Source organism: Mycolicibacterium cosmeticum (assembly GCF_000613185.1).
GTDB classification, from domain to species: domain Bacteria; phylum Actinomycetota; class Actinomycetes; order Mycobacteriales; family Mycobacteriaceae; genus Mycobacterium; species Mycobacterium cosmeticum.
The window spans coordinates 2,965,424-3,196,109 of record NZ_CCBB010000001.1 but is presented as its reverse complement, the minus strand read 5'-3'; the positions used below and the strand labels follow the sequence as shown (position 1 = coordinate 3,196,109).

General features: G+C 67.8%; 190 protein-coding genes and 5 pseudogenes (2 of these 195 cut by a window edge). 95 read left to right on the top strand and 100 right to left on the bottom strand.

Annotation, left to right across the window (positions count from 1 at the left end; translation table 11 throughout):
- The 3 genes in view from BN977_RS15280 to BN977_RS15270 are tightly spaced (at most 54 nt apart) and all read right to left on the bottom strand, a layout consistent with a single transcriptional unit that may run on beyond the window.
- Positions 1-180: the start of a DUF58 domain-containing protein gene (locus BN977_RS15280; protein ID WP_024453321.1), read on the bottom strand. 693 nt of this gene lie to the left of the window's left edge; only the first 180 of its 873 coding nucleotides appear in the window; its start codon is at positions 178-180; the stop codon falls past the left edge of the window.
- A 6-nt stretch (positions 181-186) separates the two neighbouring features.
- Positions 187-1,188 (bottom strand): AAA family ATPase, encoded by a 1,002-nt coding sequence (locus BN977_RS15275; protein ID WP_036398115.1) that lies wholly within the window; start codon positions 1,186-1,188, stop codon positions 187-189.
- Between the two features lie 54 nt (positions 1,189-1,242).
- Complete coding sequence (locus BN977_RS15270; protein ID WP_036398113.1) at positions 1,243-1,863, bottom strand: DUF3159 domain-containing protein; 621 nt, start codon at positions 1,861-1,863, stop codon at positions 1,243-1,245.
- Positions 1,864-1,973: 110 nt separating this feature from the next.
- Between BN977_RS15270 and BN977_RS15265 the strand changes: the two genes are divergently transcribed.
- From BN977_RS15265 to BN977_RS15255, 3 genes are read left to right on the top strand one after another with little or no spacing between them, the layout of a single operon-like run.
- Positions 1,974-2,558, top strand: a complete 585-nt coding sequence (locus tag BN977_RS15265; RefSeq protein ID WP_051561402.1) for a TetR/AcrR family transcriptional regulator — start codon at positions 1,974-1,976, stop codon at positions 2,556-2,558.
- Positions 2,559-2,584: 26 nt separating this feature from the next.
- Complete coding sequence (locus tag BN977_RS15260) at positions 2,585-3,796, top strand: acyl-CoA dehydrogenase family protein (protein ID WP_024453312.1); 1,212 nt, start codon at positions 2,585-2,587, stop codon at positions 3,794-3,796.
- Between the two features lie 49 nt (positions 3,797-3,845).
- A complete protein-coding gene (locus tag BN977_RS15255) occupies positions 3,846-4,532 on the top strand; it encodes a phytanoyl-CoA dioxygenase family protein (protein ID WP_024453311.1) in 687 nt (228 codons plus the stop codon).
- On the opposite strand, the gene BN977_RS15250 is transcribed toward BN977_RS15255, so the two are convergent.
- Both BN977_RS15250 and BN977_RS33495 read right to left on the bottom strand, forming a co-directional pair.
- Positions 4,519-5,742 carry a DUF7373 family lipoprotein gene (locus BN977_RS15250; RefSeq protein WP_046872702.1) on the bottom strand — a complete coding sequence of 408 codons (1,224 nt, stop codon included), beginning with the start codon at positions 5,740-5,742 and terminating at the stop codon, positions 4,519-4,521. The two genes, BN977_RS15255 and BN977_RS15250, sit on opposite strands and share 14 nt — an antisense overlap.
- 20 nt (positions 5,743-5,762) lie before the next feature.
- A complete protein-coding gene (locus tag BN977_RS33495) occupies positions 5,763-7,643 on the bottom strand; it encodes a serine/threonine-protein kinase (protein WP_084172518.1) in 1,881 nt (626 codons plus the stop codon).
- A 63-nt stretch (positions 7,644-7,706) separates the two neighbouring features.
- Between BN977_RS33495 and BN977_RS15235 the strand changes: the two genes are divergently transcribed.
- Both BN977_RS15235 and BN977_RS15230 read left to right on the top strand, forming a co-directional pair.
- Positions 7,707-10,202 (top strand): DEAD/DEAH box helicase, encoded by a 2,496-nt coding sequence (locus BN977_RS15235; protein ID WP_036398106.1) that lies wholly within the window; start codon positions 7,707-7,709, stop codon positions 10,200-10,202.
- A 119-nt stretch (positions 10,203-10,321) separates the two neighbouring features.
- Entirely contained in the window at positions 10,322-11,050 is a 729-nt protein-coding gene (locus BN977_RS15230; RefSeq protein WP_036398105.1) for a cutinase family protein, read from the top strand.
- Here BN977_RS15230 and BN977_RS15225 read toward each other — a convergent pair.
- Both BN977_RS15225 and BN977_RS15220 read right to left on the bottom strand, forming a co-directional pair.
- The gene (locus tag BN977_RS15225; protein ID WP_024453306.1) at positions 11,047-12,084 is read right to left on the bottom strand and encodes an LLM class F420-dependent oxidoreductase; all 1,038 of its coding nucleotides are present in this window, start codon (positions 12,082-12,084) and stop codon (positions 11,047-11,049) included. The genes BN977_RS15230 and BN977_RS15225 overlap by 4 nt on opposite strands.
- Positions 12,081-12,479, bottom strand: coding sequence for a nuclear transport factor 2 family protein (locus tag BN977_RS15220; RefSeq protein ID WP_024453305.1), 399 nt, complete (start codon positions 12,477-12,479; stop codon positions 12,081-12,083). The genes BN977_RS15225 and BN977_RS15220 overlap by 4 nt, the downstream gene beginning before the upstream one ends.
- 58 nt (positions 12,480-12,537) lie before the next feature.
- Between BN977_RS15220 and BN977_RS15215 the strand changes: the two genes are divergently transcribed.
- Positions 12,538-13,095 carry a PadR family transcriptional regulator gene (locus tag BN977_RS15215; RefSeq protein ID WP_036398103.1) on the top strand — a complete coding sequence of 186 codons (558 nt, stop codon included), beginning with the start codon at positions 12,538-12,540 and terminating at the stop codon, positions 13,093-13,095.
- Here the strand turns inward: BN977_RS15215 and BN977_RS32680 are convergent.
- The gene (locus BN977_RS32680; protein ID WP_131590126.1) at positions 13,090-13,269 is read right to left on the bottom strand and encodes a hypothetical protein; all 180 of its coding nucleotides are present in this window, start codon (positions 13,267-13,269) and stop codon (positions 13,090-13,092) included. The two genes, BN977_RS15215 and BN977_RS32680, sit on opposite strands and share 6 nt — an antisense overlap.
- Before the next feature lie 121 nt (positions 13,270-13,390).
- On the opposite strand from BN977_RS32680, the gene BN977_RS15210 reads away from it, so the two are divergent.
- Positions 13,391-14,074 carry an HxlR-like winged helix-turn-helix transcriptional regulator gene (locus BN977_RS15210; RefSeq protein WP_024453303.1) on the top strand — a complete coding sequence of 228 codons (684 nt, stop codon included), beginning with the start codon at positions 13,391-13,393 and terminating at the stop codon, positions 14,072-14,074.
- A gap of 67 nt (positions 14,075-14,141) precedes the next feature.
- Positions 14,142-16,337 carry an RNA polymerase recycling motor ATPase HelR gene (gene helR, locus BN977_RS15205; protein WP_206666839.1) on the top strand — a complete coding sequence of 732 codons (2,196 nt, stop codon included), beginning with the start codon at positions 14,142-14,144 and terminating at the stop codon, positions 16,335-16,337.
- Here helR and BN977_RS15200 read toward each other — a convergent pair.
- Complete coding sequence (locus tag BN977_RS15200; RefSeq protein ID WP_046872703.1) at positions 16,293-17,129, bottom strand: cutinase family protein; 837 nt, start codon at positions 17,127-17,129, stop codon at positions 16,293-16,295. The genes helR and BN977_RS15200 overlap by 45 nt on opposite strands.
- A 435-nt stretch (positions 17,130-17,564) precedes the next feature.
- Here BN977_RS15200 and BN977_RS15195 point away from each other — a divergent pair, with 435 nt between their 5' ends.
- Entirely contained in the window at positions 17,565-19,556 is a 1,992-nt protein-coding gene (locus BN977_RS15195; protein WP_036398101.1) for an MFS transporter, read from the top strand.
- A 13-nt stretch (positions 19,557-19,569) separates the two neighbouring features.
- Positions 19,570-20,376, top strand: a complete 807-nt coding sequence (locus BN977_RS15190; protein WP_036398099.1) for a glycoside hydrolase family 16 protein — start codon at positions 19,570-19,572, stop codon at positions 20,374-20,376.
- Between the two features lies 1 nt (position 20,377).
- On the opposite strand, the gene BN977_RS15185 is transcribed toward BN977_RS15190, so the two are convergent.
- The 3 genes from BN977_RS15185 to BN977_RS15175 are packed head-to-tail and all read right to left on the bottom strand — an operon-like array spanning position 20,378 to position 23,175.
- Complete coding sequence (locus BN977_RS15185) at positions 20,378-21,211, bottom strand: SDR family oxidoreductase (protein ID WP_036398097.1); 834 nt, start codon at positions 21,209-21,211, stop codon at positions 20,378-20,380.
- A gap of 49 nt (positions 21,212-21,260) precedes the next feature.
- Positions 21,261-22,115, bottom strand: a complete 855-nt coding sequence (locus tag BN977_RS15180; protein WP_036398094.1) for an SDR family NAD(P)-dependent oxidoreductase — start codon at positions 22,113-22,115, stop codon at positions 21,261-21,263.
- Positions 22,116-22,140: 25 nt separating this feature from the next.
- Positions 22,141-23,175 (bottom strand): aldo/keto reductase, encoded by a 1,035-nt coding sequence (locus BN977_RS15175; RefSeq protein WP_036398092.1) that lies wholly within the window; start codon positions 23,173-23,175, stop codon positions 22,141-22,143.
- Between the two features lie 89 nt (positions 23,176-23,264).
- Between BN977_RS15175 and BN977_RS15170 the strand changes: the two genes are divergently transcribed.
- The gene (locus tag BN977_RS15170) at positions 23,265-23,834 is read left to right on the top strand and encodes a TetR/AcrR family transcriptional regulator (RefSeq protein ID WP_036398090.1); all 570 of its coding nucleotides are present in this window, start codon (positions 23,265-23,267) and stop codon (positions 23,832-23,834) included.
- Here the strand turns inward: BN977_RS15170 and BN977_RS15165 are convergent.
- From BN977_RS15165 to BN977_RS15145, 6 genes are all read right to left on the bottom strand, one after another.
- Positions 23,797-24,939, bottom strand: a complete 1,143-nt coding sequence (locus BN977_RS15165; RefSeq protein WP_036398088.1) for an RNA polymerase sigma factor — start codon at positions 24,937-24,939, stop codon at positions 23,797-23,799. The two genes, BN977_RS15170 and BN977_RS15165, sit on opposite strands and share 38 nt — an antisense overlap.
- A 9-nt stretch (positions 24,940-24,948) precedes the next feature.
- Positions 24,949-25,356: a YciI family protein gene (locus tag BN977_RS15160; RefSeq protein ID WP_024453293.1), complete on the bottom strand. Its 408-nt coding sequence runs from the start codon at positions 25,354-25,356 to the stop codon at positions 24,949-24,951.
- A 90-nt stretch (positions 25,357-25,446) separates the two neighbouring features.
- The gene (locus tag BN977_RS15155; RefSeq protein ID WP_024453292.1) at positions 25,447-25,821 is read right to left on the bottom strand and encodes a VOC family protein; all 375 of its coding nucleotides are present in this window, start codon (positions 25,819-25,821) and stop codon (positions 25,447-25,449) included.
- 49 nt (positions 25,822-25,870) lie between these two features.
- On the bottom strand, positions 25,871-26,701 hold the full coding sequence (locus BN977_RS15150) for an LLM class F420-dependent oxidoreductase (RefSeq protein WP_024453291.1): 831 nt from the start codon (positions 26,699-26,701) through the stop codon (positions 25,871-25,873).
- A gap of 165 nt (positions 26,702-26,866) precedes the next feature.
- Entirely contained in the window at positions 26,867-27,034 is a 168-nt protein-coding gene (locus tag BN977_RS32880; RefSeq protein WP_165576323.1) for a hypothetical protein, read from the bottom strand.
- Between the two features lie 123 nt (positions 27,035-27,157).
- Positions 27,158-28,603: a phospholipase D-like domain-containing protein gene (locus BN977_RS15145; protein WP_036398086.1), complete on the bottom strand. Its 1,446-nt coding sequence runs from the start codon at positions 28,601-28,603 to the stop codon at positions 27,158-27,160.
- Between the two features lie 100 nt (positions 28,604-28,703).
- On the opposite strand from BN977_RS15145, the pseudogene BN977_RS33265 reads away from it, so the two are divergent.
- The 5 genes and pseudogenes from BN977_RS33265 to BN977_RS15125 form a co-directional block, all read left to right on the top strand.
- A pseudogene (locus BN977_RS33265) lies at positions 28,704-28,979 on the top strand (DUF3349 domain-containing protein); the annotation flags it as partial.
- A 99-nt stretch (positions 28,980-29,078) separates the two neighbouring features.
- Positions 29,079-29,740, top strand: a pseudogene (locus tag BN977_RS33635) (GAF and ANTAR domain-containing protein).
- A gap of 53 nt (positions 29,741-29,793) precedes the next feature.
- Complete coding sequence (locus BN977_RS15135; RefSeq protein ID WP_234709570.1) at positions 29,794-29,994, top strand: DUF2795 domain-containing protein; 201 nt, start codon at positions 29,794-29,796, stop codon at positions 29,992-29,994.
- 14 nt (positions 29,995-30,008) lie between these two features.
- Positions 30,009-31,787 (top strand): thiamine pyrophosphate-requiring protein, encoded by a 1,779-nt coding sequence (locus BN977_RS15130; protein ID WP_036398082.1) that lies wholly within the window; start codon positions 30,009-30,011, stop codon positions 31,785-31,787.
- Positions 31,788-31,801: 14 nt separating this feature from the next.
- The gene (locus BN977_RS15125; protein WP_036398080.1) at positions 31,802-32,359 is read left to right on the top strand and encodes a type 1 glutamine amidotransferase domain-containing protein; all 558 of its coding nucleotides are present in this window, start codon (positions 31,802-31,804) and stop codon (positions 32,357-32,359) included.
- On the opposite strand, the gene BN977_RS15120 is transcribed toward BN977_RS15125, so the two are convergent.
- Both BN977_RS15120 and BN977_RS32420 read right to left on the bottom strand, forming a co-directional pair.
- A complete protein-coding gene (locus BN977_RS15120) occupies positions 32,356-32,844 on the bottom strand; it encodes a GNAT family N-acetyltransferase (RefSeq protein WP_036399221.1) in 489 nt (162 codons plus the stop codon). The genes BN977_RS15125 and BN977_RS15120 overlap by 4 nt on opposite strands.
- Before the next feature lie 73 nt (positions 32,845-32,917).
- Entirely contained in the window at positions 32,918-33,085 is a 168-nt protein-coding gene (locus tag BN977_RS32420; protein ID WP_109790137.1) for a hypothetical protein, read from the bottom strand.
- Positions 33,086-33,358: 273 nt separating this feature from the next.
- On the opposite strand from BN977_RS32420, the gene BN977_RS15115 reads away from it, so the two are divergent.
- Positions 33,359-33,829, top strand: coding sequence for a hypothetical protein (locus tag BN977_RS15115; protein ID WP_036398078.1), 471 nt, complete (start codon positions 33,359-33,361; stop codon positions 33,827-33,829).
- Positions 33,830-34,040: 211 nt separating this feature from the next.
- The gene (locus BN977_RS15110) at positions 34,041-36,089 is read left to right on the top strand and encodes an MDR family MFS transporter (RefSeq protein WP_234709612.1); all 2,049 of its coding nucleotides are present in this window, start codon (positions 34,041-34,043) and stop codon (positions 36,087-36,089) included.
- 16 nt (positions 36,090-36,105) lie between these two features.
- Here BN977_RS15110 and BN977_RS15105 read toward each other — a convergent pair whose 3' ends face one another.
- Complete coding sequence (locus tag BN977_RS15105; RefSeq protein WP_024453283.1) at positions 36,106-36,789, bottom strand: GAF and ANTAR domain-containing protein; 684 nt, start codon at positions 36,787-36,789, stop codon at positions 36,106-36,108.
- A 76-nt stretch (positions 36,790-36,865) separates the two neighbouring features.
- Here BN977_RS15105 and BN977_RS15100 point away from each other — a divergent pair, with 76 nt between their 5' ends.
- Genes BN977_RS15100 through BN977_RS15090 form a run of 3 tightly spaced genes read left to right on the top strand, consistent with a single transcriptional unit; the run spans position 36,866 to position 39,732 of the window.
- Positions 36,866-37,657, top strand: a complete 792-nt coding sequence (locus BN977_RS15100; protein WP_024453282.1) for an SDR family NAD(P)-dependent oxidoreductase — start codon at positions 36,866-36,868, stop codon at positions 37,655-37,657.
- Positions 37,658-37,673: 16 nt separating this feature from the next.
- On the top strand, positions 37,674-38,147 hold the full coding sequence (locus BN977_RS15095; RefSeq protein WP_024453281.1) for an SRPBCC family protein: 474 nt from the start codon (positions 37,674-37,676) through the stop codon (positions 38,145-38,147).
- The gene (locus BN977_RS15090) at positions 38,137-39,732 is read left to right on the top strand and encodes a phytoene desaturase family protein (protein ID WP_036398076.1); all 1,596 of its coding nucleotides are present in this window, start codon (positions 38,137-38,139) and stop codon (positions 39,730-39,732) included. The genes BN977_RS15095 and BN977_RS15090 overlap by 11 nt, the downstream gene beginning before the upstream one ends.
- 6 nt (positions 39,733-39,738) lie before the next feature.
- On the opposite strand, the gene BN977_RS15085 is transcribed toward BN977_RS15090, so the two are convergent.
- The 4 genes from BN977_RS15085 to BN977_RS15070 form a co-directional block, all read right to left on the bottom strand.
- Entirely contained in the window at positions 39,739-40,431 is a 693-nt protein-coding gene (locus BN977_RS15085; RefSeq protein WP_036398074.1) for a hypothetical protein, read from the bottom strand.
- 27 nt (positions 40,432-40,458) lie between these two features.
- Positions 40,459-41,016, bottom strand: a complete 558-nt coding sequence (locus BN977_RS15080; protein WP_036398072.1) for a CsbD family protein — start codon at positions 41,014-41,016, stop codon at positions 40,459-40,461.
- Between the two features lie 72 nt (positions 41,017-41,088).
- Entirely contained in the window at positions 41,089-41,670 is a 582-nt protein-coding gene (locus BN977_RS15075; RefSeq protein WP_024453277.1) for a hypothetical protein, read from the bottom strand.
- 13 nt (positions 41,671-41,683) lie between these two features.
- Positions 41,684-42,832 carry a zinc-dependent alcohol dehydrogenase gene (locus BN977_RS15070; protein WP_024453276.1) on the bottom strand — a complete coding sequence of 383 codons (1,149 nt, stop codon included), beginning with the start codon at positions 42,830-42,832 and terminating at the stop codon, positions 41,684-41,686.
- 96 nt (positions 42,833-42,928) lie between these two features.
- On the opposite strand from BN977_RS15070, the gene BN977_RS15065 reads away from it, so the two are divergent.
- The 11 genes from BN977_RS15065 to BN977_RS15015 all read left to right on the top strand — a co-directional run bounded on the left by BN977_RS15065 (position 42,929) and on the right by BN977_RS15015 (position 53,840).
- The gene (locus BN977_RS15065) at positions 42,929-44,296 is read left to right on the top strand and encodes an APC family permease (RefSeq protein WP_024453275.1); all 1,368 of its coding nucleotides are present in this window, start codon (positions 42,929-42,931) and stop codon (positions 44,294-44,296) included.
- 71 nt (positions 44,297-44,367) lie between these two features.
- Positions 44,368-44,919 (top strand): isopentenyl-diphosphate Delta-isomerase, encoded by a 552-nt coding sequence (idi, locus tag BN977_RS15060; protein WP_036399215.1) that lies wholly within the window; start codon positions 44,368-44,370, stop codon positions 44,917-44,919.
- Positions 44,920-45,129: 210 nt separating this feature from the next.
- Positions 45,130-46,230, top strand: coding sequence for a polyprenyl synthetase family protein (locus tag BN977_RS15055; RefSeq protein WP_024453273.1), 1,101 nt, complete (start codon positions 45,130-45,132; stop codon positions 46,228-46,230).
- A complete protein-coding gene (crtI, locus tag BN977_RS15050; protein WP_024453272.1) occupies positions 46,230-47,750 on the top strand; it encodes a phytoene desaturase family protein in 1,521 nt (506 codons plus the stop codon). The genes BN977_RS15055 and crtI overlap by 1 nt, the downstream gene beginning before the upstream one ends.
- 33 nt (positions 47,751-47,783) lie before the next feature.
- Entirely contained in the window at positions 47,784-48,728 is a 945-nt protein-coding gene (locus BN977_RS15045; protein WP_024453271.1) for a phytoene/squalene synthase family protein, read from the top strand.
- On the top strand, positions 48,725-49,075 hold the full coding sequence (locus BN977_RS15040; RefSeq protein WP_036399213.1) for a lycopene cyclase domain-containing protein: 351 nt from the start codon (positions 48,725-48,727) through the stop codon (positions 49,073-49,075). The genes BN977_RS15045 and BN977_RS15040 overlap by 4 nt, the downstream gene beginning before the upstream one ends.
- The gene (locus BN977_RS15035; RefSeq protein ID WP_024453269.1) at positions 49,072-49,395 is read left to right on the top strand and encodes a lycopene cyclase domain-containing protein; all 324 of its coding nucleotides are present in this window, start codon (positions 49,072-49,074) and stop codon (positions 49,393-49,395) included. The genes BN977_RS15040 and BN977_RS15035 overlap by 4 nt, the downstream gene beginning before the upstream one ends.
- Positions 49,392-50,927 carry an FAD-dependent oxidoreductase gene (locus BN977_RS15030; RefSeq protein WP_024453268.1) on the top strand — a complete coding sequence of 512 codons (1,536 nt, stop codon included), beginning with the start codon at positions 49,392-49,394 and terminating at the stop codon, positions 50,925-50,927. Before BN977_RS15035 ends, BN977_RS15030 begins: the two co-directional genes overlap by 4 nt.
- The gene (locus BN977_RS15025; RefSeq protein WP_024453267.1) at positions 50,924-51,949 is read left to right on the top strand and encodes a DUF5914 domain-containing Rieske (2Fe-2S) protein; all 1,026 of its coding nucleotides are present in this window, start codon (positions 50,924-50,926) and stop codon (positions 51,947-51,949) included. Before BN977_RS15030 ends, BN977_RS15025 begins: the two co-directional genes overlap by 4 nt.
- Positions 51,950-52,000: 51 nt before the next feature.
- Positions 52,001-52,234 (top strand): hypothetical protein, encoded by a 234-nt coding sequence (locus tag BN977_RS15020; RefSeq protein WP_024453266.1) that lies wholly within the window; start codon positions 52,001-52,003, stop codon positions 52,232-52,234.
- A 499-nt stretch (positions 52,235-52,733) separates the two neighbouring features.
- A complete protein-coding gene (locus BN977_RS15015) occupies positions 52,734-53,840 on the top strand; it encodes a cellulase family glycosylhydrolase (RefSeq protein ID WP_081664434.1) in 1,107 nt (368 codons plus the stop codon).
- On the opposite strand, the gene BN977_RS15010 is transcribed toward BN977_RS15015, so the two are convergent.
- Positions 53,837-54,850 (bottom strand): glycoside hydrolase family 6 protein, encoded by a 1,014-nt coding sequence (locus BN977_RS15010; protein ID WP_024453264.1) that lies wholly within the window; start codon positions 54,848-54,850, stop codon positions 53,837-53,839. The two genes, BN977_RS15015 and BN977_RS15010, sit on opposite strands and share 4 nt — an antisense overlap.
- A gap of 194 nt (positions 54,851-55,044) precedes the next feature.
- On the opposite strand from BN977_RS15010, the gene BN977_RS15005 reads away from it, so the two are divergent.
- Positions 55,045-55,353 carry an NIPSNAP family protein gene (locus BN977_RS15005; RefSeq protein WP_024453263.1) on the top strand — a complete coding sequence of 103 codons (309 nt, stop codon included), beginning with the start codon at positions 55,045-55,047 and terminating at the stop codon, positions 55,351-55,353.
- Here BN977_RS15005 and BN977_RS15000 read toward each other — a convergent pair.
- On the bottom strand, positions 55,325-57,025 hold the full coding sequence (locus BN977_RS15000; RefSeq protein WP_036399205.1) for a metallophosphoesterase: 1,701 nt from the start codon (positions 57,023-57,025) through the stop codon (positions 55,325-55,327). The two genes, BN977_RS15005 and BN977_RS15000, sit on opposite strands and share 29 nt — an antisense overlap.
- A gap of 153 nt (positions 57,026-57,178) precedes the next feature.
- On the opposite strand from BN977_RS15000, the gene BN977_RS14995 reads away from it, so the two are divergent.
- A complete protein-coding gene (locus BN977_RS14995) occupies positions 57,179-57,685 on the top strand; it encodes a hypothetical protein (RefSeq protein ID WP_131590124.1) in 507 nt (168 codons plus the stop codon).
- 25 nt (positions 57,686-57,710) lie between these two features.
- On the opposite strand, the gene BN977_RS14990 is transcribed toward BN977_RS14995, so the two are convergent.
- Together BN977_RS14990 and BN977_RS14985 are read right to left on the bottom strand one after the other, a co-directional pair.
- Entirely contained in the window at positions 57,711-58,490 is a 780-nt protein-coding gene (locus BN977_RS14990) for a GAP family protein (RefSeq protein WP_193584973.1), read from the bottom strand.
- Between the two features lie 66 nt (positions 58,491-58,556).
- The gene (locus tag BN977_RS14985; protein ID WP_036399203.1) at positions 58,557-60,293 is read right to left on the bottom strand and encodes an AMP-binding protein; all 1,737 of its coding nucleotides are present in this window, start codon (positions 60,291-60,293) and stop codon (positions 58,557-58,559) included.
- Between the two features lie 142 nt (positions 60,294-60,435).
- On the opposite strand from BN977_RS14985, the gene BN977_RS14980 reads away from it, so the two are divergent.
- Positions 60,436-66,120, top strand: a complete 5,685-nt coding sequence (locus BN977_RS14980; RefSeq protein WP_109790136.1) for a type I polyketide synthase — start codon at positions 60,436-60,438, stop codon at positions 66,118-66,120.
- On the opposite strand, the gene BN977_RS14975 is transcribed toward BN977_RS14980, so the two are convergent.
- From BN977_RS14975 to BN977_RS14960, 4 genes are all read right to left on the bottom strand, one after another.
- The gene (locus BN977_RS14975) at positions 66,100-69,108 is read right to left on the bottom strand and encodes an MMPL/RND family transporter (protein WP_084172515.1); all 3,009 of its coding nucleotides are present in this window, start codon (positions 69,106-69,108) and stop codon (positions 66,100-66,102) included. The genes BN977_RS14980 and BN977_RS14975 overlap by 21 nt on opposite strands.
- 2 nt (positions 69,109-69,110) lie before the next feature.
- Complete coding sequence (locus BN977_RS14970; protein WP_036398069.1) at positions 69,111-100,241, bottom strand: non-ribosomal peptide synthase/polyketide synthase; 31,131 nt, start codon at positions 100,239-100,241, stop codon at positions 69,111-69,113.
- A 29-nt stretch (positions 100,242-100,270) separates the two neighbouring features.
- A complete protein-coding gene (locus tag BN977_RS14965) occupies positions 100,271-100,495 on the bottom strand; it encodes an MbtH family protein (protein ID WP_024450672.1) in 225 nt (74 codons plus the stop codon).
- A 573-nt stretch (positions 100,496-101,068) separates the two neighbouring features.
- Positions 101,069-101,389: a hypothetical protein gene (locus BN977_RS14960; RefSeq protein ID WP_109790135.1), complete on the bottom strand. Its 321-nt coding sequence runs from the start codon at positions 101,387-101,389 to the stop codon at positions 101,069-101,071.
- Between the two features lie 170 nt (positions 101,390-101,559).
- Here BN977_RS14960 and BN977_RS14955 point away from each other — a divergent pair, with 170 nt between their 5' ends.
- On the top strand, positions 101,560-102,132 hold the full coding sequence (locus BN977_RS14955) for a TetR/AcrR family transcriptional regulator C-terminal ligand-binding domain-containing protein (RefSeq protein WP_234709569.1): 573 nt from the start codon (positions 101,560-101,562) through the stop codon (positions 102,130-102,132).
- Between the two features lie 109 nt (positions 102,133-102,241).
- Positions 102,242-103,267, top strand: coding sequence for a fused (3R)-hydroxyacyl-ACP dehydratase subunits HadA/HadB (locus BN977_RS14950; protein WP_024450675.1), 1,026 nt, complete (start codon positions 102,242-102,244; stop codon positions 103,265-103,267).
- Between the two features lie 8 nt (positions 103,268-103,275).
- On the opposite strand, the gene BN977_RS14945 is transcribed toward BN977_RS14950, so the two are convergent.
- Positions 103,276-103,854: a TetR/AcrR family transcriptional regulator gene (locus BN977_RS14945; RefSeq protein ID WP_024450676.1), complete on the bottom strand. Its 579-nt coding sequence runs from the start codon at positions 103,852-103,854 to the stop codon at positions 103,276-103,278.
- 84 nt (positions 103,855-103,938) lie between these two features.
- Here BN977_RS14945 and BN977_RS14940 point away from each other — a divergent pair, with 84 nt between their 5' ends.
- Together BN977_RS14940 and BN977_RS14935 are read left to right on the top strand one after the other, a co-directional pair.
- A complete protein-coding gene (locus BN977_RS14940; protein ID WP_036398065.1) occupies positions 103,939-104,820 on the top strand; it encodes an SDR family oxidoreductase in 882 nt (293 codons plus the stop codon).
- A gap of 62 nt (positions 104,821-104,882) precedes the next feature.
- Positions 104,883-105,359, top strand: a complete 477-nt coding sequence (locus BN977_RS14935) for a hypothetical protein (protein WP_109790134.1) — start codon at positions 104,883-104,885, stop codon at positions 105,357-105,359.
- Here BN977_RS14935 and BN977_RS14930 read toward each other — a convergent pair.
- The 3 genes from BN977_RS14930 to abc-f form a co-directional block, all read right to left on the bottom strand.
- Positions 105,340-108,258 (bottom strand): MMPL/RND family transporter, encoded by a 2,919-nt coding sequence (locus BN977_RS14930; protein ID WP_024452358.1) that lies wholly within the window; start codon positions 108,256-108,258, stop codon positions 105,340-105,342. The genes BN977_RS14935 and BN977_RS14930 overlap by 20 nt on opposite strands.
- Positions 108,255-108,701, bottom strand: a complete 447-nt coding sequence (locus BN977_RS14925) for an MmpS family transport accessory protein (protein WP_024452359.1) — start codon at positions 108,699-108,701, stop codon at positions 108,255-108,257. The genes BN977_RS14930 and BN977_RS14925 overlap by 4 nt, the downstream gene beginning before the upstream one ends.
- 111 nt (positions 108,702-108,812) lie before the next feature.
- Positions 108,813-110,462 carry a ribosomal protection-like ABC-F family protein gene (gene abc-f / locus BN977_RS14920; protein WP_036398060.1) on the bottom strand — a complete coding sequence of 550 codons (1,650 nt, stop codon included), beginning with the start codon at positions 110,460-110,462 and terminating at the stop codon, positions 108,813-108,815.
- Positions 110,463-110,510: 48 nt separating this feature from the next.
- Between abc-f and BN977_RS14915 the strand changes: the two genes are divergently transcribed.
- The 3 genes from BN977_RS14915 to BN977_RS14905 are packed head-to-tail and all read left to right on the top strand — an operon-like array spanning position 110,511 to position 112,612.
- Positions 110,511-110,762 carry a hypothetical protein gene (locus BN977_RS14915; protein WP_024452361.1) on the top strand — a complete coding sequence of 84 codons (252 nt, stop codon included), beginning with the start codon at positions 110,511-110,513 and terminating at the stop codon, positions 110,760-110,762.
- 37 nt (positions 110,763-110,799) lie between these two features.
- Positions 110,800-111,504: an alpha/beta fold hydrolase gene (locus BN977_RS14910; protein ID WP_024452362.1), complete on the top strand. Its 705-nt coding sequence runs from the start codon at positions 110,800-110,802 to the stop codon at positions 111,502-111,504.
- Positions 111,505-111,550: 46 nt separating this feature from the next.
- A complete protein-coding gene (locus BN977_RS14905; RefSeq protein ID WP_036398058.1) occupies positions 111,551-112,612 on the top strand; it encodes a sodium:calcium antiporter in 1,062 nt (353 codons plus the stop codon).
- A gap of 48 nt (positions 112,613-112,660) precedes the next feature.
- Here the strand turns inward: BN977_RS14905 and BN977_RS14900 are convergent, their stop codons facing one another.
- The 6 genes from BN977_RS14900 to xylA form a co-directional block, all read right to left on the bottom strand.
- On the bottom strand, positions 112,661-113,134 hold the full coding sequence (locus tag BN977_RS14900; protein WP_036399190.1) for an ATP-binding protein: 474 nt from the start codon (positions 113,132-113,134) through the stop codon (positions 112,661-112,663).
- A 40-nt stretch (positions 113,135-113,174) separates the two neighbouring features.
- The gene (locus BN977_RS14895) at positions 113,175-113,678 is read right to left on the bottom strand and encodes a hypothetical protein (RefSeq protein WP_036398056.1); all 504 of its coding nucleotides are present in this window, start codon (positions 113,676-113,678) and stop codon (positions 113,175-113,177) included.
- A 102-nt stretch (positions 113,679-113,780) separates the two neighbouring features.
- Complete coding sequence (locus tag BN977_RS14890) at positions 113,781-115,046, bottom strand: sugar ABC transporter permease (protein ID WP_036398054.1); 1,266 nt, start codon at positions 115,044-115,046, stop codon at positions 113,781-113,783.
- A 10-nt stretch (positions 115,047-115,056) separates the two neighbouring features.
- Complete coding sequence (locus BN977_RS14885) at positions 115,057-115,842, bottom strand: ATP-binding cassette domain-containing protein (protein WP_036398052.1); 786 nt, start codon at positions 115,840-115,842, stop codon at positions 115,057-115,059.
- Positions 115,843-115,849: 7 nt separating this feature from the next.
- Positions 115,850-116,938: a sugar ABC transporter substrate-binding protein gene (locus BN977_RS14880; RefSeq protein WP_024452367.1), complete on the bottom strand. Its 1,089-nt coding sequence runs from the start codon at positions 116,936-116,938 to the stop codon at positions 115,850-115,852.
- Between the two features lie 101 nt (positions 116,939-117,039).
- Positions 117,040-118,263 (bottom strand): xylose isomerase, encoded by a 1,224-nt coding sequence (xylA, locus tag BN977_RS14875; protein ID WP_036398050.1) that lies wholly within the window; start codon positions 118,261-118,263, stop codon positions 117,040-117,042.
- Between the two features lie 79 nt (positions 118,264-118,342).
- On the opposite strand from xylA, the gene BN977_RS14870 reads away from it, so the two are divergent.
- The gene (locus BN977_RS14870; RefSeq protein ID WP_036398048.1) at positions 118,343-119,452 is read left to right on the top strand and encodes an ROK family transcriptional regulator; all 1,110 of its coding nucleotides are present in this window, start codon (positions 118,343-118,345) and stop codon (positions 119,450-119,452) included.
- Here BN977_RS14870 and BN977_RS14865 read toward each other — a convergent pair.
- The 6 genes from BN977_RS14865 to BN977_RS14840 are packed head-to-tail and all read right to left on the bottom strand — an operon-like array spanning position 119,419 to position 124,788.
- Positions 119,419-120,453, bottom strand: coding sequence for a LacI family DNA-binding transcriptional regulator (locus BN977_RS14865; protein WP_036398046.1), 1,035 nt, complete (start codon positions 120,451-120,453; stop codon positions 119,419-119,421). The two genes, BN977_RS14870 and BN977_RS14865, sit on opposite strands and share 34 nt — an antisense overlap.
- Positions 120,450-121,106 (bottom strand): nucleoside/nucleotide kinase family protein, encoded by a 657-nt coding sequence (locus BN977_RS14860; RefSeq protein WP_234709568.1) that lies wholly within the window; start codon positions 121,104-121,106, stop codon positions 120,450-120,452. The genes BN977_RS14865 and BN977_RS14860 overlap by 4 nt, the downstream gene beginning before the upstream one ends.
- Entirely contained in the window at positions 121,103-122,023 is a 921-nt protein-coding gene (locus BN977_RS14855) for a PfkB family carbohydrate kinase (protein ID WP_036398044.1), read from the bottom strand. The genes BN977_RS14860 and BN977_RS14855 overlap by 4 nt, the downstream gene beginning before the upstream one ends.
- Positions 122,001-122,780, bottom strand: coding sequence for an ATP-binding cassette domain-containing protein (locus tag BN977_RS14850; protein WP_036398042.1), 780 nt, complete (start codon positions 122,778-122,780; stop codon positions 122,001-122,003). Before BN977_RS14850 ends, BN977_RS14855 begins: the two co-directional genes overlap by 23 nt.
- A complete protein-coding gene (locus tag BN977_RS14845; protein WP_234709567.1) occupies positions 122,777-123,781 on the bottom strand; it encodes an ABC transporter permease in 1,005 nt (334 codons plus the stop codon). Before BN977_RS14845 ends, BN977_RS14850 begins: the two co-directional genes overlap by 4 nt.
- 8 nt (positions 123,782-123,789) lie before the next feature.
- Positions 123,790-124,788, bottom strand: coding sequence for a substrate-binding domain-containing protein (locus tag BN977_RS14840; protein ID WP_024452375.1), 999 nt, complete (start codon positions 124,786-124,788; stop codon positions 123,790-123,792).
- Between the two features lie 232 nt (positions 124,789-125,020).
- Here BN977_RS14840 and BN977_RS14835 point away from each other — a divergent pair, with 232 nt between their 5' ends.
- Positions 125,021-125,914 (top strand): serine hydrolase, encoded by an 894-nt coding sequence (locus BN977_RS14835; RefSeq protein WP_036398040.1) that lies wholly within the window; start codon positions 125,021-125,023, stop codon positions 125,912-125,914.
- Positions 125,915-125,928: 14 nt separating this feature from the next.
- Here the strand turns inward: BN977_RS14835 and BN977_RS14830 are convergent, their stop codons facing one another.
- A complete protein-coding gene (locus tag BN977_RS14830; RefSeq protein ID WP_306372236.1) occupies positions 125,929-126,435 on the bottom strand; it encodes an FBP domain-containing protein in 507 nt (168 codons plus the stop codon).
- Between the two features lie 202 nt (positions 126,436-126,637).
- Positions 126,638-127,255 carry a TetR/AcrR family transcriptional regulator gene (locus BN977_RS14825; RefSeq protein ID WP_234709566.1) on the bottom strand — a complete coding sequence of 206 codons (618 nt, stop codon included), beginning with the start codon at positions 127,253-127,255 and terminating at the stop codon, positions 126,638-126,640.
- A 180-nt stretch (positions 127,256-127,435) separates the two neighbouring features.
- Here BN977_RS14825 and BN977_RS14820 point away from each other — a divergent pair, with 180 nt between their 5' ends.
- The 5 genes from BN977_RS14820 to BN977_RS14800 all read left to right on the top strand — a co-directional run bounded on the left by BN977_RS14820 (position 127,436) and on the right by BN977_RS14800 (position 133,564).
- Positions 127,436-128,671, top strand: a complete 1,236-nt coding sequence (locus BN977_RS14820) for a cytochrome P450 (protein ID WP_234709565.1) — start codon at positions 127,436-127,438, stop codon at positions 128,669-128,671.
- Positions 128,672-128,730: 59 nt separating this feature from the next.
- Complete coding sequence (locus BN977_RS14815; protein WP_234709564.1) at positions 128,731-129,966, top strand: PucR family transcriptional regulator; 1,236 nt, start codon at positions 128,731-128,733, stop codon at positions 129,964-129,966.
- 111 nt (positions 129,967-130,077) lie between these two features.
- Positions 130,078-131,037 carry a fumarylacetoacetate hydrolase family protein gene (locus BN977_RS14810; protein WP_036398033.1) on the top strand — a complete coding sequence of 320 codons (960 nt, stop codon included), beginning with the start codon at positions 130,078-130,080 and terminating at the stop codon, positions 131,035-131,037.
- Positions 131,038-131,053: 16 nt separating this feature from the next.
- Positions 131,054-131,737, top strand: coding sequence for a VOC family protein (locus BN977_RS14805; RefSeq protein WP_036398032.1), 684 nt, complete (start codon positions 131,054-131,056; stop codon positions 131,735-131,737).
- 3 nt (positions 131,738-131,740) lie between these two features.
- Complete coding sequence (locus BN977_RS14800) at positions 131,741-133,564, top strand: FAD-dependent monooxygenase (protein ID WP_051561397.1); 1,824 nt, start codon at positions 131,741-131,743, stop codon at positions 133,562-133,564.
- A gap of 6 nt (positions 133,565-133,570) precedes the next feature.
- On the opposite strand, the gene BN977_RS14795 is transcribed toward BN977_RS14800, so the two are convergent.
- Complete coding sequence (locus tag BN977_RS14795; RefSeq protein WP_109790132.1) at positions 133,571-134,350, bottom strand: SDR family NAD(P)-dependent oxidoreductase; 780 nt, start codon at positions 134,348-134,350, stop codon at positions 133,571-133,573.
- A 44-nt stretch (positions 134,351-134,394) separates the two neighbouring features.
- Here BN977_RS14795 and BN977_RS14790 point away from each other — a divergent pair, with 44 nt between their 5' ends.
- On the top strand, positions 134,395-134,799 hold the full coding sequence (locus tag BN977_RS14790) for a MerR family transcriptional regulator (RefSeq protein ID WP_234709563.1): 405 nt from the start codon (positions 134,395-134,397) through the stop codon (positions 134,797-134,799).
- Between the two features lie 89 nt (positions 134,800-134,888).
- Here the strand turns inward: BN977_RS14790 and BN977_RS14785 are convergent, their stop codons facing one another.
- A complete protein-coding gene (locus BN977_RS14785) occupies positions 134,889-135,842 on the bottom strand; it encodes a zinc-binding dehydrogenase (RefSeq protein WP_234709562.1) in 954 nt (317 codons plus the stop codon).
- A 102-nt stretch (positions 135,843-135,944) separates the two neighbouring features.
- On the opposite strand from BN977_RS14785, the gene BN977_RS14780 reads away from it, so the two are divergent.
- Positions 135,945-136,493: a TetR/AcrR family transcriptional regulator gene (locus BN977_RS14780; RefSeq protein ID WP_234709561.1), complete on the top strand. Its 549-nt coding sequence runs from the start codon at positions 135,945-135,947 to the stop codon at positions 136,491-136,493.
- 124 nt (positions 136,494-136,617) lie between these two features.
- On the top strand, positions 136,618-137,562 hold the full coding sequence (locus BN977_RS14775) for an NADP-dependent oxidoreductase (protein WP_024452386.1): 945 nt from the start codon (positions 136,618-136,620) through the stop codon (positions 137,560-137,562).
- 21 nt (positions 137,563-137,583) lie between these two features.
- Here BN977_RS14775 and BN977_RS14770 read toward each other — a convergent pair whose 3' ends face one another.
- The gene (locus tag BN977_RS14770; protein WP_024452387.1) at positions 137,584-138,078 is read right to left on the bottom strand and encodes a MarR family winged helix-turn-helix transcriptional regulator; all 495 of its coding nucleotides are present in this window, start codon (positions 138,076-138,078) and stop codon (positions 137,584-137,586) included.
- 158 nt (positions 138,079-138,236) lie between these two features.
- Here BN977_RS14770 and BN977_RS14765 point away from each other — a divergent pair, with 158 nt between their 5' ends.
- From BN977_RS14765 to BN977_RS14745, 5 genes are all read left to right on the top strand, one after another.
- The gene (locus BN977_RS14765) at positions 138,237-138,713 is read left to right on the top strand and encodes a DUF1772 domain-containing protein (RefSeq protein WP_024452388.1); all 477 of its coding nucleotides are present in this window, start codon (positions 138,237-138,239) and stop codon (positions 138,711-138,713) included.
- A gap of 46 nt (positions 138,714-138,759) precedes the next feature.
- Entirely contained in the window at positions 138,760-139,077 is a 318-nt protein-coding gene (locus BN977_RS14760; protein WP_024452389.1) for an NIPSNAP family protein, read from the top strand.
- Positions 139,078-139,097: 20 nt separating this feature from the next.
- Complete coding sequence (locus tag BN977_RS14755; RefSeq protein WP_024452390.1) at positions 139,098-139,481, top strand: DUF4267 domain-containing protein; 384 nt, start codon at positions 139,098-139,100, stop codon at positions 139,479-139,481.
- Positions 139,482-139,721: 240 nt separating this feature from the next.
- Positions 139,722-140,318: a hypothetical protein gene (locus BN977_RS33260; protein WP_036398029.1), complete on the top strand. Its 597-nt coding sequence runs from the start codon at positions 139,722-139,724 to the stop codon at positions 140,316-140,318.
- Positions 140,319-141,071: 753 nt separating this feature from the next.
- A complete protein-coding gene (locus tag BN977_RS14745; RefSeq protein ID WP_036398028.1) occupies positions 141,072-141,557 on the top strand; it encodes a MarR family winged helix-turn-helix transcriptional regulator in 486 nt (161 codons plus the stop codon).
- Positions 141,558-141,682: 125 nt separating this feature from the next.
- Here the strand turns inward: BN977_RS14745 and BN977_RS14740 are convergent, their stop codons facing one another.
- The 7 genes from BN977_RS14740 to BN977_RS33485 all read right to left on the bottom strand — a co-directional run bounded on the left by BN977_RS14740 (position 141,683) and on the right by BN977_RS33485 (position 148,596).
- Positions 141,683-143,080 carry a hypothetical protein gene (locus BN977_RS14740; protein ID WP_131590122.1) on the bottom strand — a complete coding sequence of 466 codons (1,398 nt, stop codon included), beginning with the start codon at positions 143,078-143,080 and terminating at the stop codon, positions 141,683-141,685.
- Between the two features lie 402 nt (positions 143,081-143,482).
- On the bottom strand, positions 143,483-144,037 hold the full coding sequence (locus BN977_RS14735; protein ID WP_084172512.1) for a MarR family winged helix-turn-helix transcriptional regulator: 555 nt from the start codon (positions 144,035-144,037) through the stop codon (positions 143,483-143,485).
- Positions 144,038-144,178: 141 nt separating this feature from the next.
- The gene (locus BN977_RS14730; RefSeq protein ID WP_036398026.1) at positions 144,179-145,222 is read right to left on the bottom strand and encodes an isopenicillin N synthase family dioxygenase; all 1,044 of its coding nucleotides are present in this window, start codon (positions 145,220-145,222) and stop codon (positions 144,179-144,181) included.
- Positions 145,219-146,247: an adenosine deaminase gene (gene add / locus BN977_RS14725; RefSeq protein ID WP_051561395.1), complete on the bottom strand. Its 1,029-nt coding sequence runs from the start codon at positions 146,245-146,247 to the stop codon at positions 145,219-145,221. The genes BN977_RS14730 and add overlap by 4 nt, the downstream gene beginning before the upstream one ends.
- On the bottom strand, positions 146,244-147,209 hold the full coding sequence (locus BN977_RS14720; protein ID WP_036398025.1) for an isopenicillin N synthase family dioxygenase: 966 nt from the start codon (positions 147,207-147,209) through the stop codon (positions 146,244-146,246). Before BN977_RS14720 ends, add begins: the two co-directional genes overlap by 4 nt.
- Complete coding sequence (locus BN977_RS33490; RefSeq protein WP_051561393.1) at positions 147,206-148,012, bottom strand: cytosine permease; 807 nt, start codon at positions 148,010-148,012, stop codon at positions 147,206-147,208. Before BN977_RS33490 ends, BN977_RS14720 begins: the two co-directional genes overlap by 4 nt.
- Complete coding sequence (locus BN977_RS33485; RefSeq protein WP_051561391.1) at positions 148,012-148,596, bottom strand: cytosine permease; 585 nt, start codon at positions 148,594-148,596, stop codon at positions 148,012-148,014. Before BN977_RS33485 ends, BN977_RS33490 begins: the two co-directional genes overlap by 1 nt.
- Before the next feature lie 108 nt (positions 148,597-148,704).
- On the opposite strand from BN977_RS33485, the gene BN977_RS14710 reads away from it, so the two are divergent.
- The 5 genes from BN977_RS14710 (at position 148,705) to BN977_RS14690 (ending at position 152,471) form a co-directional block, all read left to right on the top strand.
- Positions 148,705-149,283: a type II toxin-antitoxin system RelB family anti-toxin gene (locus BN977_RS14710; protein ID WP_036398024.1), complete on the top strand. Its 579-nt coding sequence runs from the start codon at positions 148,705-148,707 to the stop codon at positions 149,281-149,283.
- 159 nt (positions 149,284-149,442) lie between these two features.
- On the top strand, positions 149,443-150,609 hold the full coding sequence (locus tag BN977_RS14705) for an NAD(P)/FAD-dependent oxidoreductase (RefSeq protein WP_036398023.1): 1,167 nt from the start codon (positions 149,443-149,445) through the stop codon (positions 150,607-150,609).
- A gap of 4 nt (positions 150,610-150,613) precedes the next feature.
- The gene (locus BN977_RS14700; RefSeq protein WP_036399173.1) at positions 150,614-151,015 is read left to right on the top strand and encodes a cupin domain-containing protein; all 402 of its coding nucleotides are present in this window, start codon (positions 150,614-150,616) and stop codon (positions 151,013-151,015) included.
- Positions 151,012-151,752 carry an SDR family oxidoreductase gene (locus BN977_RS14695; protein ID WP_036398022.1) on the top strand — a complete coding sequence of 247 codons (741 nt, stop codon included), beginning with the start codon at positions 151,012-151,014 and terminating at the stop codon, positions 151,750-151,752. The genes BN977_RS14700 and BN977_RS14695 overlap by 4 nt, the downstream gene beginning before the upstream one ends.
- Before the next feature lie 23 nt (positions 151,753-151,775).
- Entirely contained in the window at positions 151,776-152,471 is a 696-nt protein-coding gene (locus BN977_RS14690) for an SDR family NAD(P)-dependent oxidoreductase (protein ID WP_036399171.1), read from the top strand.
- Between the two features lie 18 nt (positions 152,472-152,489).
- Here the strand turns inward: BN977_RS14690 and BN977_RS14685 are convergent, their stop codons facing one another.
- A complete protein-coding gene (locus tag BN977_RS14685; protein WP_051561389.1) occupies positions 152,490-155,273 on the bottom strand; it encodes a helix-turn-helix transcriptional regulator in 2,784 nt (927 codons plus the stop codon).
- A 178-nt stretch (positions 155,274-155,451) separates the two neighbouring features.
- Between BN977_RS14685 and BN977_RS14680 the strand changes: the two genes are divergently transcribed.
- On the top strand, positions 155,452-156,039 hold the full coding sequence (locus BN977_RS14680) for an SDR family NAD(P)-dependent oxidoreductase (protein WP_407661183.1): 588 nt from the start codon (positions 155,452-155,454) through the stop codon (positions 156,037-156,039).
- Positions 156,040-156,135: 96 nt separating this feature from the next.
- Here BN977_RS14680 and BN977_RS14675 read toward each other — a convergent pair whose 3' ends face one another.
- Positions 156,136-156,729 carry a TetR/AcrR family transcriptional regulator gene (locus BN977_RS14675; RefSeq protein WP_036398020.1) on the bottom strand — a complete coding sequence of 198 codons (594 nt, stop codon included), beginning with the start codon at positions 156,727-156,729 and terminating at the stop codon, positions 156,136-156,138.
- Positions 156,730-156,863: 134 nt separating this feature from the next.
- On the opposite strand from BN977_RS14675, the gene BN977_RS14670 reads away from it, so the two are divergent.
- Both BN977_RS14670 and cynS read left to right on the top strand, forming a co-directional pair.
- Entirely contained in the window at positions 156,864-157,352 is a 489-nt protein-coding gene (locus BN977_RS14670; RefSeq protein ID WP_036398019.1) for a nuclear transport factor 2 family protein, read from the top strand.
- 156 nt (positions 157,353-157,508) lie between these two features.
- Positions 157,509-157,979, top strand: a complete 471-nt coding sequence (gene cynS / locus BN977_RS14665; RefSeq protein WP_036398018.1) for a cyanase — start codon at positions 157,509-157,511, stop codon at positions 157,977-157,979.
- A 240-nt stretch (positions 157,980-158,219) separates the two neighbouring features.
- Here the strand turns inward: cynS and BN977_RS14660 are convergent, their stop codons facing one another.
- From BN977_RS14660 to BN977_RS14650, 3 genes are all read right to left on the bottom strand, one after another.
- The gene (locus tag BN977_RS14660; RefSeq protein ID WP_024452407.1) at positions 158,220-159,299 is read right to left on the bottom strand and encodes a GGDEF domain-containing protein; all 1,080 of its coding nucleotides are present in this window, start codon (positions 159,297-159,299) and stop codon (positions 158,220-158,222) included.
- 586 nt (positions 159,300-159,885) lie between these two features.
- The gene (locus BN977_RS14655) at positions 159,886-160,530 is read right to left on the bottom strand and encodes a hypothetical protein (RefSeq protein WP_024452408.1); all 645 of its coding nucleotides are present in this window, start codon (positions 160,528-160,530) and stop codon (positions 159,886-159,888) included.
- Positions 160,531-161,057: 527 nt separating this feature from the next.
- Complete coding sequence (locus tag BN977_RS14650) at positions 161,058-161,888, bottom strand: MerR family transcriptional regulator (RefSeq protein ID WP_036398016.1); 831 nt, start codon at positions 161,886-161,888, stop codon at positions 161,058-161,060.
- Positions 161,889-162,013: 125 nt separating this feature from the next.
- Between BN977_RS14650 and BN977_RS14645 the strand changes: the two genes are divergently transcribed.
- From BN977_RS14645 to BN977_RS14630, 4 genes are all read left to right on the top strand, one after another.
- Positions 162,014-162,355: a nuclear transport factor 2 family protein gene (locus tag BN977_RS14645; protein WP_036398015.1), complete on the top strand. Its 342-nt coding sequence runs from the start codon at positions 162,014-162,016 to the stop codon at positions 162,353-162,355.
- On the top strand, positions 162,352-163,191 hold the full coding sequence (locus BN977_RS14640; RefSeq protein ID WP_036398014.1) for an oxidoreductase: 840 nt from the start codon (positions 162,352-162,354) through the stop codon (positions 163,189-163,191). The genes BN977_RS14645 and BN977_RS14640 overlap by 4 nt, the downstream gene beginning before the upstream one ends.
- A gap of 253 nt (positions 163,192-163,444) precedes the next feature.
- Complete coding sequence (locus BN977_RS14635) at positions 163,445-164,239, top strand: SDR family NAD(P)-dependent oxidoreductase (protein WP_024452412.1); 795 nt, start codon at positions 163,445-163,447, stop codon at positions 164,237-164,239.
- Positions 164,240-164,393: 154 nt separating this feature from the next.
- On the top strand, positions 164,394-165,377 hold the full coding sequence (locus tag BN977_RS14630) for an NmrA family NAD(P)-binding protein (RefSeq protein ID WP_024452413.1): 984 nt from the start codon (positions 164,394-164,396) through the stop codon (positions 165,375-165,377).
- Between the two features lie 47 nt (positions 165,378-165,424).
- On the opposite strand, the gene BN977_RS14625 is transcribed toward BN977_RS14630, so the two are convergent.
- A complete protein-coding gene (locus tag BN977_RS14625) occupies positions 165,425-166,150 on the bottom strand; it encodes a TetR family transcriptional regulator (protein WP_165576322.1) in 726 nt (241 codons plus the stop codon).
- Between the two features lie 68 nt (positions 166,151-166,218).
- Here BN977_RS14625 and BN977_RS14620 point away from each other — a divergent pair, with 68 nt between their 5' ends.
- A complete protein-coding gene (locus tag BN977_RS14620) occupies positions 166,219-167,076 on the top strand; it encodes a helix-turn-helix domain-containing protein (protein WP_109790131.1) in 858 nt (285 codons plus the stop codon).
- Positions 167,077-167,124: 48 nt separating this feature from the next.
- On the opposite strand, the gene BN977_RS14615 is transcribed toward BN977_RS14620, so the two are convergent.
- From BN977_RS14615 to BN977_RS14585, 6 genes are all read right to left on the bottom strand, one after another.
- Entirely contained in the window at positions 167,125-168,015 is an 891-nt protein-coding gene (locus BN977_RS14615) for an aldo/keto reductase (protein ID WP_036399165.1), read from the bottom strand.
- A 128-nt stretch (positions 168,016-168,143) separates the two neighbouring features.
- Positions 168,144-169,073, bottom strand: coding sequence for an alpha/beta fold hydrolase (locus BN977_RS14610; protein ID WP_051561385.1), 930 nt, complete (start codon positions 169,071-169,073; stop codon positions 168,144-168,146).
- 192 nt (positions 169,074-169,265) lie between these two features.
- Positions 169,266-170,144: an amidohydrolase family protein gene (locus BN977_RS14605; RefSeq protein WP_272913605.1), complete on the bottom strand. Its 879-nt coding sequence runs from the start codon at positions 170,142-170,144 to the stop codon at positions 169,266-169,268.
- A gap of 462 nt (positions 170,145-170,606) precedes the next feature.
- Complete coding sequence (locus BN977_RS14595) at positions 170,607-172,532, bottom strand: primary-amine oxidase (protein ID WP_036398013.1); 1,926 nt, start codon at positions 172,530-172,532, stop codon at positions 170,607-170,609.
- A gap of 14 nt (positions 172,533-172,546) precedes the next feature.
- On the bottom strand, positions 172,547-174,019 hold the full coding sequence (locus BN977_RS14590) for an NAD-dependent succinate-semialdehyde dehydrogenase (protein WP_036398012.1): 1,473 nt from the start codon (positions 174,017-174,019) through the stop codon (positions 172,547-172,549).
- On the bottom strand, positions 174,016-175,926 hold the full coding sequence (locus BN977_RS14585; protein ID WP_036398011.1) for an FAD-binding monooxygenase: 1,911 nt from the start codon (positions 175,924-175,926) through the stop codon (positions 174,016-174,018). Before BN977_RS14585 ends, BN977_RS14590 begins: the two co-directional genes overlap by 4 nt.
- Positions 175,927-176,119: 193 nt before the next feature.
- On the opposite strand from BN977_RS14585, the gene BN977_RS14580 reads away from it, so the two are divergent.
- The 10 genes and pseudogenes from BN977_RS14580 to BN977_RS33475 all read left to right on the top strand — a co-directional run bounded on the left by BN977_RS14580 (position 176,120) and on the right by BN977_RS33475 (position 186,502).
- Positions 176,120-177,616 carry a fumarylacetoacetate hydrolase family protein gene (locus BN977_RS14580; RefSeq protein ID WP_036398010.1) on the top strand — a complete coding sequence of 499 codons (1,497 nt, stop codon included), beginning with the start codon at positions 176,120-176,122 and terminating at the stop codon, positions 177,614-177,616.
- Positions 177,577-178,293 (top strand): GntR family transcriptional regulator, encoded by a 717-nt coding sequence (locus BN977_RS14575; RefSeq protein WP_051561383.1) that lies wholly within the window; start codon positions 177,577-177,579, stop codon positions 178,291-178,293. The genes BN977_RS14580 and BN977_RS14575 overlap by 40 nt, the downstream gene beginning before the upstream one ends.
- Positions 178,294-178,312: 19 nt before the next feature.
- On the top strand, positions 178,313-179,830 hold the full coding sequence (hpaE, locus tag BN977_RS14570; protein ID WP_036398007.1) for a 5-carboxymethyl-2-hydroxymuconate semialdehyde dehydrogenase: 1,518 nt from the start codon (positions 178,313-178,315) through the stop codon (positions 179,828-179,830).
- 77 nt (positions 179,831-179,907) lie between these two features.
- Positions 179,908-181,050 carry a 3,4-dihydroxyphenylacetate 2,3-dioxygenase gene (gene hpaD / locus BN977_RS14565; RefSeq protein ID WP_036398005.1) on the top strand — a complete coding sequence of 381 codons (1,143 nt, stop codon included), beginning with the start codon at positions 179,908-179,910 and terminating at the stop codon, positions 181,048-181,050.
- Positions 181,051-181,078: 28 nt separating this feature from the next.
- On the top strand, positions 181,079-181,864 hold the full coding sequence (hpaH, locus tag BN977_RS14560; RefSeq protein WP_036398004.1) for a 2-oxo-hept-4-ene-1,7-dioate hydratase: 786 nt from the start codon (positions 181,079-181,081) through the stop codon (positions 181,862-181,864).
- On the top strand, positions 181,849-182,652 hold the full coding sequence (locus tag BN977_RS14555; RefSeq protein WP_036398003.1) for an HpcH/HpaI aldolase family protein: 804 nt from the start codon (positions 181,849-181,851) through the stop codon (positions 182,650-182,652). Before hpaH ends, BN977_RS14555 begins: the two co-directional genes overlap by 16 nt.
- Before the next feature lie 72 nt (positions 182,653-182,724).
- On the top strand, positions 182,725-184,131 hold the full coding sequence (locus BN977_RS14550) for an aldehyde dehydrogenase family protein (RefSeq protein ID WP_036398002.1): 1,407 nt from the start codon (positions 182,725-182,727) through the stop codon (positions 184,129-184,131).
- 42 nt (positions 184,132-184,173) lie between these two features.
- A complete protein-coding gene (locus BN977_RS14545) occupies positions 184,174-185,637 on the top strand; it encodes an APC family permease (protein WP_051561381.1) in 1,464 nt (487 codons plus the stop codon).
- 29 nt (positions 185,638-185,666) lie between these two features.
- Positions 185,667-186,188 (top strand): annotated as a pseudogene (locus tag BN977_RS33480) (SDR family NAD(P)-dependent oxidoreductase); the annotation flags it as partial.
- 161 nt (positions 186,189-186,349) lie between these two features.
- Complete coding sequence (locus BN977_RS33475) at positions 186,350-186,502, top strand: hypothetical protein (protein WP_268817627.1); 153 nt, start codon at positions 186,350-186,352, stop codon at positions 186,500-186,502.
- Between the two features lie 60 nt (positions 186,503-186,562).
- Here BN977_RS33475 and BN977_RS14535 read toward each other — a convergent pair whose 3' ends face one another.
- A complete protein-coding gene (locus tag BN977_RS14535) occupies positions 186,563-187,144 on the bottom strand; it encodes a TetR/AcrR family transcriptional regulator (RefSeq protein WP_206666838.1) in 582 nt (193 codons plus the stop codon).
- A 190-nt stretch (positions 187,145-187,334) separates the two neighbouring features.
- Between BN977_RS14535 and BN977_RS14530 the strand changes: the two genes are divergently transcribed.
- Both BN977_RS14530 and BN977_RS14525 read left to right on the top strand, forming a co-directional pair.
- Positions 187,335-188,105 carry a MoaF C-terminal domain-containing protein gene (locus BN977_RS14530; protein ID WP_207384144.1) on the top strand — a complete coding sequence of 257 codons (771 nt, stop codon included), beginning with the start codon at positions 187,335-187,337 and terminating at the stop codon, positions 188,103-188,105.
- Between the two features lie 100 nt (positions 188,106-188,205).
- Positions 188,206-189,486: a flavin monoamine oxidase family protein gene (locus BN977_RS14525; protein WP_234709559.1), complete on the top strand. Its 1,281-nt coding sequence runs from the start codon at positions 188,206-188,208 to the stop codon at positions 189,484-189,486.
- Positions 189,487-190,190: 704 nt separating this feature from the next.
- Here BN977_RS14525 and BN977_RS14520 read toward each other — a convergent pair.
- Positions 190,191-190,403: a hypothetical protein gene (locus BN977_RS14520; protein ID WP_024452419.1), complete on the bottom strand. Its 213-nt coding sequence runs from the start codon at positions 190,401-190,403 to the stop codon at positions 190,191-190,193.
- Positions 190,404-191,181: 778 nt separating this feature from the next.
- Between BN977_RS14520 and arr the strand changes: the two are divergent.
- Positions 191,182-191,609: pseudogene (gene arr / locus BN977_RS14515) on the top strand (NAD(+)--rifampin ADP-ribosyltransferase).
- Here arr and BN977_RS14510 read toward each other — a convergent pair.
- Positions 191,596-193,200 carry an amidase gene (locus BN977_RS14510; RefSeq protein ID WP_084172507.1) on the bottom strand — a complete coding sequence of 535 codons (1,605 nt, stop codon included), beginning with the start codon at positions 193,198-193,200 and terminating at the stop codon, positions 191,596-191,598. The pseudogene arr and the gene BN977_RS14510 sit on opposite strands and share 14 nt — an antisense overlap.
- A 156-nt stretch (positions 193,201-193,356) precedes the next feature.
- On the opposite strand from BN977_RS14510, the gene BN977_RS14505 reads away from it, so the two are divergent.
- A complete protein-coding gene (locus tag BN977_RS14505; protein WP_036399152.1) occupies positions 193,357-193,725 on the top strand; it encodes a hypothetical protein in 369 nt (122 codons plus the stop codon).
- A gap of 180 nt (positions 193,726-193,905) precedes the next feature.
- Here BN977_RS14505 and BN977_RS14500 read toward each other — a convergent pair whose 3' ends face one another.
- A complete protein-coding gene (locus BN977_RS14500; RefSeq protein WP_036397998.1) occupies positions 193,906-195,174 on the bottom strand; it encodes an MFS transporter in 1,269 nt (422 codons plus the stop codon).
- Positions 195,171-195,962 (bottom strand): alpha/beta fold hydrolase, encoded by a 792-nt coding sequence (locus tag BN977_RS14495; RefSeq protein WP_051561377.1) that lies wholly within the window; start codon positions 195,960-195,962, stop codon positions 195,171-195,173. The genes BN977_RS14500 and BN977_RS14495 overlap by 4 nt, the downstream gene beginning before the upstream one ends.
- A 71-nt stretch (positions 195,963-196,033) precedes the next feature.
- On the opposite strand from BN977_RS14495, the gene BN977_RS14490 reads away from it, so the two are divergent.
- Positions 196,034-196,426, top strand: a complete 393-nt coding sequence (locus BN977_RS14490) for a MerR family transcriptional regulator (protein ID WP_051561375.1) — start codon at positions 196,034-196,036, stop codon at positions 196,424-196,426.
- A 34-nt stretch (positions 196,427-196,460) separates the two neighbouring features.
- Here the strand turns inward: BN977_RS14490 and BN977_RS14485 are convergent, their stop codons facing one another.
- From BN977_RS14485 to BN977_RS33095, 4 genes are all read right to left on the bottom strand, one after another.
- A complete protein-coding gene (locus tag BN977_RS14485) occupies positions 196,461-196,820 on the bottom strand; it encodes a ClpX C4-type zinc finger protein (RefSeq protein WP_024452426.1) in 360 nt (119 codons plus the stop codon).
- 338 nt (positions 196,821-197,158) lie between these two features.
- Positions 197,159-197,476 (bottom strand): alpha/beta fold hydrolase, encoded by a 318-nt coding sequence (locus tag BN977_RS33630; protein WP_338100704.1) that lies wholly within the window; start codon positions 197,474-197,476, stop codon positions 197,159-197,161.
- Positions 197,477-197,913: 437 nt separating this feature from the next.
- Positions 197,914-199,197, bottom strand: a complete 1,284-nt coding sequence (locus BN977_RS14480; RefSeq protein ID WP_036397997.1) for a spinster family MFS transporter — start codon at positions 199,195-199,197, stop codon at positions 197,914-197,916.
- 945 nt (positions 199,198-200,142) lie between these two features.
- A complete protein-coding gene (locus tag BN977_RS33095) occupies positions 200,143-200,409 on the bottom strand; it encodes a hypothetical protein (protein WP_036397995.1) in 267 nt (88 codons plus the stop codon).
- 292 nt (positions 200,410-200,701) lie between these two features.
- Between BN977_RS33095 and BN977_RS14465 the strand changes: the two genes are divergently transcribed.
- The gene (locus BN977_RS14465) at positions 200,702-201,490 is read left to right on the top strand and encodes a hypothetical protein (protein WP_234709557.1); all 789 of its coding nucleotides are present in this window, start codon (positions 200,702-200,704) and stop codon (positions 201,488-201,490) included.
- 122 nt (positions 201,491-201,612) lie between these two features.
- Here BN977_RS14465 and BN977_RS14460 read toward each other — a convergent pair whose 3' ends face one another.
- The 6 genes from BN977_RS14460 to BN977_RS14435 all read right to left on the bottom strand — a co-directional run bounded on the left by BN977_RS14460 (position 201,613) and on the right by BN977_RS14435 (position 208,009).
- Positions 201,613-203,736 carry a heavy metal translocating P-type ATPase gene (locus BN977_RS14460; RefSeq protein ID WP_036397993.1) on the bottom strand — a complete coding sequence of 708 codons (2,124 nt, stop codon included), beginning with the start codon at positions 203,734-203,736 and terminating at the stop codon, positions 201,613-201,615.
- Between the two features lie 87 nt (positions 203,737-203,823).
- Complete coding sequence (locus tag BN977_RS14455) at positions 203,824-204,153, bottom strand: metal-sensitive transcriptional regulator (protein ID WP_036397992.1); 330 nt, start codon at positions 204,151-204,153, stop codon at positions 203,824-203,826.
- A gap of 66 nt (positions 204,154-204,219) precedes the next feature.
- On the bottom strand, positions 204,220-204,495 hold the full coding sequence (locus BN977_RS14450; protein WP_036397991.1) for a YHS domain-containing protein: 276 nt from the start codon (positions 204,493-204,495) through the stop codon (positions 204,220-204,222).
- Between the two features lie 23 nt (positions 204,496-204,518).
- Positions 204,519-206,786, bottom strand: coding sequence for a heavy metal translocating P-type ATPase (locus tag BN977_RS14445; protein ID WP_036397990.1), 2,268 nt, complete (start codon positions 206,784-206,786; stop codon positions 204,519-204,521).
- Between the two features lie 42 nt (positions 206,787-206,828).
- A complete protein-coding gene (locus BN977_RS14440) occupies positions 206,829-207,800 on the bottom strand; it encodes a DUF8832 domain-containing protein (protein WP_036397989.1) in 972 nt (323 codons plus the stop codon).
- The gene (locus tag BN977_RS14435; protein WP_036397988.1) at positions 207,797-208,009 is read right to left on the bottom strand and encodes a heavy-metal-associated domain-containing protein; all 213 of its coding nucleotides are present in this window, start codon (positions 208,007-208,009) and stop codon (positions 207,797-207,799) included. Before BN977_RS14435 ends, BN977_RS14440 begins: the two co-directional genes overlap by 4 nt.
- Before the next feature lie 150 nt (positions 208,010-208,159).
- On the opposite strand from BN977_RS14435, the gene BN977_RS14430 reads away from it, so the two are divergent.
- The 3 genes from BN977_RS14430 (at position 208,160) to ripB (ending at position 212,151) form a co-directional block, all read left to right on the top strand.
- A complete protein-coding gene (locus BN977_RS14430) occupies positions 208,160-208,969 on the top strand; it encodes an alpha/beta fold hydrolase (RefSeq protein ID WP_036397987.1) in 810 nt (269 codons plus the stop codon).
- Between the two features lie 670 nt (positions 208,970-209,639).
- On the top strand, positions 209,640-210,863 hold the full coding sequence (locus BN977_RS14425) for a L,D-transpeptidase (protein WP_036397986.1): 1,224 nt from the start codon (positions 209,640-209,642) through the stop codon (positions 210,861-210,863).
- Between the two features lie 517 nt (positions 210,864-211,380).
- Positions 211,381-212,151 (top strand): NlpC/P60 family peptidoglycan endopeptidase RipB, encoded by a 771-nt coding sequence (gene ripB / locus BN977_RS14420; protein WP_036397985.1) that lies wholly within the window; start codon positions 211,381-211,383, stop codon positions 212,149-212,151.
- A gap of 32 nt (positions 212,152-212,183) precedes the next feature.
- Here the strand turns inward: ripB and BN977_RS31920 are convergent, their stop codons facing one another.
- The 6 genes from BN977_RS31920 to BN977_RS14390 form a co-directional block, all read right to left on the bottom strand.
- Positions 212,184-213,011, bottom strand: a complete 828-nt coding sequence (locus BN977_RS31920) for a winged helix-turn-helix transcriptional regulator (protein WP_234709556.1) — start codon at positions 213,009-213,011, stop codon at positions 212,184-212,186.
- Positions 213,012-213,069: 58 nt separating this feature from the next.
- Positions 213,070-214,332, bottom strand: coding sequence for an MFS transporter (locus tag BN977_RS14410; RefSeq protein ID WP_036397983.1), 1,263 nt, complete (start codon positions 214,330-214,332; stop codon positions 213,070-213,072).
- Positions 214,329-215,444 (bottom strand): PLP-dependent cysteine synthase family protein, encoded by a 1,116-nt coding sequence (locus BN977_RS14405; RefSeq protein ID WP_036399146.1) that lies wholly within the window; start codon positions 215,442-215,444, stop codon positions 214,329-214,331. Before BN977_RS14405 ends, BN977_RS14410 begins: the two co-directional genes overlap by 4 nt.
- A 105-nt stretch (positions 215,445-215,549) precedes the next feature.
- Positions 215,550-215,960: a putative copper homeostasis (lipo)protein LpqS gene (lpqS, locus tag BN977_RS14400; protein ID WP_030133906.1), complete on the bottom strand. Its 411-nt coding sequence runs from the start codon at positions 215,958-215,960 to the stop codon at positions 215,550-215,552.
- Positions 215,961-216,334: 374 nt separating this feature from the next.
- A complete protein-coding gene (locus tag BN977_RS14395; protein WP_036397982.1) occupies positions 216,335-217,255 on the bottom strand; it encodes a M56 family metallopeptidase in 921 nt (306 codons plus the stop codon).
- Complete coding sequence (locus BN977_RS14390; RefSeq protein ID WP_036399143.1) at positions 217,252-217,617, bottom strand: BlaI/MecI/CopY family transcriptional regulator; 366 nt, start codon at positions 217,615-217,617, stop codon at positions 217,252-217,254. Before BN977_RS14390 ends, BN977_RS14395 begins: the two co-directional genes overlap by 4 nt.
- Positions 217,618-218,000: 383 nt before the next feature.
- Between BN977_RS14390 and ripA the strand changes: the two genes are divergently transcribed.
- The 3 genes from ripA to BN977_RS14375 all read left to right on the top strand — a co-directional run bounded on the left by ripA (position 218,001) and on the right by BN977_RS14375 (position 221,717).
- Entirely contained in the window at positions 218,001-219,410 is a 1,410-nt protein-coding gene (gene ripA / locus BN977_RS14385) for an NlpC/P60 family peptidoglycan endopeptidase RipA (protein WP_036399141.1), read from the top strand.
- 370 nt (positions 219,411-219,780) lie between these two features.
- Positions 219,781-220,536 carry a response regulator gene (locus tag BN977_RS14380; RefSeq protein ID WP_036397981.1) on the top strand — a complete coding sequence of 252 codons (756 nt, stop codon included), beginning with the start codon at positions 219,781-219,783 and terminating at the stop codon, positions 220,534-220,536.
- Positions 220,533-221,717 (top strand): HAMP domain-containing sensor histidine kinase, encoded by a 1,185-nt coding sequence (locus BN977_RS14375; RefSeq protein WP_036397980.1) that lies wholly within the window; start codon positions 220,533-220,535, stop codon positions 221,715-221,717. Before BN977_RS14380 ends, BN977_RS14375 begins: the two co-directional genes overlap by 4 nt.
- A gap of 19 nt (positions 221,718-221,736) precedes the next feature.
- Here BN977_RS14375 and BN977_RS14370 read toward each other — a convergent pair whose 3' ends face one another.
- Positions 221,737-222,426 (bottom strand): DUF305 domain-containing protein, encoded by a 690-nt coding sequence (locus BN977_RS14370; RefSeq protein WP_036397979.1) that lies wholly within the window; start codon positions 222,424-222,426, stop codon positions 221,737-221,739.
- Positions 222,427-222,676: 250 nt separating this feature from the next.
- On the opposite strand from BN977_RS14370, the gene BN977_RS14365 reads away from it, so the two are divergent.
- The gene (locus BN977_RS14365; RefSeq protein WP_036397978.1) at positions 222,677-223,522 is read left to right on the top strand and encodes a F510_1955 family glycosylhydrolase; all 846 of its coding nucleotides are present in this window, start codon (positions 222,677-222,679) and stop codon (positions 223,520-223,522) included.
- A 63-nt stretch (positions 223,523-223,585) separates the two neighbouring features.
- Positions 223,586-224,383, top strand: coding sequence for an alpha/beta fold hydrolase (locus BN977_RS14360; protein ID WP_036397977.1), 798 nt, complete (start codon positions 223,586-223,588; stop codon positions 224,381-224,383).
- 20 nt (positions 224,384-224,403) lie between these two features.
- Here the strand turns inward: BN977_RS14360 and ripC are convergent.
- The 5 genes and pseudogenes from ripC to BN977_RS14340 form a co-directional block, all read right to left on the bottom strand.
- Positions 224,404-225,458, bottom strand: a pseudogene (gene ripC / locus BN977_RS14355) (peptidoglycan hydrolase RipC).
- 870 nt (positions 225,459-226,328) lie between these two features.
- Complete coding sequence (locus BN977_RS14350; protein ID WP_051561556.1) at positions 226,329-227,831, bottom strand: fused MFS/spermidine synthase; 1,503 nt, start codon at positions 227,829-227,831, stop codon at positions 226,329-226,331.
- A 406-nt stretch (positions 227,832-228,237) separates the two neighbouring features.
- On the bottom strand, positions 228,238-229,011 hold the full coding sequence (locus BN977_RS14345) for a serine hydrolase (protein ID WP_372451021.1): 774 nt from the start codon (positions 229,009-229,011) through the stop codon (positions 228,238-228,240).
- Between the two features lie 141 nt (positions 229,012-229,152).
- Positions 229,153-229,482 (bottom strand): DUF3703 domain-containing protein, encoded by a 330-nt coding sequence (locus BN977_RS31910; protein WP_073678203.1) that lies wholly within the window; start codon positions 229,480-229,482, stop codon positions 229,153-229,155.
- The gene (locus BN977_RS14340; protein ID WP_036397975.1) at positions 229,479-230,168 is read right to left on the bottom strand and encodes a DsbA family protein; all 690 of its coding nucleotides are present in this window, start codon (positions 230,166-230,168) and stop codon (positions 229,479-229,481) included. Before BN977_RS14340 ends, BN977_RS31910 begins: the two co-directional genes overlap by 4 nt.
- Before the next feature lie 121 nt (positions 230,169-230,289).
- Between BN977_RS14340 and BN977_RS14335 the strand changes: the two genes are divergently transcribed.
- On the top strand, positions 230,290-230,686 hold the 5' end (the start) of the coding sequence (locus BN977_RS14335) for a L,D-transpeptidase (protein ID WP_083631791.1). 824 nt of this gene lie beyond the right edge of the window; the window shows 397 of its 1,221 coding nt (coding positions 1-397); the start codon lies at positions 230,290-230,292; its stop codon lies off the right edge, out of view.

The following is a 230,686-nucleotide window of genomic DNA, read 5'->3' as shown; positions in this document are numbered from 1 at the left end:
GTGGCCGGACCGCGCGGTGGCCTTCCAGTCGATATCGCGGACGTCGTCGCCGGGCACGTAGGGCCGCAGGTCGTCGAGTTCGAGGCTGCGCGTGTGCACCAGCGCGTACCGACCGCCGTCGAGCAGTGCGCCGGCATCCCGGCCGAAATGCGCTCTGGCGCGGTCCAGATGCTTGCCCATCGCCGGTCAGGGCACCCGGACGGCCCGCAGCACCGCGTCGACCACCGTATCCGGGGTGATCCTGGCGCTGGCCGCCTCGAAGCCGAGGACGAGCCGGTGCCGCAACACCCGGTGTGCGACGTGGGCGATGTCCTCGGGGACCACGTGGGCGCGGCCGCGCAGCACGGCCACTGCGCGGGCCGTGCGGCAGAAGGCGATGGTGGCGCGTGGGCTGGCCCCGTACTCGATCAACCGCGCCATGTTGGCCGGCAGGTGTCCGTCGGGCGCCCTGGTGACGGCCACCAGGGTGCTGGCGTACTGGATGAGCGCGCGGTCCAGGTGTACGGCACCGGCCAGGCGCTGCACCCTGCGGATGTCGTCGACGCCGACGACCGGGGCGCTGTGATGGTCCTTGTCGTACAGGCCGGTGTCCATCCTGGCGATGATCTCGACCTCGTCGTCGACCGACGGGTAGCGGACGATGTCCTTGAGCATGAAGCGGTCGGTCTGCGCCTCGGAGAGCGGGTAGGTGCCCTCCTGGTCGACAGGGTTCTGGGTGGCGATGACCAGAAACGGTTCGGGGATGGGGTATTCGACGCCGGCGATGGTGGTCTGGCGTTCCTCCATCGCCTCCAGCATGGCGCTCTGCGTCTTGGCACTGGAACGGTTGATCTCGTCGAGCAGCACGATATTGGTGTGCACGGGGCCGAGCTGGGTGACGAAGGTGTTCGCCGCGGCGTCATAGATCTGCGTGCCGATGATGTCGCTGGGCAACAGGTCCGGTGTGCACTGGATGCGCCGGAAGCCCCCGTGGATCGACTCGGCGATCACCCGGGCCGCCGTGGTCTTCGCCAGTCCTGGCACGCTTTCGATCAGCAGGTGGCCACCGGCCAGCAGCCCGAGCAGCATCGATTCGCGCAGGTGTTCCTGGCCCACCACCTTGGCCGAGAACGCCGTGGCCACCGCACCCACGATGTGCTGGGCCTCGGCCACGTCGCGATCGTTGAGCCGCACACCCGCCGTCGTCATCCCGGCCGGATACCCCGCGGGCGCTCACTTCATACCCACCGGAATTCGCTGGCCTCAGTCGGCCGGGTGCGGAACGGCCCTGATCGCGGTGCGAATGGCCAGGTAGATCAGCGAGGAGGTGACGGCGAACACCGGCCACCCCATGGCGACGCGGGCGATGGCCAGCAGCTCGGCCTGGTCGGTGTCGTACAGGTGATACTGGACCAGGAAGCGGGTCCAGGACACCAGGGCCATCAGCACGGTGACGGTGTCGAAAGCCAGCCGGGCCCGGCGGATTCCGCGCCAACTGTCGTCCCGGCCGGTGACCCGGGCCCAGATCACCCCGACCAGGGGCCTGCGGATGAGCACCGAGACCGTGAAGGCGATGGCCATCCCGAGGTACATCCAGATGCCCGGAAGGTAGAAGTCCTTGGCCTGGCCGGTGATGAAGGCCAGCGCCGCGCAGACCAGTACACCGGCGAACCCGAACAGCGCGGGCCGGGCCGATTCCCGGCGCAGCAGTTGCCACGCCAGCATCAGCACGGCCACGCCGACCGCGGCCGCGACGGCCGGCACCAGCCCCGCCACGGCGGAGGTGAACGCGAAAACGGTGACCGGCAGCGCCGTGTGGACCAAACCCCGCACACCGCCCGCCCGGGCCAGCAGCGCGGCGGCCGGCGACTGCGTGTTCGTCATACCCGCCAAGGGTACGTGCAGGGACGCGGCACCCGCTCCGCAGAATTTGCTACCCGCTAGGTGAGTGAGTACTCTCTCACCTTGTGACCGCCTCCCGTCGCGATCAACTCATGGCCACCGCGCTGCAACTGTTCGCGGCCAAGGGCTATGCCGCCACGTCGGTGGCCGACATCCAGCAGGCGGCCGGGCTGGCACCCGGTTCGGGGGCCTTGTACAAGCACTTCAGTTCCAAACGCGCACTTCTCGAAGAGGCCGTCGCCAATCGGATCGAGAAGATCGTGACCGCCCGCGAACAGTACGACTCGGGCGAACCGAAGGGTATGGAGAACGCGGTCCGCACCGCGGGTCAGCTGATCTGGAGCAATCTCACCGAGAGCGAAGAGTTGCTGCGGGTGATGCTGCGCGAGCCCGACGAACTGGGCGACCTGGACGAGAAGACCTGGCAGATCATCACCGACAACGCCTATCAACGGTTCGCCGACGAGCTCACCCGGTCCAACGAGTCGGGCCGCACGCAGATCCCCGACCCGGAAGCGGCGGCGGCCGTCGCCATCGCCTCCCTGAGTTACTTCGCCACGCTGCGCGCGCTGACCGACCGCACCCCGGGCAACGTCGGCGACGACCGCTACTTCGAAGCCTGGGTGGACCAGATCACCGCCGTTCTGGAACGCCACACCATTCCCAAGAAACCCTGAGCACCAAGTCATTTCAGGAGTCCGCCATGACCTTTTCCCTGCAACTGTCCGACGATGTCATCGAGGTGCGCGACTGGGTACACCAGTTCGCCGCCGACGTCGTGCGCCCCGCCGCCTCGGAGTGGGACGAACGCGAAGAGACGCCCTGGCCGATCATCGCGGAGGCCGCCAAGATCGGCCTGTACTCGCCCGAGTTCTTCGGCACGCAGGCCGCCGAGCCGAGCGGGCTGGGCTTCATCACCGTCTTCGAGGAACTGTTCTGGGGTGACGCCGGTATCGCGCTGTCCATCCTGGGCACCGGGCTGGCCGCGGCGGCGTTGGCAGGCAACGGAACTCCCGAACAGGTCGGCCAGTGGCTGCCCGCCATGTTCGGCACACCGGGCGAGCCGCAGCTGGCGGCGTTCTGCTCGTCGGAACCCGACGCCGGCTCCGACGTCGGCGCCATCCGCACCCGGGCGCGCTTCGACGAGGCCACCCGCGAGTGGGTGCTCAACGGCACCAAGACCTGGGCCACCAACGGCGGCATCGCCAACGTGCACATAGTGGTGGCGTCGGTGTACCCCGAGCTGGGTTCCCGCGGGCAGGCCACGTTCATCATCCCGCCCGACACGCACGGGCTCAGCCAGGGCCAGAAGTTCAAGAAGCACGGTATCCGCGCGTCACACACCGCCGAGGTGGTGCTCGACAACGTCCGCCTGCCCGAGGACATGATCCTCGGTGGCCGGGAGAAGTTCGAGGAGCGGGTCGCCCGGGTGAAGTCCGGGGCGTCCGCCGGCGGCCAGGCCGCCATGAAGACCTTCGAACGCACCCGACCCACCGTCGGTGCGATGGCCGTCGGCGTGGCCCGGGCGGCGTACGAGTACGCGCTCGAGTACGCCAGCCAGCGTGAGCAATTCGGCCGCAAGATCGGTGAGTTCCAGGCCGTCGCGTTCAAGCTGGCGGATATGAAGTGCCGGATCGACGCCGCCCGCATGCTGGTCTGGCGGGCCGGCTGGATGGCCCGCAACAACCAGCCCTTCGACAATGCCGAGGGGTCGATGGCCAAGCTGGTGGCCAGCGAGACCGCCGTCTACGTCACCGACGAGGCCATCCAGATCCTCGGCGGCAACGGCTACACCCGGGACTACCCGGTGGAGCGCATGCACCGCGACGCCAAGATCTTCACCATCTTCGAGGGCACCAGCGAGATTCAGCGCCTGGTGATCTCGCGGGCCATCACCGGCCTGGCCATCCGCTGACCCGAAAACCATTGGCGCCGACCGCACCCGTCAGGGCACCCTGGCGGGTGTGATCGACGTCGACGCCTTCGGCCGCGACGGCTACCTGCGCATCGACGGCACCGCGGTGCGCGAGGCCGCCCGCGCCGCGCAGACACTGCTGTGGCAGCGCCTCGGACTGGCCGCCGACCGGCCCGAGCTGTGGACCGATTCGGTGGTGTGGACCTCGGACTTGTCCGGTGCCGGACCATTCCACGAGCTGACCCGACCTCCGGGCCTGTCGGCAGCGCTGGACGCGGTGCTGGGCGCCGGCCGCTGGGTTCCGCGGGGATCGTTGGGCAACATCGTCATCCGGTTCCCGCTTCCCTCGGATGTCGACGACCGCGGCTGGCATCTCGACCTGAACACCCCGCTGCCCGACGGCTCCTGGGCGGTATCGCGGCAACCACACACGGTGCTGGTGCTGACCCTGCTGTCCGAGGTGGGCCCGGACGATGCGCCGACCCGGATCCGGGTGGGCTCACACCGGGATGTGCCTGCGGTGCTCGGGGATGACCCGTTGGATGCCGTGACGGCGGGCCGGCGCGCCGACGCCGCCAGTGCCGGGCGGCCGATCGCCCACGCCACCGGGCAGCCGGGCGACATGTATCTGCTGCACCCGTTCACCGTGCATGCCGCCGACCGGCATCGCGGTCACACCCCGCGGTTCATGGCGCAGGGGCCGATCATGCTGACCCGACCGCTCACTTCGCCGTGAGCAGCACGTACTGCGCGGCCACCAACTGCTGCACGTCACGCAGCGGCGCCCCGCTGGCCTCGATCGCGTAGCGGCCGGCGGGCGCCACGCAGTAGAAACTCTTCGGCCGTGCCACACAATGGCTTTCCGGCAGCGCGGGCACCGGGTCGGCCGGTTTCGCCCCGGCCTCCGACAGCACCTCGGTGTTGAACCCGTTGGTGATCATCAGCGCCGTCAGCGGTTCTCGGGCCTGATACACGTTCGCCTTGCCCATCGCCACCTCCGTCACCCCGGTGTCGGAGAACAGGGTTTTGGACGCCACCGGATCGGTCTGGAAATGCATGGCGGCCCTGGCGGGATAGACGGCGTTCTTGGTCGGCGCGATGTCACCGGTTTGCGGCACGGTGCGGGCCAGCAGGCCGGTCGGGTCCAGCGGTACGTCGGCGAAGCCCTTCAGATCGGTCGGGGTGAACCCGTCGATGACGGGCCCCTGCGCGTCGATCGCCTTGGCTACCAGCCCCGCCGCGCCGTCCAGACCGTCCGAGGATTGCGCCAACTGCATGAACACGTAGGTGCCGTGCGGGGTGAACGAGCGGACCACCGCCCACGGGTGGTCCGAACCGTGCGGGGTGAACGGGTAGGTGACGGCAACGGCCTCCGGGTGGCCGGCGATCGGGGTGCGGACCGGTTGGGCGCCCCCGATCGGGCTGCCCGCCGCCGCGTCGCCCATTGCCGCGGCCGCCGCGGTGGCCGCGGCCGGGTCGGGGAACCGCAGCACGGCATTGACCAGCACGGCCTTGTCCGAGTTGCGCGCGGAGGCGAAACCGTTGACGAACCCGTGCCCTTGGGCGGCCGCCGCGATGGCTTCCGGGCCCAACTGGGCCAGCAGCAGCGGGTTGGCCAGGATGTAATAGGTGTCCAGGTATGGGTTGATCAGGGTCGGATCGACGTCCCATGGCCCGATGACGAACTCGGACATTCGGCGCGCGTCCACCGCCACCCCGGTCTCGATGGAGCCGGCATTGCCCAGCGGTGGTTGCGGAACCGTCGGGTAGCTGCCGACGTCCAGCAGGGCGGGGCTGACGATCGGTGGCGCCGAAGCGGTGGGCGCCGCAACCGAACTGGAGGACGCGGGAGTGTCGTTGGTGTGGGCACATGCGGCAACCGCCACCGCGCCAGCAAGCGCCAGAACGGATTTCACACTGCGCCGCAACGCATCTGATGTCGTCATTGCGTTCCGACCCTAGCGTGCTAGTCGCCGGTACGGACGAACTTGTCGGTGAACTCGCCGCCCTGGCATTGGCTACCGGTCGAGATGTTCTGCCCGCGCCCGTTGAGCACCGGGATCGGGTCCGCCAGATCGGTGGGCAGCGGATACTCGGCGGTGATCGTGACGTTGGTGGTACCGCCCTGCGCGCACGGGACCACGCCCACCTCGTTGCGGGTCCACTTGTCGTCGGCGAACACCAAGGTGACCACCCCGTCGATGGCGTGGAACAGGCTGATGCACCGGTCACCGGTTCGCAGGCAGTGCGTCCGCACCTGCAGATCGGGCGCGCCGGGCGCGAATCCGCCGTTGGTGTACACGATCGACTCGTGATAGCGCCCGTGCAGAGCGGTGGCGGGCGAGGTGGTACGCGCCGGCAGCGTGGACGGATCGGGAACCCGGCTGCGGTCGTTGTCGCCCGTGTGGGTGAACGTCACGGTCCGCTTGTTGCTGCTGCAGCCGTTGGCCGCCGCCCTGGTGGTCTCGCCGGTGAGGGAACCGTCGGGCTTCGGGGTCAGGGTGAACACCACCCACGCTTCGGTGGTCATGTCGTTGCACTGCACCGAACCCGTGGCCACCGCCACCCAATCGCCGGCGATCTGGTCGAAGGTCAGATCGGAGACCAGCACGATGCCGCTGTTACCGACGTACCTGGCGTTGGCGATGCAGCCGTTCGTGCCGCACGCCGAGCGCACGTCCCAGGTGCCCGTCATCTCCGGCGCACCGGGGATGGGATTGCCCTCTAGGTCGGTGCCGGGGCCGTAGTCGGCGCGGTACAAGCCGGTGAAACCGTCCCCGGTCGCCGACGCGGCGGGGGTTTGCGGTCCGGCCTGCCCCGCCGGCGGCTTGCCGTCCGGCTCGGACAGCAGCCGCACCCCCGCGACGACGCCGCCGGCGACCACCAGCACGGCCAGCGCCGCCAGGATCGCGAGCAGCGCCTTGGACCGCGACTTCGGTGCGGTGGCGGGCGGCGGCGCAGCGGCCACCGTGGGGTGGCTGCCGCCGTCGGGGGCGGACCGGAAGTGCGCGCTCGGCGCCGCCAACTGGTACTGCAGGGCCTGCGCGAATTCCTGGCAGGTGGGATAGCGACCCTCGCGCGACTTCGCCATCGCCCGCGCCAGCACCGGATCCAACCCGCGCAGCTCCGGGCGGCGCTCCCCCAATGACGGCGCCGGCGCGGTGACGTGTTTGGTGATGACCACCGCCGGGTTGGTGTCGGCGTACGGCGTGCTGCCGGTCAACAGATGAAAAGCCGTGCACGCCAACGCGTATTGGTCGGTGCGCCCGTCCATCGGCTCACCGCGCAGCTGCTCGGGCGCCGCGTAGGCCACGGTGCCGACCGCCATGTTGGTTGCGGTGAGCTTCGTCGAGTCGTCCATCGGCCGGGCAATCCCGAAGTCGGCCAGGTAGATCCGTGAGGTCTCGGATTCCAGCAGGATGTTGGCCGGCTTGATGTCGCGGTGCAGCAGACCCCGTTGGTGCGCGTAGTCGAGCGCGGACGCGACCGCGGCGATGATCGGCAGCGCCACGTGGGCGGGCATGCCGTCGGGGTAGTGATCGCGCAGCAGCCGGGCGGCATCGGTGCCTGCCACGTAGACCATGGAGATCCACAACTGGCCGTCCACCTCGCCGCGGTCGTACACGCCGAGGATGTTCGGATGCGACAGGGTGGACACCAGGTCCGCTTCGCGGCGAAACCGGGGGCCGTACTCCGGGTCGGTGGTGAGGTCGGCCGCCAGTACCTTCACCGCGTCCTGGCGTGGCAGTCGGGGGTGGTCGGCCAGATAGACGCTGCCCATGCCGCCGGCACCGAGCAACCGCCGGATGGTGTATCCGGCGAAGACCTGGCCTTCGGTCAGCGGCACGGGCAAATGGTATGTGACCCGTCCTGTCGGCGCGGCGGGTCCGTCAGGCAGGCTGGACGGGACATGACCGTCCTGTTGCCTGCGTCGGGTACCGACTCCGACGAACTGTTCACCTCGTTCGCGGCCTGGGCCGAGGGACGTGGCACCGTGCTGTACCCCGCTCAGGAGGAGGCGCTGATCGAACTGGTCAGCGGCGCGAACGTGGTGCTGGCGACGCCCACCGGTTCGGGTAAGTCGCTGGTGGCGACGGGGGCGATCTACGCGGCGCTGGCGACCGCGCACGGCAGAAGCTTCTACACCGCACCGATCAAGGCACTGGTCAGCGAGAAGTTCTTCGCGCTGACCGAGGTGTTCGGCGCGGCCAACGTCGGGATGCTGACCGGCGATGCCTCCGTGAACGCCGACGCGCCGATCATCGCCTGCACCGCGGAGATCCTGGCCAATGTCGCACTGCGCGAAGGTGCCGCCGCGGACATCGGCCTGGTGGTGATGGACGAATTCCACTTCTACGGCGACCCCGACCGCGGCTGGGCCTGGCAGGTGCCGCTGCTGGAACTGCCCCGCGCCCAGTTCCTGCTGATGTCGGCGACGCTCGGCGATGTCACGTTCCTGCGCGAAGATCTCACCCGGCGCACCGGCCGGCCGACGGCACTGGTGGCCGGGGCGCAGCGCCCGGTGCCGCTGTTCTATTCGTATGCCACCACGCCCATGCACGAGACCATCGGCGACCTGCTCGACACCCGGCAGGTGCCGATCTACGTCGTGCATTTCACCCAGGCCGCGGCGCTGGAACGCGCGCAGGCACTGATGAGTGTCAACGTGTGCACCAAGGAGGAGAAGGCCGCGATCGCCGCGCACATCGGCGCCTTCCGCTTCTCGACCGCGTTCGGTACCACGCTGTCCCGGCTGGTGCGCCACGGCATCGGGGTGCACCACGCCGGCATGCTGCCCAAGTACCGCCGGCTGGTCGAACAGCTGGCCCAGGCCGGGCTGCTCAAGATCATCTGCGGCACAGACACCTTGGGGGTGGGCATCAACGTGCCGATCCGGACCGTGGTGTTCACCGCGCTGTCCAAGTACGACGGCACCCGCACCCGGCTGCTCAATGCCCGCGAGTTCCATCAGATCGCCGGTCGGGCCGGCCGCGCCGGCTACGACACCGCGGGCACCGTCGTCGTGCAGGCACCCGAACACGAGGTGGAGAACCTCAAACAGTTCGCCAAGGTCGCCGACGACCCGAAGAAGCGCCGGAAACTGGTGCGCCGCAAGGTCCCGGAGGGCATGGTGCCGTGGAGCGAGCAGACCATGACGCGGCTGGTGGAAGCCGCCCCGGAGCCACTGCATAGCCACATGCGGGTGTCGACGGCGATGATCCTGGACGTCGTCGACCGGCCGGGGAATCCGTTCGAGGCGATGCGCCGGCTGCTCACCGACAATCACGAGCCACGCAAACGCCAGCTCAAGCTCATCCTGGAGGCCGTCGGCATCGCCCGGTCCCTGTTGCAGGCCGGCATCCTGGAGCGGCTGCCCGAACCGGAACCCGATGGCCGACAGTACCGGTTGACCGTCGACCTGCCGCCCGATTTTGCGCTCAACCAGCCGCTGTCGACCTTCGCCCTGGCCGCGGTGGACGTCTTGGACCCCGAGTCGGAAACGTATGCGCTGGACGTGGTCTCGGTGATCGAGGCGACATTGGAGGATCCCCGCCAGATCCTTGCCGCGCAGTTGAACAAGGCGCGGGGGGAAGCCGTCGCCCAGATGAAAGCCGACGGCATCGAGTACGACGAGCGCATCGAACTGCTCGACGAGGTGACCTATCCCAAACCCCTGCAGGAACTGCTGGAGCACACCTTCGAGGTGTACCTGCGCAGCAACCCGTGGGCGGCCGACGGGAAACTCTCCCCGAAATCGGTGGTACGCGAGATGTGGGAGCGGGCGCACACGTTCCGCGAGTTCGTCAGCGAATACGGGCTGACGCGGTCGGAGGGCGCGGTGCTGCGCTACCTGTCCGACACGTTCAAGGCGCTGCGCTCCGGGGTGCCCGCCGCCGCCCGCACCGGTGAACTGGCCGATATCGTGGAATGGTTGGGCGAGCTTGTGCGCCAAGTTGATTCGAGCCTGCTCGACGAATGGGAGAAACTCACCAGTGGTGAGCTGCCGGAGGCGGCGCCGGTGACGGTTCCGGTGCGGGCGCTGACGGCCAACGACCGCGCGTTCACCGCGATGGTGCGCAACGCGCTGTTCCGCCGGGTCGAGTTGTTCGCGCGGCGCCGGTGGGCCGAGCTGGGTGCACTCGATGGCGGCTGGTCCGCGCAGCGGTGGGAAGAGCTCGGCTCGGCGTACTACGCCGAGCACGACGAGGTGGGCACCGGCGCGGACGCCCGCGGGCCGGCGCTGCTGATCTTCGACCGGCAACCCGACGTGTGGCGGGTCCGTCAGATCCTCGACGATCCGGCCGGCGACCACGACTGGGGTTTCGAAATAGAGGTGGACCTGGCCGCCTCCGATGAGGAAGGATCTCCGGTGGTGCGGATGACCGGGGCCGGCCGCCTCGACTGAGTGTGCTGCGCGTCACATTCGTCTTTGATTCAGTTGTGCAGACCCTGGGTACTCCCACCGTGCTTGTCGCGGGGCAGCGGGGCCTCCGCGGGTCGGGACGAATTGGTGGGGCGGTAGCGATGAACCGTATTGATCGTTGGATGGGTGCCGTGGCATCGGCGGTGTTCGTGGGGGCGGGGTCGTTGGCCGCCGCGACTCCGGCCGCTGCCGATCCGTGTCCGGATGTGCAGGTGGTGTTCGCGCGGGGAACTTTCGAACCCGCGGGCGTCGGCAGTGTCGGGCGGGCATTCGTGGACTCCGTGCGCGCCAAGGCTCCCGGTAAGTCGGTCGAGGAGTACGCCGTGAACTATCCGGCGACGCTGGACTTCGCGACCGCCGCCGACGGCGTCATCGACGCCAGCAACAAGGTCCGTGCCACCGCCGCGGCCTGCCCGAACACCAAGGTGGTTCTGGGCGGGTTCTCGCAGGGCGCGGCGGTGGCCGCGTACATCACCGCCGACGCGGTGCCCCAGGGCTTCGCGCTGCCGCCGGGCCTGACCGGACCGATGCCGGCCGAGGTCGCCGACCATGTGGCCGCGGTGGCGCTGTTCGGCAAGCCCTCGAGCGGCTTCCTGCAGATGATCTACACCGGCGCGCCGCCGATCACCGTCGGCTCCCGGTACGTCGGAAAAACTGACGACCTGTGCATCCCGGAAGACCCGGTGTGCTCACCGTCCGGTCATGACCAGGGCGCCCACAACGCGTACGTGAGCAATGGGCTGACCGATCAGGCGGCCGACTATGTGGTCGCCCGGCTGGGCGGCCAGCGGTCGGGGCAGCCGGTGGATCAGGCGGCCGCGCACCGTTAGGTCAGGTCGCGCAGCCGTTCGATCAGCTTCACCCGGTCGGCGGGGGTCTCGGCGAACGGCACGACGTTCAGTGCCGTCACCCCCGCCTCCCGGAACGCCGCGATCCGTTCCTTGACGAAGCCGGCCGAACCGATCAGGGATACGTCGCGAACCAGCTCGTCGGGCACGGCCTTGGCGGCGGCTTCCTTGTCACCGGCGAGGTAGAGCTCCTGGATGCGGTCGGCCTGCGGCCCGTAGCCGTAGCTGGTGGCCAGCGCGTGATAGAAGTTCTTGCCCTTGGCGCCCATCCCGCCGATGTACAGCGCCAGGTGCGGCTTGATGAATTCGCGTAACGGCTCGACATCGTCACCGATGGCCAGCGCCGGCCCGGCATAGACGTCGAGTTCGCCGAGCGCGGGATCGCGTTTGGCCTTGCCGGACTGCAGCGCCTTGCCCCAGACGTCGCCGGCCTTCTCGGGCAGGAAGAAGATCGGCTGCCAGCCCTCGGCGATCTCGGCGGTCAGCTCCACGTTCTTCGGGCCCAGCGCCGCCAGCAGAACCGGGATCCGTTCGCGGACAGGCGTGTTGATGAGCTTCAGCGGTTTCCCGAGGCCGGTGCCGCGGTCCTTGGGCAGCGGGATGGTGTAGTGCTCGCCCTCGAACTGCACCCGTTCCCGACGCCACACCTGCCGGCAGATCTGCACCACCTCCCGGGTTCGGGCGATCGGTGCGTCGTAGGGCACACCGTGGAAACCCTCGATGACCTGCGGGCCGGAAGCGCCCAGACCCAGGATGAACCGGCCGTCGGACACGTAGTCCAAGCCGGCGGCCGTCATCGCGGTCAACGTGGGCGTGCGGGTGTAGAGCTGCAGGATGCCCGAGGCCAGCTGCACCCGTTCGGTGCTGGCGGCCAGGTAGCCGAGCGCACTCACCGCGTCGAACGAATACGCCTCCGGCACGAACACGATGTCCAGCCCCGCGCGCTCGAGGTCGGCGACCTCGGCGGCGACCTCTTTGAAACCGCCCGCGTAGTTGATGCCCAGTCCGATCTTCACCGGTTCTGCACCTCCTCGGCCGCCTCGCGCTGGATCTGGTCGAACTGCGCGGCCATCGCCTCGGACAGGGCCTGGGCACCGGACAGCGGACGCACCATCACCATGAAATCGTCGATCAGGCCCGCCTCGTTGGTGTGGATGAAATCGCAGCCGGTGATCCGCTTGCCCGACACTGTGGCCTCGAAGACCAAGGCGTGATCGGCCCCGTCGTTGATCTCGCGGATGTAGCGGAAATCTTCGAACACCCGCAGCACGGCGCGCAGGATGGCGGCGGTGATGGGCTTGCCCGGGTACGGCTTGAACGCCACCGGGCTGGTGAACACGACGTCATCGGCCAGTTGGGCGGCCATTGCCTCGGGATCGCGAGCCTCGACGGCCTGACGGAAGGGATGCATCCAGCACCTCGCATAGTCACTTTGTTGAATAGGTGTGGATGACAGTACAGTACGTGCCGTGGCGCTACGCGACGCGGTGCTGGCCGCCCTGCTCGACGGCGAATCGTCGGGTTACGACCTGGCCAAATCCTTCGACGCCTCGGTAGCCAACTTCTGGGCGGCCACCCCGCAGCAGCTCTACCGCGAACTGGATCGACTCGCCGCCGACGGGCTGATCGAGGCCAGGGTGGTGCAGCAGGAGCGCAGGCCGAACAAGCGACTCTTCTCCCTGACCGCGGCCGGCCGGGCCGCCATTGCGTCCTTCACCGCCACGCCGCCCAAACCGTCGACGATTCGTGACGAGCTGCTGATCAAGGTCAATGCCGTCGACGGCGGTGATCCGGCGGCCGTCCGCGGCCTGGTCGCCGAGCAGTTGCGCTGGTCGGAAACCAAACTCGAACGCTACGAACGGATGCGGGTGCGCTTGCTCGGCGGCCGCGACGAGGACGACTACCTGGCCACCGGCGAGCGGGTGGGCCCGTATCTCACCCTGTTACGCGGTATCGCGTTCGAAGAGGAGAACATCCGCTGGGCACACCGCACGCTGTCGGTACTCGACCGGCGGTTGGGGTCATAGCCGGTACATCTCTCGCGACATCGCGGCCTGTTCGATGACGATGTCACGCCTTGGCGGGTAGTGGCGCCTGGACTTCGGTGGCCGCTGTCCAGGTTCGCGCGCCACCGCGTGCACCAGCATCATCAGCGCCCGGCGCGCCCACGCCGGCGCCCCCGTATCGATCAGTGCAGCCATCTGCCTTCACCTCGTATCCCGTGGGCGGCCCACCATGGGAACGTAACATAAGATTTTGAAGTACGCACCATGTTATTGCAGTCCGCATATGGATTGAGTAGTGATTGGGTAGGCTGGCGCCATGTCCCGGCGTAACTACGGTCAGTTCTGCGGTCTCGCCCATGCCCTGGACGTGGTCGGGGAACGCTGGACGCTGCTGATCGTCCGTGAGCTCGCGTCGGGACCGAAGCGCTACACCCAACTCGCCGAGGCGCTGGCCGGCATCGGCACCAGCCTGTTGGCCACCCGGGTCCGGCAGCTGGAGGCCGACGGCGTCGTGCAGCGCAAGCTGATGCTCGACCAGCCCAATGCGGCGGTCGCCTACGAGCTCACCCCGTCGGGTGTCGAACTCGCCAAAGCCGCTGTCCCGCTGGCATTGTGGGGCGCTCGGCATCAGATGGCCGCCGCCAGCGCGGCCGAGGAAACGTTCCGCGCCGAGTGGGCACTCGGCTTCCTGGCAGCGGTCGACGACGACGAGCTGCCCGCCGACTTCGCCGCCGTCTACCAGTTCCACATCGACGGCAGCAGCGCCTGGCTGCGCGTCCGGGGCGGCCGGATGCGCGTCACGGCCGGCGAGGCCACCGACGCCGATGTCACCGTCCGGACCACGGCGGCCACCTTCCTGGCCATCGCCGGACGACGGGTGACGATGGCAGAGGCCGTGCAGCGTGGTGATGTGGCGGTCGACGGCGATCCCGCGGCAATGACCGAGCTGGTCGGCATCGTCGAGCGACGCCTGCCGGGCACCGCCGTTCAGCGCGCCTGACGGCACCTCCGAAAGCGGAACTCCCGAGGGGTCGAATGCGTTGGGGTGAACTGTGACTACCGGAAGTGTGACCACGACAGAAGGCGGCTACGAAGACGAACTGCGGTCCGAACGGCACTACGTGGACCGCCTGTACACCCGGTTGGACGACGAGCGCACGGCCGCCAAACGGCGCTATGACGCCGCGCTGCGCGGGGACATCGATGCCCAGGACGGGGCCACCCTGCTGCAACGCGATGTCGAGGTACGCGCCCTGGCCAGGGAGATGAACCGGCTGGACGTCGCCGACAGCGGCCTGTGCTTCGGCCGGCTGGACGCCGAGGACGGCGAGGCACTGTACATCGGGCGCCTCGGCCTGTTCGACCCGGAAAACGGCTACGAGCCCCTGCTGCTCGACTGGCGGGCGCCGGCGTCGCGCGCCTTCTACACCGCCACCGCCGCCAACCCGGAAGGCATGCGGCGGCGGCGCCAGTTCCGCACCCTGGGCCGCCGGCTGGTCGGCTTCACCGACGAGAGCCTCGCCAGGCCCGACGCGGCCGCCGGTGGGGACGCCGCACTGCTGGCCGCGGTCAACGCCCCGCGCGGGGAGGGCATGCGCGATATCGTCGCGACGATCCAGGCCGAGCAGGACGAGATCATCCGGCTGGATCACCCCGGTGTGCTGGTGATCGAAGGCGGCCCCGGCACCGGTAAGACGGTGGTGGCGCTGCACCGGGTGGCCTACCTGCTCTACACCCGGCGCCAGCAGATCGAGCGGCACGGTGCACTGGTGGTGGGCCCCAGCCCGGCCTTCCTCAACCACATCGGCCGGGTGCTGCCCTCCCTCGGCGAGACCGACGTCGTCTTCACCACCACCGGGGAGCTGGTACCGGGGCTGCGGGTGACGGCCGAGGACGCGCCCGCGGTCGCCCGGATCAAGGGCGCACTGGGCATGCTCGACGTGCTGGCGGCGGCGGTGGCCGACCATCAGCGGTTGCCCGACGATCCGCTGACCATCGAGCTCGCCGATGTCACCGTGCGCATCGATGCCGAGACCGCGCAGTGGGCCCGCGAGGAGGCCCGCGGCAGTGGGCAGCCACACAATCAGGCGCGGGCGGTGTTCGTCGACATCGTCACCTATGTGCTCACCGAGCGGGCGATCGGGCGCATCGGCCGCGGCTGGCTGTCCCGGTCGGACAAGAACGCCTGGGAACAGATGCGCTCCGATCTGCTCGAGGAGCTGTCCGAGAACGCCGCGTTCCACGCCGCCATCGAACAACTGTGGCCCCGACTCACCCCGGAATCGGTCCTCTCGCAGCTCTATTCGTCACATGAGAGGTTGGCGGCGGCGGGCGCGGACGCATCGCTGTGGCGTGCCGACGGCGCGGCCTGGACGGTGTCGGACGTGCCCCTGCTCGACGAACTGGTCGATCTGCTGGGCCGGGACAAGGCCGCCGACCGGGCCGCCGAGCGGGAGCGCAAGAAGCAGGAGGCCTACGCCAAGGGCGTCCTGGATCTGATGGTCGCCCGCGAGGAGCTGATGGACGACGAGGACCGACTGCTGGCCCAGGACGTCCTGCGGGCGGAGGACCTGGCCGACCGCTTCGCCGAGCGCGACACCCGCGATCTGGTGGAACGTGCTGCCGCCGACCGGGACTGGACCTACCGCCACGTGGTGGTCGACGAGGCGCAGGAACTGTCGGAGATGGATTGGCGGGTGCTGATGCGGCGCTGCCCGTCCCGGTCCTTCACCATCGTCGGTGACCTGGCCCAGCGGCGGTCGGCGGCCGGCGCGCGCTCCTGGGACGAGATGCTGGCGCCGTACGTCCCGGACCGCTGGATGTACCGCTCCCTGTCGGTCAACTACCGCACCCCCTCGGAGATCATGACCGTCGCCGCCGCCTTGTTGGCGGAATTCGCGCCCGAGGTCACCCCGCCGGAGTCGGTACGCGCGTCGGGCTTCCAACCGTGGGCGCGGCGCGTCACCGCTGAGGAATTACCCTCGGCGATAGCGCAATTCGTGGCCGAAGAGGACCGCCTGCCGGGCACCAGCGTGGTGATCGGGCCGCCCGGGATGGCGGGCACCGTGACCGCGGCGGAGACCAAGGGACTGGAGTTCGACGCGGTGCTGGTGGTCGAGCCCGCGGCGATCCTCTCCACCGGCCCGCGTGGCACGGCCGATCTCTACGTCGCGCTGACCCGGGCCACCCAGCGCCTCGGTGTGCTGCACACCGGGGAGCTACCGCAGGCTCTGCGCGGGCTGGTAACCGGCGTCGGGGCCTGAGGCCAGCACCAAGTTGTACAGCGGAGCGCCCCACGCGTGCGGACCGCTGCCGGCCGGCGCATAGCCGGTGTGGATGGCGATACCGGCCGGGGACATCGAGTCCTGGTCGGGCACGGAGTCACACACCGGGTCGCCGATATCGCAGACGCTGACGGTGCGCGCCCCGATGGCCGCGGGCAGCATCGAGGTGTCGGTGTCGGCCAGGAACGAATGCTCTTGCGCCACACCCTTGCCGACACCCGGCGCCAGCGCCGTGGACCCCATGTTGATGGTGGTGTCCACGGGCAACCGGTCGCCGTCGGCGACCAGCAGTGCGGCCACCACCTGCGGATCGTCGGCCAGGTCGCGCAGGTTGCGGTGAATCACCATGGCGCCCTGCGAGTATCCGGCCAGGATCACCTTGGTGGCCGGACATTGCGCGCTGAACGCCTTAAGTTGCTCGGCCGCGGCATCGGTACCGTCGTGCACGCTGTCCATGAAGTTCATCCAGCCGCGGATGCCGCCGTCGGCCGGCACCGGTGCGGCCGGGTACTGCACGGCCTCGGCGGTGATGGTGCGCCCGCTGTCGGCCAGGGCCGCACGCATCTGCAGATACGACTGGTAGACCACGTCGCCCATACCGCCGTTGGCGGTCAATCCAGCCCCGTCTCGCTGACCGGAGCCGGCCGCACCGATCCAGTGATAGTCCGCGCATCCGGGCGCGGCCGAGGCCGCACCGGCGGACAGACCGCTGATACCCGATGCGAGCAGCACGCCCGCGATCGCTGTCACCACCCGACGAATCACGATCATTTGATCGTCACCAGCGGTTGTGCCGTTACGTGACGTCCGGCACCCCGGCGGGCGGTGGGCCCGGCGGCGCGGGCCAGATGCTCGCCCGGTGGGTCGGCGGCGATAAGCGCAGCTAATTAGTGTTTGTGAACGAACAACCTGGTTTGCTCGGTGCCTGCGGGGCGACCTGAGTCGGCCCGCGGGCGCCGGTCCGGATAGCATTGACTGGTCTGCGCGGCCGACGAAGGCGTCGCCGCGACCGCCTTCCCGGTGAATTCGGCTCTCGTCCTATGCAATAGAACGCGCACCTCGACGGTGTGGCGATCCGGTCACCGCTGTGGGAACAAATGCCCCTTAGAAGGAGTTGCAGCAAAACGTGGCCGACCCCATCCGGATGACCAGCCGGCCGTCTATCGCGCGAAATTGCCAGCAAACTCACAGGTTCGGACCGCTCTGATGCGCCAGGGACCCCTTGCCGGACGGTATCCGGCCGTGGCCGCCATGGTCACGCTCGCGCTGATCCCCTACCTTGCGCTGTCGGCGGCGCTGGACCCGCTGGTGCCGATCATCTCCGAGCAGCTGCACATGACGGCTCAGCAGATGAGCCTGTCCGCCGGGCTGGGCAATGCGGCGTACGCCGTCGGCACCGTGCTGGCCGTCCAGTTCGCCCAGCACCTGCCGCAGCGCCGGATGCTGCTCGCCTACGCCGTGGTGCTGGTCGTCGGATCGGTGCTGGCCGCAGCCGCCCAGAACGCCGGCATGTTCATCGGCGGCCACGTGCTGCAAGGGCTGGCCACCAGCATGCTGCTCATCGCCGCCGCACCGCCGCTGACCATCGGCTTTCCCCGCGAGAAGCTGCGCAACACGGCCGTCATCATGAACATGTGCGTGTTCGGGGCCGTCGCGCTCGGCCCGTTCGTCGGAGGTCTGCAGGCCGAATCCCACCAGTGGCGGCCACTGTTCTGGATCGTCGCGGCCATCGCGCTGACGGCGCTCATCCTGGCCGCACTCACCTTCGACGACGCGCCGCCCGCCGACCGGGAGGCACCGCGCGACGGGTGGGCGATCGTGCTGGCCGCCGCGGGCTGCACCGCCGCCTTCGTGGGGGCCGCCCAGCTCACCAGCCACGGCTTCGGCGACCTCGCGGTGACCGGCCCGATGCTCGGGGGCCTGGCCCTCATCGTCGTGCTGATCGTCTACCAGTTCCGGGCGCGGCGCCCGCTGCTGACCATCCGCACCATGCTCACCAGCTCGATCCCGGTGGCCGGCGTCGGGGTCGCCCTGTTCGCCGCCGCGGCATCGGTGGCCGCGACCGCGCTGACGGCCAACGTCTTCCTGTTGAGCTACACCCCGGTCCAGGTGGGCCTGTTGTATCTGCCGGAGCTGGGCGGCGCGGTGGTGATGGCGGTGGTGTTCGGCGCGGTGATCTCCCGGCGCGCGATGCACTACCTGCCGCTGGTCGGCATGGCCCTGCTGGCGGCCGGCATCCTTGTGTTCCGCCTGGCCCTGCCCGCCAACCAGCCGCTGGCCCTGCTGGGCGCGGCGCTGACCGGTCTGGCTCTGGGCGCCACGGTGGCGCCCGCCCTGTTCGTCGCCGGTTTCTCATTGCAGTCCAACAGCTTGCAGCGGGTCTTCGCCATCATCGAGCTGCTGCGTGCGGTGGCGGCGTTCATGGTGGCGCCGATCTTCGCCCACTTCGCCGCCACCACCGCGGGTGACCTGGTGACCGGTACCGGTATCGCGTTGTGGGTCGGATTCGGGCTCGCCATCGCCGGCGCCGTCTTCGGGGTGGCGGTGTACGCGCTCAGCGGCGCCCGCCCCCAACGACCCGACCTCGACCTGTTCCTGGACGGCGAATCCCCCGCCTGGTATTCCCCACCGCTGCTGGCCCGGCTGCGGCCGGGACTACCGGCACCGGAACCGGCCCAGGCACCCGCCCCCGCGACCGGCGGTACGCAGCCGGTGGCCGATCCGGGCGCACCCGGCCCGGTCCTCATCGCCTACGACGGGTCGCAGCGCGCCGCCGCTGCGATATCGGCGGCCGCCGCGCAGGTGCCGCCGGGCCGGCGGGCGTTGGTCGTCTGCGTGTGGCAGCCCGTCGAGGTGGGATTCACCCCGGCCGACGGGCGGGCTCTGGATGCCGACAACGCCGCCGACGTGCGCCGATCCGCCGAACACACCGCGGCCTATGGCGCGCAGCTGGCCGCCGAGGCAGGATTTGCGGTGTGCAGTAGGGCCGTCGAGGCGTCGCCCACCTGGCAGGGCATCGTCGCGACGGCCGCCGAAACGCGGGCCAGCCTCATCGTGCTCGGGCCGCACCGTCGCAACGGGCTGCTGGGCCACCTGCAGGGCAGTGTCGCCGCGGCGGTGGTGGCACACACCGACACCCCGGTGTTGATCGTGCCGCAGGTGACGCAGCCCGCCGCGTTGGCGTCCGCGAACAACTGAGAGGCGAACCGCGATGTTGAACCGGCGAGACATGTTGGTACTGACCGGCATCGGTGCGTTGTCCACCGCCCTACCGACAGCGCATGCCGCGCCGCCGCCGGCGGCACCCCCCGCCGGCGGCTATCTGTTCGTCGACGATTTCGACGGACCCGCCGGTTCGGCCCCGGACGCGTCCAAATGGGAAGTGGCCCTTGCCCGTGAGTCGATGGAAGATCCGACGTACTGGGAACTGCCCGGCAACGTCGGCCAGTACCGTGACGACCGCCGCAACGTCTTCATCGACGGCAAATCGAATCTGGTGTTCCGCGCGGCCAAGGACGGCGACACCTTCTACAGCGGCAAGCTGTTCGGCAAGTGGCGCGGCGGTATCGGGCACAACTGGGAAGCCCGGATCAAACTCAACTGCCTGACCCCGGGCTGCTGGCCGGCCTGGTATCTGGCCAACAACGACCCCACCATCGGCGGCGAGGTCGACATCATGGAGTGGTACGGCAACGGCAAGTGGGCGGCCGGTACCGCGGTGCACGCCAAGCTCAACGGTGGCGAACACGTCAGCCAGGGCATCACGGTGGACAGCGGCTGGCACACCTGGCGGGTGCAGTGGGACGACGCGGGGATGCGGTTCTGGAAGGACTACACCGACGGCGCGCAGCCCTATTTCAACGTGCCGGCCCACGCCCTGCCGGATTGGCAGTTCAATCAGCCCGGCTACCAACTGTTTCCGGTCATGGACCTGGCGGTGGCCGGATCCGGCGGTGGTGATCCCAGCGGGGGCAGCTACCCCGCGGACATGCTGGTCGACTACGTCAAGGTCTGGTGACTCACGCCGTCGCGGTGGCTACCCTGGCCCGTTCGCGCACCGACGCAACCACCCCGCCGTCGTTGAGGATGTCGGTTCCGGTCAGGTAACCCGCCCGGTCGCTGACGCAGAACGCGAACAGTTCGGCCATCTCCTGCGGTGTGCCCCAGCGCGGCACGGCGGCGTCGGCCACCAGCGCGCCGGCGCCCGCCTGCTCCTCCAGCCGACCCATCTCGGTGTCCACCGAGCCGGGCGACACCGAGACGATGCGCAGACCCCGGCGGGTGAACCGCTCGGCCTGCGCCGCGCTGTACCACTTCACAAAGGCCTTGCTCACCGCATACGACATCCCGGAACGGGCCTCCTCGGGGACGGCACCGTACGCGGCGCGCATCGCCGCGGTGAAGGCGGCGTGATCGCTGAGTGCCAACGGGAACGAGTCGGTGGGGATGAGCCCGTCGGGCAGCAGGTGTGCGGCCATCGAGGCCACGTTCACGATCGCCGCGCCGTCGGCCGCGGCGCCGAAGAAGGTCTCGTTGACGTTGACGGTGCCCAGCGCGTTGGTCCGCATGACGTAGTCGGCGTCACCCATGCTCGGGCTGACCCCGGCCGCGTGGATCACGGCGGTGACGGGCGCGACGGCGGCCGCGGTCGCGAACAGCGCCTGGACCGCGGCCCGGTCGGTCACATCGCAGTCGACCGCGGTGGCCGCCACCCCGACGCCGGACAGCACGTCAACCGCGGCGGTCAGCCGAGCAGGCCTGTTGTCGGCAAGGACCACGGCGTGGTCCTTGCCGACAATCTTGGCCGTGGCCAGACCCATGCCGCCGGCACCGCCCGTGATGATCGCCACCATAGTTAGACGATATACGTACTTCGGCGGGTTACAAATGGGGGCTGTGCTGTCACGCGGGGAAGTCGACCGGATACGGCTCGGCGAAATCCGCGGAGCGGCCCACGGCCGCCCACTTACGATCCTCGGCCAGCAGCGTTTCGTCCTGCCGGATCGAGCCCTGCACGGCGTTCACCCCCAACGGCAGGTGGTAGGGCAACTCGTCGCGCCGAGAGAGCCGCACCAGGATCTGCGCGGCGCGGACCGGATCACCGGCACTGACCGCCGTCCCCTTGCGCACCGTGTTCATCGCCCCGACGGTGTCGGCATAGTGCGCGGGAATGTCGCCGATCTCCATCGATGACCCGGCCCAGTCGGTGGCGAATCCGCTCGGCTCCACCACGAGCACCTTGATCCCGAACGGCGCGGTCTCGGTCTGCAGGACACGGGAGAACCCGTCGATGGCGAATTTCGCGGCCTGGTAGGACGCGATGCCCGCCGATCCCCCGACGCGCCCGCCCATCGACGAGAACTGGATGATCAGCCCGCCGCCTTGGGCGCGTAACACTGGGATGGCGGCCCGGGACACGTGGTACACACCCCAGAAGTTGGTCTCGAACTGGGTGCGGAAATCCGCCTCGTCCCCGGTCTCGATGGGCGCGACGTTGGCGTAGCCCGCATTGTTGACCACCACGTCGATGCGGCCGAACCGTCCCTGGGCGGTGGAGAGGGCGGTGCGCACGCCGTCGGCGTCGGTGACGTCCAGCGGCAGCGCCGCGATCCGCTCGCCGTATGCGCGGGTCAATTCGTCGAGTTGGTCGGGCCGGCGCGCCGTGGCGGCGACACTGTCTCCGGCTTCCAGTGCGGCCCGCACGAGTTCACGGCCGAAGCCGCGGGACGATCCCGTGATGAACCAGACCTTGCTCATATTTGTCTCCTGTTCTCGGTGTTTGTCAGCGGGCGACGGTGGCGGCATGGACGGGCGTGTATCGTTCTCCCACCACCCGGCCGGGCGCGAAAACCGCGCTCAGATAGGCAATTTCGTCGGCGCTGATCGGCACCGCCGTGGCGGCGAAGTTCTCCCGCACGTGGGCGATGCGTCTGGTGCCGGGGATCGGCACCACGTCCAGGGGCTGGGCCAGTAGCCAGGCCAGTGCCAATTGACCGGGCGTGCAGCCTTTTTCATCGGCCAGCTGGGTCAGCGCTTCGACCGGCTCCAGATTGGCGGCCAGGTTGTCGGCCGCGAACCGTGGGTTCGAGTGCCGGAAATCGTCGGGATGGAACCGCTCGCCCGGTGTGAGCGCTCCGGTCAGAGCCGATCTGCCCAGTGGGCAGTACGGGACCAGCGTGATGCCCAGCTCGCGGCAGGTCGCCGTCACCGATTCCTCGACATCCCGTTCCCACAGCGAATACTCGCTCTGCAGCGCGGTGATCGGGTGCACGGCGTGTGCCCGCCGGATCAGTGCGGGGCCGACCTCGCTGAGACCGAGTGCTCGGACCTTGCCGGCCTGCACCAGTTCGGCCATGGCGCCGACGGTGTCCTCGATGGGCACGTTGCGGTCCAGCCGGTGGCAGTAGTACAGGTCGATGACGTCGGTGTCCAACCGGCGCAGGCTGGCCTCACAGGCCGCGGCGACGTATTCGGGCCGACCGTCGATGACGATCCCGTCCCGGGTGTCGTTGACCTTGGCACCGAACTTGGTGGCCAGCACGACGCGGTCGCGCCTGCCCCGCAATGCGGTTCCGATGAGCCGCTCGTTGTGACCGAAACCGCGACTGTTGGATGCCGTACCGATATCGGAGCCGCCGTACACGTCCGAGGTGTCCAGGAAGTCGACCCCGAGGTCGATCGCCGCGCGGATGGTCTGGGCCGATTCCTGGTCGTCGGAGTCGCCGTAGAACTGCGACATGCCCATACAGCCGAGCCCGATGGGCCGCACCGTCAGATCCGAATGCCCCAGCCGCACGCGTGCCGAGTGGTTTGTCATCGCCACCGCCTAAATGAGAGTTCCACTATCACATAGTATGGAACGTGTCGGCCCGGGAAGTATTCCCGGCTGGGTTCTCAGGAGGTCACGTGCGGCGCGATGCCACCGACAACCGCGACAAGTTGGTCAAGGCGGCCGAGCAGGTATTCGCCGAACACGGTCCCGCGGCCACCCTCGACGACATCGCCCGCGCCGCCGGGGTGGGTCCGGCGACCCTCTACCGCCGGTTCGCCAACAAGGAGGCCCTGGTTCAGGAGGTGCTCGCCGGTTTCTTCCAGCGGCTCATCGAGGTCGCCGACACCGCGGCCGCTGCCGAACCGGAGCACGGCGTGGAGTTGTTCCTGCGCACCGTCGGCGTCGAACTGGCCGAGAAGGCCGGATTGTCCGCGCCGGTGTGGGGTGATCTCGCCCCGCGGGCACTCGTGGCGGAGTTGCGCCGCCGGTCGACGGATCTGCTCACCCGCGCTCAGCGCGTCGGCGCGGTGCGCGCCGACCTGACCCCCGACGACATCACCATCGCGGTGTGGGCGCTGCGCGGCGTCATCCAGTCCGAACGGATCGACCCGGCCCACCGCGGGCGGCAACGCTGGCAACGCCACCTGGACACCATCATGCGCGGATTCAGCCCGGCCGGCGCAGCGCGGCGGCCCGGATCGTGAGGTGGTCACGTTCGGCCACGTTGTCGGCCTCCGCCGCGGCTTGCACGTAGAGGTCGGCGGCCGTTGCCGCCGCACCGGCCCGCTCGTGCAGATACGCCGCCGCCGCGGTGTACCTCGGCAGGGCGGGATCCAGTGCCGCCAGTGCAGCCAACCCGGCCCGCGGCCCGTCGGCCTCACCCAGTGCCACGGCCCGGTTCAGCCGCACCACCGGGCTGTCGGTGAGGTGCACCAGTTCGTCATACCACTCGACGATCTGCACCCAGTCGGTCTGCTCGGCCGTCTCGGCGTCGGCGTGCAGGGCGGCGATGGCAGCCTGAGCCTGGTACTCCCCCAAGCGATCCCGCGCCAGGGCGGCCTGCAGGATATCGATGCCTTCGGTGATCAGGTCCCGCCGCCACAGCGTGCGGTCCTGTTCGGCCAGCGGCACCAGGGCGCCGTCGGGCCGGGTGCGCGCCGGACGTCTGGCGTGATGCAGCAGGAACAAGGCCAGTAACCCGGCGGCCTCCTCGTCGGGTGTCGCGGCGACCAGCTGCCTGGCCAGCCGGATGGCCTCCTCCGCCAGATCGACTTCCCCGCTGTAGCCCTCGTTGAACACGAGGTACACCACCTTGAGCACGGTGTGCAGGTCGCCGGGGCGGTCCAGCCGGGTAGCGCCGACGGTGCGTTTGGCGCGGCTGATGCGTTGCGCCATGGTCGCTTCCGGGACCAGATAGGCCTGGGCGATCTGCCGGGTGGTCAACCCGCCCACCGCGCGCAGCGTCAGCGCGACCGCCGAAGCGGGCGACAGCCGCGGGTGCGCGCACAGGAAATACAGCGCCAGGGTGTCGTCCACGTCGACGGCTGGTCCAGGCGAAGGTTGTTCTGCGACAAGCTGTTCGCGCTGAACCCGGGCGGCGTCGGAGCGGGCGAGGTCGACGAATCGGCGCCACGCGGTGGTGATCAGCCAGGCCTTCGGGTCGGCGGGCGGTTGTGCCGGCCAGATCTGCAGAGCCCGGATCAGCGCTTCCTGCACCGCGTCCTCGGCGGTGCCGAAATCCGCTCCCCGGCGCACCAGCGCGGCCAGCACGCCGGGGATCAGCTCACGCAGCTGGGCGGCGTCCACCATGCGCGACGGCTACTCCGCGACGCACGGGGTGTGGTTCAGCAGTGGCCGCAGCTCCAGCCATTCATGGATCGGCTCCCCACCGGCGCCGGGCGCCGCCGACAACTCCCCGGCCAGCTCGAGCGCGCGCTCGTAACTGTCGACGTCGATCATCATCCACCCGGCGATGAGGTCCTTGGTCTCGGCGAACGGACCGTCGGTGACGGGTGGCTTACCGGCCCCGCCCGAGCGCACCCAGGTGCCGCCGGGCGCCAGCGCCTGGCTGTCGACATACTCACCGCTGGCCTGCAGCCGGGCGGCGAAATCGTTCATGTACTTGATGTGCGCCTCGACCTCGGCCGGCTCCCACCGATCCATCGGGACGTCGTTGACCGCCGCCGGCGCCCCGCGGTAGTGCTTCAGCATCAGGTACTTGGCCATCGGTTTCTCCCTCCAGGTGTGCGACCCTAGCGGTCGCTCACCACTGGGACGGAGCCATCACGCGGGTTTCGACATCACGCGGGAAAAAAATCAGGCCGACGCCGGCCGGAACACCACCGTGATGCAGAACGGGTGACCCGCGGGGTCGATCAGCACCCGCCATTTGTCCGGGTTGGGCTGCAGCTCGGCCTTCGTGGCACCCAGCGCCAGGAGCCGGCTCTCCTCGACGTCGAGGTTGTCCACCGCCAGGTCCAGGTGCAGCTGTTTGGGCGCCGGCCCGGCGGGCCAGGTGGGCGGCCGGTGGTCGTCGACCCGTTCGAAGCTCAGCAGGATGCCCGGCCCTTCCAGGGCGACGAGATCGGGGGTGGACAGCACCACCTTCAACCCCAGCACCTCGCGATAGAAATCGCCGAGTGCCGCCGGGTCGGGGCAATCGACTGCCACCGCACCCAACCGAATGCTCACGGCTGTCCCCCGTCGGTTCCGCAGATGTGGCGCGCCATACCGGCGCCGGTCAGGCCCGGAACTGCGCGACCCGGGCGGCGTACTCGTCGAGCAGGCGCAGTGAGTCGTCGCGGGATTTGGTGGGTAGCAGCAGGTTGGCCTGGCCGAAGCCGAGATCCTGCAGGGCACGCCAATAGTCGAGGTCGATCGGCACACCGAAGGTGCTCAACGGCACGTCATGGCCGGCACCGGCCCGGAGCTGCTCGACCCGCCGGGTCAGCCGGTCGACCGGCAGCGGATTGGAGATCCAGCCGGCCTCGTGCCTGATCACCCGTTTGACCGTCGCGTCGGAGTCGCCGCCGATGAGGACGGTCGGGTGCGGGGTCTGCACCGGCTTGGGCCGCAGATACGACGCGTCGAAGTCGACGTACGTGCCGTGGTATTCGGCCGGTTCATCGGTCCAGAGCGCCTTGATGGCCTCGATGCGCTCGTCGAGCAGCGCGCCGCGGGTCTTCGGATCGGTGCCGTGGTGACGCAGTTCTTCGATGTTCCAGCCGGCCCCGACGCCGAGCACAAAGCGGCCGCCCGAGATCAGGTCGATGCTCGCGGCTTCCTTTGCGGTGATGATCGGATCGCGTTGGATGAGCAGGGCGATGCCGGTGATCAGCTCGATCTTCGAAGTGACGGCCGCGGCCGCGGCGAGTGTGACGAACGGGTCCAGGGTGCGGTAGTAGATGCGCGGCAAGTCACCGCCGAGCGGGTACGCCGACTCCCGGCTGGCCGGGATGTGCGTGTGCTCGGCGACCGCCAGCGCCTCGAAACCCCGCTCCTCGATCGCCCGTGCCAGTGTCACCGTGTCGATGGTGTCGTCGTTCACGAACGTCGAGATGCCGAATTTCATGCGCGTCCCCAGCTGTCGTCGTTGTCGTCGCGGTGCGATACCCGACCATGTCGCCCAACTATGGCCCATCCGGCGCTATTCCCGGAAGTGGGCGGTGCGGCCCACACGACGAAGAGGGACACCCGTTGCGGGTGCCCCTCCTCGTCGGGTCGATCGACGGCAGACCTAGCGGCCGTTGCCCACGATCGAAGTCACCGCACCGGTGGTGGCACGCTGCTGGTTGTCGTGCACCCACTCGTGATGGGCGATGTCGGCCTGCGCGGGAGCGGCCAGTCCGACAACCATCGCGGCGAACGCCGTAGCGATGATTCCGGTGAATCCAAACTTCTTCATTTTCAAGCCCTTTCGTACGAGCCTCTGACGGTTCCTGGCTTCCACAACGCACCGTGGGCCCAGGTAATTCCGCTGGCAGGAATTGACCGCTTCGTGGCAGTACCGGACCGGATCCTCGCGGGGCTAGTTGCCCAGGCCGGTGAGGAACCGGCGCAGGCTGGCGGCCAGCGACCGCGGCACGTGGTCGGGGTCCATCAGCTCGTTCTCCGCCAACGGGCTGGCCTCGCCTGCGACGGTCTCGGCGGTGAACCGGCGCAACGTCCGGCCCGTGTCGATGAGCGCCTCGACCGCCGCCAGGAACGTCGAGCCGTGCAGGGCGCTGCCGAAGTCGGCGGCGTCGACGCCCAGGTGTTCGGCGATCAGCCGGTCCCGGAAGGCCGTGATGGTCTCCCGGAGCGGGTCACCGGCGCCGGCCTCGGGACCCTCGGCCTCGATGGCCACGTCGCACTCGCTGTCGAAGCCCATCGACCGATTGTTCAGATTGGAGGACCCGATGCGCAGCAACCGGTCATCGACGACGAGAACCTTCGAATGGATGTACACCGGCTGCCCGCCCGCGGTCACCGGCCAGTACACCCCGAACCGACGGTGTTCGTCGGCCGCCCACAGTTCGTCGAGCAGCAGCTTGCGCGCGCTGTCCATCGCCTGCTGCTCCAACCGGCTCTCGGACCGGCGCGGTAACACGATGACGACCTCCGGACCGTCCGGTTCGCGCAGGCGCCCGGCCAGCGCCTCGGCGACGGTGCGCGACGCCAGATACTGGTTCTCCAGGTAGATGGTGTGGCGCGCGGCCGCGATGGCGGCCAGGTTCAGGGCCTCCACCTCCCGCACCTCCTCGCGGCCGGGCAGGTCGGGGCTGGTGCGCGCGATGCCCACCTCGACATCGCGCACGTCGGGCTCCAGGCCACGGGGCCAGGCCAGGTGTGCCACGTCCAGCCCGGGCAGCACCTGACCGGTTGCCGCCGCCCACCGGTCGCGGGCAACCTCGCCCAGGGCACGCGCGGCCTGGCCGTCCACGGCGGCGGCCACCTCGTGGCGGGGGCCATAACCACGGCGAAACCCGTTGTCGTCCAGATGTTCCGGCGTGTCCCAGCGGCCCAGCGTCAGGTCGATACCGCCACAGAAGGCGACCACGTCGTCGACCACCACGATCTTCTGATGGTGCACGGCACCGGTGGGATGCGCACCGTCGACGGCGAAGCGAATTCGCCTGCCGCTGAGCGTGTTCAGCACCCGCACCGGCGTCAACCCGTACCACAGGTCGTCGAAGACCGGCAGCAGCCGCAGGTTGGACTTCAGCACGTAGATCTGCAGACCGGGCCGTTTCCACAGCAGCCAGTAGAGAAGCGCCGCCAGCTGGTTCGGCCCGGGCAGGGTGGGCTCCGCGGGTTCCAGTGTGGTCCGGCCGTCGAAATCCCAGCCGACCAGGATGATCCGGTGCTGTGCACGCAGCATCGCGGCCTTGACGTGCCGGAGGTAGTCCGCGCCGTCGACGACGAAGGCGACGTGGTCGGCGTGTTCGGTCTTCCAGCAGGTCCGGCCCGGCACGAGGACGGGATCGTCGGGCACAGCCGCTGTCTATCACACCGACAGCGGCGACGCCGGTCGGTGCGATGCGTTTGGCGGCCCATCGCCCGGGTAACCGCTCGTCAACCAGCGCGGGCGAAGGGTGGTGATCGTGCTTACACGAGCGCTGACGACGGTGGCGGACTTCTTCCGCGCCGGTTACCCCACCGGAGTGCCCGCCACCGGTTATCTGCCGTTGTTCGCCCTGCTGCGCCGGCGGCTGTCGGACGACGAGGTCCTGATCGTCGCGGGCCGCACCAACGGCGCCGGGCCCCCCATCCTGCAGTCCGATATCCGCACGGCGATTGCCGCGCTGCTGCGCGACACTCCGCTATTCGACGACGTCGACCGGGTCAGTCGGCATCTGGCCGGCACCGGCTGGCTGGTCGCAGACGCGTCCGGTGCCGCCGTCGTCGCCCCGGACGGCCCGCTGCACTACACCGTGAGAGAGGTGACGAGGATGTCCGCGCAGAACACCATGCAGGGGCCGCAGCTGGTCGAGCGGCTGGCCGAGCTGGCACCGGAGGTGCGTGAGTTTCGGCCGGCCGACCAGCTCTTCGCCGATATCGCCGCGCTGGCGGTCGAATTGATCCCCGGTGCGGACGTCGCCGACATCATGGTGCTGCGCGACGGTGCCGTGCTGTCGATGGGCGCCACCTCGCCGCTGGCGGCCGAGCTCGACGAACTGCAACAGCGGTTCGGGGAGGGGCCGTGCGCGCAGGCCGCCGCCGACAGCACCATGGTGCGGGCCGACGATTTCGGCACCGAGACCCGCTGGCCCCGGTACTCGCCGGCGGCCGTCGCCCGCGGGGTGCGCAGCAGCCTGTCCTACAAGATCTACTGCGCCGGGTCGACCGCCGCGACCATGAACATCTTCGGCTTCGGAGCGAGGCCCTGGGATGACGATGCCGAGACCGTCGGCGCGGTGCTGGCCTCGCGGCGGCCAGTCCGTGGGGTTCGGCGCTCACCTCGCCGCTCGGCAGCCGGGAGCGGCTCGGCCAGGCCAAGGGCATCATCATGGAGCGCTACGGTGTCGACGACGTCGCGGCGTTCGAGATGTTGCGCCGGCTCGCCGACCAGTCGGACATGGGCCTGCTCGAGCTGGCGCAGCGCGTCATCGACACCCGCACCAAGGGCTGAGCCGAGGTTTGCGCCACGACCCGCCGGGTAGCCCGGGCGGCATGGGACTACAAGTGACCGAAGTACAGAAATGCCTGTCCGGCTTCGACTACCCGGGGACGGCCGATGATCTGGCCCGGCACGCCGAACAACACGGCGCCGCCGACGAATTGGTGCAAAGCCTCAAGGGGCTGTCCAAGGACAGTTTCGACGGGCCGAGCGCGGTGATGCAAGCCCTGGGTGACGAGGGCGCACTCGGCGGCTCCACCGCCTGACGGGGACTGCACCGATGGCCGAGCTGGTGTGCGACGCGATCGTCGGGCGTCTGCGCGAATGGGGTGTCCGATGGGTCTACGGCTATGCCGGTGACGGCATCAACCCCATCCTGGGCGCCTTGCAGCGCGCGGGCGACCCCGAGTTCGTCTCCACCAGACACGAGGAGCTCGCCGCGTTCGCGGCGTGCGGGCACGCGAAATTCAGTGGCGGGGTGGGTGTTTGCATCGCCACCCAGGGCCCCGGTGCCATCCACCTGCTGGCCGGCCTCTATGACGCCAAGCTGGACCGCAGGCCCGTGGTGGCGATCGTGGGGCAGGTCATCTCCACCGCGCTGGGCAGCGGCTACCTCCAAGAAGTGGACCTGCACGCGTTGTTCAAGGACGTCTGCGGCCAGTACGTGCAGACCGTGTTCGCCCCGGAACAAGCCCTGATGGCGGTGGACAACGCCATGCGTACCGCGGTCGCCACCTCCACCCCGACCTGCCTGATCGTGCCGCACGACGTGCAGCAGGCGCAGATGCCCGCCCAGCCGCAACACAGTCACGGCATCGTGGCGTCGGCACCGGTCACCGGACACGGCCGGCCGGCCCTACCCGCCGACGACAAGTTGCGCGGCGCCGCCGAGGTGATCGACGCGGGCGAGCGGGTGGCGGTGCTGGTCGGTCGGGGTGCGGCCGGGGCGGAAGCCGAGATCGCCGCACTGGTGGACACGGCCGGTGCCGGCGTCACGTGCTCCCTGTTGGGAAAGCCCGTGCTCGACGAGGACGCCCCCTGGCACACCGGGGTGATGGGTCATCTGGGCACCGATGCCAGCGCCGAGCTGATGGCGAACTGCGACACGCTCGTCGTCATCGGATCCAACGACCCGTGGACGGAGTTCTATCCGGCTCCGGACCAATCCCGCGCCGTGCAGATCGACATCCAGCCCCGCGTGATCGGCTCGAAGTATCCCGTCGAGGTGCCGTTGGTGGGCGGTGCGCGGGAGACGGTGGCAGCGCTGGTGCCGCGGCTCACCCGCAAGCCCGACCGCAGCTGGCATGACGCGGTGGTGCGGTGGAAGCGCGCCTGGCAGGACACGGCCTGGCAGCGCGCCAGCACACCGACACCGAACACCAACCCGGAGTTGGTGATTCGCACCCTGTCGCGGCACCTTCCGCGCAACGCCCGGCTGGCCGTCGACGTCGGATCGGTGACTTACTGGTATGCGCGGCATCTGCGCCTGCCGCCCGGTGTGCCGGCGCATGTGTCCGGTTACCTGGCGTCGATGGGCTGTGCCATGCCCTATGGCCTGGCAGCCAAACTCGACGCGCCGGACCGGCCGGTGGTGGCCCTGGTCGGTGACGGCGCCATGCAGATGAGCGGACTGCTCGACCTGATCTCCGTGGCCGACCGCTGGCGCGCTTGGGCCGACCCTCGCTTCGTGATCCTGGTGCTGCACAACGGCGACCTGGCCGAGGTGTCCTGGGAACAGCGCGAGATGGAGGGCAATCCGAGATTCCCGGCTTCCCAACGTGTTCCGTCGTTCCCGTACGCCGGTTACGCCGAACTGCTGGGCCTGGCCAGTGCCAGGGTCACCGAATCGGCCCAGGTGTCCGCGGCATGGGAGCAGGCGTTCGCCGCCGACCGGCCCTTCGTGCTGGAGGCGGTGGTCGACGCGTCGACACCGATGTTGCCGCCACAGCTGCCGCGCGGCACCCAAGGGCGGATTATCTCGGCCCTGGAACGGGAAACCGACGGGGCGTATGCACAGCAGCGCGTCCGGCAGGAGAGCACCAACCGGTACGCCCACTGATAGGGAGTGATGTGATGCCCAACGAACTGCAAGGACGCAAGGTCGCCATCCTCGCCGCCGACGGCGTCGAGAAGGTGGAACTGGAGGTGCCGCGCGCCGCCGTGACGGATGCCGGCGGCCGGGCCGACCTGTTGTCGGTCCAACCGGGCGAGATCCAGGCCCGCAACCACGATCTGGAGCCGGCCGGGACATTCCCGGTGGACGGCACCGTCGCCGACGCGGCCGTCGACGAATACGACGCGCTGATCCTGCCCGGCGGCACCGTCAACCCGGACAAGTTGCGACTGGATTCCGCGGCGGTGGCCTTCGTCCGGGATTTCGTGCGGTCGGGCAAGCCGGTCGCGGCCATCTGCCATGGACCGTGGACGCTGGTGGAGGCCGATGTGGTCCGGGATCGGACCCTAACCTCCTACCCCAGCATCCGCACCGATTTGCGCAACGCCGGGGCGACCGTCGTCGACCAGTCGGTCTGCATCGACGGCAACCTGATCACCAGCCGCTCACCGGATGACCTGCCGGCGTTCTGCCAGGCGATCACCGATCAGTTCGCCGCGGTGAAGGCACACACTTAGAGCGTCTTCTCGAACGCGTGGGCGCCGATGTCCTCCGCCCGCAGCGACGTGTCGTAGAGCGGCCGGTATCCGCTGGCCAGGTAGAGGCCGACCGCTTCGGGCTGGCGCGGTCCGGTGGTGAGGCACACCCTGCGGTAGCCGCGTTCGCGGGCGATGCGCTCCAGTTCGGCGACCACCAGCTTGCCGTAGCCGCGCCCGCGGTGCGCCGAGGACGTCCAGATCCGTTTGAGTTCGGCGGTGTCGGCGTCGTGGCGCCGGAACGCTCCCCCGGCGACCGGGACGCCGCCGGACACTCCGACGATCAGCACACCGCCTGGCGCGGCGAACTCGTGGGCGGGGTACGCCCGCATATCGGCGTACTCGGTGCCGCTGAGATCCCCGTAGCGCGCCGTGTACTCCTGGCTCAGCTCGTCGAGCAGCGGTGCGGCCAGCGGATCGCTCTGCGCAACGGTGATGAATTCGACGGTCCCGGCTTGTTTCACGATGCCGTTATACAAGGGCGCAGATGTGCAAAGGGGCACCCCGGTGTGGGGTGCCCCTTTTGCGCAGCGGCTCCGATCAACGGCCGTTGCCGAAGACCGACGTCACCTGGCCGGTGGTGGCGTGCTGCTGGATATCGTTCACCCATTCGTGGTGGGTGATATCGGCCTGCGCCGGGGCGGCCAAGGCCACGACGGCGGCGGCGAACCCGGAGGCGATGATGCTGGCAAAACCGAACTTCTTCATTTGAGTGCCCTTCTGGCTAGTGGTCTGCTGACTTCTGCCAGCCATAACGCACTGGTCAGCTGGGTAATTCCGGTGGCAGTAATTGACCGCCGATTGGCAGGAAACGATGCTCGGCGGCCCGCGACGCGCATGCTGTCAGCAAATAGGGCGACGGCACCGGGAATTATCCGGATCGTTATCGTCGTTTACCCCAATTGTCACACGGGTATCTTTGGTAACAGCACCGGAGATCGGTGCACCCGTCCACGAGAAAGAGCCGAATGGGTCATCACAATGAATACCGTCCTGTACTTCAGCGTCAATGGCGCCGTATATGAAACCCGTGCCTACACCCAGGCCGATATCACCCAACTCGTCCACGACCAGGGCCTGCAGAGTCTGATCAGCGCCGACCGGCAGTTCGACTTCTGGTTCAGCCCGACGTCACGCCGGTGCCAGCGCGACGTCAACCGCCGTGCCACCGAATTGCTCTTGGCGACAACCTCTTTCGACGCGAAAACCGTCCCGCTGTTGCGCGGCTGCATCGTGGTGGCCACCCACGACGCCGACGGCGACCTGGACGGTCTGAGCTGGGAGCAGCTTGAGCTGCTGGCCCACAAGAACCGCGGTGTGAGCGCCAGGGACCAGCGCATCCTGAGCCGCCGCATCGCGCGCGACCGACGCCGCCTGCGCCGCTCCAGCACAGTCGACCCCGCGCGCCGCCGCGCGCCCGCACCGCAGGCCACCTCCAGCCACGCCGGTTGATCGGCCAGGCGTAACCCGCGGCCCGGTGTCAGTGGGCACCTCCCGGGGTATGGGTCGGAGGATGCGAGCGGAAACCACCGACCCGCCCGGCAGAGGAGCCACCGCCATGTCCGTGACCACCGCGCCCCGGCAGGCCGCCGATCAACCGCCGGCCACGGAGGCGGCTGACGGCAGGCAGCGCAACTTCATCTTCCTGGCGGTCGTGCTCGGCATGCTGCTGGCCGCGCTCGACCAGACCATCGTCGCCACGGCGCTGCCCACCGTCGTCGCCGATCTCGGCGGTGCCGGCCACCAGGCCTGGGTCGTCACCAGTTATCTGCTGGCCTCGACCATCGTCACCGCCGTGGTCGGCAAGCTGGGCGACATCTTCGGCCGCAAGAAGATCTTCCAGGTCGCCGTGCTGCTCTTCCTGGCCGGCTCGGTGCTCTGCGGTCTGGCGCAGTCGATGGGGATGCTGGTCGCGTCCCGGGCGCTGCAGGGCCTCGGTGGTGGCGCCATCACCGTGACGGCGGTCGCGGTCATCGGCGAGGTCATCCCGCTGCGCGACCGCGGTCGCTACCAGGGCGCCCTCGGCGCGGTGTTCGGCGTCACGACCGTCGTCGGGCCGCTGCTCGGCGGGCTGTTCACCGATCATCTGACGTGGCGCTGGGCCTTCTGGGTCAACGTCCCGGTGGCCGTCGTGGTGATCGCGATCGCCGCCGTGGCGATCCCCGAACTGAACCGCACCGCGCGGCCGGTGCTGGACTATGCCGGCATCGTGCTCATCGGGATCGGCGCGGCCGGGTTGACGTTGGCGACCAGTTGGGGCGGCACCACCTACGCCTGGGGATCGCCGACCATCATCGGGCTCTTCGTCGGTTCGACGGTGGCACTGATCGCGTTCGTCGCCGCCGAACGCCGGGCCGCCGAGCCGATCCTGCCCATCCGGCTCTTCGCCAATCCGGTCTTCACGGTGTGCTGTGTGTTGTCCTTCGTGGTCGGGTTCGCGATGCTGGGGGCCCTGACCTTCCTGCCGACCTACATGCAGTTCGTCGACGGTGTGTCGGCCACCATGTCCGGGCTGCGCACATTGCCGATGGTCGCCGGCCTGCTCGTGACGTCCCTGGGCAGCGGCGTGCTCGTCGGCCGCACCGGGCGCTACAAGATCTTCCCCATCGCCGGAACCGCGATCATGGCACTGGGGTTCGTCTTGCTGTCCCGGATGGACCCCGACACCTCCACGCTGCTGCAGTCGCTCTATCTACTGGTGCTGGGCGTCGGGATCGGGCTGAGCATGCAGGTGCTCATCCTGGTCGTGCAGAACACCGTCGACTTCACCGATCTCGGCGTCGCGACCTCGGGCGTCACCTTCTTCCGGACGATCGGCAGCTCGTTCGGTGCCGCGATCTTCGGCTCCATGTTCGCCAACTTCCTGGACGGCAGGCTGCCGGCCGCCATGGCCCGTAGCGGCGCACCACCGCAGGCCGCCACGGCACCCCAAGTGCTGCACCAACTTCCGCACGATATCGCCGCCCCGATCATCGACGCCTACGCCGATTCGCTGAGCCGGGTGTTCCTGTACGCGGCGCCGTTCGCCCTCGTCGGGTTCGTCCTGGCACTGTTCCTCAAACAGGTTCCGCTACGCGACACGGCCGCCAGCGGCAGCACCGACCTGGGCGAGGGGTTCGGCATGCCGACCATCGAACCGCCCGAGAAGCTGCTCGAGGTCGCCATCGGCCGGTTACTGCACCGCAGCCAGGGCGTCGACCTGGAGGCCCTGGCGCATTCGCCGCGCAGTCACGTGGACACCGCGGCGCTGTGGGCGCTGATCCAGATCTACCGGCACGCCGCGGTGACCGGGACCGCGGATCTGCTCGACATCGCCGACGAGCGCCGGGTGCCCCGCCAGATCCTGGAACCCACCTTCGGCCGCCTGGTGGCCACCGGGTACGCCACCCGCGCCGGGAACGCGTTCACCCTCACCCCGGCGGGCGCCGCGGAGATCAACACGGCCCGCGACCTGATCTCCGGTTGGATCACCGAAACCCTGGCCCAGTCGGCGGAATTCCAGGGCCGGCCGGACCGGATGCAGGTGCAGGGCGCGCTGGACCGGATCGCCCGCGGCGTGCTGCTGGAGCGCGACGCCGCGGCGGACGAAACCCGCCCGCTCAAGCTCGGCGCCGGCCATCGTTCGACCGGCCGTCCGACGAGAGCTCAGACGGGGGCTCCCCGCCCGGCCCCGGCAGAGCCGCCCACCCGGCCGTTCCGGACCCGGGGCTGAACAGCAACGCCGAAGGTCAACCGCGACTGGCGATCACGCGTTCGGCGATATCCACCACCCGCGCGTTGCTCTCCTGCGACAGCCGCCGGATCATGTCGAAAGCCCGCACATCGTCGACCTTGTAGCGCTCCATGATGATGCCCTTGGCCTGACCGATGCGGTCCCTGCTGGCCAGTGCCGACTGCAGCTGCTCGCCCTGGCGGTGCGCCAGGATCGCGGCGGCGGCGTGCGCGGCCAGCACGCTGCCCGTCGTGCGGGCGTCCTCGTCCCACTGCTGAGGTTCGAACCCGAAGAGGTTGAGCGCACCGGCGGTACGGTCGGCGGTGTACAGCCGGAACGAGAGACCGCTGAGCACCCCGATCTTCACCGCCGCCGCGGAATACGCCGGCCATCGGGTCTCGGCCCGGAAATCGTCGGTGCGCACCATGATGTCCTCCACCGCCGCGGCCAGGCACGGCCCTTCGTCGAACAGCCGCTGCAGCTGATCCAGTTCGTGCGGCAGGTCCGTCGTGGTGGCGTGCGATTCGAAGTTTCCGCCCGGCGTGATCAACAGGATGCCTGCGGTGTCGACTCCCGGGATCAACTCCACCGCCGCGGTGGTGACGTGGGAGAGGATCTCCTCGGTGCTGGTCGGGACCGCAACGGCGCGAGCCAGCTCACCCATGCGGGCAGCCAGTGCTCGGCCTTGCAAGTCGGACATGTCCGGCAGGGTGCCCCGGGGCGCCCAGAACCAAACGATGCGTTTGGCCGGCGCCGTGCCGGGTAGGTGAACACTCATGTCGAATGCCCGGCTGGCGGTGGTGACCGGCGCGTCGAGCGGGATCGGGCTGGAGTTGGCCCGCCTGTTCGCCGCCGACGGCTACGACCTCGTGGTGGTGGCCGATGAGCCCCAGATCGGCGATGCCGCCGTCGAGCTGGCCGGCGCCGGGGTGCGGGTACAACCCGCGCAGGTCGACCTGCGCGACACCGACGCCGCGCAGCGAATCCACCGGATGATCATCGACACCGGGCGCGTGCCCGATGCCATCGCGCTCAACGCCGGGATCGGCCGGGCGGGCCGATTCGTCGACGGTGACCTGCAAGCCGATCTGGACATCATCGACGTGAACGTCCGGTCCACGGTAGCGCTGGCCAAGTTGCTGCTGCGCGACATGGCCGAGCGGGACAGCGGCACAGCGTTGTTCACCTCGTCGATCGTGGCCACCATGCCCGGCTCCTATCAGACGATGTACAACGCGTCCAAGTCGTTCATCCAGTCCTTCGCCGAAGGACTGCACGACGAATTCCGCGACACCGGCGTCTCGGTGACCGCCCTGATGCCCGGACCCACCGACACCGAGTTCTTCCGCCGGGCATCGATGATCGACACGCCCTTGGGCCGCCTGCCGTTCAAGGACGACCCCGCCAAGACCGCCCGGCAAGGCTATGACGCCATGCTGCGCGGTGACCAGAAGGTGGTGGCCTCGTCGTTGGCCAGCAAGCTGATGGGCGCGGTGGCGCACGTGCTGCCGGATTCGGTGAAGGCGGCGGCCAACCGGCTGATCGTCCGGCCCTTCGGTGCTCGCTAGAGAAAGGGTGCCTGCCATGCCTCCAGAGGAAGTCGACAGCGTGCTGACGGTCAAACGCGATACGTCGGCCACCCGCAGCCGGGTGTGGGAAGTCATCGCCGACGGCTGGACCTATTCGCAGTGGGTGGTGGGCAACAGCCGGATGCGGGCTGTCGACCCGGGCTGGCCGGCCGTCGGCAGCACGATCGAGCACTCGATCGGGGTGTGGCCGCTGCTGCTCGACGACATCACGGTGGTGCAGGACTGCCGGCCGCTGGAGGAGCTGGTGTTGCTGGCCAAGGGCCGGCCCCTTGGCAAGGCCCGGATCACGTTGCGCCTGTTCGATATCGACGGTGGTTGCCGCATCGAGATGGCCGAGGTCCCGGTCGGCGCACCCATGGGATGGGTGCCGCACCGGTTGGCGCTGCTGGCCGTCGTGCCGCGCAACCGGGAATGCACCCGGCGCCTGGCCGCCCTCGCCGAACGCCGCACACCCGACGATGCCGAGTAGCACCAGCGCCGACGCCGTGGTGATCGGCGCCGGGCACAACGGGCTGGTCGCTGCCGCCCTGCTGGCCGACGCGGGCTGGGATGTCATCGTGGCCGAGGCCCAGGACGAACCGGGTGGGGCGGTGAAGAGCGCCGAGTTGTTCCCCGGTTACCTCAGCGATCTGTACAGCGCCTTCTATCCGCTGTCGGTCGCCTCCCCCGCGCTGCGCGCACTCGGGCTGGAGGACCACGGCCTGCGCTGGACGCACGCACCCGCCGTGGTGGGCCATGCCCGCGCCGCCGAGGATACTGACGCACCGGTCATCTACCGCGACATCGAGCGGACCGCAAGCGAATTGGATCGGGCCCGGCACGGGGACGGCCGGCGCTGGTGCGATCTGTTCGACCAGTGGGAGCGCATCAAGGCGCCGCTGCTGGACACCCTCTTCGCCCCGTTTCCCCCGGTGCGGGGACCGATCGGCCTGCTGCGCCGTCTCGGTACCGCCGAGGCGCTGCGGCTGGCACACCTCCTGTTGTTGCCGGCCGGGGTGCTGGCCGAGCAGCTCTTCGCCGGCGACGCGGCCCGGCTGCTGCTGCTCGGCAACGCGATGCACGCCGATGTGCCGTTGGACGCGCCGGGTAGTGGGGTGATGGGGTACCTGCTGATCATGATGGCGCAGGACGGCGGCTTCCCGGTGCCGGTGGGCGGGGCGGGGCAGTTGACCGCCGCCCTGGTGCGGCGCGCCGAGACCGCGGGAGCCCAGATCCTGTGCGGCCGACCGGTCAGCGGTATCGAGGTGCGCGGTGGGCGGGCCACCGCCGTGCGCACCGCCGACGGATCCACCATCCGGTGCCGACGCGCCGTCATCGCCGATACCTCGGCGCCGCAACTGTTCCGGCGTCTGCTGCCGCAGGACGCGCTGCCGGCCGCGCTGGGCCGGGCATTGGACCGGTTCGTCTGGGACACGCCCGTCCTGAAGATCAATTACGCGTTGGATGCCGCCATCCCGTGGCGCTCGAGCAGCCTGCACGGTGCGGGCACCGTGCACCTGGGCGCCGACCATGACGGACTGATCCGCTGGATGGCCGACCTGAACACCCGGACGCTGCCCGAGCATCCGTTCCTGCTGTTCGGCCAGATGACGACGGCGGATCCGACCCGATCCCCGCTGGGCACCGAAAGTGCTTGGGCCTACACCCATCTGCCACGCGGGCTGGCCGACGACGAATCCGCACAACGCCTGGCCGAACGCGTCGACGCGGTGCTCGAGGCACATGCCCCCGGGTTCACCGGCCATGTGGTCGGCAAGTCGGTGCAGCGACCCTCCGATCTGGAGGCCGGTGACGCGAACCTGCACACCGGCGCCGTCAACGGCGGAACGTCACAGTTGTTCCAGCAGTTGATCTTCCGGCCGGCGCCCGGCTTCGGGCGCGCCGAGACACCGGTGCCGAATGTGTTCCTGGGCAGTGCGGGCGCCACACCGGGCGGCGGCGTGCACGGGGTGTGCGGGCGCAACGCCGCCCGGGCGGCGCTGGCCGCCGACGGCTTGGCCGGCTGGCCGCGGCGCCGGCTCACCCGCGCCGCCGGCCGGTTCCTGCTGGGCTGACCCTGCTCACGTGTCGGCTGAGGCCGTGCGCCCGGCGCGCTGCGCCTGCCGCTTACGCTTCTCTGCCTCGGCGAGCTCCTCCACCTGGTCGGCCTTGGCCCGTGTCGCTTCGGCCGCGGCCCGGTCCTCGCGCGAATCCTTGAGTGCGGCAGTGGTTTCGGCGGCCACCTCACGTTCTGCAGCGGCGATGCGGTCGAGCTCGGCACCTTTGGCGGCTTCCACCGACTCCGTGCGCCTGGCCGCGGCCTGGTCGGCCTGCCGCTTCGCGGCGGCACCGCGCGTGCGGGCGGCGCGCTCGGCCTCGCGTTCGCGCCGTTCCTCGGTGGCACGGGCGTCGTCGACGGCGGACCGCTCCGCGGCCAGTGCGTCGGACTGGTCCTCGGCGACCTGGTCCAGCTTGGCTTTCAGGGTCGCATCGGCCTGCCGGCGTTCTGCGGACGCCGATGCCCGCAGCGTCGCGGCGCGGCCCAGGGCGCTGCTGCGTTCGGCGAGCGCGACACCCCGGCGGCGCAGATCCGGGTCGCCGAGCGCACCACCCACGGTCGCGTCGAGCACGCCGAGTGATCGTTCAAAGACCAGCCGGACCGGCGCATCGTCGGGCAGTCGGGCCAGCACCCGTTGCTCGATGAGCGTCAGCGGCAACCGTGCCAGCTGGTATTCCAGCCGCAGCACGGTACGGGGCAGGTCGGTCACGTTCATGGTGGAATCCTTCGGTTGGCGGTGGTTTCAGGGCAGGTCGGCGCGGTCGGTCAGCTTCTCGGCACGGCGCTCGAGACGATCGGCCTCGGCCTGCTCGGCCGCGGCCTGATCAACGGCGTCGCGGTGCTCGTCGACGGCCTCGGCGGCGTCGGTCGACGCGTCCAGGATCTCGCGCCGTTCCTGCGCCTTGGCCTGCGCCACGTCGCGTTCGGCAGCGCGCTGCGCGGCCGCCTTGTCCCGTTCGGCCTGCAGGCGGGCGGTCTCCTCGGCGACCTGTCGCTGCTGGGCCCGTTGCTCATGCACGACACCCTCGGCGGTGGCCGCCGCCTGCTGCACCGCGCTGCGCTCGGCCGCGGCGTCGCGGCCGGCTCGGGCGGCCTCGGCGCGGGCGGCTTCCTCCTGCGCGTCGGCGACGGCTTCGACGGCGTTGGCCTCCTTGCGTTCCCGTGCCTGGGCCTGCTCCAGCTGACCCTCCGCGGTCAACGAATCGTTACCGGTCACCGCACCGGCGATCTCCTTGGCCTTGCCCTTGACCGAATCGACCAGCCCCTTGCGGGCCTCGTCGGCCTTGCTGTGTTTGCTCATCACTTTCCCTCTCGTCGGGTCAGCCAGCAGGATGCACAGTTGTGCCGGATCTGAAACCGGGGGTGGGCACGATCACCGGTTCGGTTGGTGTGGCCTGCGTTTCACCACGGCGCGGACGGCGCCGCCGAGTACGGTGGCGGCGGCGACCCAGGGTCCGGCGATGATGATCGGATCCATCCAGACGTGCGCCTTGTCCACCCGGGTGGTGCCGGCGCGGGAACGCCAGCCGTGATGCGTGAACTCGGTCCTGATCCCGGTTTCGGTGAACGGGTTGTCGGGACGACGGGTGAGAAACGACGCCAGATGGCTCTCCACCGCGTCGATCCGGTCGGCGCCGATGAGCAACAGCCAGTGCGCGGCCCGGCCTTCGCTGTAGCGGTAGGCGTATCGGCGGACCGCTCCGGACAGCCCGCGTGGTGGAGCGGACGTGCCGAAAACCGGTGTCAGCATCTCGTGCTCGATCGACCGCTCGCGCGGCGTCTTCTCCGGTTGCCGGTCCGGGAAGATCCAATGCGCCCCGGTGGATTCCGGATCGAAGCGCTGCCAGGGCACGGCCGGCCGGTCCGCCGGGTTCAGGTCGGCTCCCCAGCCGGGGATGCGTGCGCGCAGCTCTTCGGCATCGGGGGTCGGCGGGTGTTCGGAGGTGTAGACCATGATGTGGCTCCTGTCAGCCGGCGGCGGGAAGGACGACCGGTTTGATGCAGTCGTCGAGCTTGGCAGAGAAGATGTGATAGCCGTCGGCGATGTGTTCCAGCGGAATACGGTGGGTGACAACGTCACTCGGCTTGAGATAGCCGTTCTGGATGTGCGAGAAGAGTCGCGGCCACTGTCGCTTGACCGGGCACTGGTTCATCCGCAGGGTGAGGCCCTTGTTCATGGCGTCGCCGAACTTCACCGCGCTGAACATCGGCCCGTAGGCCCCCATCACCGACACCGTGCCGCCTTTGCGGACCGAGTCGATGGCCCAGTTCAGGGCGATCGGGGATCCGCCCTGCAGCTTGAGCTTGGCGGCGGTGACGTGTTGCAGGAAGTTGCCGTCGGCTTCGGCACCGACGCAGTCGATCACGGAGTCCGCACCCAACCCGCCGGTGGCGCGTTTCATCGTCACCACGATGTCGTCGTGCTCGGCGAAGTTGTACGTCTCCGCGTGGGCGAAGGTGCGGGCCTTGGCCAGCCGGTTCTCCAGGTGGTCGATGACCATGACGCGGCCGGCGCCCATCAACCAGGCCGACTTCGCCGCGAACAGCCCGACCGGGCCGGCGCCGAACACCGCGACGGTGTCGCCCTGGTCGATATCGGCCAGCTGGGCACCGAAGTATCCGGTCGCGAGCGCGTCCGTACACATCAGTGCGTCCTCGTCGGCCATCCAGTCCGGGATGACGGCGGGGCCCACGTCGGCGAACGGCACCCGGACGAACTCGGCCTGCCCGCCGTCGTAGCCGCCGCAGGTGTGCGAGTACCCGTAGATGCCGCCCACGGCAGTCGCATTGGGATTCACGTTGTGGCAGTTCGAATACAGCCCGCGCGCACAGAAATAACACGAGCCGCAGTAGACGTTGAACGGGACCATCACCCGGTCGCCGGGAGTCAGGTTGCGCACCGACGGTCCGACTTGTTCGACCACACCGATGAATTCGTGGCCGAAAGTCATCCCGACCCTGGTGTCGGGCATCATCCCGTGGTACAGGTGCAGATCCGATCCGCAGATGGCGGCCATGCTCACCCGCACGATCGCGTCGTTGGGGTGCTCGATCGCCGGGATGTCCTTGTCCTCGACGCGAATCTTGTAGGGGCCTCGATAGACCATGGCACGCATAAGTCGCTCCTCCGTCGGTGCACCCTGGAGCTACCCGGTTTGCCCTGGGCGAAACGCCAGTGCTTATCCGCCCCGCTCCGGGGGTATGCCGGCGGGATGACATCCGGCACGACACCCGAGACCGTCGAGGATCCGGAGCGGGCGCTGCCGGACACCAAGCTCCGGCGCAGCATCACCGGTCCGCTGCTGTTCCTGTTCATCCTCGGCGATGTGCTGGGTGCGGGCGTGTACGCGTTGATGGGCGTGCTGTCGGAGAAGGTGGGCGGGGCGCTGTGGGCCCCGCTGCTGGGCGCGCTGCTGCTGGCGCTGCTGACCGCCGGTTCGTATGCCGAATTGGTCACCAAGTATCCGAAGGCCGGCGGTGCCGCCGTGTTCGCCGAACGGGCCTTCGGGCGGCCGCTGCTGTCCTTCCTCGTCGGCTTCTGCATGCTCGCGGCCGGGGTGACCAGCGCCGCGGGCTTGGCGCTGGCCTTCGCCGGGGATTACCTGCGCACCTTCATCGACGTGCCCAGCGTGCCTGCCGCCATCGTGTTCCTGCTGCTGATCGCCGCGCTCAACGCCCGTGGCATCAGCGAATCGGTCAAGAGCAATGTCGCGATGACCGTGGTGGAACTCAGTGGCCTGCTCATCGTGGTCGTCGCCGGTGCGGTGGTGCTCGGCGGCGGCCACGGCGACGCCGGCCGGCTGACCCAGTTCCCCGAGGGAACCACGCCGGCGCTGGCCATCCTGAGCGGGGCGATCATCGCCTATTACTCGTTCGTCGGGTTCGAGACGTCGGCGAACGTCGCCGAGGAGATCCGCGATCCGGCCAAGGTGTATCCATCGGCACTCTTCGGTGCGCTGATCACCGCCGGGGTGGTGTACGTGCTGGTCGGCATCGCCGCCGCGGCCGTGCTGGCCCCCGACCGGCTGGCCGGGTCGACCGGGCCGCTGCTCGACGTCGTGGCGGCGTCCGGGCTGGGCGTGCCGGACCGGGTGTTCGGCGCGATCGCCCTGGTGGCCGTGGCCAACGGCGCCCTGCTGACCATGATCATGGCCAGCAGGCTGGCCTTCGGGATGGGCGAGCACGGCCTGTTACCGGCCGTCCTGGCGCGCGTGCTGCCCCGCCGTCGCACGCCGTGGGTGGCCATCCTGTCCACCACCGCGGTGGCCATCCTGCTCACCGCCATCGGGAAACTGTCCACGCTGGCCGAGACAGTCGTCCTGCTGTTGTTGTTCGTGTTCATCTCCACCAACATCGCGGTGCTGGTGCTGCGGCGGGACACCGTGGCCCACACACACTTCCGGGTGTGGACGCCGGTCCCGGTGCTCGGGGTGGCCTCCTGCGTGTTGTTGATGTGCCGGCAGAGCGCCCAGGTGTGGCTGTTCGCCGGCGCGCTGCTGGCGGTCGGTGCGGTGCTGTTCCTGCTCACCCGGGTACGGCGCGGTGCCACCGGCCCGACCCATCCGCCGGAGCACCGGTGACGAATACCTCGGTGCGCAACGGTGAGACCCGCATCGGAGAGACCAGGGCCGGACAGACCAGGGCCGGACAGATCAGGGCAGCGGACGGTCAGCCGCAGGAGCTGGTGGTCCTCCTCGGCGAGGACGGCCGCCCGATCGGCACCGCACCCAAGGAGCAGGTACACCACGCCGGCACGCCCCTGCATCTCGCCTTCTCCTGCTACCTGTTCGACGATGCCGGCGCGGTGCTGCTGACCAGGCGAGCGCTGCACAAGAAGGCCTTCCCCGGCGTCTGGACCAACTCGTGTTGCGGGCATCCGGCACCGGGTGAGGATCCCGAGGCCGCCGTGCGGCGCCGGGTGCGCGAGGAGTTGCGCCTGGAGATCGGCGAATTGCGCTGTGTGCTACCCGATTTCCGTTACCGGGCGACCGCCTCGGACGGTGTGGTGGAGAACGAGATCTGTCCGGTCTACGTCGGCCGAGCGGCGGGCCCGGTACGTCCGGACCCCGCCGAGGTCATGGAGCACGTCTGGGTCCAGTGGCACGACCTGTGCGCCGCCGCCCGGCTGCCGTGGGCCATCAGCCCCTGGGCGGCCGCCCAGATCCCCCTGCTGGACTCCCTGCACCTGGTGGCGTTTCGCTGACCCGAACCGGGGTATTCCACGCAGGGCGGCGCCGTGCGATGCCGGATGTCGACCGCGGGGGCAGGGGGCCGGACGTGAATCGCTCACCCGTCGCTGTTGTGATCCCGGCCACATCCACGGGTTGTCACCCGTCCGCGCGGGGATGCGCGCCGAACCCCTGGGTGCACCACGGATCCGAGGAGCGCATTGGCTGAGCACAGGCACCCCACCATGGTCGACACCCGGCCCGGGCCCACGGCCGGAGACTCGTCATGCGATTGGCGCGCGCCCTTGTGCGCCCGGCTGCGCGCCGAACTGTCCGACTTCCTGTCCCGGCACTGCACCGAACAGCTGCGGGGCGCGCATGTCGACATCGCCACCGATGTCCTGCGCACCCTCACCCACGGCGGCAAGTTCGTCCGCAGCACCTTCATGTATCTGGGCTGGACGTGCGGGACGGCCGGCTGGGCACCGTCGGCTCCCGCGGTGCGGGCCTGCGCCAGTCTGGAGCTGCTGCACGCCTTCGCCCTGCTGCAGGACGACGTCATGGATTCGGCGCAGCTGCGGCGCGGGCACCCCGCCGCCCACGTCGCCTTCGGCCGCTGGCACCGCGAGCGCGGGCTGGGCGGCGAACCCGACAGGTTCGGTGAATCGGCCGCGGTGCTGCTCGGCGATCTGTGCCTGGTGTGGGCCGAGCAGATGTTGCGGACCAGCGGTCTGGATCACGACGCGCTGGCCCGGGTCTGGCCGCGTTACGACATGATGCGCACCGAATTGGCGGTCGGACAGTTCGCCGACCTGGTGAACGACTCCCGCGCCCTGCCGTCGTTGGACGACGTGCTCGACGTGTTGCGGCGCAAATCCGGCAACTACACCGTGCGCCGACCGCTCGAGCTCGGCGCGGCGATGGCCGGCTGCGGGCCCGGCGTCATCGAAGCCCTCGGCGCCTACGGCGGCGCGATCGGTGAGGCCTTCCAGCTGCGCGACGACGTGCTCGGGGTGGCGGGCAGCGTCACCGAGACCGGCAAGCCGACGCATACCGACCTGGCCGACCGCAAAGCCACCAGCGTGGTGGTGGCCGCCCACCTGCTCGCCGAGCCGGTGGTGCGCCGCGAACTCACCGAACTGATGACCGCTCCCCGGCTGGAGCCCGGTGACATCGATCGGTGGCGCACGCTCATCCACGCCAGCGGGGCGCTGGCCTGGATCGAGAATCTGATCGCCGAACGGCTGGGCCACGCGCTGAACCGCCTGGACCGGCCGGACATTCCGCACGGCTCACGTGCCGCACTCACCGACATGGCCACGTTCTGCACGGAAAGGCTTGCCTGATGCGTTCTGTGAAGGGTCGCACCGACCACGTCGTCATCGTCGGCGCCGGATTGTCCGGGTTGTCGGCGGCCCTGCACCTGGCCGGCCGCGGCCGGCGGGTCACCGTGCTCGAGCGGGACCCGGCACCGGGCGGGCGGATGGGCCGGGGGGATATCGCCGGGTACTCGCTGGACACCGGGCCGACCGTGTTGACAATGCCCGAGATCATCGACGAAGCCCTTGGCGCGGTGGGCGATTCGCTGTCGGCGCGGGTGGACCTCACGCCCCTGCACCCGGCCTACCACGCGCGGTTCGCCGACGGCAGCGAGCTGGCGGTGCACACCGAGCCGGAGGCGATGGCCGGCGAGATCGAGCGCTTCGCCGGGCCGGGCGAAGCCGCAGGGTATGTGCGGATGCGGGCCTGGCTGACGGCGTTGTACAAGGCCGAGTTCGACGGTTTCATCTCGGCCAACTTCGACTCCCCGCTGTCCCTGCTGACACCCCAACTGGCGCGGCTGGCCGCACTCGGCGGGTTCCGGCGGTGGGAACGCATGATCCGCCGGTACCTGAAGGACGAGCGGCTGCTGCGGGTCTTCACCTTCCAGGCGCTCTACGCCGGCGTACCGCCACACAGCGCGCTGGCCGCCTATGCGGTGATCGCCTACATGGACACCGTGGCCGGGGTGTACTTCCCCCGCGGCGGCATGCGGGCGATCCCCGACGCGATGGCCGCCGCCGCGACGGCCGCCGGTGTCGAATTCCGTTACGGTGTCGAGGTCGATCGCCTCGAGCACAGCGGGTCCCGCGTCACCGCCGTGCTCACCGGTGACGGCACGCGGGTGGCCGCCGACGCCGTGGTGTTGACCACCGAACTCCCCACCACCTACCACCTGCTGGGCCGCAGTCCGCGACGGCTGACGGCGTTGCAGCCCGCGCCGTCGGCGGTGGTCGCCCACGTCGGGTGCCGCGCCGCGACACACGCCGCGGGCCACCACACGATCGTGTTCGGCGACGCCTGGCAGCGGACCTTCGACGAGATCATCAACCAGGGCCGGGTGATGGGTGACCCGTCGCTGTTGGTCACGCGCCCTACGGCGAGCGATCCCACCCTGGCACCGCCGGGCCGGGACCTGCTGTACGTGCTGGCGCCGGCGCCCAATACCCAAGTGGGACGGATCGATTGGGACACCACGTCGTCGGCGTATGTCGAGCACATGCTCGACACCGTCCGGTCCCGGGTGCCCGGTCTCGGTGCGGACGCCGAGATCCTGGACGTTGTCAGCCCCGCCGACTGGGCGCGCCGCGGCATGCTGGCGGGTACACCGTTCGCGCTGGCGCACACCTTCGGTCAGACCGGGCCGTTCCGGCCGGCCAACACGGTGCGCGGCATCGACAACGTCGTCCTCGCCGGCTCGTCGACCGTTCCCGGGGTCGGTGTGCCCACCGCCGTGATCTCCGGTCGTCTGGCCGCCGACCGGATCACCGGCGTGAACGCGTCGTCCGCGCCGCGGGGTGACAGCACGATGAGCGGGGTTCGATGATGATCGGGGTTCGATGATGATCGGGGTTCGACGATGATCAAGGACGAACTCGATGCCGCCGGCCTCGAGGGCACGGACCTCCGCGCCGCCTACGCCCACTGCCGGGCCGTCAACGCCAGGGACGGCAAGACGTTCTTCCTGGCCACCCGGCTGCTGGCACCCCAGCAGCGCCCCGCGGTTCATGCCTTGTACGGGTTCGCCCGCTACGCCGACGACATCCTCGACTCCTTCGACGAGCGCGACAGTGCCCTGCGGGCCGAGCAGCTGCAGTCGTTGTCGGACCGGTTGTTCGGTTGCCTGACCGGTGGCGTCTCCCCCGTCGGTGACCCGGTGCTGACTGCCGTCGTCCACACCGCACACCGCTATGGGATCGGCTGGGAGCTGTTCGACGACTTCCTGGCCGCCATGCGGATGGACCTGACCGTCACCGGTTATCCGGACCGCCCCGCGCTGGAGCGGTACATGCACGGCTCGGCGGAGGTGATCGGGTTGCAGATGCTGCCCATCCTCGGCACCACGGTGGCCCGCGAGGAAGCCGAACCGCATGCCGCGGCACTCGGAAAGGCGTTCCAGCTCACCAACTTTCTCCGCGACGTGGACGAGGACCTGGCTCGGGGCAGGGTGTACCTGCCCGCCGACGAACTGGCCGTCCACGGGGTCGACCGCGAGCTGCTGCTGTGGTGCCACCGCAACGGACGCAGCGATCCCCGGGTGCGCCGGGCCTTGGTGGACCAGCATGCGCAGGCCCGCCGGGTGTACCGCGAGGCGCAGCCCGGCATCGGCATGCTGGCGCCGATATCCCGTCCGTGTGTGCAGGCCGCACTCACGCTGTACTCCGAAATCCTGTGCCGGATCGAGGAACTCGACTTCGAGATCTTCGGCACCCGGGCGAGCGTCGGCAAGCCCCGCCGGCTGGTGGTCGCGTTGCGTGGCCTGGCCGGCGCCTGGTGGGCCCGCAGCACGGTCCGGCGCCGATGAGCACCGAGCTCGACCAGTGGCAGTACCTGCTGGTGTTGGCCGCGTGCGTGCTCGTCACCGCGCCGCTGGAACTGTTCGGGCGCGGGGTGTACCGCCGGCCCCGCCGGCTGCTCACGGCGATCCTGCCGGTCGCGGTGCTGTTCTTGATCTGGGACGCGGTCGCGGTGGCCGCCGGCGTGTGGCACTACAACCCGCGCTACCTGCTCGGCGTGGTGCTGCCGGGCGCCCTTCCGCTGGAGGAGGTGTTGTTCTTCGTGGTCATCCCGGTGTGCGGGCTGCTGACTTACTCGGCGGTGGACACCATCTGGTCGTGGCTGAGCAGGCGGCGGGTGGAGTCGAGCCGATGAGCGGCCTCGGCTACACGCTGCCCGCCGTGCTGGCCGTCGTCATCGTGCTGGTGCTCGAATGGAAAGTGTTGCGTACCGGGCTGTTCCGCCGGGCCAGCTACTGGATCTCGATGGTGATCGTGCTCGGCTTCCAGATTCCGGTGGACGGCTGGCTCACCAAGCTCTCCGCGCCCATCGTGATCTACGACGACCGGCACACCAGTGGGATCCGGTTCCCGTTCGACATTCCGGTGGAGGACTTCCTGTTCGGTTATGCGCTGGTGACCGGTGTGCTGCTGTTGTGGGAGCGGCAACGGGCCCGCGCCGGGGAGCCCCGGTGACGGCGCCGGACCCACGGCGCGAGCGGCTGCCGGGCGGTACCGGGCTGCCCGACGCCGCCGCGCTGTCCCGGGTGCCGACCGTCGTGGTCGTCGGCGGCGGTATCGCCGGACTCGCGGCGGCCACGGGCCTGGCCGAGCGCGGTGTCCGCGTCCACCTCGTCGAGGCAGCCGACCGGCTGGGCGGCCGGGTGGCCGGCTGGCCGGAGTCCCTGGCCGACGGCAGCCGCGGCGGGATGAACCGCGGATTTCACGCCTTCTTCCGGCAGTACTACAACCTGCGGGCTCTGTTGCGGCGCGCCGACCCGCACCTGCGGGCGCTCTCGCCGATTGCGGACTACCCCCTGATCGACGGCGATGGGCGCCGGGACACCTTCCGCGGGTTGCCGCGCACGCCGCCCTTCAACGCGCTGGCGTTCGCATTGCGCAGCCCGACGTTCCGGCTGCGCGACCTGGTGCGGCTGGACGCCAAGGCGGCCGCGCCGCTGGTGACGGTCGGGGTGCCGGCCACCTACGACCGATTGGACCACCTCGACGCGGCCACCTTCCTGCGGGACATCAACTTTCCCGACGCCGCCCGCCATCTGGCCTTCGAAGTCTTCGCCCGCAGTTTCTTCGCCAGGCCGGAGAAGCTGTCCGCCGCCGAACTGGTGACCATGTTCCACATCTACTTCCTCGGCTCGTCCGAAGGTCTGGTCTTCGATGTGGCCAATGCCAATTTCGATGCCGCGCTGTGGAACCCGTTGCGCGAGTATCTTTCCGGCCTCGGGGTGTGCCTGCATCTCGGCGCCGAGGTGCAGGCGCTGGACCGCACCGTCGCCGGTGTGCGGGTGCGGGTCGCCGGCGCGCCGGACATCGAGGCCGACGCCGCGGTGCTGGCCACCGACATCACCGGCCTGCAACGCCTCACCGCCGCGTCGCCGACGCTCGGTGACGAGAGCTGGCGCCGGCGGGTCGCCGCGCTGCGCACCGCACCGGCGTTCGTCGTGCTGCGGCTGTGGCTGGACCGCGCGGTGCGCCGCGACCGCGCCGCCTTCGTCGGAACCGGCGGCCGGGCACCGCTGGACAACATCAGCGTGCTGGAGCGCTACGAACGCGAAGCCGCGCAATGGACCCGACGGACGGGAGGATCAGTGGTCGAACTGCACGCGTACTCGGTGACCGAACCCGACGCGCAGGTTCGGGCCGCGCTGCTGGCGCGCATGCACCAGCTCTACCCGGAAACGGTTCAGGCCGGCATCGTCGACGAACGCCTGCTGCGCCGACAGGATTGTCCCCGGTTCGCACCCGGTGATTTCGCCGGGCGGCCCACCGTGACGACTCCTGACCCACGAATCATGCTGGCCGGCGACGGTATTCGGGTCGACCTGCCGGTGGCGCTGATGGAACGCGCCGCCACCACCGGATGGCTGGCCGCCAACGGGCTGCTGGCCGGGTTCGGCTTGGCCGGCCACGAGCTGTACACCGTGCCCACCCGCGGGCGCTCCCGCGGACTGCGGCTGCTGGCCGCCCGCGCCCAGGAGCGGCACCGATGACCGGGCCGCTGCGGCGCTGGGCCCATCGCATTTCGCCGTTCACGGCGGCACGAACCCTGCCGTTCACCACGCTGGCGCCCACCGCATGGTCGGCGCAGCGACCCACCTACGGTGACGCCAACCCTGGGGTGATCCAGGCGGCACTGCGCCGGGCCGTGGGCCGACCCAGCGGCAATTGGTTCGTCTTCGCCGACAGCGCTCGCATCGGCGCCAAGCCGCTGGGCACGTGCGTCGCGGGTGTGCCGATCGTGGCGTGGCGCGGCAGCGACGGTGCGCTGCTGGCGGGTCCGCGCGCCTGCCCGCACCTGGGCGCCGACCTCGCCCTGTCACCGGTGGAGTGCGGGGCGTTGATCTGTCCGTGGCACGGGCTGCGCCTGGACGGGCGCCGGCACGGAACCTGGCGGGCGCTGCCGACCTTCGACGACGGGGTGCTGAGCTGGGTACGCCTGGATGCGGTGGGCGGCGAAACCCCCACCGAGGCACCCGTTCTGCCGGTGCGCCCGCCGGAACCCCGGTTGGCGGCGGTGGCCACCGTGGAAGGTGTCTGCGAGCCGGAAGACATCGTCGCCAACCGGTTGGACCCCTGGCACGGCGCCTGGTTCCACCCCTATTCGTTCACCGCGCTGCGGGTGCGTCAGGCCCCCGCGGCCACCGACGACCTGAGCCCCGAGGACGACCGCTTCGTCGTCGACGTCACATTCAAGGTCGGTCGGCTGGGGGTGCCCGTGGTCGCGGAGTTCACCACCCCGGAGCCGCGCACCGTGGTGATGCACATCGTCGACGGCGAGGGGGTCGGCAGTGTCGTGGAAACCCACGCCACCCCGCTGGGACCCGGTCCCGACGGCCGGCCCAGGACCGCGGTGCTGGAAGCGGTGATCGCCCACTCGGATCGCAAGCACTTCGGCAAGTCGGCGGCCGTCGCCCCGCTGCTCCGCCCGCTCATGCGGATGGCCGCGGCCCGGCTGTGGCGTGATGACCTCGCCTACGCCGAACGGCTCTACCAACTGCGATCGATGGGGTGACCGCCAGGTGAGCACGTTTGTCGCAACCGCGGTCTGGGTACATGGTGTGCCATGCACAGCCCCGTCACCACGGACACGCCGCACGAAGCACCCGCCACCGTCGGGCTCCTGCTGAACTTCGCGGCACTGATCGCGATCACCGGTGCCTTCGCGCTCGGCCTCGATGGCCGGATGGGAACCGCGGTGGTACTCGCGGTCGCCGGACTGGCCGGGTTCATCGCGAGCCTGGTGTGTTTCGCAGTGGACAGCGTGGACCGTCGGGGGGCCGAGTCGCCCGTCGAGTGAATGCGGCCGGCTTGGACGATTGGGGCTGTCCCGCAACGCCATCCGGCCCGAGTACATCTCGGTTTACACTCGGCGGCGTTTCGATTCGGTGACGGAATTACGGCACCCGCGCAGCACATCACCGGCGGGTGCGGCCCGAAGACCGAATCCTGGCAATAATCGCTTATCACCCTGGGTGTTACCTGGCTGCCGGTGAGCACATTTTGACCTCCCAGCAAATTTCGGTGCGGCGCGCCTGTTTGCAAACAAAAAGACCAGCGTGTGAGGCCTGCGAGCGGAACGACGACCGATGTGGCACCGTGCCGGCACCAGCGGCGGCGACGCCGCCCGGCGTTGCTGGCATACCGGCCGGACAGCGGTCAGGACATCCGCAGGCACGCGTCCCGCCTGCCACGGGGCGGTGCGCGGCACCCCCACGGCCGGCCGAACGGCGCTGTGCAAGAGGGCGGTTGATCTGCCTTAATGATGCGCAACCGCTTGGCCTGCCAGAAAGGCTGTCATGCCCGCCATCCGTCCCGTCAACCGATTACTCATGGTCGTTGCCCTGGTGGCGGCGGCGCTCTACGGCATCGCACCGCAACCCCGCGCCGCGGCCCTGGCCCCGTTGACCATCGACACCTCGGCCACCGCGATGGGCATGGCCGAATCCAACCTGTACTTCATGAACGCCACCGACCTGGCCGCCGCCATGCAGAACTTCCAGGCCATGGGCGTCAAGCAGATCAGGGTGTTCCTGCCCTGGCGGGCGATGGAGCCGCAGAAGGGCAAGTACAACTGGGTGGACGCCGACCGGATTCTCGATGCCGCTGCGGCACAAGGACTCGCGGTGGTCGGCGCGGTGACCAGCACGCCGACCTGGGCGTCCAAGGTGGGCTTCTGGTTGCCCAACGCGGCACCGGACGACCCCAACGACTACGCCAGGTTCATGACCCAGGTGGCCCAGCGGTACGGTTCGCGCAGCAGTGCGCCCAGGGTCGCCGCGTACGAGATCTGGAACGAACCGAACGGCAACACCGGATGGTCACCGCAGCCGAACGTCGCGGGCTACACCGCGTTGCTCAAGGCCGCCTACACCGCCGTCAAGCAGGTCGAGCCGACGGCCCCGGTGATCGGCGGCGTGCTGGGGGCCGGCCTGACCTTCGGCACCTGGACCATCAACCCGGTCAACTACCTGACCCAGATGTACTCGGCGGGCGCGCAGGGCTACTTCGACGCGCTGTCCTTCCACCCGTACAACTTCTCCAGCAGCTTCTCCGCGGGCGCCCCGTACGCCAACACGCCCTACCAACAGGTGAAGTCGTTGCGGGCGTTGATGAATGCCGCCGGTGACACCGGCAAGCTGATCTGGACCACGGAGTACGGCGTCCCGACATCGGCGGTGAACGCGCAGACCCAGGCCGCGTGGATAACGGATTTCGCGACCACCTGGTCGACGCTGCCCGGCGTCGGGCCGATGTTCATCTACTGCCTGGTGGACCGGCCGAACGAGACCCCGTGGGGCGTCTTCAACCAGGCCTGGACGGCCAAGCCTGCGGCCACGGCCATCGCCAATTGGATTGCCGCCCACCCGGTCCGGGGCGCGGTCATCTCGAAAACCAGCGGCTAACGGACCGTCGCGCGCGCCAGGTCGATGGCGTACTGGCTGACGAAGGTGCCCGCCGACGGTTCGCCACGGCCGCACGACCCGTCGGATTCCCCGACGCGTTTCACCCACAGGTAGGCGTCGGCGTGCGGTCCCGCGGTGTCGGTGGTCGGCGGGGTGCCCAGCGCGCGGCCGTCGGGATTGCACCAGTAGTACTCGCCCGCCGCCGGCCCTGCACCGTTGCGCGATGTGTCGATCACGTAGTGCGCGCCGCCCGTCTGACCGGAAATGGCCTCGCCGTAGCCGATTTCCTCTTCGGTGGTGAAGTAGTTGGTGGTGTTCAGGCTGAAACCCCGCGCCTTGGCCACGCCAACCTGGTTGAGCCGGGCCGCCATGGTGTCCGCACTCACCCATCGGGAGTGGCCCGCGTCGATATAGACGGCGGCGGCCGGGTTACGGGTCAGCGTGTCCACGGCGTAGCTGATCAGGTCGAAGCGTTCCTGGCGCTGGTCGGCAGACAGACAATCGGCCATCGCCAGCGCATCGGGTTCCAGGATGATCGCGGCCGGCAGGGCGCCCAGCCCGGCGGCGACCCCGTCGATCCACTGTCGGTAGTCGGCCCCCGACGAGAAGCCGCCCGCGGCGTAGCTGCCGCAGTCCCGGTGCGGGATGGCGTACAGCGCCAGCACCGGCGTCGCTCCGGCCGCCGCGGCGTCGCCGGCGAGCTTGGCCACCGTGCCACCGACCGTGCCGGCGGAGAACGCCTGATCGAGCCAGTACGCCTGCGGCGTGTTGGCGATGGTGGTCAGCTCGGCACTCGGCGGGTTGGCGGCCTGCGCGGCCCGCATCGCCTTGGAGATCGGGTCGACATAGAACGGCCGGCCGGCGAGCGGGTTGGAGTCGTCGGCCAACCGGATGACCGGGGCCGGCTCCGCCGCGATCGGGATGACCGAGCAACCGAGACCGGCGACCGCCGCGGCCGCCACGAACGGAGAGATCCACCGCGCGACGGCGCCGGCAGCTGAGGACTTCACGCCAGAGGAAAATAGTGTGGCCGATCACTTCGCGCCAATCGCCGCGGAACCGCCCGGACGGGCTGCAAACCACCCGCGCGAGCCGCACCACCGCACTGCATGGTGGTTCTCCGCCGCGGCACCGGGCTCAGCAACACTTCGTGCGCGCGGCCCTACCGTGGAGGGCACGCCCCCGCGACGAAAGAGGAGCAGCCATGCTGGAACTGCGGACCTATTCGCTGGCAAACGAGGCCGCGCGCCGGCGCTACACCGAGGACTTCTGGCCCGGGCACGTCCGCAGCCTGGCCAAGTACGGGATCACCGTGCACGGCGTGTGGACCGACACCGCGACCGACGGACACCGGGTGCTCGCGCTGATCGGCTACCGCGCCGGGGAGGACCCGCACCGGCTCGCCGACGCCTACCGCGCCAGCACCGACTTCGCCGCCGACCATGCCGGCTTCGACGTCGCGCTCATCACCTCGGTGCACACCGTCACGCTCGAACCGGTCGCCGGTACGTGAGCCTGTCGAACTCGCGGCCGTACTCGTCGACGGCCACCACATCCATCTCGCTGACCAGGACGCCGGGCCGGACGTCGACGCGCAGGAAGGCGTAGTTGCGGAACCGCACCCGCGACCAGCCCACGGCCTCTTGCTGTTTCGCGCCGCCGGCGGTCCAGACATAGCTGTTGGGCACGCTGGTGTCGGCGAGGACGTTGCCGCGGTAGCTCTCCAGCTCACCCGGCTGGAACCCGTACCGGGGCCGGCCTCCGCAGCCGACGGTGTAGTACACCGTCCCGTCGGTCTCCGGGTGGACGACGTCGTTGTCCAGGGCCGCCCTGGTCGGGACGCCGGCCCGGATGGGGTCGGTGCGTTCGAAGACGTGATTGTGACCCTGCAGCACCAGGTCCACCCGGTACCGGTCGAACAGGGCGCACCACGCCGCCCGGACGCCGCCGTCGCTGGCGTGCGCATCGGTGGTCGAGTACGCGCAGTGGTGGAAGAAGCAGACGATGAAGTCGATCGCCGGATCGGCGCGGTAGCCGGCCAGCGTCCGCTGCGCCCAACCGGTCTGCGCACCGCCGGAATAGCCGGTGTTGGCGGTGATCTCGTAACTCACGTCGTTGGCGTCCAGGGACAGCACCGCCACGTTGCCGTAGCTGAACGAATACACCGATGGGCAGTTCGCCGGGCCGTTGCCGGGGAAGTCGAGCCGGGCCAGATGGCCGCCGTAACCGTGGGTACCGTAGGCGGCCTCCATGTCGTGGTTACCGGTGGCGAACATCCACGGCGTGCTCGACGCGCTCGGTTCGATGGACCCCAGGTAGACGTCCCAGACGAAGGGGTTGAACTTGTCGAAGCCGGCGGGCAGCGTGCCGCCGGGACCGACGAACGCCGCCGGCTTGCCCAGCCCCGACGGGTCGGCGTAGGCGATATCGCCGGCCAGCACGTGGAAATCCGGCCGCGCGGCGATGATCTGGTTCAGCACGTTGGCGGCGTGCGGGACGTCGGGATCGTTGTCCGGCTGGTAGTAGCTGTCGTCGTAGTCACCCCTGACCAGACCCGGGGGCAGCGCCGGCGTCTGGTCGGTGCCCTGGTCACCGATCATGGTGAACCGGAACGGATCTGTGGCCGCCCGCGAACGCGGCATCGCCGTCGAAGCGGTCCGCACATCGCTGACGAAGCCGTCCTCGGTGCGCCAGCGGTAGTGGTGTGCCGCCGCCGGCGCGAGCCCGTCGACCGGTACGTGCACATAGAACTGCTCGGCGGCCAGCACGCCGCCACGCCCGTCCGGGATCTGCGTCACCAGGTTGCGCACCTCGGCCCGCACCGTGGCACCCAGCTCCGGCGTCGGGCCGTGGTCCAGGAACACCTTGCCGGCCTTGGGGTTTCGGGACAACTGCGCCGACATCCGCAGCTGGGTGGCCGCGTCGGCACCGTAGCCCACCCGCCGGTTGGCGACCGTCAGCGGTGCATCCAGCGCGTAGGCCGGCGGCCCGAACGGCGCCGCGCCGAGCGCCGCGACCGCCGTCGCGGCGGCCGCACCGCCGAGGAAGGAGCGCCGCGACACCGGCCGGCTGCGCAGATACTCCCGGTGCCAGTCATGACGCTCGGCCATCGTCATGCGGGCCGCCACGGCCGGCGGTATCCCGGTGTCCGGGAGATCGTCGGCACCGTCCATCACGGGGTCCATGAGTGGATGGTCACCCATATCCGGCCCCGATGGCCACCGGGGCGGGCGAACCGCGCCCGAACTCCCGATGAACACCCGGGCGGGGGCCGGCGTGCGCTAGAGTCCCGGGCTAGCCCTCCTTACCCCCGCCCCGACCCGTCACTCCCTGAAGGTATGCGAGCTCTCCCGTTGAAACGCTTCCACCGGGTCGCGGTGATCGCGCTCCTGGCCCTCGGCGCCCCGGGATGTGGCGCGGGCCCGGCCGCACCCGCGCCGGCCACCCCGAATGCCGCCGCCCCGGCCGTGCTGGGCCTGGGCAGTGCCGAACGCATCAACGCCTGGCGTAAGCAGCATTACGAGGCGTTCAAGACGCTGGGCACCGCGTCGGGCCGGCTCGCGACGGCGATCAACCGGGCCGACTTCGACGGTATCCACACCATCTGCCAGGACCTGACGATCGCCAACCAGCAGATCCGCACCAGCCTGCCCACCCCGGATCAGGCGCTGACCACGGCGCTGCGCCAGATGACCGGCCAACTCAACGAGTTGACCACGCGCTGCCCGACCTTGAGTTTCCGCTCCAGCACCGGCGATTTCATCCAGTTCGGCGCCGAGGTCACGGGGGCGGCCCGGTCGTTCGAGACGGCCCGCGCCATCCTGCGCAGCGCCGAACGTCAGTGACCGGGCCGGTTGCCGGGACGCTGGTTCACAGGATGCCGGTGCCCTGTGCGACGAACGCGAGCCCGACCAGGGTCAGGATGGCGACCACGATCTGCCTGCGGTAGCCGCCCACCCAGTCGTGCACGCGGCGCAGCACCGCCTGGGTTCGGGCCGGCGCCACCAGATTGCTGATCAGCACGACCTCGACGACGGCCAGGCTGACGATGATGAACACCACGGCGGCGCCGAGTTGGGCACCGAACGCCGCGCCCGAGGCCAGGATGGTGGCCAGTGAGAACGTCACCAGCGACGGGTTGGGGCCGGCCCAGAAACCGATCACCGCTGCCACCCACAGCGCGCCGCTCTCCCAGGCCCGGTGGATCTTGCCGAGCAGCCGCTGCACGGCCGAACCGCCGTCGGCCGGCGCGTCCCGACCCCGCTTGAGCAGTCTGGCGATGGGCGATTCATCAGAACCCGTTGTGCCATCGGATGGTTCGGTCCGATCGGTCGCCGCCCGGCGTCCGCGCACGGCCCGGACCGCAGTCAGCGCGGCGATCAGCAGCACCAGTACCCCGACGCCGATCTCGATACCGCGGACCGTGGCGCTGGTGCTGGTGCGCGGGTTGGCCAGGTCGTGCACGAATGACGAGAACATCGCGGTGTTGTGCAGCACCAGCAGCGGGACCAACAGCAACAGGACGCTGGCGGTGACACAGCCGATCCAGTACACCAACAGGTTCTGCGCCGGGCGGGGCCGGGACACCAGGAGCAGGTTGACGCCCAGCCGAACCGGGTCCAGCGCAATCGGAAGCGCCAGCACTGCCACCGAACTCCACATCGCCGACAAGCCGTCCTTCCCGTCAGTCGCCGAATGCGCCGCAGCGCAACGGTTTCACGAGTCCAACCGGGCGAACTGGCCCTGCCGGTACTGCTCGGCGCAGGACGCCCGCCTGATCTTGCCGCTGGTGGTGATCGGGATCGAGCCCGGCGGCACCAGCACCAGGTCCGCGATGCTCAACCCGTGCGTGGTGAACACCGCGGTGGCCACCTCGCCACGGACGGCGGCCAGCTGCTGTGCCACCTCGGCATCGGAGGTCCCGCGCGTCTTCTGTTCGATGACGGTGACCAGCTTCTCGGTCTGGCCGTCGGCGACAGCGATCGCCGCGACGCGGCCGCCGGTGATCTCCTGGATCGTCGCCTCGATGTCGTCGGGGGAGTGATTACGGCCCCGCACGATCAGCAGATCCTTGATGCGCCCGACGATGAACAGCTCACCGTCGTGGAGGAAGCCGAGGTCACCGGTGCGCAGCCATGGACCGTCCGGGACGCCGTCCGGCGGGTCGGCCAGCACACCCCCGAACGTCTGCGCGGTCTTCTCCGGGTTGCCCCAATAGCCTTGGGCGACGTTGGCCCCGTGCACCCAGATCTCGCCGGTCACCCCCGGTGCGCAGGTGATCCGGGTGTCCGGGTCGACCACCCGCACCAGCGGCTGCGTCGGCACGCCGTAACTGACCAGCGGGGTGCCCCGCCCATCGGCCGACGGCGTCGCCCGTCCTTCGGACAGGTGCTCCGCGTCGAAGTACACGGTGCGCGGCGCCTCCCCCGGCGCCCGGGTGGCCACGAACACCGTCGCCTCCGCCAGACCGTAGGAGGGCCGGAGCACCGATTCGCGAAGGTTGAACCGGGCGAAGCGCTGGGTGAAGCGGCGCAGCGTGGCCGGGTGCACCCGTTCGCTGCCGGTCACGATGTTCAGCACACCGGACAGGTCGAGCCCGGCCATATCGTCGTCGCTGGTCTTGCGGGCCACCAGTTCGAACGCGAAGTTGGGTCCCGCGGTGTAGGCGTTGGGGTTGCCGGCCAGCAGTTGCATCCACCGCGCCGGCCGCTGCAGGAACGCCACCGGACTGGTGAGCACGGTGCGCAGGCCCAGCAGCACGGGCGCGCACACCCCCAGCACCAGGCCCATGTCGTGGTAGAACGGCAGCCACGAGACGATCGTGGTGTCCGGCGGCGCGACCTTTCCGCGGTCGGGGAAATAGCCCGCCAGCAGCTGGTCGAAATTGGCCAGCACGTTGCGGTGGGTCATCATCACGCCGGCGGGTTGCCGGGTGGAACCCGACGTGTACTGCAGATACGCGGTGGCGCCGCCGTCATCCAGGTCGGCCTGCGCACCGAATCGGGAGTCCTCCCCCAATCCGTCCACCTCGATCAGCGTCGCACCGTGCTCGGTGGCCGGGCCGAGGTGCTCGGCGACCACACCGGCGACCGGCGCGGTGGTGAGCACGGCGCTGGGCAGGGCGTCGCGCAGCACCGCGCCGACCCGCTCGTCGGCGGCACCGCCCAGGGGCACCGACAGCGGCACCGCGATGCGCCCGGCCAGCAGCGCACCGAGGAAGGCCGTCACATAGTCCAGTCCCTGCGGGGCCGCCACGACGGCCCGGTCGCCGGCGGACCCGGTGACCGACAGGGCTTGGGCCACAGCCGAAGCGCGCCGGTACAGCTGCATCCAGGTCAGCGACTCGGGCTCGCCGTCCCACTCCCGGTCGTAGTCGATGAAGGTGACCGCTGGATCGTCCGGCTGCAGACTGGCCCGCTCACGCAGCACGGCCGGGATGGAAGCCTCAATCACGTTGCTCACCCTACTGGCGGACCCTGCCCGCGGTACCCCCGTCCGGGCTTAGCTGGGTGGACTATCGTTGGCCCGGCGCACGGTGCCGTGCCTCGGGGCCGAGGGCGCGGCATGGGGAGTCCGACGGTTCGGTAGGGGTGCAATGGTCTCGTTCGATCCCGTCGCCGTGATCGGGATGGCCTGCCGGCTGCCCGGCGGCATCGATTCGCCGGACGGCCTGTGGGACGCGTTGCTGCGCGGCGCCGACCTGGTGACCGACATTCCCCGGGAGCGCTGGGACGCCGACGACCACTTCGATCCCGAGCCCGGTACGCCCGGCCGTTCGGTGTCGCGATGGGGGGCGTTCCTCGACGATATCGCCGGGTTCGACGCCGACTTCTTCGGCCTCGACGCCGACGAGGCGACCGCGCTCGACCCCCAGCACCGGCTGCTGCTGGAAACCTCCTGGGAGGCGTTCGAGCATGCCGGGCTGCCGCCGGAAACGGTGACCGGCTCCCTCACCGGTGTCTTCGTCGGACTGACGCACACCGACTATCCCCCACCGTCGCAGGAACCGGATGGCTTCCAGGGCAACGGCTTCGGTATGGCCTCCGGGCGGATCGCCCGCGCGTTGCGGGTGCACGGGCCTGCCGTTTCGGTGGACACCGCCGGATCGTCGAGCCTGCTGGCCGTGCACATGGCATGCCGCAGCCTCAACGACCGGGAAAGCGACCTGGCATTGGCCGGCGGCGCATCGGTGATCCTGGAACCGCGCCGGTTCGCCGCGGCCTCAGCGCTGGGGGTGTTGTCACCGACCGGCCGCTGCCGGGCATTCGACACCGCCGCCGACGGCACCGTCATCGGTGAGGGCGCCGCCATGGTGCTGCTCAAGCGGCTGCCCGATGCGCTGCGCGACGGCGACCGGATCCTGGCCGTGGTGCGCGGCACCGCCGCCAATCAGGACGGCCACGACACCGCGGTCGCGGCCCCGTCACCGCGGGCGCAGCACACGGTGTACCGAAAAGCGTTGGCGGCGGCCTCGGTTCACCCCGGCACCGTCGGCATGGTCGAGGCACATGGTCCCGGCACCGCGCTCGGCGATGCGAACGAGTTCGCCGGCCTGGCCGAGGTCTACGGCGTCGAGGGTCCCTGCGCGGTGACGTCGGTCAAGACCAATTTCGGCCACACCCAGGCCGCCGCTGGGGTGCTCGGCCTGATGAAGGCGGCGCTGGCCGTGCGGCACGGGGTGGTGCCGCAGAACCTGCACTTCAGCCGGCTACCGGACCAGCTCGCCCAGATCGACACCAAACTCTTTGTCCCCCACGAGCTTTCGCCATGGACCGGCAACGGCGGTCCGCGCCGCGCGGCGGTGTCGGCGTACGGCTTGTCCGGCACCAACGTGCACGGCGTGCTGGAACAGCCGCCAACACCACCGGACCCGGCACCGGCCACGCCGCCCGGCCCCCTGCTGTTCCCGCTGTCGGCCACCTCGGCCGAGGAGCTGCGCCGCACCGCCGACCGGCTGGCCGGGTGGCTGCGCGAGCACGACGAGGTCGCGCTGCCCGATCTGGCCTACACGCTGGCCCGCCGTCGCGCGCACCGACCGGTGCGCACCGCCGTGGTCGCGGACAACGGCGAGCGGCTCGGTGCCGCGTTGCAGGAGATCGCCGCGTCCACCGTCGACCGTCGCGCGGCGCTCGGCAGCGCCGACCGGGGCCCGGTGTGGGTGTTCTCCGGGCAGGCCGAATGGACCGGTACGGGCGCCGAACTGATCAGCGGCGAACCGGCATTCGCGGCCGTCGTCGCGCAGGCCGAACCGGTCATCGCGCGTGAGTGCGGGTTCTCGGTGACCGAAGCCCTGTCGTCGTCCGACGCCGTCGCCGACCAGAGCCGCCGCCAGCCGGCCGTGTTCACCATGCAGGTGGCGCTGGCCGCCGCGCTGCGGGCGCGGGGTGTGCACCCGGGCGCGGTCATCGGCTACTCGCTCGGGGAGACCGCGGCCGCCGTGGTGGCCGGCGCGCTGTCCCTGGCGGATGGCTTGCAGGTGGTGTGCAGCCGGGCCAAGCTGTTGTCCCGCATTGCCGGTGCCGGCGCCATGGCGACCGTGCAACTCCCTGCCCAGCAACTGCTTTCGGAACTGGCGATGCGCGGCAAGAACGATGTGGTGGTCGCGGTGGTGCCGGCACCCGATTCGGCGGTGGTGTCCGGCACCGCGGCCGCGGTGGCGGAACTGGTCGCGGCCTTGGCACAGCGCGATGTGCGAGCCGTGCCGCTGCCCACCGATCTGGCGACGCATTCCCCGCAGGTCGACCCGATCATCGAGGAGTTCACCGCGGCGCTGGCCGGGCTCAGCCCGACGGCACCGGATGTCCCCTTCTACACCGCCACCTCGTTCGACCCGCGCGACAAGCCCGTCTGCGACGCCCGGTACTGGGTGTCCAACCTGCGCAAGATGTCCCGGTTCTCCGCTGCCGTGCGCGCCGCGCTGGACGACGGGCATCGGGTGTTCGCCGAGCTGCTCCCCGACCCGGTGGTGGGCGCCGCGGTCGAGCGGACGGCCCACCAACTCGATATCGCGCCGGCCGTTCTGGGCGGCGCGGTCGAGTCACCCACCGGTCTGCTGGACTTCGTCGGCCGGGTGCATGCCGCGGGCGCGGCGGTGGATTTCGCCGTGCTCTACCCGCAGGGCCGGTTGGTGGACGCACCGCTGCCCACCTGGACCCGCAGGCGGCTGTGGCTGGACCCCGGCACCGGCGACGCCGCGCGCCCCGGCGGGCACACCGTGGCCGTGCATCCGCTGCTCGGCGCGCACGTGCGGTTGCCCGAACGGCCCGAGCGGCACGTCTGGCAGACCACGGTGGGCGCCGACACCGACCCGGCACCCGGCGCGGTGTGCTGTGAGATGGCGCTCGCGGCCGGCCGCGCGGTGTTCGGCGACGCCGTCGAGGTGCGCGATCTCTCGTTCGAGCACCCGCTGCCCGACGACGGCACGCTCACCACCATCGCGACCGGTGATACGCCCGGGCCCTTGGCATTCGCCGTCGAAAGCCATCCGCAGGGCACGCGGCGCAGGCATGCCGCTGCGGTGCTGCATCCGGCCGAGCCGGTCGAGGCGCCGGCCCGCGACATCGGGCGCGGGGTGCTGGCCGATATCACCCCGGACGCCGCGGTCCGCGCGGAGCAGGGCGACTACGTCGTACACCCGCACCTGCTGGCGGCCTGCTTTCGGGCGGTGACCGAGCATCCGGATTTCCCGACCGGGCCGATGCCGCCGACCGGTGTCGACCGGCTGCGCGTGCACGGGCCGCTGCGCGCCGCGCGCTTCTGCCACACCCGCATCACCACCGCGTCACCCGAGGGCGCCGAGGCCGATGTCGAGGTGCTCGACGAGGACGGCGCCGTGCTGCTAACCGCGCACGGAGTGCGCTATCGGGGAACCGGGCATCGGCCGCTCGATGACCGGCTGTTCGCCACGCAGTGGCGCCACCGCGCGCTGCCCGACATTCCGCACGCCGACGCCGGCGCCTGGCTGCTGATCGGCGGCGCGGACGACCCGATGGTCGACCGGCTGGTTGAAGCGCTGAAAAGCCTTGGCGCGCACCCGTCGAGCACAACGTGGGATGCCGCACCGATCGACGGCCGGGTGGAGTTGACCGGTGTCGTGATGGTGCCGGAGCCCGGTGCCGGCGGCGAGACCAGCCCGGATCTGCTGGGGCGGTTGGCGCGCAGCGCCGCACAGGTGTCCGCCGCATCCGGATCGACGCCGCGCTGGTTCGTGGTCACCCGCGGGGCGCAGGCCGTCATCGACGGTGAGCGGCCGGACCTGGCCCAGGCCGGTGTGCCGGGATTGGTCCGGGTGCTCGGCAACGAATATCCGGAGCTGGCGGCCACCCACATCGATATCGACGACAGCGCAGGCGTGGCGGGCGATGTCGCCAGGCAGCTGCTGCTGGGATCCGACGAGGACGAGACCGCGTGGCGCGACGGCCGCTGGTACACCGCACGGCTGGTGCCCGCGCCGCTCGGCACGCAGGACCGGCGGTCCGCGGTGCTCGACCCGGCGCGCGACGGCCTGCGTCTGCAACCCCGTGACTCCGCTGACCCGCCGTCGCTGGAACTCGTTGCGGCCGAACGTATCGCGGTGGCCGCCGGCCAGATCGAGGTGGCGGTGCGGGCCGCGAGTACCGTACCGGACACGGCCTTTGCCGGCACGGTGACCGCCGTCGGGCCGGGTGTCACCGCTCACCGGATCGGCGACCGGGTGGCCGGCGTGTGCCCCGCCGGCGCCTGGCGCAGCCACCTCACCTGCGATGCCGATCTGGCCGTCACCTTGCCCGCGGGCCTGCCCGAGCACACCGCGGTCGCCGCCACCGTCTCGCATGCCACCGCCCATCACGCGCTGCACCACCTGGCCCGGGTCGTCGCGGGCGAGGTGGTGCTGGTCGATTCCGCGGCGACGGCCACCGGCGCCGCGGCCATCGCGCTGGCCGGTGCGGCCGGGGCCCAGGTCGCCGTGGGCCGGTCCGCGGCAGTTGGCCGCGAATTCGACATCGTGCTCGACACCTCCGGCGGTGCGGGCATCGAGATGCTGGCTCCCGGTGGGCGTTTCATCGACCTGGCGGCGCACGACGGGGAGGTTCGCGTCGACGCCGCCGCGCTGCGCGGTAACCGGTCGTTCGGCACGGCCGATCTGGCGGCGCTGGCCGTCAGCCACCCGCAGCGGTTACCCGACGTGTTGGCCGCGGTGTACCAGCTGCTCGCCGAGGGCGCCTTGGCCGCACCGGAATTCGTCACCCAGCAGCTCACCGACGTGCCGGCGAGCGGCATCACCGCTGCGGTGCTGGAGATGCCCACCGGCGGTGTGCCGGTGGTGGTGCCGCCCGAACACGTCCCGACATTCCGTGGGGACGGCGCCTATATCGTCACCGCCGGGCTGGACGACCCGGGGCTGCGGTTCGCCGAACGGATGGCCGCCGGCGGGGTCGGGCGGCTGGTGTTGTGTTCACCGGCGCAGCCGTCACCTCGGGCTCTCGAGCGGGTGGAGGCGATCCGCGCGGCGGGCACCGCGGTGACCGTCGTGTGCGCCGATATCGCCGACCCCGGCACCGCCGCGCGCCTGGTCGGCGCCGCCGACGGGACTGCGGTGCGCGGGGTGCTGCACGCGGGAGCTCCCACCGGTGACCTCGAAGACCCCTGGGGGCCATCGGTTGTCGGTGCGTGGCGGCTGCACACGGCGACGGCCGGCCAACCGCTGGACTGGTTCGCCGTGTTCACCTCGGTCGGCGTGCTGGCCGGCTCGCCGGGTCAGGGCATCGCCGCGGCGGCCGGCGCCTGGCTGGCGGCGTTCGCCCGCTGGCGCCGCGCCGCGGGCCTGCCCGCCACCACGATCGCGTGGGGGGACGGCGCGCCGGACGGTGCCGACGCCGGCGAGGCGTTCGAGATCCTGTTGCGCCACGACCGGCCGTACACCGCGTACACCCGGCCGGATTCGCCGTGGCTGGCCGCCGTCGCGGCGCGCGGCCCGTTCGGTGTGGACCTGCGTGGCGCACGGCGCCCCTCGGCCGACGCCACCCGGCTGGCCACCGAACTGGACGGGCTGCCACCGGCCGAACGGTCGCAGCGGTTGCGCACGATGATCACCGAGCAGGTCAGCGCCGTGGTGCGGCACAGCATCGACCCGGACCGGCCGCTGCCGGAATCCGGTATCGACTCACTCGGTGCGCTGGAGTTGATCACCCGGCTGGAGACGGCCACCGGCGTGCGGATCCGGGGCACCGAGATCACCACCATCCGCGCCCTGGCGGACCTGCTGGCCGAGCGGCTGAGCTCAGGTGGCCGCGTCCTGTAGCTCCAGCGGCGGCTCGGCGTCATCGACCGAACCCCGCCTGCGCCGGGCCCAGCCCGCCCCGGACGGCCACCAGTTGTACCGGCCGACCAGCACCGCCAGTGCGGGCACCGTGATGGTGCGGACCAACAGGGTGTCCAGCAGCAGACCGACGCCGATGATGAAGCCGCCCTGCACCATCGAGCCGATGCTGCTGAACACCATCGCGAACATCGGCGCGGCGAAGATCATCCCGGCGGAGGTGATCACGCTGCCGGTCGACCGGACCGTGCGGATCACACCGGAGCGGATGCCGTGCGGGGACTCGTCGCGGATCCGGGAGATCAACAGCATGTTGTAATCGGCGCCGACGGCGACCAGCACGATGAACGCCATGCCCGGCGTGCTCGCCGACATGAACTGACCGCCGATCAACTGCAGCACGATCACCCCGATGCCCAGCGACGACAGGCACGAGAGGATCACGGTGCCGACGAGATACAGCGGTGCCACCACGGCCCGCAGCAACAGCACCAGGATCAGGAACACCACCACCACCGTCATCAGCACGATGAACTCGAGATCGTGGTTGTAGTAGTCGCGCAGCTCGCTGTAGTACGGCGTCATACCCGACATCGATATCGACGCATCGGCCAGCGAGGTGTTGGCCTGTGCGCCTCGCGCGGTGGCCAGGATCGTCTTAACCTGGTCCATCGCCTTGGTGTCATACGGGTCCAGGGTGGACTCGACCAGGTAACGGGCCGAATGCCCGTCGGGTGACATGAACACCTTGACCAGATCCTTGAACCGGTCGTTGCCGAGGATCTCCGGGGACACGTAGAACCCCGCGGCGCCGGGATCGGACGCGTTGAGTTTCATCGACAGCAGGAAAGCCGAAGCGCGCGAGAGTCCTTCGCCGAGTTGTTTGGTCTGGTCGTCCAGGATGCGCACCCCGTCGGCGATCTTGCGGCTGCCGTCGGCCAGTGCCGCCGCACCCTGGTCCAGGGCGGCGATCTGATTCTGCATACCGCCGCCGGGTGCTCCGCCGGATGCACCCGGACCGGTGAGGCCCAGCGAATGCAGGGCCTTGGTGGCGGCGTCCAGGGTGGGCAGCACCTTGTGCAGGACATCGGACATGCGCTGCAACCGATCCCGGTCGCCTGCGCATTTCTCGTCGAGCTCGCAGTTGGGGTCGGCCTTCATGGTTTCCAGCGTGGTGTCGTTGAGCCACAGCGCGTCGTTGAACTGCGCCATGTCCGGCAGCAGCGAATCCCGGCCGATCAGCTTCTGCAGATCATCGGAGTTCGGCAGCGCGCTGCGCATACCGGCCAGCGACTTGCTCAGGTTGTCGAGCACCCCGGTGGTCTTGGTGAGCTGCGTCCGCACCGTCGCCAGGCTGTCGGCGAGTTTGTCGGCACCGCCGGTCAGCGCGGCCCTGGCGTCGCTGCTGGCGGTGATCTTCGCCGTCGCGTCGGCGAGCTTGTTGCCGATCTCGCCGGCCTGGTAGCTCAGCGTGGCCTGCTCCAGGGGCACCCCCGTCGGCCGGGTGACCCCGCGGACCGCCGAGATGTCGGGCAGTTGGGCCACCCGTTGCGCCATCTGCTCCAGATCGGCCAGCGCCTTGGTGGTCCGCAGGTCGTGCGGCGACTGGACGAACACGTACTGGGGTGCGGTGAGGCTGGCCGGGAAGTGTCGTTCGATGGCGGCCATCCCGACGTTGCTCTCGGCCGACGGGGGCAGGGCGTTACGGGCGTCGTAGCTGGTGTGCAGCAGGGTCACACACGCCGCCAACGGGATCAGGATGACCAGGCTGCCCACCAGGTGTGCCACCGGGCGGCGCACGATGTGAATCCCGGAGCGGCGCCACAGTTTGTCGGTGAGCTCGCGCTTGGGTTTCACCCAGCCCCGGCGGCCGGTCAGCGCGAGGATCGCCGGCAGCAGCGTGATGGAGGCCAGGAACGCGACCGCGATGGACACCGCCAGCGCCGGGCCGGTCGTGGAGAACACCTTCAGGGAGGTGAAGCTCATGCCGAGGAACGTGACGGCGACCGTCGCCGCGGATGCGGCGATCACCTTGCCGATGGCGACCAGTGCCCTGGCGACCGACTGGTCCGAATCCAGGCCCTGGCGCAGGTATTCGTGATAGCGGCTGATCAGGAAGACGGCGTAGTCGACGCCCGCGCCGATCATCATGGCGCTCATGAACACCAGCGTCTGCTGCGAGATCGCCAGGCCCATCTCGGCCAGCGCGGCCACCACCTGGGTGGCGGCCGCCTGTGAGACGCCGATGGTGACCAGCGGCACCAGCATGGTGACGATGTTGCGGTAGACGACGAGCAGGATCACCAGAACCATGGCCACGGTGGCGGTTTCGATGACGCGCAGATCCCGCAGCCCGATCTCCTCGCGCTCGGCGACGGTGGCGGTCAGGCCCGTCATGTGCATGGTCACCGCGGAGCCCGCGACGGTGTCCTTGACGATCCCCACCACGCGCTGATACGCCGCGCCCGACTCCGGTGACCCCAACTCGCCGACGATGCCGACCGGGATGAACCACGCCTTGTGGTCCTTGCTCTCCATCACGTCGCGCAGCGGTGGTTGGGACACGAAGTCCTGCACCATGACGACGTCGCGCTGGTCGTCGTGCAGCCGTTGGACCAGGTTGCGGTAGACGTCCTCGTCGGCCCGGGTCAGGCCGTTCTCGTTGGTGAGCACCACCAGCGCGATGTTCTGGATGCCCGGTTCGCCGAATGCCTCGGTCATGTCCCGGGTCGCCGCCATCACCGCCGAATTGGCAGGCAGCAGTTCCTGATTGCGGTCACTGGCCAGTTTCATCAGCGGCGTGACGGTCACCGACAACACCGCGACCAGGATCAGCCAGGCGGCGATGACCCACCACGGCCGGCGCACCACCAGATGTGCCAGTCGCTCGAAGATGCCGCCTGCCCGTGCACCCTCCGCCCGCTCCGCCGTCGGGGTGAGGTCACGGCGCGGCCTGCGTGGCCAGCTCAAGCTCACATCTTCTCACGGCCGAGTCGGTCGCCGTACCGGGCCAGCGCGTCGGCGTCCAGCATGCCCAGGTGGGTGCAGTCGACGGGGTGCACGGTGATCGCGCCGGTGACGTGTGGTCGCCAGCTGTGCTGCAGCGCCGCACCGCGGCCGGGCTCGTCCCGCTCGGCGGCGTAGATGACCACGTCACCGGTGAAGACGCCGGCCGCGTGTTCACCGTAGAGCCGCACGTTGGTCTCGAAGTTGCGCACCAGCGTCTCCAGCAGCCCCGGGTAGCCGGGCATGTCCAGACCGGCGAGCTGGCCGCTGTCCACCGTGCGGCCGGCCCGGCCGCTCAGCGCGGGCTCGGCGTCCAGCAGGATCACGGCGGCGACGGCGGCGCCGCGGCGCTGCAGTTCCACCGCGACCGCATGGGCCAGCACGCCGCCGAACGACCAGCCCAGCAGTCGGTACGGTCCGTCCGGATCGTGGGCCTGGATGCGGTCGGCGTAGTCGGCCGCCATCTCGACGAGCGATGCCGGTGCCTGCTGCCCGGTCTGCTGCAGCCCGATGATCGGGCCGGCCAGGTGCGCGCCGAGCGCCTGGTACGGCCAGCTGACACCGCTGACGGCGGGCAGGCAGTAGAGCGCGCTGCCGTCGCCGTCCTTGAGGGTCTGCACGGGCGGCAACTCCGCGACCGCCCCCGTCCCGGCGCGCAGCCGCGCGGCCAACGCTGCCACGGTGGGCGCCTCGAAGACCGTGGCCACCGAGACGTCGAGGTCCAGGTCCGCCTTGATCGCGGCGACCAGGCGCATGGCCGAGATGCTGTCGCCGCCGAGATCGAAGAAGGACTCGTCGGAGCCCACCCGCTGCACGCCGAGTACCCGCCCGTAGCCGGCGGCCAGTGCCGCCTCGATGGCATCGACGGGGGCCCGGTGGTCACCCGCGCGGTATTCCGGGGCGGGTAGGGCCCGGGTGTCGAGCTTGCCGTTGGCGGTGACCGGCAGCTCGGGCAGCACGACCACCGCCGCCGGGACCATGTGGGCGGGCAACCGCTCGGCGAGCCGGGCCCGGACGGCGACCGGGTCGGCCGCGCCGGTGACGTAGCCGACCAGCCGGCGCGCCCCGTCCCGGTCCTCGCGGGCAAGCACGGCGGCCTGGGTCACCCCGTCGACCGCCGCCAAAGCCGCTTGCACGTCGCCCAATTCGATGCGGTAGCCGCGGATCTTGACCTGCTCGTCGGCCCGGCCCAGGTAGTCCAGTTGCCCGTCGGCGCGCCAGCGCACCAGGTCACCGGTGCGGTACATCCGCGCACCGGCCCCACCGAACGGGCACGCCACGAACCGCTCGGCGGTCAGCCCGGACCGGCGCAGGTAACCGACGCCCACGCCGGTACCGGCGATGTACAGCTCGCCCACCGCTCCGCGCGGTACCGGGCGCAACCACGGGTCGAGCACGAACAGCGCCGCACCGGGCACCGGTGACCCGATCGGTACCGGAACCGAGTCCGGTGCCAGTGTCTCGGTCATCGCCGCGTAGATGGTGGCCTCGGTCGGGCCGTAGGCGTTGACGACCGGGTGAGCGGGTGCCCAGCGGGCCACCAGTTCGGGCTGGCAGCTCTCACCACCGAGCACCAGTGCGGCCGAGCCCAACTGGTCGGGCGAGAGTACCCCGGCCGCCGACGGTGTCTGGGTCAGCACGCTCACCCGCTCGGCGGTCAGCAGTGCCTGGAATTCCTCCGGTTCGGCCGCGACGGACTCGGGCACGATCACCAGGCGGCCGCCGTGGAGCAGCGCGCCCCAGATCTCCCACACCGAGAAGTCGAAGGCGTATGAGTGGCATTGCGTCCACACCTGTTCGGCCGGCAGGCCGGCGCGCAGCGAACCGCCCAGCACGTGTGCGGTCACGTTGCGATGGGTCACCGCAACACCTTTGGGGGTGCCGCTGGTGCCCGAGGTGTAGATGACATAGGCGATGTCGTCGGGCGCGGGTGCCGGCAGCGCGGTCGCGGGTGCACCCGCCGCGCCGGGATCGTCGACGGTGACGACGCGCAGCCCCGTCCCGTCGAGGCGTCCGGCCAGGTCGGCACCGGCGACCGCGGCCACCGGTTCCGTATCGGCCAGCATGACGGCGATCCGTTCGGCGGGCAGGGCCGGGTCCACCGGGAGGTAGGCGGCACCGGTCTTGAGCACTGCGAGGATCGCCACGATCGCCTCGGCCGAGCGCGAGAACAGCAGCGCCACAGTGCGTCCCGGCCGGACACCGGCACCGGTCAGCAGATGCGCCACCCGGTTCGACGCCTCGTCGAGGTCGGCGTAGGTCAGCGACCGGCCGGCATGACGGAGCGCCACCGCGTTCGGTGTGCGCGTCGCCTGCTCGGTGAACAGGTGCGGGATCGACACCGCGGCATCCGCCGGGCGGGTCAGCGCCGCCCGGTGGGCCAGCGCATCCAGCTGCGCGCGCTCGTCGTGGCCCAGCGGATCGATCGTGGCGAGCCGGCGGGCCGGCTCCGCGGTCATCGCCTGCAGCACCCGCTCGAATCGGCTTGCCAGCGCGTCGATCACGGCGGCGTCGAAGACGTCGGTGTCGTACTCGATGCGCAGGCCCAGCTCGCGGCCCGGTGCCACCTGCACGGTCAGCGGGTAGTGGTTCTGTTCGTGGCTGGTGAAGCCGGTGACGGCCACGGTGTCCTCGGCCGCCTCGCCGGTGGCGACGGGATAATTCTCGTAGGCGAACAGGGTGTCGAAAAGCTGTTCCTGCCCGGCGATCCGGTGAATCTCGGCCAGCGACAGATGCTGGTGCTCCAGCGTCGCGTTGTGCGCGCCCTGCAACTGGTCGAGCAGCTCCGCTGCGGTGGTGCTCGCCGTCAGCGTGGCCCGCACCGGCACGGTGTTGATCAGCAGGCCGACCATCGATTCCGCGCCCGCCAGCTCCGTCGGGCGGCCGGACACCGCGGTGCCGAACACGACATCGCGCTGACCGGTCAGGCCCGCGAGCACCTGCGCGAAGGCGCCCTGCAGCACGACGTTCGGTGTGCTGCGGCCGGTCCTGGCCAGTTCCTCCACGGCGGTGGTGATGCGCTCGGGCAGCCGGACCGTACGCACCCGCTTGGGGCCTGCCCCGGTGCGCCGCGCGGGGCCCACCAGGGTGGGGGTGTCGAACCCGGCCAGCACGCCGGCCCACGCCGCCCGGGCCGCGTCCACGTCGCGGTCGGCCAGCCAGCCGAGGTACTTCCGGTACGACGGCGCGGCCGGCAGATGCTGCCCGTGGTAGGCGGCGAAGATCTCCCCGAGCAGGACGGGCACCGACCAGCCGTCCAGGACGATGTGGTGGTTGGTGAGCACCAGCCGGTGCCGGTGCTCGGCGGTGCGGATGACCGCGACCCGCAACGGCGGCTGGCGCTCCAGGTCGCCGACCGCGGCGCGTTCGGCCGCGCAGAACCGCCCGATCTCGTCCTCGGGCTCCAGTTCGAGGTAGCTCCACGGCACTTCGGGATCGGCGGGGATGATCTGCACCGGTTCGTCGGACTGCCTGCTGAACCGGGCCACCAGGTGCGGGTGCCGCAGGATGACCCGCTGCACGGCGGCGCGCAGGCGGTCGGGCGCCAAGGGGCCGGACACCGTGAGATCCAGTTGTACCGCGTACAACTCGGCTCTGTTCGCCAGATTGCTGTGGAACAGCATTCCCTGCTGCAACGGCGTCAGCGGCAGGATGTCGGCGATGCGGTGCCGGCGCGCCAACTCGTCGATCTGGCCTTGGGTCACCCGTGCGGGCGCGACGTCCGACGGGGTCAGCCCGCCGCCGCCGGCGCGGACGTGGGCGCAGATGCCGGCCAGCGCCTCGAACCACAACCGGCTGAGCCGGGACACCCCCTCGGCGTCGAGCGCCGACGGCGCCCACGTCCAATTCGCGTGCAGCTGCGGACCGGAGTCGGTGTCGACCGTTCCCGCGTTGAGTTCCACGGTGTGCAGCAACGGCATCGGCACCGCGGTGCTGACCGCGGTGGCGGCCGCACCGTCGCGCGCGATCTGCCAGAAGTCGCCGTCCAGCTCGGGGCCGCCGCCGAGGCGGCCCAGATAGTTGAACCCGATCACCGGGTCCGGTGTCTGCAGGGCCGGATGACCGGTCAGGTAGCGCAGCAGCCCGTAGCTCAGGCCGTCGGGCAGCCGGCGCAGTTGTTCCTTGGCATCCTTGATCACCGCGCCCAGCGCGGCATCGCCGGCGGCCACTTGGCTCCAGGACAGCTCGCCCCGACCCGGTGTCAGCGCCACCGGGTATTTGGTGGTGAACCACCCGACGGTGCGGGACAGATCCACCCGGCCGAGTTCCTCGTGCCGGCCGTGACCTTCGACGTCGATCCCGATCGGTGCGCCGCCGGTCCCGGCGAATTCGGTGACGGCCAAGGCGAAAGCGATCAGCAGGATGTCGTTGATGCCGGCATGGAACGCCGCGGGCACCTCCCCGAGCAGCGCCCGGACGGTGTCGGCGTCGTCCAGGGTCATCGACAGCTGCCCGGCGGTGGCGAAGGTGTCGACATCGGGCCGCAGCGCCGGGAAGACCGTCGTGGTGGCCGATTCGCTGACCTGGCGCCACGTCTCGGCCTGTGCCGTCACCTCCGGCGTCGCGGCGTGCTGGTGCAACATCCGCGCCCACTGCGCGAACGAGCTCCCGGTCCGCGGCAGGGCGACGGGCTGACCGGCGCGGTGCTGCGCCCAGCCGAGGTTGAGGTCCTCCAACAGGATTCGCCACGAGACGCCGTCGACGGCCAGGTGGTGGACGATCAGCACGAGCTGACGGCTGCCGACCGCCCACACCGCGCTGAGCATGTGCCCGGCCGCCGGGTTCAGCCGCGACCGGGCGGCGACGACGGCGTCCTCGGACAACTCGGGCACGGTGTGCAGGCGGTCGCGGGCATCGACCGCACCCCCAGTCGGTACCGACAGCGACCAGCCGGTGCCGTCGCGGACCGCGGTGAGGCGCAGCATGGCGTGCCGATCCAGCAAGGCCTGCACCAGAATTGCGGCGTCGGCGGCGGTGGCGCCGGCCGGGGCCTGCACCACCACGGTCTGGTTGAACTCGTCCACCGGCCCGGGCACCTCGGCCAGCCAGCGCATGATCGGCGTCGTGGGCACCGGTCCGACGCCGTCGTCGGACAGTGCGACCACGTCGTCGGCCGGTGTGACCACCAGGGCCAGCCGCGCCACCGTCTGCTCGACGAACACGTCGCGGGGCCGGCACACCAGCCCGGCCGCCCTGGCCCTGGCCACCACCTGCATCGACATGATGCTGTCGCCGCCGAGCTCGAAGAACGGGTCGTCGACGCCGACGCGGTCCAGACCGAGTACCTCGGCGAAGATCCCGGCCAGGATCTCCTCGGTGGCGTCACCCGGTGCGCGGTAGCGATCGGCGTCACCGTAGCTGGGGGCGGGCAGCGCCCGCCGGTCCAGCTTGCCGTTCGGGGTGAGCGGCAACGCCGGTACCGGGACCACCGCCGCGGGCACCATGTACGCCGGCAGCCGGCTGCCCAGTGCGGCGCGGGTGGCCGCCGGGTCCGCGGCGCCGGTGATGTACCCGACCAGCCGCTTGTCCCCCGGCCGGTCCTCCCGGAGGATCACCGCGACCTGCCCGACATCGGCCAGCCCCGCCAAAGCCGTTTGCACATCGCCCAATTCGATGCGGTAGCCGCGCAGCTTGACCTGCTCGTCGGCGCGGCCCAGGTACTGCAGCTGCCCGTCGGGGCCCCAGCGCACCAGATCCCCGGTGCGGTACATGCGCTGTCCCGGCGCACCGAACGGGCAGGCCACGAACCGGGACGCGGTGAGGCCGCCGCGGCGCACGTAACCGGCCGCCACCCCGGCGCCTGCCACGTACAACTCGCCGACCACGCCGACCGGCACCGGCCGCAGCCGCTCGTCGAGGACGAATGCCGCCGCGGCGGGCACCGGGCTGCCGATGGGTACCACGCCGGCTCCGGCCGCCAGGGGTGCGCTGACCGCCGCGTAGATGGTGGCTTCGGTCGGGCCGTACGCGTTGATCATCGGGTGATCCGGTGCCCAGCGGTCCACCAGTTCGGCCGGGCACGCCTCGCCGGCCACCACGAGTGTGGTCGACTCCAGCCCGCGCACCGGCAACATCAGTGCGGCCGAGGGTGTCTGGGTCAGGACGGTCACCTGCTCGGCGAGCAGCAGGGCGTGCAGTTCCTCGGGTGCACGGGCCACCGCCTCGGCGGCCACCACCAGCCGTGCCCCGTGCAGCAGGGCACCGAAGATCTCCCACACCGAGACGTCGAAGGCCAACGAATGCCACTGGCTCCACACGCCGCCGGACGGCAGTTGCGCACCGACCGATTCCAGCAGCGACACCACGTTGCGGTGGGTGACCGCGACCCCCTTGGGCAGCCCCGTGGTTCCCGAGGTGTAGATCAGGTACGCGAAATCGGACGGGTCCGGCAGCGGCAGGGCGGTGACGGGTTGCGCCGCCACGGCGGGATCGCGCACGTCGATCACGGGCACGTCGAATTCGGCCAGCCGGCCGGCCAATTCGCCGGTGCTGACGGCCGCAACCGGCGCGGCGTCGGTGAGCATGAACCCGACCCTGGCCGCCGGCAGCGCGGGGTCGATCGGCAGATAGGCGGCCCCGGTCTTGAGCACCGCCAGGATCGCGGTGATGGCGTCGGCCGATCGCGAGAACATCAGCGCCACAGTGCGTCCCGGTTCGGCACCAGCACCGGCCAGCAAATGCGCCAGTTTGGTCGACGCCTCGTCCAGTTCGGCGTAGGTGAGGGTCCGGCCCTGCCACGTCAGCGCCGGCGCCTGCGGGGTGCGGGCGACCTGCGCGGCGAACAGTTCGGGGATGACGGCGCCACCGGCCGGCCGGCCCAGCGCCGCGCGGTTGCCCAGTGTGTCCAGGCGGGCCTGCTCGGCCTCGTCGACCAGGCTCACCGCGGACAGCGGCCGGTGCGGCGCGGTGGTCATCGCCACCAGCATCCGCTGCAGCCGGGTGACCATGGCCTGTACCGTCGCCGCGTCGAACACATCGGTACGGAATTCCACCTCGCCGCCGATACCGGCCGGCGCACCGGTCGGGGTCCACCGCTCGGACAGCGAGAACGTCAGGTCCATCCGCGCGGACTGGGTACCGAGCGGAATCGAGGTGGCCTCCAGGCCTTTCAGCCCCGACCCGGCCGCCGGGTCGCTCAGGCCGGCGAAGTTCTGCCAGGCCAGCATGACCTGGACCAGCGGGTGGTGGCTGAGGCTGCGCGCCGGGTTGAGTCGCTCCACCAGCACCTCGAACGGCACGTCCTGGTGTTCGAAGGCTTCCAGGCTGCGGCCGCGCACCTGCTCGAGCAGCTCGGCCCAGGTCGGGTCGTCGCTCAGGTCGGCGCGCAGCACCAGGGTGTTGACGAAGAAGCCGACCAGGTCGTCGAGTGCCGGATCACGCCGTCCGGCAATCGGGAAGCCCACGGCCACATCAGGATTGGCGCTCATCCTGGACAGCAGGGCCAGCAGCGCCGCCTGCACCACCATGAAGCTGGTGGCGTTGTGACTGCGTGCCAGCCCGGCGATGCGCTCCTGCAGCTCCGCGGGCCAGTCCACGGGCACCGTGGCGCCGGCCATGTCGGCGATCAACGGGTAGGGCCGGTCGGTGGGCAGTTCGAGCCGTTCCGGCAGCCCGGCCAGCGTGTGCTCCCAGTGCGCGAGCTGCGCGGCGAGCCGGCTGTGACTGTCGTCCAGCCGGCCGAATTGGGCGTGCTGCCACAGCGTGTAGTCGACGTACTGCACGGGCAGCGGCGTCCAGTCCGGGGCCTGTCCGGTGCACCGGCTGGCGTAGGCCACCCCCAGATCGGCGACCAGGGGCCGCAGCGACCAGCCATCGGCCGCGATGTGATGCACCACGGCCACCATGACGTGTTCCTCGTCGCTGACCCGGAACACGCTGACCCGCAACGGGATATCGGTTTCCAGGTCGAAGGTCAGCCGGGCGATCGATTCCAGGGCGTCGTGCAGCCGGGCCGGTGACCACCCGCTCGCGTCGACGACGTCCCAGCCGAAGTCGGCCCGCTCCGCGGCCACCACGACCTGTTGCGGGGTGCCGTCCGGGGCGGTGAACACGGTGCGCAGGCTCTCGTGCCGGGTCACCACGTCGGCCACCGCGGCGCCCAGGGCCCCGACGTCCAGGGCGCCGGTCAGCCGTAGCGCCGCCGCCATGTTGTACACCGGGGACGGGCCGTGCACCTGGTCGATGACCCACAGCCGGTTCTGCGCGAAGGACAACGGGATCGCGGCGGGCCGGTCCACCGGGACCAGCGGCTGCAGTCCGCCGTCACCCTCGTCGATCCGCGGGGCCAGCTGCGCCACCGTCGGCGCCTCGAACACCGTGCGGACCGGGATGTCCACGCCCAGAGCCGTATTGATGGCGGCCGTCAGCCGCATGGTGGACAGCGAGTCGCCACCGAGATCGAAGAACGAGTCGTCCACGCCGACCCGCTCCACGCCGAGCACCTGGGCGTAGACGCCGGCCAGGATTTCCTCGGTGAGGGTGGCTGGGGCGCGGTAGGCCCCCGCGGTGTATTCGGGCTCGGGCAGCGCGCGGGTGTCCAGCTTGCCGTTGACCGTCATCGGCAGCGCAGGCAGCCCGACCACCGCGGCCGGCACCATGTAGGCCGGCAACCGGTCGGCCAGCGCCGCGCGGGCCTGTGCCGGATCGGCGGTGCCCGTTATGTACCCGATCAGCCGCTTGGCGCCGGGCCGGTCCTCGCGGGCGATCACCACCGCCTGCTCGACACCGTCCAGCGCGTTCAACGCGGATCGCACGTCGCCGAGTTCGATCCGGAAACCGCGGACCTTGACCTGATCGTCGGCGCGGCCCAGGTACTGCAGCTGCCCGTCGGAGCCCCAGCTCACCAGGTCCCCGGTGCGGTACATCCGGGTGCCCGGCGCGCCGAACGGGCAGGGCACGAATCGTGTTGCGGTCAAACCGGATCGGCGCCAGTACCCGACCCCGACACCCCGGCCCGCCACGTACAGCTCACCGACCGCACCCGGCCGCACCGGGCGCAGCCAGTCGTCGAGCACGAACAGGACGGCGCCGGCCACCGGCGACCCGATGGGCGGTGCTCCGGTTCCCGGCCGCAGCGGGGTGCTCTTGGTGACCCACATGGTGGTCTCGGTGGGCCCGTAGACGTTGACCATGGTGCGGTGGTCCGCACTCCACCGGTCCACCAGCTCCGGCGGGCACGCCTCGGCGCCGATCACCAGCGCGGCCGATTCCAGACCGTCGGGCGACAGCGCCGCCACGGCGGACGGGGTCTGCGCGAACACCGTCACCCGCTCGCGGATCAGCAAGGCGTGGAACTCTTCCGCCGAGCGGGCCACCGCGTCGGGCACCACCACCAGCCGGCCACCGTGCAGCAGCGCACCCCAGATCTCCCACACCGAGAAGTCGAAGGCATAGGAGTGGAACTGCGTCCACACGTGTCGGGAGGACAGCTCGATGCCGATCTCCAGGCCCTGGAACAACTGCGTGACGTTGCGGTGGGTGACCGCCACCCCCTTGGGCACCCCGGTGGTGCCGGACGTGTAGATGATGTGCGCGATGTCGTCGGGCACCGGGCCCGGCAGCGCGCTGCTGGGCCGGTCCGCGGCCGCGTGATGCGCGTCGACGAGCACCGGCGCACCCGACCCGGGCAGCCGCTCGGCCAGCGCGGCCGTGGTGAGCACCGCGACCGGATCGGCATCGGCGAGCATGAATCCGATTCGGGCCGGCGGCAACGCCGGATCGAGCGGCAGGTAGGCCGCCCCCGTCTTGAGCACGGCCAGGATGGCCACGACGGCGTCCGCCGACCGCGGGAAGCACAGCGCCACCGACCGTCCGGGTGCCGCCCCGCGCTCGGCGAGCAGATGAGCCAGCCGGTTGGACGCCTCATCGAGCTCGCGGTAGGTCAGGGCACGGGCCTGGTAGGTGAGCGCCACCGCATCCGGGGTGCGGGCGGCCTGGGCACCGAACAACGCCGGCACGGAGTCGCCCCTGCCGGCCGTGCTCAGCACGGCGCGGCCGCTCCAGTCGTCCAGCCGGGCGCGTTCGTCGGGCTCGAGCGGGTCGTGGGCCGACAGCGGCCGGTCCGGTTCGGCGGCCATCGCCGCCAGCACCCGCTGAAACCGTCGCACCACGGATTCGATTGCGGCGGTGTCGAACACCGCGGCGTCGTACTCGACGCGCAGCGTCAGCTGTGGGCCGGGTTGGGCCTGCACCGCCAGCGGGTAGTGGGTGGCCTCCCGGGTGCTGACGCCGGTCACGGCCAGCTCCCGCGCACCCGAACCGGCCGACAGCGCCTGGGCGTCCACCGGGTAGTTCTCGTAGGCGAACAGGGTGTCGAACAGTTGGTCCTGCCCTGTCACCCGGTGAATATCGGCCAGGGCCAGGTGTTGATGGTCGATGGTGTGGTTGTAGGCGCCCTGCAGCTGCTCCAGCAGCTGGGCGGCGGTGGTGGCGGCGGTGATGTGGGCGCGCACCGGCACGGTGTTGATGAACAGGCCCACCATCGATTCCGCGCCGGGCACCTCGGCGGGCCGCCCGGAGACGGTGGTGCCGAACGCGACGTCGTGCGTTCCGGTCAGCCAGCACAGCACCTGGGCGTAGGCCGCCTGCAGCACGATGTTGGCGGTGGTGCGCCGGGCCCTGGCGAGGTGACCGACGGTTTCGGCGAGTTCGCTTGGCAGCGTGAAGGTTTCGACACGGCGGCGGGATGGTCCGGCGCCGGCCGTACCGACCAGGGTGGGGGTGTCGAAACCGTCGAGCAGCTGACGCCATGCCGCCCGCGCGGCGTCGCGGTCACGGCCGGCCAGCCAGCTGACGTAGGTGCGGTACGGCGTGGTCGCGGGCAACCGGTGCCCGTGGTAGCCGGCGAAGATCTCGCCCAGCAGGATCGGCATGGACCAGCCGTCCAGCACGATGTGGTGGTTGGTCAGGATGAACCGGTACCGGTCTTGCGCGATGCGCAGCAACGCGACCCGGAACGCGGCCCGTCCCGCCAAATCGCACACCGCCGCCCGTTCCTCGGCGCAGAGGCGCTGGGCCTGCGCTTCGGGATCGGCGACGCTGTCGCCGTGGATGTCGACCGAGCGCCAGTACAGCGCCGGGTCGGCCGGGATGATCTGGACGGGTTCACCGAACCGCTGGTGGAAATGGGCCGCCAGGTTGGGGTGCCTGCGCAGCACGGTGCGCACCGCGTCGCGCAGCCGCTGTTCGTCCAGCGGGCCGGCCAGACCGATGTCGAGCTGCCCGGCGTACAGGTCGGGATCGCCCTGGGCGGTGTTCGCGTGGAACAACAATCCCTGCTGTACCGGGGTCAGCGGCAACACGTCGGCCATCCGGTAGTGCCGGGCCAACTCGTCGATCTGGTGCTGCTGCAGGCGCGCCGGCGCGATGTCCGACGGTGTCAGCCCGCCGCCGCCGTCGCGGACGTGCGCGCAGATGCCGGCCAGCGCCTCGAACCACAACCGGCTGAGCCGGGCCACCTGGTCCCGGTCGAGCGCCGACGGCGCCCAGGTCCAGTTCGCGTGCAGTTGGGGGCCATCAGCGGTCTCGACCGTGCCCGCGTTCAGCTCGACGGTGTGCATCAGCGGCATCGGGATCGCCGCGGCCGTGCCCGCCGCCGCGCGGTTGTCGCCCGGCCGCCAGACGGTCTCCGGCAGCGCGAACGAGTTCCCTTGGCGGCCGAGGTAGTTGAATCCGATGGCGGGGTCCGGCGCGGACAGGTCCACGTCGGCGTTCAGATACCGCAGCAGTCCGTAGCTCAACGCGTCGGGCAGGGCGCGCAGCTGTTCCTTGGCCGTCTTGACCGCCGTGCCGAGCGCGGTGTCCCCGGCAGTCACCTGCGCCCAGCTCACCCGGCCCGGCGCCACGGCGACCGGGTGTTTGGTGGTGAACCAGCCCACGGTGCGGGACAGGTCAAGGCTGCGCACATCCCCCGTCGCTTCGCTCGCCGGGTGAGCGACCTCTTCGTGGCGCCCGTGGCCTTCGACGTCGATCGCGATGGGCTCATCGGCGCCCGCGAATTCGGTTGCGGCCAAGGACAAGGCGATCAGCAGGATGTCGTTCACACCGGCGTGGAAGGCGGCCGGCACATCGCCGAGCAGCAGCGCGGTGGTCTCGGCATCGAGGCGGGCCGTCAGCTGCCCGGCCGTGGCGAAGGTGTCGGTGTCGGGCCGCACCGGGGGCAGAATGGCCGGGGTGGCGGCCACCCGCGCCCAGGTCTCGGCGTGCGCGATCACGTCGGGATGGTTGGCGCGCTCGGCGAGCACCGCGGCCCAGCGCTGGAACGAGGTGCCGCCGGCGGGCAGGCTCACCGGTTGCCCGGCTTGATGCTGACCCCAGGCGATGTTGATGTCCTCCAACAGGATCCGCCAGGACACCGCGTCGACGGACAGGTGGTGGGCGATGACGATCAGCTCACCGGTGCCGATCACCCACAGCGCGCTGAGCAGGCGGCCGGCGGCCGGGTTCAGCCGGGCGCGCGCCGCCTCGATCGCCGCGTCGGACAGCCGGTCGACGGTGTGCAGGCAATCGGCCGCCCGCACCGAGCCGGGCTCGGGCACCGCCAAGACGCCGTCACGGGCACGCAACCGCAGCATGGCGTGCCGGTCCAGCAGGGCCTGCAGCACCACCTCGACATCGTGCTTGGTGACACCGGCCGGGGCCTGGACCACCATGGTCTGGTTGAACTGATCCACCGGGCCCGCAACGTCGGCGAGCCAGCGGATGATCGGGGTGGCCTGCACCGTTCCGACACCGTCGTCGATGGCGTCCGGGCCGGAATCCGCGGCGACGACGCGGGCCAGCCGCGCCACGGTCTGCTCGACGAACACGTCGCGGGTGCGGCAATGCAGGCCCGCCGCCCGTGCCCGGGTGACCACCTGCATCGACGAGATGCTGTCGCCGCCGAGGTCGAAGAAGGAGTCGTCGACGCCGACGCGTTCGACGCCCAGCACGTCGGCGTAGATGCCGGCCAGGGTCTCTTCGACCGGGTTGCCGGGAGCGCGGTACCGGCCCGCCGTGTATTCGGGGGCGGGCAGCGCGCGGGTGTCCAGTTTGCCGTTGGCCGTCAGCGGCAGCTCCGGCAGCACCAGCACCGCGGCCGGGATCATGTAGGCGGGCAGGCGGTCTGCCAGCGCGGCGCGCGCCGCGACGGGGTCGACGGTGCCGGTGACGTATCCGACCAACCGCTTGTCCCCCGGGCGGTCCTCCCGGGCGATGACGGCCGCCTGGGCCACCCCGTCCAGCGCGGCCAGCGCAGCCCGCACGTCACCGAGTTCGATGCGGTAGCCGCGGATCTTGACCTGCTCGTCGACCCGGCCCAGGTAGTCCAGTTGCCCGTCGGCGCGCCACCGCACCAGGTCCCCGGTGCGGTACATCCGTTGCCCGGGTGCGCCGAACGGGCACGCGACGAACCGTTCCGCGGTCAGCCCGCCGCGGCGTACGTAACCGGCCGCCACGCCGGCGCCGGCGATGTACAACTCGCCGATCACGCCGACCGGGACCGGGCGTAACCGGCTGTCCAGCACGAACATCGCCGCTTTCGGCACCGGTGAGCCGATGGGTACCACGCCGGGCTCGGGCACCAACGGCGCGCTGATGGCCGCGTAGACGGTCGCCTCGGTGGGACCGTAGGCATTGATCATCCGACCGGTCGTCGGCCCGCGGTCCGGGCCGACCCAGCGCCGCACCAACTCTGCCGGGCAGGCCTCGCCGGCCACCACCAGGGTGACGTCCTCCAGGCCGGTGGGCGGCAGCGCCCCGGCCGCGGACGGGGTCTGGCTGAGCACGGTCACCCCCTCGGCGATCAGCAGGGCGTGCAGGTCTTCCGGTGACCGGGCGGCCGCCTCGGACACCACGACCAGCCGGCCGCCACGCAGCAGGGCCCCGAAGATCTCCCACACCGACACGTCGAATGCCAGCGAATGCCATTGCGACCACACCCCGGCGGTGGGCAGGCCGGAGTCCGGCGCCGTCAGCAGCGAGGCGACGTTGCGGTGGGTGACCGCAACACCTTTGGGCACCCCGGTGGTACCCGAGGTGTAGATCAGGTAAGCCAGGTCGTCGGCGGCCGGGAACGGCAGCGCGCTGCCGGGCCGGGCGCCGATGACGGGGTCGGCCACGTCGACGACGGTGCAGCCGGTGTCGGTGCCGAGCCGACCGGCCAGCTCGGCGGTCGTCACGACGGCCACCGCAGCGGCGTCGGCGAGCACGAACTCGACGCGGCCGGCGGGCAGGGCCGGGTCGATGGGCAGGTAGGCCGCACCGGATTTGAGCACGGCCAGGATCGCGACGACGGCGTCGGCGGAGCGCGGCAGCAGCAGGGCGACGCACCGGCCCGGACCGGCACCGTGGCCGGCCAGTAGGTGTGCCAGCCGGGTGGAGTCCTCGTCGAGTTCGCGGTAGGTCAGCGACCTACCGTCGTGGCGCAGGGCGACCGTGTCCGGGTGGCGGCGCACCTGCTCGGCGAACAGTTCCGGGATCGATTGGCCGGTCACCGGTTCGGCGAGCACCGCGCGGTTGCCGACGGTGTCCAGGTGTGAGCGCTCGTCGTCGTCGAGCACGTCCACCGAGGACAGCGCCCGGGCCGGGTCGGCGACCACGGCCGACAGCACCCGCCGCAGCCGCGCGGTCAGGGTTTCGATGCTCACGGCGTCGAACACGTCGGTCCGGTACTCGACGGTGCCCACGATCCCGGCCGGTTCACCGGTGTCGCTCCAGGTTTCACCGAGGGAGAAGGTGAGGTCCATCCGGGCGGTCTTGGTGTCCACCGGCATCGGGGTGACGCGCAGGTCACCGAGGGCCAGCCCGGCGGCGGAATCGGTGGCCATACCAGGCAGGTTCTGCCAGGCCAGCATCACCTGGACGAGGGGGTGGTGGGCCAGGCTGCGGGTGGGGTTGAGGCGCTCCACCAGCACCTCGAAAGACACGTCCTGGTTTTCGTAGGCGGCCAGGCTGCGGTGCTGTACCTGGGCCAGCAGCTCGGCGAAGGTGGGATCGCCGTCCACCTGGACGCGCAGTACCAGCGTGTTCACGAAGAACCCGACCAGGTCGTCGAGGGCGGCGTCGCGCCGCCCGGCGATCGGGAAACCCACGGCCACATCGGAACTGGCGCTGATGGTGGCCAGCAGCGCGGCCAGTGCGGCCTGCACCACCATGAAGCTGGTGGCGTTGTGTTCGCGCGCCACCCTGGCGATCCGCCGCTGCAGTTCGGCGGGCCAGTGCACCGGCACGGTGGCTCCGCGCTGATCGGCGACCATCGGGTAGGGCCGATCGGTGGGCAGCTGCAACCGCTCCGGCAGCCCGGCCAAGGCGCGCTCCCAGTAGGCCAACTGTGCGGCGATGGCGCTGTCGCCGTCGGCGAGCTCGCCGAATTGGGCGCGCTGCCACAGGGTGTAGTCGACGTACTGCACCGGCAGGGGCCGCCAGTCGGGGGCACGGCCCGCGCACCGGCTGGCGTAGGCGGTACCGAGGTCGCGGGCCAGCGGTGTGATGGACCAGCCGTCGGAGGCGATGTGGTGCACCGCGGCCACCAGCACGTGCAGGTCGGCGCGGACTCGGAAAAGGGTTGCCCGTAGCGGTATTTCGTGGGACAGGTTGAAGGGGTAGCGGGTCGCGGCGGCGATCGCCTGGTCCAGCCGCTCCTGCGGCCAGGCACCGGCGTCGACGACGTCCCAGCCGAAGTCGGCGCCGTCGGCGGGCAGCACGATCTGCTGGGGGATGCCGTCCGGGGCGATGAACAGGGTGCGCAGGCTCTCGTGCCGGGCCACCACGTCGGCCAACGCCGCCCGCAGCGCATCGGCATCCAGGTCCCCTTCCAGCCGCATCGCGGTGGCCAGGTTGTAGACGGCCGAGGGGCCCTGCAGCTGTTCCAGGAACCACAGCCGGTTCTGCGCGAAGGACAGCGGGATGACGGCCGGGCGGGGGCCGGCGATCAGCGGGTCGAGGGCGGCGGCCCCGGCACCGAGACGCGGGGCGAGTCCGGCGATGGTGGGCGTTTCGAAGACGGTCCGCACGGCCAGGTTGGTGTCGAGGGTGCCGTTCACCGCGGCGATCAGCCGCATGGCGGTGATGCTGTCGCCGCCGAGGTCGAAGAAGGAGTCGTCGACGCCGACGCGCTCGACGCCCAGCAAGTCGGCGTAGATGCCTGCGAGGATTTCTTCGACCGGCGTCTGCGGGGAGCGGTAACCGCCGGTGGCGTAATCCGGTGCCGGCAGAGCCCGGGTGTCCAGCTTGCCGTTCGGGGTCAGCGGCAGCGCCTCGAGCGCCATCACCGCGGCCGGCAGCATGTAGGACGGCAACCGGTCGGCCAGCGCCGCACGGGCCTGTGCCGGGTCGGCGGTACCGGTGATGTACCCGACCAGCCGCTTGTCGCCGGGCCGGTCCTCGCGGGCGATCACCACCGCCTGCTCGACACCGTCCAGCGCGTTCAACGCGGTACGCACGTCACCGAGCTCGATGCGGTAGCCGCGGATCTTGACCTGCTCGTCGGCGCGGCCCAGGTAGCGCAGCTGCCCGTCGGGCCCCCAGCACACCAGGTCGCCGGTGCGGTACATCCGCGTGCCCGGCGGCCCGAACGGGCATGCCACGAACCGGGTTCCGGTCAGCGCGGCGCGGCGCAGGTAGCCCACCCCCAGGCCGGCGCCGGCGACGTACAGCTCACCGATGACGCCCTGCGGAACGGGCTGCAACCAGCCGTCCAGCACGAACAGCGCCGCACCGCCGACGGGCGCGCCGATGGGTACCACACCGTCACCCGGGGTCAGCGGGGTGCTGACGGCCACGCACATCGTGGTCTCGGTGGGCCCGTACGCGTTGAGCATCACCCGGCCCGGCGCCGCCCACCGGCTGACCACCTCCGGCGGGCAGTCCTCGCCGACGGCGACCAGCGTCGCGGCTTCCAGCCCGTCCGTCGGCAATACCGCGGCGGCCGTGGGGGTTTGGGTCAGTACGGTGACGCCTTGCGCCACCAGGGTGGCGTGCAGGTCCGGCGCGGAACGTGCCACGGTATCGGGGATGACCACCACCCGGCCGCCGCGCAGCAGCGCCCCGAAGATCTCCCACACCGACACGTCGAAGGCCGGTGAATGCGCGTGGCTCCAGACGCCGGACGGCGGCAGGCCGGCCGGCAGCGAGCCCAGCAGCTGGGTCACGTTGGCGTGGGTCAGGCCCACACCCTTGGGCACACCGGTGGTACCCGAGGTGTAGATGACGTAGGCGAGATCGTCCGGGGCGGGCTGCGCCGCAGTGGCCTCCGGCGTCGCCGCGATGCACGGATCGTCGACGTCGAGCACCTCGCCCGCGAAACCGACTGTCCGGTCCGCGAATTCGACACTGGCGAGCACCACGGCCGGGGCGGCATCGGTCAGCACGAAGTCGATGCGTTCGGACGGCCATGCCGGGTCGACGGGCAGATACGCCGCACCGGTCTTGAGCACCGCCAGCATCGCGGCGATGGCTTCGGCCGAGCGCGACAGCAGCAGCGCCGCGCATCCGCCCGACCCGACACCGCGCTCGACGAGCACCTGCGCCAGCCGATTCGACGCCTCGTCCAGCTCGGCATAGCTGACCGCGCGGTCGCCGTCGCTGACCGCCACCGCATCCGGTGTTCGGCCGACGTGCGCGGCGAACATCTCCAGCATGGTCGCGCCGGCCGGTGGCCGGGTCAGGCCGGCCCGGTGACCGAGCGCGTCCAGGCGGGCCCGCTCCGGGTCGGTCAGCAGGTCGACCGCCGACAGCCGTTGCGCGGGTTCGGTGACCAGGGCCTGCAGCACCTCGCCCAATCGCTGCACCAGTGTCTGGACGGTCGTGGTGTCGAACACGTCGGTGCGGTATTCGACGATGCCGTGGATACCGGCGGCGGCGCCGTCCGCGGTCCAGCGTTCGGCAAGGGAGAACGACAGATCCATCCGCGCGGCCTGGGTGTCCACCGGCAGCGGCGTGACCTCCAGGTCGTCGAGCACCAACCCGGCGGCGTCATCGGTGTGCTGCCACGGCAGGTTCTGCCAGCCGAGCAGGACCTGGACCAGCGGGTGGTGGGTCAGGCTGCGGACCGGGTTGAGCCGCTCCACCAGCACCTCGAACGGGACGTCCTGGTGCTCGTAGGCGGCCAGGCTGCGGGTGCGCACCTGGTCCAGGACGTCGGCGAGCGTCGGGTTCCCGGTCAGGTCCACCCGCAGCACCAGCGTGTTGACGAAGAAGCCGACCAGGTCGTCGAGGGCGGGGTCGCGCCGCCCGGCGATCGGGAAGCCCACGGCCACATCCGAACTCGCACTCAGTTTGGCCAGCAGCACCGACAGCGCGGCCTGGATCACCATGAAGCTGGTGGCGTTGTGCTGCCGCGCCACCTCGGCGATCCGCTCCTGCAATGGCGCGGGCCAGTTCACCTCGACGGTGGCGCCGCGTTGATCGGCGACCGCCGGGTAGGGGCGATCGGTGGGCAGGTCCAGCCGGTCCGGCAGACCGGCCAGCGTCTGTTCCCAAAAGGTCAGCTGTTCGGCGATGGGGCTGCTCTCGTCGTCGATGTCGCCGAGTTGCTCACGCTGCCACAGCGTGTAGTCGACGTACTGCACCGCCAGCGGTTTCCAGCCCGGCGCGCGGCCCGCGCACCGGCCGGCGTACGCCACGCCCAGGTCGGTCACCAGCGGCCGCAACGACCAGCCGTCGGCGGCGATGTGGTGTATCACGGCGACCAGCAGGTGCTCGTCGGCCGCGGTGCGCACAAGTGTTGCGCGTACCGGGATCTCGGTGCTCAGGTCGAAGACGTGTTGCCCGGCGGCGCGCACCTCGGCGGTCAGCCGGTCGGTGTCCCAACCGCGGGCATCGGCCTCGCGCCAACCGATGTCGGCCTTTTCGGCGGGGATGATCACCTGGTGCGGGGTGCCGTCGACGGCCGTGAACACGGTCCGCAGGCTTTCGTGCCGGGCCACCACATCGGTCAGCGCCGCACGCAGCGCGGCGGTGTCCAGCCGGCCCCGCAAGCGCAGCGCCACCGGCATGTTGTACATGGCGGACGGGCCCTGCAATTGGTCGATGAACCACAACCGGTTCTGCGCGAACGACAGCGGGATCACCGCCGGCCGCTGCACGGCGACCAGCGGAGCCCGCCGCGCGTCGTCCAGTTCGCCGACCCGCACCGCCAGCTGTGCCACCGTCGGAGCCTCGAAGACGGTGCGGACCGGTAGGTCGGCGCCGAGGGTGCCGTTGATCGCCGAGATCAGCCGCATGGTGGACAGCGAGTCGCCGCCGAGGTCGAAGAACGAGTCGTCCACACCGACGCGCTCGACGTCGAGCAGCTCGGCGAAGATCTCCACCAGCATCTGCTCGACGGCGCCGGACGGGGCGCGGTACCGCGCGGCGTCGTGGAAATCGGGGGCGGGCAGCGCGCGGGTGTCCAGCTTTCCGTTGACGGTCACCGGCATCGCATCGACGGTGAGCACCGCGGCGGGCACCATGTAGCCGGGCAGGCGCTGCGCCAGCTCGGCACGGGCCTGCACCGGGTCGGCGGTACCGGTGATGTACCCGACCAGCCGTTTGTCCCCGGGCCGGTCCTCGCGGGCGATCACCACCGCCTGCTCGACACCGTCGACGGCGGCCAGTGCCGAACGCACCTCACCGAGCTCGATCCGGTACCCACGCACCTTGACCTGGTCGTCGGCGCGGCCGAAGTAGTCCAGTTGCCCGTCGGGCCGCCACGCCACCAGGTCGCCGGTGCGGTACATGCGCGCACCGGGCGCGCCGAACGGGCATGCCATGAAACGCGTTGCGGTCAAGGCGGACCGGCGCCAGTACCCGATCCCGACGCCGCGGCCGGACAGGTACAGTTCGCCGACCACACCCGGCGGTACCGGGCGCAGCCGCTCGTCGAGCACGAAGAACGCGGCCCCGGCTGTCGGCGCGCCGATCGGTGGGGCGCCGCTGCCGGCGACCAGCGGTGTGCTCTTGCACAGCCACATGGTGGTCTCGGTAGGCCCATAGACGTTGACCATCGTGCGGCCGGGGGCCCACCGGTCCACCAGCTCCGGCGGGCACGCCTCGGCGCCGATCACCAGGGCGGTCCCGTCGAGTCCGTCGGTGGACAACACCGCAGCCGCGGAAGGGGTTTGGGTGAGCACGGTGACGTGTTCGCGCACCAGCAGGTCGTGGAAGTCGTCGGCCGAGCGGGCCACCGCATCGGGCACCACCACCAGCCGGCCGCCGTGCAGCAGCGCACCCCAGATCTCCCACACCGAGAAGTCGAAGGCGTACGAGTGGAACTGCGTCCACACGTGTTGGGAAGACAGCTCGATGCCGATCTCCAGGCCCTGGAACAGCTGGGTGACGTTGCGGTGGGTGACCGCCACCCCCTTGGGCACCCCGGTGGTGCCCGAGGTGTAGATGATGTGCGCCATATCGTCGGGCAGCGGTCCGGGCGGCGGGGTGCCGGGCTGTGCGGCGACGGCGGGATCGTGCACGTCGATGACGGGGACGCCGGATCCGGCGAACCGGTCGGCGAACTCTCCGGTGCTGACGGCCGCGACCGGCGCGGCGTCGCCGAGCATGAACTCCACCCGGGCGTTCGGTAGCGCGGGATCCATCGGCAGGTAGGCCGCGCCCGACTTGAGCACCGCCAGGATCGCCACCACCGCCTCCGCCGACCGCGAGAAGAGCAGCGCCACCGATGTCCCAGGGCCCGCACCGGCGGCGACGAGCAAGTGCGCCAACCGGTTCGCCGCCTCGTCGAGCTCGCGGTAGGTCAGCGAACGCTCACCGCACACCAATGCCACGGCATCGGGCACCCGGGCGACCTGTTCGGCGAACAGGTCGGGCACGGTGACCGCATTCTCGGACGCCGGTCGGGCCAGGATTGCCGTGTTGGCCCAGCGATCCAGTTGCGCGTGTTCGGCGTCGTCGAGCAGATCGACGGTCGCCACCGGGCGGTCCGGGTCGGTGGTGAGCGCGGACAGCATCCGTCCCAGCCGGCCGACCAGCGTTTCCACGGTGGACGCGTCGAAGATGTCGGTGCGGAACTCGACGTTGACGTCGAGGCCCGCGGGCTCGCCCCGCTCGTCCCACCGTTCGGCCAGGGCGAACGCCAGATCCATTCGGGCGGTCTCGGTTTCGACCGGCAGCGGCGCGACCTGCAGGTCGCCCAGTGCCAGCCCGGCGGCGTCGGCGGCCTGCCAGGAGAAGTTCTGCCAGCCCAGCAGCACCTGGACCAGGGGGTGGTGGGTCAGGCTGCGGGTGGGGTTGAGCCGCTCGACGAGGACCTCGAACGGCACATCCTGGTGCTCGTAGGCGGCCAGACTGCGCCTGCGCACTTGGCCGAGCAGCTCGGCGAAGGTCGGATCACCGCTCAGGTCGACCCGCAGCACCAGGGTGTTGACGAAGAACCCGACCAGATCGTCGAGCGCGGCATCCCGTCGCCCGGCGATCGGGAAGCCCACCGCCACATCGGTTGTGGCGGCGACCCTGGACAGCAGTGCGGCAAACGCGGCCTGGACCACCATGAAGCTGGTCGCGTTGTGCTCGCGCGCGACACGGCGGACCTGCTGCTGCAGTTCCACCGGCCACTGCACCGACACCCTGGCGCCATGATGATCGGCCACCGCCGGGTACGGCCGGTCGGCCGGCAACGCCAGGCGCTCGGGCAGACCGGCCAGTGCCTCTTCCCAGTAGGCCAGTTGCGCGGCGATCGGGCTCGCACTGTCGTCGATGTCGCCGAGCTGGGCCCGTTGCCACAACGTGTAATCGACGTACTGCACCGGCAGCGGCGCCCAGGCGGGTGGCTGCCCGGCGGCCCGGCTGGCGTAGGCCAACCCGAGATCGCGCACCAGCGGGGTGATCGACCAGCCATCGGCCGCGATGTGGTGCACCACGGTCACCAGCACGTGTTCACCGTCGGTGATGCGGAAGAGCTTGGCGTGGAACGGAATCTGGGTGGCCAGATCGAAGGTGTGCCGAGCCGCGACACGCACCGCCTCGTCGAGCCGGCTCGCCGGCCAGCCCGCCGCGTCCACCGTCTCCCAGCCGATGTCGGCCCGTTGGGGCGGCAGCACCACCTGCTGGGCCGTCCCGCCCGGGGCGGCGAACACCGTGCGCAGGGATTCGTGTCTGGCCACCACGTCGACCAGGGCCGCGCCCAGCGCGTCGGCGTCCAGCCGGCCGCGCAGCCGCAACGCCACCGACAGGTTGTAGATCGGTGAGGGGCCCTGCAGCTGGTCGAAGAACCACAGCCGGTTCTGCGCGAAGGACAGCGGCACCACCTCGGGCCGCTCGCCGGCGACCAGCGGCTCCAGCCGCTGCGCGTCGCCGCCCACCCGCGGGGCGAGCTCGGCGACCGTGGGTGCCTCGAACACCGTCCGCACCGACAGGTCGGCGTCGAGGCTGGTGTTGATCGCGCCGATCAGCCGCATCGCCGACAGCGAGTCGCCGCCGAGATCGAAGAAGGAGTCGTCGACGCCGACCCGCTGCACGCCCAGCACCTGGGCGTAGATGTCGGCGAGGATCTCCTCCACGGCGCCCACCGGGGCGCGGTACCCGTCGGCGTCGGAATACTCGGGCGCGGGAAGGGCTTTGCGGTCCAGCTTGCCCGAGGAGGTCAGGGGCATCTCGTCGAGCACGATGATGTGCGGCGGCACCATGTAGTCGGGCAGCCAGGCGGCCAGCCGCTGCCGGACGGCACTGATCTTCGTACTGCTGTGCGGCTCGTTGGCCATCACCGCGTGCTGCGCGCCGGCCGGCGGCAGATACAGGTCGGTGAGAACCGGGCGGCCACCGTCGGCGGTGACGAACACGGCGTCCACCGTGCCCGGTTCGGCGCCCCAGGTGACCGCGACGTGGTAGCCGATCTCCTCGCCGAGGCGGTACAGATGCTCCGGGACCACCCCGGCCGCGGTGCCGCCGACGGGCCGGCCCGCGGTCAGTGCCCGTTCGTCTTCGACGTCGGCGATGACGCCGGCCCGCGGAATCGCGGTGACGCGCACGGCATCCGGGTGCCGGCCCGTCAGCCGGTCGTACAGCGTGGTCAGGTCGTTGCACTCCGCCCACGGCCATGCCGGCGCATCGGCCAGTGACCGCGCCGCGACGGGTGCCTTGCGGATGGTGACGTCGTACCGGTAGCGGCTCAGCTCGTTGTCGGCCGATCCGCGTTTCACCTCGATCTCCAGTCCCGCCGCGGCCGCGTTGCCGGCCGCCCACCGGGTGAAGAACTCGGGGGCCAGCAACAGTTCCGGTTCACCGAGTACGGCGTGGTGCACACGCTGCCGCAGCACGGTGGCGTCGGTGGTGGCCGTGGCGCCGGTGCGCGCCAACGCGATGCCGGTCTGGAAAGCGTTCTGCAGGTTGTGGTTGCGGATGTCACCGAGGAACAGCACCCCGCCGGGGGCCAGCAGCTCCATGGCATTGTCGATGACCTCCCCGAGGTAGGCCGCGTTGGGGAAGTACTGCACCACCGAGTTGACGACGATGGTGTCGAACTGCGCGCGCGGCAACCCGTCGGTGACATGTGCCGGGCGTGCCGACAATTCGACCCGGTCGCGCCACGGGATCTGCAACTGCTCCAGTGCCTCGGCGAGTTTGTCGATCGCGGCCGGCGAGATGTCGGTGGCCACATAGCGTTCGCAGTGCGGGGCGATCTGCGTCAGCAGCAGCCCGGAGCCCGCCCCGATCTCCAGAACCTGTCGCGGTCGCAGTGCCAGGATCCGGTCGACAGTGGTGGAGCGCCATTCCTGCATCTCGGCCAGCGGGATCGGCTCGCCGGTGTAGCTGCTGTTCCAACCGCGGAAATCCGAACCGAAGGCGGTGGTTTCACCCTCGGCGGCGTACAGCTCGTCGTAGATGGTCTGCCACTCTTCGACGATCTCGTCGTCGTGGTCGGTGTCGCGGGTGCCGCTGGTGGCGTGTTCGAAGGTGATGTAGGCGACCAGCTGCGAACCGGTGGTGCCGTGGTGCACGGTGGCGGCGGCCTGGCTGACCTGCGGGCAGGCCAGGAGGGCGCTCTCGATCTCGCCGAGCTCGATGCGCTGACCGCGCAGCTTGATCTGGGTGTCGACACGGCCCAGGTAGTCCAGCGTGCCGTCGGGGTTCCACCGGGCCAGGTCCCCGGTCCGGTACATCCGGTCATATTCCCCGTCGCTTCGCTCGCCCAGTTCCCCCTGGGCGCCAAGGTGTTCCGGATAGGGATTGGCCACGAACCGTTCCGCGGTGAGCCGCATGCGGCCCAGGTAGCCGTGCGCCAGCGCGGGCCCGGCCAGGTACAGCTCACCCACCACGCCGACCGGTGCCGGGTTCAGCTGGGCGTCGAGCACCAGGGTGCGCACCCCGCCGATCGGCGTGCCGATGTTCACCGGCCGGTCCGGCGCCAGGGCCGCCCCGGTGGCCCAGATGGTCGCCTCGCTGGGCCCGTAGGCGTTGAACATCCGCCGGCCGGCGCCCCCGGATGCGGCCCACGCGTGCACCAGTTCGTCCGGGCAGGCCTCGCCGCCGGTGATCAGGGTGCGCAGGCCGTCCAGCCGGGCGCGGTCCAGGGAGGCCACCACGGTCGGGGTCAGCAGCGCCGTGCTCACCCGTTGCCGTTGCATCAGGGCCGTCAGCGCCTCACCGGCGTACACATCGCGGGGCGCGATCACCAGGGCGGCGGCCGATCCGGTGGCCAGCAGCAGCTCGAACAGCGAGGCGTCGAAGGTCGGGGCGGCCACCATCAGCACGCGGGTGCCGGCCTCCAGCCGGTACATGTCGCGTTGTGCCGCAGCGGCTCCCAGCAGGCCGGCGTGGCTGACCGCCACCCCCTTGGGTTCACCGGTGGAGCCCGAGGTGAAGATGACGTAGGCGGTGTTGTCGGTGTGCAACGCGGCCGTGCGGTCGGCGTCGGTGATCGGCCCGGTACCCGACGCCGACAGGTCAAGCCCGTCGAGGCGCAGCACCGGCACCGCGCCGGCGCCCGGCACCGTGTCGGTGTCGCCGGTGACGACGCAGACGGCCGTTACCGCGCCGAGGACGGTGGCGATGCGCTCCACGGGATGGGTGCGGTCGACCGGCACGTAGATCGCGCCGGCCTTGGTCACGGCCCACCAGGTCGCCACCAGCTCGGCGCTGCGGTCCAGCGCCACGCCGACGGCCCGCTCCGGACCGGCGCCCGCCGCGATCAGCCTGCGCGCCAACCGGTTCGACCACTCGTCGAGCTCGCGGTAGGAGAACCGGCGGTCACGGTCGATCACCGCGACGGCTTCGGGGTCGACCGCCACCGCCGCGGCCAGCAGCTCGGCCGCCAATCCGACCGGCGCCCGCACGCCTGCACCGGACCAGCGTTCCAACATGGCCTGCTCGTCGGCGCCGAGCAGGTTGAGGGAGAACAGCTTTCGCGCCGGATCGGCGGCCATCACGCCGAGCAGCCTGCGCAGCCGGGCGGTCAGCGCCTCGATACCGGCGGCGGTGAACACCTCGGTGTCGTATTCGACGTGCAGGCTCAGCTCGCGGCCGGGCAGGGCTTCCACCGTCAGCGGGTAGTGGTTGTATTCGCGGTTGGTGAAACCGGCCATCGTCAGGTCGTCACCCAACGGGACATCGGTGTCGATCGGGTAGTTCTCGTAGACGAACAGCGTGTCGAAGAGCTGCTCGTGTCCGGTGGCGCGGTGGATCTCGGACAGGGCCAGGTGCTGATGGTCCAGCGTGTCGTTGTGCGAGGTCTGCAGCTGCTCGAGCAGGTCGGTGACGGTGGTACCGGGGGTGATGGTGGCGCGCACCGGCACGGTGTTGATGAGCAGGCCGACCATGTTCTCGGCGTCGGCCACCTCGAGCTGCCCCATCCGCGACCGCGCGGTGCCGAAGGCGACGTCGTGGTTGCCGGTGAGTGAGCTCAGCACCACCGCCCACGCGCCCTGCAGCACGGTGCTCACCGTGGTCTGGCAGGACCTGGCGAGGTCACCGAGCGCCTGGGTGGTCGGCTCCGGAACCCGGAACCGGGCGAAACCGCGCCGCCCCAAACCCAATCGGTCCTGCGGCCGGTGCCGTGGCCCTACCAGGGTGGGGGTGTCGAACCCGGCGAGCACCTCCCGCCAGGCCGCGCGCGCGGCGTCCAGGTCGCGGTCGGCCAGCCAGGTGATGAACCGGCGATACGACGCGGCGGCGGGCAGCCGCTGCCCGAAGTAGCAGGCGAAGATCTCGCGTAGCAGGATCGGCATGGACCAGCCGTCGAGCACGATGTGGTGGTTGGTCAGCACGAAGCGGTGCCGGTTGGCGGCGACCCGGATCAGCACGGCCCGGAACGCCGGTTGCTCACCGAGATTGCCGACCGCGGCCCGCTCGGCGGCGCTGAGTTGTTCGATCTCTTCTTCGACCGCGTCGTCGCGCCCGGTGAGATCGAGAAACCGCCACGCGATCTCGGGTTCGGCGAGAATGACCTGCACGGGTTCGTCGTACTGGCGGCAGAACTGAGCGGCCAGGTGGGGGTGGCGGGCGACCAAGGCCCGCACCGCCTGATGCAGCCGGTCCGGGTCCAGCGTTCCGGTGAGGGTGAAATCGAGCTGCACCGAGTACATCTCGGCGGACATGTCGACCATGGTCTGCGCGGTGCTGGTGTGGAACAGCAACCCGAGCTGCAGCGGGGTGAGCGGCAGGATGTCGGCGATCCGGTGCCGCGCGGCCAGCTCGTCGATCTCGTGCTGGCGCAGCCGGGCCGGGGCGATATCCGAGGGGGTCAGCCCACCGCCGCCGGCGCGGACGTGTGCGCAGATACCGGCCAGCGCGTCGAACCACAGGCCGTTCAGCCGGGCGATCCGCTCGGCGTCGAGCACCGAGCTCGCCCATGTCCAATCCGCCTGCAGGCGGGGGCCTTCTGCGGTGTCGACGGTGCCGGCGTTGAGCTCGACGGTGTGCGTCAACGGTATCGGCAGCGCGGCGGCCACCCCGGTTCGTGCCAGGCCGTCGCCGCCCAGGCGCCACAGGTTCTCGATCCCGTCCAGCACCGGAAGGCCCAGTCGGCCCAGGTAGTTGAATCCGATGCCGGGCTCGGCGCCGGTCAGTTCGACGTCGTCGTTGAGATACCGCAGCAGGCCGTAGGTCAGGGCGTCCGGGACGGCGCGCAGCTGTTCCTTCGCGTCCTTGAGTACCGCGCCGATCGCCCCCTCCCCCGCGGTGATCTGCGGCCAGGCCACGGCGCCGCGGGCGACACTCAGCGCGACGGGATACTTGGCGGTGAACCAGCCCACCGTGCGGGACAGATCGAGGCCGTGGGCGTCACCCGCCGTGGCGCCCAGTTCCTCGTGCCGGCCGTGGCCCTCCACGTCGATGCCGATCGGCAGTGCGTCGGGCGTGCCGGTGAATTCCGCTATGGCAAGAGCCAATCCGATCAGCAGGATGTCCTGGACGCCGGCGTGGAAGGCGGCAGGCACCTCCCCGAGCAGCAGTCGGGTGTGCTCGGGGTCCAAGGTGATCGACATCCGGCCCGCCGTGGCGTAGGTGTCCTCGGCGCCGGCCGGCGGCAGCACCGGCGGTGCCTCCGCCAGTCGCCGCCAGGCATCGGCCTGTGCCACCACGTCGGCGGCGCGGGCGTGCTCGCCGAGCAGCTGTGCCCACCGCTGGAAGGACGTCCCCGTCGGCGCCAGTTCGACCGGCCGCCCGGCCCGATGTTGGCTCCAGGCGATGTTGATGTCCTCCAACAGGATTCGCCACGAGACACCGTCGACAACCAGGTGGTGCACGACGAGCACGAGCTCGCCGCTGGTGGTGGCCCAGGCCGCGCTGAGCATCGTCCCGGCACCGGGATTCAGCCGCGACCGCGCCGCCAGCACCACCGCGTCGGACACCTCGGCCACCACGCGCAGGCAGTCCCGGGCGTCGACGGAACCGGGCTCGGGCACCTGCAGCGTCCCGTCGACCATCCGGGCCCGCAGCATGGCGTGCCGGTCCAGCACGGCCTGCAGCACCGCCGTCACGTCGGATTCGATGACCCCTGCCGGGGCCTGCACCACCAGCGTCTGGTTGAACTGGTCGACCGGCCCGTCCTGCTCGGCGAGCCATCGCATGATCGGCGTCGCCGGCACCGGGCCGACGCCCTCGTCGGCCACCTCGGGTCCGGCGTCGCCGGCCGCCACCACCCGGGCCAACCGGGCCACCGTCTGCTCGACGAACACGTCACGCGGCCGGCACGTCAGCCCGGCCGCCCTGGCGCGGGCCGCCACCTGCATGGAAAGGATGCTGTCGCCGCCCAATTCGAAGAACGAATCGTCGACGCCGACACTGTCGAGCCCGAGCACGTCGGCGTAGATGCCGGCCAGCAGTTCCTCGATGGCGCTGCCGGGCGCCCGGTATTCACCGGTGGTGTACTCCGGCGCGGGCAGGGCGCGGACGTCCAGCTTGCCGCTGGTGGTCAGTGGCAACGCGGGCAGCACCACCACCGCGGCGGGCACCATGTGCCCGGGCAGCCGCTCGGCGAGCTGTGCGCGGGCCTGGACCGGGTCGGCGGTCCCGGTGACATAGCCGACCAGCCGCACGTCACCGGGCCGGTCCTCGCGCGCGACGACGGCGGCCTGCGCCACCCCGTCGACCGCGGCCAGGGCGGCCCGCACCTCACCGAGTTCGATGCGGTAGCCGCGGATCTTCACCTGGTCGTCGGCCCGGCCCACATAGCGCAGCTGACCGTCGCCACCCCAGTACACGAGATCACCGGTGCGGTACATGCGCGCACCAGGTGCACCGAACGGGCAGGCGACGAAACGCGCTGCGGTCAGGGCGGTGCGGTGCAGGTAGCCCATGCCGACCCCGTCGCCGGCCACGTACAGTTCGCCGACCACTCCCGCCGGCACCGGCTGCATCCACTCGTCGAGCACGAACAGGGCCGAGCCCGGCACCGGCGTGCCGATCGGCGCGGCGCCGCTGCCGGCCGCCAGCGGGGCACTGACCGTGACGTAGATCGTGGTCTCGGTGGGGCCGTACGCGTTGATCATCGTCCGGCCCGGCGCCCATTGGTCGACGACTTCGGCGGGGCAGGCCTCACCACCCATGACCAACGCGCACGACTCCAGGCCGGCGGCGTCGAGAACGCCGATGGCCGAGGGAGTCTGGGTGAGCACATTGACGCGCTCGGTGAGCAGCACGTCGTGGAAGGCCTCGGGTTCGGTGACCACCGACTCCGGTATCACCGCGAGGCGGCCGCCGCGCAAGAGCGCCGCGAAGATCTCCCAGATCGAGAAGTCGAACGCATAGGAGTGCCAGTGCGACCACACCTGCTCGGTGGGCGCGGGCAGCCCGCCGTCCAGTGAGGCGATCAACTGGGTCAGGTTGTGATGGGTGATGGCCACGCCCTTGGGCGTGCCGGTGGTCCCGGACGTGTAGATCACGTAGGCGATATCGCGGGGTTCGGGTGCGGCGGGCGCGGTGGCGGGCTGCGCGTCGGCGGCGGGGTCGGCGATATCGATGATCGGCACCCCGAATTCGGCCACCCGGCCGGCCGATTCGGCGGTGGTGAGGACCAGCGACGGTGCGGCATCGGCGAACAGGAAGTCGATGCGGGCCTGCGGCAGCGCCGGGTCGATCGGCAGGTAGCTCGCGCCCGTCTTGAGCACGGCCATGATGGCCGTCACCGCGTCGACCGAGCGTGGCAGCAGCACGGCCGCCCGGCCGCCAGGTCGGGCCCCCCGCTCGGCGAGCAGATGCGCCAAGCGATTGGACGCCTCGTCGAGTTGCCGGTAGGTCAGATGCCGGCCCGCGCCGCTGATCGCCACCGCGTCGGGTGTCCGCGCGGCCTGTGCACCGAACATCGCCGGGATCGAAACCGCTTCTGCTGCAGGCGATGTCAGTGCGGCCCAGTTGCCGAGCGTCTCCAGTCGGGCCCGCTCGGCTTGGCCGAGCAGATCCAGCGACGACAACGGCCGGCCCGGGTCGACGGTCATCGCCTCGAGCACCCGCTCCAACTGTGCGGCCAGCTCGGCGGCGTCGGTGCTCGCGAACGGTTCGGCGGCGCCGAAGGTGCTGAGGTACACGTCCTCGCCGGTTACCGAGAACAGCAGTCCGGAGCCGCGGCCGGGTCCGGAGATCAACGATGCGGTGGCCGAGGTGCCACCGAACGGTACCGTGAACGACGAGGGCAGGAAGTCGACGACGACGCGGTCGGCAATCTCCCCCGGGCCACGCAGGCCTAGTTTGCGCTCCAGGGCTTCGACCGGGAACCGTTGATGTTCCAAGGCTTCCCGGATCCGGACGTCGACGTGGCCGCAGTAGTCGGCGATCGACGCCTGCGGGGCGAGCCGCACGGACAGTGGGACGACACCGGCCACCATCGCGGGCAGCGTCTTGGTTTCCGGGCGCACCCGTCGGCTCACCGGGAAGTCCAGCACCACCTGGTCGCCATCACCACGCCAACCACGCACCAGCACGGCACAGGCCGCGGTCAGCACGGTGGTGCGCGGCAAGTTCCACGCTTCGCACAGGCGCTCGACGCGACGCATGAGGATCGGTTCCAGCCGGACCGGGCCGGTGGACGGCCGGCGATCGGCCGCCCCGTCGGGGGTGCCGGCACGCCCACGCGCGCTTGCCTGCGGGACGTTGGCGGCCCAGTACTCCTGATCGGCGGTGTAGGAACCGGACTGCTCGTACTCGGCCTCGCTGTCCACGAGATCCTGCAGCGACCCGAATATCGAATCGGGGATCGGGGCGCCGGCCACGACCGCGGAGTACACCGATGCGATGCGCTGGCAGACCAGCGCCAAGCCGTAGCCGTCGATGACGATGTGGTGGCAGCACACGAACAGGTACGTCTTGGCCGGACCGGCCTGCAGCAACAGGAATCTGAAGAGCGGACCCGACAGTGGCATCGGCGCGCGCCGGACCGAGGACGCGATATCGCGCGCTTGCCGCGCCGGGTCCGCCGCCTGGCTCACGTCCAGCACGGTCAACTCGAGGTCGGCCGCGTCGGCGGGCCGCTGATACACCTGGCCGTCGACCTCGAGGAGCACCGCCCGCATCGGTTCGGCTTCCTCGACCGCGCGGCGGATGGCCCATTCCAGCGCGTCGAGTTCGACGAAGCCGTCGATCTCGGTGAGCAGTCCCAGTTGCCACTCGGTTTCGGGATTGTCTCGAGCTTCCTGCGCCAGCCAGATGTCCAGCTGTCCGCGTGTGATGGGCAGTGCCGCGCCGCCGCCGTTTTCCATTCGTACCCCGACTCGAAACAGTTGAGCGATCAGCCTGGCTGGTTTTGCGCCAATCTGTCCCTCAGGCTCTTCGGCCGAATATCGGTCCACTCGTTTTCGATGTAATCCAGGCACGCGGCGCGGTCGGCTTCGCCGTACACAACTCGCCAGCCCTGCGGAATATCGGCAAACGTGGGCCAGAGGCTGTGTTGTTCCTCATCGTTGACCAGTACGAAGAAGCGACCGCCGTCGTCATCGAACGGATTGGTTGTCACGATGCCCTCCAAGGCAATTGGCGCTTCTGGAACCAGGTATGCCAGTTGTCCGGATATTACCTGTCCAAACGATTGCTGGTAACCCATTCCTGCAGCTAACAATCTTCACCGATCGGGCTACCGTTGCACAGCGTACGAGCAGTGCCGGCGCGCCCTTTCGGCGGGTGCGGCTTCGCGTTTCCCGGCACCATCGTTGTTCGGCCGCACCAATTTCAGCTAAGTACAGTTATGTCCCCCGGATTGAAAGACATCGACTTTTCATCGACAGGCGTGGGCTCCGCAAAGTGTCGTCAGTGCGGCCCGGGGACAGCTCGGCATGCCGCCCGCATGCGGCGGCGCGATCAGCGCGGGCCGAACGGCCCAGCGAAACAGGCTGCGGTACAAACTATTTGACGCGTACGCAAATTCCGTGCCCTTCCGCCGCGAGCCCCCCATGGCGCGTCCGTCGGCTCACAGGAAATCCACATCGGCGCTGCGGCGGAGGCGCCGCGCCGGCCCCTCCGACGGACCGTCACCGGCAATTCGAGTAATGGCTCGAAAGAATGTTCCGGCACTCCATTATCGCCGTGCATTTCATCCGAAGAAAATACCGGCCCCGAATTCGCCTGCCGAATCACCGTCGATATGGTTCGGGCATTGCACGTCGACATATATCGTGTCTCCGGATTGCGGCGACGCACCCGAACGATCGGGATTGTTCACCGCCACTACCGTGCACGAGGACAGTGGTTTGGTGTCGAAACCGCTGACCCAGTTGATCTGCACCAGGTACCCCTGGGCCTGCAGATCGGCGATGACGGCGTCGGCGCCGGCCGCGTGCGCCGCCGGTGCACCGGCACATGCGGCAAGAGCCGCAAGGACCGCCGATCCGCTCCCGACCCAGTGTCCGCGCACGTCTTCGAGGATCGTCCCGAAACCGCTTCAGCGCAACGCTTTTGCCACCGATGACGACGCGCCGTCCCGCGCGGCGCGAGCGCGTTACCGCGGGTACCGACTTGTCGAGCGCCCCCCGGGTCACTGATCTTGAACGCTAGACTGGTGGAATTCTCGGGGGGAGGTTGTTTTTGAGCACGATCGACGAGGCGGAACTCACGCCGGAGTTCCGCGAACGTGTGCATGCCGCAGCCCGTGAAGAATTGACGCAGTGGGGCATCGACCGGTTCAGCATCATGGCGTTGGCGGACCGCAATGGGCTACCGGTACAGAACATTCTGCGGTTCTGGTCCGATGAGGCCGCGCTCATCATCGACGTCCTGCTGGACGGCGCCGGGCGGCAAGCGATGGCACCGGACACCGGGTCGCTACGGGACGATCTGTACGCCCTCGCCGCGGGCATGGCCGCCTATGTCGGGTCCGACCACGGTCATCAGATTCAGGGTTCGCACCTGATCGGCGAACCGTTCCTCGACGGCATCGAGATTCGCCGCACCCTGTGGCGGGTGCGGGCCCAGCGGTTGAGTGTGGTGTTCAGCCGGGCCCACGAGCGTGGTGAGTTGCGCGCCGGGGTCGACCCCGCGATCGCCTTGGAAATGCTGCTGGCCCCCATCAACATGCGGGCCCTTTTCACCGGTGAGCCGATCGACGAACCCTACTGCCGGCGGGTCGCCGACCTGGTGTGGCAGGCGATCCGGTCCTGAGGGCGCGCTCCTCGGTTTGGGTTGCTGCGGTGTGCGCGCGTTAGTGTGCTGTGGACAGCCCCGACGAACGTGCAGGGCGAACGCGCAGATAGAGAAGTCGAGCCCAGCCATGACCGCAGCAGCAGAGACGTCGACCCTTGAGTCCCGGGTGGGCCACTACTACCAGATGGAAGACACCTATCTGGTGGGCCGCGAGAAGATCCGCGAGTTCGCTCGCGCGGTGCAGGACCACCATCCCGCGCACTGGAACGTCGACGCGGCCAAGAAGCTGGGCTACCCCGGCCTGATCGCGCCACTGACCTTCACATCGGGTCCGGCCATGGCGTGCAACCAGCGGATGTTCGAGCAGGTCGTGGTGGGTTACGACATGTACCTGCAGACCGAGGAGGTGTTCGAGCAGCACCGCCCGATCGTCGAGGGTGACGAGCTGCGCATCGACATCGAACTCACCTCCGTGCGCCGCGTCGCCGGGCGCGACCTGATCACCGTCACCAACACCTTCACCGACACCGCGGGCGAGGTGGTGCACACCCTGCACACCACCGTCGTCGGGGTGACCGGCGAAGAGGTCGATCCGGCGATCCGGCCTGCCGTACAGGGCGTGATGATGCACGGCATCAACATGCTGGGCGCCGAGGAATCAGGCGAGGCGTATGAGAAGACCTTGCGTCCGGTGATCGACACCCGGATCGCCGAACCGACCGCCGCGCCCGCGTCACCGTCGTTCGACGATCTGAAGGTCGGCGACGAGTTGCCGGTGCACCACACTCGGCTCTCCCGCGGTGACCTGGTGAACTACGCCGGTGTGGCCGGCGACGCCAACCCGCTGCACTGGGACGAGAACATCGCCAAGCTGGCCGGCCAGCCCGACGTCATCGCCCACGGCATGCTCACCATGGGGCTGGGGGCGTCGTTCGCGTCCTCGTGGACCGACGACCCCGGCTCGGTGAGCCGCTACGCCGTGCGGCTGTCTCAGCCCGCGGTGGTGCCCGCCGACGGCGGCGCGGACATCGAATACAGCGGCAAGATCAAGTCGCTGGATCCGCAGACCCGTACCGGCGTGGTGCTGGTGGGCGCCAAGTCACAGGGCCGCAAGATCTTCGGGCTGGCCACCATGAACATCCGGTTCAGCTGATCCTGAGATCAGCCTAATTCGGCTGTAGCGCTGCGTAACTCGTCCAGCGCCGCCACGGTGAGGCCGGGCAGGCCCGGGCCGGTGTCGTGGTCCTGCTCGGTCCACTGCGCGAAGCCCCGCTTGAAGGCCAGCACCCCGAATTCGGCGGCCAGGTGCGCCGGCAATTCCGGCACACCGCGCGCGGCGAGCGCGCCGGCCATGGCCGCTGCCAGGCCGACGCTCTTGAGTGCATCGCGCTCCTGGAGTTCGGCGCTGGCCGCCACCGCCGCCCTGATCCGTGGACCCATCTCCTGATTCGCCGGACCCATCGCGCCCGCTGCGCGTCGTAGGCCCGCGGCCACCGCCTCCAGTGGGGTGGCGCCGGCCGGGGCTTCGGCGATGCCTTCGGCCAGTAACCGGCTCAGCGTCTCCTGACCAGCCGCCAGCAGTTCGCGCTTGTCCGGAAAGTGCCGGAAGAACGTGCTCTTCGTGACGCCTGCCCGCTCGGCGATCTGCGCGACGGTGGTCCGGTCGTAGCCCTGCTCGGTGAATAGGTCGACGGCCGCCACGACCAGTCGTTCCCGCGCCCCCGGTTCCCAGCGAGCCATCGGGACATCTTAAGTGATGGGACTTTAGTCCCGTCACGATGTAGTGTGATGGGACTAAAGTCCCATCACTCACAGGAGCTGTCCGTGCGCGTCTTTGTCACCGGCGGGACCGGCACCATCGGGTTGCCCGTCGTCACCGAACTGCTCGCCAACGGCCACACCGTGCTCGGCCTCGCCCGCTCCCCCGAATCAGCGCACGCCCTCGAGGCCGCGGGCGCCACACCGTTGCCCGGCGGCCTGGCCGACCTCGACGCCCTGCGGGCCGGGGTCGAGCGGACCGACGGAGTCATCCATCTGGCGTTCGGCAGCGACTACTCGACTGCGGATGCGCTCGCGCGGTCGGTCGCCGAGGAGAGCACAGCCCTCACCGTCCTCGGGGAGGCACTGCTGGGCACCGACCGCCCGATCGTCACGGTGTCGGGCACGCCCTGGGTGCCGGGCCGGGCTTCCACCGAAGACGATCCGCTCCCCCTGGACGGCCCGGTCGGCGGCCGGGGTAGGTCGGTCAACGCGCTGCTGGCCCTGGCGCCCCACGGTGTGCGCAGCAGCGCGGTACGCCTCCCACGCACAGTGCACAACGAGGGCAAAGGCGGATTCGCCGGACTGCTCACCGAGGCCGCTCGGCACACCGGGGTGGTGGGCTATCCGGGCGACGGTTCCCAGCGGTGGCCCGCCGTCCATGCCCGCGATGCCGCCGTGCTGTTCCGGCTGGCCCTGGAATCGGCGCCGGCCGGCTCCCCCTGGCACGCCGTGGCCGACGAAGGCGACGCGGTGCGCGACATCGCCGCCGTGATCGGCCGGCGGCTGGGGCTTCCCGTCCAGACGGTGCCCGAAGACCGGTTCGGGCCGTTCGGCGCGATCTTCGCCCTGGACCAGCCCTCGGTGAGTCACCACACCCGGGAAGCACTGGGCTGGCGGCCCACCCATCCGGGCCTGCTGGCAGACCTGGAGAACATCGCCGCTTGACGGTCGCCGGTCCACGCAGATACTTAGATCAGGTAATGGTCTGGTGAGCGCGAGGGGCGACCGTGAATCTCTGGGGTGATCTGACGATCCTCGACGGACTGCTGGCGCTGGGTTTGGTCGGCTGTGTGTACGTCTACATCCGCCGGTTGGAGAACCGCACCCCGGCGGCACTGGGCGAGCAGGTCGGCGCCCACAAGGCGATCCTGGCCAAGCTGCGCCGCCGCGAACCGATGACACCGGCCGAGTTCGAGTACGCCACCGAACTGGTCGAGGACGCCCGCTCACCGCTGGCGTACGCGATTCCCGCCGTGCTGTTCAGCTGCGGGTTCTTCTACGTGGTCGGCTGCCTCTACGAGTTGCACGTGCACGGCGGCAATCCGTCGTTCCGGACGTTCATCGGCGGTATCCCGATGCTCAGCTCGACGAACATCTTCGGGCAGCTGCGCCGGGTGGCCCGGCACCAGAACAAGCTGCCCGACATCGAGATCGTGGACGAGGCCGGCGCCGACACCCGACGGCTCAGTTCTCAGACGGCCTGACCCGCTGCGGCGCTGCCGGGTCGCCGTCCTCCCACAGCAGCAGCTGACGCACCGACGCCCGCGAACCGTAGGGCTGCAGCATCTGGCTGGCGGGCCGGGGCCGTACCCGCAGCGGCCACCAGAACCACCGCCCGAGCAGGGCCGCGATGGCCGGTGTCATGAACGACCGCACGATCAGGGTGTCGAACAGCAGGCCCAGAGCGATGGTGGTGCCGATCTGACCCAGGATCCGCAGATCGGCGAAGATGAACGAGGCCATGGTGGCCGCGAACACCAGACCGGCCGCCGTCACCACGGCACCCGACCCGGCCATCGCCCGGACGATGCCGGTGTTCAGGCCGGCCCCGATCTCCTCCTTGAACCGGGAGATCAGCAGCAGGTTGTAGTCCGATCCCACCGCCAGGAGCAGGATCACGGCCAACGCCAACACGATCCAGAACAGCTCGACCCCGAAGATGTCCTGCCAGATCAGCACCGACAACCCGAACGAGGCGCCCAGCGACAGGGCGACCGTGCCGACGATGACGAACGCCGCGATGATGCTGCGGGTGATGAACATCATCACCAGCAGGATCAGCGACAGCGCCGCGATCCCGGCGATCATCAGGTCGTACTTGGCACCGTCGGCGATGTCCTTGTAGGTGGCCGCGGTACCCGCGATGAAGATCTTGGACCCGCCCAGTGGCGTCCCCTTCACCGCCTCCTGCGCGGCGTGCCGGATCGCGTCGATATGCGAAATGCCTTCCGGTGTCGCGGGATCGCCCTCGTGGGTGATGATCATCCTGGCCGCCTTGCCGTCCGGCGACATGAACAGCTTCATGCCCCGCACGAATTCGGGGTTGGAGAACGCCTCCGGCGGCAGGTAGAAGGAGTCGTCGGTCTTGGACGCGTCGTAGGCCTGGCCCAGCGCTGTGGCGTTCTGCAAGGCCGCCTGCGTCTGGTCGTTGATCCCCGAGGTCGTCGCATAGTTGGTCAGCGTGAGATCGCGGTTGGTCTCCTGACTCTGGATCTGCGGCGGGATCAGCGCCAGCAATTTCGGTTGCAGCGCATCCAGTTTCGCGATGCTGCCGGCGACATTGCCCAGTTGGTCGGTCAGCGCGTCGATACCGTCGAGGGCGTCGAACACCGAGCGGATGGCCGCACAGGCCGGGATGTCGAAGCAGTGCGGTTCCCAGTAGAAATAGTTGCGCAGCGGGCGGAAGAAGTCGTCGAAGTTGGCGATCTTGTCACGCAGATCGTTGGCCGTCGCCACGGTCTGTGCGAACGCCTTGGCCTGCTCGTCGGTGACCGCACCCGACTGTTGTTGCAGCGCATACTGCTGACGCAGCACGTCGATCGAATTGTTGATCACGTCAACCTGTTTGAGCAGATCGGAGCCACGGGCCTGCTGGAACGGCAGGTTGTTGATCTGGGAGGCGCTGCTCGCGCTGATTTGGAACGGGATGGAGGTGTGGTCCAGTGGCGTGCCCAGCGGCCGGGTGATCGACTGGACCTGCGCGATGCCGTCGGTGTGGAAGACGGCCTTGGCGACGCGCTCCAGCAGGATCATGTCGGTGGAATTGCGCAGGTCGTGGTCGGCCTGGATCATCAGCAGTTCCGGGTTGAGCCGCGCCTGCGAGAAGTGCCGTTCCGCGGCGGCGTAGCCGACGTTGGCCGGGGCGCCGGCCGGCATGTAGCCCTTGGCGTCGTAGCTGGTCTTGTAGTTGGGCAGGGCGATCAGGCCGATCAGGGCGATGGCCACGGTGGCCACCAGGATGGGCCCGGGCCAGCGCACGATCGCCGTTCCGATCCGCCGCCAGCCCTGGGTCTGCAGCCGGCGCGCGGGTTCGAACAGCCCGAAATGCCTGCCGATGCTGATCAGTGCCGGGGCCAGGGTCAGTGCGGCCACCACGGCGACCAGCACGCCGGTGCCGGCGGGGATGCCCAGGCTCTGGAAGTACGGCAGCCGGGTGAAGGTCAGGCACATCACCGCACCGGCGATGGTCAGTCCGGAGCCGAGGATGATGTGTGCGGTGCCGTGGTACATCGTGGTGAACGCGGCCACCCGGTCCTCGCCGGCATACCGGGCTTCGTGGAACCGGCCGAGCAGGAAGATCGCGTAATCGGTGCCCGCGGCGATCACCAGCAGGGTCAGCAGGTTGGTCGAGTACGTGGACAGCTCGATGATGCCCGCGTTGGCCAGCACCGCGACCACGCCGCGCGAGGCCGTCAGTTCGATCATCACCGTGAAGATCACGAAGAACACCGTGCTGAGGCGGCGGTACAGCGCGAAGAGCATTACCGCGATCACCCCGATGGTGATCAGGGTGGTCTTCAGGGTGCCCTGCCTGCCGACCTCGAACTGGTCGGTGACCAGGGGCGCGGCACCGGTGACGTAGACCTTGAGGCCGGGCGGGGGCGGCGTGTGGTTGACGATGTCGCGGACGGCGTCGACCGACTCGTTGGCCAGCGACTCACCCTGGTTGCCGGCCAGGTACACCTGCACCAGCGCGGCCTTGCCGTCGGAACTCTGCGAGCCGGCCGCGGTAAGCGGGTCGCCCCAGAAGTTGTCGATGTGTTCGACGTGCTTGGTGTCCTCGGACAGCTTGCCCACCAGGCCGTCGTAATAGTGGTGGGCGTCGGCGCCCAGCGGTTGGTCACCCTCCAGCACGATCATCGCCGAGCTGTCCGAGTCGAACTCCTGGAAGACCTTGCCGATCTGCTTGCTGGCTTGCAGCGACGGCGCGTCCTGCGGGCTCAGTGACACGTTGTGCGCCTCGGCGACCGTCTCCAGCTGCGGCACGAAGACATTGGTGACGACAGCCAGGCCGAGCCAGAAGAACGCGATCAGGACGGAGTACTTGCGCAGGAAGTCCGGGATCCCGGGGCGAGCGGAGCGACGGGGGGAAATACCGTTCATCCGGATTTGTCCAGGCAGTAGGTGAGGGCGTTCAGGGTGTTGACCGTTCTCTCGTCCTTGACCGCGTCATCGATCGTGATACGGCAGCCGATGGAGTCACTGTTGCCCTGGGCGGTGACGTTGACGAAGACGGCCGGCTGGGTGGTCGTCGTGTCGTAGGCCCAGGGCAGGGTGACGTCGTCGGCGCGCTGCGGTTGGGCGTTCACGTCCAGGTAGGTGATGGTGGCGACGGTGCCCGGCGGACCGAACACGTCGATGACCACGTGTTTGGGGTTGAACGGCACGATGTCGTTGTCCGCGCCGCTGGGCGTGGACGTGACGTCGTGCGAGGCGAAGATGCCGTGCAGCCGGAACACGGCGAAACCGGCCACCGCGACCACCACCACCGCCACCAGATACATCCAGCGTTTTCCCAGCTTTCTGCGCAGGGAAACCCGTTGCATCCGTGAGCCTTTCATGTGCAGTGTCAGGCGCTGACGGTAGCGGCTTTTAGGACGGCTAATCAACTAGGTTGACGGTACGACACCGGGCCGGGCATCACAACCGTTGACGACTCAGCCGACGTCGCTGACCCGGCCACCGTCGACGTGCCAGGACCGATCCAGGCGGATGTTCTGCAGCATCCGCCGATCATGGGTCACCAACAGCAGGGTGCCGTCGTAGCTCTCCAGCGCCTGCTCGAGTTGTTCGATGGCGGGCAGGTCCAGATGGTTGGTCGGCTCGTCGAGCACCAGCACGTTGGTCCCGCGGGCCTGCAGCAGTGCCAGACCCGCCCGCGTCCGCTCCCCCGGCGACAACTCGGCGACCGGGCGCTCCACGTGATCGGCGCCGAGCCCGAACTTCGCCAGCAGGGTCCGCACGTCGGCGGTGGACCAGGCCGGCATCCGCTGTTCGAAGCTGTCGACCAACCGCTGCGCGCCGGCGAATTCCGCCCGCGCCTGATCGATCTGTCCGATGGCCACGCTGGCGCCCAGGCTCGCGCGGCCGTCGTCGGGCCGCCGCCGCCCCAGCAGCACGCTCAACAGCGTCGACTTGCCCGCCCCGTTCGGGCCGGTGATGCCGATCCGGTCACCGGCACCGACCTGGAGCGACACCGGGCCCAGCACGAAATCCCCTTGCCGCACAACGACGTTGTCGAGGGTGGCCACCACGGAACTGGACCTCGGCGCGGATCCGATGGTGAACTGCAGCGTCCACTCCTTGCGCGGCTCGTCGACCTCCTCCAGGCGGGCGATGCGGCTCTCCATCTGGCGCACCTTCTGCGCCTGCTTCTCACTGGACTCGGTTTGCGCCCGGCGCCGGTTCTTGTCGTTGTCGGGTGCCTTGCGCATGGCGTTGCGGACACCCTGGCTCGACCATTCCCGCTGGATCCGCGCGCGGGCCACCAGGTCCGCCTTGCGTTCGGCGAACTCCTCGTACTCCTCGCGCCGGTGCCGCCGGTTGACCTCGCGCTCCTCCAGATAACTCTGGTAGCCACCGCCGTAGACGGTGGTGGTGTGCTGCGCCAGATCCAGTTCGGCAACCCGGGTGACGGTGCGGGCCAAGAACTCTCGATCATGGCTGACCAGCACCACGCCGGCCCGCAGCTCCCCGACGAAGCGCTCCAGCCGGGCCAGGCCGTCGAGATCCAGATCGTTCGTCGGTTCGTCGAGCAGCACGATGTCGAACCTCGACAACAACAGCGCGGCCAGCCCGACCCGGGCCGCCTGTCCGCCGGAGAGCGCCGTCATCGGCGTCGAGTCGGGTTGCAGCACAGCCGAATCGAGCCCCAAATCGGCCAGCACCGCGGGCAGCCGGTCGTCCAGGTCGGCCGCGCCGGTGGTCAGCCAGTGCTCCAGGGCGGCCGCGTAGGCGTCCGCGCTCGCCGCGGAGTCGTCGAGCGCCGCCGCCGTGGCCTCCATCGCCACCGTCGCGGCGGTGCACCCGGTCCGGCGCCCGATATAGCCGGCGACGGTCTCGCCAGGAACCCGTTCGTGCTCCTGGGGCAGCCAGCCGACGAAGGCGTCCGTCGGCGCGACGCTGACGGTGCCGGCGAGCGGCTCGAGATCATGGGCCAGGATCCGCAGCAGGGTGCTCTTGCCGGCGCCGTTCGCGCCGACCACGCCGATCACGTCGCCCGGCGCCACGGTGAGATCCAGATCCTCGAACAGGGTGCGGTGCGCGAACCCACCGGCCAAGCCCTTCGCGACGAGCGTTGCGGTCATGGCCCTATCGTCGCAGGGCGCCGCCGCCGAGTTCGCTACGGTCGAAATATGTCTGATTCTGTTGTGAACGGCCCCATCGACGACGTCGCTCCCGGCGATGTCATCGCCCTCGACCGCGGTACCGGTGCGCGGGAGTACAAGGTGGTGCACAAGGAGTCCGTCGATCACGGTTTCCTGATCACCGTGGAAGGCGGCGACGGCACGACATCCCAGCTCGAGCTGCCGGCGGGCACCCAGGTCGTGCGGACACTGGAATCCAAATGGGAGTCCGCCCAGAGCCCGACACCCCATTCGGACTAGGCGTGTCGAGCGGCACCGAGGCGGGCACCCCGAACCGGTGAACACTGTCGAGTACGCACCGCGCCGGTGGGCCGACGTGCTGGGCGAACCGGCACAGCCGACGGCCCTGCTGTGGCACGGCACGCAGACCGATTCCCGGGCGGCGGTGCGCCCGCTGGCCGCGGCGCTGGCCGAGCGGGGCATGGGGGTCATCGCGCCGGACTGGGACTCGCACGCCCCCGACGGCGGACGGGCCGACCTGCTGCAGTCGGTGGACTTCGCGCGGCGCCGGGTCGGTGCGGCCGCCCTGACCCTGATCGGCTGGTCGCTGGGCGGGGCCGCGGCGGCGGGGCTGGCCCTGAGGGCCTCCGATTTTGGCGTGCCGGTGGCGCGGGCGGTCTGTCTCGGCGGTGCCTTCATGGTGGCCGACCCGATCTCCGGCGGGCCCCCGCTGGACGGGGTGACCCCAGCCGCCAGCCGGCCACCCATGCACCTGTTCGTCGGTACGCGTGACGACGTGGTGCCCGCGTCGGCGGCGACCGAGTTCGCCGCGGGGCTACGCGCCATCGACTGGCCGGTGGAGATCGTCGAGTTCGACGCCGATCACGGGTCGATCGCCGGTGCGCGGTACGACCCACAGCGGGATCGGTACGAACCGGCCGACGACCCGGCGACGCGCGCGATCGTCCGACGGGTGGCGGCCCGCATCAGCGATGTCGTGCACCGTCCGCTGCCGGGTGTACGCGGCCCCGCGCCCGGGTAGCCACCGATGGTTCGCCGGCCCTGTCACGGTGCAGAGGGGAGATCGAGTGTCTGGATGGCCGCTGTGGGCGCTGGTGATCGCCTTCGTCGCCGCCGCAGCGGCGGTGTGGGTGGCCGGTTTCTCGCTGTCCAACCAGACCGACGTGCTGTCGGCGCGCTTCGACCTCGGATCCGCGCTGGGTGGGCTGATCCTGCTGGCGATCGCCACCAACCTGCCCGAGATCGCCATCGTGGCCAGCGCGTCACTGTCCGACAATCTCGGCGTGGCGGTGGGAAACATCCTGGGCGGCATAGCCATTCAAACTGTGGTGCTGGTTGCCCTGGATGCCTTCGGGGTTCGCGGGCAGCGACCCCTGACCTATCGCGCCGCCTCGCTGGTGCTGGTGCTGGAGGCGCTGCTGGTGGTGGCGGTGCTGGCCATCGTCATCGCCGGGACGCAACTGCCCCCTTCCCTGATCGCACTGCACGTCACCCCGGCCGCCCTGCTCATCGCGCTGACCTGGGTGGCGGGCCTGGTGCTGTTGCGACGCGCCGGCAAGTGGCTGCCGTGGCACGAGTCCGGGCAGCCACCCGACGGGCAGGAACACCCGCGCGGGCAGAGCACCGCCGAGCGGGTGCGCAAGCAGAACATCGGCACGGCGAAGTCGGCGGGAATCTTCGCGGTCGCCGCGGGGGTCACCCTGGTGGCCGGTGTCGTGCTGGAACGCAGCGGTGATGCCATCGCCGACCATGTCGGCCTGTCCGGCGTGCTGTTCGGCGCCACCATTCTGGCGGCCGCCACCTCCCTGCCGGAGCTGTCGACCGGCCTGGCTTCGGTGCGTATCGGTGACTACCAGCTGGCCATGTCGGATATCTTCGGCGGCAACGCTTTTCTGCCCGTGCTCTTTCTGATGGCCACGGTGATCTCGGGCCATGCGGTGTTACCGCAGGCGCAGCACACCGACATCTACCTGACCGCGCTGGCCATGGTGCTCACCCTGATCTATGCGACGGGGCTGCTGTTCCGCCCGAACCGGCGCTTCGCCAGGATGGGCGTGGACTCGCTGACCGTCCTCCTCGTGTACGCCGTCGGCGTCGCCGGCCTGTTCGCCATCGCGCGCGGCGGTTGAGCGACAACGCCGTTCCCGCATGGACTGGTCGCGACTGAGCCGCGACTCCTATGGCGCGGGCCTGGGTACCCATCCCTGTGGAAGCGCCACCTCCCGTGCGATGGCCGCGAGGCGGTCGGCCACCTCCCCGCGGGGCCGGTCGGTGTCGACGACGTGCGTCGCCGACTGCCGCAGTAACGGCTCGATCTCGGCGATGTCCGCGGCGATGCGGCGCCGTTCCGCTTCGGTTTTGCCGAACGGGTTGTCGGTGCGTTCGCGGAGCCGGTCGAAGATCACCGCCGTCGGCGCGGTGAGCAACACGACCGCGTCGAACCGGTGGTAGAAGTCGACCTGGTTGGCGACCGTGCCCTGCACGAACAGCGGGGCATCCCGGGCCCGTGCCAGCAGCGCGTCGATCAATGGTTCACGCCAGAGCGGCTCGCCGGCCACGATGTGAATCCAGCCGTCATCGTCGGTGTCGACGGTTGCGAACCCGCGGCGGCTCAGTTCGTCGAGCGCCGTCGTCTTTCCCACTCCCGACATCCCGGTCACCAGGACCGCGGGATGCCCTGTCACGGAAACCTCAGGCGTCGCAGAGACCGGCGGCCTTCTCCTCGGCGATGATCTGATGCAGTGGCTGGCCCAGGTGGGCGGCGAAATCTTTGGTGGCCCGCATGTTCCACACGCCCTGCTCGTAGACCATGAAGCGCACCCCCTGCACACCCTGGCCGATCATTCGGACGACGGCCTGTCCGTCGTCCTCCATCTGCAGGCCCGACACGTTGAGGCGCGGACCGGGCTTCTTGCAGGTCTCGTAGAAGGTCACGAAGTCGTCCTGCGAGATGCCGGCGCGGACATCCTCGGTCATCCGCTCCCACACGGTCCCGAAGTCGCCGGCGGTGAAGCTGTCGACGATGCTCTGGGCGGCGACGGTGGCCGCACCGAGGGTGACCGAGGCGCCGCCCGCGGTTTCTGCGGGATAGGCAGCGAGGCTGGGTGCGGCGGAACCGGCGGTACCGTACACGCCGCAGGCCGTGCACATGGCCGCCACGGCCGCCGCCGCACAGGACGCGAGGACCGACTTCATGGCGGGCAGAGTAGTTGGGATTGCCGGCCGATGCAGGCCGAACGGGCCACAGCTATCCGAACGGACGGGCCGGCGGCGGGCCGGTGTGCGCTGCCCGGGCATTCAGGCCAGGCCCGTCGCCGACCGTCGCCGCCGCGAGATCGCGTCGACACTGGCCGCCAGGAGGAGCACCCCTCCGGTGACCAAGAAGTTGATGTAGGACGACTGGTTGAGCAGTCCCAACCCGTTGGCGATGGTGGCCACCACCACCCCGCCGATGACGGCGTCCAGCGCCCGGCCCTTACCGCCGAACAGGCTGGTCCCGCCGATGACGGCCGCGCCCACGGCGTACAACAACACGTTGCCCGCACCCGAGGAGGCCGACACCTTGCCGCCGTAGGACGCGGCGATGATGCCGCTGAGCGCGGCGAGCGACGAGCACACCACGAACACCGACATCCTGATGCGGGCGACGTTGATCCCGGCCCGGCGCGCCGCCTCGGCGTTGCCGCCCACCGCGTAGATGTGCCTGCCGTAGGAGGTCCGGTTGAGGATCACGCTGAGCACAATCAGCAGTGCCCCGACGATCGGCAGGACGTACGGGATGCCGCGGATCTCCACATTCGGGTTCACGCTGCGGTTGAGGTTGAGCACATAGGCCACCCCGAGCGACACCACCGCCACCCCGGCGATGCGGGCGATCACCACACCGATCGGCGGGTGCACCAGGCCGAGGGTGACCTTGGTGCGGTGCCGGTACAACTCCAGGCCGGTGAACCCGACCACGATGAGCACCGCGAACAGCCACCCGGCGGTGACCGACATGTTGTCGATGGTGATACCGCGGATGACCGGATCGTCCACCCGGATCGAGCCGCCCTCGCCGATGAGCTTGAGGGTCACCCCCTGCAGGCCCAGGAAGAAGGCCAGTGTCACGACGAACGACGGGATGCCGAGCTTGGCGCGCAGCAGGCCGATCGCCAGGCCGATCACCGCACCGCACAGCAGGCCGGCGAGCACCCCCGCCCACCACGGCCAGCCATGGTTGACGATGGTCAAACCCATCGCGCATGCGGATACACCGCCGGCCACGCCGGCGGACAGGTCGATATCGCCGAGCAGCAGGACGAACACCAGGCCCATGGCCAGCACGCAGATCGACCCGGCCTGGGTGACCAGGTTGGCCAGGTTCAGCGCCGAGGTGAAGCGCTCGTTGGCGATCCCGAACACGATGAACAGCACGATCAGGCCGAGTACCGCGGGCAGCGATCCCATATCGCCGCCGCGGACCCGGCGCAGGTAACTGCGTACCGCGTCGCCGAACGACTCGTCGACGCGGGCGTCGGCGGCGAAGTCGGCGTCGGCCAGTTTCGGATTGAGAGTTGTCATGCGGCGGTCCTCACATCGACTGGGCGGCTTCGGCCGGCGCCAGGCCCAGGCTGCCGGAACGACCCGCGGTGATCAGCTCGACCACCTGGCTGTGGCTGACCTCGGCGGCCTTGACTTCGGCGGCCACCCGGCCGAGGTACAGCGCGCATATCCGGTCGGCGACCTCGAACACGTCGTTCAGGTTGTGCGAGATGAACACGACGCCCACCCCCTGATCGGCGAGCCGGCGCACCAGGTCGAGCACCTGCCGGGTCTGCGCCACGCCGAGAGCGGCGGTGGGTTCGTCGAGCAACACCACCTTGGCGTTCCACAGCACCGACTTGGCGATGGCCACCGTTTGCCGCTGACCACCGGACAGGCTGGACACCGGTTGGCGCACCGACTTGACCGTCCGCACCGACAGCGACGAGAGTGCTTCGCGGGCAAGCGATTCCATCTTCGCTTCGTCGAGCGCACCGTGGCGTTTGAGCTCACGCCCGAGGAACATGTTCGACACGATGTCGAGGTTGTCGCACAACGCCAGGTCCTGATAGACCACCTCGACGCCGAGCGCCGACACATCGTTGGGCCCGTGCACCGTGACCGGATCGCCCTGGAACACATAGGTTCCGGTGTCCAGCGGGTAGATCCCCGCGATGGCCTTCACCAGAGTGGACTTGCCGGCGCCGTTGTCCCCGACCAGGGCGGTGACCTCACCGGGGTATACCTGGAAGTCCACGTCGTGCAACACGTGCACGACGCCGAAACTCTTGTTGACACCGCGGAGTTCGAGGATGGGCGCGTTCGGGACGGACACGATGCCCCTAGAGCCCGGCGGCGCTGCACGCCGCCGCGAACTGCCCGGTGCAGACGTCGGCCTTGGCCTGTCCGCCGTCGTCGAACACCACCTTCACGGTGTCCTTGGTGATGGATTTCGGCGTCAGCAACACCGACGGCACGTCCCTGTTGCCCTTGTCGTCACGAGATGTGCTGTTGGTCTTGGGTTGTTCGCCCTTGGCCAGGGCGATCGCCGCCTCCGCGAGCGCGCCGGCCTCTTCCTTCGCGGATTTGTAGACGCTCATGCACTGGGTGCCCGCGAGGATGTTCTGCAGTCCTTCGACGGTCGCGTCCTGGCCGGTGACCGGCACCTGCCCGGCCCGGCCGTTCTTCTCCAGGATCGAGATCACCGACCCGGCGAGGCCGTCATTGGCCGCGTACACGCCGTCGACCTTGCCGTCGGCGGCGGTGTACATCTGCTCGAAGATGGTGACCGCCTTGTCGTTGTCCCAATCCGGCACCGCCTGCTCGGCCACCACCTTGATCGACGGCACCTTGTCCACCACCGAGTGCGCGCCACCGGTGAACAGGGTGGCATTGTTGTCGGTGGGAGATCCGTTGAGGAACACCACGTTCGACGGCTTGCCGGCGAGGCAGTCGACCAGCCCCTGGCCCTGCAGCTGCCCCACCTTGTTGTTGTCGAACGAGACGTACACGTCGGCCGAGCCGCCGAGGGTCAGGCGGTCGTAGTCGATGGTCTTGACACCCTGACTGGCGGCCTTCTGCTGGATGGAGGCGCCGCTGTCGGAGTCCAGATTGACCAGGGCGAGCACCGTGACGCCGTCGGCGATCATGCCGTCGGCGATGGTGGCCATATTGTCGGCGGATCCCTCGGCGTTCTGGATCGAGTACGGCACGCCGGCGGCCTTGAAGGCGGCCTCCAGCGCCGGGCGGTCCTTGGATTCCCAGCGGACCGACGACTTGGTGTCGGGCAGGATGACGCCGATCTTCTGGCCCTTGGCGTCGCCGCCGCCTCCCCCGGCACTGCCGCCGCTGCCGCCGTTACTGCCACACGCGGTGAGCGTGAGGCCCGCGCCGACGACGACGGCGAACATCAGCCCGCTGATTCGCTTCATAACCGCCCCTCATGACATCCGCCGATCTCTCGGCCTTTTGTTGTTTCGGACAACTTATAGCGTGACGTGCGTCACGTCCAGCGGGTTGGTGCCATTGGTGTTCAGCGCGCGCCCATCAGATGTTCGATGGCCAACTGGTTCAACCGGACGAAGCCGAAACCCTTGGCCCCGAAATAGGAATCCGCGTCGAAGTCCTCATACGCCGAGCGGTCGGCCAGCAACTCCCGGTAGGTCTCGCCGGCGCCCAGGGTGCTGCGCCGCAACTCGTCGACGCGGGCGGCCCGGCGGGCCTCGGCAACTTCGGGGTCGGCGCGGAAGGCCGCGGCGCGCTGCTTGAGCAGCAGATACATCCGCATGTTGGCCGCCGCCGAGGCCCACACCCCGGTGTTGTCCTCGGTGCGGCTGGGCTTGTAGTCGAAGTGCCGGGGCCCGGTGTAGCTCGGCCCGCCGTCCACGCCGCCGTGCTCCAGCAGGTCCACCAGTCCGAAGGCGTTGGCCAGGTCACCGTGGCCGAACACCAGGTCCTGGTCGAATTTGATGCCGCGCTGGCCGTTGAGGTCGATGTGGAACAGCTTGCCGGCGTACAGGGCCTGACTGATGCCGTGCACGAAGTTGAGCCCGGCCATCTGCTCGTGCCCGGTTTCCGGATTGACACCCACCAGCTCGGGGTGGGCGAGGGTGTCGATGAAGGCCAGGGCATGCCCGACGGTCGGCAACAGGATGTCACCGCGTGGCTCGTTCGGCTTCGGTTCGATGGCGAACCGCAGGGGGTACTTCTGGTCGATCACGTAGTCGCTCAACAGGTTCAGCGCTTCGCGGTAGCGCTCGAGCGCCGCTTGCACATCTTTGGCGCTGTCGTATTCACTGCCTTCGCGACCGCCCCACATGACGAACGTCTCGGCGCCGAGTTCGGCGGCGAGGTCGATGTTGCGCAGGACCTTGCGCAGCGCGAACCGCCGGACGTCGCGATCATTGCTGGTGAATCCGCCATCCTTGAACACCGGGTGGGTGAACAGATTGGTGGTGACCATGGGCACGACCATGTCGTTGGCCTGCAGCGCCGCGGTCAGCCTGGTGATGGCGCGCCGCCGCTCGTCGTCGCTGCTGCCGAACGGGAACAGATCGTCGTCGTGGAAGGTGAGACCGTATGCGCCCAGTTCGGCAAGCCGTTCCACGGCCTCGACCACATCGAGGGCCGGCCGGGTGGCCACCCCGAACGGATCGCTGGCGGTCCAGCCGACGGTCCACAGGCCGAAGGAGAACTTGTCCGAGCGTTTGGGCGTGAGATCGGCCGCTGCGGTGGCGGCGGATTCGAGGATCGACATGGCGTGCTCCTGAAACTGGATTTGTTGCTTGGCCGAACATAAGATGTGGCGCAGACCACTGTCAAGGGAGGATTCGCGGATGGGGATCGGCACCAACACCGACGATGTCCGGCGGCGGAACCTGTCGGCGGTCCTCACGCTGGTGCACCGCGCTCGCGCTCTGAGCCGGTCCGAGTTGACCCGCCGGACCGGGTTGTCCCGCTCGACGGTCAAGGACCTGGTGGAGGAACTCGCCGATGCCGGCCTGATCGAGGAGTCGCAAGCGGCGCCGGCCAGTCAGGTCGGCAGACCCAGCCCCATGGTGCGCCCGCAGACCGGCACCCTGGCGATCGCGGTGAACCCCGACACCGATGCCGTCACAGTCGGTTTGGTGGCCCTTGGTGGCACCGTGCTCGACGTCACCAGGTACCCGACTCGCGGCGTTCCCAGCGTGCGCGACACCGTCGCCATCACCGCCAAGGCGGTGAGCCGACTCGAGCGCAACTTGGACCGGACCCAGCGCGTCACCGCGATCGGCGTGGCGGTTCCCGGTCTGGTACACGCCCCGACCTCGGTGGTCCGGCTCGCCCCCAACCTCGATTGGCACGACGAGGCGTTGGGCCAGATGCTCGGCACCGCAACCGGATTACCGGTCTTCGCGGCGAACGACGCCAACCTCGGTGCGATCGCCGAACACATTTTCGGAGGGCATCCCGCTGCCCAGCACATGATCTATGTCAACGGCGGCAAGAGCGGGATCGGCGCCGGGTTCGTGGTGGCCGGTGAACTGCTCGAAGGTGCGGCGGGCTACGCAGGCGAACTGGGCCACACCTATGTCGGCGGCGCCGGACCGTGTCACTGCGGACGCATCGGCTGCCTGGAAACCGAGGTCAGCGAGTCGAGCCCGAAAACGCCTGCGCACCAGGCGCAATACCTCGGCATCGCGCTCGGCAACGCGATCAACCTGCTCAATCCGAACCTCATCGTGCTCGGCGGGTTCCTCGGGTCCTTCCCGGCGCAGGCAGCCGCGGCCCTGGCGACCGCGATCACCCGGCATTCCATGCGGGTGCCCAACGAACAGGTCCGCATCGTGCCGGGCACCCTGGGTTCGGACACGCTGATGATCGGCGCCGCCGAGGCCGCGTTCGCCTCACTGCTCGCCGACCCGGCCGGGCATTACCGGTCTGCAATCGGGGACGCGATCGGCTGAGGCGTCGTGCATCCGCACGAATTGCGGTGATGCAACGTCGTCGGCACCCGGATGTGTTGCGGGACAGCGTCATCGCCACGCATCCGGCGCAGCAGCAGTTCGACCGCGGTGGCGCCGATGGTGTCGACGTCCTGCGCCGCGGCGGTGAGCCGCGGTTCGAACAAATCGGCCCATTCGAAGTCGTCGTAGCAGACGAATGCCACATCGCCCGGGATCGACAAGCCCAGCACGCGAAGGGCTTTCAGCGCCCCGATCGTCATGGCGTTGTTCAGCGACACCAGCGCGTGTGGCCGGTGCGCCGTCGACATCAGTGCATGCACCTCGCGTTCGGCCACCTCCGTGCTGGAGGCACCGTCGAGCACCAGCGCGGGGTCCACCTCGATACCGTGGTCCGCCAGCGCCGCACCGTAGCCGTCGAAACGCTCGGTGGTGGACGAGATTCCGGCCAACCCACGCAACACCGCGATGCGGCGGTGCCCGAGTTCGAGCAGGTGCTCGGTGAGCGCGCGGGCCGGGGCGACATTCTCCGGGCCGACCTGGTCGCACCCGATGTCGACGCCACGGTCGATCAGCACCAAAGGCGTTCCGGTGCGGGTGATATCGGGCAGGGTGAGCCGTTCCGACCCGGCGGCCGGCGCCACGATCATGCCGTCCACCTGTCGGTCCAGCAGCGAGTCGGTCACCCGCTTCTCCGACTGCAGCTCATCGTGCGAATCACCGACGATCAGGACGTATCCGGCCGCGGAGAGGGCCCGCTCCACCGCGTGCACCAGGCTGTTGAAGTACGGGTTGGTCAACGCGGAGATGGACAGTCCGACGGTGTGCGTGCGCCCGGCCGCCAGCGATCGCGCCACGCCGTTGCGCCGGTACCCGCTCTGCTCGATGGCGGCCTCGACGCGCAGACGGGTGGCGGTGTTGACCTTGCGCGTGCCGTTGAGCACATGCGAGACGGTGGACGCGGAGACGCCGGCGATGCGGGCGACATCTCCCATGGTGGTCATGGCAGGCGCACGATGCGGTCGGCGCGGCCGGCGGTCGACTCGATCAACTGGGCGTTGCGCTCATCGGACCCGAGGGCCCAGAACTCGGCTTCCTCGGGCGACTTCCCGTACGCCTCATGGCGACGCAGCAGCCGCGTGTGGCGCACCTCGGTGTCGGGCGCCAAGAACCACACCTGGTCGATGTGGGCACGCGCCGCCGGCCACGCATTGCCTTCCAGCAGAAGGTAGTTGCCCTCGGTGACCACCAGCGGCACGGTGGACGGCACCGGAATCGCCGAGCCGATCGATTCCTCGAGGTCTCGGCGGAACCGGGGCGCGTACACCACCGGATCGCCCACCCGCTGCGCCCGCAGGGTCGCGATCAACCGGGCATACCCGCCGTCGTCGAAGGTGTCGTGCGCGCCCTTGCGGTCCCGCCTGCCGAGTTCGATCAGGACTTCGTTGGCCAGGTGAAAACCGTCCATGGGCACCAGCACGGCGACGTCCGGGCCCAGCGCTTCGACGAGTTGTTGCGCGACCGTTGACTTCCCGGCTCCCGGCGCGCCGGTGAGACCCAGGATGCGGCGTTCGCCGGGAACGGCGAGCGCCTTGGCCGCCTCGATCAACTGGTCCAAAGTGGCGTCCTGGATGTGCACGCCCTGCTCGATGGTCACCGTTCTCGCTTTCGAGTCTGTTCGGGTTGCAGTTCGCGCAACCATGCCCGCGGCCCGACCACCGAACACCGCAGTGCCGCCACCCGGGCGCAGCGATCGATGCGGTCGGCGACGCTGCCGTCGAACCGGGTGGCGAAGTAGCAGTATGCACCGTGGAAGGCATCGCCGGCGCCCAGCGTATCGACCACCGTCACCGGTTGCACCGGGACGGATCCCGAGTCGCCGCCGGACCACCACTGCACGGGAGCACCGCCGTGCGTCGTCACCACGGTGCGGACCCCGCCGCCGACCAGTGTGGCGGCGGTCGCGGCCGTGCCGTCGGCACCGGGTGTTCGGAAATCGTTGGAGCACACCATGTCTGTCGCATGCGGGATGAGGTCGGTCATCACCGGTTTCCACCGGCCGGCATCGACGACGAGGGTGGTGCCGCCGGCATCCGCCCGCCGCGCCGCGGCGACGGCAAGGCGGGGGTGGTGCCCGTCGACCAGCACCACGTCGGCGGCGGCGACCAGGTCCTCGAGGTGGTCCGGCGCTGCGGCGTCGGAGGTCACCGCGTCGAGCGAGATGACCGATCGGTCGCCCGTCGACTCCAGCACCGCCACCGCCGACACCGGCACCGCACGGGTGCTGCCCGCCGCGACATCGACGACGTCGACACCGTACGCCGCGAGATCGGCGCGGATCAGATGCGCCACCGGGTCGTCACCGAGGGCGGTGACCAGGATGGCGTAGCCACCCAAGGCCGCGAAGGTGACCGCCGCGTTGGCGGCCGGCCCGCCCGCGGCGACGAACTGGGCGCCCGCGGTGATCTTCTCGTTCACCGCGGGCGGTTTCGCGATGCGGTGGATCACATCCAGGGTGGCCAAGCCGACGAAGACCCCAACCGGGGCCTTCTCAGAGGCCGGCGCGTTCCTCATCGGTCGGCTCCTCCGCACCGGTCATCAGCGCCACCACTTCGGACATCGAGCGCTTCTTCGGATCGACCACGCCGGCCCGCTGCCCCAGCCGGTGGATGTGGATGCGGTCGGCCACCTCGAAGACGTGCGGCATGTCGTGGCTGATCAACACCACGGGAATGCCGCGGTCACGGATCGACCGGATCAGGTCGATGACCTGTCCCGACTCGCGGACACCGAGGGCGGCGGTCGGCTCGTCCATGATGATCACCCCGCGGCCGAACGCGGCGGCCCGCGCCACCGCGACGCCTTGACGTTGCCCGCCGGACAACGTCTCCACGGCCTGGGCGACCGACTTGATTCCGATCCGCAGATCGGTCAGGTGCTGCGCGGCCTCCTGGCGCATCCTTCCGGTGTCGAGCCGGCGGAACAGGCTTCCCGCCAGGCCTTTTCGCCGGATCTCCCGGCCAAGGTAGAGGTTGGACGCGATGTCGAGCGCCGGGACCACGGCGAGGTCCTGGTACACCGTCTCGATACCGGCGGCGCGTGCATCCCTGGTGTTCTTGAACGACACCGGCGTGCCGTTCATCAGGATCTGGCCGGCGTCGGGAATCACCGCGCCGGCCAGCGCCTTGATCAGGCTGGACTTCCCGGCACCGTTGTCGCCGATGACCGCGAGCACCTCGCCCTGTCGGAGCTCGAAATCGGCCCCGTTGATCGCCGTCACGTGGCCGTACCTCTTGACCAGGCCGCGCGCTTCGAGAGCCGGTGCGCTCATTGTGATCTCCTGCGGGCGAATTGGTCGACCGCCACCGCGACGATCACCAGGATGCCGGTGGCGATGTTCTGGTAGAGACTGTCGACGCCGGCCTGGGTGAGACCGTTGCGCAGCACGCCGACGATCAGCGTGCCCACCAGGGTGCCCACCACGCCGCCGCGGCCGCCGAACAGGCTGGTGCCGCCGATGACCACCGCGGTGATCGTCTCCAGGTTGGCGTTCTGGTAGGCGTTCGGATCCGCGTTCGGGATTCTGCCGAGCGCCGCCCACGCGGCGATCGCGGCGATGACACCCGTGGCGATGTAGACCGACAGCAACACCCGGCCGGATTTGATACCCAGCAGATCCGCCGCCTGCGGATTGCCGCCGACCGCGTAGATGTGTTTGCCCCAAGCTGTTTGGGACAGCGCGTACCACATACCGAGGTACACCAGCAGCATGGTGACCACACCGAAGGTGGTCGAGAACGACCCGATCCGGAAGGAGGTGCCCAGGAAGGTGAGCGGCCCCTTCTCCACCCGGTAGGTCTCCGAGCCCGCCAGCAGCCGGGTGCCCGCCAGGATCGCGGTGAAGGTGCCGAGGGTGACGATGAACGGCGGCAGGCGCAGGGTGGTGACCAGCCCGCCGTTGATGGCACCGAACAGGACGCACACCAACAGCGTCGAGCCCAGCGCCACCACCGGCCCGTAGGCACCCGCGCTCTGGGCCATCACGATGGTGCCGAACACCGCGACCGCACCGATGGACAGGTCGATTCCGGAGGTGAGGATGATCAGCGTCTGACCGACGGCGAGGATGCCGACGACCACCGACTGCTGCAGGATCAGGGAGACGTTCTGCGGGTTGAGGAACGAATCCGAGATCGCGCTGAAGATGACGATCGCGATGACGAGCGCCACCAGCGGGCCGACCAGCGGTTCACGCAGGAGGGTTCCGACGTTGAACCGGCCGGCCGCCGGCGGCGTGGCCGTCAGATCGGTTGCGGGAGCACCGGTGCTCACGGTCGACCTCAGCCCCAGCAGTTCTGTTCGCCCCAGGCGGTGTCCTTGGAGTCCAGCCCGGCCACCGGCTTGTCCGTGATCAGCTGCGAGCCGGTGTCGTTGAATCCGCTGGGCTTGGTGCCGTCCTTGGCGAACTTCACCACGGCCTGCACACCCAATTCGGCCATCTTGGCGGGGAACTGCATCACGGTGGCGCCGATCTTTCCGGACTTCACGTCGGCCACGCCCGTGCAGCTGCCGTCGATCGACCCGATGGTGATCTGGCTTGCGCGGTTGGCGGATTGGATCGCCTGGTAGGCGCCGGCGGCCGCGGGTTCGTTGATGGTGTAGAGCGCGTTGATGCCCGGGGCGCGCTGCAGGATGTTCTCCATGGCGGTCTGGGCCTTGGTCTGATCGCCGTTGGTGTTCTCCCGGCCGACGATCTCCGGCGAGTTGTTCGTGATGCCGAAGCCTTCCAGGAATCCGTCGTGCCGGAAGGTGTCGACGGTGCCACCCGGGGTGCCGTCCAGCATGACCACCTGAGGCGGCTTGTTGGCGAGGGCGGCGCGCACCCACTTGCCCTGCGTGACGCCGGCGGCCTTGTTGTCGGTGGCGAAGGTCGCGTCGACGGCGTCCTCCGGATCGGTGGCCGTGTCCAGCGCGATGACCACGACGCCGGCGTCGCGCGCCTTCTTGATCGCGTCGAGCACACCGGTGGACGAGTTCGGGGTGATCAGGATGCCCTTCACGCCCTTGCCGACCATGTTCTCGATGGCCGCCACCTGGCCCTCGTTGTCACCGTCGAAGGCGCCCGCAACGGCGATCAGCTCGGCGCCGTCCTTGTCGGCCTGGGCCTTGGCGGCCTCACGCAGCTTGACGAAGTACGGGTTCGAGTCGGTCTTGGTGATCAGGCCGACCTTGATGCTGTCCGAGCCCGAACCGCTGCACGCGGTCAGGCCGAGGACCAGCGCTCCCGCCGCCAGAGCCGCCCCGACCACCTGGCTGCTTTTCCTGCGCATTCCGACCATCTGGACTCCTTTGTCCCCGGTGCAACGCCGAGCGCGCCGCGTGTTCTGCTGGAGCTTAGGACGCAGGCAAGCGCTTGCGCATGCGCTTGCGCGAATTTGTCGGGATGGATTTAGGGCAGGGCTGCGCGCCCGGCGCCGACCTCGGTGCGGTCTGGTTAAACCGGCTAAGTTGGGGAAACCTGAGCGGGGGCGGCGTGGCCCTGCTTCGCGGATCAGCACTGGGAGGACAGCTATGCGTCAGCGGCCGAATTGGGCGATGACCACACTTGCCATCGCCTGCGCGGCAGTGCTGGTGAACGGGTGTGAAGCGGCGTCGGGAAATGCGTCACCGGCCGCGCCGCAAGGACCCGCCGTCGTCGCCGAGGCGCCGCCGGACGAACCGACGGTGGCGCTCGACGGGCTCGATGCCCGAATCCGGCAGGCGACCGTCGACGCGGCCGCGTCCGGGGCCACGATCGAAGCCGTTGTGCTGGACCGCAACACCGGCCAGATGGTCTCGAACGGCAGTAACAAGCCGTTCCCCATCGCCTCGGTGGTGAAGCTGTTCATCGCCGATGACCTGCTGCTGCAGGAGTCGCAGGGCAAGACGAAACTGACGCCCGCCGACCACAGCTCACTGGACACCATGCTGCGCTCCTCCGATGACGGTGCGGCCCAGATGTTCTGGGATCGCAACGGCCGCAACGCCGTCATCGCCCGCGTCGTGGCCCGGTACGGATTGGGGGCGACGACGGCACCGTACAACGGGCACTGGGACGTGACGCAAAGCACCGCAAGCGATCTCGTCCGGTACTACGACATGCTCCTGGACGGCACCGGCGGCCTGCCGCCCGAACAGGCCGACCTCATCATCAACGACCTGGCGCAATCCACGCCGACGGGACTCGACGGGTACCCGCAGCGGTTCGGCATCCCCGAGGGGCTGCCCGCCGAGCCGGTTGCGGTGAAGCAGGGCTGGTTCTGCTGCTGGAACGGCAGCAATCAGTTGCACGTGTCGACGGGCGTGATCGGGCCCGACCGCCGCTACGTGATGGCGATCAGCTCGCTGGAACCCGGCGACGCCGCCGCGGCCCGCGCCACCATCACCCAAGCCGTCAGGACGATGTTCCCGGGCGGCAGGATCTGACGCGGCGCGCGCCGTCAGTCCTCCGTCGAGAGCACCTTGTCGACGAAACCGTGCACCTTGCGCCGCAACTCGTCGATCCGCTGTTCGCGTAGCCGCTCGAGATCGGTTTCCTTGTGATAGGCCGGCGGCAGCTGCCGCACATGACGGGAGCAGCCGAAGTTCGCGCAGATCAACGTGCCGATGGTGTCACCCTTGCGGCCCGCTGCGCCGCCGCGCCGGACGGTGTAGAGCACCGCTTCATCGGTGAGGTTGACGTCGTTGCACCACGTGCACATGGCGCGTCCCCGCGGCCTGACGGCGGCGCGGGTCAGCAGCAGCGCGATCGGTCCCTCGGCGCGTTCGACCACGAGGTAGGCACGGCGCGGGATCTTGGGGTCGGCCCAGCCGTAGTACTCCAGTTTGCCGAAGTCGACGGCATCGAAATCCGCGGCGAAGCTGACCTTCTTGACCTCGCTGCGGGTGGCGCTGCGGAAGGCACCGAGGATCTGGGTACGGGTGTAGGAGTCCATTGGTGAATCCATCCAGGAAGGGGAACCGCACGCGGGTGCGGTCCAGAGGAGTGAGGGTACGACTGCGCCGCCGGCCCAACGGGTCGGCGACGGGGCGCGGTCATCTGATGTCGGCGCGAGCGCCGACGACCTCCTCCACTCGGATGTTCACGCTGCCAAAGATACCGACCGAAACCCTTCAGGGCCAAGCGCGCCCAGCACGCGGCGGTCTCTCCTAGTCAGCGGGGTTGATCAGAGCGATGGCGCTGCGGACGGCTTCTTCGGTCACCGCGGCCAGGGGCTGGTCATGTTCTACGGTGTGCGCTGTCAGTTCCCGAAGGCCGCCGATCAGCAGCACAGCGCGCGCGTGGGGCACGGGTTGGATACCGATGGCCTTCAATTCCTGGGTGTCACTGAGTGTGCGAACCAGTTCGACGAAACGTTCCATCGCCATGCGTTGGAGCGAACGCGCCGATGGACCCAAGGCGGGCACGTCGCGGATCCAGGCAAGCGTGAGGGGCCGCCGCCGTTCAGCCCAGTCGAACCAGGTTTCCACTGCTTGGCGTACCTGGGTCTGCCATGGCGCGGCCGCGTCCACCGCAGCAGCCACTGCCGCGAGGTTGGCGTCATTGGCCTCCGACAGCAGGGCGACCAGACACGCTTCCCGGTCGGAGAACTCGGCGTAGAACTTCGACTTCGACGTGCGGGCCCGACGCACGACATCGGCGACCATCGTGTTCGCGTAGCCGACCTCGGCGATGGACTCCGCCATCGCTTCCAAGATCCGTCGGCGATAGAACAAGGGGTCACCGCCGGGAAGCCGGGCGCGCCCGGGTACCGCCACTGCGTTCACTTCGCGTCCTTTCTGCCGGTGCCGATCGTAGATCCACACAAGCCAGCTCCGGTACATTCGTGTACTAGTGTGGCTAGTACACGCATGTACCGAAGGGGGACCACCTTGGCTCAGCTCACCAGCGACCCAGTGCGGCTGCCACCCGGAGTAGCGCTTCCACGCATCGTTCAGGGCGCGGCCATGCTCGTGAACCCGCCGCGGGCGCTGGCGTACGTACGCCGCCGCCACGGTGCGGCGTTCAGCGTGTCGCTTCCGCTGTTCGGCGACACCATCGTGCTCAGCGATCCCGATCTGATCAAGGAATTGTTCACCGCGGGAGATCTCGTACAGACGATCACCAACCTCGGTGACGTCATCGGCCCGGGTTCCACTTTCAGCCTCAACGGCGCGCCACATCTGGCGCGACGCAAGCTGCTGATGCCGCCGCTGCATGGCAAGCGGATGCCGGTTTACGAGCAGATCATCGAAGAAGAAGTTGCGCGCGAGCTGTCCACCTGGCCGACTGCGACACCGTTTGCCACGCTGCCGTCGATGATGCGCATCACCCTGAACGCCATCCTGCGCGCGGTGTTCGGTGCCGATGGGCCCGAATTGGCGGCCTTGCGGGAACTCCTCCCGCCCGCGGTATTGCTGGCATCCCGGCTCACCGTACTGCCGGCAGGTTTGCGTCGTGACCTCGGACGCTGGAGCCCATGGGGACGCCTGGAACGCATGCGGCGTCGGTGCGACGACCTCATCGGCACCCTGATCCGCAATGCCAGAGCCGCTCCGGACCTCCACGAGCGCACGGATGTCCTGGCCATGCTGGTGGCCGCCAGAGACGAGGATGGCCGTCCGATTCCCGACGACCACATCATCGACGAGTTGCAAACGCTGCTCGCCGCCGGACACGAAACCACGGCCACCACGCTGGCCTGGGCCATCGAGCGGTTACGCCGCCACCCGGAGGTGCTGTCACAGCTGGTCGAGGAGATCGACGCCGGCGGTGCGGATCTTCTGCAAGCCACGGTCTGGGAGGTGCAGCGCAGCCGACCGGTGATCCCCGGCGTGCTGCGCGTGACGACAAGTCGAACTCGTTTGGGCGAGTGGGTTTTGCCCGCAGACCAGACCATCATTGCGAGCATCGCGCTCTCGCACAGCTCCCCCGCCAACTACGCCGATCCGGCCCGCTTCGACCCCACCCGGTTCCTGCATGCCAAGCCGGACACCAGCTCGTGGATTCCGTACGGGGGCGGTCTGCGCCGTTGCGTCGGTGCGGCGTTCGCCAACACCGAAATGCTCATCACCTTGCGCGAGATTTTGCGCACGTACACGCTCGAACCCACGACGGAGTCCGACGAACGATCGCGATCACGGGGAATTGCCAATGCGCCGGCGGCCGGAGCGGTCGCCGTCATCCACCGGCGCAGTCGATGAACCGTCCGTGGTTCGCCGAACTCGAACCCCGTTCGCCTGAAGCATTTCCCAGGGAATCGGTGGTCCCCGACCGTGCCCAGCTGGTCGCCGATGCGCTGGGACCCGGGCCGGCCGCCTGGGCTGTGGAGCTCGGGGCGCAGATGACGGCGGCCATCACTACCGCGATCCCGGAACTGGCCGTGGACGCCGTCGCCACCGAGATCGCCAAGGGATGCGAGGCCGTCGCACTCGGCACGCTGATCGCCCTCGAGCGAGGTGACCAGGTGTCGTTGACGGCCATGCCGGAGGTCCTCGCGGGACCGATGGAAGTGGTTTCCCGGGGCATCGGCATGGAGCACATGCTGCGCAGCATCCATGTCGCGCACTCCACCGCTACGAGCGTGCTGCTGGACGCTGCCGAGCGCGTGGTGCCCGCTGCGCAGCGATTCGGCGAGATGCGGCGCATCAACGACGTGCTGTTCGGCATCGTCGATGCGCTGACCAAACGGATGGCCGACGAATATGCCCGCGCCCACGAAGCGTGGTTGACCAGTTCGATCGCCCTACGCGCGGGAGTCGTGGAAGACCTCCTCCAGGGCAGCGCCGTGCCGATGGAGCGAGCCACCCGGATCCTGGGCTACGACCTGAGCCGCTGGCATCTGGCGGTCATCGTATGGCCGGGTTCGAGTGTGCCCGCCGAATCGACTCAGCTCGGAGCCACGGCCTCAGAGATCCTCGCCGCGGCAGGATGCGTCTCCACACTCGTGCTTCCGGTTGGCGCCCAACGGGTTTGGGCCTGGGGTTCGCGCACGTCGCATCCGCCGGAGGCCATCGTCCCCGTGACGCCTCCGCCCCCGGGCGTTCGCGTCGCGATCGGCACGGCGGGTGCCGGCGTCGAGGGGTTCCGGCGCAGTCACGAGCAGGCGGCCGAGGCAGCGCGAGTGGGCGCACTGTCCACGCGGGAGGCGTGGTGGTTCGGGTATGAGGATCTCGACCTCGTCGCGATGCTGAGCGCCGACCTGCTCGCCGCCCGCGAGTTCGTCGCCCGCGAACTCGGCGGCTTGGTCGACAACACCGACTCCGTCGTCACGATGCGTCGCACCCTCAAGTGCTACCTCGACCGCGACAGGAGCCTGGCCGGCACCGCAGCCGACCTCCACATCGCGCGCAACACCGTCGCGTACCGCGTGCAGCGGGCCGAGCAACTTCGCGGCCGGCCGGCGACGGTTCGCCGCCTGCAGCTGCACGCCGCGTTGACCCTGGCCGAGGAACTCGGCGAGACGGTGCTGACGCCCGCGCCGGACGAGTTGGACTGAAAACCAGCCGAACCCCGCCAATTTCGTACTTGAGGCCAGGCGGCACGGCGATGCCGCTCAGTTGACTGGGTACGGAGCCGGTCGAACGACGGGCAGACGCGGGAGTTGTCGATGGTCGTACATCTCGTCCGATACGAGAACAATGAACGCCCCTCTTGGGGGGTGCTCACCGGTGACCGCGTCACACCTCTCACGGGCGACTATCCCCGCACTGCCGACCTCATCGAGCGTGGCGAAGCCGACTGGCGGGCCGCGGCGGCGAAAACCGGCGACGTGGTGCTGGCCGATGTCGGCTTATTGTCACCGGTGACCACTCCGTGCCGGGTGATGTGCCAGGGGGTGAACTACCGCGAGCATGCGATCGAGTCCGGGATGAACCCCGACAAGCGCACCTTCAACCTGTTCTTCGACAAGACCGACGCCGCCGTCACCGGCCCCTACGACCCGGTCACCCGCCCAGCTCATGTCACTCTGCTCGACTACGAGATCGAGCTGACGCTGGTTCTGCGCGGAACCGTGCATGCACCGACGACCATCACCGCCGAGAACCTGCATGAGTACGTCTTCGGCGTGACCATCGGCAACGACCTGTCCGCCCGCGACGTCCAGCTTCCCCAGGGGCAGTTCCTGAAAGGCAAGAGCTACCGGGGCTTCTGTCCGCTGGGGCCGGTGCTGGCGGTGCTCGAACCAGAGGATCTCCGGCTCATCGACGACCTCGAGCTGCGCCTGGAGGTCAACGGATCGTTACGGCAGTCCGACAACACCGGCAACATGCTGTACCGGCCCGCCGAGACACTCACCGAACTCAGCGAATTCTGCAACTGGGATCCCGGCGACGTCCTGCTGACCGGAACCCCGCACGGCATCGTGGCGGGTTCACCCCCGCCTTTCGTTCGCCGCCTGGCCACGGCCCTACTGCCCGAGGACAAGCTGTGGGCGGCATTCGTCAAGCTCAACCAGCGCAAGCCCTACCTGAAGCCCGGTGACATCGTCACCGCCTCCATCCGCAACACCGCCGGGACGCTCGACCTGGGCACCCAGCGAAACACCATTGTCGCCGCCATCCCCTGAGAGGAGAGGACCAGCCGTGAGTGCCACACCGAGCCCACTGCAACCGTCTGATCCGAAGAACAGCACCACATCCACACCGGATCTCGATCGACTACCCGACCGCCTGGTACCCGACTTCATCGCCCACTGGGTCGTCAAGACCGCGCGTAGCGCCGAGATGATCGACTGGTACGGACACGTCTTCGGCGCCCGCGTCGTGCACGAAGACAGCCAAATCGCCTTCTTGACATGGGATCACGAAAGTCACCGACTGGCGTTGGTCAAACTGCCGCCGCCACTGCGATACGCCTTCCCGCTGTCGCGATGGCGTCGAAAGACCTACGGCATCGACCATCTCGCCTTCACCTTCACCTCCGTGGAGAGACTGCTGCTGACCTACGAACGCCTGAAGAACGTGGAGATCACCCCGGTCTGGTCCATCAACCACGGACCCACCACCAGTCTGTACTACGAAGATCCCGAAGGTATCCGGCTGGAGTTCCAGACCGAGAACTTCCCCACCGCGCAGCAGACCGCCGAATACTTCAACAGTCACGCGTTCGAGGAGAACCCGATCGGCACCAACATCGACCCGAACTACCTGCTCGAAAAGCTCCGCGCCGGCGTGGCTCGCGAGGAGCTGCTCAAGCCAGGCGCCGGGACCCGCCCCGGCGCCAAACCCCGGTCGAACAAGCGCGCCATCACGTGGAAGACGTTGTAAGACATGGATACTGAATCGATTGTCATCGTCGGCGCCGGGGCCGCGGGTTCCACCCTCGCCTTGCTGCTGGCCCGGTACGGCATCGAGAGCACCGTCGTCGACGAGCGTCGGGAAACCCGACTGCATCCGGCCGCCCACGTCATCAACGCCCGCACTCTGGAGATCTGGAACCAGGCCTGCCCCGAACTGGGACGCGCCCTGGAGGCGATCACCCCGCCGATCGACACCGTCAACATCATCCGCTGGTGCACCGACGTGCGATCCGACCCGATCGGTGAGATCGATCTGCTCTCCCAACCGGATCGGCTCGCCGAAGTCCGCAGTCACAGTTCGTTTCTCATCTCTCACATCGGTCAGCACCTGTTGATGCCAGAGCTGTGGAAGGCCCTGGAGCGCGAGCCCCTTGTCGATTTCCGGCGCGGCTGGCACGCTGACCTCATTGACGAGCGGCTGACGTTGCGGTCGCAGGGCAGCGATCCAGTCGTCGTCTCACCGCGATTCATCGTCGCGGCAGACGGGGCGAACAGCAGGCTGCGCGACGCCGCAGGTATCGCCATGACCGGTCCGGTGTTGGCCAACATGGGCAGCGTCTTCTTCCACGCGCCCGGACTGTATCCGGACGGCACCAGCCGGCCCCTGCTCAGCTGGATCTACCACCCGCGGTTCAGCGGGGTGATGATCGCCCACGCCGACGACGACTACGTGTTGATGACGCCGTACCTGCACGCCGCTCAATCGATCGCGAGCGACAGCCGGACGTACTGGAACCGGATCCTGCCCAACGTGATCGGATCCACCGAATACGAGATCCGCTCGACCGGAACCTGGACGATGACCAAGCAGATCGCCGACCGGTTCCGTAGCGGACCGCTTCTGCTCATCGGCGACGCCGCCCACCGCTTCCCGCACACGGGGGGATTCGGGCTCAACAGCGGTGTACAGGACGCCCACAACCTCGCCTGGAAGCTCGCCGCGATCCTGCAGGAAGGCGCATCCGAATCGCTGCTGGACACCTACGAGACCGAACGGCGGCCCGTCGTCACGCGGTTCGCCGAGCAGAGCACCAACAACCACTTCAAACTCGACGAAGTCACCGCGGCATTAAGCATCACCAATCGCTCGCTGCACAAGGCCACCGAACTCATCGGCAGACTTCCACTGGGCAGGGTGCCCGCCCCGCCGATCGCCCGCATCGCGGATGCCCTGACCACCGCGCAGACGTCCCGAACCAAACGGTTGCTCCGAAACACGGCCCGGAGCAGAAGGTTACGGCAGCGCATGGCCGCTGCCATTCCGGGACAAGAGGAACACTTCGTGGCCAGCGGCCTGGAATTCGGTTATGCCTACGCCAGCCCGTTGATCGACACCGCCGAGAGCCGGTGTCCTGAGGGTGATGTCGCGTTGTATCACCCGACGACACATCCGGGTGCGCGGCTACCCCACGCGATCATCAGTGGGCCCGACGGTGCGCAGCGCTCGACCCATGACGCAGTCGCTCGAAAAGGTCTCACCGTGTTCACCGCCGATCCGCAAGGTTGGATCGAAATGTTGGCTGGCGCATCCATGTCCGTGCCGTTCACCGTGGTCGGTCTGGGCGGAGTCGACGACGCGAACCACCCCGCCATCGATCTGTTCGAGGTCGGCGACCACGGTGCCGTCGTGGTGCGACCAGACGGCCACGTGGTGTGGCGGACCGATGCCGGGCCGCAGGCGGTCGACAGCCTGCACCGCTTTATCGAACGCTCCTGGGCCGGCGTGTATCCGCGCGCGGACGCCGACGGCGTCGGCCTCCTTGTCGGCGAGGGCAGGCTCGGCACCGAGGGGTGATTGGCGCTAGAACTGCGTCCTTTCGGCGAGTACACCCGCGAGGGTCGCCGAGATCCGGCCGGGGAGAAGCCGAAACACGTGACTGCTCAACGCGTTCACCCCGCCGTCGATCACGGCTGGGCCGGACCTGTCGAGCGCCCGCAAGGCCGTCGCAGCGACCTGGCCGGGTTGGCGGGTCAACGCCGTCGAACGGGGGTTCATCGGAGTCTGGGTTGGCCCGGGGCTCACCGCGACCACCCGGACACCGGTGTCACGGGTCTCGGCCCACAGCGCTTCGGTGAAGGCGCGGACATACGCTTTGGACGCACTGTAGGCCGCAAGATGGGGTGCCGGGACGTAGGCGCCGGTGCTGGCGATGTTGATGATCGCGCCGTGGCCTCGCTGTGTCATCGTCGGTAGCAGGGCTGCCGTCAGTTCGGTCAACGCGCCGGCATTGAGATCGACGACCGCCCTCAGCCGGGCCGGGTCGCTATCGACGACGAGCCCGCGCTCGTAGCACCCGGCACTGTTGACCAGGATCTCGATCTCGATGTGTTCCGCGGCGAGTTTGTCCACCACGAGCGACGTGGCGCCCGGGGCGGTGATGTCCATCGGCATCGTGTGAACGGTGGCACCGTACTGGGCCCTGAGCCGCGCAGCGGCGTCGTCGAGGGTCGCCGCGGTCCGCGCGACGAGCACCAAATGCGCTCCGCGCGTTGCCAGTTGCTCGGCGATGGCGTATCCGATGCCCGTGCTGGCGCCGGTTATCAACGCAAAACGATCCCGGATCTGTGTCTTTGCAGCCATGACCGCTAACCTAGACATTCACGTCAATGTCAAGGTCAAGGTCAGTGAGGGCCGTCATGCGGATCGGGGAGTTGAGCAATGCCACCGGGGTCAGCACCCGTGCGCTGCGCTACTACGAGGAACAAGGCCTTCTGCTCACCCGCCGCGCATCGAATGGTTATCGCGATTACGACCCGGACAGTGCCGATATCGTCGCGTTCATCCAGGATCTTTTCCGCGCCGGATTGTCCTCCGCTGTCATCCGCGAGATCCTGCCCTGGTTGCGATCTGGCCGGCAACCGACGGCGGATTGCTCGGAAATCCTGGACCGTGTTCGGCAGATTCGCGACGAGCTGGCGCGGCGCGAGCAGCGGATCAAGGAGAACCGTCAGCTGCTCGACGACTTCCTCAGCGGGGCCGCCACACCCCGCGGATTCGACGGGCTGAGAAGGTGCGAACGGTCGAACTAGCGGCCGTCACACGATGTGCCCGGCGTTCACCATCAGCAGCTGGCCGGTGATGGAGGAAGCCTTCGTCTCGGCGCTCACCTGATCCGCACCTACGGCGTGAGGACGATCCGTCCGAACACCTGTCCGGCGTCCATCAGACGGTGCGCGTCTGCGGCGCGTTCCAGCGGCAACACGTCCGCTACGACGGCGCTCAGCTCTGCTCGCGTCACGGCAACGAACTGCTCTCGCCTGACAAGGTCTTTGGCTTCGGCCGCAACGGTGTCGAGACTGAAGGTGGCCAGGGAGCGGGACAGCTGGAACGCTGCCAGCAGCCGCGACCCGACATCCGCCGGAACCGGACCGGCCACCATGCCGGCAACGACCATCCGGCCATTCGGGGCGAGCCGATCGATGAATGCCGGAGTCTGGGGACCACCCACGATGTCGATGATCACGTCGAAACGCGCCGGCACGCCGGCAGCACCGTTGCCATCGCGATCCAGGATGTGGGTCGCGCCGAATCCGCGGAGCCGCTCACCGCGTTCCGGCGAGGATGTGGTGACCGCGATCTCCGCTCCGGCGCGCGCGGCCAACTCGACCGTGGCGATGCCGATGCTTCCCGACCCGCCACGGACCAGCACGGAATCGGCGGATGTGAAGTGGGCGTGGGCCAATGCGAAGTGAGCCACCGGGCCGGCGCTGCCCACGGCGACTGCGTCGACGAACGACAGGTCATCCGGGATGGCCGCGATGTCGGCGACCCGCGCCACTGCAACCGCGCTGTAGCCGCCACCGATCCCGGTGAATGCCCAGACGCGGCGGCCGACCCATGACGCATCCACGTCGGCGCCGACGGCCGAGACGACGCCGGCAACCTCGCTCCCGGGGATCAGCCCGGCGGGGACGGGATGCAACTCCGCCACCGTGCCGCGGCGGATCATCGCGTCCACACCACCGACTCCGATCGCCGCGGTCTGGATAATCACTTGGCCGCGGTCGGCGACGGGAGGCGGTACCTCGACCATCGTCATGCCGCTCGGATCTCCGAACCGTTCGATCACCACTGCCCGCACGTTCACGTCCTCTCCGCCAAGTACCGTCGGACGTTAGTGGACGCCCCCGTCCACTTGACCGAAGTGAGAGACATGGTTGCCGAGATGCCTCGGATGTTGCGCTCCGACGCCCGCGACAACCGCGACCGCGTGCTCGCCGTGGCGCGCGCACTGTTCGCCGAACGCGGGCTCGATGTCACCATGCGGGAAATCGCTCGGCGGGCCGGCGTCGGACCCGCCACGCTGTATCGGCGGTTTCCCACCCGCTTCGACCTGGTCCAGGCCGCATTCGCCGACGAAGTGCGCCTGTGCGAGCAGATCGTCGAGGACGGCTGCGCCGATCCGGACCCGTGGCGCGGGTTCTGTTCGATCATCGAAAACCTCACGCGACTCAACGGCCGCAACCGGGGGTTCGTCGACGCGTTCATATCGGCCAATTCCGAGCCCGCCGGCTACGCCGCGCACCGCGACGCCGCACTGCAGGCGGTCGGGTCGTTGGCGCGCCGGGCGCAGGCCGCCGGTGCGCTGCGCCGGGATGTCACCGTCGACGATCTGGTGCTGGTGCTGTTGGCCGGGCGTGGACTCGGCTCCCTCCCCCGGAGCCGACGCGAGGCGGCCGCGCGGCGGCTCGCTGCGCTGGCCATCGACGCCTTCCGCGCCTGAGCGACCCGCTCACGACGGCTTTGTGACTGCGGTCACCACAACTTCGGGATTGCTTCGACATCGAAGCGAGTTGTGTCGAGCGAAGCTGCTTCGAATTCGAAGCAACCGCGACGAGGAGGACATCATGAAAGCAGTTCGGTACCACGAATACGGCACCAGTGACGTGCTGCGGTACGAAGAGGCCCCGCGGCCGGTGCCAGGCCCGCAACAGGTGCTGGTGAAAGTCGCCGGCACCTCGTTCAACCCGGTGGACGCCGGCATCCGGGGCGGATACCTGGCGCAGGTCTACCAGGTCAGCTTCCCCCACATTCCCGGCGTCGACGTCGCCGGAACGATCGCCGAGATCGGCGCCGACGTGAACGGCTGGCATATCGGCGATGCGGTGGTGGCGTTCCTGCCGCTGGACGCCGACGGCGCCGCGGCCGAATACGCCCTGGTACCGGCCGAAGCACTCGCGGCCGCACCGTCAACGGTTCCGCTGGCCGACGCCGCGGCCCTGCCCGAGCCCGCACTGACGGCCTGGCAAGCCTTGTTCGAGATCGCCGGGCTGACCACCGGACAGTCGGTGTTCATCAACGGAGCCTCCGGTGCGGTCGGCGGCTACGCGATCCAGTTGGCCAAACACGCCGGAGCACACGTCACCGCCACCGCCAGGGACCGTGACACCGAGCGCCTGCGCGGGCTCGGCGCCGACCACATCGTCGACTACGTCGACTACGGCAGCTCACCGATCCGGGTTGACGGTGCCCCTTTCGACGTGGTGCTCAATCTGGTCTCCACCACCGACGAGCAGACCGATGCCCTCATCAGCCTGGTCGCCGACGGCGGATTCCACGTCGGCACCATGGTTTTCGGACCGCAGGACCCGCCGCGTGGCGTGCGGACACAGCGGGTGTTCGTCCGCAGCGACGCCGCCCAACTGGCCGAGTTGGTCAACCGCGTGGACGACGGCCGACTGCGCATCGAGATCGCCGACCGCCGTCCGTTGAGCGAGGCCGCCGCCGTGCACGACGACTCCGACCACGGCCGCCTGCACGGCAAGACCCTGCTCGTGCCTACCGGGCGCTGATACCGACCGCCGCAACCTTTTTCACGTGGCGTCGCCCCGGCGCTTGCGCGCAGCCGCCGAGCGCGGGGGTCGACGCCGCATGTGGTCGCGAGCGTTCGTCATCATGTCGCCGAGTCTGCGTACATCGTTCTCGGACAGAGAATCGACCAGAAGTTCGCGCACCACCTGGATGTGGCCGGGAAGCACCGCTGCGACCCGGCCACGTCCCTGATCGGTGATGTGAACAACGGTGGCGCGCTGGTCCTCGGGGGAGGGGGCGCGGGTGATCAAGCCTTGCTTTTCGAGCAGACCGGCCTGGTGCGTCAAGCCGGACCGGCTGTACACCACGCCGTCCGCAAGGTCGGTCATGGTCAGACCGCCTCCGGCGTCGGCCAGCTTGGCGAGGATCTCGAATTGGACGTAACTCAGGCCGCCATCGTCCTGCAGCTGCTGGCGCACCGCGTACTGCAGCAAGCTCACGGCCTCCATCAGCGCAAAGTACGCCCGCAACTCGGCGGGGTTCAGGGCGTCGGCCATGCCGTTCACCTTAGTGCTTCGACATCGAAGTGCCTTCCAGTCCGCCGCAGGCACCCGACCCGCGCTCGTTATCGACGCTAGCGGGAATAGCAGTGCTATTGACGACGTTGCCACTCAGGGTTAGCGTTGCTAGCACTTCCCCGGACAGGAGTTGAGAAATGGATGTGGACCTGCTTGTTCGCGCCGCAGCACTGGTCACCGTGCTCGGCACCGGCGTGGTGTACGGCACCGACGTGTTCTGCGCGATGGTGATGCGGCCGGCGCTGGCACGGATCGACGACGCGATGTTGGTGACGGTGATGGGCCACGTGCACCACTACGGGGATCGACGCATGGTGATACCCGGCGTTCTCGGCGTGGTTGCCGCCGCGGTGTGCACAATCGCTGCGGCGGCAGCGGCGCACTGGACCCAGGCGGTCGCAGCGGGCACCGCCCTGGCCGCCCTGTCGATCTGGCTGCTGCTCTACATCCGGATCAGCGCACCCATCAACCGGCAGCTCACCACGGCCGCCGACACCGACCAGCCACTGCCGAACGGCCGAGCCCTGCAGGCCAGGTGGGACTCGATCATCAACGGCCGCGCCGTCCTCCAAGGCCTGGCGGTGACCGCCGCGTGCGTGGTCCTGCTGACCTGACCGTGTCGGCGGACACCACCAACCATCGACGAAGGAGCGCATCAGCATGTTCCAGCTCAGGATCTACACCCTGCGATCACCGGAAGCCTTGCGGCAGTACGCCGACGTGCACTGGGCGCGGCACCTGGTCACCTTCGGCGCATTCGGCGTCACCACCCACGGCGTGTGGACCGAGCGCGACGGCGAGGGGAATCGGCTGATCGCCTTGGTCGCCTACCCGCCTGACGCGGACCCTGACGAAACCACCCGCCGTGTGATGGCCAGTACCGAGTTCGCCACCGACATGGCCGGTTTCGATGTCGCCGACATCGTCGACGTCCAAACCACACTCCTTGCCCCCACCACCTTTTCCCCCATCCACTGACCCCAACCAGGAGCACCGACATGACCATCACCACCACCGCCGGGTACGTCCTGGCCGGCGTCCTGGCCGCCGCCATCATCGCCATCGGCGCACGCTTCTTCGTCGCGCCACGCACGGCCGCCGCCGGTTACGGCGTGCTGCCCGATCTCGATCAACCTGGCGTCCAGGCCTACCTCGGCGTCAAGGGCATCCGCGATATCACCACCGGCCTGTTCGTCATCATCCTGCTGCTCGCCCACGCGACGCACCTGGCCGGCTGGGTCATGTTGGCCGCCACCCTCATTCCGATCGCCGATGCGTTCATCGTGCTGCGCAACGGCGGCGCCAAGTCCGTCGCGTACGGAGTGCACGGTGCCACCGCGGTGGTCATGCTCGTCACCACCGCACTACTGCTCGCGTCATGAGTCGCACCTCCGCGCAGGTAATTGTGCTTTTGACATTTTTCTTCGAATAACTTTCTGTCGCTAATTCTCAATTCCGAATAACGAATACAGAAAAGGCGATATTGCTGTCGAAACGTATTCAAAATGTGCCGGGAATTTCGTCGGGTGCGAGTTATGTTTTTTCCGCTCCACCGCGGCGCGGCATTCCGGCCACGTCGTTACCTTCACCTCTTGGAGATAACTATGCGATCGAATTCCTCCATGCTGCGTCGGGCCGGCGTCGCCACCCCGATGGCGCTCGCCGCGGCACTGTGTTTCGCGGGCACCGCGAATGCAGCCGTCAGCGTGAACTGGAGTTGCAAGGGCACGATTTTCGGCATCGGTCAGACATCGAGCATGACGACTTCGGTTACCGGCGCAGCGCCGGGCTCGGTGGCCGCAGGCTCGCCCGTGGCCATCACCCTCACCCCGGGTTCCTCGACGGTTCCCTCGACGGCCTCCGGCTTCACCGTCACCAGCATCAGCAATTTGAAGATGCTCATCCCGGTCCCGGCGAACTCGACCTACGTCTCGGCCAGCACATCCGGCGGAACGGTCTCCGGCTCGACGGCACTGGTGGGCAGCAACGTGGTTCTCACCGTTCCCGGCCCGATCTCCGGCGGCTCGAGCTTCACCCCGCCCGCTGTCACCATCAACGTCACGGCCACCGCTCCGGGCACAATCACCAGCAAGTACGCCGGTACCAGCTACACCGACCCAGGCATGACCATGACCACGACCGTGGCGGCGGTCGGCAACGTCGCAACATCGTGCTACCCGAACCCCTCTCCGACGCTCACCACCACGACCGTCACCTAGCTCAACGGGTGCGGTGAGTGCCCTCGACCGGCCCGGGCGACCGGCGCGGTCGAGGGTCATTCCGCTTTTGGGGCCGTCATTTCTCTTCCGATGTTTATTGCCGCATATTGGGCGCGCATTTCCGTGACAACGACATCGCCACCCGCGGCCGATTCCGGCTACGACCGGCATTCGGTTTTTCCGTCATCCCCGCACGCGTAAACGTTACTCTCCGACACCGGCGCCGCGGTGAACACGCTGCGTTTGCCCAATGGCACAGCGCGCGGTGTTCGCTGAGTCTGCACGGCGTGGCCACGACGTCGGCGAAGGGGCTCCCCCTGGGCCAACGATGTGCGATTCATGATCGGGCCGATGAGCTCCGGCGCCGCGTGTCGCAAAACCGATGCGAGGCTGCCTCGGTGCGCCACTTGCGCGCATCAGCTGTGGTTGCCGGGATATCGGTGCGGGCTGCCGGCCGGGTCAGTGGGTTCGGATGGCAGGCCGAGTCGCGCCGGCTTACCACTTCTTGACGAATCTGTCTGGGACCCAGCAGAAATTGAGCACCGACGAAGGCGCGCGTTGCCGGCCGGGACGGCGGCAACCGGCGCGGAAACCTTTCCATACGAATGCGTCGTTATCACCCAAGAGATTGCTGTCGGTCGGTATGATCAGTTCTGTCACAAAGGAAAACGGACTCGATCAGTCGGCAGATGCCGCCTGACCCCATATCCACCAAGTTGGGCCCAGCCCCGGTGTGGGAGGTCTTTTCGTTCGATGACAACAGAACTCGCTCGGTCAGCCGGAGTCTTGAAGAGAACATTGGAATCACTTCATGGCACCGTCGACGACCTCGCACGCGAACTGGTCAGGGTGCTCGGCATCAATCAAACGGACCGCCGAGCTCTGGAGCTCGTCCTCCTGGCGGGCGAGGATGCTATGACGCCCGGACTTCTGGCCGATCGGCTCGGTCTCACCGCCGCCGGCACCACGATCGTTCTCAATCGGCTGGAGAAGCTCGGCTACGTCAGTCGGTCACTGCATCCGACCGATCGGCGCAGGGTGATCGTGCTGGCCACCGACCTCGCCGCGCGCCGTCTCTCCGAACTCGTTGCCCCGGTGCTGGATCAGGGCCGCGCGATGTTGCTGAACCACTACACCGCGGCGGAGATCGCCCTGATCGTCGGGTTCCTCACCCGTGCGGACGAGATTCAGCAGGCTCATCTGAACCGGATGCGGGAATTGGATCCCTACCGCCGGTAGGTGGCAGGGACTGGCAGGGATCAGCCCTGTCAATCAACCACGCGCGGTACCGGATTCCTGTACGAAGCCGACAGTCGACGGGGGCCCCGCTCGGGAGCGGGGCCACTCGTCTCGATGAGGTGTGGCTAGGCCGCGGTACCGGTTGCGCCGCTTCCGGATCCGCCAGCTTCGGAACCGGACGTGCCACTTCCGCTGCCCGACGTCACGCCGCCACTGCCGGACACCGTGCCCTCCGTGCTCGTGGTTCCCGTGCCGGCGCTGCCCGGGCCCGCCTCGCTGCCGGTCGATGCACTCGGCTTGCCGGGTTCACCTGTCTTACCGGGCTCGGCCTTGTTGCCGTCGGTCATATCGGTGCCGCCGTTGGGCGTCGTGGCGCCCGACGTGGTCCCCGCTTCCGGCTTGGTCTCGGGCTTGGTTTCGGGTTTTGTTTCGGGCTTGGCGTCGGGCTTGGTCTCCGGTTTTGTTTCGGTTGTAGCGGAAGGTGTTTCGGGATCAGCGGTAGTTGGTTCTGCTGCAGTGGGTTCGGTCGGGGCGGGCTGGGCTGCGGTGGGCTCGGTTGCGGTGGGCTCGGCGCTCTCCTCCGTCGCCGACGTCTTCGGCGCATCGGCCGTCGTCGCCTTCTCGGTGCCGAGGGTGACGGTTGCGACCGACGAGGCAGCCGACGGCAGGGCGGACGGCCCGGTATCGGCGACCTTGGGCGCGGGGACCGCCGGCGCAAGCGCCTGCGCAATCGTGTTGAGGCCCTGGATGACCTGGGCGATCAAACCCCCGGGACTGAGCAGACCCGGAGCTCCGGTGAGCGCGAATCCGTTGAGTACCGCGTTGACGATAGCCCCCGGGGTGGCGACGAGTTCACCGACCGCGCCCATCAGGTCACCGGCTTTCAACGCGTCGAGGACGGCCTGGGCCTGGAACGAGGTTGCCTGGATGGTGCCGTTGACGGTGGCAATGGCTCCGAAGCCCACGCCGAGCAGAACCCCGGGAACCGCCGCGACGACGTCGGCGACGTTCTGCGCCATCGTGACCGGAATTTGCATCAGCTCCAGCAGCGGACCGACCGGGCCGAGGATGAGTCCGAGCCCGGCGTTGAACAGCGTTGTCGTGCCCTCGTAGATCTGACCGGCAGCAATCTGACTCAGGCCGTTTCTCAGACCCGCCGGAAACCCGTAGGGATTGTCGAATCTCAATTGCTCGACGAGATTCACCCCGGCGGTTCGCAGCGCGGTGAACGTCTGCCCGCCGTACCCCATCCCGTTCAGCAACAACTGGTGCAGGATCGGCACCGGGTTGTCCAGATAGCTCTGGACGAGCGTCCCGCCGTTGGCCACCGCGTCTTGGATGATCTTCGCCCACTGCTCGATCGGGTTCACCGCGGCGGTCAGCGCAACGTGGGCCGAAGACGCCGCGCGCGCTGGTAGTTCGGCGACGGCAGGCATCGGTTGGACGATCGGGGCAAATGCGATCGCTCCGGCGCCGGCCAGGGCGATACCCATGTTGAGACGTGATCGAACGGCAACCTGCATGCCATCTCTCCTTAATTGACGAGGTCGTGACACCGGCAAGTTATCCGAGCGGATGACGCGCGACGATATGAACGTATTGTTTCGTTGCGGCGGTCCTTACGGTCGCAATCGACAGCACATTTGTTGTTACTGGTCAGCGGCTTGCAGAGGGCCTTCAGCAATTGGTCACTTAAATGCTCTTAATCAAATGCGCAACAACTGCCGAGGAGCATCTAAAACAGGTTCCATGCCCCAGTCTGCGATTGCCAAACCATGATCGCACCGGTCAATACGCAGGTAATAGCTGTGACGGCGGCGAAACGGCGAGTTGCCATGCCCAGCCGAGGGCTGACGGCCAGTACCATCACCGTGCCGTCAGTACGGTCAGCTCCGCACATCGGTGACTTGCCGACGGTTACGGCATCACGGCAGGCAGTCGTGCTGCCGGCGGTTCACCGCCGACCTCGCCCGACGTTTCGTGGCCGAACGCCGCTGCGCTTCAACGGGGTTCGCTTCGCTCTTGATTCGTCGGGCGCAGTCGCCGAGAGCGGCCAGCTGTGACCGCGTCAGCTGCCCCAGATAGTGCGTCCGCACCGCTCGCCCGTAGGTGACCAATGCCGGCCGGAGCCGCACCAAGCCGTCGTGGGTGATGGTGGCCACCACACCACGCCGATCACTATTGCTGGCGCTGCGCTGTACCAGCCCTTGTGACTCCAACCGCCGGATCTGCTGGCTCACTCGACTCGGCGTCAGCATGAGCGCCTGGGCCAGATCACCGACCCGCGCCGATCCGGAACCAGCCAGTTTCTCCAGCAGCAGCACGTCGAAGAGGGTCAGCTTGTGCGCGTCCAGCAACTTCCGGTTCAGCAGCCGGTAGAGCCGCATCGCCGCATCGAGGAAGCGCTCCCAGCTCCGTTGTTCGGCCTCATCGAGCGCCGGGAGACCACTCGGTGGCATCTCCGGACACGCACCCCCCATGTGCCGCCATGCTAGGGACGGCGATGATCGGTCGGGTCCCGATTTCGGAAAGTGGCACCGACGGACATCCGCCTTTGGCGGCCGAATGTCCGATCGAGACGGCCACACCCACGCTCGAGAAGTTCCGGTGGCCGCGGGGAGCTAACCCGATTGCATCGCGGCCACGACCCGCGCCGCCTCGCGCACCGCGGCCACGTTGGCCTTGCCCTGCCGTGAACCCGCCAGTTTGGCGGCAATATGCGCGCCGACGGTGATCGGTTCATACGCCATCCCGGCATCGGCGTCCAGATACTCGGGGGCCGTGGCGATCACCGCATCGACATTGCCGTCGTGGAAGAACGCGGCCGACCGCCGCCGCTTGATGGTTCCGTCGACGATCGGTGGTTTCACCCGGTGCAGCGTCGACATCCACTGGTCGTTGGTGATGCGGGCCGTGAGATCACCCAGGTTCACCAGCAGCGCGCCGTCGGCGGGCGCCACGTCGTGCCACTGCTGGTCGGTGCCCAGCACCTGCAGACCGGCCACCTGGTCGGCCCACAGAACGGTGACGATGCCGTAGTCGGTGTGCTCTCCCATCCCGGTGAGGTCGCCGTCGAGGGTCACGGTGCCTTCCGGAAGTGCGTAGTTGTTCATCCGCAGCACGTCGACGGAATGGTCGGTGATGCGCTCGAAGTACCCCGACTCCAGACCCAGTGCGACACAGAAGATTTCCGTGAGTGTCCGGGCGACCCGGCCCGCCTCGGCAAAGTAGTCGAGGACAGCCGGCTGGAAGGTCGGCACCTCGTCGGGCCAGACATTGATGCCGTAGTCGGCCTCGTCGAGATCGAGATCCGTGAACGACCGCGCCTCGACACCGATGTTGAACGCCTCGAAGAAGTCGTTCATCCGGGTGGCGGACTCGACGCCGAGCGACAGGCTCAGCGATTCGCTCTTCGGCGGGCTGTATCCCCGATTGGCGGGCACCCGGTAGCGGTTCTTGGTCTCGACACGCAACCCGAAGAACTGGTCCGTGGCCGTCGCCAGCCCGTCGATCGTCTGCGCGGGAATGTCGTGGCCGAGGATCTGCATGAAACCGACTCGCCGGCAGGCGTCATCGACGGCTTCGGCCACCGCGCGTTTGGCGGTGTCGTCACCACCGACGACCCACGGCGTGATGTCGATCGCGGGCACTTCGAACGAGCTCATCGGTTCGTCTCCAATCCATCGTCAATCCAGGATGCCAGTCGCGCGCGCAGGGCGTCCTTGTCGCCGGAATCCAGCCAGCACGCATCGATCGCGTTGGCCGTGAACGTGACCAACTGCGCCACGTCGTATCCCAGCGCGTTACCCACCGCGTAGTAGTCGTTGGAGGGGTCGGTGCCGAACATCGGCGGGTCATCGGAGTCGATGCACACCCGCAGCCCGGCGTCGACCATCTGCTGGATCCGGCGGTGGCTGCCGTCGCCCGAACCGCTGTAGCGGCCGATATCCGAACTCACCGGGGTGCAGGTGAACGGCACCTGCTCCTCGACGCACCGCCGGGTCACCCGCTCGTCGGTCACCACGTGATAGCCGTGATCGATTCTGGTGCAGTGCAGTTCGTCGAGCAGGACGTCGATATGCCCTGGCGGGCCGCTTTCCGAATGGGCGGTGCGGTTCAGGCCCGCCTTCTCGGCCAGCGCATAGGCCGGTGCGAACGCAGCGGGCGGTCCCAGCACCTCTTCGTAGTCCAGACCGATGCCGAGCACTTCGTCCACACGATGTTCGATCACCTGCTCGACCAACGACAGTGCCTCGGCGACGGTGTGTTGCCGATTGATGGCGATGATGATCCGGCTGTCGATGCCGGTGTCGGTGCGGGCCTCGCGCATCCCGTCCAGGATCCCCGCCAGCGCGGTGCGATACGGCAGCGGGCTGGGTTGCGGTGACACGAAGATCTCGCGGTACCACACGTTGTGGTCGGCACCGAACGCGGTGAGTGACTCGTACGTGATGCGGCGGTAGTCATCCCGATGGTGCAGGGCCGCACCGATCAGATCGTAGACGGACAAGAACTCGCCGAGGTTCTCGTAGGCCGCACTGTCGTACACGCTGTCGGCGTCCGGGTTTCCGGGGATCCGAACGCCGTTGCGGGCGGTGAGTTCGACGGCGGTGGCCGCGGGCACCGACCCGAGCAGGTGGCAGTGCAGGCTCACCTTCGGAATCCGTTGTGCGACATCACGTGAGATCATGGCACCGCGATCGCGGCGTACTTCGACCGCAGGTAATCCGACGTCATCACCGGTTGGTAGTCGTGGGCCTGGCCCAATGGCGGCGGGAACGACTCGATGACCTGATCGAGATTGGCCTCGAAGAAGAAGATCAGTGAGATCAGTTCCTCGTCAGGGGCATCGGCGCTGGGCGGCAACACCCGGTGCAGGGTCGAGGTCCACCGGTCACCGGTCCAGCGGGCCATCAGATCACCGATGTTGATGGTGTAGGCGTCCGGGATCACCGGTGCGTCGATCCAATGCCCCTCCCGCGTACACACTTGGAGACCGCCGTAGCCGGCCTCTCGGTCCAGGATGGTGATGGTGCCGAAGTCGGTGTGAGGCGCGATGCGGAACTGCCCCTCCTCGACGGGGCCGGTGCGGTTCAAGGCGGGATACCGGTTGATGTTGAACGTGTGCGGCGAATCCGTACAACGGTCGACGAACCAGCTGTCCGGCAACCCCGCCGCGACGGCCAGAAGTGTCAGCAGTTCGGCCGCCAGCTCACGCATCGCGACGGCATAGGTGTCACACAAGGCTTGCAGTCCAGGCACTTCCACGGGCCAGACGTTGGGCGGGAACCATTCGGCGTCGACGTCGGCGTCCCCACTGGAGTGGTCATGACCTGATACGAAGCTCTCTTTCAGATCGGGTGGCAGCTCCACACCGAGCAAGTAGCCATTGGCCTCCTTGCCGGGCGGCACCCAGCCGCGCCCGCCAACAGCGGTGGCATAACGCTCCTTGGTGGCGGGGTCGAGGGTGAAGAACTCCCGAACGGCGTCGCGGATGCGAGCCCGCAGCTCGGGAGCAATCCCGTGCCCGCTGACCATCAGGAAGCCGCTGCCGATCAGTGCCTGGTCCACCGTCGCGGCCAGTGCGGCCCGGTCGGCATCAGATCCGTGGCGCCACAACGACAGGTCGACCAGAGGAATGGCGGAGGTCATGCGGCTTCTCCTTCGTGGGCGAGACGTAACAGGATCGGGTAGGTGAGCGCACCGACCAGAAGGCCGGCGGGGACGCTCAGGTCGGCTCCGCCGAACGCCGCGGCGATGGGACCGACGAACACGGTGGTGTTGATGCACAGCGCCGCTGCGATCATGCCCAGCAGCTGTGCGCCCACGCCGGCTCGCGAAAAGCTCTGGTGCACAGCCGCGGACGCGCGCGGATAGCGGCCCCGTCGGCGTGCGAGGTCCACCAGGAACACTCCGGCCCACGGGGCGAACCAGATGATCATGAACAGCAGGAAGGTGCTGACGAACTGATAGAAGCTGCCGGACAACACGACGGCGGCGCCGACGAGGCCGCACAACACGCCGTCCACCAGCACAGCCTGCCACCGGGAGAGCCGTACCCCCAGCGCCTGCAACGTGACACCGGAGGAGTACAGGTCGACACCGTTGAGTGAGAGCATCTGGACGATCACCAGCACCAGGTAGATCACCACCAGCCAGGCGGGGAAGATGGTCGACAGGCCGGTGACCGGATCTCCTGCGTCGGGGAGAGCGATGGCGATGGCCGCGCCGAGTGCCATGAGCAGGGCCTGCGGAACACCGCCGCCGACTGTCACAGCCGCGACGATGCGAAGCCGGCCGGTGCCGGCAGGCAGGTAACGCGAGTAATCGGCAGCCGCTGACGACCAGCCGAGGCCGGAGCCGCTGGCGGCCAGTGCGACACCGCCGAGGAACAACGCCCACGAGGCGGGGGCACCGTCGTTGATCTGGATGTCGTCGACCACCAGCCAGGCCATCACGAGGAAGATTGCGGCGAACGAATGACCAGCAGGCGGAGAACTTTCGTGATCGCGGCATGCCCGAGGAGCGGCAGTACCGCTTGCAGGACCGACAGGATGACGACGATGAGCACCTCGCCGGCGGTGGAGACCTGCACGCCGGTCAGGTCCAGCAGCGCGCCCGTGGCCAACACCATCACCACCAGGTCCAGCACCTCGTAACCCAGCATCATGATCCAGTTGAAGAAGGCCACCGGCCGAACGCCGATGCGGCCGAAGATCATCTGCGAGACACCGAAGGTGGTGGTGCCCGCGGCGGGTCCCGCGATGGAAACCACTCCCGCGATCACCCAGGTGAGGTTGCCGAGCACGATCGCCAACAGAGCCTGCCACCAGTTCAGGCCCATCGCCACCAGCAGGGTGCCGTAGACCACGGTGAGGACGTTCATCACCAGCCCTGACCACATGGCGCCGAGCTGCCAGGGCCGGCCGTGCCGTTCGTCGTCGGGGATGTACTCGATGCCGCGCCGCTCGATGCCGAGCCGTTGTTGATCGCTGTGGCTTATCCGCTCGTCGGGCGGATCCTGCTCTATCGTGGTCACTGGATGGTCCCGTCGTCGCGTCGTTAGGCTGAAGTGGCGATAAGTGCTAGCAATCAGATTGGGCATCTGATATGTCCGATCTATCAACCGAGTGTTGCGAAGGTGTAAATGACTGCCGAGGTCGGCCTGGATGAGCGGGCACTCGCGCTGCGTGCTGGGACAGCCATCCGCGCAATCCGCGAAAAGCGTCAGCTATCGATGCGCGACGTGGCGGCACGCGCCGGCATCAGCCAGCCGTTCCTGAGCCAGATCGAACGCGGCCAGAGCATGCCGTCGATGATCACCGTCTACCGGCTGGCCGAGACCCTCGGCGTCACCCCCGGTGAGCTGTTGCCCACCAGCACCGAATCCAAGGTCACCGTGATCCGCAGCGACGAGGGCCGGCTGTTACCGGTCGCCGACCGTCCCGACGCAGCGCTCGGGCGGGTACTGGTGCTCAGCCGGGACGAGGGACTGCAGATCATCGAGTACACGATCGAACGCGATCAGTACATCGGGGAGTGGTTCCAATCGCCGGGCATCCTGGCCCTCTACATGGTGTCGGGACAACTGGACATCGACGTCGAAGGCGCGGGCACCTACCGCGTCGGAGCAGGCGACCTGATCACCCATCCGGCGCCGTTGCGGCACCGGTGGCTGCTGGTCGACAACCAACCCGCCCATGCGCTCCTGGTGATCACCGAGTAGTCGGTCCGGCGCGGCCGTTGGCGGCCACGAATCCAGGACTACGGATTCTCCGTGGTCCCTGACCGCTCCCCCGGATGCCAGGGTCGTAGTCATGAAGCACGTGACCGCCACCCCGTGGATCAACGGACCCGCCGCCTCCGCCGAGGCGAGGAAAAGCAGATGAGCGCCGCCACGCGCGTCGTGGTCGTGGGCGGCGGATACGCCGGCGTCCTGGTAGCCAACCGCCTGCGCCAACGCACCGACATCGATGTCACCCTGGTGAACCCACGGCCACATTTCGTCGAACGAATCCGGCTACACCAGTTGGTCGCCGGCAACGACGATGCCACCGAGGACTATTCAGCGGTACTGGCCGACTCGGTGAAGCTAGTCGTCGACTCGGCCGTATACATCGACGCCGACGCCAAGAATCTGCGCCTGGCATCCGGCAGCACCCTCGGCTACGACTACCTGATCTATGCCGTCGGCAGCACCGCACCGGTCCCCGCGTCAGTCCCGGGCGCCACCGAGTTCGCTTATGCCCTGGGTGAATTGGAGGCGGCACAACGCCTGACCGCTCGACTGGTCGATGTCCCCCTACCAGCGCCCATCGTGGTGGTCGGCGGTGGTCTGACGGGTATCGAGGCCGCCTCCGAACTTGCCGAGACCGGCCGCACCGTCACTCTGGTGACCGGCGCCCTTGGCCCGTCACTGGCCAAGGGCGGGCGCAAGTCGGTAGCCAAGCGCCTCACGAAACTGGGCGTCACCGTGGTACAGGACGCCACCGTCACACGTGTCGCCGAAGACCGAATCACGCTGCGCGACGGCACAGAACTGCCGAGCGCGGTCGCCGTGTGGACCGCCGGCTTCGGTGTCCCGACACTGGCCGCCGACAGCGGTCTGCGCACCGACCGGCTCGGCCGGCTGCTCACCGACGAGACCCTCAGCAGCGTCGACGATCCCACGATCATCGCCGCCGGCGATGCGGCCTCCCCCTCAGGGGTCCCGTTGCGGATGAGCTGCCAACTCGCCATGCCCCTGGCCTCCCACGCCGCTGACACTCTCCTGGCGCGCCTCGACGGCACGAACCCGAAGGACCTGAACCCGGCTTCGGTGGGCCAGTGCATCAGCCTCGGCCGCCACGCCGGCACCATCCAGATGTCGCACTTCAACGACGAGGCCCTGCCGATGCACCTCGGCGGTCACCTCGCCGCCAGGATCAAGGAATCGGTGTGTAAAGGCACGGTGGCGTTCCTGGCCAAGGAGGCCCGTCAACCGGGCAGCTACTTCTGGCCCAAAGGCGGTAAACGGCAGAAGAATCTGAGGAAAGGGACCACCCGTGTCTGATGTGATGGACAAGCTGATGAAGGCGATGACCGTCATCCAGTCGGTCAAACCGCCCCACATTCCGGACGGCGCCGATGCGATGACCGCGATCATCGAATGGGGCCCCGGCGACAAAGGTGCGCCGCCGCATCGCCATCCCGGCGGACCGTGCTTCGGCTACGTCATCGAAGGCGAGATGCTCTTCGAGCTGGAAGGCGAAGCCCCGCGTGTCATCAAAGCCGGGGAAGCGTTCTGGGAGCCCGGCGGTGACGTCATCCACTACTCCGACGGCAACAACCGCGACGACATCCCACTGCGGTTCCTGGTCACCATGCTCTGCCAACCCGGCGTCGACATGTTCGTCCTCGTCGACGACGCAGAACTCGAAGAGCGCCGTGACCGCCGCTTCAAGAAGGGACAGGAATGAGAATCACCGTGGTAGGCGCCACCGGCCAGATCGGTGCGCAGGTCGTCGAATTGCTCACCGGCGCAGGCCATGACGTCGACGCCGCCGCCCGGTCGTCCGGCGTGGACGCCGTCAGCGGCGACGGGGTGGCGGCAGCCTTCGACGGCGCCGACGCTGTTGTCGACGTCCTCAACTCCCCCACCCTGGAACCCGGCCCGGCGGCAGACTTCTTCACCGCCTCTGCCACCACCCTGCTCGCAGCAGCCAAGAAGGCCGGCGTGCAGCATTACGTGGTGCTGTCGATCGTCGGGGTCGGCAGTATCGATGCCGACGGTTATCTGCAGGGCAAGCAGCGCCAGGAGGAACTGGTAGCCAACTCCGGGGTGCCGTACACCATCGTGCGGGCCACCCAGTTCCACGAGTTGACCGAGATCATCGCCGGTTCGCTGGTCGCCGAGGGCGTGGCCCACGCACCGGATGCCCTGATCCAGCCCGTCGCGGCAGCCGAGGTTGCCGACCTGGTCGCGCGGGTGGCCACCGAAGTGCCGCGCAACGATGTGCTGAATTTCGGCGGACCGGAGAAGATGTCCTTCGCCGACCTGGCCCGCGCCGTCTTCACTGCACGAGGCGAAGACATCACCGTCGTGATCGATCCGCAGGCCACCTACTTCGGTGTCCCCGTGCAGCGGAACAGCCTGGTGACCGACGACGGTGCCGAGTTGGGCACCACCCGGCTCTCCGATTGGCTGGACCGGTGACCGAGCTCGCCGGGCGCACCGCCATGGTCACCGGGGGCACCGCCGGAATCGGCTTCGCGACGGCCCAGCGGCTGATAGAAGCGGGCGCCTCGGTGGTCATCACCGGCCGCGACCCGCAACGCGGGCGCCAGGCTCAGGAAAAGCTCGGCCCGACAGCGCACTTCGTCGCCGTCGACATGGCCGACTCGGCCGGTGTGGAGCGGCTGTCCCGGGAGTTCGAACTCGACATCCTGGTCAACAACGCGGCTCGGTTCCCGGCCGCCCTGACCGTCGACCAGGACGAGAAAGGGTTCGGGCACACCTTCGACACCAACGTGCGCGGACTCTACTTCCTGGTGGCCGCGACGGTGCCCACCATGATCCGCCGTGGTGGCGGGGCCGTCGTCAACGTGACGTCCATGGTGGCGTCCAAAGGGGTCCCCGGCGCGTCGGTGTACAGCGCATCCAAAGCAGCGGTGGAGCAGTTGACCCGGTCGTGGGCGGTTGAATTCGGTCCGCACAACATCCGGGTCAACAACGTCGCGCCCGGGCCGACCGCCACCGCCGGCGTCGCGGCCGAATGGGGCGAAACCAACGAAGAACTCGGCCGCGCATTACCGCTCGGGCGGACCGCCGATCCCGCCGAGATCGCCGAGGCAATCTTCTTCCTGGCCTCCCCGCGCGCCAGTTTCATCACCGGGACCACCTTGCATGTCGACGGCGGCGGGACCGCCGTCTGAAAGCTGGGCTTCGACGCGTCATCGGGTGCGTGCCGCTGAGGGCGCCGGCCCGGTCGACTGGTTGATCCCCTTCCGGAGGTCACGGCGCGAACGAATCCCCAACTTGGTGAACACCTTCCGCAGATGCCACTCCACGGTGTGGGCACTGATGAACAGCTGGCCGGCGATCTCCTGGTTGGTCAGGCCCTGGCCGGCCAGCTCGGCGATCTGACGTTCCTGTGGGCTCAGCTCATCGCCGGCGGCCGTCGGCTGCTTACGGGTCTTCTGGCCCGCAGCCAGCAGCTCACGCCGGGCCCGTTCGGCGAACGCCATCGAGCCCATCTGGACGAACTCCTGATGGGCGAGGCGCAGCGGCTCCCGCGCGACCGTGGCAGGGCCGTTGCGGCGCAACCACTCCCCGTAGAGCAGTCGGGCCCGGGCCAGCCGAATCCGTTGCGACGTCGCTTCGAAACGCTCGATCGACTCCAGGTAGAGCGTCTCCGCCTGCTTCCCCTCGCTCAGCAAGGCACGCGATCGGGCCAGTGCCGCCAAGGCCCGCGGTGACCCAGCCGCCGACGCCCGCACCTGCAGTCGATCGAAAACCTGCTCGGCGTATTCGCGATCGTCGGCGCGGACAGCGGCTTCGACCGCCTCGACCAACAATTCGCTGTGGAACCCGAGATCGTCGTACTCGCAGGCGCTGCGGGCCGCCGTTCGCGCCTCGGCGTACCGGCCCAGCCCGTTGTTCAGTACCGCGGTGGCATAGCGCGCCAATCCGATCACCCGGCCCTCACCACGGGCGCGGCCGGACTCCAGAGCTGCCGTCGCCAATCGGGTGGCCTCGGCTTCGTCCCCCCGCCAGGCCGACAGGATGATCCGGTGGTACTTCAGCGGGGTGTAGTCGATGGCGAGGGCAAGGTCGTTGGCTTCCGCGGCCAGCGCGCCGGCCGTGGCCAGTTCACCGCGCTCGACGGCGGCACCGGCTCGCGACAACAGCGCCGGCGGCAGCAGCGTCAGCGCCCCGCTGTCGGTGGCCAGCTGCACCGCGTGCGCCGCGATGTCATGCCACCCGTCGTCCCACGTCTCGTGGAGCAGGCATTCATGGGCAAGAGGGAAGGCCCGCCAGAACCAGCCATGGCTGCCGTTCCGGGTGGCCTCCTTGAGCGCGTCCAACGCGCGGCGCATGGCCGGCATCGCTTCGACCGCACCGCAGGCCAACCGCTCGGCCAGCGCATGGGTCACCAGATCGAGTGGGGTCTGCGGCTGCCGTTTCGCCAGCGCGGCGTGCGCGGTCGCTGCGACATCGGCGGCCAACCCGGCTGCGGTGCGCCCGACGTACATCGCGGCGCTCAGCGCTTCCAGGTACGCCTCGGTGGCCAGGGTGGGGTCGAGCGCCTCCAACTGCCCGGCCACCGCCGCGAACTGTGTGACGGCGGCGACGAGCGCGTCGGCGTCACCGTCGGCGCGTGCGGAGGCAAACATCAACCGAGTGTTCAGTTGTGCGGAACGGGCCCGTTGCAGATCGGTCAACGGGCCCAGGTCCGCGGTGGCCAGCAGGCGGCGGGCGCTGCCGAACGAGGCGCTCTCGCGGTGGGCCTCGGCCGCCGCGAGCGCCCGGCCGGTACGCACGGAGGGGTCGGGAGTCAGCTCCGCTGACCGCGCCAGAAATGCTGCCGCGGAAGCCGTTCCGCCGCGTTGCAGTGCCCGCCCTGCCGACCGCTCCAGATCCGATGCCACCCGCTCGTCGAGGGAATCGGCGGCCAAGCCGCGGTGCCAGGCGCGCCGGTCCGGGTCGACAACGGGGTCGGTGACCACCGCGAGCGCCGCGTGCGCGATCCGGCGTTGTTCGGCGCCGGCCGACCGGTAAGCCACCGACCGCGCCAACGGATGGTGGAACCGCACCCGGGTGTCGACCGCGATCAGGCCGCAATCGTATGCGGGCGCCATCGCCGCGGGTTTGAGGTCCAGATGTGCCATCGCACGCGACAGCAACGCGGGGTCACCCACCGGTTCAGCGGCCGCGACGCACAGGAGCATCCGGGTGTCGTCAGGCAGGTCGGCGATCAGGGTGCGGTAATGCTCCTCGAGGCCGGCGCCGACGTTCTCGGTGTGAAGGGATGCGATGTCCTTCGGAGTCTCCAACAGTGCCAAGGGGTTCCCCCGCGCTTCGGCCACGATCCGGTCCAGGATCGCCGCGTCCAGGCGGCCCGGGTACGCCGACTCCAACAACCTGCGCGCGTCACCGTCGTCGAGCCCGCCCACCGCCAGGGTGGGTAACCCTGCGGTGCCGTCGATCGGGGTGCGTGTCGCGAACGCCAAACCCACGAACTCGGCCTGCACACGGCGCGCGACGAAGAACAGCGTCTGCGCCGACACGTGATCCAGCCACTGCACATCGTCGACCACGCAGAGCACCGGTCGGTCCGCGGCGGCAGCGGCGAGCAGCCCGAGTACCGCCAATCCCACCAGGAACCGATTCGGCGCGGCTCCGGTGTCGCTGAGGCCGAAGGCCCCCTCCAACGCCTCCCGTTGCGGTTGCGGCAGGCCCGACCGGTAGTCCAGCACCGGCGCACACAGCTGCTGCAGACCCGCGAAGGCCAACTCCATGTCGGATTCCACACCCACCGTGGTCAACACCGTGCAGTCCGCGGCGACCTCCCGCACAAACGTCAGCAGCGCCGTCTTCCCGATACCGGCCTCACCGAGGAGCACCCGCACCTCACTGCGCCCGGAGCGCACGGCGTCCACCATCTCCCGAAGTGCCTGGCATTCGGCGGAGCGACCGGGTAGCGCCGCGTTGCCGCGGTCGCGGATCGCCGTCACGATCGAGATGCCTACCCGTCTGGAGCGCCGGATGCGGCCAGGCCGTGGGCCGCGGTACCGGCAAATCCTGTCATGTCGACCCGACGGGTGCACAGCTACCTGTGAACTACGGGTTTTCCGTGGTCCCTGCTTGCGCTACGACTGCCACTGTTGTCCGAGCACACCGGAGGGAGGGTAGGTGCAGAGCTCGCCAGAATTTTCGGGGCGCACGGCAATGGTCACCGAGGGCACCTCGGAGCTGGGACGGGTCACCGCGCGCCTGCTCAAAGAGGCCGGCGCCCAGCTCATCATCAGCGGCCGGGACGATGCCGCCGGACGGGCTGCCGTCAACGAACTGGGTCCCGGTACCCGGTTCATCGCCGCCGATCTGGCCGACCTGGAGTCCGTCGACCACCTGGCCCGACAGGTGCCGGTCGACATCCTGATCAACAATGCCGATGTGGTGGGCGCCGATACGTTGGCCGGTCTGTACTTTCTCGTGAGTGCCGTGGCTCCCGGCATGATCCGCCTCGGCGGCGGAGCGATCGTCAACGTCGTGGCGGGGGTGACAGACGCCGTCACCGCACTGACCCGCTGCTGGGCAACGGAATTCGGTGCAACCGGCGTTCGGGTCAACACCGTGGTCGCCGGAAGCCGAGCGAATCCCCTCGGACGTGTCGGCAGACCCGTCGAGATCGCCGAGCCGATCGTCTTCCTGGCGTCCAGCCGGGCGAGTTTCATCACCGGCGCAACGCTGCACGCCGACGGCGGAGCGAGCGTCGGGTGAGAGGGAGATGCACCGACTCGGACCACACCCGGCTGACGACGGCTCGGTACTCGCAGCCAGGTGTCGTTGCGCGGACCGATTCTATCGGTGCGCTACCTAGTCATTCGCCGCCAGCAGCGCTGACGCGATCGTGGCCAGCGCCTTCACCGCCGATGTGGCGTCGCGCTGATACTGCGCATGCACGATGGCACCATCTATTGCCACGCCGAGCGCTTGTGCCGTTCGGGTTCGGTTCGCTCCCGGCGGAAGTGTCGCTTTGATGGCCGCGACCATGTCTGCCTTGTGCCGAGCGGTGATGACGTGCACCTCGGGCAACTCAGCGCCGATCTCGTTGACGCTGTTGATGAACGCACATCCACGGAACGAGTCCGCCGTCAACCATTCCTCGACCGCGGATACGACCGCGGGCCGCCGACGACTGCCAACAGAGTGGCGGTCGAGCGCGTCGACAAACCAGTCCATCCAGCGCCGGTGTCGCAAGTCCAAGAACGCCAGTATCAGTGCGTCTTTGCTCGGAAAGTGTCGATAGAAAGTCACCTTGGTGACGCCGGCCTCGGCTATCACCTTGTCGATGCCCGTGGCTCGAATTCCCTCGCGGTAGAAGAGCCGGTACGCGGTGGCCAGTATCCGTTCCCGAGCCGGGAGGGCCGGCACGTCGATCTGCGGATCCAGAGTCTGGGCGATGCTCACGCCATCATTGTAGACAACTCTGTCCACATGACTGGCCCCGCGATGTAGACAGCTCTGTCTACATGCGCTACCGTACTGTCCATGTAGACAGCTCCGTCTACATGGATCCACCCTCCGAGAGAAAGAGGACGACCATGACCGTCACATCCGCAACCGACGTCAAACCTCCGGTTCCGCCGTTCACTGACGAGTCGGCCGTACTGAAGGTTCGGCTGGCTGAGGACGCCTGGAACAGCCGCGATCCGCAGCGCGTAGCACAGGGATATTCGGTCGACAGCGTCTGGCGCAACCGCTCCGTGTTCGTGACAGGCCGTGCGCAGATCATCGAGTTCCTGAGCGGCAAGTGGGACCGCGAACACGAGTACCGCCTCATCAAGGAACTGTGGGCGCACAGCGGCGACCGTATTGCGGTCCGTTTCGCGTACGAGTACCACGACGAAGCGGGTCAGTGGTTCCGCGCCTACGGCAACGAGAACTGGCTGTTCGACGAGAACGGCCTGATGACACACCGCCACGCCAGCATCAACGATGTGCCGATCGGGGAAGGACAGCGCAAGTTCTTCTGGGACCGGAATGCGCCACGGCCGGTGGATCATCCGAGTTTGTCCGCACTCGGCCTGTGACTCGCACGGCTGGATCTCAGACATCGACACCGGCCACGTCGAGGACCTTCGCCTCGCCGACCAGCCGCTGTCGACCGAACCTACTGTCGAGCCACCCTTTCCCTCCACCTCGCATCTACTAGGCATACACACGCCCGAGAAGGACAGCAACGCACCATGATTCACGCCCAATTCGACCCCACCGCCCGTCAGCTGCTGGCCATCGCCGCCGTCGAGGCCAAAACACGCAAAGACGTGTCCTGGCAGCAGATCGCCGACGCCGCCGAGCTGTCCGTAGCCTTCACCACCGCGGCCGTGCTGGGCCAGCACGCGTTGCCGGAAGCGTCAGCAGAGGCCGTCGGCGCCCTGCTGGGACTGGACGAGGACGCGGTGCGGTTGCTGCAGACCATCCCCACCCGCGGCTCCATTCCCGGCGGTGTGCCCACCGATCCGACCATCTATCGCTTCTACGAGATGCTGCAGGTCTACGGCACAACCCTGAAAGCACTCGTTCACGAGCAGTTCGGCGACGGGATCATCTCCGCCATCAACTTCCGGCTCGACGTGAAGAAGGTTGCCGACCCGGACGGTGGCGAACGCGCCGTCATCACGCTGGACGGCAAGTACCTACCGACTGTGCCCTTCTGATCGAAGACGGGGAGTCTCGCACCCCCCACCGGTTAACCGCCGTGTCGCGGTACGGTCCCGGCTCATCACCATCGAGTGGAACGACCACGGAATCTGGGTCGCGTACCGCGGCATCTGGTACGTCTCGGCCGCCCACACCCTCGACGACGTCGACGAGACCATCAAGAGATTCGAGGCCGCGGTGGCCGACGCAGCTGATGCTGGTTGACGCTCGATGCGCGTCGTCGGTCGAACCGGTCGTCAGGGGTGTCCGTTGTGACAAGAGCGGTTTCCACCGGCGCGCTTGGCCTGGTACATGGCGTCGTCGGCGGCCCGGATCAGGTCGTCGATGAGCTGCAGGTTGGGGGCGGCCGCGTCGCCGTCCAGCGGTGCGCTGGCAGTACCGACACTTGCGGTGACCGGCGCCGGTGTGTCGGCGATGGCCTGGCGCAGCTGCTCGGCGTGGATCTCCGGTGCCGGCTGGCGCACGACGTCGGCGATGAGGAACTCCTCTCCCCCGGCCCGGCCGATCACCGCGGAGCGACGGCAGGTCTTCTCCAGTGCGGCGCTCACCCCGATCAGGGCGGCGTCGCCGGCGGCGTGACCGTGGGTGTCGTTGAGTTGCTTGAAGTTATCGAGGTCGATCATTGTGATGATCAGATGGGCGCCGGTGCCGTGGTGACGCATGATCAGTTCGTAGGCCGAGTAGTGGAAAGACCGTCGGTTGTGCAACCCGGTCAGCGGGTCACGGCCCGAGCTGCGAAGGTCGACGCGCAAAGTGCGTACCAGAGACTCGATGCCGAACGGCAGGCCGATGTTGAGCGCCGCCACGATCGCGACGGCAGCGGCCGCCAAGTAGATGTCACCGGTGTCGGCGACCACACGACCCGCCAGCACCGCCGCACAGATCGCGGCCACACCACCGTTGAGGACCACCTCCCACCGGGTGTGGAAATAGGCGACGAACCCGCCGATCACCGCGAACGTCGCGCAGCCCATCAACCCCACGTACGGGTTGGTGAACGACAGGGCGGCCGCGGCGATCGTCGCGGTCGAGACCAGTGAGAACACCATGGACTGTCGCCGCGTCGGCCAGTGCAAGAGGAAAGGCACCGCGGCGCCCGTCGCCGATCCGGCCGCCACGAAGCAGATGATGGTCGTCAGCCGACTGCCGGGCCCTTCGGGGCTGAAGGTCATCAACGCCGTCGAAGCCGCCAGCAGCACGGTGGCGATGAAGATCGTCACCCGCCACAGCCCCTGCAGACCGCGGTCGTACAGGTAGGCGCTGATCCAGTCGTACTGGTCGGCCTGACGTCCCGGCACACGTGCCCACCGAGCCATCGCACACTCCCACATCCGACCAGGAACTGCCCCCACTAGTTGCCACGCCAATCTTGCCAGCGCCGTCCGGCGCTCGGCACAGCTACCCTGGCCGGTGGGCGATGAACAGGTGGCCGGCGGCATCAGCGGTTGTCCGGGATGTGCCTGCTCACCGAGGATCCTTGCCTTCGCATCAGAGCGGACCTCTATGCGCCCTGACCCAGTCGGGACCGTGTTCACGCCTCGCCGAACCACGTTTCCGGGAGATACTGGATGGAGAACACCCGCTCGTACTCAAGGGCCGAACGGATTGAACCCGCGCGAGGACATCAAGACTGAGAACAGCCAGGGGTCGCCTGAAAACCCCGGACCTCTCCGAGATTGCGCTTACGCCTTCATGTCGATCGGTAGTTCCCTGCGCTCGAGTTCAAGCGCGGACTGAAGACGCGACCCGGTCGTTTCGGCCTGAACCGGTTCTGTCTCAGGGGTGTTCACGATCGCCTGACATCGCGGTGTCTGGTCGGCGACCGTCTGGACATCGATCCCGTCGACAACGTCGACGAGGGCCTCTACTTCAGAATCCCCTTGTGTGTTTGAAATCGGGCGCTCAGTACGGAGCGATTGTAGGGATGTCCCTCGGAGGAATGTAGTGGCGCTTCGTTGCTCCGATAAGGACAGTGCCTTTCGGGCCGCTGGGGAGGCTCTCCAAGGGTGCCTGTACCTGCCAGGGCGTCTCGACCTCGATCGTGATAGCCGCTTTACGGCCGACAACGTGGACGGGGGCGTAATCGACGTATTGTTCGGTGGGATCCGGTTCGAAGCTCACGAGAGTCGGCACCGACGCGACACCCGCCACGATTACGAGGAATCCCTCGACGAACAATGGGATCACCGAGACGGCGTCCCAGTCGATGTCTTCTCCGACGGTCTGCGGGACGAAGTCTGCTCCGCCTTCTCGCAGTAGGTCTATCAACCTGCCGAGTTGACCGTGGTAGGGCTCCTCGGAGACATCGTCCGATACCACCTGGTTGTACCGTTCGCCGTCGGCGATCATGGTCCTGTAAAAGAAGACGTCGGCCCCACCATGACTTGGGACCTGCGGGGGAAGGTCGAAATAGCCCATTTCCTCGACGAGAAGCTCGACCTTCTCCTTCAGCGCTTCCCACCCACGGGCGTTTGTGTCGACAGGACCCAGTATCTCTCTGATTGCGGGTCCATGGAGTCCACCTGTGCGGGTAATCGTGATATTCACCGATCCTCCTCGGGTTTCGTGAGTAGTTGACGGGTTCCTGATACGCGTTGCCGGTAAGCGTTGGTTCTCTCATGTCTGGCTACCGAAGCGATTGTCGGCCGACAGCACCTCGACAGCGTCGTAGTACATCCGCCAGCTTGCCCGCGTACGACAAATTTGATCTGAAGTGCTGGCTGGTACGAAAACCATTTCGGCATCGGTGATTTCGAGCTGGTCCGCTTCGGAAGATGCTTATTGGCCCCCTTGTCACACCCGGTGCTTGGACGCGTAGTGAAAGGCTATGCCGCGGACGCCTTAAGGGCCTGAGTAGTCGGCTACTCGAATTGGCGCGGAGCATCACCCGGATGCGGGACTGAGCCATGCTCCGTAGGTGCCGAACTGCTCCTACACGTCAGCAATGTCCCACGCGGTCGCCCGCCGAAGGCATAGAGGTACCGCAACCGGCCAGTGCCGCCATCGAAATCCACGCCGGTCGCACGGGTTTGGGACGCAATCAGTTTCGTAGCGGGTCCGGTCGCGCACTGCTGTCATTCTGACAGCGGGGTGGTGCTGAAAATCGGCCAACAGATTTCTGTGGCGGTGAACGTTGTCGGAGCCGAGGGCGTGGCACCGATGTAGTGTTCGCGAATCGGCCCTTGGTCGCTGATGAGGTGCTCGTTTGCGTATATGCCCAGGGCCGCGTAACTGCGGTCGATGCCGTCCTCGTGACCGCCGGGGTGCGTGAGCACCGCGTATTCGGCCTGGGGTAAGACCTCGGAACGGATGCCCTCCGGTGGCTCCGCGAGTTCCGGTGCTGGTACGAATAGCGTTGCGTTGCCGTGTGATTCGAGGAAAATCGCTCGTTCGTAAAGACCACCCGGCACGACCGCCGACGGCGCGCCTGCCGCCGTGGCAACTGCGTCCCGTAGCCGGCTCAGTGTCGCCGAGAACCAGTTGTCGATGCCGGCAACCTCGATGGTGGCGCCGACGGACCACACGGCGAGCGCAGGTTCGGTGCGCAATTCCACGTGGGGAGGGGTGCGTACGGGCGACAGCAGCTCGCGCAGGGCGCCGACGGTGTCACGTGTCTGCTGCAGCTGCACTTCCATCTGCTCGAGATGAGTGGTGATGATCTCGGTGCGAGCAGCGGCGTCGTCGGTGCTCAGCAGCGCCTTGATGTCGGGGATGGACATGCCCAGGGAGCGGAACCGGCGGATGATGTGTGCGTGGTCGACCTGGCCGGTGTCGTAGAAGCGGTATCCGGTGTGGGAGTCGATGTGGGCCGGTTCCAGGATCCCGATGTCGTGATAGTGCCGCAAAGCCTTGCGACTCAGGCTGGTCATCACGGCGAAGTCACCGATCGAGACCCGTGCGCCCATCACGTCCTCCTCTGCCGTCGGCCACCTGTCAGCGTTGAAGCCATCCTGCCGTCTCCCCCTGGGGCAAGGTCAACATTGCGGCATGAGCTTGACCTTCCCCTTGGGGGAAGCTCCACCGTGGGGTCATGACCACCACAGAATGGGATGCGCTCCCAGACACCGTAAGAACCTTCATGACCGCACTCGACGCCCGTGAGGTGGACCGCACACTCGCCACACTCACCCACGACGCCGTCGTCACCGACGAGGGTCACGACTACACGGGCCACGACCAGATCGGTAGATGGGTTGCGACCGCGGCCGCCGAGTACACCTACACCACCGAGATCACCGGCGCGTCGACCACTGACACCGGCGTGGTCGTCACACAGCACCTGGAGGGCGACTTCCCCGGCGGGGTCGCCGACCTGAACTACCGGTTCGCCCTGGACGGCGCGCTGATCAGCCGGGTGGTGATCGAACCGTGAGCAGGATCTGGTTCATCACCGGGGGCACACCCGGCAACTTCGGCACGGCATTCGCCGACGCGGCCCTCGACACCGGGGACCGGGTGGTGCTCACCTCCCGGCGCCCGCAGGAACTGTCGAGCTGGACCGAGCAGTACGGCGACCGCGTCCTCGTCGTCCCTATGGAGGTCACCGACCCGGCCGCGGTGGAGCGCGCGGTGCGCACCGCCGAGGAGCACTTCGGCGGCATCGATGTCCTGGTCAACAACGCCGGCCGAGGCTGGTACGGCTCCATCGAGGCCATGGACGACTCCTCGCTGCGGGCGATGTTCGAACTGAACTTCTTCGGGGTGCTGTCCGTGACGCGGGCCGTACTGCCGGGGATGCGCGCCCGCGGCAACGGGTGGATCGTCAACGTGTCCTCGGTGGCCGGGCTCGTGTCGGCCCCCGGATTCGGTTACTACAGCGCGACGAAGTTCGCCATCGAAGCCGTCACCGATGCGCTGCGCGATGAGGTCGCTCCACAGGGCATCTCCGTGCTGACCGTCGAACCGGGAGCGTTCCGCACCAACGCCTACTCGGGCTTCGCCGACGAATCCGTCGAGGAGCGCATTCCGGACTACCACGACATGCTCGAAGAGGTCCGCGCCCAATTCGTCGCCATGGACGGCGCGCAACCCGGTGACCCGCATCGTGGCGCCCGTGCGGTGATCGCCGCGATGGCCCAAGATCCGCCTCCCCGCCGACTGGTCCTCGGCAACGGCGGATACGACGCCGTCATCGACACACTGGAACAGACACTCGCCGATATCCGGGCCAACGAGACACTCTCTCGTAGTGCGGATTTCCCGGCTTAGTCGGTCGCCCGAACGGGGCTGACGCCAGTCGAGGCGGCATGCGGATTTGCATTAGTTGCATGTTGCATGCAATGATTTGCGAAACCTCCCGAGCTGATGCGCTCCCGTGGTTGTGCCGACCAGAGCGCGGGAAACCGACGACCAGGGTGGAGATGACCGTGCTTGCGACGTGGCAAAGGGACCACCCCCGGAAAGGGGCCTGTGTGAGCCGGTTCGGACGGACCCCGCTGAGTAGCACGTGAACCGAAACGCGATGTCGTATCGACCGTCACGGTCTCTGGTCACCGGCGCCAGTTCAGGCATCGGCGCGGCATTCGCGCGGGAGTTGGCCGCGCGGGGCTCGGATCTGGTCCTTGTCGCGCGACGCGCGGACAGGCTTGAGCGGCTTGCCCGCGAACTCATGACCGAACACGGAATCACGTGCGAGACAGTCACATTTGATCTGTCGATCGAACGGGCAGGGGCGGCTCTGCGCGAGCGGGTCGGTGGCGAGTTCGACCTGCTGGTCAACAACGCCGGCTTCGCCACGCAAGGCCCGTTCCTGCACGGCGGCGGCGACGAGTTCGCCCGGGTGATCGCCGTCGATATCCGGGCCGTGGTGGACATCTGCCACGCCTTTCTGCCGGCAATGGTGGAGCGGGGACAAGGAGCCATCGTCAACGTCTCCAGTACCACCGCGTTTCAGCCGGTCCCTTCGCTTGCCGTCTACTCGGCAGCCAAGGCATTTGTTCAGAGTTTCTCCCAGTCGCTGTGGTACGAAGCCAAGCAGCGAAACGTCAAGGTTTTCGCGCTTGCCCCCGGACCCACGCGGACCGAATTCTTCGAGGTCATCGGTGAGGGCGCGGCGGTGGCCGGACGGATGCAGACGGCCGAGCAAGTGGCGGCCACGGGCATGCGTGCCCTTGATCGCCGATCAACTCCTCCCTATGTCGTTTCGGGCATTGCGAACTCGTGGACGGCGCGACTTGCGGGACTGGTACCCCGCAGGCTGTTGATCCCCTTCGTGGCCCGGATCCTTCACCCCATGGATCCGGCGCCGTCGCCATGAAGATCGCGTGCGCTGATGCACGCAGACTGCAATTCCTTTCCTGTCATTCCCGAGGAGGACACGTGACAACCGCACCGCTACGCGGCAGCCGAACCGGACTGCCGCACCGCAACCGATCGCGCCTGCATTCGGAATCATCGTCGGGAGGGCGATCATGATCCTGGTCACCAGCGCCGCAGGCGGTGTCGGACGCCCGCTGGTCCGCGGTCTGCGGAGACGCGGGTTGGACGTACGCGCATTCGTCAAGAACGACACCCAGGCGCAACTGGCACGCAGCGACGGGGCAACCGAGATTGTGGTGGGCGACATGCGAAACCGCACAGATCTCGAGAAGGCGCTGAGCGGCGCGAAACGGGTGTACCACGCCGCTCCGACGCAACTCATCGATGAGATCCCGGTTGCCCGAAACCTCATCGAGATCTGCACGGCCGACGGTGTGGAGCACATCGGCTTTCACTCGGTGATTCATCCCGACATCGACGCACTGGTCCATCACCATCAGAAGCTTCTGGTCGAGGGACTGTTGCACGATTCGGGTCTGCCGGTGACCATTCTGCGTCCGTCCCACTACATGCAGAATTACCTGGAGTTCTGGGAGTTCATTCAGGCGGGCTTGATGCCCTATCCGGTGTCACCGACCAGCGTGATGGGCATGGTCGACGTCGAAGATATCGCCGAGGCGGCCGCCAACGTGCTGAGCGCGCCCGACGAGCATCTGGGCAAGACCTACGACCTCTCGGCGCAGGCACTCGACCGCAACGAGATGGCACAGATCTGGACCCGGGTGCTGGGGCACCCGGTGACCGCAATTCGCCTGCCACCCAACGTTGTCGAGAACCCGCTGGCCGCCGCGCCAACGCTGGGGGCGGCCGTCGTCCAGGCACTGCTCAACACCAAGCTCCATGCACTGCCCCACCTCGTTCGCGGCATCCGTGACTCGTCCAATGCGCGGGGCATCCGCAACTGGCCCACCGACGCGCGCGGCGCCTACGTCGGGATGATGACGTACTACGACACCAACGGCCTGCCTCCCGGCAATATGGCCGACCTGCCGAAGCTGTTGGGTCGCAACCCAACGAGTTACGAGCAGTTCGCCAGACGCGTGGCGGCCACAGCGGGAAGCAGCCGCCGCGGGTAGCCGTTGCTCGGTAGCATCGTCGACGCCATCAGGCACCGCGCCACCTGCTACTCGGACGCCACGATGAGCCAAAGCCGGTCGACGAGGCGGATTGCCTGGTCCGGGTCGACACCTTCGAACACGCTCGCATGGATTCCCCGCATCGCGCTGGTGATCGTCACAGCACAGGCCTCGACGTCAACGTCGGCGGTCAGCGCACCGCCTTCGGCGAGACACGCCAACAACTCAGCGAGGGCGCGTTCGAACGCCTGGTGCCAACGCTGCGCGAAACCGTCCTTGCGCGGCACACCCAGGTCGCGGAACAAGACGTGGGCGGCAGGCGTGGCGTAGATCGCTTCGGCGGCCACCCGGAGGAATACGCGCAATTGCTGTTGCGACTGCTCGGGCCAGGTAGCACTGGCGTAGCGCCGCTGCATTTCCGTAATGAGTCGAGTCGCCGCATCATCGGTCGCGGCGTGAAATAGATCGCGTTTGCTCGCGAAGTGATGAAATGCGGTTCGCAGTCCCACTCCCGCCGTCCGCGCCACCTCTTCGACCGTGATCTCGCCGTAGTCGCGGATGCGGAGCAGGTCCTGGGTGGTCTCGACGAGGCGTGCAGCAGTCGCGACAGTCGGTTGGTCATACGACGAAGGAGATTGCTTGGCCCACCGATACAACGTGGCGGGGTGCACACCCACATCACGCGCCACCTGAGCGGCATCACCGTCGGGCCCGAACGCACGGGCAACCGCAGTCCGGCGTTCCTCTGGACTGTGCCGTTTCGCAGGAGACACCCCCCGATCGTAAGGACTGCGGTTCGGACGTCGCCCGGCGATCGCAATGCACGGCGTTGCCACCTGGGATGATGTCCACCATGGACAGCGCTACCAGGCATCGATCAGCTGAGCTCAGTTCTTTCTTACGAGCGAGGCGAGAAGCGCTGACCCCGCAGGACGCCGGCCTCATACCTGGTGCCGGCCGGCGAGTTCAAGGACTTCGCCGGGAGGAGGTAGCGCTCTTGGCCGGATTGAGCACCGACTACTACCGCAGGCTCGAACAAGGTCGAGAGCATCACCCGTCACTACAAGTGCTTCGTGCGCTCGCTCGCGCGTTGCGCCTGGACGCGCACGCGACCACGTACCTCATCTCACTCGTCCATCCAGCCCCCCTGGCGACACCGACTCACGCGACCAGCACCGTCTCTCCGGGGGCTCAGCTTCTCCTGAGCCATGGCTTGCGCGTGCCGGCGCTCGCCGTCGACCTCGGCCTCAACATCCTTGCCATCAACGCGGCCGCCCGCGCGATGTACGGCGGCTTCGCCGACATCGACAATCTCGCCCGCATGGTGTTCCTGGACCCAGCTGCCAGAAGTTTCTACCCGAACTGGCACCATGTGGCGACTCAGACGGTCGGCAACCTCCGCTGGGGCCTGACCCGATTCCCCAACGACGACCGTGTTGCCGAGGTGGTCGATGAAATTTCACCTCAAAGTGAGGTGTTCACCGAGCTGTGGGCGACACACTACGTGCGTCCGCGCTCCAGCGAGGACAAACTCTTCCATCACCCGCAACTCGGTGAACTACACCTCCATTTCGAGGCGCTTGAGCTGGCGGACGCCCCCGACCAGCGATTGTTTGTCTACTGTGCGCTCGTCGGGGGTCCGTTTCCCGACGCCGTCGCTCTGCTCGACACCCTCGCCGATTCCGCAGCGCCGACGTAGCCTCAAATCGGCAGTGGTGCAAAGGGGGTTCACTGGCGCCCTGCTTGCTCAGACGGAAGCCGCAGTGAGCCGGTCGATTTCTTCGGGCGTCAACTCGATTTCAGCGGCTGCCACGTTCTCCTCCAGGTGCGTGCGTCGCGACGTGCCGGGGATGGGAAGCATGACCGGTGAGAGATGCAACAGCCAGGCGATCGCCACCTGCCCCACACTGCAGCCGTGCGCGCGGGCGACGTCAGCGAGCGCTTGGTGGGCCTGCGCCAGCCCACCCTGCGCCACCGGCGCCCACGGAATGAAGGCGAGCCCGTCGCGTTCACACACTTTCAGGATGTCGTCGGCGCCCCGATCGATGACGTTGAACCGGCTTTGGACACTGACGATTTCGGCGATCTGCCGCGCCTCGTCGAGCTGTTCCACCGTGCATTGCGACAAGCCGATCTCGCGAATCTTGCCCTCGTCCTGCAGCGCCTTGAGCTCGCCGACCTGATCTGCCAACGGCACCTTCGGATCCACCCGGTGCAGTTGCAAGAGATCGATCTGATCGACCCCCAAGCGGCGCATGCTCATCAATACCTGCTGCCGCAGGTACTCGGGTCGTCCAACCGGTGGCCACGCCGCCGGGCCCAGGCGTTTCGGTCCGGAGTCGGTGTCGATGACATCAGGCCCGTTTCGGGTCAAGCCCGCCTTCGTCGCAATGACGATGTCGTCAGGGTACGGATGCAGCGCCTCATACAGAATTTGTTCGGCGACATGCGGACCATACGAGTCGGCGGTATCGATGAACTGCACACCGAGATCGACCGCCCGACGAGCCACGGCGATGCACTCGGCCCGGTCCTGAGGTTCACCCCAAATCCCGCGGCCGGTGAATCTCATCGAACCGAAACCCAAGCGCGAGACCGTCTTACCACCGATATTGATTGTCTGCGGATTCACGTTCACCGTGACACCTACCTCCACTTCTATGTTCCCGATGTGACTTACGGACCCTTGTGTTCACGGACCGACCAGCGCCACTGCCGCCACGTTAGGTGGGGGTCGGCGGGTCTAGGGGGGAGTAATACACCCCCCTACTTCGGCGGCCGATCAACCGCAAGCGATCGGGCCCGAGCGGCCGCGTCGAATTCGCAGAACATGTTGGTGAAGTACTCGGGCTGCTCCTCGGGCACCCAGTGGCCGCAGTCCGGTACGAGCTGGCTTGTCACCGAATCGGCGATCTCTTCGCACATTTCCCGGAAGTTCTGCGCGAGCGGATTGGTAGCACCTCCGGAAGCCAGCACCGGGACGGTGAGCTTGCCTTGTTCGCGCAGCGCGGCGCGATTGTCCTCGGCGTCGCGGTCGAGCTCGCGGTAGACCTCACACATTGCCCGCATGGCGCCCGGGGCCTCGTACGCGCGGGCGTATACATCAAGATCCGCAATGGAGATCGCGTCCGGCTGGTAGGCCAGCTCGTCGAAGAAGCGGTTGATGTACCAACGTTCACGTCCGTGCGTGAGGTACACCGCGATGTCCGGATTGGCATGAAAGGAGAACTGCCACGCCGATTTCTGAGCCATGCGCCGTCGGTAGTAGTCAGTGCCCGGAAGCGGAGCTTCCATGAAGGTGACGCTGACGACGTCGGCGCGGTAACGCAGGGCAAAACTCAGCGCCAGCGTCGAGCCGAGGTCGTGCCCGACAAGCGAGATGGGCTCCGCTACTCCCAGCTTCTCCCGCACAAGAGTGTGGATATCACCGGCCATGGTCCATTTGTCGTAGCCGTCGCGCGGTTTGTCCGATGCGCCGGCACCGCGATAGTCGGGCATGATCACCCGGTAACCGGCGGCCGCGAGCGGCATCATGACCTTGCGCCACTCGTAGCGGGTTTGCGGCGCGCCGTGCAGGAGCACGACCGTCATGGTCGGTTCTGGTGGCGTGGCGACGGTATAGCCGATGCGAACCGACTCGTCCGCATCGACCCAGGCCCGACCGTGGTGGACATCGGCATCGTGCGCTGTGGTCATGGTGTACGCCTTCCCGGCTGTCTCTTCGTGTCGACGGCCAGTGTCGACCCTGAATCGCTGCCGAAGGGGGGAACAAGTCGGCCCCCCGGCACACCGGGACCGCCGGTACGCGATGACCCGCGGCCGGCCGAACGTCAAGCGAGGCGCGGGAACAGCGCCACCGCATTCTCGCGATTGATCGCCGCGGCTCGATCACCGATTCCGGCATCGAGTAACTCGGTGAACCGTGTTCCCACCACAGCCGGGGCGTAGGGGAAGTCGCTGCCGTACAGGATGCGGGCGGGGATCGGCGAAGGCCAGGAAGCTCGGAAGGGCGTATGCGCTGGACGACAGTGCGGTATCGAAGTAGAAGCGCTTGAACTTCCCTTCCAGGTCGTCCGCCGGAGGGCCTTGCGGGTCGAGCTCCGCTTGCAGCAGACAGAATCGCGTCACCGCATACGGCAGGAAACCGCCGGCGTGCGACAGAACGATCTTGACGCCGGGATACATGTCGTGAATCCCGTTGAACACCATGTGCACTGCGGTGCGGGTCGATTCGAACGGATAGTCCACCAGCGGGCCCGGCACGCCGGGCAGCGTTGCGATCGACGGATGCCCGGGATGGACGAACACGACTGCGGAGCGCTCATCGAGAGCGCTCCACAGCGGCGCCAGCCGCGTGTCGCCGAGATACACGTCGTCGTAACTGCTGAGCAGGACCACGCCGTCGGCGTGGAGTTCGTCGAGTGCGAAGCAGGCCTCTGTGACGGCACCGTCGACGTCGGGGAGCGGCAGTGTCGCGAAGTAACCGAACGCCTCGGGCTGCTCGGTCACGAGTGCCGTGCTGTACTCGTTGACCCTGCGAGCCATCGCGCGGCGCTCGTCGTCGGGCCATCCCACCACACTCGGTGCCGTCAGCGACAGGATGCTCGTGGCGATCCCGTTGTCTGCCATGAATCGCCGGTGGGTGTCGGGATCCCACGACGGCAGCGTCCAGCCGGAGGGATCGCCACCGTGTTCGTGCAGTGATTCGCCCCAGAACGGCGGGACGTAATGGGTGTGCACGTCGATCCGTTTCGGTGAAACGACCATGGGTGGGCTCCTTTGAGCTGTGACTAGGGACGTTCGATGATGTGGGGGGCTCGGTTTGGCCGGGTTGTGGCCGTTAGAAGCGGACACAGCGGAACACGTTCGGGAGATGCTGCGCGCGCAACACTCACGAGTCAGATCAGCTCTCGAACCCGCCCAACCCGACAAGGAAATGCTGGACGAACTGGCCACCTACGTCGTGGGCATCACGCAGTCCCTCGCGGTGCTCAGCCGCGGGGGAATGTCAGCCGAAGAGTTACAATCCACGGCCAGGCTCGCGTGTGAGACCGTCGCCCGCCGGCTTGGTGCCACCATCGGTGAGCGATGAGCGTGTGAGGTGACCGTCTTCGATCGCCTGGCCGGCTGACCGCAGCACCGCGAATCGCGCCGGCCGTGAATACCGTCCGACTGCTTCGGTCGATCAACCGCTGAGCGCGAACGCCTTCGGCAACGCATCATCTTTGCTCACACCGGGGGGTGCCCCACGCAGTGGGAACCGGACGCGGGCACGTCCAGCGTCGGGTTGCGATCGAAGAAGCCCGAGGGCTTCAGCACAAAACCGGTGTAGTCGACGGGCATGATCGGCCAGTCCTCTGGACGCGGGGTATGCGTCAGGCCGAAGGTATGCCAGACCACCAGGGCTGTGTTCTCGACGCAACGATCACCCGCAACGAACGAGGGCAAACCGGCGCCCCCCGCGTGCTGGTTGACGTAGTCGCCCGTCGGGTAGCGCTCGGACTTCTCGAACGGAGTGACCCATAGGTGTTTGGTGGCGAAAGTCGCCCGACGCGCGATCGATGACTCGTCGGCGGCGAGAAGTAGCGGATTGCCTTCGGGATGCAGACTGTAGGCCACCGGCTTTCCGACGGCGTTGTGCTTGTGGGAATTGCCGATGCTCCATGTCCGTCCGGCCGAGCGATCCGCCATCCGTTGCGCTTCGCTTTCCGTGCGCAGTGGGGTTTCAGACAGCGCCCACGCATTGCCCCGCGGATTGTCCTCTCCGATCGGGAGACGACACACGTTCTTCTCAACCACGGTGTTCTCGTCGCCGTCGACCTGCATGTGCAGGCGGGCGCAGAACAGGTGCTGATGGAACGGTGCCCCCAGTCCGGGGGCGAGTTCGGCCGCATACGGGTTCTCCGTACGCCCTGGACCTGGGTAGGCAGCGGTGAAGACGACGCCCGTCGCTTTGACCTGGAGCTCGATGGTGCCGTCGAGGTAGAGATACCAGTAGAAGCCGTAGTCATAGTTGCCGAGTGTCGTGAAGAACGAGATCACCAGTCGCCGTTGACGTCTCACTGCGGACGAGCCCGCCCAGTCATCACGATGCTTCCACAGAATGCCGTAGTCCTCTTCGTGGATACAGATCGCGTTGGTAATCGTGCGGGGATGGCCGAACTGGTCGGCGACCACAGCATCGAGGTAGGTGATGTCACCGAGGCAATCGCACCCCAGCTGCAGGCTATTGGCCATCTGGCCGATCAGGTACTCACCGGTGTCGAAGTAGTTCTGCCAGCTTCGGATCGGGGAGGGATCTGCATACGGCACCACCATCTCAGCTACCGACGCTCGGAAGATGATCGGCCGCAGTTTGCCGTCGTCGGTGAAGCCCAACTGATGGAGAACGACACCCTCGCGCGCATCGAACGTGACGCGCACCTGCCACTTCTCCCACGACAGCACGTTGCCGTCGAGCGTGAAGCTGGGGCCGTGTGGTTGGGCGATCTCGATCGGCTTCTGCGTGGTTCGCGGAGGTCCGGTGACCTCGGGATCGTCGAAATTGCCCGACGCTTCGGGGATGGGCACCGGCCCCAGGTCGATGACATCGAGGACGACACGTTCGATGACGTCGACGAAGGCGACGAGACCATCGACAGGGTGAGCCCAGGCATGGTCGGCAGGATGGTCCTGTCGGAAGGCCAACCCCCGCAATATCCGGCGTCCGGATTCGCCCGGATAGTCGAAGACGCCCGCAGACAGAGGCGCCACCCGAACGCGCGCGATATCCAACCCGCGTGCCGCCAACGCCTTCTGCCACCTGGCATCGGTGGCCAGGATGCGTTCGACGGCCTCGAATTCCTCTTCCAAGACCGGGAGCTGTCCATCCACAGCGGCATTCAGTGTTTTCGACGATATGACGACCTCGGCATCGGTCGACACGACGGCATCGACTCCGGTGCCGTTCTGAACGTCTTGGATCATTACCCGGAACCGACGCTCGACTGCTCCAGATCTCAGCTCCGCCGGCGTGGGTTCCTCGAGTCCGAGGTAGGCAATCCGCGATGTCGCGTGAAACAACCCTTCCTCGGACAGGATTCGGCGCACATCCAGAATCTCGTCGGGTGTGGCCATGGCGAGCGGGTGGGTGTTCCGTGGCGCGAGGGTGTCCATCAGTAGCAGTCCTGTCAGACGAAAGGGTTCGGGGTGAGGGTGTATTTGGTCTGCAGATACTCGTGGATGCCCTCGACGCCGCCCTCTCTGCCGAGGCCCGACAATTTCCACCCACCGAAAGGTGCCGCGGCATTCGACACCACACCGATGTTCAGGCCCATCATCCCGGTCTTGATGCGCTCGATCATGCGCTGTCCCCGGCGCAGATCCTCGGTGTAGACGTAGGCAACGAGCCCGTATTCCGTGTCGTTGGCCAGCGCAACCGCTTCTTCCTCGTCGTCGAATGCGGCGATAGCGAGCACCGGGCCGAAGATCTCCTCACGCAAGATGTCGCTACCCGCAGTCACGTTGGTGATCACGGTCGGCGCGAAGAAGGTGCCGATGCCGTCGATGCGGGTTCCCCCGGTGGTGATGGTGGCACCACGGTCGACCGCGTCGGCGACCAACGCCTCCGCCTTGGTGACGGCGTCCTCGTCGATCAGTGGTCCGATCGTCACGCCCGGATCAGTACCCCGGCCGACGATGAATTCGTCGACCTTCGCGGTCACCCGCTTGGTGAAATCTTCGACGACGGACCGATGGACGATGAAGCGGTTGGCTGCGGTGCAGGCCTGCCCGATGTTGCGGAACTTCGCCGCAATGGCCCCTTCGACCGCCTTGTCGATGTCGGCGTCGTCGAAGACGAGAAACGGTGCGTTGCCGCCCAACTCCATCGATGTTCTCAGTACTCCCTTGGCGGCCTGCTCGAGCAGCCGCTGACCCACGGGCGTGGAGCCGGTGAAGGACAGCTTTCGCAACCGCGGGTCGGCGATGATCGGCGCTGACAACGCGGAGGACTTCGACGTGGTGACGACGTTGAGCACCCCGTTGGGTAGGCCCGCCTGCAGGAAGACATCGGCCAATAACAACGTGGTCAGCGGCGTGAGCGCTGCCGGCTTGACCACGACCGTGCACCCCGCGGCCAGCGCGGGCGCGATCTTGCGAGTTGCCATGGCCAGCGGAAAATTCCACGGCGTGATGAGGAAGCACGGGCCCACAGGATGTTGCGTGACGATCATGCGCCCCGTGCCTTCAGGATTGGCGCCGTAGCGACCGTGAATCCGTGTCACCTCTTCGCTGAACCAGCGCAGGAACTCGCTGCCGTAGGCAACCTCACCGCGGGCCTCGGCCAGTGGCTTGCCCATCTCCAGGCTCATCAGCAGTGCGAAGTCTTCCTTGCGGTCTTGCACCAGATCGAAGGCAGAGCGCAGGATGTCGGCGCGCTGACGCGCGCTGGTATCGGCCCACTGCTCGGCCGCCTGGTCGGCCGCCTGTAGGGCGGCGAGCCCGTCGGCAGGCGTGGCATCGGCTATCTGCTTGATCGTCTCACCGGTGGCGGGGTCGCTCACGGCGAGCGTCGCGCGCGAAGCCGAGGGGCGCCAGGCACCACCGATGAGTAATTCGTGCGGAACGGTGGCGAGCAGGTCGTGATCCCGGATGGCGGTCATGCATGGTCCTTCGACAGACAGGTGGTGTGTTGAGGAATGAAGATGTTGGCGAAAAAGTCGGCCAGTTCCGCCGTCGCGGTCAGCGGCACCACGTGCCCGACATACTGGTCGGGCCGGACGACCACAATGACACCGCTGCGGTCGATCTGGCGCTCCTCGAAGATGTCGGACCCCGGCTGGGCGGCATAGACCTTTTCGTAATCCACGAGATGCAGCGGGCCGACCCGGGGCAGGAACGTCGTCGGAACGGTCGCCAGATCGACCTGCGTGTGGTCCTGCTGATAGACGACCTTGACGTCGAAGACACTGTCGATGTCGGAGTCCTTTGGCGTGTACGCGATGACCGGCGACTCGGGGGCCGTGACCAGCCAGTCCGCCCATTCGTCGAGCGCCGCGGTGCCCTGTGCTGCGGCGAAAGCGTAGATGCGCCAGCGCCCATCGGCGCGGTGGTGGTGCCCGAGATGGACAGGGTTGCCGTCGGCAACGCGAACCACCGGGGCCGACTTGAAGCGTTTGCCGAGGGGAAAGCCCGGTGCCAGGTGTTGGTGGTTCGACTCGGCGACGATGATCGACGGTGCGTATTGGGTCATGAACCCTGCGGGGAACTCGGCGGTCTTGACGTAGAAGTCCTCCAGCTCGGAGGGTGAATCGAAGTCCTCCGGACGCTTGGCCATCATGTTCGACCACTGCTTATCGAAGTCGATCAGGTTCTGTGCAATCACTTGACGTTCACTGTTGTAGGTCGCGAGAAGCGTTTCAGGACTGCGTCCTTCCAGGACGTGGGCGAGCTTCCAGGCGATATTGAACCCGTCTTGCATGGAAACGTTCATGCCCTGACCGGCTTTCGCGCTGTGGGTGTGGCACGCGTCGCCGGTGATGAACACTCGCGGCTGCCGCATGCCGACCGCTTCGGGCGGAACGTCGTCGAACCGATCGGCGACCCGATGCCCGACTTCGTACACGCTGTGCCAGGCCACGTTTCGAACGTCGAGCGTATAGGGCTGCAGGATTTCGTTAGCTTGGGCGATGATCTGTTCGATGCCGGTGTTGCGGATCTTGCCGTTGTCGTCCTCGGGGACCTCGCCCAGGTCGACATACATCCGGAACAGGTACCCGCCTTCACGCGGGATCAACAGGATATTGCCCCCACCGCCGGACTGGATGGCGCACTTGGTGCGGATATCGGGAAAGTCCGTCACGGCGAGTGCATCCATCACCCCCCACGCGTGAAACGCCTTGTCGCCTTGGGGTATACATCCGATAGAATCGCGCACGGCGCTGCGGGCGCCGTCGGCACCTACAACATACTTGGCATGAACGGTGCGCAAGTCACCCTGACGCGCACCCGAGGTGTGGGCCAAGGTCACGGCCACCGGGTACTCACCGTCATCGTCGACGCGAAGGCTGCGGAATTCCAGGCCGTAGTCGGGCCGCATCCGGGTCGGCGAGTTGGCCATCACCTCGGCGAAGTAGTCCAGTACCCGCGCCTGGTTGACGATCAGGTGAGGGAATTCACTGATGCCGCTCGGGTCGTCTTCCGCTCGCGCCGTGCGCACGATCCGTGAGGGATCCTGCGGATCCGGTTTCCAGAAGGCCATCTGAGTGATTCGGTAGGCCTCGGCGATGATGCGTTCGGCGAATCCGAAGGCTTGGAACGTCTCGACACTGCGAGCCTGAATCCCGTCGGCTTGTCCGATGGCCAACCGTCCGGGTCGCCGTTCGACGATGCGCGTGTTGATCCCCGCGAATTGCGACAGTTGAGCGGCGGCGATCATGCCGGCCGGTCCGGTTCCGACGATGAGGACGTCGACGCGGTCGGGGAGGTCGTCCTCACGGTCGATTCCCACGCCAGCTGCCGGCTGCACACGGGGGTCTCCGGAAACGTAACCGTGGTGGTGGAATTGCATTGTCAGCCTTAGATACTCGTGGTGGATACAAGCGCGGGAACGGCATCGCGGTCCGGCCCCGTGGGCGATATGGAGTTGCGGCGCGCACGTGGCGCCCGAGGTGGGGTGGTGCGTGCTTTCCATGGCTTGCGACCTACGTCACAGATGATATACGATTTCGAATACGATGCAACCACCGGTCGAAAGGAGCAGCATGAGCGCCGACCGCAGCGTCAGCACCGAACCCTCCCCAGCAGCCTCGCGGTTTCGGCCGGGAAAGATCATCGCCATCCACCTGAACTTCATCTCTCGCGCCGAGCAGCGTGGGCGCCATCCGATGCATCCGTCGTACTTCTTCAAACCGTCCAGTTCCATCGGGGCGAGTGGCGGAACCGTGGAGCGGCCGGCGGGAACCGAGTTGCTGGCCTACGAGGGCGAGGTCGCCCTGGTGATCGGCACTCGCGCTCGCCGCGTACCGATCGCGGACGCCTGGAACCACGTCCGCGCAGTCACCGCTGCCAACGACTTCGGTCTCTACGACCTTCGCGCCAATGACAAGGGCTCCAATGTCCGGTCGAAGGGACGCGACGGTTACACCCCGCTGGGTCCCGACCTCATCGACGCCCGTACGGTCGACCCCGCCGGGCTGCGTGTGCGGACGTGGGTCAACGGTGAATTGGCACAGCAGGACGGGACCGATCGCTTGCTGTTCCCCTGCGCGCAACTGATTTCCGACCTCTCGCAGCACTTCACGCTCGAGCCCGAAGACGTGATCCTGATCGGTACGCCGGCGGGCTCGTCCGTGGTGGTACCCGGTGATGTGGTCGAGGTCGAGGTCGACGCGCCGGCGACGGCAGGGGCTCCGTCCTCGGGACGGTTGATCACGACCGTCGTCGAAGGCACCGACGAGTTCGATCCGCAGCTGGGATCCGGGCCCAGCGTCGATGACGTCCAACGCGCCGAGGCATGGGGGTCGCGCGAAGCCGCGGGCCTTGCCGTCGAGACGCGGACTCCGGCGCTCGGTGACGAGTTGCGCCGCAAACTGCTCGCCGCGCCCGTGGCGGGCTTGTCGCAGCAACTGCGCAAACGCGGCCTGAACAACGTATCGATCGACGGGGTGTCCGCGCTGGCGCCGGGCACCAAATTGGTGGGGACCGCGCGAACGCTGCGCTTCGTGCCCAACCGTGAGGACCTGTTCGCCGCTCACGGCGGCGGCTACAACGCCCAGAAGAAGGCCTTCGACGCCGTCGCACCCGGTGAGGTGATCGTCATCGAGGCTCGCGGGGAGACCGGATCCGGAACGCTGGGTGACATCTTGGCGCTCCGCGCAAAAACCCGTGGAGCGGCCGGTGTGGTCACCGATGGTGGCGTGCGCGATCGTGACGCGGTGGCAACCATCGGGCTGCCGGTGTTCGCGGCCGGCGCCCATCCGGCTGTGCTGGGTCGACGGCACGTGCCCTGGGACTTCGATCTGACCATCGCCTGCGGTGGAGCGACGGTGCAGCCCGGGGATGTCATCGTCGGCGACGGGGACGGGGTCATCGTCATTCCACCCGCGCTCGCCGAGGAGGTCGCCGACGCGGCGCTCGAACAAGAGATTCAGGACGGATGGGTGGCCGAGCAGGTCGCTGCCGGTCATCCTGTCGAAGAGCTGTTCCCACCAAACGCCGAATGGAAGCAGAGGTTCACCCAGTGGCGCGAGAATCAGTGAACGGCGCAGCGCGACAGAGCAAGTCGCAGCAGGCGTACCAGTGGATCAAGGAGCGCATCGCGCGCAACGAGTACACCGCCGGCTACCGGTTGGTCCTCGGCGCGATCGCCAAGGAACTCGGCATGAGCGTCGTCCCCGTGCGTGAAGCCATACGCCAGCTCGAGGCCGAGGGGTTTGTGACGTTCGAGCACAACGTGGGCGCCCAGGTCGCGATGGTCGACGAAGCACAGTACCGGGACAGCATGTTGGCCCTGAGCGTCCTGGAGGGCGCCACCACGGCCCTGGCCGCGCGTCGCTTGAGCGCCGACGATCTGCGCGAGGCGCGTGCGATCAACCGGCAGATGGTCGCAACGCTCGACCACTTTGATCCGTTGCTGTTCACCACGCTCAACCAGCAATTCCACGCGATCCTCTTCACCAAGTGCGTCAACGCCCGGATGGTTGCCCTGGTGCAGGCGGAATGGGCCCGTCTGGGCCACCTTCGCTCGTCGACGTTCTCGTTCGTGCCGGGCCGCGCACACGAATCTGTCTGCGAACACGACGCGATCGTCGATCTGATCGAAGCCGGCGCGCCGCTGGCAGAGATCGAGAACGCCGCACGCCGGCACCGCACCGCGACCCTCGACGCCTACATGGCTCACGAACACCCCGGTGACACCTTCGGCCTCCCGGCCTGAACCCGAACAGGAAGCAACAATGACCGAGACCGTGACCTCGCCCGCAGTCCGCCACATGCCCGCAGATCTGCCGGATCATCTGCAGCACTACATCGGCGGCAGCTTCGTCGACTCCCTCGACGGTGACACCTTCGATGTTCTCGACCCGGTATCCAACAAGACCTACGTCCAGGCCGCGGCCGGGAAGAAGGCCGACATCGACCGCGCGGTTGCCGCGGCACGGGTCGCCTTCACCGAGGGTCCGTGGCCGAAGATGTTGCCGCGCGAACGTTCCCGCGTCCTGCACCGCATCGCTGACATCGTCGAGTCACGCGACGCCCGGCTCGCAGAGCTCGAGTCCTTCGATTCCGGCCTGCCCATCACCCAGGCCCTCGGCCAAGCGCGTCGTGCAGCCGAGAACTTCCGCTTCTTCGCTGATCTGATCGTGGCTCAGGCCGATGACACCTACAAGGTGCCCGGCCGTCAGATCAACTACGTCAACCGCAAACCCATCGGAGTCGCGGGCCTGATCACGCCGTGGAACACCCCCTTCATGCTCGAGTCATGGAAACTGGGGCCCGCTCTGGCGACGGGCAACACCGTGGTCCTCAAGCCCGCCGAGTTCACTCCGCTCTCCGCCTCGCTGTGGGCGGGCATCTTCGAAGAGGCCGGCCTGCCCGACGGCGTGTTCAACCTCGTCAACGGATTTGGTGAGCACGCCGGAGACGCCTTGGTGAGACACCCTGATGTACCGCTGATCTCTTTCACCGGAGAGAGCAGCACCGGGCAGCTGATCTTCGCCAACGCGGCGCCGTTCCTCAAGGGCCTGTCCATGGAACTCGGCGGTAAGAGCCCGGCGATCGTGTTCGCCGACGCCGACCTCGACGCCGCGATCGACGCGACCATCTTCGGCGTCTTCTCGCTCAACGGGGAGCGGTGCACCGCCGGCAGCCGAATCCTGGTCCAACGATCCGTCTACGACGAGTTCGTCTCCCGCTACGCCGCCCAAGCTCAGCGGGTCGTCGTCGGCTACCCGCACGACCCGAAGACGGAAGTCGGAGCCCTCGTACACCCCGAGCACTACGCCAAGGTGCTGAGCTATGTCGAGATCGGCAAGACCGAGGGACGGCTGGTCGCCGGTGGCGGTCGACCCGACGGCCTCCCTGACGGAAACTTCGTCGCCCCCACCGTATTCGCCGACGTGCCACCCGACGCGAGGATCTTCCAAGAGGAGATCTTCGGCCCCGTCGTAGCCATCACCCCGTTCGACACCGACGAGGAGGCATTGGCTCTCGCCAACGGTGTGCGATACGGCCTTGCCGCCTACGTCTGGACCAACGATCTACAGCGGGCACACAATTTCGCCCAGTCGATCGAGGCGGGCATGGTCTGGCTGAACTCCAACAATGTGCGCGACCTGCGAACCCCGTTCGGAGGGGTCAAGGCCTCCGGTCTCGGCCATGAGGGCGGTTACCGGTCGATCGACTTCTACACCGACCAGCAAGCCGTCCACATCACGCTGGGCAAGGTGCACAACCCGACCTTCGGCAAGGCCTAAGCCGACACGCAGCCACGGGGCGATCCTCGCCTCAACGAACCACCCGTCAAACATCACCACCTTCGAGGAACAGATCCATGAGCACAACGCACCCCGGGCCGGTTGTCACCACGGAGAGCCCGATCACCGCCCGCGAGCACATCACCACTCCCACGTCTCCCCCACCTGACGTCTTACGTTGCGCGTACATGGAACTCGTGGTGACCGACCTCTCCCGGTCACGGGACTTCTACGTCGACGTCCTGGATCTGCACGTCACCGAAGAGGACGACAACACCGTCTATCTGCGCAGTCTGGAGGAGTTCATCCACCACAACCTCGTGCTGCGCCAGGGACCGGTAGCGGCCGTTGCCGCGTTCTCCTACCGCGTTCGCACGCCGCAAGACCTCGACAAGGCTGTCTCGTTCTACACCGAACTCGGCTGCCGGGTGGAACGCCGCGCCGAAGGGTTCACGAAGGGCATCGGCGATTCGGTGCGGGTGGAGGATCCACTCGGCTTCCCCTACGAATTCTTCTACGACGTCGACCATGTCGAGCGGCTCGCGTGGCGTTACGACCTGTACACACCAGGAGCACTCGTGCGTCTGGACCACTTCAATCAGGTGACGCCAGATGTCCCCAAAGCCGTTGCCTACATGGAGGATCTGGGTTTCCGTGTGACCGAGGACATCCAGGATGACGAAGGCACCGTCTATGCCGCGTGGATGCGGCGCAAGCCTACGGTCCACGACACGGCCATGACGGGCGGCGACGGACCCCGGATGCATCACGTCGCATTCGCCACTCACGAGAAGCACAACATCATCGCCATCTGCGACAAGATGGGCGCGCTGCGGATGTCAGACCGCATCGAACGCGGACCCGGTCGTCACGGGGTGTCCAACGCGTTCTACCTCTATGTGCGCGATCCCGACGGTCACCGAGTGGAGATCTACACCCAGGACTACTACACCGGTGACCCCGACAACCCGGTGGTCACCTGGGACGTACACGACAACCAACGCCGCGACTGGTGGGGCACTCCCGTGGTGCCCAGCTGGTACACCGACGCCTCGCTGGTGCTCGACCTCGACGGAAACCCCCAACCGGTGCGGGCTCGCACCGATGCGCGCGAAATGGACGTCACCATCGGCGCCGACGGCTTCTCCTACACCCGCAGTCCCGATGAAGACATGCCCGACTGGAAGAAGGGCGAGTACAAGCTCGGCGCCCAGTTGTAGTGAATCGCCCGACGTAATTGGAGGTCTGATGCTCGCTCCCGAGACCATAACGGCCATCGCCGACGAGTTGGCCGCTGCCGAGCGTGACCGTGTCACGGTGCCGCTGTTGACCCAGCGGTATCCGGACATGACGGTCGAGGATTCCTACGCCGTACAGAACGAATGGCGCCGTCGGGGGCTGGCGGCGGGCCGCCGTCTGGTCGGCCGCAAGATCGGACTGACGAGCAAAGTGATGCAGGCCGCGACCGGCATCACGGAGCCTGACTACGGCGCGATCTTCGACGACATGGTTTTCGACAACGGATCGGTGATCGAGCACGATCGCTTCTCCAACGTCCGGATCGAAGTCGAGCTGGCCTTCGTCCTGAAGGCCGCGATCGACGGGCCCAACGCCACCATTTTCGATGTGCTGCGTGCCACCGAGTACGTCGTGCCGGCGTTGGAGATCCTGAGCTCACGCATCGAGATGGCGGGGCGGACCATCGTCGACACCATCAGTGACAACGCCGCGATGGGCGGAATCGTCTACGGAGGCAACGCGGTCCACGTTGGCACGGTGGATCTGCGTTGGGTCTCGGCTCTGCTGTATCGCAACGAGACCATCGAGGAATCCGGGGTCGCAGCAGCGGTCCTCAATCACCCCGCCGCGGGCGTGGCGTGGCTGGCCAACAAGCTCGCCCAACACGGCGACCGTCTCGAGGCAGGTGAGGTGGTGCTCGCGGGGTCGTTCACGCGCCCGATGTGGGTGCACCCGGGTGACACCGTGCTCGCCGACTACGGACCGATGGGAACCATCTCATGTCGCTTCGTCTGACCGGCACTCTGCGCGATGCACTCGCCGGCGCCGACCGTGCCCTGTACGGAGGGTGGATCTGCATGGGCTCGGTGACATCGGCGGAGATCATGGCCGGTTCCGGTCTGGACTGGGTCTTGATCGACATGGAGCACGCACCCAACGGGCTGGAATCGGTTCTGGCACAGCTGCATGCAGTGTCCGGATACAGCGTGACCCCCGTGGTACGGGTACCCATCGGGGACCCGGTGATCATCAAGCAGGTGTTGGATCTCGGTGCGCAGACCGTCCTCGTGCCCATGGTTTCCACCGCCGAGCAGGCGCGTGCGGTTGCCGCGGCCGCCCAGTATCCACCCGTGGGCGTCCGGGGCGTGGGGAGTGCTCTGGCCCGCTCCGCTCGCTGGAATCGTGTCGAGGACTATCTGCCCGATGGCGCCCGACACGTGTCGGTCCTGGTACAGATCGAGACCTCCGTCGGGATCGACAACGCCCGCGCCATCGCGGAAACGCCTGGTATCGACGGTGTCTTCGTCGGCCCCAGCGATCTCGCCGCCTCGATGGGACTGATCGGACAGCAGACGCACCCGGAAGTGGTGGCACGGGTGGAGCAGGCGTTCACCCACGTGCGAGCTGCGGGAAAAGCTGTCGGCGTCAATGCCTTTGTGCCGGCTCAGGCCAAACAGTACGTCGAGGCCGGGGCTTCGTTCCTCCTCGTGGGGGCCGATGTCGCGCTTCTCGCTCGCGGATCCGAAACCCTCGCCGAACAATTCATCACGCATGCCGATCGGCGCAGACATGCCAGCTATTAGGGCCGCCGCCGTCCGCGCGTAGGCGTGTTCCACCAGTTCTGCTACAGCCAACGAATCGACCAAGGACGCATCATGACCATCACCTGCGACACACTCCTCGACCGGGTCGCTGACGCCAACGGCCAGCAGATCCTGGATCCGGCCACCGGACAACTCGTGGGAAAGGTGCGGTTTCGCACCGTCGACGAACTCGACTCTGCGATCGAGCGGGCACGCCTCGCGCAGCGCTCCTGGGCCGAGAGACGCGACGAGGACCGCGCGGCGGATCTACTCCGAGCCGCCGACGCGATCGACGCCGTCGCGGAACCGCTGGCCGAACTGCTGTCGCGCGAACAGGGTAAGCCGCTCAACGGACCCAACGCCCGTTTCGAAGTCGGCGCCTGCGCGAGCTGGTTACGCGCGACTGCCGCCACCACGCTGCCCGGCGAGGTTCTCCTCGACGACGACAGCGGTCACGCCGAACTGCACTATCGACCCATCGGGGTCGTCGGCGCCGTCGGTCCGTGGAACTGGCCCATGATGATCACGACATGGCAGATCGCACCCGCCCTCCGGATGGGCAACAGCGTCGTAGTAAAACCGTCGGAATACACGCCTTTGAGCGTGCTCGCCCTAGCGCACGTGATCAACCAGGCTCTGCCCGAGGACGTCTTGCAGGTGCTGCCCGGCGGAGGAGACCTCGGGCAGCGGCTGTCCAGTCACCCCGACGTCGGCAAGCTCATGTTCACGGGATCGACTACGACCGGTCAGGCGATCATCAAAGCCTCCGCCGACACGGTGAAGCGCTTGACGCTCGAACTGGGAGGCAATGACGCCGGTATCGTGTTACCAGACGTGGATCCGCGCGCGATCGCCGAGGATCTGTTCTGGGGCGCCTTCATCAACACCGGACAGACATGTGCGGCGTTGAAGCGCCTGTACGTGCACACCGACGTCTACGACGATGTGTGCGCCGCGCTGGTCGAGGTCGCCGCGAAGATGCCGATGGGTCGCGGCCTCGATGAGGCCAATGTTCTGGGCCCGCTGCAGAACAGGAAGCAGTTCGACATCGTGGCCAGGCTAGTGGAAGCGGCACGTCGCGCCGGCGCCACCGTCCTGATCGGCGGCGACCCTGACCATCAAGCCGTCGGCAACTTCTATCCGACGACGTTGGTGGCCGACATCGACAACACGAATCCCCTTGTCGTCGAGGAGCAGTTCGGCCCAGCCCTGCCCATCGTCCGGTACGACGACCTGGACCGCGCGATCACGATGGCCAACGATCTCGACACCGGCCTCGGCGCGTCGGTGTGGTCGGCGAACCCGGAGTCCGCGCGCACCGTGGCCACGCGGTTGCAGGCGGGCACCGTGTGGATCAACTCTCATGGCGGAGTACATCCGATGATTCCGTTCGGCGGAATCAAGAAGTCCGGCTACGGGCTGGAATTCGGTGTCGAGGGTTTGAAGGGAGTGTCGGTACCTCAGGTCATCAACGGCTGACCTAACCCATAGCAACCACGATCTCTCAACTCGGAGTCATCCATGTCGAACCTCGAAGCATCACCCTCCAGCAATAACCCCGGAGCACAACCAACTCCGCCGCACAACCCTGACCGAGCCGGGCTGCGGCCCGGCCGCCTAGGGGCCGGCGCGATCATCTTCTTCGTCGTCGCCGCAGTTGCGCCGATGGCTGCCCTCGTCGGTGCCTCGCCGATCGTGTTCTCCGCTCAGGGGCCGACGGCACCCATGGTGTACCTTCTCGCAGCACTGTTGTTCGCGGTGTTCTCAGTCGGTTACGTCGCCATGAGCCGCCACATCACCAACGCCGGTGGCTTCGTCGCCTACATCGCGCGAGGGCTCGGCTGCCGGGTGGCAACCGCCAGCGCTGCTTTGGCAATCCTGTTCTACGGTACCTTGCAAGCGGCTTTGTGGTCACAATTCTCGGTCTTCGCGCAATCGTTGCTCGCCGGAAAGCTGGGCGTGAACATCCCGCGCTGGGTCATTCTCTTCGGCACGCTCATCGTGGTCACCGGGCTCGTGGTGAAGGGAGTCGATCTGAGCCTGAAGGTGCTCGGCATCCTGGTGGCATTGGAGATCGGTGCGTTCGTGGTGCTGGACACCGCCATCATCTCGGGCGGTGGGGCGTCGGGGAACTCGCTGACCGCGTTCTCCCCGGCGGGACTCTTCGGCCCAGGCCTCGGCGTTGCGTTCCTGTTCGCATTCGCCTGCTTCACCGGGTTCGAGGCAACAGTGGTCTTCTCCGAAGAAGCCAAACAACCGCGTCGGACAATCCCCCGCGCCGTCTACGGCTCGATCGGTTTCATCGGCGGGTTCTATGCCCTGAGCGCGTGGGCCCTCGGGAACGCCGCAGGAAGCGATTCCGTGCAGGCCGCGGCGGCAGCTGATCCCGCCGGTTTCGTGTTCGCCATCGCCGAACGCGAGGTTGGTCCGTGGCTGAGCGCGGTGATGGAGATTCTCGTCGTCAGCAGCTTCATCGCGATGCTCATCGGTTTCCAGAACATGTTCGCGCGCTATGTCTTCGCTCTCGGACGCGCGCATGTTCTGCCGAGCCGTCTGGGTGACGCATCGCCCAGGTCAGGCAGCCCGACAGCGGCCGCGCTGTCGGTCAGTGCACTGCTGGCGGTGATCCTGGCGGGCTTCGAGCTCGCCGGCGCCGACCCGATATCGGTCACTTTCAGCTGGCTGCTGTCGTTGGGCACCGTCGCGCTCATTGCGATTCTGATCGCGACGTCGGTGGCGATCGTCACCTTCTTCATCCGTACCCGGCTGGAGCAGAATCCATGGGTCACGATCGTGGGTCCCGTGCTGGCCATCGCCGGCTTCGGATGCGTTGCCTACCTTGCGATCACGAACTACGACGTGCTGCTGGGTGGGCAGGGGGGCATTGCCAAATGGTTGTTGGTGTTGATTCCCGTACTCGCCGTGGCCGGGTATCTCTGGGCGATCGTGCGTCCCGGCATCGACTACGAAGCCGAACTCGTCTGATGCCGAGGGACTCTGAAGGACGCACGTAGATGACGGCCACCACGGACAAATCCGGTGTGGGCAAGGTCGCCGTCGTCACCGGCGGCGGCAGCGGTATCGGAGCGGCTAGTGCGAGCACCCTGGCCGATCGCGGCTGGACCGTCATCATCTGCGGTCGACGTCTCGGCGCACTGCAACAGGTCGCCAGGCATACCGGCGCTCACCCTGCGGCAGTCGATGTCACCGACCCTGAGGCGATCCGCTCCATGCTCGAAGACACCGTCACGCGATTCGGACGGCTCGACGGGTTGGTCCTCAATGCGGGTGTCAATCGGCCCGGACCGGTCGCTGCAATATCGGAACAGGACTGGGCGGCAACATTCGCGACCAATCTGACTGCGCCATTCCGTCTGCTTCACCACGCCGTTCCCCATCTCGTCGAGTCCCGGGGTGCGGTGGTCGGGGTGTCGTCACTGAGTGCGCTGCGGGCATCGGCAGGCACCCCTGCGTACAACACCTCCAAAGCGGGGTTGTCGATGCTCATCCAATCCGTGGCCGTGGACTACGGGCCGCAGGAGCTTCGCGCGAACGTCGTCTGCCCGGGGTGGACACGCACCGAGATGGCCGACGGGGAGATGGCCGAATTGGGCAGGCTGCGAGGCACTTCCGATGAGGCGGCCTACCGGCTTGCCACGGCCTGTCGCCGGTGCCCCGGCCGGCGCATGCGACCGAGGTGGCCGACGTCATCGCATGGTTGCTCTCGCCCTCCGCGTCCTATGTCAACGGCGCCGTGCTGCCGGTCGACGGTGGCCTCCAGGCGGTGGATCCCGGCACCATTGCCTTCGTCGATCATCTCACCGTCACACCGTCTGCGCCTGGCCTCTAGGTCAAAGACGTCTGTGCTGCTGGCCAATCGCGGCACAGTGCACAGGGCCGCTACACCTTGTCAGTCAGTCGCGACGGCAGCGTTGCTGTTGACGGCAAGGGCAAGGGCGTCGACGGCTTCGGCCACCTGGGCCTCGCTGATGGATCCGCAGATGTACTGGAGCATCAGCCCGTCGAGCGCCGCGAACAGCGCCAGATCCAAGCCATCCGCGGCGTGCGGAAGATTATGGAGTCTGCCCGCCGCGATCTTGTCCACGTACCTGCGATAGAGCTCTCGGACGATCGGTCGCAGCTCCGGGCGTCTGCGCGCCTCCAAGATCATCTCGTACTGGAACGTGGCGAGTTCCGGCTCAGACAATACGTTCTCTACCAGTGCGTTTCGAAAGACGGCCGGATCACTGGCGTATTCCGACAAGTCGGCACCCGCCATGGAGCGATCGACGCTCCATTCCAACGCCGCCGCCAAGAGGTTGTCCCGCGAGCCGAAGTGGTGGGCGATCAGCGTGTTGTTCACGCCCGCTTCCAGAGCGACCGCGCGAAATGTGAGACCGCGCAAGCCTTTTTCGGCCGCCACCTGCACAGCAGCATGGAGAAGGGCCTCCCGACCTTCCCCGTAATTCACACTTCTAGTCGCGCGCTTCACGGTCACAGCATAAGCACCCAGGACGCCTCGGCATATTGACCCTTGACAGGAAACTAAGCACTTGCTTAAGTGTGATTTAAGCAAGTGCTTAGGTGCGCAGTGGTCGAGACAACACTGTCTTCGGCGTCGTCCGCTCGTTGCACCGTCGATCCCACGAGGAGACAACATGAACACCCAGGAGCAGGGCTATGTGCCGACCGACGACTGGCCTGCCGTCGCCACCATGCTCGACGGATTCGGCGAGCCGAGCCTTCCCGCCAGTGCCGCACTGGAGGGGCCGGACATCGACATCGAGTTCGACAATGGCTGGGTGATCAGACACCGTTTCGAGGCCGGCCAGGTCACGTGGACGATCACGGCCGGGGACGGCGCAGGGGCGACCGGCACTCACCCATACCGAGCTGTTGAAGTCCGCGCCGGCATCTTCTTCGTCGATTTCGTCAAGGGCGAGGGCGCCGGCGCAAGCGACGTGTCGATGATCATCGACCGTGCCGACGGCAAGGTGACCGTCGCAGACTCGTCGTTCACCGACCGTAACGGGGCAATCCGCATGCGGACGGACTTCATCAACGGCCGCATCACCGGCGCCGGGCCCATCGAGCCCCGTCAGCCTTCCACCGCACTGGTCGGCAAGCGGATCTTCTACCGCTACAGTCCCACCGAGCAGTACGAGCACATCTATCTCAATGCCGGAACATTCGTGTGGCACTGCATCAACGGCGGCGAGGCGGGCCTCGCCGATGTCGATCCGATTCAGGTGTTCGAACTCGCCGACGGCATCGTGATCCTCCACTGGAGTGAGACGGTGATGCCCGTCGAGTCGATAGTCGTCATCGATCTCACCAACCGCCGCTCGATCGGTCGCATGTTTTGTTGGAACGGGCCGACCCTGGAGCCGGTACACCTGCCCTTCGACAGCAGGTTCACCGTCCTCAACGACACCTCCTACCCCGTCGACTGAACATTTCCGCTCCCGGCTGCCCAACCGTGACGGCCAGGTGGGCCGTGACCCCACGCACGGCAGGAAGGATTCTCCTATGTCACGCTTCGCAGCCGACGTCGTGGTCGTCGGTGGTGGATTTGCCGGTATCACCGCGGCGCGGGAGCTGACCCAGCGCGGCGCGTCGGTCATCGTGGTAGAGGCTCGTGACCGTCTCGGCGGGCGGACCTGGACACGGCCGAGCGCATTGGGTAAGTCGCTGGAAATCGGGGGAACATGGGTGCATTGGTCCCAGCCGCATGTCTGGGCGGAGGTCGAGCGTTTCGGTCTTCCGTTGACCAGCAGTCCCAGCCCCACCACGGCACTGTGGCGCGCGGGTGGTCAGGTCAGACGTGGCACTGCCGAGGAAATGTTCGCGCTGTTGGATCCTGGGATGTCGGCGGTGCTGGCGGGCTCTGCCGAGGTGTTCCCCAATCCTTTCCGGATCCACCCGGTCACCGACGCGGTGAAGTCGATCGATCACCTCACCATCGCGGAGAAGATCGAGGCGCTCGGCCTGGATGAGGAACAGCACGCGCTGGTCGAGGGCATGTGGGCGCTGAACTTCAGCGGGTCACCCACGGTGGCGGCCTACACCCAGGGATTGCGCTGGTGCGCGCTGACCGGCGGGAATTGGCGACTGCTGTTCGAGGCGTGCGCGACGTACAAGCTGGCCGGCGGAACGAAATCGTTGCTGGATGCAATCGCCGCGCAGAGCACTGCGCAGGTGCGGCTCAACTCGCGCGTCCGGGGCATCATCAGCGACACCGAGGGGGCTCGGGTGGAACTCAGCACCGGTGAAGTCCTGACCGCGCGACAGGTCGTGGTCACGCTGCCGTTGAACATCCTCAGCAGCATCGAGTTCGCGCCCGCTCTGCCATCGGCGCTGGCCGCCGTGGCGCGCGAGGGCCAGGCGTCCACGGGCTGCAAGGTATGGGTTCGTGTGAGGGGGTCAGTAGGCGCGGTGGCGGCGCTTGGCCCCAGTTCGTGCCCGTTGAACTTCTTCCAGTACGAAGGCGACCTCGACGACGACAGCTTGATCGTGGCGTTCGGCGCCGACGCGCGGAAGATAGACGTCACCGATCAACGCGCTGTCGAAACCGCGCTGCGCCAATGGATCCCCGATCTGGAGGTGGTGGCGGTCGATGGCCACGACTGGGTGGCTGACGCGTTGTCCGGCGAAACCTGGCCGATGCTGCGGCCCAACCAACTCGAAGCCGTTCACAACGCAACGCGGTCGGCTCGCGGGCGGGTGCGCCTTGCCGGTTCTGACTATGCCGAAGGTTGGGCCGGATTCATCGACGGGGCCATCGAGAGTGGCAAGAAGGTGGCCGTAGAGACACTGGCAGCGCTGCACCACTGAACCGCCGGCGATGGGAGTCTCGTCGTCCATGGCCGATGTCCAGTGCAATCAGTTGTCCCGAACTGGATCCGCCGGCACAGCGTGCAGTGGAACTTGACGCGTCGAATTCAGCTGACGAAGTGGTGTTGCCCTGGCTCCGCGAATGGATGAACTCCGCACGAACCTAACGCGGTGTCCTCGCGATGATGGCGGCCGCCCACACTGCTCCCGCCCGGAGCCGGAGCCGAAGGCATGGCGTGAGCCGATCGAAGTACTACCGCCCCTTTTACTGTAGGTTCTGACGGCCCGTTGCATTTCACACGCGGCTGACCTGGGCCTTTATGAACTGTCACACGACAGTAGCCCCGAGCTTTGTCTCACCGACTACCTCATTTCCCAGTGGTCATCTTCCCGGCCACTGCCTGTCCACCTGTTCCGACCACCGAGACGGCAGGGGCGACGCAGTCGATTCGCCACAGTGACGAAGTCTGTCGTCAGGGCGAGGCGCCATCCCCGACCCCGCCATCCGCGCCGAAACCCGCACCCCCCGACGGGCACCCGTCTCCGCTGAGATCTGCGCGTCCTGTGCGAAGGCGCTGTCGACGTCGGTCCGTCGGCCAGGAACAGCGGTGCGGCCACTGTGATCGGCGTGAAGTCGACGAGCCCTCCGGCGAGTGCGGCGATGACGCTTCTGACGGACACGACATTCCGCCCGGGTGTGCGGATCAGTGGTGGAAGAGCAGGGCCGACGTGTCTCCGCCGAACGGCTGCTGCAGCGCCGCGGCGTTCAGCGCCGACTGTCCCGGCGTCGCCACGTAGGAGGGGGTGATCGCGCCCTGGGTCGCGGACGAGGAGTCCTGAGCCAATGCGGAGGGAGCGAACCCGATTGCAGCTGCCGCTGCGGCAACGACCACCGGGGCCATGTAGCGAATCTTCACAATCTATTCCTCTCTAGTGCCGAGTCTCGTGGGCCGATCTCGGCGTAACCTGTTGACACCTTTGAGATTGCCCCTCGCAGGACGTCGTTTCATTGCTGCCACCGGCCAAGATCGGGGAGGGCTGGCGCCCACATCGCACTACCGGGTAGCACGTAGTGCGCCGCGGAATGCCGGCGGCGAAGTCCTTCCGCCTCATGTAACTGCCTTTGGCGTTCACTGCCGCGGCCACCGATCCTCCGCCCACGCTGGGCAGCTTCTCGATGGCTGGGTATAACTCGAGGTACTCCTGTCCCTTCATTCCGACGCCCCCGTCATCAATGGGCATGATCGATATGCGGGAGCCTTTGAGGCCATCGAGGTAGGCAAGTTCCCAGGGCATCCATTCAGACGACGATGAGGACGCAGATGTCTTGAATACCAACGATTTACATTGCTTCATTCGTTTGCGCAACAGATCTGCAGTTGCTGCGGAGATCCTTGATCGATCTAGTTCCTTGCCGTCAACCAGGCGGCTCGGCGTCGGTGACGCGCGGCGCGTATCGACACTCCGACACCATTTCTCGTCGCAACAACGCGTGCTCAGCACATCGGCAGCCGCATTCACGGTGCAGTTACGCGGTGCCGTTGCCCTTCATGCGGATGTGAGCACCGCCGGCGAGAGCCGTGTGGGGTTGGCCCTCTGCCCACTCTCAATTTATGGCAGATAGGGGGCCTTGCCGCAAGCCCCCCGATATGCCGCACAATCCTCGGACCGCGAAACAACGATGGAAGGGATGTTGTGAACAGCACGCCAAAACCCTTTGAAGTCCACGAATCAGGCGCCTATCTTCACGGCACCAAAGCAGACCTGGCGGTGGGCGATCGGCTGGTACCGGGGCATCGGTCGAATTACGACCAAGCGCGGGTCATGAACCACGTCTACGTCACCCAAACGCTGGACGCGGCGGTATGGGGTGCCGAACTGGCGGCGGGCGAAGGCCGCTGCAGGATATACATCGTGGAACCGGAAGGGGAGTTGGAGGATGACCCGAACGTCACGGACAAGAAGCTCCCCGGAAACCCGACGCGTTCCTACCGCACGCGGCAGCCCGTGAAGATTATTGGGAGCTGACCGACTGGGTGGGGCATACGCCCGAACAGCTTCAAGCGATGCGTGATGGCCTGGCCGACCTTCGGCGGCGTGGACTCGATGTCATCTACGACTGATGGTGGCACCGGCTGTTTGGGGGGTGGCGGAGGCATGACGCGGACGCGTGGACGCAGCTGGCGCGGTTGTGCGCACGGCGCCGCCGGCCGTGCCGCCCGAGGGTGTTCGGGGGCCGCGCCAGGCAACCGGCGCAACGCCGGAACTCGGTTGTTGGAAGCCGCCGATCTGCTGTTCGAGCAGCTCGGCCAGCCGTAGTGGAGTGCGGTCCTCAAACATAGGACCGATGAGCTGCACCCCTACCGGCAATCCCTCGGCGGATCGGCCCGCAGGTATGGCGGTAGCGGGCAGGCCGGGCATCGTTGCCAGACCAGCCCACACGAGTTGGTCGATGAACGCGTAGTCGACGCCGTCGATGTCGATCCGGCATCCCAACAGATCTGGGTTGGGGTCGTGCGGGAACGCGGGAGTCGGCGTGATCGGACACACCACGGCATCGAACTCGCCGAACAGCTGCCGCCAGCCATGCCGATGGATCTCGCGACGGTGGGTCACCTCGATCCAGTCGCGATGGCTCAAGACCATTCCGCGCAGCCGCGCCGCGTTCAAACTGTCGTCCTCCGCGCTCAAAAGCGCAACGCGGGTGCGCAAGATGTCGTATCCGTCAATGGGGAAGCGCGCCACCGAACCGGAGAACAGCAGGAGCGTGAACAGCGAGGCGGCTTCGGCCAGATCGGGTAACAGCGAGCTGTGCCGTTCAACCCAGGCACCACTGGAGACGAGTGCGTCGGCCACCCGATTGACACCGGCACGCACCGCGTTTCCGGTTGCAATACACGGATGCTCCTCGAGGACCAGTACTCGGAAGTCCCCGAGTACCTCGTGGCGCGGGGGTGGCAGCGACACCGTGTGTGCCACACCGTGTGTCAGTGGGTCGGGTCCGGCCATCACGTCGAGCAGGAGTGTGAGGTCACCGGGAGCGCGCGCCATCGGACCGACGACGGCGAGGTCGGAGTCGGCCGGTAGTGCCGGCGCTCGGGGCGGGGTCATACCGCGCATGGCCGCCAGTCCGAGTGTCGGTTTGTGTCCGTAGACACCGCAGAAGTGCGCGGGCGTGCGCAGTGAGCCGGCGAGGTCGGATCCGATGGACAGCGCACCGAACCCGGACGCCAGCGCGGCCGCCGACCCGCCCGACGATCCGCCCGCCGTCCGACCGTGGTCCCACGGATTGTTGGTCACGCCGTGCAGCTCGTTGCGAGTCTGCAAACCTTGCAGCCCCATCGGCACGTTCGTCTTGCCCAGCACCACCGCGCCGGCGGCCTTGAGCCGCGACACTTGGACAGCGTCTTCGGACGGCACGAACCCACGGTTCTCCGGCCGGCCCCAGGTCGTGGGTAGCCCGGCCACGCTGTAGGACTCCTTGACCGTCACCGGAATGCCCAGCAACGCACGATCTTCACCACGCGCACGGGCTTGGTCGGCGAGCCGGGCAGCGTGCCGCGCCCGATCGAAGTCCCGCACGCAGATCGCGTTGATCGCTCGGTCGTGCCGCTCAATTTCCGCGATCGCGGCCTCGGTCAATTCCACCGAGGACACCTCACCAGCGCGCAACGCGACCGTTAGCTGTGCGGCCGACAGAAAATTCCATCCCATGAATCGGACGCTAACGACCCATCTCGGCAGCCATAAAATCCCGCTTCCCGCAACAGAAAGTCCGCCGAGATGGATGGTCAGACCCGGGGAGCTCGTATTCCGCCACACACGCTCACTTGGCGGCATCGGCATTCTGCAAGGTCTAGCGTGGACGCAATGGGTTTGTTCAGCCATGAGGAGTTCCGGGGCCCGGACGAGGGCGTTGGTGGCGGCGCTGGTGGTGGGTCCGTTGAGAGGGCTCGCGGTAGGGAAGTTGACGAATTCGGGTCGGAGCATCCCGTGGTCGTTGGTCCGGGGTTACCGCCCGAGGATGGTTCGTGCGGTCAGTTCGCCGTACAGTTTCACGTGTCGACGTCCATGCTGATCGGGTTGAAACGTATTGCGGATATGCGCGGGGTCAGCGTGCCAGAGGTGTGCCGTCAGGTCATCGGTGTGTTTGTTGCCCAGCAGGAGGGCGAATTGGGTGCGCTGCTCACCGCTGAGGCCGAGGTCGCGGACTACCGGCCGAGTTTGGGTGAGGCATAGGCGCACCCTGCCGGGTGGATTGCTCGGAGAGGCGCGCTTGACGGCGCACGGCGCGCGATCTCAACGCCTTGACAACGATCCTCTCGGATCTAAAGAGATGAGATTGATCAGTTCCTGTCTCGCAGCGAGTTGCATTGGGGTCGGGTGCGGCGAAGTTGGTAGACCGAAACAACTACTGGATCAAGCACTCGGCGAGGACTGACCTCTTCCGGGTTTCATCGCCCGGGTTTGGCGTGGGGGTGCGACAGCGCCACAAGCCCTCGACGCGCCCGAGGGCCCTTTTCCAACCTCCTTCGTCACTGCGGCCACCGTCGGCCGAAGGCGTTGCGCCACAAGAAACGCCACGACAGGCATGAGCCCGAGCAGCGCGCCCACCAATAACCGCGAAAGCCCTGCGCGGTCGAGCACCACGCTGCCCAGCAACGAGCCTGCGCTGATGCCAACTTGGAACGCCAGGACAAACAGCGCCGACGCCATTACCTCGGCGCGCGGGCTACTACGCAGCGCCGCACTCTGCATCGTCGGCGCCACGCAGGCCTGCGCTGCGCCCCAGAGGATCACGCCGAGGAAGAACACCATCGTCGGCGGAGCCAGGGCGAGCACGCCGAATGCCACCGCCAGTCCGGTCACCGTCAGCCCCAATGCGCGGTGGGGATTGCGGTCGATCTGCGTTCCGATCCCGGCAACAGCAACCAAGCCCGCCGCGCCGAACGCAAGCTGCAATCCGCCAAGTGACCAGGAGTGAAAGCCATACGGCTGCGCTATGACTGCGAAGAATGTGAACGGTGCATAGCTGGCAGTGACCACCACAACCGTGAGAACACAGACCCTGGTGACGGGCAGCAGCCAAGAAGCGTCTTGGGGTGCCTGATCCGTCGTTTCTTCGCTCGGTTGCACGTCGGACCAGACCGCCCACAACAGCACGGCAAGCAGCATTGCCGACACCGCCGTTGCGCCCGCCGCAGCGCGCCACCCAATCCACGACGCGAGCCCCGTCATCAGCGGTGCACCCCCTACCAACGCGGCCGAGCCTCCGAGAAAGACCTGGGCGGTCGCCCGTCCCTGCCGGTTCTTGGGCACCAGCGACACCGCGACGATCGGCACGGTCGACCACAGCAGTCCGTGGGGTATCGCGGCGATCGCCCTGGCCGCCAACGCAGAGGGAAGGTTCGGCGCAATCGCGAGTGCTGCCTGCGACACCGCGAGCACAACAAGGGCTCCGACGAGCACGACGCGACGGTCGAGGCGCCGTGTCAGCGTGACAGTTGGCAGGATCGCAACCCCCGCGACCAGGGCGTACGCGGTAAGCATCCGACCGGCATTGGATTCGGTGGTATGCAGATCCCGCGTCATATCGGTGAGTACGCCGATCGGGAACATCTCGGCCGTGAGGTACACGAATAGTGCTGCCGACAACACTGTTGTCTGCAACAGGGCGGGCGCCTTCACAGATCGCGTGCGCGGAGGAACTCGCCGATGTCGTCGATCCACGCCGCTGCCTCGTCGGGGGTGAAGATGTGCCCGGCGTCCGGATACTCAATCACCGTCGCGCCCGGTATCGCCGCAGCCAACTGGCGAGTCGACTCGGGAAGCACGATGCGGTCCTGCCCACCGACGAAAACGACTGTCGGCAAGGCAAGTTCGCGGCACACGTCAAGCGTGTCGACCGATGCCGCCAATCGCGCCTGGTTCACCCCGCCGTTGGGATAGTTGTCCTGCGTCATCGTGACAGCCGCGTCGGCGGCTGCCCGGTCAAGACTCCCGAGCACCGCCGGGGACGACAGGCTCACCAGGTAACCGGCGAGTGCCTGACGATCACCGCTCGCCGCCAACGCGGTCCACGTGTCGACCACCAGTCGCAATTGCTGATCGACGCGCGCGAACCCGACGGTAAGGAGCAGTCCGCTCACCCGGTTCGGATGGCGCGCGGCGGCCGACACAGCAACCGCTGTCCCCAACGACAAGCCCAGAATCGGGAACGTCTCGAACCCGGCGTCGACCGCCGCCCCGACCAACGAGTCAGCGAGGACACCGAGATCCAGCAACCCTGCGCCTTCGGGCGTGGCACCCGATCCGGGGTAATTCATGCCGACAAGCGTGCGGGTGCCGGACATCGCTTCGATCACTTGTCCGAAGTTGGCGTTGACACTCCCCCCGGCCCCGTGGGCGAGCACGAGTGGCGAGCCTGTTCCGGTCCGGATGATGTCGGGATCTGCGACGAGGTGGGGGCCTGGCATAACCTGGACGCTAAACCTTCACACCCGCGTGAAGGTCAAGCGCTTGGGGCGGCGGTCACACCAGGAGGGTCATGCGAATCGGCGAACTCGCGCAACGTTGCAACGTGTCCACCAGGTCGTTGCGCTATTACGAGGAGCAGCAGCTGCTGCAATCACGCCGCCACACGAACGGATACCGCGACTACCCCGAATCGGCCGTCGAGTCCGTGCAGCGCATTCGCGCCCTCCTCGACGCGGGGTTCAGCTCCGACACTATCCGGAAAGTGCTGCCCTGCCTCAACGGTGACGATGTGGATATGTGCCCGCAACTGGCCGCCACGATCCGCGAAACGCTGCGTGGCATCGAGGACCAGCTGCGCGACCTCGACGCCAAACGAAGCAAGATTTCCGCGCTGCTTTCAGGCCAGGGTCTATCGTCGCATCGGTCCGATTCTGGCCTCGCCACCACCCGGCCGTCCGCGTAATGGGCCTGAAGGCCGGTCACGCACGACAGACGTACTATTCGTGATTGAACCGTTCCCAAGCGGACTGTCGCGTGACACCCATCGCCGCAGCGATTCGCGACCACGCAACTCCCCGCTGCCGAAGCTCGTCCACACGAGCACGCAGGTCTGCCTCGACGTTGGCCGTGGTCGCTGCTACGCGCGGGATCTCGTCGAGCAATTCGTCCTCTGAGTAGTCCGCACGGTCCCGTAACGGGAGCGTCTCCCGATCGGGCCGATCCTCGATAATTGCAACACATTTGGTCACGCACTCGTCGCAGATATACACGCCGTGACCACTGATCAGCGTCTTGACACGACGCGATTCCAGCCCACAGAACGAGCAGTACATCGCCGCCGACACGGCATTACCCATGCGTCCCCCCACTCTGCACCGCACTACGTCAGGGGTGGCCTGACACCATCTGTCAGGTTACCCCTGACGCTCACGGTCATCAAGGCCTGGCGCGAAACAGCACCATTATTGAGAGCTTTCTCGGTTTCGTTGAAATAGCAGGTAGCCACGGCGGCTGGCGTATTCAACGGCAGGAGAAGGCAAGCACTCCATGTTGGCGATCAGCATGAGGCCAGCGGCAGTCGCTTCGTTCGCGATCTCATCGGCATCGAGGAAGTACCCGCCGAGTTCGACCGACAGAGAACCCGCCGGGGCCGGGTCTCCAATCAAGACAATGAAGCCCGCCTAGGGACCCTTTCTCATCGACGTTGGCGTCGTGCTGTATCGACAGGCGGCCGGCTTCCGCGCGTCAGGCGCAAAGCCCCTAGAAGGAGCCCTGAGGACGCGTAGGCGGTTTCGCACGGTCCGGCTGTATCCGGCCCGAAGGCCGCCGCTCCTCGATGCATGGCTGTGAACGCTTCAGTGAGAGCCATCGGCGGGCTGGTCCCGGGCAGGGGGCTGTTGCCGTATCCACGCAGAACGAGAGCTATAGCCCGGTAGCCCTTCTCGGCGAAGTAATCCAGAAGGTGCTCGTCCCAACACCAGGCGCCATGCCACGCGTCGTGGATGAAAACCACTGGCACCGTGTGTACTTCGGTGCCTTACCCTTGTCGATCACGTCCACGGTCACACGGCTGACTTGGCCGACCTGCCGCCAATTACGCGATCGGGCGCGCCTCATCGGGTGACGTCTTCTCCGTAGAGCCAGTCGAATCGCTCGGCGAGAAGCTGGGGACGTAGTGTGGCCGCCAGTTGCAACGGCCGGTAGTACAGGCTGTTGCCATGGTGGAATCGACCTGCGTTGTTACGGCTCTCGGCTTGGACCTTGCTGGTCCGGGGCAACCGCTGCCGGGTGTAGTCGTGAGAGCCTCGCGCGGATGCGCGTGCCGGCCGAGTTGGTCGGCGAGTACCCAGGCGTCTTCGATGGCCATGGCGGCGCCTTGGGCTTGGAACGGCAGCATCGGGTGGCAGGCGCGTCACCTTCACCCCCGAGCCGCTGATGTGACGGTGGACGTCACGATTCCGGGATGACGTCACGCCGGAAGCGGCGCGCGCCAAGGGCGTAACAGCCGATCGCCACCAGTTGCATGGTCGGCACGAGGATCAGCAGGGCGCGGCCCAGTGATTGCGTGCCCAAAGCACCAGCCAGCGAATCGCTGACCACGCCGGTCAGGAAAGGTCCGACCGCACCCAGCGTTGCGTTGAAGAACAAGAACACGGCCGATGCTGTCGCGCGATGTTCGGGAAGGACCAAGCGCTGTATCGCCGCGATGGATGGCGCCAGATAAGCGATGCCGATGACATAGGACAGTGCCAGAAGGAAAACGCACCACACGCGGTTCTCGACAACGAATGCCAGCACCGACGCCGGCAACAGTGCCGCGATCAGAATCACGACGATCCAGAGCAACCAGCGCGGATCGCGGGCTGCCAACCTGTCGGCGATCCGGCCGACGATGAACAACCCCAGAACTCCGAGAAGTCCTGTGAGAAGGCCATACTCGATACCGACTTCGCCCAGCGACATCCCCCGGGTACGCATCAGAAAAGCGGGCGCAAAGGTCGTCAGCGAGTAGCCCGCCGCAGACACCAGTGCGGTCCCAGCCACCATCGCGAGAAAGCTGCGCTTGCGCAGAAGATGCCACCAGTGCAGCGATGCGTCGCCGCTCTGCGGTGGCGGAGTCGGCAAGCTCTGGCGGACCCCGACAACCCACAGCACCACCGGGGCCAGAAGTACGCTGATGGCGCCCATGGTCACGAAAGCGCCCCGCCAGCCCATGCTTTCGGCGAGTAGCCCGCCACCGAGCAGGCTGGCGGCGCTGGCCAGCGGGATCGCCATCGTGGTAACTGCCAGCGGCGCCGATCGCTCGTCCGGGGCGAAGTTGCGCGCCACATAGGCGTGCGCTGCCGGTGTGCTGCCCGCCTCGCCGATGGCCACCCCGACACGCGTCAGCGCGAGCTGCAGGCCGGACTGGACCGCACCGCCGAGCATGGTCATCGAACCCCATAGCGTCAGACAGCCGGCGATCACCACACCGAAGGCGCCGCGGTCGGCGACACGTGCGATCAGGATGCCCACCACGGCGTAGACGACGAGGAACCCGAACCCGTTGATGACACCGATGGCCGTGTCGGACAGCGCGAGGTCCTGCTTGATCGGCTCGGCCAGGACGCCAGGCAGGAATCTATCGACATAGTTGAGGGTGCCTACGAGGGCGAGCACCACGACCGCGGTCCAGGCGCGCGCCGGTGGATGTCCTGCCTCGGTGGGCGGCGCAGTGTCCTGTGGTGTCGACATCGTTCTCCTCGGCAATAGCTACCGAGCAGCTTGGCAGACGCCCGACAGCGGCCCATCGGTGGTCCCGCTCAGCTCCATCGCCGGCTCCCCCGACACCTCCTGCGTCACCGGAGCGACCATCGACGCCTCGGGAGGACGCATGTGACCATTGCTGCCGGCATGTCCCCCAGCAACCTCAACCGCCGACACGACAACGCACACACCGACTGCCCCCGCGACCGGAGCGTCTTCACCGTACGTGCCTCGCAGCGACCCGGCCGCCTCCCTGCAACGTCATCATGTCGCGCGTCGGCCCCATGATGGAGCAAGGCTCACCGCCGCTACCGACACCACAGACACCCTGCGCTTCATCGCGGGCGCAGAGGCACACCAATTCCTCGCCCTGCGAGACCAGGTCGAAGATGCAGCCTTTCTCTCTCACATGCGCGCGCTATTCGATCTCACCGTCGACGACGACGTAGTCGGCTAGAGCCACGCCCAACACGACGCCCTTTGCATCGAACTCGGCATCTTGTTCAACAATCCGGCGCAGTTGTGCATCTTCGTTGCTTCTCGAGCTCCGCCTGTGGCTTCTCAGGTTTGGTGTCCACCTGGGTTTCACTGAGCTTTGCCGATTGCGGCGTTCTCATCTGATGTCCACAGCCGAGATTCTCACTTTTATGTCCACCCTTTCGACGGCACACCCGTAGTCGTCGGGCGGTTCGATCCAGCCCTCGGTCGACTGTCGCCACATTCCGTCACGTGACGCGAAACCACGTAGTCGGCCACCCAGCTCGCCAGCGGGGGAGCTGCCCGCCAGAACCGCCCCGGAGTTTATGCACACCTTCTTCGAGGGAAGGCCGTTTGCGTCATGGGGGCGCCACGACCAAGTGGCGACGGCTGAAATCGCCTTGGCGTGGCCCATCCCGGAACACGGTGACGCGGCGACATCGCCTGGCGCGCTTGTCATTTGAACCCCCGCGCCAACCATTGGGGGTCGATCGCCACGAAGCTGAGGCACGTGTATCCCGCAACGGCACCGTGCAACACGAGATCCTCGAAGGACAACGAGCCGTCGCGTTCGCAACGGGCGATGCGCTTGAGATCAACGTTGACTGCCGCGTCGACGCCGGCCGCTTGGCGGCACCGGTCCGCTACGGGCTGGCGGCGACGCTTGAGGTTGCCCCGACCATCAGAGTCGACATCCACCACGAAGTACGGCAGCAATTGCAAATCCGACTGCGCACCAGGACGCGCTGACCTGTATAGCGGACGAATGTTTGAGACCGCTCCTCAGCAGCCACCAACGACACCCAATACCGACACATCGCCGAAGCTTAGTGCGAGCGGGTTCTACCGCAGGGTCAAGCGGCGATGGTCGACACTCAGAAGCTGACATCGCCCTCATCTACGTAGAAGGACAGTAGTTGATGACGAATGAATCTCGTTCGGGTTGAGATGTGATGTCATGCAACCGCTGTCACCGATGCGCTGTCATCCTAGTTCGGTGGCGCCGAGGACAGCGATGAAAACCGACAGTCGGTTGGCGGCTCGGCTAGCCGCGCTCGCCTCGCTGGGCGCCGCGGTTATCCACTTCGCCGTCGTACCCACCCACTGGCAGGAGTGGATGCCCGCCGGCGTGTTTTTCACATCGATCGCCCTGTTCCAACTGCTCTGGGCACGGTTGGTTCTCACACGAACCACGACTCCTGTGCTTGCTGCCGGCATCATGCTCAACCTTGGAGCCATTGCTCTGTGGGCCGTGTCCAGGACCGCGGGAGCCCCGTTCGGCCCCCACGCGGGCGAAGCGGAACTGATCCAAGCCGCGGACCTGTGCGCACTGTTGCTTCAAATCTACGTCGTGATGGGCGCCAGCTGGGTGTGGCACCGCGGCCTACAAGGAGAGCCAGTACCGGTGTTCGGCAGCGCAGTAGTGCTCGTGGGCGCAGTCGGCGTGGTGGCGCTGGCGTCCACGGTGGGTGTTGCTTCAGGTCTGCAGCACGGCCATCATGGGCCAGCGAGCGCAGACGGTGGTCACCACGAGGCGACCCCCGAGGATGCGCATAGCGATCACCACGGCGCTGACGTCGAGCCCGAGGAGCACGATGACCCTGGGACGACCGGCGAGCATGTCCATAGCCCTGACAGCAACCACGAACCGGCCGCCCCGGCGCCAGTGAACGAGCCTGTCGGCGAGTCGGCGGCACCACCCGAAGTTCCGACGCCGGCCGAAGCTCCAGCCTCACCCGATGTTCTAGCCCCAGCCGCGGTCCCGCTGCATGACGACCACAGCGATCACGATCACGGTGAGTAAACGGCCGGTCTCGGCGCTGGTGTGGCCCGGTAGGCAGGTGTCCTCGTCGTTGCCGGCGCCGATCGGTCCTTGAAAGTGCCGTGACCGAATAGGCCGCGCGTGCTACCGTGCCGCCTGCCGTGTCAGCGGTCCAGGACTGCGCGTGTGCTGGCTTCAGGGCTCAGGTCGAGGCGGCGCAACAGTTGCGCGTTGAGCGCCACGACGATCGTCGACAGTGACATCAGGATTGCGCCGACTGACATCGGCAGCACAAACCCGATCGGTGCGAGCACACCGGCAGCCAAGGGCACTGCGATGAGGTTGTAGCCCGCCCCCCACCAGAGGTTCTGCTTCATCTTTCGGTAGCTGGCACGCGACAGTTCGATCACCGACAACACCGAGCGCGGGTCCGAACTGGCCAGTATCACGCCGGCAGAGGCGATGGCCACGTCGGTGCCGGCGCCGATCGCGATGCCAACGTCGGCTTGCGCCAACGCGGGGGCATCGTTGACACCATCGCCCACCATGGCGACCTTCTTGCCCTCGTGTTGCAGCGCAGCAACTTTCGACGCCTTGTCTTCCGGGCGTACTCCGGCGAACACCCGATCTATGCCGAGTTCGTGACCTACCGCCTGCGCGACCGCTTCAGCGTCACCGGTAATCATGACCACCTCGACGCCGAGCTTGTGCAAGGCATCGACCGCTTCGCGGGACTCGGGGCGAATCTCGTCGGCCAGGCGGAGGCCGCCGAGCACGGTGCCGTCGCGGACGACGTGCAGGATGATCGCGCCCTCGTCGCGCCACGAGGTCGCCGCGTGAACTTCCTGTCCGCCGATCTCGTCGAGCAGGCGCGGGCCGCCCACCCGGATCTCGTGGCCCTCCACCGTCGCGGTCACACCCACCGCCGGGGAGGATGAGAAGCCGCTGGCACGCGGCACACTGAGTCCCCGCTCCTGGGCGGCTGTCACGATGGCCCGTGCCAGGGGGTGTTCACTGTCGGCCTCGGCGGCGGCGGCCAGTGCGAGCACGGTGTTGTCGTCGAGGTCGCCGCTGGCCTCGATCGCGGTCACGGTGGGTTCGCCCTTGGTCAGGGTGCCCGTTTTGTCGAAGAGCACGGCGTTAACGGTGCGCATGCCTTCGAGGGCGAGGCGATCCTTGATCAGCACGCCGCCCCGCGCGGCGCGCTCGGTCGCGATCGACACCACCAGCGGTATCGCCAATCCCAACGCATGCGGGCACGCGATGACGAGCACGGTGATCGCCCGGACAACGGAGGCGTCAGGGTCTCCGACAATCGACCACGCCACGGCGGTGATGGCGGCCGTCCCCAAGGCGAACCAGAACAGCCAGCCCGCCGCTCGGTCGGCGAGGCGCTGGGCTCGCGAGGATGAGTTCTGGGCTTCGGTGACCAGGCGCTGGATTCCTGCCAGGGCGGTGTCGTCGCCGGTGGCGGTGATTTCGACCCGCAACCCTGAATCGGTGGCCACGGTTCCGGCTGTCACCGCATCTCCGACGCTGCGGACGACCGGCCGCGATTCACCGGTCACCATCGACTCGTCCATGTCCGCGCGCCCGTCGACGATTCTGCCGTCAGCAGGGACGCTGCCACCGGGCCGCACGACCACCAGATCTCCCACCTGCAGGTCGGCGGGTGAGACGGTGATGATGCGCTCGGCGTCGACCTTCTCGGCTTCGTCGGGAAGCAGGGCGGCCAGGGAATCCAGTGCGGAGGTGGTCTGAGCCAGGGAGCGCATCTCGACCCAGTGACCGAGCAGCATGATGACGATCAGCAGCGCCAGTTCCCACCAGAACTCCAGTTCATGGTGGAGCAGACCCAGGCTCGCACCCCAGGAGGCGAAGAAGGCGACGGTGATCGCGAGCCCGATAAGCAGCATCATTCCCGGTGTGCGGGAACGGATTTCGCTGACGGCCCCGGTGAGGAAGGGGCGACCGCCGACGACGTACATGACCGTACCGAGCAGTGGCGCGATCCAGCGGCCGCCGGGGATGTCGGGCACTTCGTAGCCGAGCAGCATGGCGAACATGGTCGAGAACGCGATAACCGGGATGGCGATGATCAGGTTGATCCAGAACAGCTTCCTGAACTGAGCAACATGATCAGCGCCGTGGCCGGCATGGCCTCCGTGGTCAGCATGGCTGTCGTGGTGGACGCTGGTGTCGTGAACGCCATGCCCGCCGTGGTCGGCATGGTCGGTGTGCACGCCGGTGTGCGATGTCGCTCTGGCGTGCTCGTCGTGGTCAGTCATGTTGTGTCTCCTTGAAAAGTCTCACGTATTCGTTCGCGGGGCGGTGTGGCAGCGAGGTGGCGGCGCCGGTGCACCGCCGTTGCGGGGTCATGAGCGCACGAGTCGGGCGATCGCTTCGGATGCTTCGGTGAGTTTGGCGTCAGCGGCCGCTCCCCCGGCGGTAGCGGCGTCTCGAACGCAGTGTCGGAGGTGGTCGTCGAGCAGGGCCAGCGCGACGCTCTGCAGGGCTTTGGTCAACGCGTCAGCTTGAGTGAGAATGTCGATGCAGTAGCGTTCCTCCTCGATCATCCGGCTGATGCCGCGGGCTTGGCCCTCAATGCGTTTCAAGCGTTTGAGGTACTTGTCTTTATCGGTGATGTAGCCGTGGTTCACCGAACCCGATGCGGGGCAGTGGTCAGCGTCGTCGACGTGAGTCATGGCAGATCCTTCGTTCTGTGAGCGGGGCGCCGCTACCAGCGATGCGTCGTCGGGTCTAGGATTCGGTCACGCCGCGCTGGCGTACTTGTCGGGGTCACGGTCAAAACGTGGTCCACATCCCTTGCAGCAGAACCAATACCGCCGGCCGCGGTAGTCGCGGAACAGGCCCGCGGCTTCGGCGGCCACCTTGTCCACCGGCGTGCCGGGCATCACCGGGCATGTTGCCCGGTCCGTTGCGGGGTCGAGGAGGTTCGTGGCCGCAGGATTGATGACCGTCGTGTCGAGGTCTGGTGTTGAGCCGCTGCAGCAGCAGCTCGACGTCACGTTCTTGCTGTCGGACATGGGTTCTCCTAGTGCAGTAGGGCTTAATGGGTAGGGGCGAAGGAGGTGGAGGTGAAGCCGCGCAGCCGCAGGCTGTTGCCCACGACGAAGACGCTGGAGAATGCCATGGCCGCGCCGGCGAGCATCGGGTTGAGCATGCCCAGTGCCGCGACCGGTATGGCGGCGACGTTGTAGGCGAACGCCCAGAACAGGTTGCTCTTGATCGTCGATAGTGTTTTGCGGGACAGCCGGATCGCGTCGACGGCGCTGCGCAGGTCACCGCGCACCAAGGTGATGTCGGATGCTTCGATCGCGACATCGGTTCCGGTACCCATGGCCAAGCCGAGGTCGGCTTGGGCGAGGGCGGGCGCATCGTTGACGCCATCGCCGACCATCGCCACCGTTTTACCCTCGGCCTGCAGCCGGGCGATGACGTCGACTTTATCGTTGGGCATGACCTCCGCGATCACGGTGTCAATGCCGACCTCGGCGGCGATCTGCCGGGCGACGGCTTCGTTGTCCCCGGTGAGCAGCACCGGCGTCAGGCCAAGCTCACGCATCTGTGCGATTGCCTGCGCGCTAGTCGGTTTCACGGTATCCGCGACGACGAGGATGCCGCGAGCCTGACCGTCCCAGCAGACCGCGACCACTGTCTTGCCCTGCGCTTGCGCTTCTTCTTTCGCCTGCACCAACTCTGGGCTCAGGTGTTGGGACCAGTCGGCGAGCAGCGATTCCCTCCCCACGACGACGGCGTGGCCGTCGACAACGCCCTGCACACCCTTGCCTTCGACGTTGGCGAAATCCTCAGGGGTGGGTAGCGTCCCGAGCTCTTCGGCGGCGGCGGTGGCGATGGCTTGGGCGATCGGGTGCTCTGAGGCGTTCTCCACTGCCCCGGCCAACCGGAGCAGGTCCATACGTTCTGTTCCCCGGACGGTAACGACGTCGACCAGGGTCATCTTCCCGGTAGTGACGGTGCCGGTCTTGTCCAACACCACGGTGTCGACCTTGCGGGTGGACTCCAGCACCTCCGGGCCCTTGATCAACACGCCCATTTGCGCGCCGCGACCGGTGCCCACCAGCAGTGCCGTCGGCGTGGCCAAACCCAGCGCGCAGGGGCAAGCAATGACCAGAACCGCCACCGCGGCGGTAAAAGCCGCCGCGACTTCAAATCCCGCGCCCAGCCACGCGCCGAGCGTCATCACCGCGATCGCCAGGACGATCGGCACAAAGACACCGGAGATGCGATCGGCCAGCCGCTGGACCTGGGCTTTGCCCGTTTGGGCGTTCTCCACCAAGTGGGCCATCTGCGCCAACTGCGTGTCGGAACCGATGCGGGTTGCACGCACCACCAGCCGCCCGCCGGCGTTGACGGTCGCACCGACCACGGTGTCCCCTGGACCGACCTCCACGGGGACCGATTCGCCGGTCAGCATCGAGGCATCGACCGCTGATGTCCCCGATACCACCACCCCGTCAGTGGCGATCTTCTCCCCTGGGCGCACGACGAACTCGTCGCCCACTATCAGGTCCTCGACGGCGATCTTCGCTTCCGCGCCGTCGCGCAGCACGGACACCTCCTTGGCACCCATCTCCAGAAGCGCGCGCAGCGCCGCACCGGCCTGCCGTTTGGACCGCTTCTCGAAATAGCGCCCCGCAAGGATGAATGTCGTTACACCGGCAGCGACTTCGAGGTAGATGTTGGCGGCGCCGTGAGACGGTGCCAGTGTCAACTCGAACGGATGCTTCATTCCCGGGGTGCCGGCGGTCCCGAAGAACAGCGCGTACAGCGACCACAGGAAGGCCGACAACGTGCCCAGGGAGATGAGCGTGTCCATCGTCGCCGTGGCGTGGCGCAGATTGGCCCAGGCGGCGCGGTGAAACGGCCACGCCGCCCAAACGATCACCGGCGAAGCCAGCACCAGCGACGCCCACTGCCAGTAGGTGAACTGCAGCGCGGGGATCATCGCCATCGCGACGACCGGCACCGACAACAGCACCGAACCGGTCAACCGGTGGCGCAGGGCCACCATGTCGGGGTCATCGGTCTCGCCTGTCGCCCCAGTCGGGGCGGGCTTCGCCGGTGTGGGTAACACGGCGCTGTAGCCGGCGCTTTCCACCTCAGCGATCAATAGTGCGGGATCGTAGCCGTCAGGCACCGTGACGGTGGCCTTCTCGGTCGCATAGTTCACCGTTGCCGCGACACCATCGATCTTGTTGAGCTTGCGCTCGATGCGGTTGGCGCACGAGGCGCAGGTCATTCCCCCGATGCGTAATTCAACGCTCGGGCCGGGCACCGGTATCGATGTCGTCATGTGTGCCACTGCCTTTCAGCTTTGAAGGTCGGACGGAAGTCGTCAGTGCCCGCCGGCATGGCCGGCGTCGCCGGGCGATTCCGGTGAGGGCTGATTGGTGTCACCGCGTGCGGCGTCGACGACGAAGGTCGCGGTATGCACGGTGTCGTCGACCTTGAAGTCGAGGTAGAGCAGGTAGCGACCGGCGGTGGGTGCGGTCGCCGCGAACGACACCGCAGGCCCACCGGTGCGGTCCCCCACCGGCTCAGCGCCCTCAGGGTGCACGTGCAGATATGCCAGGTCACCTTCACGCAGAGCGACGAGGTGCCCGTATGCCCCCAGGTAGGGCCGCAATGTGGTCACCGGCTCGCCGTCACGGGAGACCTTCGCTGTGACCTGTGTCGAGACGCCCGCGGTGAGCGCACCGTCGAGTTCCACGGTGTATCCGGCAATTTCATCCACAGTGCGTGTGGTCACCGGCATCGACGGGGCGAATTCGCCGGCCACGTCGACCGTGCGGGTGAGCGTGAGTTTGGTACTTCCGGCCTGGGCAGGCTGGAAATCCGCGAACACCCGGTAGGTCCCGGCGGACTTCCACACCCAAGGCATCGACCATAGGCCGGTTGCCTGATCCAGAACCGGGTGTACGTGCGCGAAGTGCTGACCATCGGAGCGGACGACGATGAGATGCAGCTGCTTGTCGTGCACCGTCGCGTAGTCCAGCAGCGGCGTGCCGCTGGGACCAGCAATGGTGAAGCTCAACCGGCCACGGTCATTCGGTGCTCCGGGCGCCTGCACGGGGCTCAGCGCGTATCCGCCTTGGGCGAGCGACAACCCCGGCGGATCAGCGGACAAAGCAGATGCCGGCAAGGCTTGCTCGGTTGGGGCGCTGTGATCCGCCGCGGGCTCAGCGCCGGGGTTCTGTGTAGCGGTTGGCGCGGTGTCGGGGACAACCGCTGCGGCAGTGACGTACGCCGCCGTGAACGCCACCACCAGTGCGGCACCAAAAGCGGCCAACCGTCCCGCAGCGTTCATGCGACACGCACCGCCGAATAACCGGCCTCGTCGACCGCACGCAGGATCTGCGCGTCATCGACAGAACCGCTGTAGGTCACGATCAGAGTGCCCGTCGCGGCGCTGACCTCGACGTCCTGAACACCGGCAACCTCGCCGACTTCCTCGCGCACCGACACCTCGCAATGCCCGCAGGTCATTCCTGTGACGGCGAACGTGATCGTGCTCATGACCGAACTCCCATCGTCAAACTCCTGTTATACCCCTACCGGGTATGCGTACGCCAATGTATACCCCCAGAGGGTATGTTGCAAGGACGGGCTTCTTTCCTGATGCCGCCGCGACGTAAGTCGAGGTATCCCCGACGAAGGGAGACATAGATGGTGATGCACACGCTGCACGTCGGCGATGACGGCTGGCCCCTCATGGGCGAGGTCGTCGGCCGCGGCGAGCTGATCATCATGCTGCACGGCGGTGGGCCCGATCACCACAGCATGCGGCCACTTGCCGACCGACTTGCCGGCCGGTATCGCGTTGCGCTGCCGGACATTCGAGGGTACGGAGCATCGCGATGCCCCGACCCGACGCTGCACCGATGGAATCAGTACGTCACCGACACCATCGCGATCATGCACGCGCTCGACGCCACGTCCACGCACCTCGTCGGCGCCGGCCTCGGCGGCACGATCGCCTTGCGGACATGCCTCCAACACCCCCAGATCGCCCGGTCGGCTGTCGTCATCAGTGCTGAAGCCATCGAGGACGACCAGGACAAGACTAAAGACACAAAGCTGATGGACCGCTTCGCCGAGCGCGCCCGCTCCCGCGGCCTACAGGCCGCCTGGGAGCTGTTTGTTCCTCATCTTCAGCCACTCATCGCCAACCTCGTCACCGAGGCCATTCCGCGCGCTGACGCCCAAAGCGCCGCTGCCGCAGCGGCAATCGGTCATGACCGCGCCTTCGCCGCAGTCGAGGAACTCCGACGCATCGACACTCCGACGCTCATCATCGCCGGCGATGACCCACGTCACCCCACTCAACTCGCACGCACCCTCGCCGACACCCTTCCGCACGGAGTGCTCGCCGAATCCACAATGTCGGACCGGTTGGTCGCCGCTGACGACCTGGCGCACGCCTTCGGCCCGGAAATCGAACAGTTCCTCGCCACCACGTTGGACCCGGATGCTTAGCGCCATCGAAACAGTGCCGCCGCTCCCGCCGTCAGCTGCAGCAAGATTTCCCCTCATTGGCCTTGATGGGACTTCGCCTGCCGGTGATCTGGCTAAACGTACACAGGGCGATGCACTTGGCAATCGACCTCATTGTTGAACTTTCGATGAGCCGCCGGAATTTCTCTTGTGCCGTCACGAGCGAAAGGCCTTCCCAGTCGACAACGTACCCGCCGCGGATACCACCGCAAAGTACCCCTCGGGGGTATCCATGCACAATGGGCGCGCCCTATCGGATAATGCTCGCCGACCGCTGTTGATAAGCGCCGGAGTACGAGTCTCATGCCGTCTGCAGCCGTGGCCCCCGCACTCACCGGCGCAGCGCTCGACCCGGCGGCCGTCGTCCTCTGTGAGGTTCACGACAACGACAGCCGACTCCACCACTATCAGCTGGGATCGCTAGACGGACGCACCTCCGAATTTCGCGGTTGCGCAAACCCGAGGAGTCGGCTCTTAGCGGCGCCTTTATCGAATCTTCATCGAAGGACTAAGAAAGGCAAACGACGCGTCAGCATACTGGCAGGCATACCCGTGAACGGTGCACCGTCGCCCGCGACCGGCCCTCGCGACGCACCAGGCCGTGCCCCGCCCATTAGCCGATGACGACAACCCGATACGGAGAGCCCCACTCATGCCGCAGACAGGCTGCCCGCCAGCGTTTCGAGCGACGACGCACTGGCTGCGCACGTTCGTCCTCGCGGTGGCGGTGCTGCTGATCGCGACCGCCTGCACCTCATCCCCGGCGGCGGCACCCACGCCCGACGTCATCACCGACAAGGGCACGCCCTACGCAGACTTGCTCGTGCCGAAACTCGAAGCGTCCGTCACTGATGGCGCCATCGGGGTCGCCGTCGATGCCCCCATCACCGTTACCGCCGGCGACGGAGTTCTCGGCCACGTGTCGCTGACCAACGAGGCGGGCGAACTTGTCGACGGGCAGCCGGGCGCCGACGGCGTTACCTGGTCCTCGGCGGAACCGCGGGGTTACAACACGCAGTACACCCTGCAGGCGCACGCACAAGGACTTGGCGGAACGACAAGCACCAGCGCAACATTCGAAACCCATTCCCCCGAAAACCTGACGATGCCCTACGTGTTGCCCAATGACGGGGAAACGGTGGGCGTGGGTCAACCCATTGCGGTTCGTTTTGACGAGAACATCACGAACCGAGTGGCGGCGCAGCAGGCGATCACCGTGACCACGAACCCACCCGTGGAGGGCGCCTTCTACTGGCTCAGCAATCGTGAAGTCCGCTGGCGCCCCGCCGAGTACTGGGAGCCCGGCACGGAGGTTGAGGTGTCAGTCAAGGCTTACGGTGTCGACTTCGGTGACGGGCTCTTCGGCCAGGATGATGTCACCACGCGCTTCACCATCGGCGACCAGATCATCGCCACCGCCGATGACGCCACCAAGACGATGACCGTGCGGCGCAACGGCGCAGTCGTCAAAACCATGCCCATCTCCATGGGCAAAGCCACAACGCCCACCGACAACGGCGCCTACATCATCGGCGACCGCTACTCATTCCTGGTGATGGATTCGTCCACCTACGGAGTGCCCGTCAACTCACCCGATGGGTACCGCACCGAAGTTGAATGGGCCACGCAAATGTCCTACAGCGGCATCTACGTGCACTCGGCCCCCTGGTCGGTGGGTAGCCAAGGCGTAGCCAATGTCAGCCACGGATGTCTCAACGTCAATCCTGCCAATGCCCGCTGGTTCTACGACAACACCCGACGCGGCGACATCGTGGAAGTGATCAACACGACCGGCCCCACCCTGTCAGGAACCGACGGTCTCGGCGACTGGAACGTCCCCTGGGGGCAATGGAAGGCCGGAAACGCCAACCTCTGAGCATGGAAAAATGCTCGATACGGCGACATTGCTTCACTGCGCGGAGACACTGACAACCGTTGCTCTGCAGTCTATTTGAGGTTCTTCTGGGATGCCGTTGTCGTACCGGCGGTCGTCGGCGCAGCGGGAGCCCGTCGGCTCCCCGATGACCGAAGGCGGTGCGCTTCCGCCGACGAGGGCTTCACATGACCGCTCTAGGCAGAACGGCTTACCCCGACGACCGCCCATCGTGCCCCCCTCTCCGTGAAGCTCGCACAAGGTGCGCTCATCCAGGCCGCTATTCACGCGCGCCTTCCCAACCGCGAAACGCCTTCAGCTCAGTAGTGCCGCATTCAAATCGCGAACTGCCGCAGCGAATTTCACCATTGTAATTATGTGGCTGCTGTTACTGGTGGGGCTTTTGTGAGTTACGCTATTCTACGTAGATGCTACGTATTTTGGTGCTGCGCCGTGCGTATGCGATTCAGCCCCGCTAGTGCTGCGCGATAACGTACCCGCGGCGCACCGAGGAGAAGACATGGGATTACACGTCCGGAGCAGGGGTGCGGCAGCTGCCCGTGCGGGCCGCTGCGACCTCGCGATTCGTGTAGCGGGACGCGTTCGCCGGCTCCCCGGTGTGATCGCGATCGTCGTCGTGCTTCTTCTCGCGTGCGCACCGGTCGCGTCGGCCCAACCTGCCGCCGGCCCGTGGGACCCACTGCTGCCGAAGGTACCGAGCGCAGGCGCACCCGGTGATCCGGTTGCCATCGCGAACGCATCCCTGCAGGCAACGGCCATGGCGACGCAGACAGCCATGAGCATGGGTCGCAGCTTTCTCAGCAGCCTGGGAATCGTCAGTTCCGCCGCGGATCCGTCGACGAGTGTGCGCGGAAATCGGGTCAATGGTGCGCAAGCGATCGAGTACGTGATTCGCAGGGCGGGAACGCAAATTGGCGTTCCCTACTCCTGGGGTGGGGGAAGCCTCACCGGTCCCAGCCGCGGCGTCGACCAGGGAGCAGGCACCGTGGGCTTTGACTGTTCTGGTCTGACACGGTTCGCGTTTGCCGGCGTCGGAGTGCTGCTCCCGCGATGGTCCGGCGACCAATACAACGCCGGCCGCAAAGTGCCACCCGCCCAGGCGAAGCGAGGCGATTTGCTGTTCTGGGGGCCGGGCGGCAGTCAACACGAAGCTATCTATTTGGGCGGCGGCCAGATGCTCGAGGCGCAGCAGACGGGCGTCCCGATAAAGATCTCCCCGGTGCGCATGTCAGGGATGACGCCGTACGTCGTGCGCATCATCGAAAGCTGACCACTCGCCAAAACCGGTCACCGGTTGAATCGCTACGACGCACCCGGCACGCGCTGCCCCTCGTCGGCGGTGAGACAGTAGCCGGTCCCGCGCACCGTACGGAGGTACCGCGGTGATGCCGGATCGTCACCCAGCTTGCGCCGAAGATGACCCACATGCACCCCCAGAGTGTTCCGGCCGCCGGCAGACGCATCCCCCCACAGGCGCAGCTGCAACTGGTGACAGGTCACCGGTTCACCGGGACTTTCCGCCAGCGTGCAGAGAACCTCAAACTCTGTGCGGGTGAGTGGCAGCGCCTCGCCGCGGAGGAACACCCGACGCCCGGCCAGATCGATAAGGAGATCGCCGATTTCACGGCGATGCGTCTCGTTGCTGCGGCCGCCGCCACGTCCTTCGCCGTGGACATGGCACCGCCTCAGCGCCAACCGAATTCGCCCGTTCAGCGCCTCGATGTCGTCCACCGAGACGGCCTCGGAGGTAAGGGGCAGCGGGGTGACGTCGCCGTCGCTGAGAGCAACCACGCCGACCTGAGTTTCCTGACGGATGCGGTCAAGCATGGCCGTACCCAGGCCCTGAGTGCCGAGGCACACGACCACGACATCGGGATCACACTCGCGCAGTGCTGTGAGTGCAGCACCGGGCGAGTAGGCCACCTCCACGGCGAAATCGCCGGCGAGTAGGTGTCGCGCCACGGTGGTCGCATAGATGCGTCGAGGCTCCACCAGTAGCACACGGATGCGGCCGGCGGCCGCCGCTGGCGGTATGGAATCAGCGAGGGAACGGGGCGACTCGATCGTCGTAGCACTCTCCTCGCCGCTCAAAGAAACCAACGCGCCCACATTCGTTGCTGCGCCGCTCACGAGACAGCCTACCGCCATCTATGTAGTTACTACGTAGATGGCGCGCCGACTGGAAGGTTCACCGTCGGTTCGGTTCAGGTACGGCCTGCGGCGCTGACCCCAGCCGTCCTCGCAGATCCAGGCGGTACAGCGCCACCGCCGACAGTAATCCGATGACTGTCAACAGCACCCACAGAAGTTCCGGCCGCCCCGCCTCTCGGGTGAGTTGCATCAACGAGCCTGTTGCCAGGTTGCCGACGAGGATGCCGACGCCGACGATCGTGTTGTAGAAGCCGTAATGTGTTCCGACGAGCCGGTTGTCGGCCAGGGATACGACGGTATCCATTTCGAACGGGAACACCGCAGCCGAGCCGACCGCCAGCACGGCCGCCGCGATGAGCAGCGCTGTGGCTGCAGCAACGTGGCCGGCGCGCTGATCATCAGGCAACACGATCAGCGGCAGAAACGACACCGCCAGAATCAGCATGCCGATGGCCAGTGAGCGGCCCGAACCCCAACGCCGCGCAAACCACCGTGTGATGCGCATCTGCCCGATCACCGCCACCACCCCGGAGACAACGAAGATCATTGCGGTGACCACGGAATCGCTTTGGGCAAACAGGTATCGCGCCTGCAGCGGCATCGCCAGGTACACCTGGAACGACAGCACATAGGACCCGATCATCGCCGCGGCGAACAACAGGAACGAGCGATTGGCCGTGACTGCCCGCCAGTCCTGAAGCACCGATGTCTTCTCCTGTGCTGGAGTCACGGCACGTTGCGGCAGTGCGAACAGCTGCGCCACGGTCAGCCCCGCGAAGACCAGCGCCGCGGCCGCAGCAGTCATCTTGAAGTCAACGAACATCAACGCCAGGCCCACCAACGGCCCCGCGAGGATGCCCGCTTGATAGAACAAGTTGAACAGGGCGAACGCTTCCACCCGCCGAGGGCCCGCGTCGGCGGCCAAGTACGCACGCACAGCTGGGTTGAACAGTGCTCCGGCGAAACCCGTTGCCGCCGAGGCGACCAACACTGCCGGTAGCGAGTCGGCCACCACCAGAAGCCCGAATCCTGCAGTGCGCAGCACGCATCCGCTCACGATGAGGGGTTTGAAGCCCAGGCGATCGGCCAGCGTGCCACCAATGATGAACATGCCCTGCTGGGAGAAGTTGCGGACCCCGAGCACGAGCCCGATGGCCCATGCCGCCAAACCAAGGGGCCCAGCCAGATAGCCAGCCAGATAGGGCATGAGCATGTAGAACCCGAGGTTTATCCCGAACTGGTTGATCATCAGCATGCGACTTGGCCAGCCGAAGCTGCGGAACCCGGACAGCAGTGTCATCGCGGCACCACCTGCGTGGGGTCAACGACCACGGGGCACCGCGTCCAGGTCGTGACCGCGTGCGCCAGCGGGTCGTCAATGGTGGCCGGTTCATCGGACGGAACCTTGTCCAACAGGCCATGCGTGCGGCAATAGTCGTCGTTATAGACGGTGTCAAAATAGCGCTGCGGGCCGTCGGGGAAAATGGCGGCGACCGTGGTGCCGGGGTCGCTCTTGCGCGCAGCCCACCCGGCCACCAACGCGACCGCGCCGACACTCCACCCGCCACTGGCATAGTGGGTGGCCGCCAGGGTTCGGCAGGCCCATACCGCATCCGCCGGCGCGACCCAGTGCACTTCATTGAAAGCGCCGTAATCGACGTTGCCCGGGAAGATGCTGGAGCCCAGGCCACGCATGAGTCGAGTGGTGGCGCGCTGCCCAAAGATGGTCGAGCCCACCGTGTCGACGCCGATCAGCTGCAGGCCGGGACTGAATTCCCGCAAGACCCGCGCCACGCCTGCCGAGTGTCCCCCGGTGCCGACCGAACACACCAATACATCCACAGATCCCAGCTGCTCATTCAATTCGACCGCCAGCCCGCGGTAGGCCTCCACGTTGTCCGGATTGTTGTACTGGTCGGGATGCCACGCGTGCGGATCGGTGGCCAGAATCTCCTTAACGCGTTGCGTGCGGGCCTGCTGCCAGCCGCCGCGCACGTGGGGCTCGGTCACCAGTTCGATGTGCGCGCCGAACGCGGCGAGCATGTGTTGGATGATCGGTTCCATGCCGGGGTCAGTGACCAACGTGACGGGATGACCGTACACAGTGCCCGCGAGAGCGAGCCCCAATCCTAAAGTACCACTGGTCGATTCGACGATACGGGCGCCCGGGGCGAGCACCCCTCGGCTGCGCGCGCGCTCGACCATATGCAGCGCGGGCCGGTCCTTCATTCCGCCCGGGTTGAAGCCTTCAAGTTTGGCCCAAAAGCCCTGCCCTGCGGTGGTGAACGGCGCGCCGATCCTCAGGACGGGCGTCTGCCCGACCATCGTGGCCGGCCGCTCAAAGCGGCCCAGCCGTAGGTGCTCGAACTGGTCTGTGTCGTGGGCATGGTTGATCGAAACGGCGTGATTCATGTCGGGGATATCGCTTCTGTTGACGCCGCGATTGTCGCGCGGCTGCTGGTGGCGGGCAGCGGTCACCGGCCCCCGGTCCAGAAGGCGGGGCCTGACGCTAGCCGATCAGCGACGCGCGATGCACAGCCGGACAAGCACGTCGCGTCCGGTCTGTGCGACGGGCGAGCGCGGAGGACCGCGAATAGGAGCAAGCGGCGCGTAGCGCCAGAGTGCCGGCAACACAGCCAGAGCGCTGACCAAGGCCAGGGCAATCAGCGTGATGGTTCCCCGCGGCAGAACGGCTTCGGCAAAAGACTCCGGTGACGGCGCACTTCCGCCCTGGGAGATGTGCGGATGGTCGAGCTGGACAGCCACCGGCGCGCCCACCGCGCTCGCAAGCGGGTGGGGTCCGTGGGCTGGCGCCGCCTCGGTCCCCGGCAGCGCCCATTCCGCAGCCACAATGATGGTCCAGAACGCGAGGAACACAGCGACGACTGCGCGTCGCCGCTGCGAGGAACTCCCGTCGATATAGCTCACGATGTTGCCGACTGTAGCAGCGGATCGCCGAACGGAGTGGCGGCCGTGCAGTTGACGCCGTGTCGTGACCTGCCCGCGACAGTCCTCGTCGGCGGCCCGCGCGAAGCGATCAGCGCAGTCACATCATTCGCCCGATAACGTTGCCGTACCGCCTATTCGACGCCACGCGGGCCATCACCCGACCTTCGGTGACACCGGCCTTTGCACTGGTCATCTACGGTTTGACTACGGAGATAATTGGCACTGTGGACCCAGGCATCAGACAGCCAGGAAGTGATTTGCTGAGGCGACAGATGCCTGACCGCTGAAGGGTCCTCGTCCGTCCAGGTGCGCATCACCGATCCGCCCCCAGATCGGATGGGTTCGACCCGCACCTAGTGGTGGCAGAGCACCTGAATGAATGCCGGCGTGGCGAGCATGGTGGTGATGGCGGCGACCAGCAGAGCGCGGTGACGCCACCGCACGTGCCGACGAGTCGGGGTGACCAGTCGCTCGGCTCGGGTGATGACCGCTGTCGCCGCCGCGGCCAGACCTTCAGCCACAGGAGGTCGGTGACCGGCCAGCGCAAGCAACCCGGTGAGTAAAGGACGAGTCCCGACGCGACGAGCGGCGGTGTCGTCGGCACACATCTCCAGCAGTTCCGCCACAGCCTGATGCGCGCAGGCGAACAAAGGAAGGCGAGGAAGGGTGGCGGCGAGGGCACGCAGCACCATGAGAATGTGGTGATGATGCCCTGACAGGTGGGCATCCTCGTGCGCAAGAACCGCTTTCAGCTGCGACCGGTTCAACGATTTCACGGCCGCCGAGGTCACGACGATCGCGTGGGGGCGCCCGACGACGCAGTAGGCGGCAGGAAGGTCGGCCTCGACGACAACGACGTGAGGATGGTCGGTGGGCCGACCGACGATCCGCGCGGCCTGTGCATGCTCATGGCTTCGGGTGCGCAGTCTGGCCAGGCAGCGTCCCAGTCGCAGCGCCACGACCGCCGAGGTCAGCAGTCCCCCACCGATAAGCGCAATGGACCCGAGGCGTCCCGCCAGCGGGGTGTGATCGGAGAACCCGAACAATTCCAGGCAGAGGGTCACGACCGAGCCGTCCAGCACGCTGTTCGACGCCGCGTTGACCACCAGCACCACTGCCGCCAGCCACGCCGCAAGCACGGCGGCAACCGTGGCCAGCCAAGCGGCCACCCCCATAGACGGACTCACTCCGCCACCGGTGAGGCGCCGCAGTACCGGTGGAGCAAGCCACGCCAGTACGGCGCCGTAGAGCACCAGCCACAGCGCCGTCGTCATGACCGCCGGCCTTTACGCAGGGCCGCCTTCAGCTGCGCGGATTGCTCTGCGCTCATCTGCTCAAGGAAAAATGCCAGCACGGTGTTGGTATCGCCACCGGAGTCGAATGCGGCTTTCATTAGACGCGCTGAGCGCTCCTCACGAGTCATCGCCGCCCGGTACACATAGGCCTTGCCGTTGCGCTGCCGCTTGAGCCACCGCTTGCGATACAGGTTGTCCATGGTCGACAACACGGTGGTGTACGCGATGGGTCGCTGCTGAGACAAATCCTCGAACACGTCACGCACGGTGGCCGGCTCCTGGTGATCCCACACCCAGTCCATGACCACCGCTTCGAGATCGCCGAAAGCTCGCTGTTCCATCCGCCGCATCTCCTGCCCGCTCTGACGAGGTGGCCGATTCTCACAGCGCGGCACCTGCAGCTCCCTAATGTAGCCGCCAACGGCTCAGATACCGGGACCTCACCGCGGCGGCGCCACCGATGTCGATCCCTCATGCATCCGCCATCGAGATGAGTCCAAGGCCACGGCCCCATCGGACCCAAGAGCACATGCTGACGCCCGCTCAGGTGTTACCGAGTTGAGACTGTGACAGGCGTTTCTCCTGATGCTGCAGTGATGTACGTTCCATCTACATACTAAGCAACTACGTAGATCGATGGCGCTAGAAGGCAGTGGGATACGACACCTCGGCGCACTGGCCAGACCGACTCGCGGCCACCGGCAGCCACCCCACAGGAGAACTGATGCAGCGCTTCACGTCACTTCTCACCGCTGGGGCACTGGCGTCAATGCTGGTGCTTCACCCCTCGGGGATCGCCACGGCCGGGCACGGAAGCGAACCTGATGGTGACAACGACACGGTCGCAGGACTTGTCGCCGCCGTCGCCGAAGCCAACCAACACGTCGCCGACATCGGCGCGGACATCCAACACCAACAGGAGAGCGTCAATCGGGCCCTGGTGGAGCTTGCCACTTCCCGCGAGGCGGTCTCCGAGGCGCACCGCAGACTCGCCGACAGCGAACAAGCACTCGCCGACAGCCAGAGCGCCATCGACGCCACGCAGCAGCGTTTCGATGAGTTCGCCGCCTCCACCTACATGAACGGTCCCTCCCGCGCACTGCCGCTGGCAACTAGCCCCGAAGACATCCTCTCAGCAGCATCGACGCAGCAGACCTATCTCATCGCCTTCAGCAGCGTCAAAGACGATCTTCGCCGAACCCAGACCGAACGCGCCAACAGACTCTCAGCCGCCAAGCAGGCCCGCCTGGACGCCGACGCAGCAGCAGCCAACGCGCAACGACGACAAGACGGTGCAGTCGCCGAACTCATTGCCGCGCAACACGCATTCGCCGATCAACACTCCGACCTCACCCGGTTGGCCGCCGAACGCGACTCCGCCCAAAACAGACTCACTGCTGCGCGGCCGGTCGCAGCTACCACGAACCAGCCCACGGCCGCGCAACCCGGAACCACGATGCCGCCGAGCGGCCAGTGGGACCGCTCCACCCCGGCACCGGCACCCAGCCCGGGCGCCGGCCAATGGGACACCACGCTGCCCATGGTGCCCAGCGCCAACGTGGTTGGTGACCCGATAGCCATCATCAACGCCGTCCTCAACATCATGGCGACCTCGCTGCAACTCACCGCCGACATGGGTCGAAACTTCCTGGTCAAACTGGGCATCCTCTCCCCGGCGACCGCCGCCGCCGATCCCGGCATCACCAACGGACGCATCCCACGCCTGTACGGCCGCCAGGCTTCTGAATTCGTGATCCGACGCGCCATGTCCCAACTCGGGGTTCCTTATTCGTGGGGCGGTGGCAACGCCAACGGGCCCTCGCGGGGAATCGACCAAGGAGCCGGCACCGTCGGCTTCGACTGTTCCGGCCTCATGCTGTACGCCTTCGCTGGCGTGGGCATCAAGCTCGACCACTACTCCGGATCCCAGTACAACGCCGGCCGCAAAATACCGTCATCGCAGATGCAGCGCGGTGATCTCATCTTCTACGGCCCCAACGCAAGCCAGCACGAAGCCATGTACCTCGGCGACGGCATGATGCTCGAAGCTCCCTACACCGGGTCCGTGGTCAAAATCTCCCCCGTACGCACCTCCGGCATGACCCCGTACGTCACGCGCTTGATCGAATATTGACACCTCGCGGCGAGCGCTACCGCCGCCGCACCTCTGATGGGTCAGCCCTTTCCGCAGAGGCTGCTGGTAGGCGTTCCGCCGGTGCCTCACGCCGCTCGCTGCGGCACGGCCGCCCTGAAGCCTGAAACAGGGCCGTCGCGCCGGCGATAGCGGCGGCCCACAGCACGACAACGACGGCGCACAGGATCAGCCACACTTCCCATCCGAGACTGTCCGGGCAGACGTCCATCAGCCAGCGCATGTCAGGCCCACCTCCACAGTGAGCGTCTCCCACCCCCAGGACGCAATCGGTATGAGTCTGATAAAGATCTGCTGAAGATCGCCGCCACTGAGGCAGTCGCGCGCCGCCGCACCCACATCAACAGGCACCATGATGACCATGGAGCACCATCCGGGTACCCCGCCTGACACGGCGAAGGGATACCGCGCCCTGGTCGTCGACGACGAACTGCCCCTGGCCGAAGTGGTGGCCAGCTATCTCGAACGCGAGCAGTTCGAGGCAGTCGTGGCCGCCAACGGCGTCGACGCGATCGCCGTCGCCCGCGACCTTGATCCCGATGTCGTCATCCTCGACATCGGCCTGCCCGGCATCGACGGACTGGAAGTCTGCAGGCAGCTGCGCACATTCTCCGACGCCTACATCGTCATGCTCACCGCCCGCGACACCGAAATCGACACAGTCCTCGGCCTCACCGTCGGCGCCGACGACTACATCACCAAACCCTTCAGCCCACGCGAACTCGTCGCGCGCATTCGCGCCATGCTGCGTCGGCCCCGCGTCCTGCAATCAGCCACCGCAACCGCCGACATTGACGCCGCTCCACCTCGCCGCTTCGGTGCGCTGAGCATCGACGTCGCCGCCCGCGAGGTCCGCATCGACGACGAACAAATCTTGTTGACCCGCACAGAGTTCGACATTCTCGACGCTCTCTCCGGCCGGCCAGGAAATGTGCTCAGCCGGCGACAACTACTGGAAATCGTGCGCGACGGACCCTGGGTCGGCAACGAGCATCTCGTCGACGTCCACATCGGCCATCTGCGGCGCAAACTGGGCGACGATGCAGCCTCTCCGCGCTACATCTCCACCGTGCGGGGAGTCGGATACCGGATGGGAACCGGACAGTGACTCCCTCGCCTGCGCCCACACCTGGCCGACGTCGACGCTGGGGTCGCCCTGGTATCGGCCTGCGGCTGCTGGCAGCCCAAGCCATCGTGTTGGTCGCGGGGGCTGCGACGACCGCAGTGGTGGCCGCCGTCGTTGGCCCACCCCTGTTTCGTGAGCACCTTCACCTCGCAGGCGTGCCGATGGACTCGCCGGAGGAAGTGCATGCCGAGGAGGCCTACGGCTACGCCACCGTCATGTCCATCGGGGGCGCCCTGGCGGTGTCGGCGTTAGCCGCGCTCGCCGTCAGCTTCTACGTCAGTCGACGGCTCCAACGGTCCATCACCGAGGTCGCCTCCGCCGCCACCGATGTCGCTCAAGGAAATTACGAGATTCGTGTGTCATCGCCGCGCCTCGGCGACGATTTCGACGCGCTCTCGACCGCCTTCAATCAGATGGCCTCCCGGCTCCAAGCGGTTGATTCGACACGACAGCGACTATTCGGAGACCTAGCGCACGAGATCCGCACACCAGTCTCGGTGCTGGAGGCCTACATCGAAGCCCTCGAAGACGGGGTACGTACTTTGACACCGCAAACGGCGGCCATGCTGCGCGACCAGACCCGCCGGCTGGTGCGGTTCTCCGATGATGTCGCGGCGCTGGCCAAGGCCGAGGAAAGCTCGGTTTCCATGTCCTACGCCACTATTGACGTCGACCGCTTGACGCGCCGATCCGTCGCCGCGGCGCAGGAACGCTACGACAGCAAAGGGGTTGCGCTACGCGTGCGCCTACAGACAACACTGCCGCCGTTGTGGGCCGACGAGCAGCGACTCTCCCAAGTCCTGGGAAATCTGCTGGACAATGCGCTGCGGCACACGCCGTCCGGCGGCTCGGTCGACGTCAGCTGTGTCCGCGACGGCGACCGGTTGAGGATCGCCGTCGCCGACACCGGTGAAGGAATTGCGACCGAGCACCTCCCCCGGCTGTTCGAGCGGTTCTATCGGGCCGACGCCGCCCGCGACCGCGAACACGGCGGCGCAGGTTTAGGGCTCGCCATCGCCAAAGCGCTGGTCGAGGCCCACGGCGGATCCATCTCCGTAGCGAGCGCTGGACGTGGCGCCGGCGCAACATTCACCGTCGACTTACCCGTCGCTCAGGTACGCGCCGAAGGGTTCCCTGTTGCGGGGGCCTCAGCGCGGACCTGACCGTCGCGCCGCTGACTTGTTACTTGTCCAGCATCCCCTGCATCGTGTCGATCTCCTCTTGCTGAGAGGACACGATGGCGCGCGCCATCTCCACCGCCGCCGGGAACTGGCCAATTTCAATCTCCTCCTGCGCCATCATGATCGCACCCTTGTGATGGGCGATCATCTGCGTCAAGAAAAGTCGGCTCGCGTCCGCGCCCTGCGCGTTCTGCAGCGCAGCCATGTCGGCTTCCGACATCATGCCGTGGCCGCCGCCGCCCATACCAGGCATGTCGCCCATGTCGCCGCTAGGCATCTGGTGGCCCGGCATGTTGTGGCCAGGCATTGCGGTGCTGGTCGGCGCAGGTGCAGGCGAGGACGACGCTCCCCACTCCTGAAGCCAGCCCTGCATCGTCTCGATCTCAGGGCCTTGTGCGTTCTTGATGTCGTTCGCCAGTGAGATGACCTCGGGATCGATGCCTTGCTTACCGAGAAGCATGTCGCTCATCTCGATCGCCTGCTGATGATGAGGAATCATGCCTTGGGCGAACGTCACATCAGCGTCGTTGTGGGTGGCGTCGCTGCTCGCAGCACTCGGCGATGCCGATGCAGCCGCCGAGGTGCTGCTGGTCGATGACTGAGAGTCAGTTGCCGCATTCGAACAGGCACCGATGAACAGGGCTGACACCGCCAACGCCGCCACCCCAACTCCAAATCGCTTGTGCTGCATCGCACATCCTTTCTCACAGATCTTCGTGACGCCATGCGTCCACGCGGCAAGCGCTCTCGCCACCTCGTTCCAGGCTCACGAATCCGCGTATGGGTCGGCTCGCTTTCCGATGAAGATTTGATGAAGACGCCTTACCGACCCGCCGGAACCCGCAGCGCCGCCCCTGGCGTCGACCGGCAACGCGCCGTCGCCCCATGCGACCCATCTACTATTGCACTACGTAGATCGTCCGTGACCGGAAGGTGTCAATGTGCAGCTCCGTAGACTCATCGCCGCAATTCTGACCGGAGCCCTGGCCGCGGCGTGCTCGTCGAATGCCCCCGACAGTGCGCCGCCCGCGATTGTGCCGGGCATGGTGCATATCCACGGCCTTGGCATCAACCCGTCCGATGAAACCCTCTATGTGGCAACTCATTACGGCCTCTACACGGCAGAGACCGATCAGGCGCCACAACGAGTCGGCGATCTCGTCCAGGACTTCATGGGCTTCACCATCGCCGGGCCCGACGAATTCCTGGCCAGCGGCCACCCGGATCCGGCTGATCGTCAACAACCGCCACACTTGGGCCTGATCAAGAGCAGCGACGCCGGTCAAACCTGGGAATCTCTGTCGCTGCACGGCAGCGCCGACTTTCACGCCCTCGAGTACCGCCACGGACGGGTATACGGCCACGACAGCCAGTCGGGCACGGTGATGGTCAGCCTCGATCAGAAGTCCTGGCAGCGGCGTGCAGAAATCCCTGCCTCCGACCTCGCAGTATCACCCGCGGACGCCGATGAGATCCTCGCGACCACACCCCAAGGGCTCCTCCGAAGCACTGACGGCGCAATGACCTTCGCCGCGGTCACCGATGCACCGGCACTGGTACTCGTCAGCTGGCCCCAGCGCGGTCCCCTGGTCGGAGTCGGCCCCGAAGGAACCGTCTACACCAGCACCGACAACGGGCAGACCTGGCAGCCACGACACACCCTCAACGCCAAACCTCAGGCCCTTCTCGCCGCTGGCGACGGCCAGGTCTTCATCGCCACAGATACCGCCATCTACACCTCCACCGACGACGGTGCCACGGTGAACGTCCTCACCGCTGTCGAGTAACGGCCGGCAACGGACGCACCCCACCGCAGCAACACCGCGCCTTCACCCATACGAGGAGCCGTAATGCCGGATGACCACCATCTCATCACCGACGGCGCCACCATCGCCTACCAGCTCAGCGGCCCACCCAACACGGTGCTAGTCGGCTATGGGCACGGCGTGCTCATGAGCCGGCAGATCGTGCGCGGCCTGGGCATCTTCGACATCGACGCAATCGCTGACCGCCGCCGCCTGATTACCTACGACCAACGCGGACACGGCGCATCACGGGGCCGCCCAAAACCTGAGGACTATCGCTTCGAGCAGGCAGCCAACGATCTGCTGCGCGTCCTGGACGCGGCCGGCCTCGATGAACCCATCGATTTCGCCGGATCCTCGCTCGGAGCCGGTGCGGCACTGCACGCCGCCCTCAACGCTCCTCGCCGCTTCAGGCGGCTGGCGTTGGTGATCCCTCCCGTCGCCTGGGAAACTGGCCCCCATCAACTGCGCCAGTGGTACTTCGACACCGCTGACCTCATCGACTCCATTGGACCAACCGCGTGGCGACAGCAATGGGCCGACGCTCCCCCACTGCCGATCTTTGCCGACTACCCGCAAGGCAAGTTTCAACCCGGTGTCGACGATGATGTGGTCTCCGCCGCGCTGCGCGGGGTCGACTCCTCCGATCTTCCCGACCCCGATCGGCTTACCTCGATCCGCCAGCCCACGTTGGTGCTGGCCTGGGACACCGACCCCTTGCATCCCATCTCCACCGCCGAGCGCCTCGCTGAGCTGATCCCCGACTCGACGCTGCACGTCGCTCACACCATCGACGAGATCCGCGAGTGGACCGAAATCACCAGCCGCTTCTTCTCCGATTGACGCAGCGCCGCGGTGTTGGTCTAGTACCTCCGGACGTTGTGAATTGGTGCCGAGGAGATCGGCGCGACCTTCACCGGCGTTCCGAACGTGGACGCATGAACCATCATCCCGTCACCGATGTAAATCCCCGCATGAGAAACATCGCCGTAAAAGGTCACGATGTCACCGGGCTGCATATCGGAAACAGCCACCGGCTGCCCGCCCTGCGCGAGCGCTTGACTGGACCGGGGCAACGACTTCCCGTTCTGCAGGAACGCCCACTTGATCAGCCCTGAGCAATCGAACGCATCCGGGCCGGTGGCGCCCCACGAATACGGTGATCCCACCCGTGTCAGGGCAGCTTGCACGACCGCAGTTCCGCTGCCAAGGGATCCGCCTCCGGCCGGGCCCGGCATGGCCGTAATGTTTAGATCGTTCGCCGGCGAGGACGGCGGCAACGGTGGGGGCGGCGGCCCCGGATCGGCCAAGATGGCCCGCTGGTCAGGTGTCAGAGCCTCGTAGCGAGCCTGCACGGCTGCAATCTGCTCCTGCATTCGACGCTGCTTGGCATCAAGGTCCGTTCGCACCACCGCGGCCTCGTCGGACGCGATCCGTGCTTGTGCTATTGACTTCGCAGACTGATCTGCTGCTGCGGCGGCGCGCGCACTCGCCGATCGGAAAGCGGCCATCTGCACAGTCAGCTCCGAGGCAACCGTCTTCTGGATCGCCAGCTGATCAATGAGGTCCTGTGGAGACGTCGCTGTCAATGCCGCCGCCAAGGTGTCGGTACGGCCACCCATGTAAGCAGAGGCGGCCAACTTGTCGACTGCAGCCTGATACGTCGCCAGATCGGCCGACGCCGCATCGACGGTCACGCGATCAGAGGCTGGCTTTCTCTCCGCGACCTGCTGGGCGGCGAGCTTCTCGTCGAGGTCGATTTGGGCGGGTGAATCTGCTCTGTGGTCTGTTCAGCCAGACGCGACAATTCGGTCATTTCGGCAAGCGCATCAGCCGCCGGATCCGCGCTCACGTCGGTCGCCAGAAGCGCAGCAAGAACACCGATAGCCGCCACGATGAAGGCGAGCCGTTTACCCATCCCGCGCGATTGGGCCTTAAGCACAGGCAAAGTCACAACAGCGGAAACCTTCGGTGAAGTCGGAAAGTACGTAGCAGATACGTAGGTCACGGTTAGGTTACGAGGTCGGGGGGCTGCTGTCCACCGGGTTGTTGAATGCTCTCGCGCCACTTGACGCCGCGCTTAGCTGTTGACAGTCGGCGCAACCGAAGATGTATGTGGGCGTACTCGTGCCGACGCTTCCCGCGATGGCGGATCATCACCCTTCCAGTCGGATTTCTCACTTTCATGTCCAATTGGACATCGTCTGGACATTTTACTTGAGAAAAGGACATAAAACTTGAGCTTGATGTCCAATTGCGCTTCTTTAAGCTGCGCTGGCGGCAACATTCTCATGCGATGCCCACCCCCGAAATTCTCACTTTCATGTCCACCGTCGCCGAACTGCATTGCCTGCATTCCGGGTCCGTGATCGGCCATCAAGCAACACGCGCATCAAATCGTCACGTGACAGCATCCGGTTCCTTGCTGCTTCTTGAGATCATCTGTCGTCTGGCCTCTTTGAGCCGTCGCGATGATCTTGGTAGCGCCGCGTCGTTACCGCGGTGGTCTGTTCAGTCGGTTTGTTCTCCGAAGCCATGAGTGCGGCACCCGCTTCCTTGCGCAACGCAAACATTCCCAGCTCGACGAACTGGTCGTCAGGGCGCGTTCTCATCCGTTACCCAGAGGCCATTCGGGGCGGTCGCGGTCCAAGGTGCGGCGGCACTTGTACGGTGGTTCCGCACCGTTTACCTTCGCGGTCGTTGGCTGGTCGGTGTTATTTGATGCCGTCATTCAATGGCTGGGTAGCCGTAGACGGCGGCATTGTAATCTCTTTGGCGCCAGTCAGCGTTAGCGTTCCGGAGGGTTTGGTTCCAGGAGCTGGTCGACCGGCGCGTAGTCGTCGGTGAGCTGTTTGGCCTCACCTACCCAGGTGTTTAGATCGGAGTCGGACATACTGGTCCATGCAGTGGATCTGATGTCGAGTCCGTTCTGCACCGCAGTGCCGTCGATTGGACGGTCGGAGGCAAGAACGACGAAGTTTCCGCCGTCGGGTTCAAGAGTCGGAACACCTTTGAGGTCGCGCGACTCGGCAAGCAGCACGACATTGTCGAAAACGGTCAACAGCGTCGCGACTTCCGCCCGGACAAACGCCAGTCCGCCGTGATCAATGAGGTTAGCGATGTAAACGCCGGTCCGGTTCAAGACCCTCTGCACGTCTCTCATCGTCTGCACTGTTGTCAGATGCCAAGGGACACTGACGCCACCAAAGGCGTCACCGACTATCAGATCCATGCTCCCGGTGGGCAGTCGGCGCAGGCCGAGCCTGCCGTCCTCAATGCGAACCTCGATCCCCAGTTCGGAAGACAGTCCCAGTTCGTCGCGATCGATTTGTACGACGCCGCCGTCGATTTCCGAGATCAGACTTTGCGTTCCGGGGCGTGTCGCCGCCAAGTAGCGGGGATAGGTGAGTCCGCCCCCACCTAGATGGTAGGCCTGCAGCGGTTCGCTACCGGGAAAGGCTGCATCCACGCCTGCCGCAATGGAGCGAACATAGGCGAACTGCAACACCTTCGGATTCTCGACATCGACATAGGAGTGCCGTAGCCCGTCCAGTATCAGCGCACGTCCCGTCGCGCGTTGCGGGTCAGCGGCGATACCCACGCAATGGTACTTCGTCTCGACATCACAAGCACCAGGGGCTACGTAAGCCGTGAACCCGCCGATGAGCACCGCCACTGTGAGTCCGGCGGTGTTGCAGGCAGTCCAGGTGTGTATGCGCCATTCGCACAAGACGCCCGCCACCACCAGTAGCATCCCGAGCCCGACGAGAATGGCGCTGACTGGCACACGAGATAACAAGACAAAGCCGGTCAGCACCGTGCCGGCGATGGCACCCACGCTGGCCACCCCTGACAGCGAGCCGACCACGGCCCCAGTGTGGTCAAGTCTGGTCAGGCGCAATTTGGTGACCATCGGTGTCACAGCGGACAGCAGCGCGCCCGGAAGCAAGATCGTCATGGATGCGACCAGCATCAGTGCTGCAGGTGCCCATTCCCCGGCCGCTCTCACCGCTACTGGAGTGAACGCCACGACTACCCCTGATCCTCCTAGAGTCTGTCCGAGGACACGCCGAGGATCGACACGATCAGCAAGTCGACCGCCGCCCCAGGAGCCAAAAGCGATTGCGGCAAGGGCTATTCCAATCACTAAGGTGCTGGTTTCCAGGGTCAGGCCCAGGTAGGGGGCAAGCAGTCTCAGCGCCGTGATCTCGATGATGAGGACAGCTGCCGATGAACCGAAAACCAGCGCCCACGCGGCGACCGCGCCCATGACGGGTCGTTGTCCGGTCATGATCACAACCTCCCTTTCAGGGTGCGCCGGTGCTTTACGGCGGCTTGGGTGAGAGTGCCGCAGTACAAGCACCTGGCGAGTGGATGACGATAGGGTCCACGACTCGATCCCAAGGGCGAGGATCCAAGGAGGCCCTGGCGTTCGAGGCGCTCGAATGCTGGGCTATGTCAGCAGCAATTAACTACAATGGGCGGTGGGTGCTCGGCGAGTACTTTTACGTTGCCATGGCGCTAATCTCTGTCACGCAATGACTTCGAAGGTGATCATTTGGACGATGGGTAGTTCGTTCCCGATCGCCAGGTGTCCTGGTCGCTGAACTCATCGGCGAAGTACGGGGAACATATCGAGAAGGCCGACACATAGTGGCTCCGCAAGAGCGTTCGGTGGGCGTCGTGGGGCCTTCGCCTCACGGCCCTAGTAGGATTCGAGCGAGGTCGGTCGTGGTCTGGACTCCGTCGTCGTAGTCACCTTCGCTGTTGAGACCGTTCATGATCGCTAAGGTGTATCGCTGTTGCGGTCCGGCGAAGCCCACTGAGTTGACTACCCAGCCGCCCTGCTCTTGCGACCAGCCGTTTTTGTTCCCCGGTGTCATCGCCGCCCCGGCTCCCCAGACCCCCCATTGTTGCGAGTTGTCTACGCGTCGCATTTCGGCGACTACTGCTGCGGTGTTCGTCGGCGTCAGGCGGGTTAACACGTAATTGATCAGGGCGTCGAAGTCGTCGGCTGTCCCCTTCTGGAATCCCCAGTACGGGTAAACGTCACCGAATCCGGGCTGTGGCCGTACGTTCGCCATTCCGAGGCGGACGAAGTTTGTGTTGAAAACATCTGACGGTCCCCCGTAGCGCGACCACAACGCATCGGCAGCGGCGTTGTCAGAACTACGCAGCATCGCGGCCATCTGTTGCCGATCGGTCGCGGTCAGCCGCAGCGACCCAGCTTGTTCCCTTGTCAGCAGATCGGCGACCATCGCAAGTTTGATGGTTGAGGCGGTCCAGATGGGTGTCGCGGCGTTTGCGTTGCGGTATACGCCGCCGGTGGCGCGATCACGTAGAACGAATCCGACCGTACCCGGCCGGGTCTGCAGATATCGTTCCGCGTCGGCCAGACGTTCGCGGATGTCACACTGCCCGGTGCCGGCGGCACAGGACGCCGCAGCATTTGGTGGGGATACCAGAGTCACCACGAGGGAGACGACCAGCAGTGATAGCACCTGCTTGGTGTTCAATCCCGCCTCCGTCACATCTACGATGTATATACGTAGATAGTTTTAACACGGCATCCCGCCCACAGTGGACAGCAGCAACCGTGTCGGATCATGCCCTCATGGCACCAGATCCTCTGGAATGGGCATCGGTGTCATCAGGCCGGCCGATGTTCGGCCGGTGTTGCCTGGCGGGTATCGGCCACTGAGGGAGCCTGGTGCTGCGACGATCAGTCGTATCACCTGACCGACGGCTTCTCGGCGGTCGTGTGTGCGTACGGCGAGTGCCAGCATCGCTGCGTGGTTGCAGGTGTGCAGCCAGGGATCTGGTTGCGAGACGATGTGCGCTCTCTCTAGGTGTGACCACCGTTGCGCCGCGGTGTCGGCATGTCGCGCGGCAGTCATCTCGCGGTGGTAGAGCGCGCGGGCGGTCGTCGACAGCCGGCTCATGAGGTCGGTGCAGTGTTCTGCAGCGCGTTGTCGATCGCGTCGCTTAAATCGCTGCGGGTCTGCAGTGGGATCTGCATGCCGTTGACAAAGAACGTCGGTGTACCCATCACGCCGAGGGCCTCTCCGTCGTCGATGTCGAGGCGTACCCGATCGGCGGTCGCAGGGTCGGCGTAGGCGGTGTCGAAGACGGCCATATCCAGCCCCAGTTCCTCGGCGAAACCGCGGAAGACCTCATCAGCGGGGGTTCGCTGCTCGCCCCACTGTTCCTGGGTGTCGAACATTTTGCGGTACATGGGTTCCAGGCTGCCCTGTTGTGCTGCCGCTTCCACGGCGCGGGCTGCGCGCTCGCCGTTGAAGTGTCCCGGCAGCGGGAAGTAGCGCAGCACGAATTCCACCCGGTCGCCGTACCGCTGGCGCAGTTCCTCGACCATTGGGTAGGCCGCGCGGCAGCCCTCGCATTCGAAGTCCAGGAACTCCACAACTGTCACGGGCGCGTCGGGGGCGGTGTTGAGCCGGTGGCTGTTGTCGCGCACAACGGCGGCGGATGCGGTGTCGCTCGGAACTCCCTCGTCGACCACGGTCGACGTGTCGCTGTCCCACGTCACCAGCAGAAACACCGCCACCGTGACAATGACGGTGACCGCCAGCGCGGTGATGGCCAGTCGGCCGATCGGCGTCTTGAGCACGTACCCTCCCAGCGTGGCGGTGTGGTGGCGGCGCTTCCGCGAAGCGCGGTGTTCTGAACCTACGTATCCGCTACGTAGAATGTAGCCTAGAAGCAGTCGGGCAAGTGATGGGGTGACGTTGATGAGGCAAGTGGACGCGGCGGCAGGTCCACGGCGTGACCTCGGCGTGGCGTTGACGGCCATCGTGACGTTGTCGGTGCTTGTGGTGGGGCTCAGCGGGTGCGGAAGCTCGGGTGCAGCCGCCGAACCGCAGTCCTTGGACAAGGGCACACCGTACGCCGACCTGCTCGTCCCTGAACTCCAGACCTCGGTGACCGACGGCGCAATTGGCGTGTCGGTTGAGTCGCCGGTCACGGTGCGTGCCGAGGCCGGCGTCCTGGGTGCGGTCAGCATGGTCAATGAGCAGGGCCGCCAGGTCCAGGGCACACTGAGCGCTGATGGCACCCGCTGGGAGACTGCCGAACCCCTCGGATACAACCGGCAGTACACCTTGCAGGCCGAGGCACTCGGTTTGGGTG

Excerpts from the sequence above, each read along its gene's own strand:
- xylA (WP_036398050.1), bottom strand. The coding sequence starts at position 118,263 with ATGTCGATCCTCGAATCCGCCGCCACCGCAGCGGCCGATCTCACGCCC.
- BN977_RS14720 (WP_036398025.1), bottom strand. The coding sequence starts at position 147,209 with ATGACCTCCGCCATTCCTCTGGTCGACCTGTCGTTGTGGCGCCACGGA.
- BN977_RS14635 (WP_024452412.1), top strand. The coding sequence starts at position 163,445 with ATGTCGTATCGACCGTCACGGTCTCTGGTCACCGGCGCCAGTTCAGGC.
- BN977_RS14830 (WP_306372236.1), bottom strand. The coding sequence starts at position 126,435 with ATGGATTCACCAATGGACTCCTACACCCGTACCCAGATCCTCGGTGCC.
- BN977_RS14585 (WP_036398011.1), bottom strand. The coding sequence starts at position 175,926 with ATGCAATTCCACCACCACGGTTACGTTTCCGGAGACCCCCGTGTGCAG.
- BN977_RS14915 (WP_024452361.1), top strand. The coding sequence starts at position 110,511 with ATGTCTGATTCTGTTGTGAACGGCCCCATCGACGACGTCGCTCCCGGC.
- BN977_RS14795 (WP_109790132.1), bottom strand. The coding sequence starts at position 134,350 with ATGGCTGCAAAGACACAGATCCGGGATCGTTTTGCGTTGATAACCGGC.
- BN977_RS14995 (WP_131590124.1), top strand. The coding sequence starts at position 57,179 with ATGCGAGCTCTCCCGTTGAAACGCTTCCACCGGGTCGCGGTGATCGCG.
- hpaD (WP_036398005.1), top strand. The coding sequence starts at position 179,908 with ATGAGCACAACGCACCCCGGGCCGGTTGTCACCACGGAGAGCCCGATC.
- BN977_RS14620 (WP_109790131.1), top strand. The coding sequence starts at position 166,219 with ATGATGTCCACCATGGACAGCGCTACCAGGCATCGATCAGCTGAGCTC.
- BN977_RS15270 (WP_036398113.1), bottom strand. The coding sequence starts at position 1,863 with ATGACGAACACGCAGTCGCCGGCCGCCGCGCTGCTGGCCCGGGCGGGC.
- BN977_RS14745 (WP_036398028.1), top strand. The coding sequence starts at position 141,072 with ATGACAACAGAACTCGCTCGGTCAGCCGGAGTCTTGAAGAGAACATTG.
- BN977_RS15130 (WP_036398082.1), top strand. The coding sequence starts at position 30,009 with ATGGCCGAGCTGGTGTGCGACGCGATCGTCGGGCGTCTGCGCGAATGG.
- BN977_RS15090 (WP_036398076.1), top strand. The coding sequence starts at position 38,137 with ATGCCGAGTAGCACCAGCGCCGACGCCGTGGTGATCGGCGCCGGGCAC.
- BN977_RS14895 (WP_036398056.1), bottom strand. The coding sequence starts at position 113,678 with ATGAAGTCGGTCCTCGCGTCCTGTGCGGCGGCGGCCGTGGCGGCCATG.
- BN977_RS15080 (WP_036398072.1), bottom strand. The coding sequence starts at position 41,016 with ATGAGCAAACACAGCAAGGCCGACGAGGCCCGCAAGGGGCTGGTCGAT.
- BN977_RS15175 (WP_036398092.1), bottom strand. The coding sequence starts at position 23,175 with ATGACAAACCACTCGGCACGCGTGCGGCTGGGGCATTCGGATCTGACG.
- BN977_RS14970 (WP_036398069.1), bottom strand. The coding sequence starts at position 100,241 with ATGGAAAACGGCGGCGGCGCGGCACTGCCCATCACACGCGGACAGCTG.
- BN977_RS14765 (WP_024452388.1), top strand. The coding sequence starts at position 138,237 with ATGGATGTGGACCTGCTTGTTCGCGCCGCAGCACTGGTCACCGTGCTC.
- BN977_RS14855 (WP_036398044.1), bottom strand. The coding sequence starts at position 122,023 with ATGAGGAACGCGCCGGCCTCTGAGAAGGCCCCGGTTGGGGTCTTCGTC.
- hpaE (WP_036398007.1), top strand. The coding sequence starts at position 178,313 with ATGACCGAGACCGTGACCTCGCCCGCAGTCCGCCACATGCCCGCAGAT.
- BN977_RS14820 (WP_234709565.1), top strand. The coding sequence starts at position 127,436 with ATGCTCGTGAACCCGCCGCGGGCGCTGGCGTACGTACGCCGCCGCCAC.
- BN977_RS14575 (WP_051561383.1), top strand. The coding sequence starts at position 177,577 with ATGGAAGCAGAGGTTCACCCAGTGGCGCGAGAATCAGTGAACGGCGCA.
- BN977_RS14740 (WP_131590122.1), bottom strand. The coding sequence starts at position 143,080 with ATGCAGGTTGCCGTTCGATCACGTCTCAACATGGGTATCGCCCTGGCC.
- BN977_RS15180 (WP_036398094.1), bottom strand. The coding sequence starts at position 22,115 with ATGAGCAAGGTCTGGTTCATCACGGGATCGTCCCGCGGCTTCGGCCGT.
- ripB (WP_036397985.1), top strand. The coding sequence starts at position 211,381 with ATGGGATTACACGTCCGGAGCAGGGGTGCGGCAGCTGCCCGTGCGGGC.
- BN977_RS14485 (WP_024452426.1), bottom strand. The coding sequence starts at position 196,820 with ATGGGTAATGCCGTGTCGGCGGCGATGTACTGCTCGTTCTGTGGGCTG.
- BN977_RS14755 (WP_024452390.1), top strand. The coding sequence starts at position 139,098 with ATGACCATCACCACCACCGCCGGGTACGTCCTGGCCGGCGTCCTGGCC.
- BN977_RS15105 (WP_024453283.1), bottom strand. The coding sequence starts at position 36,789 with ATGTCCGACTTGCAAGGCCGAGCACTGGCTGCCCGCATGGGTGAGCTG.
- BN977_RS14550 (WP_036398002.1), top strand. The coding sequence starts at position 182,725 with ATGACCATCACCTGCGACACACTCCTCGACCGGGTCGCTGACGCCAAC.
- BN977_RS14840 (WP_024452375.1), bottom strand. The coding sequence starts at position 124,788 with ATGGTCGGAATGCGCAGGAAAAGCAGCCAGGTGGTCGGGGCGGCTCTG.
- abc-f (WP_036398060.1), bottom strand. The coding sequence starts at position 110,462 with ATGACCGCAACGCTCGTCGCGAAGGGCTTGGCCGGTGGGTTCGCGCAC.
- BN977_RS14770 (WP_024452387.1), bottom strand. The coding sequence starts at position 138,078 with ATGGCCGACGCCCTGAACCCCGCCGAGTTGCGGGCGTACTTTGCGCTG.
- BN977_RS15160 (WP_024453293.1), bottom strand. The coding sequence starts at position 25,356 with ATGGCCAAGTACCTGATGCTGAAGCACTACCGCGGGGCGCCGGCGGCG.
- BN977_RS15095 (WP_024453281.1), top strand. The coding sequence starts at position 37,674 with ATGCCTCCAGAGGAAGTCGACAGCGTGCTGACGGTCAAACGCGATACG.
- BN977_RS14835 (WP_036398040.1), top strand. The coding sequence starts at position 125,021 with ATGCGTCAGCGGCCGAATTGGGCGATGACCACACTTGCCATCGCCTGC.
- BN977_RS15085 (WP_036398074.1), bottom strand. The coding sequence starts at position 40,431 with ATGAACGTGACCGACCTGCCCCGTACCGTGCTGCGGCTGGAATACCAG.
- BN977_RS14380 (WP_036397981.1), top strand. The coding sequence starts at position 219,781 with ATGATGACCATGGAGCACCATCCGGGTACCCCGCCTGACACGGCGAAG.
- BN977_RS14360 (WP_036397977.1), top strand. The coding sequence starts at position 223,586 with ATGCCGGATGACCACCATCTCATCACCGACGGCGCCACCATCGCCTAC.
- BN977_RS14775 (WP_024452386.1), top strand. The coding sequence starts at position 136,618 with ATGAAAGCAGTTCGGTACCACGAATACGGCACCAGTGACGTGCTGCGG.
- BN977_RS14650 (WP_036398016.1), bottom strand. The coding sequence starts at position 161,888 with ATGGGCGCACGGGTCTCGATCGGTGACTTCGCCGTGATGACCAGCCTG.
- BN977_RS14760 (WP_024452389.1), top strand. The coding sequence starts at position 138,760 with ATGTTCCAGCTCAGGATCTACACCCTGCGATCACCGGAAGCCTTGCGG.
- BN977_RS15100 (WP_024453282.1), top strand. The coding sequence starts at position 36,866 with ATGTCGAATGCCCGGCTGGCGGTGGTGACCGGCGCGTCGAGCGGGATC.
- BN977_RS15115 (WP_036398078.1), top strand. The coding sequence starts at position 33,359 with ATGAATACCGTCCTGTACTTCAGCGTCAATGGCGCCGTATATGAAACC.
- BN977_RS14630 (WP_024452413.1), top strand. The coding sequence starts at position 164,394 with ATGATCCTGGTCACCAGCGCCGCAGGCGGTGTCGGACGCCCGCTGGTC.
- BN977_RS15165 (WP_036398088.1), bottom strand. The coding sequence starts at position 24,939 with ATGGTGGACGCCGCCCAGCTGCGTGAGCTGATCCCCGGCGTGCTGGCC.
- BN977_RS33490 (WP_051561393.1), bottom strand. The coding sequence starts at position 148,012 with ATGGCCTGGCTGGTGGTCGACGACATCCAGATCAACGACGGTGCCCCC.
- BN977_RS14900 (WP_036399190.1), bottom strand. The coding sequence starts at position 113,134 with ATGTCGGGAGTGGGAAAGACGACGGCGCTCGACGAACTGAGCCGCCGC.
- BN977_RS14395 (WP_036397982.1), bottom strand. The coding sequence starts at position 217,255 with ATGACGACGGCGCTGTGGCTGGTGCTCTACGGCGCCGTACTGGCGTGG.
- BN977_RS14925 (WP_024452359.1), bottom strand. The coding sequence starts at position 108,701 with ATGCAACGGGTTTCCCTGCGCAGAAAGCTGGGAAAACGCTGGATGTAT.
- BN977_RS15025 (WP_024453267.1), top strand. The coding sequence starts at position 50,924 with ATGACCGGGCCGCTGCGGCGCTGGGCCCATCGCATTTCGCCGTTCACG.
- BN977_RS15110 (WP_234709612.1), top strand. The coding sequence starts at position 34,041 with ATGCTGCTGGCCGCGCTCGACCAGACCATCGTCGCCACGGCGCTGCCC.
- BN977_RS14660 (WP_024452407.1), bottom strand. The coding sequence starts at position 159,299 with ATGGCTCGGTGGGCACGTGTGCCGGGACGTCAGGCCGACCAGTACGAC.
- BN977_RS14890 (WP_036398054.1), bottom strand. The coding sequence starts at position 115,046 with ATGACAACTCTCAATCCGAAACTGGCCGACGCCGACTTCGCCGCCGAC.
- BN977_RS14850 (WP_036398042.1), bottom strand. The coding sequence starts at position 122,780 with ATGAGCGCACCGGCTCTCGAAGCGCGCGGCCTGGTCAAGAGGTACGGC.
- BN977_RS15070 (WP_024453276.1), bottom strand. The coding sequence starts at position 42,832 with ATGCGTGCCATGGTCTATCGAGGCCCCTACAAGATTCGCGTCGAGGAC.
- BN977_RS15040 (WP_036399213.1), top strand. The coding sequence starts at position 48,725 with ATGAGCACCGAGCTCGACCAGTGGCAGTACCTGCTGGTGTTGGCCGCG.
- BN977_RS15065 (WP_024453275.1), top strand. The coding sequence starts at position 42,929 with ATGACATCCGGCACGACACCCGAGACCGTCGAGGATCCGGAGCGGGCG.
- BN977_RS15200 (WP_046872703.1), bottom strand. The coding sequence starts at position 17,129 with ATGATCGTGATTCGTCGGGTGGTGACAGCGATCGCGGGCGTGCTGCTC.
- BN977_RS15250 (WP_046872702.1), bottom strand. The coding sequence starts at position 5,742 with ATGACGACATCAGATGCGTTGCGGCGCAGTGTGAAATCCGTTCTGGCG.
- BN977_RS14930 (WP_024452358.1), bottom strand. The coding sequence starts at position 108,258 with ATGAACGGTATTTCCCCCCGTCGCTCCGCTCGCCCCGGGATCCCGGAC.
- hpaH (WP_036398004.1), top strand. The coding sequence starts at position 181,079 with ATGCTCGCTCCCGAGACCATAACGGCCATCGCCGACGAGTTGGCCGCT.
- BN977_RS15275 (WP_036398115.1), bottom strand. The coding sequence starts at position 1,188 with ATGACGACGGCGGGTGTGCGGCTCAACGATCGCGACGTGGCCGAGGCC.
- BN977_RS14580 (WP_036398010.1), top strand. The coding sequence starts at position 176,120 with ATGAGCGCCGACCGCAGCGTCAGCACCGAACCCTCCCCAGCAGCCTCG.
- BN977_RS14510 (WP_084172507.1), bottom strand. The coding sequence starts at position 193,200 with ATGGGATGGAATTTTCTGTCGGCCGCACAGCTAACGGTCGCGTTGCGC.
- BN977_RS14370 (WP_036397979.1), bottom strand. The coding sequence starts at position 222,426 with ATGCAGCACAAGCGATTTGGAGTTGGGGTGGCGGCGTTGGCGGTGTCA.
- BN977_RS14605 (WP_272913605.1), bottom strand. The coding sequence starts at position 170,144 with ATGGTCGTTTCACCGAAACGGATCGACGTGCACACCCATTACGTCCCG.
- BN977_RS14880 (WP_024452367.1), bottom strand. The coding sequence starts at position 116,938 with ATGAAGCGAATCAGCGGGCTGATGTTCGCCGTCGTCGTCGGCGCGGGC.
- BN977_RS14405 (WP_036399146.1), bottom strand. The coding sequence starts at position 215,444 with ATGAATCACGCCGTTTCGATCAACCATGCCCACGACACAGACCAGTTC.
- BN977_RS14950 (WP_024450675.1), top strand. The coding sequence starts at position 102,242 with ATGACCGCAGCAGCAGAGACGTCGACCCTTGAGTCCCGGGTGGGCCAC.
- BN977_RS31910 (WP_073678203.1), bottom strand. The coding sequence starts at position 229,482 with ATGAGCCGGCTGTCGACGACCGCCCGCGCGCTCTACCACCGCGAGATG.
- BN977_RS15265 (WP_051561402.1), top strand. The coding sequence starts at position 1,974 with ATGGCCACCGCGCTGCAACTGTTCGCGGCCAAGGGCTATGCCGCCACG.
- BN977_RS32680 (WP_131590126.1), bottom strand. The coding sequence starts at position 13,269 with ATGGCTGCACTGATCGATACGGGGGCGCCGGCGTGGGCGCGCCGGGCG.
- BN977_RS14800 (WP_051561397.1), top strand. The coding sequence starts at position 131,741 with ATGGATACTGAATCGATTGTCATCGTCGGCGCCGGGGCCGCGGGTTCC.
- BN977_RS15260 (WP_024453312.1), top strand. The coding sequence starts at position 2,585 with ATGACCTTTTCCCTGCAACTGTCCGACGATGTCATCGAGGTGCGCGAC.
- crtI (WP_024453272.1), top strand. The coding sequence starts at position 46,230 with ATGCGTTCTGTGAAGGGTCGCACCGACCACGTCGTCATCGTCGGCGCC.
- BN977_RS14430 (WP_036397987.1), top strand. The coding sequence starts at position 208,160 with ATGGTGATGCACACGCTGCACGTCGGCGATGACGGCTGGCCCCTCATG.
- BN977_RS14670 (WP_036398019.1), top strand. The coding sequence starts at position 156,864 with ATGACCGTCACATCCGCAACCGACGTCAAACCTCCGGTTCCGCCGTTC.
- BN977_RS15045 (WP_024453271.1), top strand. The coding sequence starts at position 47,784 with ATGATCAAGGACGAACTCGATGCCGCCGGCCTCGAGGGCACGGACCTC.
- BN977_RS15210 (WP_024453303.1), top strand. The coding sequence starts at position 13,391 with ATGTCCCGGCGTAACTACGGTCAGTTCTGCGGTCTCGCCCATGCCCTG.
- BN977_RS14705 (WP_036398023.1), top strand. The coding sequence starts at position 149,443 with ATGAGCGCCGCCACGCGCGTCGTGGTCGTGGGCGGCGGATACGCCGGC.
- BN977_RS14495 (WP_051561377.1), bottom strand. The coding sequence starts at position 195,962 with ATGCCAGGCCCCCACCTCGTCGCAGATCCCGACATCATCCGGACCGGA.
- BN977_RS32880 (WP_165576323.1), bottom strand. The coding sequence starts at position 27,034 with ATGAAGAAGTTTGGATTCACCGGAATCATCGCTACGGCGTTCGCCGCG.
- BN977_RS14455 (WP_036397992.1), bottom strand. The coding sequence starts at position 204,153 with ATGACTCACGTCGACGACGCTGACCACTGCCCCGCATCGGGTTCGGTG.
- BN977_RS14450 (WP_036397991.1), bottom strand. The coding sequence starts at position 204,495 with ATGTCCGACAGCAAGAACGTGACGTCGAGCTGCTGCTGCAGCGGCTCA.
- BN977_RS14555 (WP_036398003.1), top strand. The coding sequence starts at position 181,849 with ATGTCGCTTCGTCTGACCGGCACTCTGCGCGATGCACTCGCCGGCGCC.
- BN977_RS15190 (WP_036398099.1), top strand. The coding sequence starts at position 19,570 with ATGTTGAACCGGCGAGACATGTTGGTACTGACCGGCATCGGTGCGTTG.
- add (WP_051561395.1), bottom strand. The coding sequence starts at position 146,247 with ATGATCTCACGTGATGTCGCACAACGGATTCCGAAGGTGAGCCTGCAC.
- BN977_RS14695 (WP_036398022.1), top strand. The coding sequence starts at position 151,012 with ATGAGAATCACCGTGGTAGGCGCCACCGGCCAGATCGGTGCGCAGGTC.
- BN977_RS14945 (WP_024450676.1), bottom strand. The coding sequence starts at position 103,854 with ATGGCTCGCTGGGAACCGGGGGCGCGGGAACGACTGGTCGTGGCGGCC.
- BN977_RS14780 (WP_234709561.1), top strand. The coding sequence starts at position 135,945 with ATGTTGCGCTCCGACGCCCGCGACAACCGCGACCGCGTGCTCGCCGTG.
- BN977_RS32420 (WP_109790137.1), bottom strand. The coding sequence starts at position 33,085 with ATGAAGAAGTTCGGTTTTGCCAGCATCATCGCCTCCGGGTTCGCCGCC.
- BN977_RS14545 (WP_051561381.1), top strand. The coding sequence starts at position 184,174 with ATGTCGAACCTCGAAGCATCACCCTCCAGCAATAACCCCGGAGCACAA.
- BN977_RS15125 (WP_036398080.1), top strand. The coding sequence starts at position 31,802 with ATGCCCAACGAACTGCAAGGACGCAAGGTCGCCATCCTCGCCGCCGAC.
- BN977_RS14735 (WP_084172512.1), bottom strand. The coding sequence starts at position 144,037 with ATGGGGGGTGCGTGTCCGGAGATGCCACCGAGTGGTCTCCCGGCGCTC.
- BN977_RS15220 (WP_024453305.1), bottom strand. The coding sequence starts at position 12,479 with ATGCATCCCTTCCGTCAGGCCGTCGAGGCTCGCGATCCCGAGGCAATG.
- BN977_RS14710 (WP_036398024.1), top strand. The coding sequence starts at position 148,705 with ATGACTGCCGAGGTCGGCCTGGATGAGCGGGCACTCGCGCTGCGTGCT.
- cynS (WP_036398018.1), top strand. The coding sequence starts at position 157,509 with ATGATTCACGCCCAATTCGACCCCACCGCCCGTCAGCTGCTGGCCATC.
- BN977_RS14460 (WP_036397993.1), bottom strand. The coding sequence starts at position 203,736 with ATGACTGACCACGACGAGCACGCCAGAGCGACATCGCACACCGGCGTG.
- BN977_RS15185 (WP_036398097.1), bottom strand. The coding sequence starts at position 21,211 with ATGGTGGCGATCATCACGGGCGGTGCCGGCGGCATGGGTCTGGCCACG.
- BN977_RS15195 (WP_036398101.1), top strand. The coding sequence starts at position 17,565 with ATGCGCCAGGGACCCCTTGCCGGACGGTATCCGGCCGTGGCCGCCATG.
- BN977_RS14505 (WP_036399152.1), top strand. The coding sequence starts at position 193,357 with ATGGGTTTGTTCAGCCATGAGGAGTTCCGGGGCCCGGACGAGGGCGTT.
- BN977_RS14425 (WP_036397986.1), top strand. The coding sequence starts at position 209,640 with ATGCCGCAGACAGGCTGCCCGCCAGCGTTTCGAGCGACGACGCACTGG.
- BN977_RS14490 (WP_051561375.1), top strand. The coding sequence starts at position 196,034 with ATGCGAATCGGCGAACTCGCGCAACGTTGCAACGTGTCCACCAGGTCG.
- BN977_RS15000 (WP_036399205.1), bottom strand. The coding sequence starts at position 57,025 with ATGGACCCCGTGATGGACGGTGCCGACGATCTCCCGGACACCGGGATA.
- BN977_RS15035 (WP_024453269.1), top strand. The coding sequence starts at position 49,072 with ATGAGCGGCCTCGGCTACACGCTGCCCGCCGTGCTGGCCGTCGTCATC.
- BN977_RS14810 (WP_036398033.1), top strand. The coding sequence starts at position 130,078 with ATGGTCGTACATCTCGTCCGATACGAGAACAATGAACGCCCCTCTTGG.
- BN977_RS14690 (WP_036399171.1), top strand. The coding sequence starts at position 151,776 with ATGGTCACCGGGGGCACCGCCGGAATCGGCTTCGCGACGGCCCAGCGG.
- BN977_RS15005 (WP_024453263.1), top strand. The coding sequence starts at position 55,045 with ATGCTGGAACTGCGGACCTATTCGCTGGCAAACGAGGCCGCGCGCCGG.
- BN977_RS14700 (WP_036399173.1), top strand. The coding sequence starts at position 150,614 with ATGGACAAGCTGATGAAGGCGATGACCGTCATCCAGTCGGTCAAACCG.
- BN977_RS14590 (WP_036398012.1), bottom strand. The coding sequence starts at position 174,019 with ATGACCGCCATCCGGGATCACGACCTGCTCGCCACCGTTCCGCACGAA.
- BN977_RS14865 (WP_036398046.1), bottom strand. The coding sequence starts at position 120,453 with ATGACCACCATGGGAGATGTCGCCCGCATCGCCGGCGTCTCCGCGTCC.
- BN977_RS14435 (WP_036397988.1), bottom strand. The coding sequence starts at position 208,009 with ATGAGCACGATCACGTTCGCCGTCACAGGAATGACCTGCGGGCATTGC.
- BN977_RS14730 (WP_036398026.1), bottom strand. The coding sequence starts at position 145,222 with ATGAGCTCGTTCGAAGTGCCCGCGATCGACATCACGCCGTGGGTCGTC.
- BN977_RS33260 (WP_036398029.1), top strand. The coding sequence starts at position 139,722 with ATGCTGCGTCGGGCCGGCGTCGCCACCCCGATGGCGCTCGCCGCGGCA.
- BN977_RS14480 (WP_036397997.1), bottom strand. The coding sequence starts at position 199,197 with ATGTCGACACCACAGGACACTGCGCCGCCCACCGAGGCAGGACATCCA.
- BN977_RS15055 (WP_024453273.1), top strand. The coding sequence starts at position 45,130 with ATGGTCGACACCCGGCCCGGGCCCACGGCCGGAGACTCGTCATGCGAT.
- BN977_RS14445 (WP_036397990.1), bottom strand. The coding sequence starts at position 206,786 with ATGACGACATCGATACCGGTGCCCGGCCCGAGCGTTGAATTACGCATC.
- BN977_RS15075 (WP_024453277.1), bottom strand. The coding sequence starts at position 41,670 with ATGGTCTACACCTCCGAACACCCGCCGACCCCCGATGCCGAAGAGCTG.
- BN977_RS14980 (WP_109790136.1), top strand. The coding sequence starts at position 60,436 with ATGGTCTCGTTCGATCCCGTCGCCGTGATCGGGATGGCCTGCCGGCTG.
- BN977_RS15150 (WP_024453291.1), bottom strand. The coding sequence starts at position 26,701 with ATGAAATTCGGCATCTCGACGTTCGTGAACGACGACACCATCGACACG.
- BN977_RS14645 (WP_036398015.1), top strand. The coding sequence starts at position 162,014 with ATGACCACCACAGAATGGGATGCGCTCCCAGACACCGTAAGAACCTTC.
- BN977_RS14350 (WP_051561556.1), bottom strand. The coding sequence starts at position 227,831 with ATGACCGGACAACGACCCGTCATGGGCGCGGTCGCCGCGTGGGCGCTG.
- BN977_RS14440 (WP_036397989.1), bottom strand. The coding sequence starts at position 207,800 with ATGAACGCTGCGGGACGGTTGGCCGCTTTTGGTGCCGCACTGGTGGTG.
- BN977_RS15235 (WP_036398106.1), top strand. The coding sequence starts at position 7,707 with ATGACCGTCCTGTTGCCTGCGTCGGGTACCGACTCCGACGAACTGTTC.
- ripA (WP_036399141.1), top strand. The coding sequence starts at position 218,001 with ATGCAGCGCTTCACGTCACTTCTCACCGCTGGGGCACTGGCGTCAATG.
- BN977_RS15015 (WP_081664434.1), top strand. The coding sequence starts at position 52,734 with ATGCCCGCCATCCGTCCCGTCAACCGATTACTCATGGTCGTTGCCCTG.
- BN977_RS15230 (WP_036398105.1), top strand. The coding sequence starts at position 10,322 with ATGAACCGTATTGATCGTTGGATGGGTGCCGTGGCATCGGCGGTGTTC.
- BN977_RS14390 (WP_036399143.1), bottom strand. The coding sequence starts at position 217,617 with ATGGAACAGCGAGCTTTCGGCGATCTCGAAGCGGTGGTCATGGACTGG.
- BN977_RS14610 (WP_051561385.1), bottom strand. The coding sequence starts at position 169,073 with ATGACCACAGCGCACGATGCCGATGTCCACCACGGTCGGGCCTGGGTC.
- BN977_RS14410 (WP_036397983.1), bottom strand. The coding sequence starts at position 214,332 with ATGACACTGCTGTCCGGGTTCCGCAGCTTCGGCTGGCCAAGTCGCATG.
- BN977_RS14595 (WP_036398013.1), bottom strand. The coding sequence starts at position 172,532 with ATGGACACCCTCGCGCCACGGAACACCCACCCGCTCGCCATGGCCACA.
- BN977_RS14465 (WP_234709557.1), top strand. The coding sequence starts at position 200,702 with ATGAAAACCGACAGTCGGTTGGCGGCTCGGCTAGCCGCGCTCGCCTCG.
- BN977_RS14870 (WP_036398048.1), top strand. The coding sequence starts at position 118,343 with ATGGGGATCGGCACCAACACCGACGATGTCCGGCGGCGGAACCTGTCG.
- BN977_RS15020 (WP_024453266.1), top strand. The coding sequence starts at position 52,001 with ATGCACAGCCCCGTCACCACGGACACGCCGCACGAAGCACCCGCCACC.